At 45.1% G+C, this 208,528-nt stretch carries 180 protein-coding genes, 12 tRNA genes, 1 rRNA gene, 1 other RNA gene, 1 pseudogene and 1 riboswitch; of the genes and pseudogenes, 79 read left to right on the top strand and 116 right to left on the bottom strand.

Annotated elements, in window-relative coordinates; all coding sequences use genetic code 11:
• Positions 1 to 68 precede the first annotated feature (68 nt).
• The 11 genes from L1D60_RS18935 (at position 69) to L1D60_RS18885 (ending at position 2,752) form a co-directional block, all read left to right on the top strand.
• Positions 69 to 145: transfer RNA gene (locus L1D60_RS18935), tRNA-Met, on the top strand.
• A gap of 70 nt (positions 146 to 215) precedes the next feature.
• Positions 216 to 300, top strand: a tRNA-Leu gene (locus L1D60_RS18930).
• A 30-nt stretch (positions 301 to 330) separates the two neighbouring features.
• Positions 331 to 405, top strand: a tRNA-Gln gene (locus tag L1D60_RS18925).
• A gap of 56 nt (positions 406 to 461) precedes the next feature.
• Positions 462 to 546, top strand: a tRNA-Leu gene (locus L1D60_RS18920).
• 30 nt (positions 547 to 576) lie between these two features.
• Positions 577 to 651: transfer RNA gene (locus L1D60_RS18915), tRNA-Gln, on the top strand.
• Positions 652 to 790: 139 nt separating this feature from the next.
• Positions 791 to 867: transfer RNA gene (locus tag L1D60_RS18910), tRNA-Met, on the top strand.
• Between the two features lie 70 nt (positions 868 to 937).
• Positions 938 to 1,022, top strand: a tRNA-Leu gene (locus L1D60_RS18905).
• A gap of 120 nt (positions 1,023 to 1,142) precedes the next feature.
• Positions 1,143 to 1,227 (top strand) — tRNA-Leu (locus L1D60_RS18900).
• 30 nt (positions 1,228 to 1,257) lie between these two features.
• Positions 1,258 to 1,332, top strand: a tRNA-Gln gene (locus L1D60_RS18895).
• A gap of 134 nt (positions 1,333 to 1,466) precedes the next feature.
• Positions 1,467 to 1,551: transfer RNA gene (locus L1D60_RS18890), tRNA-Leu, on the top strand.
• A gap of 154 nt (positions 1,552 to 1,705) precedes the next feature.
• The gene (locus L1D60_RS18885; RefSeq protein WP_239842450.1) at positions 1,706 to 2,752 is read left to right on the top strand and encodes a lactonase family protein; all 1,047 of its coding nucleotides are present in this window, start codon (positions 1,706 to 1,708) and stop codon (positions 2,750 to 2,752) included.
• 67 nt (positions 2,753 to 2,819) lie between these two features.
• Here the strand turns inward: L1D60_RS18885 and L1D60_RS18880 are convergent, their stop codons facing one another.
• Positions 2,820 to 3,995, bottom strand: coding sequence for a 2-octaprenyl-3-methyl-6-methoxy-1,4-benzoquinol hydroxylase (locus L1D60_RS18880; protein WP_239842449.1), 1,176 nt, complete (start codon positions 3,993 to 3,995; stop codon positions 2,820 to 2,822).
• Positions 3,996 to 4,330: 335 nt separating this feature from the next.
• Here L1D60_RS18880 and miaB point away from each other — a divergent pair, with 335 nt between their 5' ends.
• The 5 genes from miaB (at position 4,331) to lnt (ending at position 10,061) form a co-directional block, all read left to right on the top strand.
• Positions 4,331 to 5,755 (top strand): tRNA (N6-isopentenyl adenosine(37)-C2)-methylthiotransferase MiaB, encoded by a 1,425-nt coding sequence (gene miaB / locus L1D60_RS18875; RefSeq protein ID WP_239842448.1) that lies wholly within the window; start codon positions 4,331 to 4,333, stop codon positions 5,753 to 5,755.
• Between the two features lie 164 nt (positions 5,756 to 5,919).
• Positions 5,920 to 7,041, top strand: a complete 1,122-nt coding sequence (locus tag L1D60_RS18870) for a PhoH family protein (RefSeq protein WP_239842447.1) — start codon at positions 5,920 to 5,922, stop codon at positions 7,039 to 7,041.
• A complete protein-coding gene (gene ybeY, locus L1D60_RS18865) occupies positions 7,042 to 7,503 on the top strand; it encodes an rRNA maturation RNase YbeY (RefSeq protein WP_032551451.1) in 462 nt (153 codons plus the stop codon).
• A gap of 120 nt (positions 7,504 to 7,623) precedes the next feature.
• Entirely contained in the window at positions 7,624 to 8,514 is an 891-nt protein-coding gene (gene corC, locus L1D60_RS18860) for a CNNM family magnesium/cobalt transport protein CorC (protein ID WP_032551450.1), read from the top strand.
• 32 nt (positions 8,515 to 8,546) lie between these two features.
• The gene (gene lnt, locus L1D60_RS18855; protein WP_239842446.1) at positions 8,547 to 10,061 is read left to right on the top strand and encodes an apolipoprotein N-acyltransferase; all 1,515 of its coding nucleotides are present in this window, start codon (positions 8,547 to 8,549) and stop codon (positions 10,059 to 10,061) included.
• A gap of 67 nt (positions 10,062 to 10,128) precedes the next feature.
• On the opposite strand, the gene L1D60_RS18850 is transcribed toward lnt, so the two are convergent.
• A complete protein-coding gene (locus L1D60_RS18850; protein ID WP_239842445.1) occupies positions 10,129 to 10,599 on the bottom strand; it encodes a zinc ribbon-containing protein in 471 nt (156 codons plus the stop codon).
• A 160-nt stretch (positions 10,600 to 10,759) separates the two neighbouring features.
• Here L1D60_RS18850 and leuS point away from each other — a divergent pair, with 160 nt between their 5' ends.
• The 12 genes from leuS to lipA all read left to right on the top strand — a co-directional run bounded on the left by leuS (position 10,760) and on the right by lipA (position 23,563).
• Positions 10,760 to 13,333 (top strand): leucine--tRNA ligase, encoded by a 2,574-nt coding sequence (gene leuS / locus L1D60_RS18845; RefSeq protein WP_239842444.1) that lies wholly within the window; start codon positions 10,760 to 10,762, stop codon positions 13,331 to 13,333.
• A gap of 211 nt (positions 13,334 to 13,544) precedes the next feature.
• A complete protein-coding gene (gene lptE, locus L1D60_RS18840; protein WP_239842443.1) occupies positions 13,545 to 14,165 on the top strand; it encodes an LPS assembly lipoprotein LptE in 621 nt (206 codons plus the stop codon).
• 9 nt (positions 14,166 to 14,174) lie between these two features.
• Positions 14,175 to 15,200, top strand: coding sequence for a DNA polymerase III subunit delta (gene holA, locus L1D60_RS18835; protein WP_239842442.1), 1,026 nt, complete (start codon positions 14,175 to 14,177; stop codon positions 15,198 to 15,200).
• 49 nt (positions 15,201 to 15,249) lie between these two features.
• Complete coding sequence (rsfS, locus tag L1D60_RS18830) at positions 15,250 to 15,567, top strand: ribosome silencing factor (protein WP_032551441.1); 318 nt, start codon at positions 15,250 to 15,252, stop codon at positions 15,565 to 15,567.
• A gap of 3 nt (positions 15,568 to 15,570) precedes the next feature.
• Positions 15,571 to 16,041 carry a 23S rRNA (pseudouridine(1915)-N(3))-methyltransferase RlmH gene (rlmH, locus tag L1D60_RS18825; RefSeq protein WP_032551440.1) on the top strand — a complete coding sequence of 157 codons (471 nt, stop codon included), beginning with the start codon at positions 15,571 to 15,573 and terminating at the stop codon, positions 16,039 to 16,041.
• Positions 16,042 to 16,047: 6 nt separating this feature from the next.
• Positions 16,048 to 17,940 carry a penicillin-binding protein 2 gene (gene mrdA, locus L1D60_RS18820; protein ID WP_239842441.1) on the top strand — a complete coding sequence of 631 codons (1,893 nt, stop codon included), beginning with the start codon at positions 16,048 to 16,050 and terminating at the stop codon, positions 17,938 to 17,940.
• Complete coding sequence (gene rodA / locus L1D60_RS18815; protein WP_239842440.1) at positions 17,940 to 19,061, top strand: rod shape-determining protein RodA; 1,122 nt, start codon at positions 17,940 to 17,942, stop codon at positions 19,059 to 19,061. The genes mrdA and rodA overlap by 1 nt, the downstream gene beginning before the upstream one ends.
• 135 nt (positions 19,062 to 19,196) lie before the next feature.
• Positions 19,197 to 19,952, top strand: a complete 756-nt coding sequence (locus L1D60_RS18810) for a septal ring lytic transglycosylase RlpA family protein (protein ID WP_239842456.1) — start codon at positions 19,197 to 19,199, stop codon at positions 19,950 to 19,952.
• 91 nt (positions 19,953 to 20,043) lie between these two features.
• Positions 20,044 to 21,225, top strand: a complete 1,182-nt coding sequence (locus L1D60_RS18805; protein ID WP_239842439.1) for a serine hydrolase — start codon at positions 20,044 to 20,046, stop codon at positions 21,223 to 21,225.
• Positions 21,226 to 21,459: 234 nt separating this feature from the next.
• Positions 21,460 to 21,738, top strand: coding sequence for a DUF493 family protein YbeD (gene ybeD, locus L1D60_RS18800; RefSeq protein ID WP_032551473.1), 279 nt, complete (start codon positions 21,460 to 21,462; stop codon positions 21,736 to 21,738).
• Positions 21,739 to 21,933: 195 nt separating this feature from the next.
• Positions 21,934 to 22,593: a lipoyl(octanoyl) transferase LipB gene (gene lipB, locus L1D60_RS18795; RefSeq protein ID WP_239842438.1), complete on the top strand. Its 660-nt coding sequence runs from the start codon at positions 21,934 to 21,936 to the stop codon at positions 22,591 to 22,593.
• Between the two features lie 4 nt (positions 22,594 to 22,597).
• Complete coding sequence (gene lipA / locus L1D60_RS18790) at positions 22,598 to 23,563, top strand: lipoyl synthase (protein ID WP_239842437.1); 966 nt, start codon at positions 22,598 to 22,600, stop codon at positions 23,561 to 23,563.
• A gap of 205 nt (positions 23,564 to 23,768) precedes the next feature.
• On the opposite strand, the gene L1D60_RS18785 is transcribed toward lipA, so the two are convergent.
• The 3 genes from L1D60_RS18785 to L1D60_RS18775 all read right to left on the bottom strand — a co-directional run bounded on the left by L1D60_RS18785 (position 23,769) and on the right by L1D60_RS18775 (position 26,691).
• A complete protein-coding gene (locus tag L1D60_RS18785) occupies positions 23,769 to 25,130 on the bottom strand; it encodes a sodium-dependent transporter (protein WP_239842436.1) in 1,362 nt (453 codons plus the stop codon).
• A gap of 258 nt (positions 25,131 to 25,388) precedes the next feature.
• Positions 25,389 to 26,144 (bottom strand): YggN family protein, encoded by a 756-nt coding sequence (locus tag L1D60_RS18780; protein WP_239842435.1) that lies wholly within the window; start codon positions 26,142 to 26,144, stop codon positions 25,389 to 25,391.
• Between the two features lie 73 nt (positions 26,145 to 26,217).
• Positions 26,218 to 26,691: a GreA/GreB family elongation factor gene (locus L1D60_RS18775; protein ID WP_239842434.1), complete on the bottom strand. Its 474-nt coding sequence runs from the start codon at positions 26,689 to 26,691 to the stop codon at positions 26,218 to 26,220.
• Positions 26,692 to 26,825: 134 nt separating this feature from the next.
• Here L1D60_RS18775 and L1D60_RS18770 point away from each other — a divergent pair, with 134 nt between their 5' ends.
• The gene (locus L1D60_RS18770; RefSeq protein WP_239842433.1) at positions 26,826 to 28,760 is read left to right on the top strand and encodes a RecQ family ATP-dependent DNA helicase; all 1,935 of its coding nucleotides are present in this window, start codon (positions 26,826 to 26,828) and stop codon (positions 28,758 to 28,760) included.
• Positions 28,761 to 28,790: 30 nt separating this feature from the next.
• On the opposite strand, the gene dinB is transcribed toward L1D60_RS18770, so the two are convergent.
• The gene (gene dinB, locus L1D60_RS18765) at positions 28,791 to 29,867 is read right to left on the bottom strand and encodes a DNA polymerase IV (RefSeq protein ID WP_239842432.1); all 1,077 of its coding nucleotides are present in this window, start codon (positions 29,865 to 29,867) and stop codon (positions 28,791 to 28,793) included.
• A gap of 158 nt (positions 29,868 to 30,025) precedes the next feature.
• Between dinB and L1D60_RS18760 the strand changes: the two genes are divergently transcribed.
• Complete coding sequence (locus tag L1D60_RS18760) at positions 30,026 to 31,267, top strand: diguanylate cyclase (protein WP_239842431.1); 1,242 nt, start codon at positions 30,026 to 30,028, stop codon at positions 31,265 to 31,267.
• Between the two features lie 108 nt (positions 31,268 to 31,375).
• Here the strand turns inward: L1D60_RS18760 and nqrM are convergent, their stop codons facing one another.
• The 9 genes from nqrM to bolA form a co-directional block, all read right to left on the bottom strand.
• On the bottom strand, positions 31,376 to 31,630 hold the full coding sequence (gene nqrM, locus L1D60_RS18755; protein WP_239842430.1) for a (Na+)-NQR maturation NqrM: 255 nt from the start codon (positions 31,628 to 31,630) through the stop codon (positions 31,376 to 31,378).
• 15 nt (positions 31,631 to 31,645) lie between these two features.
• Positions 31,646 to 32,650, bottom strand: a complete 1,005-nt coding sequence (locus L1D60_RS18750; protein WP_239842429.1) for an FAD:protein FMN transferase — start codon at positions 32,648 to 32,650, stop codon at positions 31,646 to 31,648.
• Between the two features lie 162 nt (positions 32,651 to 32,812).
• Positions 32,813 to 34,039 (bottom strand): NADH:ubiquinone reductase (Na(+)-transporting) subunit F, encoded by a 1,227-nt coding sequence (nqrF, locus tag L1D60_RS18745; protein WP_239842428.1) that lies wholly within the window; start codon positions 34,037 to 34,039, stop codon positions 32,813 to 32,815.
• 29 nt (positions 34,040 to 34,068) lie between these two features.
• Positions 34,069 to 34,665 (bottom strand): NADH:ubiquinone reductase (Na(+)-transporting) subunit E, encoded by a 597-nt coding sequence (gene nqrE / locus L1D60_RS18740; protein ID WP_032551424.1) that lies wholly within the window; start codon positions 34,663 to 34,665, stop codon positions 34,069 to 34,071.
• A gap of 7 nt (positions 34,666 to 34,672) precedes the next feature.
• On the bottom strand, positions 34,673 to 35,305 hold the full coding sequence (locus L1D60_RS18735; RefSeq protein ID WP_032551423.1) for an NADH:ubiquinone reductase (Na(+)-transporting) subunit D: 633 nt from the start codon (positions 35,303 to 35,305) through the stop codon (positions 34,673 to 34,675).
• A complete protein-coding gene (locus L1D60_RS18730) occupies positions 35,305 to 36,072 on the bottom strand; it encodes a Na(+)-translocating NADH-quinone reductase subunit C (RefSeq protein WP_032551422.1) in 768 nt (255 codons plus the stop codon). Before L1D60_RS18730 ends, L1D60_RS18735 begins: the two co-directional genes overlap by 1 nt.
• Positions 36,062 to 37,306, bottom strand: a complete 1,245-nt coding sequence (locus tag L1D60_RS18725; RefSeq protein WP_032551421.1) for an NADH:ubiquinone reductase (Na(+)-transporting) subunit B — start codon at positions 37,304 to 37,306, stop codon at positions 36,062 to 36,064. Before L1D60_RS18725 ends, L1D60_RS18730 begins: the two co-directional genes overlap by 11 nt.
• Before the next feature lie 5 nt (positions 37,307 to 37,311).
• Positions 37,312 to 38,652 carry a Na(+)-translocating NADH-quinone reductase subunit A gene (locus L1D60_RS18720; protein WP_239842427.1) on the bottom strand — a complete coding sequence of 447 codons (1,341 nt, stop codon included), beginning with the start codon at positions 38,650 to 38,652 and terminating at the stop codon, positions 37,312 to 37,314.
• Positions 38,653 to 39,172: 520 nt separating this feature from the next.
• Positions 39,173 to 39,484: a transcriptional regulator BolA gene (bolA, locus tag L1D60_RS18715; protein ID WP_239842426.1), complete on the bottom strand. Its 312-nt coding sequence runs from the start codon at positions 39,482 to 39,484 to the stop codon at positions 39,173 to 39,175.
• A gap of 174 nt (positions 39,485 to 39,658) precedes the next feature.
• Here bolA and L1D60_RS18710 point away from each other — a divergent pair, with 174 nt between their 5' ends.
• The 7 genes from L1D60_RS18710 (at position 39,659) to csdA (ending at position 46,959) form a co-directional block, all read left to right on the top strand.
• On the top strand, positions 39,659 to 40,810 hold the full coding sequence (locus L1D60_RS18710) for a methyltransferase (protein WP_239842425.1): 1,152 nt from the start codon (positions 39,659 to 39,661) through the stop codon (positions 40,808 to 40,810).
• A gap of 64 nt (positions 40,811 to 40,874) precedes the next feature.
• Entirely contained in the window at positions 40,875 to 41,444 is a 570-nt protein-coding gene (locus tag L1D60_RS18705) for a YajG family lipoprotein (protein ID WP_032551417.1), read from the top strand.
• Positions 41,444 to 41,992 (top strand): peptidylprolyl isomerase, encoded by a 549-nt coding sequence (locus L1D60_RS18700; protein WP_150871279.1) that lies wholly within the window; start codon positions 41,444 to 41,446, stop codon positions 41,990 to 41,992. The genes L1D60_RS18705 and L1D60_RS18700 overlap by 1 nt, the downstream gene beginning before the upstream one ends.
• Positions 41,993 to 42,046: 54 nt before the next feature.
• The gene (locus L1D60_RS18695) at positions 42,047 to 43,402 is read left to right on the top strand and encodes an MFS transporter (RefSeq protein WP_239842424.1); all 1,356 of its coding nucleotides are present in this window, start codon (positions 42,047 to 42,049) and stop codon (positions 43,400 to 43,402) included.
• A gap of 449 nt (positions 43,403 to 43,851) precedes the next feature.
• Positions 43,852 to 44,658, top strand: coding sequence for an outer membrane protein OmpK (locus L1D60_RS18690; RefSeq protein ID WP_239842423.1), 807 nt, complete (start codon positions 43,852 to 43,854; stop codon positions 44,656 to 44,658).
• Positions 44,659 to 44,768: 110 nt separating this feature from the next.
• Positions 44,769 to 45,656 carry a 2-dehydropantoate 2-reductase gene (gene panE, locus L1D60_RS18685; protein ID WP_239842422.1) on the top strand — a complete coding sequence of 296 codons (888 nt, stop codon included), beginning with the start codon at positions 44,769 to 44,771 and terminating at the stop codon, positions 45,654 to 45,656.
• Positions 45,657 to 45,759: 103 nt separating this feature from the next.
• Complete coding sequence (csdA, locus tag L1D60_RS18680; RefSeq protein WP_239842421.1) at positions 45,760 to 46,959, top strand: cysteine desulfurase CsdA; 1,200 nt, start codon at positions 45,760 to 45,762, stop codon at positions 46,957 to 46,959.
• A gap of 162 nt (positions 46,960 to 47,121) precedes the next feature.
• On the opposite strand, the gene csdE is transcribed toward csdA, so the two are convergent.
• From csdE to L1D60_RS18660, 4 genes are all read right to left on the bottom strand, one after another.
• Complete coding sequence (csdE, locus tag L1D60_RS18675) at positions 47,122 to 47,550, bottom strand: cysteine desulfurase sulfur acceptor subunit CsdE (protein WP_239842420.1); 429 nt, start codon at positions 47,548 to 47,550, stop codon at positions 47,122 to 47,124.
• 9 nt (positions 47,551 to 47,559) lie between these two features.
• Positions 47,560 to 48,369, bottom strand: coding sequence for a tRNA cyclic N6-threonylcarbamoyladenosine(37) synthase TcdA (gene tcdA, locus L1D60_RS18670; RefSeq protein ID WP_032551412.1), 810 nt, complete (start codon positions 48,367 to 48,369; stop codon positions 47,560 to 47,562).
• 103 nt (positions 48,370 to 48,472) lie between these two features.
• Positions 48,473 to 49,585 carry a murein transglycosylase A gene (mltA, locus tag L1D60_RS18665; RefSeq protein ID WP_239842419.1) on the bottom strand — a complete coding sequence of 371 codons (1,113 nt, stop codon included), beginning with the start codon at positions 49,583 to 49,585 and terminating at the stop codon, positions 48,473 to 48,475.
• A gap of 81 nt (positions 49,586 to 49,666) precedes the next feature.
• Positions 49,667 to 50,137 carry a DUF2850 domain-containing protein gene (locus L1D60_RS18660; RefSeq protein ID WP_239842418.1) on the bottom strand — a complete coding sequence of 157 codons (471 nt, stop codon included), beginning with the start codon at positions 50,135 to 50,137 and terminating at the stop codon, positions 49,667 to 49,669.
• A gap of 163 nt (positions 50,138 to 50,300) precedes the next feature.
• Between L1D60_RS18660 and argA the strand changes: the two genes are divergently transcribed.
• Complete coding sequence (gene argA / locus L1D60_RS18655) at positions 50,301 to 51,638, top strand: amino-acid N-acetyltransferase (RefSeq protein ID WP_239842417.1); 1,338 nt, start codon at positions 50,301 to 50,303, stop codon at positions 51,636 to 51,638.
• 297 nt (positions 51,639 to 51,935) lie between these two features.
• Positions 51,936 to 52,127, top strand: coding sequence for a hypothetical protein (locus L1D60_RS18650; RefSeq protein ID WP_239842416.1), 192 nt, complete (start codon positions 51,936 to 51,938; stop codon positions 52,125 to 52,127).
• 59 nt (positions 52,128 to 52,186) lie between these two features.
• Here L1D60_RS18650 and recD read toward each other — a convergent pair whose 3' ends face one another.
• The 4 genes from recD to L1D60_RS18630 all read right to left on the bottom strand — a co-directional run bounded on the left by recD (position 52,187) and on the right by L1D60_RS18630 (position 63,019).
• Positions 52,187 to 54,379 (bottom strand): exodeoxyribonuclease V subunit alpha, encoded by a 2,193-nt coding sequence (gene recD / locus L1D60_RS18645; protein WP_345772877.1) that lies wholly within the window; start codon positions 54,377 to 54,379, stop codon positions 52,187 to 52,189.
• Positions 54,379 to 58,053 (bottom strand): exodeoxyribonuclease V subunit beta, encoded by a 3,675-nt coding sequence (recB, locus tag L1D60_RS18640; protein WP_239842415.1) that lies wholly within the window; start codon positions 58,051 to 58,053, stop codon positions 54,379 to 54,381. Before recB ends, recD begins: the two co-directional genes overlap by 1 nt.
• Before the next feature lie 411 nt (positions 58,054 to 58,464).
• On the bottom strand, positions 58,465 to 61,941 hold the full coding sequence (gene recC, locus L1D60_RS18635; protein WP_239842414.1) for an exodeoxyribonuclease V subunit gamma: 3,477 nt from the start codon (positions 61,939 to 61,941) through the stop codon (positions 58,465 to 58,467).
• Between the two features lie 127 nt (positions 61,942 to 62,068).
• Positions 62,069 to 63,019: a TDT family transporter gene (locus L1D60_RS18630; RefSeq protein WP_239842455.1), complete on the bottom strand. Its 951-nt coding sequence runs from the start codon at positions 63,017 to 63,019 to the stop codon at positions 62,069 to 62,071.
• 202 nt (positions 63,020 to 63,221) lie between these two features.
• Between L1D60_RS18630 and L1D60_RS18625 the strand changes: the two genes are divergently transcribed.
• The 6 genes from L1D60_RS18625 (at position 63,222) to dapD (ending at position 68,686) form a co-directional block, all read left to right on the top strand.
• Complete coding sequence (locus tag L1D60_RS18625) at positions 63,222 to 64,118, top strand: LysR family transcriptional regulator (protein ID WP_239842413.1); 897 nt, start codon at positions 63,222 to 63,224, stop codon at positions 64,116 to 64,118.
• Positions 64,119 to 64,205: 87 nt separating this feature from the next.
• On the top strand, positions 64,206 to 64,499 hold the full coding sequence (locus tag L1D60_RS18620; RefSeq protein ID WP_239842412.1) for a YebG family protein: 294 nt from the start codon (positions 64,206 to 64,208) through the stop codon (positions 64,497 to 64,499).
• A 157-nt stretch (positions 64,500 to 64,656) separates the two neighbouring features.
• Positions 64,657 to 64,743: riboswitch (Fluoride riboswitch) on the top strand.
• A 177-nt stretch (positions 64,744 to 64,920) separates the two neighbouring features.
• Entirely contained in the window at positions 64,921 to 65,613 is a 693-nt protein-coding gene (locus tag L1D60_RS18615; RefSeq protein WP_239842411.1) for an iron-sulfur cluster assembly scaffold protein, read from the top strand.
• A gap of 21 nt (positions 65,614 to 65,634) precedes the next feature.
• A complete protein-coding gene (locus tag L1D60_RS18610) occupies positions 65,635 to 66,615 on the top strand; it encodes a GGGtGRT protein (protein ID WP_239842410.1) in 981 nt (326 codons plus the stop codon).
• 144 nt (positions 66,616 to 66,759) lie between these two features.
• Positions 66,760 to 67,401 carry a MarC family protein gene (locus L1D60_RS18605; RefSeq protein ID WP_239842409.1) on the top strand — a complete coding sequence of 214 codons (642 nt, stop codon included), beginning with the start codon at positions 66,760 to 66,762 and terminating at the stop codon, positions 67,399 to 67,401.
• Positions 67,402 to 67,654: 253 nt separating this feature from the next.
• Positions 67,655 to 68,686: a 2,3,4,5-tetrahydropyridine-2,6-dicarboxylate N-succinyltransferase gene (gene dapD, locus L1D60_RS18600; protein ID WP_032551396.1), complete on the top strand. Its 1,032-nt coding sequence runs from the start codon at positions 67,655 to 67,657 to the stop codon at positions 68,684 to 68,686.
• 90 nt (positions 68,687 to 68,776) lie between these two features.
• Here the strand turns inward: dapD and L1D60_RS18595 are convergent, their stop codons facing one another.
• Positions 68,777 to 69,313 carry a DUF3332 domain-containing protein gene (locus tag L1D60_RS18595; RefSeq protein WP_239842408.1) on the bottom strand — a complete coding sequence of 179 codons (537 nt, stop codon included), beginning with the start codon at positions 69,311 to 69,313 and terminating at the stop codon, positions 68,777 to 68,779.
• A gap of 308 nt (positions 69,314 to 69,621) precedes the next feature.
• Positions 69,622 to 73,518, bottom strand: coding sequence for a phosphoribosylformylglycinamidine synthase (gene purL / locus L1D60_RS18590; RefSeq protein WP_239842407.1), 3,897 nt, complete (start codon positions 73,516 to 73,518; stop codon positions 69,622 to 69,624).
• A 343-nt stretch (positions 73,519 to 73,861) separates the two neighbouring features.
• On the opposite strand from purL, the gene mltF reads away from it, so the two are divergent.
• Positions 73,862 to 75,460 (top strand): membrane-bound lytic murein transglycosylase MltF, encoded by a 1,599-nt coding sequence (gene mltF, locus L1D60_RS18585; RefSeq protein ID WP_239842406.1) that lies wholly within the window; start codon positions 73,862 to 73,864, stop codon positions 75,458 to 75,460.
• A 64-nt stretch (positions 75,461 to 75,524) separates the two neighbouring features.
• On the opposite strand, the gene L1D60_RS18580 is transcribed toward mltF, so the two are convergent.
• Positions 75,525 to 75,980 (bottom strand): MarR family transcriptional regulator, encoded by a 456-nt coding sequence (locus tag L1D60_RS18580; protein WP_239842405.1) that lies wholly within the window; start codon positions 75,978 to 75,980, stop codon positions 75,525 to 75,527.
• Positions 75,981 to 76,095: 115 nt separating this feature from the next.
• On the opposite strand from L1D60_RS18580, the gene L1D60_RS18575 reads away from it, so the two are divergent.
• The gene (locus tag L1D60_RS18575; RefSeq protein WP_239842404.1) at positions 76,096 to 76,518 is read left to right on the top strand and encodes an organic hydroperoxide resistance protein; all 423 of its coding nucleotides are present in this window, start codon (positions 76,096 to 76,098) and stop codon (positions 76,516 to 76,518) included.
• Between the two features lie 346 nt (positions 76,519 to 76,864).
• The gene (locus L1D60_RS23565) at positions 76,865 to 76,990 is read left to right on the top strand and encodes a hypothetical protein (RefSeq protein WP_261903694.1); all 126 of its coding nucleotides are present in this window, start codon (positions 76,865 to 76,867) and stop codon (positions 76,988 to 76,990) included.
• 128 nt (positions 76,991 to 77,118) lie between these two features.
• Here L1D60_RS23565 and tadA read toward each other — a convergent pair whose 3' ends face one another.
• The 8 genes from tadA to L1D60_RS18535 form a co-directional block, all read right to left on the bottom strand.
• Positions 77,119 to 77,691 carry a tRNA adenosine(34) deaminase TadA gene (gene tadA / locus L1D60_RS18570; protein WP_239842403.1) on the bottom strand — a complete coding sequence of 191 codons (573 nt, stop codon included), beginning with the start codon at positions 77,689 to 77,691 and terminating at the stop codon, positions 77,119 to 77,121.
• A 184-nt stretch (positions 77,692 to 77,875) separates the two neighbouring features.
• Entirely contained in the window at positions 77,876 to 78,724 is an 849-nt protein-coding gene (locus tag L1D60_RS18565; RefSeq protein WP_239842402.1) for a hypothetical protein, read from the bottom strand.
• A gap of 532 nt (positions 78,725 to 79,256) precedes the next feature.
• On the bottom strand, positions 79,257 to 80,537 hold the full coding sequence (locus L1D60_RS18560) for a hemolysin family protein (RefSeq protein ID WP_239842401.1): 1,281 nt from the start codon (positions 80,535 to 80,537) through the stop codon (positions 79,257 to 79,259).
• Positions 80,538 to 80,709: 172 nt separating this feature from the next.
• The gene (locus L1D60_RS18555; RefSeq protein ID WP_239842400.1) at positions 80,710 to 82,272 is read right to left on the bottom strand and encodes an AbgT family transporter; all 1,563 of its coding nucleotides are present in this window, start codon (positions 82,270 to 82,272) and stop codon (positions 80,710 to 80,712) included.
• Between the two features lie 297 nt (positions 82,273 to 82,569).
• Positions 82,570 to 83,019, bottom strand: a complete 450-nt coding sequence (locus L1D60_RS18550) for a prepilin-type N-terminal cleavage/methylation domain-containing protein (RefSeq protein WP_239842399.1) — start codon at positions 83,017 to 83,019, stop codon at positions 82,570 to 82,572.
• Entirely contained in the window at positions 83,009 to 84,319 is a 1,311-nt protein-coding gene (locus L1D60_RS18545; RefSeq protein ID WP_239842398.1) for a hypothetical protein, read from the bottom strand. The genes L1D60_RS18550 and L1D60_RS18545 overlap by 11 nt, the downstream gene beginning before the upstream one ends.
• Positions 84,316 to 84,951 carry a prepilin-type N-terminal cleavage/methylation domain-containing protein gene (locus L1D60_RS18540; RefSeq protein ID WP_239842397.1) on the bottom strand — a complete coding sequence of 212 codons (636 nt, stop codon included), beginning with the start codon at positions 84,949 to 84,951 and terminating at the stop codon, positions 84,316 to 84,318. Before L1D60_RS18540 ends, L1D60_RS18545 begins: the two co-directional genes overlap by 4 nt.
• Entirely contained in the window at positions 84,935 to 85,483 is a 549-nt protein-coding gene (locus L1D60_RS18535) for a GspH/FimT family pseudopilin (protein WP_239842396.1), read from the bottom strand. The genes L1D60_RS18540 and L1D60_RS18535 overlap by 17 nt, the downstream gene beginning before the upstream one ends.
• Before the next feature lie 102 nt (positions 85,484 to 85,585).
• Between L1D60_RS18535 and L1D60_RS18530 the strand changes: the two genes are divergently transcribed.
• A complete protein-coding gene (locus L1D60_RS18530) occupies positions 85,586 to 86,023 on the top strand; it encodes a type IV pilin protein (protein WP_275665748.1) in 438 nt (145 codons plus the stop codon).
• A gap of 151 nt (positions 86,024 to 86,174) precedes the next feature.
• Here L1D60_RS18530 and dnaJ read toward each other — a convergent pair whose 3' ends face one another.
• The 5 genes from dnaJ to grpE all read right to left on the bottom strand — a co-directional run bounded on the left by dnaJ (position 86,175) and on the right by grpE (position 93,341).
• The gene (dnaJ, locus tag L1D60_RS18525) at positions 86,175 to 87,320 is read right to left on the bottom strand and encodes a molecular chaperone DnaJ (protein ID WP_032551376.1); all 1,146 of its coding nucleotides are present in this window, start codon (positions 87,318 to 87,320) and stop codon (positions 86,175 to 86,177) included.
• A gap of 300 nt (positions 87,321 to 87,620) precedes the next feature.
• Entirely contained in the window at positions 87,621 to 89,534 is a 1,914-nt protein-coding gene (gene dnaK, locus L1D60_RS18520) for a molecular chaperone DnaK (RefSeq protein ID WP_239842395.1), read from the bottom strand.
• A 362-nt stretch (positions 89,535 to 89,896) separates the two neighbouring features.
• Positions 89,897 to 90,934, bottom strand: a complete 1,038-nt coding sequence (locus tag L1D60_RS18515; protein ID WP_239842394.1) for a polysaccharide lyase family 7 protein — start codon at positions 90,932 to 90,934, stop codon at positions 89,897 to 89,899.
• 227 nt (positions 90,935 to 91,161) lie between these two features.
• Positions 91,162 to 92,436, bottom strand: coding sequence for a dicarboxylate/amino acid:cation symporter (locus L1D60_RS18510; RefSeq protein WP_239842393.1), 1,275 nt, complete (start codon positions 92,434 to 92,436; stop codon positions 91,162 to 91,164).
• 323 nt (positions 92,437 to 92,759) lie between these two features.
• Positions 92,760 to 93,341: a nucleotide exchange factor GrpE gene (grpE, locus tag L1D60_RS18505; protein WP_032551370.1), complete on the bottom strand. Its 582-nt coding sequence runs from the start codon at positions 93,339 to 93,341 to the stop codon at positions 92,760 to 92,762.
• 143 nt (positions 93,342 to 93,484) lie between these two features.
• Between grpE and nadK the strand changes: the two genes are divergently transcribed.
• The 3 genes from nadK to bamE all read left to right on the top strand — a co-directional run bounded on the left by nadK (position 93,485) and on the right by bamE (position 96,849).
• Entirely contained in the window at positions 93,485 to 94,369 is an 885-nt protein-coding gene (nadK, locus tag L1D60_RS18500) for an NAD(+) kinase (protein WP_032551369.1), read from the top strand.
• 288 nt (positions 94,370 to 94,657) lie between these two features.
• The gene (recN, locus tag L1D60_RS18495) at positions 94,658 to 96,322 is read left to right on the top strand and encodes a DNA repair protein RecN (protein ID WP_239842392.1); all 1,665 of its coding nucleotides are present in this window, start codon (positions 94,658 to 94,660) and stop codon (positions 96,320 to 96,322) included.
• Between the two features lie 167 nt (positions 96,323 to 96,489).
• On the top strand, positions 96,490 to 96,849 hold the full coding sequence (gene bamE, locus L1D60_RS18490) for an outer membrane protein assembly factor BamE (RefSeq protein WP_239842391.1): 360 nt from the start codon (positions 96,490 to 96,492) through the stop codon (positions 96,847 to 96,849).
• Between the two features lie 79 nt (positions 96,850 to 96,928).
• On the opposite strand, the gene L1D60_RS18485 is transcribed toward bamE, so the two are convergent.
• Complete coding sequence (locus L1D60_RS18485; RefSeq protein ID WP_239842390.1) at positions 96,929 to 97,237, bottom strand: RnfH family protein; 309 nt, start codon at positions 97,235 to 97,237, stop codon at positions 96,929 to 96,931.
• A gap of 2 nt (positions 97,238 to 97,239) precedes the next feature.
• The gene (locus L1D60_RS18480; RefSeq protein WP_032551364.1) at positions 97,240 to 97,668 is read right to left on the bottom strand and encodes an SRPBCC family protein; all 429 of its coding nucleotides are present in this window, start codon (positions 97,666 to 97,668) and stop codon (positions 97,240 to 97,242) included.
• 118 nt (positions 97,669 to 97,786) lie between these two features.
• Between L1D60_RS18480 and smpB the strand changes: the two genes are divergently transcribed.
• From smpB to L1D60_RS18455, 5 genes are all read left to right on the top strand, one after another.
• Positions 97,787 to 98,272: an SsrA-binding protein SmpB gene (smpB, locus tag L1D60_RS18475; protein ID WP_032551363.1), complete on the top strand. Its 486-nt coding sequence runs from the start codon at positions 97,787 to 97,789 to the stop codon at positions 98,270 to 98,272.
• 67 nt (positions 98,273 to 98,339) lie between these two features.
• Positions 98,340 to 98,706: a transfer-messenger RNA gene (gene ssrA / locus L1D60_RS18470) on the top strand.
• Positions 98,707 to 98,891: 185 nt separating this feature from the next.
• Complete coding sequence (locus L1D60_RS18465) at positions 98,892 to 100,124, top strand: integrase domain-containing protein (protein ID WP_239842389.1); 1,233 nt, start codon at positions 98,892 to 98,894, stop codon at positions 100,122 to 100,124.
• A gap of 303 nt (positions 100,125 to 100,427) precedes the next feature.
• Positions 100,428 to 100,697 (top strand): AlpA family phage regulatory protein, encoded by a 270-nt coding sequence (locus L1D60_RS18460; protein ID WP_239842388.1) that lies wholly within the window; start codon positions 100,428 to 100,430, stop codon positions 100,695 to 100,697.
• 490 nt (positions 100,698 to 101,187) lie between these two features.
• On the top strand, positions 101,188 to 103,203 hold the full coding sequence (locus tag L1D60_RS18455; RefSeq protein ID WP_239842387.1) for a hypothetical protein: 2,016 nt from the start codon (positions 101,188 to 101,190) through the stop codon (positions 103,201 to 103,203).
• Positions 103,204 to 103,304: 101 nt separating this feature from the next.
• Here L1D60_RS18455 and L1D60_RS18450 read toward each other — a convergent pair whose 3' ends face one another.
• The 11 genes from L1D60_RS18450 to L1D60_RS18400 form a co-directional block, all read right to left on the bottom strand.
• A complete protein-coding gene (locus L1D60_RS18450; RefSeq protein WP_239842386.1) occupies positions 103,305 to 104,081 on the bottom strand; it encodes a SprT family zinc-dependent metalloprotease in 777 nt (258 codons plus the stop codon).
• The gene (locus tag L1D60_RS18445; protein WP_239842385.1) at positions 104,081 to 107,359 is read right to left on the bottom strand and encodes an HsdR family type I site-specific deoxyribonuclease; all 3,279 of its coding nucleotides are present in this window, start codon (positions 107,357 to 107,359) and stop codon (positions 104,081 to 104,083) included. The genes L1D60_RS18450 and L1D60_RS18445 overlap by 1 nt, the downstream gene beginning before the upstream one ends.
• 13 nt (positions 107,360 to 107,372) lie before the next feature.
• Positions 107,373 to 108,713, bottom strand: coding sequence for a P-loop NTPase fold protein (locus L1D60_RS18440; RefSeq protein WP_239842384.1), 1,341 nt, complete (start codon positions 108,711 to 108,713; stop codon positions 107,373 to 107,375).
• Positions 108,714 to 108,737: 24 nt separating this feature from the next.
• Positions 108,738 to 109,613, bottom strand: coding sequence for a GIY-YIG nuclease family protein (locus tag L1D60_RS18435; protein ID WP_239842383.1), 876 nt, complete (start codon positions 109,611 to 109,613; stop codon positions 108,738 to 108,740).
• Positions 109,613 to 110,881 (bottom strand): restriction endonuclease subunit S, encoded by a 1,269-nt coding sequence (locus tag L1D60_RS18430; protein WP_239842382.1) that lies wholly within the window; start codon positions 110,879 to 110,881, stop codon positions 109,613 to 109,615. Before L1D60_RS18430 ends, L1D60_RS18435 begins: the two co-directional genes overlap by 1 nt.
• Complete coding sequence (locus tag L1D60_RS18425; RefSeq protein ID WP_239842381.1) at positions 110,871 to 112,388, bottom strand: type I restriction-modification system subunit M; 1,518 nt, start codon at positions 112,386 to 112,388, stop codon at positions 110,871 to 110,873. Before L1D60_RS18425 ends, L1D60_RS18430 begins: the two co-directional genes overlap by 11 nt.
• Positions 112,388 to 113,026 carry a restriction endonuclease subunit S gene (locus L1D60_RS18420; protein ID WP_239842380.1) on the bottom strand — a complete coding sequence of 213 codons (639 nt, stop codon included), beginning with the start codon at positions 113,024 to 113,026 and terminating at the stop codon, positions 112,388 to 112,390. The genes L1D60_RS18425 and L1D60_RS18420 overlap by 1 nt, the downstream gene beginning before the upstream one ends.
• Complete coding sequence (locus L1D60_RS18415; protein WP_239842379.1) at positions 113,010 to 113,378, bottom strand: hypothetical protein; 369 nt, start codon at positions 113,376 to 113,378, stop codon at positions 113,010 to 113,012. Before L1D60_RS18415 ends, L1D60_RS18420 begins: the two co-directional genes overlap by 17 nt.
• Positions 113,379 to 113,628: 250 nt before the next feature.
• Positions 113,629 to 114,210, bottom strand: coding sequence for a recombinase family protein (locus L1D60_RS18410; RefSeq protein ID WP_239842378.1), 582 nt, complete (start codon positions 114,208 to 114,210; stop codon positions 113,629 to 113,631).
• A 417-nt stretch (positions 114,211 to 114,627) separates the two neighbouring features.
• Entirely contained in the window at positions 114,628 to 114,768 is a 141-nt protein-coding gene (locus L1D60_RS18405) for a hypothetical protein (protein WP_239842377.1), read from the bottom strand.
• A 1,366-nt stretch (positions 114,769 to 116,134) separates the two neighbouring features.
• Positions 116,135 to 116,386, bottom strand: coding sequence for a hypothetical protein (locus L1D60_RS18400; protein ID WP_239842376.1), 252 nt, complete (start codon positions 116,384 to 116,386; stop codon positions 116,135 to 116,137).
• A 246-nt stretch (positions 116,387 to 116,632) separates the two neighbouring features.
• Between L1D60_RS18400 and L1D60_RS18395 the strand changes: the two genes are divergently transcribed.
• Positions 116,633 to 117,958 (top strand): AAA family ATPase, encoded by a 1,326-nt coding sequence (locus tag L1D60_RS18395; protein ID WP_239842375.1) that lies wholly within the window; start codon positions 116,633 to 116,635, stop codon positions 117,956 to 117,958.
• A gap of 126 nt (positions 117,959 to 118,084) precedes the next feature.
• Here L1D60_RS18395 and L1D60_RS18390 read toward each other — a convergent pair whose 3' ends face one another.
• Positions 118,085 to 118,645 (bottom strand): hypothetical protein, encoded by a 561-nt coding sequence (locus tag L1D60_RS18390; protein ID WP_239842374.1) that lies wholly within the window; start codon positions 118,643 to 118,645, stop codon positions 118,085 to 118,087.
• Positions 118,646 to 118,668: 23 nt separating this feature from the next.
• Positions 118,669 to 120,024 (bottom strand): adenylate/guanylate cyclase domain-containing protein, encoded by a 1,356-nt coding sequence (locus L1D60_RS18385; protein ID WP_239842373.1) that lies wholly within the window; start codon positions 120,022 to 120,024, stop codon positions 118,669 to 118,671.
• A 614-nt stretch (positions 120,025 to 120,638) separates the two neighbouring features.
• Here L1D60_RS18385 and hipB point away from each other — a divergent pair.
• Positions 120,639 to 120,887: a type II toxin-antitoxin system antitoxin HipB gene (hipB, locus tag L1D60_RS18380; protein ID WP_239842372.1), complete on the top strand. Its 249-nt coding sequence runs from the start codon at positions 120,639 to 120,641 to the stop codon at positions 120,885 to 120,887.
• On the top strand, positions 120,887 to 122,188 hold the full coding sequence (locus L1D60_RS18375) for a type II toxin-antitoxin system HipA family toxin (RefSeq protein WP_239842371.1): 1,302 nt from the start codon (positions 120,887 to 120,889) through the stop codon (positions 122,186 to 122,188). Before hipB ends, L1D60_RS18375 begins: the two co-directional genes overlap by 1 nt.
• Positions 122,189 to 122,424: 236 nt before the next feature.
• Here the strand turns inward: L1D60_RS18375 and L1D60_RS18370 are convergent, their stop codons facing one another.
• Complete coding sequence (locus L1D60_RS18370; RefSeq protein WP_239842370.1) at positions 122,425 to 124,308, bottom strand: RimK/LysX family protein; 1,884 nt, start codon at positions 124,306 to 124,308, stop codon at positions 122,425 to 122,427.
• Between the two features lie 415 nt (positions 124,309 to 124,723).
• On the opposite strand from L1D60_RS18370, the gene L1D60_RS18365 reads away from it, so the two are divergent.
• Complete coding sequence (locus tag L1D60_RS18365) at positions 124,724 to 125,137, top strand: hypothetical protein (protein WP_239842369.1); 414 nt, start codon at positions 124,724 to 124,726, stop codon at positions 125,135 to 125,137.
• 158 nt (positions 125,138 to 125,295) lie between these two features.
• Positions 125,296 to 125,760: a copper chaperone PCu(A)C gene (locus L1D60_RS18360; RefSeq protein ID WP_239842368.1), complete on the top strand. Its 465-nt coding sequence runs from the start codon at positions 125,296 to 125,298 to the stop codon at positions 125,758 to 125,760.
• 68 nt (positions 125,761 to 125,828) lie between these two features.
• On the opposite strand, the gene L1D60_RS18355 is transcribed toward L1D60_RS18360, so the two are convergent.
• On the bottom strand, positions 125,829 to 126,530 hold the full coding sequence (locus L1D60_RS18355; RefSeq protein ID WP_239842367.1) for a DUF429 domain-containing protein: 702 nt from the start codon (positions 126,528 to 126,530) through the stop codon (positions 125,829 to 125,831).
• Between the two features lie 10 nt (positions 126,531 to 126,540).
• On the bottom strand, positions 126,541 to 128,253 hold the full coding sequence (locus tag L1D60_RS18350) for a class I SAM-dependent methyltransferase (RefSeq protein WP_239842366.1): 1,713 nt from the start codon (positions 128,251 to 128,253) through the stop codon (positions 126,541 to 126,543).
• 299 nt (positions 128,254 to 128,552) lie between these two features.
• Here L1D60_RS18350 and L1D60_RS18345 point away from each other — a divergent pair, with 299 nt between their 5' ends.
• Both L1D60_RS18345 and L1D60_RS18340 read left to right on the top strand, forming a co-directional pair.
• Positions 128,553 to 129,320, top strand: a complete 768-nt coding sequence (locus tag L1D60_RS18345; RefSeq protein WP_239842365.1) for a 1-acylglycerol-3-phosphate O-acyltransferase — start codon at positions 128,553 to 128,555, stop codon at positions 129,318 to 129,320.
• A 143-nt stretch (positions 129,321 to 129,463) separates the two neighbouring features.
• Entirely contained in the window at positions 129,464 to 130,813 is a 1,350-nt protein-coding gene (locus L1D60_RS18340) for an MBL fold metallo-hydrolase (RefSeq protein WP_239842364.1), read from the top strand.
• A 91-nt stretch (positions 130,814 to 130,904) separates the two neighbouring features.
• Here L1D60_RS18340 and L1D60_RS18335 read toward each other — a convergent pair whose 3' ends face one another.
• The 3 genes and pseudogenes from L1D60_RS18335 to mtlA form a co-directional block, all read right to left on the bottom strand.
• The gene (locus L1D60_RS18335) at positions 130,905 to 131,699 is read right to left on the bottom strand and encodes a hypothetical protein (protein ID WP_239842363.1); all 795 of its coding nucleotides are present in this window, start codon (positions 131,697 to 131,699) and stop codon (positions 130,905 to 130,907) included.
• Positions 131,700 to 131,882: 183 nt separating this feature from the next.
• Entirely contained in the window at positions 131,883 to 132,470 is a 588-nt protein-coding gene (locus L1D60_RS18330) for an MltR family transcriptional regulator (RefSeq protein WP_239842362.1), read from the bottom strand.
• Positions 132,471 to 132,600: 130 nt separating this feature from the next.
• A pseudogene (gene mtlA / locus L1D60_RS18325) lies at positions 132,601 to 133,623 on the bottom strand (mannitol-specific PTS transporter subunit IIC); the annotation flags it as partial.
• Between the two features lie 513 nt (positions 133,624 to 134,136).
• Here mtlA and L1D60_RS18320 point away from each other — a divergent pair.
• Positions 134,137 to 135,684, top strand: a complete 1,548-nt coding sequence (locus tag L1D60_RS18320; protein WP_239842361.1) for an alanine/glycine:cation symporter family protein — start codon at positions 134,137 to 134,139, stop codon at positions 135,682 to 135,684.
• A gap of 122 nt (positions 135,685 to 135,806) precedes the next feature.
• Here L1D60_RS18320 and L1D60_RS18315 read toward each other — a convergent pair whose 3' ends face one another.
• From L1D60_RS18315 to guaB, 4 genes are all read right to left on the bottom strand, one after another.
• Positions 135,807 to 136,400, bottom strand: coding sequence for an acetate uptake transporter (locus tag L1D60_RS18315; RefSeq protein ID WP_239842360.1), 594 nt, complete (start codon positions 136,398 to 136,400; stop codon positions 135,807 to 135,809).
• Positions 136,401 to 137,064: 664 nt separating this feature from the next.
• The gene (locus L1D60_RS18310) at positions 137,065 to 138,807 is read right to left on the bottom strand and encodes a chitinase (protein ID WP_239842359.1); all 1,743 of its coding nucleotides are present in this window, start codon (positions 138,805 to 138,807) and stop codon (positions 137,065 to 137,067) included.
• A gap of 235 nt (positions 138,808 to 139,042) precedes the next feature.
• Positions 139,043 to 140,596 (bottom strand): glutamine-hydrolyzing GMP synthase, encoded by a 1,554-nt coding sequence (guaA, locus tag L1D60_RS18305; protein WP_239842358.1) that lies wholly within the window; start codon positions 140,594 to 140,596, stop codon positions 139,043 to 139,045.
• 197 nt (positions 140,597 to 140,793) lie between these two features.
• On the bottom strand, positions 140,794 to 142,257 hold the full coding sequence (gene guaB, locus L1D60_RS18300) for an IMP dehydrogenase (RefSeq protein ID WP_239842357.1): 1,464 nt from the start codon (positions 142,255 to 142,257) through the stop codon (positions 140,794 to 140,796).
• A gap of 238 nt (positions 142,258 to 142,495) precedes the next feature.
• Here guaB and xseA point away from each other — a divergent pair, with 238 nt between their 5' ends.
• Positions 142,496 to 143,836 carry an exodeoxyribonuclease VII large subunit gene (gene xseA, locus L1D60_RS18295; protein WP_239842356.1) on the top strand — a complete coding sequence of 447 codons (1,341 nt, stop codon included), beginning with the start codon at positions 142,496 to 142,498 and terminating at the stop codon, positions 143,834 to 143,836.
• An 84-nt stretch (positions 143,837 to 143,920) separates the two neighbouring features.
• Here xseA and ureG read toward each other — a convergent pair whose 3' ends face one another.
• From ureG to trmJ, 34 genes are all read right to left on the bottom strand, one after another.
• Positions 143,921 to 144,559, bottom strand: a complete 639-nt coding sequence (gene ureG / locus L1D60_RS18290; RefSeq protein WP_008222792.1) for an urease accessory protein UreG — start codon at positions 144,557 to 144,559, stop codon at positions 143,921 to 143,923.
• Between the two features lie 38 nt (positions 144,560 to 144,597).
• The gene (locus tag L1D60_RS18285; protein WP_239842355.1) at positions 144,598 to 145,278 is read right to left on the bottom strand and encodes an urease accessory UreF family protein; all 681 of its coding nucleotides are present in this window, start codon (positions 145,276 to 145,278) and stop codon (positions 144,598 to 144,600) included.
• A 21-nt stretch (positions 145,279 to 145,299) separates the two neighbouring features.
• The gene (locus L1D60_RS18280; RefSeq protein ID WP_239842354.1) at positions 145,300 to 145,884 is read right to left on the bottom strand and encodes a HupE/UreJ family protein; all 585 of its coding nucleotides are present in this window, start codon (positions 145,882 to 145,884) and stop codon (positions 145,300 to 145,302) included.
• A 69-nt stretch (positions 145,885 to 145,953) separates the two neighbouring features.
• Complete coding sequence (ureE, locus tag L1D60_RS18275; protein ID WP_239842353.1) at positions 145,954 to 146,406, bottom strand: urease accessory protein UreE; 453 nt, start codon at positions 146,404 to 146,406, stop codon at positions 145,954 to 145,956.
• 89 nt (positions 146,407 to 146,495) lie between these two features.
• Entirely contained in the window at positions 146,496 to 148,199 is a 1,704-nt protein-coding gene (gene ureC, locus L1D60_RS18270) for an urease subunit alpha (protein ID WP_239842352.1), read from the bottom strand.
• A gap of 39 nt (positions 148,200 to 148,238) precedes the next feature.
• Positions 148,239 to 148,574 (bottom strand): urease subunit beta, encoded by a 336-nt coding sequence (locus L1D60_RS18265; RefSeq protein ID WP_239842351.1) that lies wholly within the window; start codon positions 148,572 to 148,574, stop codon positions 148,239 to 148,241.
• Between the two features lie 10 nt (positions 148,575 to 148,584).
• Entirely contained in the window at positions 148,585 to 148,887 is a 303-nt protein-coding gene (gene ureA / locus L1D60_RS18260; RefSeq protein ID WP_239842350.1) for an urease subunit gamma, read from the bottom strand.
• A 129-nt stretch (positions 148,888 to 149,016) separates the two neighbouring features.
• The gene (locus L1D60_RS18255) at positions 149,017 to 149,946 is read right to left on the bottom strand and encodes an urease accessory protein UreD (RefSeq protein ID WP_239842349.1); all 930 of its coding nucleotides are present in this window, start codon (positions 149,944 to 149,946) and stop codon (positions 149,017 to 149,019) included.
• Entirely contained in the window at positions 149,943 to 150,638 is a 696-nt protein-coding gene (gene urtE / locus L1D60_RS18250) for an urea ABC transporter ATP-binding subunit UrtE (RefSeq protein ID WP_239842348.1), read from the bottom strand. The genes L1D60_RS18255 and urtE overlap by 4 nt, the downstream gene beginning before the upstream one ends.
• Position 150,639: 1 nt before the next feature.
• Positions 150,640 to 151,482, bottom strand: coding sequence for an urea ABC transporter ATP-binding protein UrtD (urtD, locus tag L1D60_RS18245; protein ID WP_239842347.1), 843 nt, complete (start codon positions 151,480 to 151,482; stop codon positions 150,640 to 150,642).
• On the bottom strand, positions 151,479 to 152,687 hold the full coding sequence (gene urtC, locus L1D60_RS18240; protein WP_239842346.1) for an urea ABC transporter permease subunit UrtC: 1,209 nt from the start codon (positions 152,685 to 152,687) through the stop codon (positions 151,479 to 151,481). The genes urtD and urtC overlap by 4 nt, the downstream gene beginning before the upstream one ends.
• Before the next feature lie 10 nt (positions 152,688 to 152,697).
• Positions 152,698 to 154,326 (bottom strand): urea ABC transporter permease subunit UrtB, encoded by a 1,629-nt coding sequence (gene urtB, locus L1D60_RS18235; RefSeq protein ID WP_239842345.1) that lies wholly within the window; start codon positions 154,324 to 154,326, stop codon positions 152,698 to 152,700.
• Between the two features lie 193 nt (positions 154,327 to 154,519).
• The gene (gene urtA / locus L1D60_RS18230; protein ID WP_239842344.1) at positions 154,520 to 155,806 is read right to left on the bottom strand and encodes an urea ABC transporter substrate-binding protein; all 1,287 of its coding nucleotides are present in this window, start codon (positions 155,804 to 155,806) and stop codon (positions 154,520 to 154,522) included.
• Positions 155,807 to 156,116: 310 nt separating this feature from the next.
• The gene (locus L1D60_RS18225) at positions 156,117 to 156,344 is read right to left on the bottom strand and encodes a zinc ribbon domain-containing protein (RefSeq protein WP_239842343.1); all 228 of its coding nucleotides are present in this window, start codon (positions 156,342 to 156,344) and stop codon (positions 156,117 to 156,119) included.
• 39 nt (positions 156,345 to 156,383) lie between these two features.
• On the bottom strand, positions 156,384 to 157,382 hold the full coding sequence (locus L1D60_RS18220; protein WP_239842342.1) for a sensor domain-containing diguanylate cyclase: 999 nt from the start codon (positions 157,380 to 157,382) through the stop codon (positions 156,384 to 156,386).
• A 287-nt stretch (positions 157,383 to 157,669) separates the two neighbouring features.
• A complete protein-coding gene (locus L1D60_RS18215; protein ID WP_239842341.1) occupies positions 157,670 to 158,557 on the bottom strand; it encodes an alanyl-tRNA editing protein in 888 nt (295 codons plus the stop codon).
• 74 nt (positions 158,558 to 158,631) lie between these two features.
• On the bottom strand, positions 158,632 to 160,113 hold the full coding sequence (der, locus tag L1D60_RS18210; protein WP_239842340.1) for a ribosome biogenesis GTPase Der: 1,482 nt from the start codon (positions 160,111 to 160,113) through the stop codon (positions 158,632 to 158,634).
• Between the two features lie 159 nt (positions 160,114 to 160,272).
• A complete protein-coding gene (gene bamB / locus L1D60_RS18205; protein WP_239842339.1) occupies positions 160,273 to 161,433 on the bottom strand; it encodes an outer membrane protein assembly factor BamB in 1,161 nt (386 codons plus the stop codon).
• A gap of 10 nt (positions 161,434 to 161,443) precedes the next feature.
• The gene (locus tag L1D60_RS18200) at positions 161,444 to 162,058 is read right to left on the bottom strand and encodes a YfgM family protein (protein WP_239842338.1); all 615 of its coding nucleotides are present in this window, start codon (positions 162,056 to 162,058) and stop codon (positions 161,444 to 161,446) included.
• A gap of 86 nt (positions 162,059 to 162,144) precedes the next feature.
• Positions 162,145 to 163,413 (bottom strand): histidine--tRNA ligase, encoded by a 1,269-nt coding sequence (gene hisS / locus L1D60_RS18195; protein ID WP_239842337.1) that lies wholly within the window; start codon positions 163,411 to 163,413, stop codon positions 162,145 to 162,147.
• A 61-nt stretch (positions 163,414 to 163,474) separates the two neighbouring features.
• Entirely contained in the window at positions 163,475 to 164,596 is a 1,122-nt protein-coding gene (gene ispG / locus L1D60_RS18190) for a flavodoxin-dependent (E)-4-hydroxy-3-methylbut-2-enyl-diphosphate synthase (protein WP_239842336.1), read from the bottom strand.
• Positions 164,597 to 164,603: 7 nt separating this feature from the next.
• Positions 164,604 to 165,548 (bottom strand): cytoskeleton protein RodZ, encoded by a 945-nt coding sequence (gene rodZ, locus L1D60_RS18185; RefSeq protein WP_239842335.1) that lies wholly within the window; start codon positions 165,546 to 165,548, stop codon positions 164,604 to 164,606.
• A gap of 443 nt (positions 165,549 to 165,991) precedes the next feature.
• Positions 165,992 to 167,110, bottom strand: coding sequence for a bifunctional tRNA (adenosine(37)-C2)-methyltransferase TrmG/ribosomal RNA large subunit methyltransferase RlmN (locus L1D60_RS18180; RefSeq protein ID WP_032551314.1), 1,119 nt, complete (start codon positions 167,108 to 167,110; stop codon positions 165,992 to 165,994).
• Positions 167,111 to 167,398: 288 nt separating this feature from the next.
• Positions 167,399 to 167,833 (bottom strand): nucleoside-diphosphate kinase, encoded by a 435-nt coding sequence (ndk, locus tag L1D60_RS18175; RefSeq protein ID WP_032551313.1) that lies wholly within the window; start codon positions 167,831 to 167,833, stop codon positions 167,399 to 167,401.
• A 104-nt stretch (positions 167,834 to 167,937) separates the two neighbouring features.
• Complete coding sequence (gene pepB, locus L1D60_RS18170; RefSeq protein ID WP_239842334.1) at positions 167,938 to 169,233, bottom strand: aminopeptidase PepB; 1,296 nt, start codon at positions 169,231 to 169,233, stop codon at positions 167,938 to 167,940.
• 206 nt (positions 169,234 to 169,439) lie between these two features.
• Positions 169,440 to 169,640, bottom strand: coding sequence for a Fe-S cluster assembly protein IscX (gene iscX, locus L1D60_RS18165; protein WP_032551310.1), 201 nt, complete (start codon positions 169,638 to 169,640; stop codon positions 169,440 to 169,442).
• Between the two features lie 94 nt (positions 169,641 to 169,734).
• Entirely contained in the window at positions 169,735 to 170,073 is a 339-nt protein-coding gene (gene fdx / locus L1D60_RS18160) for an ISC system 2Fe-2S type ferredoxin (protein WP_032551309.1), read from the bottom strand.
• A gap of 20 nt (positions 170,074 to 170,093) precedes the next feature.
• Entirely contained in the window at positions 170,094 to 171,944 is a 1,851-nt protein-coding gene (gene hscA / locus L1D60_RS18155; protein ID WP_239842333.1) for a Fe-S protein assembly chaperone HscA, read from the bottom strand.
• Between the two features lie 22 nt (positions 171,945 to 171,966).
• A complete protein-coding gene (hscB, locus tag L1D60_RS18150; protein ID WP_239842332.1) occupies positions 171,967 to 172,482 on the bottom strand; it encodes a co-chaperone HscB in 516 nt (171 codons plus the stop codon).
• Between the two features lie 96 nt (positions 172,483 to 172,578).
• Positions 172,579 to 172,902: an iron-sulfur cluster assembly protein IscA gene (iscA, locus tag L1D60_RS18145; protein WP_032551305.1), complete on the bottom strand. Its 324-nt coding sequence runs from the start codon at positions 172,900 to 172,902 to the stop codon at positions 172,579 to 172,581.
• 98 nt (positions 172,903 to 173,000) lie between these two features.
• Positions 173,001 to 173,378: a Fe-S cluster assembly scaffold IscU gene (iscU, locus tag L1D60_RS18140; protein WP_032551304.1), complete on the bottom strand. Its 378-nt coding sequence runs from the start codon at positions 173,376 to 173,378 to the stop codon at positions 173,001 to 173,003.
• A gap of 33 nt (positions 173,379 to 173,411) precedes the next feature.
• Positions 173,412 to 174,626, bottom strand: a complete 1,215-nt coding sequence (locus L1D60_RS18135; RefSeq protein ID WP_239842331.1) for an IscS subfamily cysteine desulfurase — start codon at positions 174,624 to 174,626, stop codon at positions 173,412 to 173,414.
• 27 nt (positions 174,627 to 174,653) lie between these two features.
• On the bottom strand, positions 174,654 to 175,175 hold the full coding sequence (gene iscR, locus L1D60_RS18130) for a Fe-S cluster assembly transcriptional regulator IscR (protein WP_084181864.1): 522 nt from the start codon (positions 175,173 to 175,175) through the stop codon (positions 174,654 to 174,656).
• A 117-nt stretch (positions 175,176 to 175,292) separates the two neighbouring features.
• Positions 175,293 to 176,021, bottom strand: coding sequence for a tRNA (cytosine(32)/uridine(32)-2'-O)-methyltransferase TrmJ (gene trmJ, locus L1D60_RS18125; RefSeq protein WP_239842330.1), 729 nt, complete (start codon positions 176,019 to 176,021; stop codon positions 175,293 to 175,295).
• A gap of 181 nt (positions 176,022 to 176,202) precedes the next feature.
• Here trmJ and suhB point away from each other — a divergent pair, with 181 nt between their 5' ends.
• A complete protein-coding gene (suhB, locus tag L1D60_RS18120; protein ID WP_032551298.1) occupies positions 176,203 to 177,006 on the top strand; it encodes an inositol-1-monophosphatase in 804 nt (267 codons plus the stop codon).
• Between the two features lie 291 nt (positions 177,007 to 177,297).
• Here the strand turns inward: suhB and secF are convergent, their stop codons facing one another.
• The 5 genes from secF to queA form a co-directional block, all read right to left on the bottom strand.
• Positions 177,298 to 178,245, bottom strand: a complete 948-nt coding sequence (secF, locus tag L1D60_RS18115; protein WP_239842329.1) for a protein translocase subunit SecF — start codon at positions 178,243 to 178,245, stop codon at positions 177,298 to 177,300.
• A gap of 14 nt (positions 178,246 to 178,259) precedes the next feature.
• The gene (gene secD / locus L1D60_RS18110; protein ID WP_261903655.1) at positions 178,260 to 180,116 is read right to left on the bottom strand and encodes a protein translocase subunit SecD; all 1,857 of its coding nucleotides are present in this window, start codon (positions 180,114 to 180,116) and stop codon (positions 178,260 to 178,262) included.
• A gap of 20 nt (positions 180,117 to 180,136) precedes the next feature.
• A complete protein-coding gene (gene yajC / locus L1D60_RS18105) occupies positions 180,137 to 180,466 on the bottom strand; it encodes a preprotein translocase subunit YajC (RefSeq protein ID WP_032551291.1) in 330 nt (109 codons plus the stop codon).
• A gap of 108 nt (positions 180,467 to 180,574) precedes the next feature.
• Entirely contained in the window at positions 180,575 to 181,711 is a 1,137-nt protein-coding gene (gene tgt / locus L1D60_RS18100; protein WP_239842328.1) for a tRNA guanosine(34) transglycosylase Tgt, read from the bottom strand.
• Between the two features lie 179 nt (positions 181,712 to 181,890).
• Positions 181,891 to 182,943, bottom strand: a complete 1,053-nt coding sequence (gene queA / locus L1D60_RS18095) for a tRNA preQ1(34) S-adenosylmethionine ribosyltransferase-isomerase QueA (RefSeq protein ID WP_152468200.1) — start codon at positions 182,941 to 182,943, stop codon at positions 181,891 to 181,893.
• Between the two features lie 278 nt (positions 182,944 to 183,221).
• On the opposite strand from queA, the gene L1D60_RS18090 reads away from it, so the two are divergent.
• Complete coding sequence (locus L1D60_RS18090) at positions 183,222 to 183,665, top strand: CBS domain-containing protein (protein ID WP_239842327.1); 444 nt, start codon at positions 183,222 to 183,224, stop codon at positions 183,663 to 183,665.
• A 996-nt stretch (positions 183,666 to 184,661) separates the two neighbouring features.
• Here the strand turns inward: L1D60_RS18090 and L1D60_RS18085 are convergent.
• Positions 184,662 to 185,567, bottom strand: a complete 906-nt coding sequence (locus L1D60_RS18085) for a hydrogen peroxide-inducible genes activator (RefSeq protein WP_239842326.1) — start codon at positions 185,565 to 185,567, stop codon at positions 184,662 to 184,664.
• A gap of 221 nt (positions 185,568 to 185,788) precedes the next feature.
• On the opposite strand from L1D60_RS18085, the gene L1D60_RS18080 reads away from it, so the two are divergent.
• The 6 genes from L1D60_RS18080 (at position 185,789) to L1D60_RS18055 (ending at position 190,547) form a co-directional block, all read left to right on the top strand.
• Positions 185,789 to 186,397 (top strand): peroxiredoxin C, encoded by a 609-nt coding sequence (locus tag L1D60_RS18080; RefSeq protein ID WP_004740353.1) that lies wholly within the window; start codon positions 185,789 to 185,791, stop codon positions 186,395 to 186,397.
• Between the two features lie 305 nt (positions 186,398 to 186,702).
• Positions 186,703 to 187,452, top strand: a complete 750-nt coding sequence (locus L1D60_RS18075; protein ID WP_239842325.1) for a copper homeostasis protein CutC — start codon at positions 186,703 to 186,705, stop codon at positions 187,450 to 187,452.
• A 90-nt stretch (positions 187,453 to 187,542) separates the two neighbouring features.
• A complete protein-coding gene (locus L1D60_RS18070) occupies positions 187,543 to 188,472 on the top strand; it encodes a LysR family transcriptional regulator (RefSeq protein WP_239842324.1) in 930 nt (309 codons plus the stop codon).
• Positions 188,473 to 188,607: 135 nt separating this feature from the next.
• Positions 188,608 to 189,327 carry a YadA C-terminal domain-containing protein gene (locus L1D60_RS18065; RefSeq protein ID WP_239842323.1) on the top strand — a complete coding sequence of 240 codons (720 nt, stop codon included), beginning with the start codon at positions 188,608 to 188,610 and terminating at the stop codon, positions 189,325 to 189,327.
• A gap of 100 nt (positions 189,328 to 189,427) precedes the next feature.
• Positions 189,428 to 189,985: a porin family protein gene (locus L1D60_RS18060; protein ID WP_239842322.1), complete on the top strand. Its 558-nt coding sequence runs from the start codon at positions 189,428 to 189,430 to the stop codon at positions 189,983 to 189,985.
• A 67-nt stretch (positions 189,986 to 190,052) separates the two neighbouring features.
• Positions 190,053 to 190,547, top strand: coding sequence for a hypothetical protein (locus L1D60_RS18055; protein WP_239842321.1), 495 nt, complete (start codon positions 190,053 to 190,055; stop codon positions 190,545 to 190,547).
• Positions 190,548 to 190,610: 63 nt separating this feature from the next.
• Here the strand turns inward: L1D60_RS18055 and phoU are convergent, their stop codons facing one another.
• From phoU to L1D60_RS18035, 4 genes are read right to left on the bottom strand one after another with little or no spacing between them, the layout of a single operon-like run.
• Positions 190,611 to 191,309, bottom strand: a complete 699-nt coding sequence (gene phoU / locus L1D60_RS18050; RefSeq protein ID WP_032551280.1) for a phosphate signaling complex protein PhoU — start codon at positions 191,307 to 191,309, stop codon at positions 190,611 to 190,613.
• A gap of 40 nt (positions 191,310 to 191,349) precedes the next feature.
• Positions 191,350 to 192,168: a phosphate ABC transporter ATP-binding protein PstB gene (gene pstB, locus L1D60_RS18045; RefSeq protein WP_032551279.1), complete on the bottom strand. Its 819-nt coding sequence runs from the start codon at positions 192,166 to 192,168 to the stop codon at positions 191,350 to 191,352.
• Entirely contained in the window at positions 192,169 to 193,869 is a 1,701-nt protein-coding gene (gene pstA / locus L1D60_RS18040; protein WP_239842320.1) for a phosphate ABC transporter permease PstA, read from the bottom strand.
• 24 nt (positions 193,870 to 193,893) lie between these two features.
• Positions 193,894 to 196,110 carry an ABC transporter permease subunit gene (locus tag L1D60_RS18035; protein WP_239842319.1) on the bottom strand — a complete coding sequence of 739 codons (2,217 nt, stop codon included), beginning with the start codon at positions 196,108 to 196,110 and terminating at the stop codon, positions 193,894 to 193,896.
• 205 nt (positions 196,111 to 196,315) lie between these two features.
• Between L1D60_RS18035 and ppk1 the strand changes: the two genes are divergently transcribed.
• Positions 196,316 to 198,415 carry a polyphosphate kinase 1 gene (ppk1, locus tag L1D60_RS18030; protein ID WP_239842318.1) on the top strand — a complete coding sequence of 700 codons (2,100 nt, stop codon included), beginning with the start codon at positions 196,316 to 196,318 and terminating at the stop codon, positions 198,413 to 198,415.
• Positions 198,402 to 200,039, top strand: coding sequence for an exopolyphosphatase (gene ppx / locus L1D60_RS18025; protein WP_275665740.1), 1,638 nt, complete (start codon positions 198,402 to 198,404; stop codon positions 200,037 to 200,039). The genes ppk1 and ppx overlap by 14 nt, the downstream gene beginning before the upstream one ends.
• A gap of 10 nt (positions 200,040 to 200,049) precedes the next feature.
• On the opposite strand, the gene L1D60_RS18020 is transcribed toward ppx, so the two are convergent.
• From L1D60_RS18020 to phoB, 3 genes are read right to left on the bottom strand one after another with little or no spacing between them, the layout of a single operon-like run.
• A complete protein-coding gene (locus L1D60_RS18020) occupies positions 200,050 to 201,027 on the bottom strand; it encodes a phosphate ABC transporter substrate-binding protein PstS family protein (protein ID WP_275665739.1) in 978 nt (325 codons plus the stop codon).
• Positions 201,024 to 202,322, bottom strand: a complete 1,299-nt coding sequence (phoR, locus tag L1D60_RS18015) for a phosphate regulon sensor histidine kinase PhoR (protein WP_239842317.1) — start codon at positions 202,320 to 202,322, stop codon at positions 201,024 to 201,026. Before phoR ends, L1D60_RS18020 begins: the two co-directional genes overlap by 4 nt.
• 35 nt (positions 202,323 to 202,357) lie before the next feature.
• Positions 202,358 to 203,047 (bottom strand): phosphate regulon transcriptional regulator PhoB, encoded by a 690-nt coding sequence (gene phoB / locus L1D60_RS18010; RefSeq protein WP_032551271.1) that lies wholly within the window; start codon positions 203,045 to 203,047, stop codon positions 202,358 to 202,360.
• Positions 203,048 to 203,242: 195 nt separating this feature from the next.
• Between phoB and rdgC the strand changes: the two genes are divergently transcribed.
• The 3 genes from rdgC (at position 203,243) to L1D60_RS17995 (ending at position 206,003) form a co-directional block, all read left to right on the top strand.
• Positions 203,243 to 204,157, top strand: coding sequence for a recombination-associated protein RdgC (gene rdgC, locus L1D60_RS18005; RefSeq protein ID WP_152468190.1), 915 nt, complete (start codon positions 203,243 to 203,245; stop codon positions 204,155 to 204,157).
• Between the two features lie 175 nt (positions 204,158 to 204,332).
• On the top strand, positions 204,333 to 205,733 hold the full coding sequence (yegQ, locus tag L1D60_RS18000) for a tRNA 5-hydroxyuridine modification protein YegQ (protein WP_239842316.1): 1,401 nt from the start codon (positions 204,333 to 204,335) through the stop codon (positions 205,731 to 205,733).
• Between the two features lie 15 nt (positions 205,734 to 205,748).
• Entirely contained in the window at positions 205,749 to 206,003 is a 255-nt protein-coding gene (locus tag L1D60_RS17995) for a YfhL family 4Fe-4S dicluster ferredoxin (RefSeq protein ID WP_032551266.1), read from the top strand.
• 40 nt (positions 206,004 to 206,043) lie between these two features.
• Here the strand turns inward: L1D60_RS17995 and L1D60_RS17990 are convergent, their stop codons facing one another.
• The 5 genes from L1D60_RS17990 to rrf all read right to left on the bottom strand — a co-directional run bounded on the left by L1D60_RS17990 (position 206,044) and on the right by rrf (position 208,525).
• A complete protein-coding gene (locus L1D60_RS17990) occupies positions 206,044 to 206,352 on the bottom strand; it encodes a hypothetical protein (RefSeq protein WP_032551264.1) in 309 nt (102 codons plus the stop codon).
• Between the two features lie 260 nt (positions 206,353 to 206,612).
• On the bottom strand, positions 206,613 to 207,458 hold the full coding sequence (gene mepA, locus L1D60_RS17985; RefSeq protein ID WP_239842315.1) for a penicillin-insensitive murein endopeptidase: 846 nt from the start codon (positions 207,456 to 207,458) through the stop codon (positions 206,613 to 206,615).
• Positions 207,459 to 208,178: 720 nt separating this feature from the next.
• Positions 208,179 to 208,255, bottom strand: a tRNA-Trp gene (locus L1D60_RS17980).
• 36 nt (positions 208,256 to 208,291) lie between these two features.
• Positions 208,292 to 208,368, bottom strand: a tRNA-Asp gene (locus L1D60_RS17975).
• 41 nt (positions 208,369 to 208,409) lie between these two features.
• A 5S ribosomal RNA gene (gene rrf, locus L1D60_RS17970) occupies positions 208,410 to 208,525 on the bottom strand.
• Positions 208,526 to 208,528 lie beyond the last annotated feature (3 nt).

Raw genomic sequence — 208,528 nt, 5'->3', positions numbered from 1 at the left:
AGTTCAAGTCTCTCCTTCCGCACCATTATTCTTCTTTGGAAACAAAGAGATCTCGAAAGAGAAAGATTGGCTACTTAGCTCAGTTGGTTAGAGCACATCACTCATAATGATGGGGTCGCAGGTTCAAATCCCGCAGTAGCCACCATTCTTTCATTAGAATGAAAAGTACAACGTTATTGAGATTCACCAATCATCTCTCTAACCAAAGAATTGATGCGGAAGTGGCGGAATTGGTAGACGCACCAGATTTAGGTTCTGGCGCCGCAAGGTGTGAGAGTTCAAGTCTCTCCTTCCGCACCATTATTTAGATGTCTTAATTGATATCATTGTTGGGCTATCGCCAAGCGGTAAGGCACCGGCTTTTGATGCCGGCATTCCCTGGTTCGAATCCAGGTAGCCCAGCCACTATTTAAAACGTCTCATTGAATCACCAATATTCAGTTTGACTATAAAGATTTGCTGCGGTCGTGGCGGAATTGGTAGACGCACCAGATTTAGGTTCTGGCGCCGAGAGGTGTGAGAGTTCAAGTCTCTCCGACCGCACCATTATTTAGATGTCTTAATTGATATCGCAGTTGGGCTATCGCCAAGCGGTAAGGCACCGGCTTTTGATGCCGGCATTCCCTGGTTCGAATCCAGGTAGCCCAGCCACTAATACAACGTTATTGAGATTCACCAATCATCTCCTTAACTACATTATTTGCTAGAAAATAAACTAGCGAAGTTCAAGTCTCTCCTTCCGCACCATTATTCTTCTTTGGAAACAAAGAGATCTCGAAAGAGAAAGATTGGCTACTTAGCTCAGTTGGTTAGAGCACATCACTCATAATGATGGGGTCGCAGGTTCAAATCCCGCAGTAGCCACCATTCTCTCATTAGAATGAAAAATACAACGTTATTGAGATTCACCAATCATCTCTCTAACTAAAGAATTGATGCGGAAGTGGCGGAATTGGTAGACGCACCAGATTTAGGTTCTGGCGCCGCAAGGTGTGAGAGTTCAAGTCTCTCCTTCCGCACCATTATTCTTCTTCGGAAACGAAGAGCGTGTGATTGACACATAAAACGATCAAAGACAACGTTATTGAGATTCACCAATCATCTCCTTAACTACATTATTTGCTAGAGAATAAACTAGCGATGCGGAAGTGGCGGAATTGGTAGACGCACCAGATTTAGGTTCTGGCGCCGCAAGGTGTGAGAGTTCAAGTCTCTCCTTCCGCACCATTATTCAGATGTCTTAATTGATATCACAGTTGGGCTATCGCCAAGCGGTAAGGCACCGGCTTTTGATGCCGGCATTCCCTGGTTCGAATCCAGGTAGCCCAGCCACTAATACAACGTTATTGAGATTCACCAATCATCTCCTTAACTACATTATTTGCTAGAAAATAAACTAGCGNCGTTATTGAGATTCACCAATCATCTCCTTAACTACATTATTTGCTAGAAAATAAACTAGCGATGCGGAAGTGGCGGAATTGGTAGACGCACCAGATTTAGGTTCTGGCGCCGCAAGGTGTGAGAGTTCAAGTCTCTCCTTCCGCACCATCATTAGAGACCCAGCTTTTTAGCTGGGTTTTCTTTTATCTAAAATGTACAAATCTGCTAACCGCATCACCAAGTATTTACCCCAGATTCAGCACTTAGTCATCTTTTTATAAGACAATGTCAGCTCCACTTTTACATCGGATATGACAGTGCTATGAGAACTCTCCCTTTAACCATCGGTTGCTACACAGAAGATCCAAATGGAAGCCAAGGTGTTTATCAAACTCAGTTAGATCTGGAAACAGGCAAGCTGCACTCTCCACAGCTCATTGAAAAATGCACTAATCCCTCTTTTGTTGTCTCTACAAAGCTGGGCATCTATACCGCATCTGAAGTCGATCAACAGTCACAACCCCAGCTGTTTCACATCTCAGTGACAGGTTCAAACGTTCCATCTAATTCAACCTCAATCTCTGGCGATCACCCTTGTCACATTTCGATAGATCCTAGCCATAAGTTTGCCATCACCTCCCAGTACTCTTCAGGCACATTCGATATCTTCAGTTTGAACATCAATGGCAATATCGATAGAAAAGTCAAAACGCTCAAAATGTCAGGCTCAGGCCCTAATCAGGATAGACAAACTGGACCACACGCTCACCAGTGCCTATTTTTAACGCACTCACCACAATTTGTTACCGTTGATCTTGGCGCCGATCGCATTAACTTCTACTGCTTCGATGAAGAACAAGAAGACTTTCTAGAAGAACCAATGCAGTCTATTGAAGTTCCTGCGGGCAATGGACCTCGTCATATGGTTTTCAATAAGGCTGAAGACAAAGCCTATGTTGTCTGTGAGCTATCTGAAACGATTCTAATGCTAGAGAAGACAGTTGGACGTTGGCATATTGTTGAGGAGATCGATGCGCTTCCTAATGCAGAAAAAGGAGAAGCTGCAGCGGCGATCAAGCTATCGCCAGATGAGGAATATCTTTATGTCTCTTGCCGACATCAATCAAAGATCAGTCACTTCAAACTCGATCCTATAACTTACAAGCCAGCTTTTATTGATAGTTATGAGACACAAGGGAGTTTCCCTCGTGATTTTCATATCACCAATGATGGAGAGTGGCTAATCGCTGCAAACCAGCACTCCAATAATATCACCTCTTTTAAGCGCAACCCGCTAGATGGGTCTTTAACCTACAGTGGACACGCGTTAGAAGTAGGCTCGCCTGTTTGTATTACGGAGCAACTATAAAGTTACGTGCATAAAAAAGGAGAGCACTGTGGCTCTCCTCTACTTTTCAGCTCTACGAGACTTTAAACTACAGCCCCAAAGCATACTTCAATACTTGGTTTTTAATTGGTCCAGAGTTCTCTGCTAGCTTTAATGCTGCATTACGAACAAACTTAAGTGGGCCAAGGTCGTTGCTGAACGTTTTGTAGAAGAAGTCCATGCCGCTCTGCATGATGAGGTTATCCCCTCTTCTTTTTACTTCGTAGCTTCTTGCGACAGCATCCGTTAATTCACCCTGCTCTTTGGTCAGGTTGATTAGAGCGGACACGTCTTTAAAACCGAGGTTCACACCTTGCCCAGCCAGAGGGTTGATGGTGTGTGCTGAATCTCCGACCAAGATACAGTTATTTTGAGCGTAGCTTTGTGCATGTCGGCGAGTCAGTGGGAAAGAACCCGATTGAAGCACCTTAATATCCCCCAACTCCGCAGGAAAATGGCTTAACACTTCAGCACGCAGTTTCTCAGGACTCATAGCAGACAACTGCTTAATGCGTGATGGTTTGTCGTACCATACCAGAGAGCCTTGCCCCACTTCCTTGCCCTCTTCTGTAAGCGACGCTAGAGGTAAAAATGAACGAGGACCACTTGGTAGAAACTGTTGCCAAGTAATGTCTTGCTGAGGAAGTTCTGTCTCAACATTGATCAGCATGCAGTGCTGACGATAATCCCAAGCCGTGATACCTATTCCAGCTTGCTGGCGAACAGCCGAATTCGCACCGTCTGCACCAACCACCCATTTAGTTGATAAGCGCAAGCCAGACTGCAACACAACTGTGTTCGTTTCACCGAACTCAATGGTGTCTAGCTTCTCAGGGCAAAGCAATTCAAGATTGTCATAGCGTTCAAACTGTGCCCATAACCCAAGTTGGATAAGGCGGTTTTCTACGATATAGCCTAGTCGAGGTAATTCTAAAGATGCAGCATCAAATCGCGTGCGACACTCTGGGTGTTCCCAAGTTTCCAAGCGCTTGTACGTGCAAACTCGCATGTTCTCTATCGCATCCCACGCACCCAACGAATCCAACAGATCCACAGAGGCTTGAGAGATCGCAGAGACACGAATATCCATAGGCTGTGATTTTTCGAAAGCTTGCGGAGCAAACCCCTCGATCACTGCGACGCGCATGCCTTGCTGTGCAAATCCGATAGCGGTTGCTGCACCAACCATACCACCGCCGACTACCACAATATCGTAACTGTTCATATTTTGTACTTATCAGTTTGATTCAATGACTGTTTTTGATTGTACGTTTTCACAACTTAATTGTAACCAAAAACCTTAATCTCAAAATGGACAATCCCTTGCTGCGTATAGTGTTTCTAGAAATAACCAACAATCTTAACGAGAATAAAAACCACTACATAAGAGATTTTGCTAGACCACTAGTCAGTCGGTTTTGAAACCAGTACAATACGCCGCTTGCTGTTAGGGTAGCGCTATTTTAGCCATATTTGGAAGCTATAATAGAGACCGTAACCGCGGATTAACACTGGGCGATTTGCTCCCTTAAATTAAACTAACGATCGAGCGAACAAAACATGAGTAAGAAACTGCTAATTAAAACTTGGGGCTGCCAGATGAATGAATACGATTCATCAAAAATGGCTGACCTGCTAAATGCCGCAAATGGCTATGAGCTAACAGAAGTACCTGAGGAAGCAGATGTACTACTACTGAATACCTGTTCTATCCGCGAAAAAGCGCAAGAGAAAGTATTCCACCAGCTTGGTCGTTGGAAAACACTGAAAGACAAAAAAGACGGTGTTGTGATCGGTGTGGGTGGCTGTGTAGCGACTCAAGAAGGTGATCACATCCGTGAACGTGCACCATACGTAGATGTTATCTTTGGCCCACAAACACTGCACCGTCTACCAGAGATGATCAAACAATCTCTAAGCGATGAAGCACCAGTAATGGACATCTCTTTCCCTGAGATTGAGAAGTTTGACCGTCTACCTGAGCCTCGCGCTGAAGGTGCAACAGCATTCGTTTCTATCATGGAAGGCTGTTCTAAGTACTGTACTTACTGTGTTGTACCTTACACTCGTGGTGAAGAAGTAAGCCGTCCAATGGATGACGTCCTATTCGAAATCGCACAACTTGCAGAGCAAGGTGTCCGTGAAGTAAACCTACTAGGCCAAAACGTTAACGCTTACCGTGGTCCAACGCACGAAGGTGACATCTGTTCATTCGCTGAACTGCTTCGTCTTGTTGCATCAATCGATGGTATCGACCGTATTCGTTTCACAACAAGCCACCCACTTGAGTTTACTGACGACATCATCGCTGTATACGAAGATACACCAGAGCTTGTGAGCTTCCTGCATCTACCAGTACAAAGTGGTAGTGACCGCATCTTAACGATGATGAAGCGTCCTCACACAGCGATTGAATACAAGTCGATCATTCGTAAGCTACGTAAAGCACGTCCTGATATTCAAATCAGTTCTGACTTCATCGTTGGTTTCCCAGGTGAAACTGCAATGGATCATGAAGCGACAATGAAGCTAATTAAAGACGTTGATTTCGATATGAGCTTCAGCTTCATCTTCTCTCCTCGTCCTGGTACGCCAGCGGCCGATTACCCTTGTGATGTGCCAGAACAAGAGAAGAAAGAGCGTCTATACGAACTGCAACAAGTTGTGAATTCTCAAGCAATGCGTTACTCACGCCTAATGCTTGATACAGAGCAACGCGTTCTTGTTGAAGGTCCGTCTAAGAAGAACCTAATGGAGCTTCGTGCACGTACCGAGAACAACCGTGTTGTTAACTTCGAAGGCAGCGCAGACCTTATCGGTCAATTCGTTGATGTGAAGATCACAGACGTATTTGCTAACTCTCTACGTGGCGAACTGGTTCGTACAGAAAAAGACATGGACCTACGTACTATCATCTCTCCAACTCAGATGATGGCGAAAACAAAACACGAAGATGAGCTAGGTGTAGCAACATTTACGCCATAAGCGAAACATCTAAGTTCAGCACAAAGCTGAACAGCAAAGCTTGAAATTACCTAACTAAGTGACCATCTTAGAAATAGGGAAATCGCCATTAGAAGCCCGGTCTCAATCGGGCTTCTTGCTCTTTTTTTATTGAAAAGAGTGGTGGCACAAAATGAGAGGCTAATTTGAGCAATAAAATCGTTACCCTAGAGATCAATCTAGAACCTGCAGATAACCGTCGCCTTGCAAGCCTATGTGGCCCATTCGATGACAATATCAAACACCTTGAGCGCCGTTTAGGTGTCGAGATCAACTACCGCAGCAACTTTTTCACTATCGTCGGCAAGCCTCACACGGCTGCAGCAGCGCTTGAAATCGTTAAGCGCCTTTATGTAGAGTCTGCTCCGGTGAAAGGTAATATCCCAGACATCGAACCTGAGCAAATCCACTTAGCTATCAAAGAGTCTGGTGTTCTAGAACAAACGACTGAGTCAAGCATTGAGCACGGCAAAGAAGTGTTCATCAAGACTAAGAAAGGCGTAATAAAGCCGCGCACACCAAACCAAGCACAGTACCTAATGAACATGGTTACTCATGACATTAGCTTTGGTATTGGTCCTGCTGGTACTGGTAAAACTTACCTAGCAGTGGCAGCAGCAGTAGACGCACTGGAGCGTCAAGAAATTCGTCGTATTCTACTAACGCGTCCAGCGGTTGAAGCCGGTGAAAAGCTTGGTTTCCTTCCTGGTGATTTAAGTCAGAAAGTCGACCCTTACTTGCGCCCTCTTTATGATGCCCTGTTTGAGATGCTGGGCTTTGAGCGTGTTGAAAAGCTGATTGAACGCAACGTGATTGAAGTTGCACCGCTTGCGTACATGCGTGGCCGTACGCTAAACGATGCCTTCATCATTCTTGATGAGAGCCAGAACACCACTGTTGAACAGATGAAGATGTTCCTAACTCGTATTGGCTTCAACTCGCGCGCGGTCATCACCGGTGATATCACCCAAATCGATTTACCTCGCGGCGCGAAATCTGGCCTACGCCATGCAACAGAAGTACTAAGTGAAGTCGATGACATCAGCTTTAACTTCTTCATGTCTGAAGACGTGGTTCGTCACCCAGTTGTTGCTCGTATCGTTAATGCGTATGAGAAATGGGAAGCGAAAGACCAAAAAGAGCGCAAAGAATTTGAACGTCGTAAGCGTGAAGAGCGTGAGGCCAAACTACTCGAAGCTCAACAGCCAGCTGAGAAACAATTAGCAACACAAAATAGCTCTGTCGTTTCAGAACAAGGTGATAAATAGATGTCTATTGAACTAGACCTGCAATTAGCAGTCGAAGATGAACAAGGCTTACCGACTGAGCAAGATATTCAGCAGTGGTTGGACAAAACCATTCCTCAATTCCAAGAGAATGCGGAGCTGACTATTCGTATCGTTGATACGGAAGAGAGCCACCAACTGAATCATGAGTATCGCGGAAAAGACAAGCCAACTAATGTGTTGTCTTTCCCGTTCGAGGCGCCTCCGGGCATTGAGCTTGATCTTTTAGGTGATCTCATCATTTGCCGCCAAGTGGTAGAAAAAGAAGCAGAAGAGCAAAACAAGCCTCTGTTAGCACACTGGGCTCATATGGTTGTACATGGCAGTCTGCATCTGCTAGGTTATGATCATATCGAAGATGATGAAGCTGAAGAGATGGAGTCACTCGAGACAGAAATCATGCAAGCTATGGGTTACGAAGACCCTTACATCCTAGAAAAGTAAACCGCTTCTAGGAAAATAGGTTGCAGAGAAACAACAACTCCACGAACCTGGAAACACAATAGGTATCTGAGTTGTTATGTGTGCTATCACACTTCTGATAGCGTTATTTTTTGAGAAATCATGAACGAAGGTAACCCCCCCACTTCTGAGGGAAGTAAAAAATCTGAAGGTCCGAGTAGAAAGTCCTTCTTTGAACGCCTAGGCCAACTATTTCAAGGCGAGGTAAAAGACCGCCAAGAGCTCGTCGATGTGATTCGCGACTCTGAAATTAATGACCTAATTGACCACGACACTCGCGACATGCTTGAGGGTGTAATGGAAATCTCTGAGATGCGCGTGCGTGACATCATGCTACCGCGTTCTCAAATGGTCACAGTTGAACGCACCGATGACTTAGATACATTGATTGCGCTCATTACTGATGCTCAACACTCTCGCTACCCAGTGATCAGTGAAGATAAAGACCATGTAGAGGGCATTCTTTTAGCGAAGGACCTACTTAAGTATTTGGGCTCAGACAGCGCTCCATTCGACATTGAGCAAGTGATTCGTCCTGCGGTTGTTGTTCCTGAAAGTAAGCGCGTTGACCGCCTACTCAAGGAGTTCCGTGAAGAGCGTTACCACATGTCTATCGTTGTCGATGAGTTTGGCGGTGTATCTGGTCTTGTAACCATTGAAGATATCCTCGAAGAAATCGTTGGTGAAATTGAAGACGAGTTCGACGATGAAGAAGAGTTAGACATTCGTAAGCTGAGCAAGCATACCTTCTCAGTAAAAGCTTTAACCACTATTGAAGAGTTCAATGACACATTTGGAACCAGCTTTAGTGACGATGAAGTGGATACTGTTGGTGGTATGGTAATGACAGCCTTTGGGCATCTGCCGACCCGCGGCGAAATCGTAGAAATTGAAAACTACCATTTCAAAGTGACCTCTGCAGACAACCGCCGTGTGATTCAATTACAGGTGACTATCCCAGACGAGCAACCTCTTCCAACTATCGAAGAATAACAACTTCTCTCTAAAGAGATGACATAATTTAGATGACTAAACCATTTATTCATCGCCTACTACGGCCGCTTGCGGCCGTTTTTGTTGGCGCTATTACCACCCTTGCGTTCGCTCCCTACTCCTTCTGGCCTATCGCCATTCTCAGCCCAGCTATCTTGTTAATCCTATTGCACAAGCAAAGTAGCAAGAGTGCACTTTGGACAGGTTACGCATGGGGTTTTGGTCAATTTGCTACTGGCATCAGTTGGGTCTACGTCAGTATTGACGGCTTCGGCGGTATGCCACTCGCCGCAAACCTATTCCTAATGGGTCTGCTTATCGGTTACCTAGCCATTTATACCGGTCTATTCGGATGGGCACTCAACCGCTTCTTCCCTAACAATAACCTCACTCGTTTTTTCCTTGCTGCACCTGCCTTATGGTTAGTGACAGATTGGCTACGCGGCTGGGTTATGACTGGCTTCCCGTGGTTGTGGCTTGGCTACAGCCAAATAGAGTCTCCTCTTGGCTCATTTGCGCCGATTGGTGGTGTGGAACTGATTACTCTAGCGGTTATCGTTTCGGCAAGTGCATTGGCTTACACTGCGATTAATAGAGCCTGGAGTGTGGGGTTGATTCCTGTGGTTTTATTGAGTGCAGGTTTTGGTATTCGTAACATCGACTGGGTGACACCGAATCCCGACAAAACGACATCACTAGTACTTATTCAAGGCAATGTCGACCAAGACTTAAAATGGCTACCAAGTCAACGCTGGCCGACCATGATGAAGTACACCGATATGAGCCGCGATAACTGGGGTGCAGACATCATCATCTGGCCAGAAGCAGCAATTCCAGCTTTTGAAGTCGAGATCCCTTCATTTCTGCGCAACCTTGATAGCGCAGCGAAGATGAACAACAGCTCGATTATCACGGGTGTACTCAACCAGTCTGAAGACAAGAAGTACTACAACAGCATTCTCTCTCTTGGGGTAAACCCATATGGAGAGTACAGTTACAACCCAAGCGAGCGCTACCACAAACACCACCTATTGCCGTTTGGTGAGTTTGTGCCATTTGAAGACATCTTGCGCCCATTGGCTCCATTCTTCAATTTGCCAATGTCGTCATTCAGTCGCGGTGATTTTATTCAGCCAAACATTGTGGCTAATGGTCGTCACCTAGCACCTGCACTGTGTTATGAAATCATCTTCAATGATCAGGTTCGCCAGAATGTGACCGAAGATACTGACTTCATTCTAACGCTCTCTAATGATGCTTGGTTTGGTCGCTCTATTGGCCCATTGCAACACATGGAGATCGCACAAATGCGTGCTCTAGAGCTCGGTAAACCCGTGATTCGCTCTACCAATAATGGTGTGACAGCGGTAACTGACCACAAAGGTAACATCGTTGAGCAAGTACCACAGTTCGAGACCGCAGTACTAAAAGCTGAACTTATCTCTACTGATGGTCAAACACCTTATCGTGTTGTCGGAACATGGCCACTCTACATTTGGGTGCTTGTGAGCTTAATTGTCGGCTGGCGTTTGAGAGAGAAAAGCTAGATTCGAGATAAAACCTTAAAGGGTTGGCCTACTGGGTCAACCCTTTTTGTTTATGTCGGAGGGAGCACTATGGCTTGAGCGCTTTGCGGCTGAAACCTTTACCGCCGCATTTGATGCATGGAATGATGGTTGTTGGATGGTTGTACTCCGTTTGATGGCCACAATCGTCACAGATCAAACGCCCTAAACCGATCACTTCCCCGGCTTGATAGAGCCCTTGGTGTTCCAAATCTTGAAATAGCTCCACCCACTCCACCTTGGTACGGTCGGTGATTTCCAACAAGCCATGCCAGATAGAATCTGCAATCATCAAATAAAACGGGCCGCTTTTGCTCTCTTCATAGTTTTCAGAGAACTCTTTCAGATCCGATTTAACATAAGCCGAGATCAGCGATAGCTCGTCTTTCGTCATATCATTCGCGGCTTTTGCAAGCTTGCCTGACGTTTCAATCTTATTGTTGAGCTCTTCAGGGCTATGCTTGAGTGTTTCAATAACGTCTTCCACTAACTCTTCATAGAGTGCTTTTTTCTTTGGCATAAGTCCTCCTCAAGATTGCAGACCTAAATCAATACCCGAGATAATGAGAGTATGACAGGTATAGCTATTGTTGTAGTTCGTTCCTTTAGGTATTCTATGACGATCTATTGAAGTCTGATCAAACCAGACTCACAAATTCCAAGATAACCGGACATCATCGATGCAAGAACAATACAATCCGCAAGAAATTGAACAGAAAGTTCAACAGCACTGGGATAACAACAAGACCTTTGTTGTAAGTGAAGACCCAAACAAAGAAAAATTCTACTGTCTATCCATGTTCCCATACCCAAGTGGTCGACTGCACATGGGTCACGTGCGTAACTATACAATCGGTGATGTGGTATCTCGTTTCCAACGTCTGCAAGGCAAAAACGTAATGCAACCAATCGGTTGGGATGCATTCGGCCTACCTGCAGAAAACGCAGCGGTTAAGAACAACACAGCGCCTGCGCCATGGACATACGAAAACATCGAGTACATGAAGAACCAACTTAAGCTTCTTGGCTTTGGTTACGACTGGAACCGTGAGTTCGCAACGTGTACGCCAGAGTACTACCGCTGGGAACAAGAGTTCTTCACTAAGCTTTACGAAAAAGGTTTGGTTTACAAGAAGACTTCTTCAGTTAACTGGTGTCCAAACGACCAAACTGTACTTGCAAACGAGCAGGTTGAAGATGGTTGCTGCTGGCGTTGTGACACTCCAGTAGAACAAAAAGAGATTCCACAGTGGTTCATTAAGATCACTGAATACGCTCAAGAACTACTAGACGACCTAGATAACCTAGACGGTTGGCCTGAGATGGTTAAGACCATGCAGCGCAACTGGATCGGTCGCTCTGAAGGCGTTGAGCTGAAGTTTGAAGTGAAAGGTCAACAAGACCTAGAAGTTTACACAACACGTCCTGACACACTAATGGGTGTGACTTACGTAGGTATCGCAGCGGGTCACCCTCTTGCAGCGGTAGCGGCAGAGAACAACCCTGAGCTTGCGGCATTCATCGACGAGTGTAAGAACAACAAAGTAGCGGAAGCTGAGCTTGCGACAATGGAGAAGAAAGGTATGGCGACTGGCCTTACTGCTATTCACCCATTGAACGGTCGTGAAGTACCAGTTTACGTAGCTAACTTCGTACTGATGGACTACGGTACAGGCGCTGTAATGGCAGTACCTGCACACGACCAACGTGACTACGAGTTCGCAACTAAATATGGCCTAGACATTATTCCTGTGATTAAGCCTGCTGACGAGAGCGAATTAAACATCTCTGAAGAAGCGTACACAGAGAAAGGCGTTCTATTTGATTCAGGTGAGTTCGACGGTCTTGAATTCCAAGCGGCATTCGATGCAATTGCAGCGAAGCTAGAAGCTGAAGGCAAAGGTACTAAGACAGTAAACTTCCGTCTACGTGACTGGGGTGTATCTCGTCAGCGTTACTGGGGCGCACCAATCCCAATGGTAACGACTGAAGATGGTGAAGTTCACCCAGTACCTGCTGACCAACTACCAGTGATTCTTCCTGAAGACGTGGTAATGGACGGCGTAACAAGCCCAATCAAAGCAGACAAAGAGTGGGCGAAGACAACATTTAACGGCGAACCTGCTCTACGTGAGACAGATACGTTCGATACGTTCATGGAATCTTCTTGGTACTACGCACGTTACTGTTCACCACAAGCAGATGACATCCTAGATCCAGAAAAAGCAAACTACTGGCTACCAGTAGACCAGTACATCGGTGGTATCGAGCACGCTTGTATGCACCTATTGTACTCACGCTTCTTCCACAAACTGCTACGTGACGCAGGTTACGTAACGTCTGACGAACCGTTCAAGCAACTACTGTGTCAAGGCATGGTACTAGCGGATGCGTTCTACTTCGAGAACGACAAAGGCGGTAAAGAGTGGGTTGCACCAACTGACGTTGCTGTAGAGCGTGACGGCAAAGGTCGCATCACTTCTGCTAAAGATAACGAAGGCCGTGACGTAACACACTCAGGCATGATCAAAATGTCTAAGTCGAAGAACAACGGTATCGACCCACAAGAGATGGTAGACAAGTACGGTGCTGATACAGTACGTCTGTTCATGATGTTTGCATCACCTGCAGATATGACACTTGAGTGGCAAGAGTCTGGCGTAGAAGGAGCTAACCGCTTCCTGAAACGTGTTTGGAAGCTAGTAAACGAGCACGCATCGAAAGGCGCGGCAGAAGCAGTAGACACATCTGCACTTTCTGGTGACCAAAAAGCACTACGTCGTGATGTTCACAAGACTATCGCGAAAGTGACTGACGATATCGCTCGTCGTCAAACATTCAACACAGCAATCGCAGCAATCATGGAACTGATGAACAAGCTAGCGAAAGCACCTCAAGAATCTGCGCAAGATCGTGCAATCCTTGATGAAGCGCTAAAAGCTGTTGTTGCAATGCTTTACCCAATCACCCCACACATCTCTTACGAAATGTGGGCAGCTCTGGGTCAAGAAGACATCGACAATGCGACATGGCCAACTCACGATGAAAAAGCACTTGTAGAAGACGAGAAGCTAATCATCGTTCAAGTAAACGGCAAGCTACGTGCGAAACTGACTGTACCAGCGGATATCTCTAAAGAAGATATTGAAGCTCTAGGTCTAAACGATGAGAACGTTACTAAGTTCACAGACGGCAAAACGGTACGTAAAGTTATCTACGTTCCAGGTAAGCTACTGAACATCGTTGCTAACTAAGCGTTCGTCACATCGTGGCTGATTCGTTGAGTTAACACTCGCAATGCGATAGGAATTAAAGAACTTAATTACCAATTCGCAGTCAATAGACAGGGTGCACCCCACCCTGTCTACTTATTTAAGCGCTTTTGTATTAGTGATTCCAAATACAGTTACACCCTAAACATAAAGCCTTTAAATAAGTAATCCATTTTATGAGAGCCATCAAATAATGCGCCTGATTTCACTGTCTTCGTTAAAAGCTACGTTCGTTGTTCTATCTGTTAGCCTACTCTCAGCCTGTGGTTTTCACCTACGTGGTGATTATTCTGTACCAGAAGAACTCAACAAGATCTCTGTATCAAGTTACGATCAGTACAGCACGTTTACGCGCATGGTGAAAAGCCAATTGCGTATGAGCAACGTAGACATTGTCGCGCCAACTAGCAAAACGCCGAACCTGCACCTGCTGAGCGAAAGCGTTAATGAGCGTACGCTCTCGCTATACCAAAATACACGTGCTGCGGAGAAAGAGCTGACTTTTAACGCATCTTACCGCGTGACGATTCCGGAACTAGGCGACAAAACCTTTACCACCAGCGTTACCCGCAGCTACCTAGATAACCCTCTAACTGCACTGGCAAAATCTGTTGAAAGAGACATGATTGAAGATGAGATGCGCAAGCTAGCAGCAAGTCAAATCCTACGTCAAATGGCGCGTCTTAAAGCCAACATTGCAGCGAACAGCATGAACCTTGAAGACCTAGAAGAGGTTCAAGTGAAAGAGCTAGAGAAGCAGTACAACATCAAAAATGTTGAGGTAACCCCAGATTCAGCTGAGTCTGCTCAATAAGGTTAACTGATGCGTATTTTTGCAGACCGCTTGTCAGAGCAATTAAGTAAGCAGCTAAGTCGCGTTTATTTGATCTTTGGTAACGAACCGCTATTGCTTCAAGAAAGCCGCGAATCGATTCAGAAAGCCGCCAAAGAGCAAGGCTTCGAAGAACGTCACCGTTTTGCTATCGACAGCAGCCTAGATTGGAACGATGTTTACGACTGTACCCAAGCACTAAGCCTGTTTTCTAGCCGTCAACTCATCGAGCTGGAATTGCCTGAGTCTGGTGTCAACGCCGCTATCGCAAAAGAGCTATTAGCGCTTTCAGAGCAACTGCACGAAGATATCATGCTGGTATTAATCGGCACTAAGCTCACCAAAGCACAAGAAAATGCTAAATGGTTTAAGGCACTTTCGAGCCAAGGTCACTGGGTAAGTTGTCTTACGCCTGACGTTGGCCGTTTGCCTCAGTTTGTTCAAGCTCGTTGTCGCCAAATCGGTTTACAGCCCGACGCCGAGGCCACACAAATGCTGGCTCAATGGCACGAAGGCAACCTGTTTGCATTGACCCAAAGCCTAGAGAAACTGGCACTGCAATACCCTGATGGCAAGTTGACCTTAGTTCGACTTGAAGAGTCGTTAAGTCGTCACAATCACTTTACCCCTTTCCATTGGGTAGATGCCTTGCTAGCCGGCAAAGGTAATCGAGCACAACGCATTTTGCGCCAATTAGAGGCGGAAGGTGTGGAAGCGGTGATCCTTTTGCGCAGTATTCAGAGAGAACTAGCGCTGCTGCTTCAAATGCAACAACAAATGCAGCAGATGCCTATCGGGCAAGTGTTTGAGAAACACCGTATCTGGCAATCAAAGAAACCCCTTTATAACGCAGCGCTAACACGAGTTTCAGTGACTCAGTTACACTCTCTGTTTGCACTGCTTACTCAAGCTGAATTGCTCTCTAAAACCCAATATGAGCAATCACCTTGGCCACTCATTCACCAATTGAGTGTTGAGTTTTGTATCCCTTCGGCTTCAATCCCCTTTCCCGCATAAAAGCGTGATATGATTTTGAGTCGCAAAATTAAGATTTAAGGAACACCCTGTGTTACGTGAAGAACTAAGAGATTTTCTTGCAGATAAAGCCGACGACATGAAAGCAGAGTCGATCATCACAATCGACGTTGAAGGTAAATCCAGTGTGACAGACTACATGATCGTTTGTACTGGTACTTCAAAGCGCCACGTCGCTTCTATCGCAGAACATGTCGCGAGTGAAGTGAAAAAAGTCGGACTAGAGCCTCTAGGTATGGACGGGGAACAAGAAGGTGAATGGGTTGTCCTAGATATGGGCACCAGCATGCTTCACGTGATGCAAGCTGAGCAACGCGAGCTGTACCAACTAGAAAAGCTGTGGGGCTAATCTGTGAAGATCCAATTAATTGCCGTTGGCACCAAAATGCCAAAATGGGTTGAAGAAGGCTTTCAAGAGTATAAGCGTCGCTTCCCACACGATATGCCACTGGAATTGGTCGAGATCCCAGCGGGCAAGCGCGGCAAGAACGCTGACATCGCACGTATTCTGCAAAAAGAAGGCGAAGCCATGCTAGCAGCGGTGCCAAAAGGTAGCCGTATTGTGACGCTCGATATCCCAGGCAGAAAATGGGATACACCACAGCTTGCTGAACAGCTAGAGAGCTGGAAGCTGGATGGACGTGACGTTTCTATCCTAATTGGTGGCCCAGAAGGTCTAGCTCCAGCATGTAAAGCAGCCGCTGATCAAAGTTGGTCTCTGTCAGCTCTGACTCTACCGCACCCTCTTGTGCGCGTTATCATGGCAGAAAGCCTGTACCGAGCTTGGAGCATCACAGCTAATCACCCGTATCACCGAGAATAAGCGTTAATGTTACGTAAACGTAGCCAGATCCGTGATTACAAAGAAGAAGCACGACTATTTGCTAGTCGTGCTTTTATTGCGTTTATAGGCATTGTAATCATGATGGGCATTTTGGTTGCCAACCTGTACAACATTCAGGTCAACCAATACCAAGACTATAAAACTCGCTCGAACGACAACCGCATCAAGGTTGTCCCTATCGCACCGACTCGCGGTCTAATTTATGACCGAAACGGTGTATTACTGGCGGAAAACCGTCCAGTATTCAACCTCGAGATCACTCCTGAAAAAATAAAGAACATGGATGACACCATTGCGCGTCTCCAAGAACTTATAGAAATCAGCCCTGAACGAGTTGAAAGATTTAACCGCGAACGTCGCAATACGCGCCGTTTCAAATCTGTGCCGATTCTCAACCAACTGACCGAAGAACAAGTGGCTGTTTTTTCAGTAAACCAGCATAAGTTCCCAGGTGTCGAGGTAACAGGCACACTCAAACGCTTTTATCCATATGGTGATGTACTTACACACGTAATTGGCTATGTATCACGTATTAATGACCGCGATATGCGACGTCTAGTTCGTGAAGAAAAAGACGCTAACTACCAAGCGACACGTGACATCGGTAAGTTAGGTATTGAACGCTATTACGAAGATATACTGCACGGCACGGCTGGCTACCAAGAAGTGGAAGTAAACAGCCGTGGCCGAGTCATTCGTACATTGAAGTTTGTCCCTGCGATTCCGGGCAAAGATATTGTGCTGAACCTCGATATCGACCTGCAACTTTACGTCCACAAACTGCTCGACGGGCGTCGTGGTTCCGCCGTGGTGCTGGATCCGGAAGACAACGGTGTACTTGCTATGGTATCAAGCCCAAGCTATGACCCGAATGCGTTCGTGCACGGTATCTCCTCTAAGGGATACAATGCCCTTCTAAACGACAAAAACCGTCCACTGGTAAACCGTGCGACTCTGGGTATCTACCCACCAGCATCGACCATTAAACCATTTATTGCCGTGGCAGCACTGCAAGAAGGTGTCATCACGCCGAATACCACCCGTAATGACCCGGGGTACTGGAAGATCCCGAACTCAAAGACCAAGCCATTCCGCGACTGGTTACGCTGGGGACACGGCACCGTTGATATCGTTAAAGCGATTGAAGAGTCTGTGGATACCTTCTTCTACCAAATCGCCTTTGATATGGGCATTGATCGTCTATCAAGCTGGATGATGATGTTTGGTTTTGGTGACTATACGGGTATAGATATACACGAAGAGAGTAAAGCCAACATGCCTACACGTGATTGGAAAATGGCTCGTCACCGTGTGCCATGGTATCAAGGGGACACCATTCCAGTTGGTATTGGACAAGGCTACTGGACAGCAACACCAATGCAGATTGCTAAGGCAACATCGGTGTTGGTACATGAAGGTGAAGTCATCGCACCGCACCTGCTACGTGCAACGATTGAAAACGGTCAACCACTTGAGACGCAATCACTGTCTGACATCGAGACCTATCCACCAATTACAGGTGTGAAGCAACGATTCTGGGACATTGGTAAAGAAGGTATGAAGTTGGTAAACCACGGTCGTAAAGGTACCGCTCGCCGCTCTTTCCAAGGTATGTCTTATCTGACTGCGGGTAAATCTGGTACCGCGCAAGTGTTTGGTTTGAAAGAAGACGAAGAGTACAACGCAGATGAAATCGCAGAACACCTGCGTGACCACGCACTCTTTACCGGCTTTGCTCCGTTGGATGATCCAAAAGCGATCGTGACTATCGTACTCGAGAACGCCGGTGGTGGTTCATCGAATGGTGGTCCTGTTGTGAGACGTATCTTCGACCATATTGTTTTGGGCGATGAATATAAGAGTAAGGCGACACAATAATGAAACTCGATCTCTCTACTGGTCAAAATCGCGCCCTATTTGAGCGATTCCATATTGATTTGCCACTGCTACTGGGCATTTTGGTACTCATGGGGTTTGCGCTACTTATTATGTATAGCGCAAGTGGCCAAAGCTTGGCGATGATGGACCGCCAAGCGATGCGTATGGCATTGTCACTAGGTGTGATGATCTTCCTCGCGCAGATTTCGCCGCGAACCTATGAAACACTGGCTCCAGTACTGTTTGCTGGCGGTGTAATATTGCTACTCGGGGTACTGTTCTTTGGTGAGGCCTCTAAAGGTGCACAACGCTGGCTGAATTTCGGTTTTGTCCGTTTTCAACCGTCAGAACTACTCAAACTTGCAGTACCTCTGATGCTGGCGCGTTACATTGGTAAACGTTCACTACCACCCACATTTCAGACACTAGTGATCTCACTGGTGATGGTGTTTGTTCCAACCATTCTTATCGCTAAGCAGCCCGATTTAGGTACATCAATCTTGATTGCTGCATCCGGCATTTTTGTTATTTTCTTAGCAGGTATCAGTTGGAAGATCATTGCGAGCGCGGCTGTAGCCTTGGGCGCATTTATCCCAATTCTATGGTTCTTCTTAATGCGCGAATACCAAAAGGTTCGTGTTCGCACGCTGTTTGATCCGGAATCCGATCCATTAGGCGCGGGTTACCACATTATTCAAAGTAAGATTGCGATTGGTTCTGGTGGTATCTCAGGTAAAGGTTGGCTGCAAGGGACACAATCTCAACTGGAGTTTATCCCTGAGCGTCATACCGACTTCATTTTTGCGGTCATTGCCGAAGAATGGGGCATGATAGGTATCCTATTCCTGCTCGCTATCTACCTATTCATTATTGGCCGTGGGCTCATTCTCGCTAGCCAAGCGCAGACGGCGTTTGGTCGAATGATGGGCGGCAGTATTGTTTTAAGCTTCTTCGTTTATATTTTCGTAAACATCGGCATGGTAAGTGGCATTCTTCCGGTGGTAGGTGTACCTCTGCCACTCGTGAGTTATGGCGGTACTTCAATGGTTACATTGATGGCAGGTTTTGGTATTTTGATGTCTATCCACACTCACCGTAAAGCATTCTCAAAGGCGACTTAAGTGATATTTAGTGCAAAGCGCGATTTCGCAAAGAGCAAATACGCAAAGAGCAGTTACGCGATAAACAATAACGCGCAACACACCAAGTCATCAACGCTTAAGCAATTAGCACTTGTCGGTGGCTTAGTTGTGTTGATGAATGGCTGTTCGTCACAACCAGATTCCCAATCGGGTCGCTACGATATCAACGACGATATCGCCCCAGATGTACCAATCTCAGTTGAACATCTAGAAGACGCGCACCCAAAGTATGAGCCTTATAGCTTAGGCGGTAATAGCGATTACACCTTACGTGGTGAAGATTACAAAATCATTCGCGACAGCAAAGGCTTCACTGAAAAAGGTAAAGCATCTTGGTATGGCAAAAAGTTTCACGGTCACCTTACCTCAAATGGTGAGGTGTATGACATGTACTCAATGTCTGCCGCTCATAAGACGTTGCCAATTCCAAGCTATGTGAAAGTGACCAATACTGACAACAACGAGAGCACCATTGTTCGTGTGAATGACCGTGGTCCTTTTCATGAAGGTCGTATCATCGATTTAAGCTACGCAGCTGCGTACAAGCTTGATGTCATTCGTACGGGAACGGCCAACGTTGAGATTGAAGTGATCACCGTCGACATCCCAACCGATGAAAACAAGAAGGCAGCACTCCCTCAATACATAATTCAAGTTGCGACCTCTCAGCATCAAGATCGCAGTGAAAAACTTGCGAGTGAACTGAGTAAAGAACTGTCGGTCAAAACTTTTCTTCAGCCAGTAGATGACAAATACCGACTGATGCTTGGGCCATTTCATGACTATGCTCTGACTCAAGAGAAATTAGAACAGGTTAAGCTTATGGGTTACCCGTCAGCTTATATAAAGAAGCACACCTTAACTCGCTAGATTCTTACAGAAATTTCTGACAATCACTGCACTGGTTTGAAACAGTGATTCTGTTAAGATATGGATAGTTAACCAAATAATTGCATTCAAAATGAATAAATCTAATAAACTTATCAAATCGATTTTTGCTACTTCTGTTGCGCTTTCTGCAACGCTAGCTTCTTCGTCATTCGCCGCGCCTATCGTTGTTCCAGACGCTCCACAAATTGCTGCTAAAGGCTTCGTCCTAATGGATTACCATTCAGGCAAAGTATTGGCAGAAAAAGAGATGAACACTCAACTTTCTCCAGCAAGCTTGACCAAAATGATGACCAGCTATGTTATCGGTCAAGAGCTTGAGCGCGGCAACATTAACCTAAATGACGACGTTGTTATTAGTGAAAACGCTTGGGCGAAGAACTTCCCAGACTCTTCAAAGATGTTTATTGAAGTCGGTACAACGGTAAAAGTGGAAGAGCTTAACCGCGGTATCATCATCCAATCGGGTAACGATGCATGTGTGGCTATGGCAGAGCACATCGCTGGCTCTGAGGATGCATTCGTTGACCTAATGAACGCGTGGGCGAGCTCTATCGGCATGAAAGACACGCACTTTGCGAACGTGCACGGTCTAGATAACCCGAACCTGTACTCAACGCCTTACGATATGGCGCTACTAGGTCAAGCACTTATCCGCGACGTACCTGAAGAGTACCGCATCTACTCTGAGAAAAAATTCACTTACAACGGCATTACTCAGTACAACCGTAACGGCCTGTTGTGGGACAAGAGCATGAATGTGGACGGCATCAAAACTGGCCACACAAGCAATGCGGGTTACAGCCTAGTAAGCTCAGCAACTGAAGGCAAAATGCGCCTTGTTGCTGTTGTAATGGGCACCAAGAATGCTAACGCTCGTAAGACCGAAAGCAAAAAGCTACTGAGCTACGGTTTCCGTTTCTTTGAAACAGTTGCACCGCACACAGCTGGTGAAACGTTCGTTGAAGAGAAAATCTGGATGGGCAGCAAAGACACGGTTGCTCTAGGTGTGGATGAAGACACATTCGTAACACTGCCTCGTGGCCAAGCTAAGAATCTAAAGGCTAGCTTTGTTCTAGAGAAAGAACTTGAAGCACCTATTAGCAAGGGCGATGTCGTTGGTAAGCTGTTCTACCAAATCGATGGTCAAGACGTTGCTGAGTACCCACTGCTGGCACTCGAAGATGTTGAGCAAGGCAGCCTATTTAGCCGTCTATGGGATTACCTAGTTCTTCTGTTCAAAGGTTTATTCTAAGACCAGAGAGTAAGAGTCAATAACAGTAATCTCATGATCCTGTTAGCTATTTACTCATAACCCTTTTAGGGTTTGCCTAACAAGCCAACAAAGGCCGCACTGCGCGGCTTTTGTTGATCTTGAGTTCAGCGATATTTACCAGTAATATTCCGCTCTTATTAATCGAGTCAATTGACCGAATACGCTTTTCTCGGTATTTTGCCCAGCAGCGAAGTACCTACCATTTTGGAGCTAATCATGAACATCAATTCTGATGCAAAACTTAAAGACCTTTTAGAGTTCCCTTGTTCTTTTACTTACAAGGTTATGGGTTACGCGAAACCAGAACTGCCTGAACTTGTACTGGAAGTGATCCAGCGCCACGCTCCTGGTGACTACAGCCCAACAGTGAAACCAAGTGCAAAGGGTAACTACCACTCTGTTTCGATCAACATCACAGCAACGTCGATTGAGCAGGTAGAAACACTTTACAAAGAACTTGGCGAGATCGACATCGTACGTATGGTTCTGTAATCCTCGATTACACAGTGATCACAGCGGCTTAGAGCCGCTGTTTTCATTTTAGGCTCCCCATTTTTGCTTCTTTTATTCAACTTAATTTTCAAGAAATACAAAGAAAGTTGAAAAACCTTGCAGTCCGTCTGTAGTTAGAATCAAATTTCACGTTTATAATGCGTTCACTTTATTAATCCTTGAGGGAGTCCTGCTTTGCAAAATAAGCTAATCGTAAAAAAATTAGGCCGTCAGGATTATGAACCCGTATGGAAAGCCATGCATGAGTTCACCGATACGCGCACAGAAGAAGACGTAGACCAAATTTGGCTAGTCGAGCACAATCCGGTCTTCACTCAAGGACAAGCAGGTAAAGCTGAGCATGTACTCAATGCTGGCGATATCCCTGTTATTCAAAGCGATCGCGGCGGACAAGTTACCTATCACGGCCCAGGCCAGTTGGTTGCTTACTTCTTGATCAATATTCGTCGTAAGAAATTTGGAGTGCGAGATCTAGTTACTCATATAGAGAACCTCGTAATCAACACTCTGAAAGCATACAATATCGAATCAGCTGCTCGACCTGACGCTCCGGGTGTTTATGTCGATGGCAAAAAAATATGTTCTCTAGGCCTACGTATTCGACGTGGTTGTTCGTTCCACGGACTGGCACTTAATGTCGATATGGACCTGTCACCATTCCTGCGCATTAACCCTTGTGGCTACCAAGGAATGGAAATGGCGCAAGTCAGCCAACTGGGCGGCCCATCAGATCTAGAGACCGTTGAGCAACAGCTAATACAAGAGCTTGTCGAACTACTCGGCTATGACCAAGTAGACATTCAAGCCAACAGTAACACTACAGCAGAAGCATAAAATCATGAGCAAACCAATCCAAATGGAAAAAGGCGTTAAATACCGCGACGCCGATAAAATGGCATTGATTCCAGTAAAGAACATGCCTACCGAGCAGAAAGAGATCCTGCGCAAGCCGGACTGGATGAAGATCAAGTTGCCTGCTGATAGCCAGCGCATCCAAGACATCAAATCTGCAATGCGTAAGAACAACCTTCACTCGGTATGTGAAGAAGCGTCTTGCCCTAACCTGGCAGAGTGTTTCAACCACGGTACAGCGACCTTCATGATCCTAGGTGCTATCTGTACACGTCGTTGTCCTTTCTGTGACGTTGCCCATGGCCGTCCAGTTGCTCCTGAAGCGGAAGAGCCTCAAAAGCTAGCAAAAACAATCCAAGATATGAAACTGAAGTACGTTGTAATTACTTCTGTTGACCGTGATGATCTACGTGACGGTGGTGCAAAACACTTTGCTGACTGTAACCGCGAGATCCGCGCACTAAACCCAAATATTCGCATTGAAACTCTGGTTCCTGACTTCCGCGGTCGTATGGACGTGGCACTTGATCTAATGAAAGACAATCCGCCAGATGTATTCAACCACAACCTAGAGACTGCACCTCGCCTATACCGTAAGGCGCGTCCAGGTGCGAACTACAAATGGTCATTGAACCTACTGAAGAAGTTTAAAGAGCAACATCCAGACGTCCCAACAAAATCGGGCGTAATGATGGGCCTTGGTGAAACGAAAGAAGAGATCATTCAAGTACTGAAAGATCTGCGTGAGCATGGCGTAACAATGCTGACTCTAGGCCAATACTTAGCGCCTAGTCGTCACCACTTACCAGTTGAACGTTACGTGCCACCATCAGAGTTTGATGAACTAAAAGAGATCGCTCTAGAGCTTGGCTTTACACACGCTGCATGTGGCCCGTTTGTTCGCTCTTCTTACCACGCGGATCTACAAGCACAAGGTATGGAAATTAAGTAACTCGTAACTTAACGACTCTATTTTTGAAAGGCGCATACCCTAGGGTGATGCGCCTTTTTTATACCTGCAATTTAAAGCCGTAAGTTTCATCCAACAATCGACATAAGAGATACAGGCATGTCGATACTAAAAAGCCGCTCTCAACTGAGAGCGGCTCTGTGATATTTCAAGTACCGTTTTAGAAGTTCGTATTATCGCTTTAGCATCAACCGAAAGATGCCCAGATAACCGTTACCACCAGTACAGGGCATACAAACTTGACGTATGCCGGCCATACTTTACCAAACCAGCCTAGTTGGAAGTCAGGACAGCCCTGCTCTAGTTCTTTTACCTTCGAAGCTCGGCTCCATACCCAACCACCAAATAAGCAGAACATCAGTGCTGCGATAGGTTGCAAGTATTGAGTGGCAATCATGGCGACTAGGCCAAATAAAGCGCCAAAGTTGTAAACAATAACCACACTAAACAGCGCAATTAAACCACCAATAACCCAGCTTGTTGGTGTACGTGCAGTGTTAAAGCGCTCACTCACTAGGGAGACAGGGGCTTCTAGCATAGAGATAGAAGAAGTAAGCGCAGCAATCGTCAGGAGCAAGAAGAAGACTATGGCAAAGATCTGACCTAAGAAACCTAAGCTATCAAACATCAGTGGCAATACTGTAAACACCAGTGTGTCAGAGCTCAGTAGCGAACCATCTTCAGCGTAGATTTGTACGCCCTTTTGCATCGCAACAAACATTGCTGGCATCACAACAAGACCGGCAATAAAAGCAACGGCCGTATCCACTAGAGTTACATTCATCGCCATCTTCGGCAGATTCTCTTTCTTACTCAAGTAAGAGCCGTAGATCAGCATTGAGCATCCACCAATGGTCAAGGAAAAGAATCCTTGCCCCATCGCGGCCAAGATCAGCTTTCTGTCCCATACCTTCTCAAAATCAGGGACAAGGTAATGCTTAAGCCCTTCAACTGCGCCTTGTTGAGTCATGATGTAGACAAACAGCAATGCGAACAGTACAAACAGCGCAGGCATTAAGCGGGTCGACCACTTTTCAATACCTTGCTTGATGCCGCCTTGCACAATCAAAATTGTCAGCACGTAGAACAACATCGTACCCAAGACATTACGTTCTACACTGAAACCTTTAAACCATGCAGCAACCTCAACCAAGCCAAACAGCTCAGCAATAGCGCCAAACAAAAAGCAGATCAACCAGCCACCTACAATGCTGTAAAAGCCTAAAACCGCGCTTGGTACACTTAAACCAATCCAACCTGTCAGCGCACCGACTTTTTTCGCCATTAGATTCGGTGTAAGTGAACGCATACTATCTACTGGGTTAGCTTGACCATGACGACCAATCGCCATCTCAACCACCAGCATTGGGAATGCAACGACAAAGATCAGCACTAAATACACTAAAAGGAATGCGCCGCCACCATTACTCGCGACTTGTGTCGGGAAACCCCAAATGTTTCCAAGGCCAACTGCAGCGCCCGCTGCTGCCAAAATAAAACCTAAACGGGAGCTAAACAGCTCTCTTGATGAAGAAGATTGTTGGTTCATACTGCCTAAAAATACCAATGAACTAGTTTGCTAGTACAATAATCAAAACCTCTGATTCATGCAATCTATAAATGACTAAAATGCTTTTTTATAAGAAAAAGACAAACAGTCAAGCTGTAAATTTAAATATACATAGAATTACTCACCAAATAATATCAACAACACATTAACAATCTCTAAGTTACATTTCCGAATAGCAGGCATAAAAAAGGACACGCAAGGTGCCCAGTCAATCGTTCAATTTATTACCAACGCGTGTTAGATAGTAAACACTTGGTAGTCTTTCAAATTCGGGATCTTCTCATGCAAAGATTTCTCTTGTTCAGCCATCTCATCCAGTGAGTCGCAGAATGCTTCCGCTTCTTTCTCTACCTGTTGTGAGTGCTCTTTAAAACGCTCTTCGATTTTCAACTTCAGTTCAGACATGCTGTCTGCCATCTCAGTTAAATTCAGACCGCCCTCTTGCTTCATTTTTTCAGACATCGCATTGAAAGCGCTTGAGATAAACTCTTCATTAAAGATCTCCATCGCCTTGTCGAAATCTTCGCTCCAACCATTGGCCATCGATTCAAAGCTCTCTGCCGGAAGAACTAAATCGCCGTCTTTGTAGTAACGAGCTTCCATTTCAGCAAAGAAGTCTCTCATTGATTTCTTCACGTTATCAAACGCCTCTGGTGCGTCCAAACTTACCGCAATATCGTCGATAACATCGTTCGCCAGTGCCAATCCCTCTTTAGCCATTGCCTTGGCTTGAGGTAAGTATTCACTCATGCTTTCTCGGTAACGCTCGATCGCTGCTTGCTGATCCGTATCGAGTTCGACCTTTTCACCATGAATATAGAGGTCATTGCCGTCGAGCACTGCCGTGTCGCCATTGGTCTGGTGGATCTCAACCGTCTGCTGGTCAATTCTCAATTCATTTTTGAGGTCTACGCGGCACTGAGCCGCATACGCTGGAACACTCGCCGCAACTAACACCATAGATAGTGATGCAATTAATACGCTCTTTTTCATAACATCCTCACATACATTGCTGTACTAACTATACATTGAGTGATTCACTCAATGTCATGGAAAGGTTTAGAAGTTAACAAACCGACACAATTTCATAGATAAAATGGCTGTCTGAGACGCTGAACTCCACTTCATCACCGAGCTCCTTCCCCATCAAAGCGGCACCTAAGGGAGCGTTTGGTGTCAATATCGCGACATCTTTACCATCCCACTCCACCGACAAACCGCCGACCCTTGGCCCAATAAAGAAATACTTAACCTGATCTTGTTCATCAATAACAGAAAGAAAGCTGCTCATCGCGACGCGCTCACTCTCTCTCAAAACCAACTCACGGTAACATTGAATATCTTCTTCACACTCCTGAACCCTTACGGCTTGGCCATGTGCAAGATACGATGCCTCTAGAGCCAGAGTATCGTACTTATGTTCTGGTACGGTCTCTTCATCCGTTGCCGCATCAATCGCACGTTGCGTTGCTGACTGAGCAATCGCAAGTCGAGATTCAAGTTGTTGAAGGATTATTTGTCTAAGCTCGGATTTATTCATACTTTTGAAGTGCTTTTCTTTAGGAGCTACAGAATAGAATTAGGTACAATCTGGTGCAAGCGCTTTGAAACTGAAGTTTCTCTGCCCTTGAACAGGCTTAGCAGCACACCACACAGATTAAACTGGGCACATTTATGATAGAACAGAAGCTAAAACAGGTCTTTGGATTCGACTCACTGCGTCACGGACAGAAGCAAGTTATTGATAATGTTTTAGCAGGCCAATCAGCAGCGGCCATTTTTCCGACTGGGTCAGGAAAATCTCTCTGCTATCAGCTACCCGCTCTAGAGTTGCCTCACCTTACACTGGTGATCTCTCCGTTACTTGCGCTAATGAAAGACCAGTTAAGTTTTCTTCACAGTAAAGGGATTGCTGCTGCGGCCATCGAGTCGAGCCAAGACAGACAAACCACCCAACAAGTGATGCAGTCTGTTCGTAATGGTGAAACCAAGATTTTAATGATCTCGGTTGAACGCCTAAAGAACGAGCGTTTTAGACAGTTCATATCACAAGTACCTATCTCACTTTTGGTGGTTGATGAGGCGCACTGTATCTCAGAATGGGGTCACAACTTCAGACCGGACTACCTCAAGCTACCCCACTATCAAAAACAGCTTAATATCCCTCAAGTTCTATTACTGACCGCAACAGCAACGACGGGCGTCATTCAAGACATGCAGAGTAAATTCAATATTGCTCCGGAGAGCGTGGTTGTAACGGGCTTTTATCGTAAAAACTTGGACTTAGCGATACAGCCTTGTGAGCAAGAGACAAAGTTAGAAACGCTATGTAACGTGGTCAATCAAGCGCCGCAATCACCGACTATTGTCTATGTGACGCTTCAGCAAACGGCAGAAAATGTCGCTCAAGCTCTTAGAAATGTTGGCATTAACGCCGTTGCTTACCATGCGGGCCTCAAGCCGGAGAACCGTGATGCGATTCAGCAGCAGTTTATGAATGATGAAATCAACTGCATCGTCGCTACCATCGCCTTTGGTATGGGTGTCGATAAGTCGAATATCCGCCGAGTGATTCACTTTGATCTGCCTAAGTCGATAGAGAACTACTCCCAAGAGATTGGGCGTGCTGGTCGTGACGGTCAACATTCTGAGTGTATATTACTTGCCAATAAACACGGTCTTAGCACGCTAGAGAACTTTGTCTTTGGCGATACACCTGACAACATCGCGATTCAAACTGTGCTACAAGAGATATACGCCTGTCAGCCTTCTGGTAATACCTACGCCACTCAGTGGGAAATCATGCTCAATCAGCTCTCACGCGAATCCAATATTCGTCAGCTGCCATTGAAAACCTTGCTGGTATACCTAGAGATCGAGGGCATTATTGAGCCTAAATACAGCTTCTTTGCTGATTACAAATTCAAATTTGTACGACCAAAACCACAGATCATCGACCAATTTCAGGGTGAGCGCCGTGCGTTTGTTGAGTCGATTTTCCAATGCTCGCCGCAAGCTCGTGTTTGGTGCCAAGTGGACTTCGATGCACTGTGGACGCACTTTCAAGCCGACAGACAGCGCGTGGTTGCAGCGATCGACTACTTTTATGAGCAAGGTTGGATTGAACTGGAAAGCAAACAGATCACCGATGTATATGCAGTACACAACACCAGCGAAGATCCGAATCAAGTGGCTAAACGCCTATCGGCACTGTTTAAACAGAAAGAGGACAACGAAATTGGCCGCCTCAATTACATGCTGGAGTTCTTTGAATCAAGCAGCTGCCTGAGTTCCAAACTTGCAAACTACTTTGGTGACATGAATGCACCACAAGAGTGTGGCCATTGCTCTGCTTGTCGTGGAACCATTGCACAACTGCCTAATGTACCTTTGGAAGCCGTTGACGAGAGTGACCTTCAAGCTTGGATTAATGAATTCATCAGTAGCAGCCCACAATGGGTAACTGACGAGGCAATTACTCGCTTTCTATCTGGGATTGCAACGCCATTGTCAACCAAACTTAAAGCCAGCAAAATGATGGGGTATGGCAAGCTTGAGCAACACCCTTTCCGCGATACTCTTGCCCTAGTTCAACAGACGCCAAGATAACAACAATAGACGCAACTGGGCTTCTTCTGATTAGAAGAAGCTTAATTGGCGCATCTGATCTCTAGGTTGCAACATCACGCTCAACCCAAGCAAACGAATCTCACGCCCTTGCTGACGCTTTAAGATCTCACTCAACAGCTCTTTGAAGTGCTCTAAATCTAACGACGTATGAATGTGTTCAATGGTTGTCTGCTGGAAATCTGCAAACTTGAGTTTAATGCCTTGTTTGGTGATGGACTTCGTCGGGCTCGCTTTCTCAAGTCTTGCTTCCAATTCTGGGAATAAGCGCTCTTCAATCACCTTCCAGCACTCTTGGTAAGTCGAGATGTTTTCAGTGAAGGTACGCTCTACCCCGACGGACTTTCTCTCTCGCTCGACCACCACTTCACGCTCATCAATACCATGGCTTCTCTTCCAAAGGGATGCCCCTTGTCGGCCAAACTGAGTCAGCAATGCGCGGTAATCGGCTTCTTTAATATCCTTGCAGGTATAAAAACCCGCTTGATGTAGCTTCTCGATACTTACCTTACCAACGCCAGGAATCTTCTCCAGTGGCAACTCATCTATCACGCTTTGAACATCTTGAGGTGGGATCACAAACTGCCCATTAGGCTTATTCATATCCGATGCAACCTTGGCCAAGAACTTAATCGGAGCAACACCAGCGGATGCCGTTAGCTGTAGTTCATTCCAGATATCGCGGCGGATAGCCTCTGCAATAAGGGTGGCCGAGCCATAGCACTGCTCGGAATCAGTCACATCAAGAAAGGCTTCATCGAGAGACAATGGCTCAATCAAGGGTGTGTAGCGTAAAAAGATAGCTCGAATCTGTTTCGAGATATCTTTGTATACCTGCATTCGACCTGGCACCACGAGCAAGTTTGGACACAGTTGCAGCGCCTTAGCCGTTGGCATCGCCGAACGAATACCAAACTTACGCGCCTCATAATTACAAGTACTGAGCACACCGCGTTGCTTCTCGTGCCCTCCGACAGCCAAAGGACGATTTCGATAAGATGGGTTATCACGCATTTCGACAGCTGCGTAAAAACAGTCCATATCAACATGGATTATTTTCCGAACTCTCTCTTTATCAGAACCACACATGACCAAAACACTCGCCAAACACTGTATTAATAAACAGTATAATCATTTATTCTCTGAGAACAAAGCGATCATTGAATAAGTCATCTTTCGCTTAGTGACTTGTTAACACTTCTGGTAATATGGTTAAAAAGTATTTACTCGATAAGTAGGGAACGCTTTTGACTGAAAAAATACTAGTCGTTGAAGACAGTCGAGCCTTTAGAAACTACCTTCATCAACAACTCACTAATGCCGGTTATACAGTCACGCTGGCCGAGTCTGTGCAACAGGCCAAAGAGATACTCGAACAAGAAACGGACTTTCTGTGCGCGGTGTTAGACTACTGCCTGCCGGATGGACAGGACGGTGAAATTGTTGACTTGGTTCTTGGTTACCAACAAAAAATCATCGTACTGACGGCAATGTTCAGCGACGCTTTGCGTGAACAGGTGCTTGCTAAAGGTGTGATTGATTACATTCTGAAAGACAGTATGGCGTCAGTGACGTATTTGCTGCCTTTGATTCAACGTATTACCAACAACAAAAATCACAAAGCATTGGTTGTCGATGACTCTTCGGTCGTACGTCGTTACATTGTGCAACTCCTAGAGCATCAATACATTCAGACCGTTCAAGCTGTCGATGGTGAGCAAGGGCTAGCCCTGTTACACAACGATCCTGATATTACGTTTATCGTCACCGATCATGACATGCCAAACAAAGACGGCATCACTATGATTCGTGAGATTCGCCAGCATTATACACGCAACGATCTGGCTATCTTAGGGCTATCAGCCAGCGATGATCGCACGCTAACCGCTCAGTTCTTAAAAGCGGGCGCTAACGACTTCCTTTATAAGCCATTCAATCAAGAAGAGTTCTTCTGTCGTATTCACCAACTACTGGACATGAAAGAAGCGAACAATGAACTGTTCCGTCACGCTAATGAAGACGCACTTACTGGGTTATGGAACCGCCGATTCTTGTTTAATCAAGCATGTAAGGGTTGTGAAAAGCGAAACATAGCGATGATGGATATCGACTTCTTTAAAAAGGTCAATGATACCTACGGTCACGACGGCGGCGACGCGGTACTGATTGCTGTAGGACAGACCATCAAGTCGTTCTTCAAAGACGATGTCGCTGTACGATTTGGCGGGGAAGAGTTCTGCATTCAAGCTTGTGGCTCATATAGAGACTTCGTTGTACGCTTAGAAAAAATGAGAATTGCGATTGAACAGCAGACCATTACTCATGACGAGCAGCAAATTAACGTGACCATGAGTATTGGCGTTACCAATATTGAATCCGACCTGGATAGCCAGATTAAAGCGGCGGATGAACTGTTATACAGAGCAAAAGAGCAAGGTCGAAATCAACTTGTATTCGAAAGACACAACCAAGAACTCATTAATGCTTAGTGGCTCTTTCTATCGTGGCAATATATTAACCAAACAGTAGCAACAGCTACGCAAAAACAAAAAAGCTCAAGATTTCCCTTGAGCTTTTCTTTTATCAGAAGAATCTGATTAAGCGATACGGTCTTTTTCCCATGCCGCTAGTTTCTCATCACGTTCAGCTAACTTCTCGGCACGGTAAGCTTCACGAGCTTCACGCTTCTTACGTGCATCACAAGGTTCAGGACAGTTACATACCTTATCGATACCAACAGCACCAAGGCCGCCACAGCTACCTTTTACTACCTTCTTCTGGATGATGTAGCCAATCGACATTGCTGCGATAACGGCTAGAAAAACGCCAAATGTAATAATAAATGTATTCATATTGCTCTCGCTACCTTATTTCTTTAAGTATGGCTTGAACGCTTCAGAAGCGATCTCTTTAAAGCCATCGGCTGTTTTAACCACCATAAATGCTGGGATATTATGCTGATTCGCGATTTCCATACCTTTTACCTCACCTAAGACCATAAGGCCAGTAGATAAGCCATCTGCAGTCATTGAAGACGGGTCTAATACGGTCACTGACACCACTTTATGATGAATAGGTTTACCGGTTTCTGGGTTGATAATGTGCGAGTAACGAACACCATCACGCTCAAAATAGTTTCTGTAATCACCCGATGTGGCAATAGCCATATCACCCGGCTCAATGATCTCTTGAATGGTACGCTCTTCAACGCTTGGCTTTTCAATCGCGATGCGCCAGCCCACATTTTCACGGTTTAGGCCTTTAAGACGAATTTCACCACCTACTTCAACCATGTAGTTGTGAATACCAATAGAGTCTAGGTAATCAGCCAAAACATCCACGCCCCAGCCTTTAGCGATCGTTGATAGGTCAACGTATAGCTTAGGGAGATCTTTGGTTAGCTTATTACCCTCTACACTAAGGTGGTGGATACCAATTTTTTGTTTACGCGCTGCTAACTCTTCATCCGTTGGAACCACTTCTGGGCGGGCTTCAGGACCAAAACCCCAAAGGTTAACCAACGGCCCTACCGTTACATCCAATGCACCTTCAGTTAGACCGTTCAAACGAATCGCTTCTTTCACAACCAATGCGGTTTGTTCAGATACCTCAAACGCATCACCGCCTTCATACTGGTTGAAGCGGCTTAGTTCTGAATCTTTACGGTAAGTAGACATTTGATCGTTCACTTCTTCAAGTAGACGATCGATCTCTGCGTGTACCTTATCCGACGCTAGAAACTCATCACTATTGATGTACTTAATATTGTAGCTCGTGCCCATGGTTGGGCCGTTCAAATGTACCTGCTCTCGTGGCTTTTCGCAGCCCGCTAGAAACAGTAGAGAAGTTAATGCAACAAGCCAAATTCTCACTTGCTTACTCCCATAATTGTTAGTGATTTATATAAGAAAGAATAATATCCAGACATTTACTCGTTATGCTTTCTTATATAAGCCGTTGTATGGTGAACACCGCTCAGAAAAACAAATGGCTGACTCCTAAGAGCCAGCCATAATATCAGTCACTTAAGTGGATTAACCACCGAAGTCATCTAGAAGGATGTTCTCATCTTCTACACCAAGATCTTTCAGCATGCCGATAACAGCCGCGTTCATCATCGGTGGACCACACATGTAGTACTCACAATCTTCAGGAGCTTCATGATCCTTCAGGTAGTTTTCGTACAGTACGTTGTGGATGAAGCCTGTGTAACCATCCCAGTTATCTTCTGGCATTGGATCAGACAGAGCACAGTGCCAAACGAAGTTATCGTTTTCAGCTTGTAGGCCGTCGAAGTCTTCTACGTAGAACATCTCACGCTTAGAACGTGCACCGTACCAGAAAGACATCTTACGAGTTGAGTTAAGACGCTTAAGCTGATCGAAGATGTGTGAACGCATTGGTGCCATACCAGCACCACCACCAACGAATACCATTTCGTTGTCTGTGTCTTTCGCGAAGAACTCACCAAATGGACCAGAGATAGTACACTTGTCGCCTTCTTTAAGAGACCAGATGAACGATGACATTTGACCAGGTGCAACATCAGGATTATTAGGCGGCGGCGTAGCGATACGCACGTTCAGCATAATAATACCGTGTTCTTCTGGGTAGTTAGCCATTGAGTATGCACGGATGATATCTTCATCAACCTTAGACTCGTAACGGAACAGGTTAAACTTGTCCCAGTCTTCGCGGTACTCTTCTGGTACATCGAAATCAGAGTATTTGATGTGGTGAGCAGGTGCTTCAATCTGAATGTAACCACCAGCACGGAAAGGTACTGATTCGCCATCAGGGATTTGCAGCTTAAGCTCTTTGATGAAGGTTGCTTTGTTATCGTTAGAGATAACTTCACATTCCCACTTCTTCACACCGAAGATCTCTTCAGGAAGTTCGATATCCATGTCAGTTTTCATAGCAACTTGACATGCAAGACGTTCACCTTCGCGAGCTTCACCTTTAGTAATGTGGTCAAGCTCAGTTGGAAGGATGTCGCCACCGCCTGATTTAACTTTTACGCGACACTGACCACAAGAGCCACCGCCACCACAAGCAGAAGATACGAATACTCCAGCGCCAGCTAGAGCACCAAGCAGTTTACCGCCCGGTTGCGTCGTAATTGCTAGAGATGGGTCATCGTTTACAGCGATAGTGATGTCACCTGTAGGTACAAGCTTAGATTTAGCGAAAAGAATCACTAAAACCAGTGCAAGTACAATGATGGTAAACATCGCTACACCAAGAATAATGCTTTGCATTTGTTATTCCTTATTTCTGGGTGCTTACCCTACAGTTGAACACCAGAGAAAGACATAAAGCCTAACGCCATTAGACCAACACTGATGAACGTGATACCAAGACCACGAAGACCAGGAGGTACGTCAGAGTACTTCATCTTCTCACGGATACCCGCAAGTGCAACGATAGCTAACATCCAACCCACACCAGAACCGAAGCCGTATACAACAGATTCTGCGAAGTTGTAGTCACGCGTTACCATGAAAGATACACCACCAAAGATTGCACAGTTAACTGTGATCAGTGGTAGGAAGATACCTAGCGCGTTGTACAAAGGTGGGAAGAAACGGTCAAGAACCATCTCTAGGATTTGTACAAGTGCCGCGATAACACCGATGAATGCGATGAAGTTAAGGAAACTTAAATCGACACCTTCAACAAGCGCGTTCTCTTTTAGAATGTGCGTGTAAACAAGGTTGTTTACAGGTACAGCGATTGTAAGTACTACAACTACCGCAACACCAAGACCAAAAGAAGTTTTAACTTTCTTAGATACTGCTAGGAATGTACACATACCTAGGAAGAAAGAAAGCGCCATGTTTTCGATGAAAATCGATTTAACTAGCAGACTAATATAATGTTCCATGACTACCTTACCCCTTCGCTTCTACTTGCTCTGGCTTGAACGTACGAATCGCCCAAATCAAGAAGCCGATTAGGAAGAATGCAGAAGGTGCTAGAAGCATCAAGCCATTTGGCTGATACCAACCACCGTTGCTCACTAGAGGTAGTACTTCCATACCAAATAGTTTGCCTGAGCCAAGTAGCTCACGGAAGAAACCTACAGTGATAAGAACGAAACCGTAACCAAGACCGTTACCAAGACCATCGATTAGAGATGGGATTGGCTCAGACTTCATTGCGAATGCTTCAGCACGACCCATTACAATACAGTTAGTAATGATTAGGCCTACGAATACAGATAGCTGCTTAGAGATATCGTATAGGTATGCTTTAAGCACTTGGTCTACCACGATTACTAGTGATGCGATGATCGCCATCTGAACGATGATACGCACACTGTTAGGAATGTGGTTACGGATTAGAGATACAGAGAAGTTAGACAGAGCAGTAACAAACATTACCGCGATAGTCATAACAAATGCTGTTTCTAGTTTAGTGGTTACCGCAAGAGCAGAACACACACCAAGAACCTGTAGCGCGATTGGGTTGTTGTCCAATACTGGCGCTAAGATGCTCTTTTTAATATCTTTTGCACTAGACATTAGTTCAGACCTCCGTCACGAACTTTTGCTAGGAACGGACCAAAGCCCATTTCACCTAACCAGAAGTCAAATGTATGTTGAACACCAACGCTAGTTAGTGTTGCACCAGAAAGGCCATCAACACCGTGCTCAGAACCTTCAGGAGCGCCACCTTTTACAACTTGGATAGCTGGCTTGTGGTTTTCGTCGAATAGTTTCTTACCAACGAATTGAGCACGCCATGTTGGGTTCTCAACTTCACCACCAAGTCCTGGAGTTTCACCTTGCTCGTAGTACGTGATGCCAGAAACTGTGTTGCCATCAGTCTCTACCGCAACGAATGCGTACATCATTGACCATAGGCCGTTACCGTGAACAGGGATGATAACTTTAGTCGTTTCTTCACCAGATTTAACTAGGTAAACCGTACCAGTGTTAGCACGACGAAGGATCTTAGCTACGTCTTCTTCAGCTGAAAGCTTGATAGACTGAGCTGGATCTTTTGCCGCTTTACGTTGGTCGTATGCAGCTGCATCGCCGTCAACGAAATCACCAGTAGCGAAATCAACTAGACGAGGTTCGATGTTCTCTGCGTATAACGCAGGAATGTCGCCTGCTAGGTCGATGCCTGCAACTTCTAGGATCTTAGTTTGCTGATCAAGAACTGCGTTAGCTTGTTGCTTAGGTTTAAGAACAACTGCAGCTGTTGAAACGATGATTGAGCACACTAGGCTCAATGCGATAACAACAAACAGCGTCTTTTTAATGCTATCGTTATTACTTGCCATAGCGAGCTAGTCTCCGCTTAATGTTCTTCTCGATTACAACGTGGTCAAACAGAGGAGCAAATAGGTTTGCGAATAGGATCGCAAGCATCATGCCTTCTGGGTATGCCGGGTTAACAACACGGATCATTACACACATTGCGCCGATTAGGATGCCGTACCACCACTTACCTTTGTTTGTAAATGATGCTGATACTGGGTCTGTTGCCATGAAGAACATACCGAATGCGAAGCCACCTAGAACTAGGTGCCAGTGCCAAGGCATGCTGAACATTGCATTAGTGTCAGAACCGATCACGTTGAACAGCGTAGACACAGCGATCATACCGATCATTACACCAGCAATGATACGCCATGAAGCTATACGCATGTATACGATCATCGCAGCACCAATCATAAGTGCTAGAGTCGATACTTCACCGATAGAACCTGGGATGTTACCAATGAACGCATCCATCCAAGTGATTGCTTCACCAGATACAGTGTTCACTAGAGCGCTACCGCCGCCTTGAGCCCATTGGCTAAGCGCAGTTGCACCAGAGAAACCATCAGCTGCAGTCCATACCACGTCACCAGAAATCTGTGCAGGGTATGCAAAGAATAGGAACGCACGGCCAGCAAGTGCAGGGTTAAGGAAGTTACGACCCGTACCACCGAAGATCTCTTTAGCAACTACAACACCGAAGGTAATACCTAGTGCCGCTTGCCATAGAGGAAGTGTTGGCGGAACGATAAGTGCGAATAGGATAGAAGTTACAAAGAAGCCTTCGTTAACTTCGTGCTTACGCACCATACAGAATAGAACTTCCCAGAAACCACCAACGATAAATACCGTTGCGTAGATAGGTAGGAAGTAAGTCGCACCTAGCAGCATTTTACTGCCAACACCTGCATCGGCTCCCAAGGAAGCGCCCAGCATTTGAGTCAGCCAGTAGTGCCAGTTACCATCGATTACAGATGCTAGTTCAGCGCCTGCGTACATGTGGTTAAGTGCAGCGATAGCTTGGCCACCCGCGTTGTACATACCCCAGAACATAGCTGGGAATACCGCGAACCAAACCATAATCATGATACGTTTTAGGTCAACGCTATCACGAACATGCGAGCTCTTCTTTGTAATAAGACCTGGCGTGTAGAACACAGTTGCCGCTGCTTCGTAAAGCGCGAACCACTTCTCGTGTTTACCACCTGGCTCAAAATGATGCTCGATGTCTTCAAGAAACTTTTTAAGGCCCATGAAAATTACCCTTCCTTCTCAATCGTATCTAGGCATTCACGAAGTAGTTGACCGTACTCGTATTTGCCTGGACATACAAAGGTACACAATGCTACATCTTCTTCATCTAGCTCTAGCGCACCTAGTGCTTGAGCACTATCAACGTCGCCTGCACATAGATCACGAAGCAGCAGAGTAGGTTCCATATCTAGAGGCATTACGCGCTCGTAGTTACCGATTGGAACCATTGAGCGATCACTACCGTTCGTTGTCGTTGTCATGTTGAACAACTGACCTTTGAACAGGTGACCAAGGAATGAACGAGTAACAGAGAACTTGTTCTTACCAGGCATAGCCCAGCCAAACAGCTCTTTATCACGACCTTCACGTAGAACAGAAACTTGTTGATGGTAACGACCAAGGTAAGCGTGAGGACCTGTTGCTTGAGTACCAGTTAGTACTGAACCAGAGATCACACGAACTTCACCTGGCATCAACTCGCTGTCCGTAAGCTCATCAAGGCTAGCACCAAGTTGAGTACGAACTAGACGTGGGTTGTTTACTACTGGACCAGCCAGAGAAACAACGCGATCTGTGTAAATTTCACCAGTTAGGAAAAGCTTACCGAACGCGATAACGTCTTGATAGTTAATGCTCCACGCTACGTTTTGTGCATTTACCGGATATAGGTAATGCATATGCGTACCTGCAAGACCTGCAGGGTGTGGGCCATCGAAAACATGTTCTTCAACATTAGACTGAGACGAACGAGGTAGGCTAGTGCCTTTTTTACAAACGTAAACCTTGCCGCTCGTTAGAGTTGAAAGAATATCTAAACCAGCAACGAACGCTTCAGACTGCTCGTTAATGATCAATTCTGGCTCAGCAGCTAGAGGGTTCGTATCCATAGCAGTTACGAAAATAGCCTGAGTTTCAGAATCAACAGCTGGAACCTTGCTGAACGGACGAGTACGCAGAGCGGTCCATGCGCCAGACTCAACAAGCTGAGTCTTAACCGCATCACGGTCTAGACCTGCTAGTTGGTTAGCTTCATAGTTATTGAACGTGATTTGCTCATTGCCTGCTACTTCAATCACTACTGATTGAAGAACACGCTTAGCACCACGGTTCACTTCAATAACTTTACCGCTTGCTGGAGAAGTAAATACAACACCTGGGTTCTTTTTATCTGCAAAAAGAACTTGGCCTTTCTTCACTTCGTCACCAACGCGAGCATGCATCGTAGGACGCATACCAACGTACTCTTCGCCAAGCAAGGCGACTTTAGTGATGGACTTACCATCATTAATCACCTGGGATGGAGTTCCTGCAATAGGAAGATCCAAGCCCTTCTTTATTGTAATCATACGCACTTGCACTACTTTATCGGGAAAAAGATTCTTTTAATTGCGTAAATTCAGGACGGTTTTTATACGCCCTTAGACACGACATTAGAGTGTCCGGTTTTGGTAAAAATAAGGCACCAAAATCGCAACATTATCTTAATAAACTCATCACAAAAATGAGGTGAGATTTATCAGGTGCCGTATTCTAGCATTTTTTGACGTCTTGATGCCATGACCAATAACTTGAATAAGGGCTATATTTGGTGAGAATTGAAGCATATGGACTCTTAAATATGAATAATTTTGACGAGCCGCACAGATAAAAAGGCATTTCAATAGCGTTTTAAACAAGAGATTAACACTCTGTCACAAACTAATATTTTTCAGATTTTGTTGAAACACTGTTAATAAAAACATTACTAATTATGGGTATTTTGAATCGTTCAACGTGACATCAACTTGGTCAATATAACAACGAAAAACCGATAGATTTGGCGACAAAAAAGGCGGCTAATGCCATCCTTTTGTTTATCTGTCTATTTTATGACTTACTGCCACCCATGCACATTGGGCTATCTGGCACACTATCAAACTGCTTCTGCCATTCATCTTTTGTATAAGTATGAATAGAGAGCGCATGGATATGATTTGCTAACTCTTCAGCAAGCACTTGATTAACCGCTCGGTGACGTGCAATCAAACGCAAACCTTCAAATGCATCGCTCACAACAACCACTTTAAAATGGCTTTCAGAACCTGCTGGAACATTGTGCATGTAGCTTTCATTCACGACGTTGAGATGTGTTGGCTCAAACTCATTGTGCAGTTTCGTTTCAATGACTTCTTGGATCATCATGATTCCTTAATCGGACTCTTATTATTCACTATCAAAACAGTATAAACCCAAAGCGGGTGACTGTCTGACTCTTTAATACATGACACGCATAGGAATGTAGAGTTTTTTCTATCTTGTTTAGTCTGCTTTTGAGAGAATGTCGCGGTTATTTCTCACATAAGTATCTAAGTAATGAAAACCGAACTTACCCTACACGACAGAACCCTGATTCTACATCGTTTCCCTAAACGCTCTAGTGAAACCCTACAGGCGTGGGATGCTGGTGATGAATACCTTATTAATCACGTCGAAGAGATGAACCTTGAACCGGGAAAACACATCCTGATTCTTAACGATCATTTCGGCGCACTGTCTGCTTGGTTTTCACAAGATCACGACGTGACCATGATGAGTGACTCTTACATCTCTCATCGCGGCGCGCTAAAAAATCTACAACGTAACCAATGTAATCGCGTTCAATTTCTCAATACCATGGACGACATCCCGGTTGGCGTTGACCTGGTATTAATGCAGCTGCCAAAAACCAATCGTCATTTAGTGTGGCAGTTGAGTCAATTGCGTCAGGCTCTTCCTGAAGGATGCCAAGTGATTGGTGTCAATAAAGTCAAAGAGATTCATACCTCTACTCTCAATCTGTTCGAAAAATACCTTGGTGAAACCAAAACCTCATTAGCGAAGAAAAAACACCGCTTAGTCTTCTCATCACCAAACTGCCAGCCTGTTCATAAGGTTGAACCGTTCGTTGAGTGGGATGTAGACGGCGAAGATATCCGCCTGAAAAATTTACCGAATGTTTACTCAGGAGAAGCACTCGATCAGGGCGCTCGCTATATGCTTGAGCACATCCCGCAAGATCCAGAGCTTCGCCATATTATCGACCTAGGTTGTGGTAACGGCGTGCTAAGTGTTAAAGCGGCACAACTGAACCCACAGGCTCGTATTACCTGCGTTGATGAAAGCTTTATGGCCGTAGAATCCGCTAGACAGAACATCCAAGAAAACATCGGAGACGAAGGTAACTTCCAATTCATCGCCAATAACTGCTTAGATGGATTCAAGAAGAACAGCACCTACTTGGTTCTGTGTAATCCTCCCTTCCATCAACAGCAAGCGATCACCGACCATATCGCATGGCAGATGTTTTGTGATGCAAAGCATGTTCTTAGCAACGGGGGCAAATTAATTGTTATTGGCAACCGACACCTCGGATACGATGTAAAGTTAGCGAGATTATTTGGCAAGGCGAACGTCGAAACGCTTGAATTGAACCAAAAATTTGAGATATTACAAGCAACAAGAGAACCCGCTAACTTTAATAAGTAGCTGTGGTATTGCGCGTACGGGAAAAGTGCCGTGCGTCTCGTGTGGAATTAGAAAGGATATAGGAATGAAAAAACTGATTTTAGCAGCTTCTATTATGGCTTTGACGGCGTGTTCTGCGCCTCAACAAGAGCAGATCAACCTTGCTCCTGAAGCTTCTCTCAGTAATAGCAACCTAGTACAAGGCAAAACCTACACTCTGAGCAGTAAAGATGTACGCGCGGCACAGTATGTCGCCCTCGTGGATAGCGGCCGTTCCAACATTCAACCTATTCACGCTAAACAGAACATGCGTATTTCTTTAGAGAACGTATTAGCTCAACAACTAGAGTCACAGGGCTTCCGAGCAAGCGTAAATAGTGAAAACTCGGTTGTCCTTGAAATCCAAGAAGCCTTGGTTACTGTAAAGCACACCATCATGGAAAACCAAATGGATGGTAAAGTGACACTTGAGGTAACAGCTGAAACACCAGAAGGCAAGCTGGTTAAAACCTTTAATGGTACCGCAGTTCGCACTGGCGCATTGAGCGCTTCAAATGAAGATATTGCACTGGTTCTGAACGATGTTATCAATCTAGTTCTAACTGAAATCGCAAACGACCAAGAACTGCAAACTTACATGAAGGAGCGTTTCTAATGGGTCGTATTCTAACGTCTATTACCTTAGCGATGCTAAGTGCGAGCGTTTGGGCTGGCCCAAAAGTGGCAGTTGAAACTACACTCGGCAACTTCACCATCGAACTCAATGAAGAGCAAGCGCCAATCAGCTCGGAAAACTTCTTAAAATACGTTGAAGATGGTAGCTATGTTGGCAGTCAATTCCACCGAGTGATTCCGGGCTTCATGGCTCAAGGCGGTGGTTTTGATGAAGAGATGAATCGTCTACCGACTTATGCGCCAATCAAGAATGAAGGCAGCAATGGTCTGCAAAACAAAACAGCAACGATTGCGATGGCACGCACTAATGCACCACACTCGGCAACTCGTCAGTTCTTCATTAACTATTCTGACAACACTTTCCTAAACGCTGGCGCTGGTAACCCAGGCTACGCAGTATTCGGTGAAGTAACAGAAGGCTTCGATGTCGTTCAGAAAATGGCGACTATTCCAACTAAGCGAGTAGGCCGCATGTCTGATATCCCAGTTGACCCAATTGTGATTACAGCCGTCAAAGTCATCAAATAACCTCTTCTCACGCCCTTAGTTCATTAAGGGCGTTTTTCTATACAAGGACGCCCTATGTCATCAGGCTCTTCCTCTCTTTCATGGATGCAAACCTTCCGTAGCTATTTAGATAAGCGTCTACTTTGGGTGTTTATGTTGGGCTGTTCCAGTGGTTTTCCGTGGGTGTTGATAGGCTCAAACATGTCAGGCTGGCTCAAAGATGCCGGATTGACTCGTGCTGCGATTGGTTACTTCGGTAGTGTATTTGCTGTCTACGCGATCAATTTCTTGTGGGCACCATTAGTCGACCGCGTCAAATTGCCTGTTCTTCATGCAATACTAGGCCAACGCCGTAGCTGGATTTTCTTCTGTCAAACCATTGTATTGATCGGCACCTTATTCATCGCTGGTGTGAACCCCGCTGACAATTTGGCTTTTACCTCAATGTTAGCGCTGGCTATTGCGATTGCATCGGCAACTCAAGATATCGCCATCGATGCGTTTCGTATTGATACCTTCCCAAAATCCGAAGCATCGAAACTCCCACAAGCCTCTGCAATGGCCGTAGTCGGTTGGTGGACAGGGTATTCCTTACCAGGGTATCTCGCATTCATCAACGCTGACGCCATCGGTTGGAATGGTGTCTATTATGGTATGGCCGGTGTCGTCGTCGTCTTAATGCTATTCACTCTACTGGTCGGCGAACCGAAAACAGAACGAGAACGACTACAGCAACAAGCTCAACAGCGCCATACTAAAGTAGTCGACTCTAAACTCGTGGCGTGGTTTACCGTAACCGTGATTGAACCCTTTTATGATTTCTTCAAGCGCAATGGCGTACAAGTGGCCATCACTCTACTGTTATTTGTGTTCCTGTTTAAGATTGGTGAAGCCTTCTTGGGGCGTATGTCGATCACCTTCTATAAAGAGATTGGCTTTAGTAATGAACAGATCGGTCATTACTCTAAATTGATTGGTTGGGGCGCTACAATTTTCTTCACTTTGCTAGGCAGTATCTTCAATGTGAAGTTTGGCATTGTGCGAGGGCTAATGATCGGCGGTATTGCAATGGCGGGCAGTAACCTAATGTTCGCATGGATTGCTAAAACAGGGCCGAGCGAAACTCTATTCCTCGCAACGATTATTGTCGACAACTTCACAACGGCTTTCTCGACGGTTGCGTTTGTTTCGTTTTTAACCTTGCTAACTGGACAAGCCTTCTCGGCAACACAATACGCTCTTTTAGCATCACTCGGGAACTTCGGACGCACAACGTTAGCCTCCTTTAGTGGGGAGCTGGTCGATTACCTTAACGATTGGTCGCTGTTCTTTATTATCACCGCACTAATGGTGATACCAAGTTTATTGATGCTCTACTCTCTAAGACACTTCTTCGCTCGCTTACTTGAAGAAGCACGTCATCAAAAATAGTAGTAAGTAAAACTCACAATCATAAAAGAGAGTCAATTGGCTCTCTTTTTTTGTTTTCACTCAACCAATTTGTATTACTTATACCCATGTGTGAGCCGATTTACAATCAAATATCTAGTGTCAATTCATTTTATACCATTTATGTTGATAACAAGATTTAGATCACCCAAAACTGCAAAAACGTTTGCTTCGTACATCAATTATTCAATTCATCTATAAAATGTGCAGCAATCGCTAAATCAATAAAAACCAGACAGCATCGAGTTGCACTACACTCTTAAAGTTCCCTCATTTAGATCATTTGTGTGACCAAAGTCACCATTTTATTTCTAGTTTGCATCCATTCTCACTTTTAATTGAGAGCAAAATCGCTATCATGCTCGGCATTCGGACATCACTAACACGCATGGATTAGCGAGTTACTTATTTTTAACAGAGAGAGTTCCATTATGCGTAAATCACTTTTAACTCTTGGTCTTTTAGCAGCTACGGCAGCTCCAGCAATGGCAGCAGACTACTCAGACGGCGACATCCACAAAAACGACTACAAGTGGCTTCAGTTCAACCTGATGGGTGCGTTCAACGAGAAACCAGGAAACTCAAACCACGATTACCTTGAAATGGAATTCGGCGGCCGCTCTGGTATCTTCGATCTTTACGGCTACGTTGATGTATTCAACCTAACGTCTGATCCAGGTAGCGACAAAGCTGATGCTGAAGCTAAGATGTTCATGAAGTTTGCACCTCGTATGTCTATTGATGGCCTAACAGGTAAAGACCTATCTTTCGGTCCAGTTCAAGAGCTATACGTAGCTTCTGAAATTACTTGGGACGGTGTGAACACAACTGATACAACTTTTGGTGTAAACCAACAAAAAATTGGTCTAGGTTCTGACGTAATGGTTCCTTGGTTAGGTAAAATCGGTCTAAACCTTTACGGTAACTACGATTCAAACCAAAAAGACTGGAACGGCTTCCAAATCTCGACTAACTGGTTCAAACCTTTCTACTTCTTCGAGAACGGTTCATTCATCTCTTACCAAGGTTACATCGATTGGCAATTTGGTATGAAAGATGAATACAGCGCAGAAAGCAGCGGCGGTGCTATGTTCAACGGTATCTACTGGCACTCTGATCGTTACGCAGTTGGTTACGGCCTAAAAGCTTACGAAACTGTTTACGGTCTAGAAGATGGCGGTTTTGCTGGTCGCACTTCAGGTGTAGGTCACTACGTAGCTGTTACTTACAAGTTCTAATCAGAGCTGTAAGAAAACTTCCTAAATGGCACCCTCGGGTGCCATTTTTTATTGCTTTCATATTCTGCAGCGCTATCCTGAGCACCTATTTGATAAAGCTAGGTCGTATTGTGAATATTACTGTTGTCGGCCCTGGAGCCGTTGGATCGCTGTGGGCAATTAAACTTCATCAAGCCGGACATAATGTCTCGGTATGGAGCCGTTCCACTCAGGCCAACTATCCGATATCACTCGACGATCAAAGCGAAGTTCGATTTCACAACAACGATCAAACCAAGCTCGCAGCTAGCGACCTTATCTTAATTACAGTAAAAGCTTGGCAGGTGAAATCCGCGATACTGCCGATCATTTCTCATATACACAAAGACGCCATTCTTCTCTTCATGCATAACGGCATGGGTGCTGTAGACAATATCGCCTTTTCGATTGAACACTTTCCCGTTGTTATCGCGACTACGACTCAAGCTGCTTATAAAAGTGCACCAAATCAGGTTCATCACACTGGAAAAGGCAATACCCAGCTTGGTGGCTACAACAGTAAAGGTAATCAATGTGATTTCTTAACTGACGTGCTCAATCACGCCCTTCCCGATGTTGTTTGGAACAACAATATCAACCAAGCATTATGGAATAAGCTTGCGATAAATTGTGCGATAAACCCGTTAACGGGTCTTGAGCAGGTTAAAAATGGTCAACTTGCTGATGTAAAATATCAGTCTTTGGTTAGTGAAATCGTTGCTGAAGTGGTTGAAGTTATGACGGCAGAGAAACTACCAACGTCTACCGAATCACTGAATTTAGTCGTTCAACAAGTTATCCAGGCTACTGCGGCTAACAACTCGTCGATGAAGCAAGATATGTTTTATCAGCGCAAAACTGAAATCGACTTTATTACAGGTCACTTGCTCAACACCGCTCGCAAGCATGGTATCGCAGCACCGGCCAATCAATCGCTATTCGACCGAGTAAAACAACAAGAAGATGCGTGGAATAAATAGATAGCGATAATTTGTCCCCACGACCAAGCAACTCACGATACAATAAAATAAGGCGCTATTCTTAAAGCGCCCTATCCAAACTTCAACTCTTAGGTAATCTTAGATGCTAGACATCCAGCACATCCGCAATCAATTTCCTGCGCTCACCCAACAAGTCAATCAACAACCTCTGATTTACTTAGATAGCGCAGCGACCACACAGAAACCACAAACGGTTATCGATGCGATCAGTGACTATTACTCTAAGCAAAATGCGAATGTTCATCGTGGAAGTCACAGCCTTACAGCCAAAGCAACCAGCCAGTTTGAAAACGCGCGAGATAATGTTGCGAAATTCATTGGGGCTACCTCAAGCAAAGAGATCATCTGGACACGCGGCGCAACTGAAGCCCTAAACTTGATCGCCCAAACCTACGCTCGAAGCTCTTTAAGATCAGGTGATGAGATTCTAGTCAGCGAACTTGAGCACCACGCTAATATTGTTCCGTGGCAGATCGTCGCAGAGCAAACCGGAGCGAAAGTAGTCAAAGTGCCAATGACCAAAGATTGCCAATTTGATGTTGCTGCTTTTGACTCTCTGCTAAATGACAAAACAAAAATTGTCGCGTTAGCCCAAGTCACCAATGTCACCGGTACACGTCAGCCAATTGAGGATGTTATAGCAAAAGCTCACTCCGTTGGCGCAATCGTCGTTGTTGATGGTGCGCAAGGCATTGTTCATGAGCCCGTGAATGTTTCCGAACTCAATGCCGATTTCTACGTATTCTCTGGGCACAAGCTCTATGCTCCTGCGGGTATTGGTGTGCTGTATGGCAAACTGGAATTACTTGAATCGATGCCACCTTGGCATGGTGGCGGAAAGATGGTCGAGCGCGTTTCGTTTGAAGGCACGACCTACTCAGCACTACCAGGCAAGTTTGAAGCGGGGACGCCGAATGTTGCAGGGGCGATTGCCTTAGACACCGCAATTCAGTGGATTGGTCAGTTTGAGCAACAGCAAGTTGAAGCACACATTCATCAACTGGTCGATATGACCTATCAAGCTCTATCTCAATTGGATGACATTGAAGTGATTGGCTATCAGCCTAACTCCAGTGTGGTCACGTTTGTTATGGATGGCGTGCATCATCAAGACATCGCGACTCTACTCGATCAACAAGGCATTGCAGTTCGAGCTGGTCACCACTGTGCTCACCCATTAATGGATGCGTTAGGAATTAAAGGCACGGTGCGAATTTCGTTTGGAATTTATAACACTATCGAAGATGTTGAAAGGCTAGTCGCTGCGATAGTAAGCGAGTAAGCGAGTAAGCGAGTAAGCGAGTAAGCGAGTAAGCGAGTAAGCGAGTAAGCGAGTAAGCGAGTAAGCGAGTAAGCGAGTAAGCGAGTAAGCGAGTAAGCGAGTAAGCGAGTAAAATATAGAAAGGGTTGGCTTAGAAGGCCAACCCTTTTCGTTTCTATTCTACTAATTAGTCAGCTGCTTTATCTGTTCAACAATCGCTTTTAGACCATTGCCACGAGAAGGGCTAAGGTGGTCAACCAAACCGATTTTTGCGAAGTAATCATCAATATCGAAAGCTTGGATCTGCTGTGATGTTTTACCATCAAAGGCAGCCATCACAAGAGCAATCAACCCGCGAACAATTCGTGCATCAGAATCAGCGCAGAAATGCCAAACATCCCCGTCTTGCTGAGCAACCAACCACACTTGGCTTTCGCAACCCGCCACTGTCACTTGTTCACTTTTCAACTCTTCAGGCATCTGAGGAAGCTTTTTCCCCCATTGAATTACTTGGCGATAGCGATCTTCCCAGCCGCGAAACGTGGCCATTTTCTCGACAATATCATCACTGGTAATCGCAACACCAAAAGGAGAATCTGGAAATGAATGCATCAGTTGCTCCTACTTCTTGTACTTCTGAATCAGCTTTTCAACAATGCGCGATACCGCTACAAAACCAAAGGTCGCCGTAACCACTGTTGCGGCACCAAAGCCCGTTGCGCAGTCCATACGTTTAGGACCTTCCGCTGTTGCTTTTGCTGCACAAACACTGCCATCAGCTTGCGGGTACTTCAGTTGCTCCGTTGAGAATACACACTCAATACCAAACTTACGTGCAGGGTTCTTCGGGAAGTTATGGTGACGACGCAATGTGTCTTTCAATTTCTTAGCTAATGGATCTTGAATCGTCTTGGTTAAATCAGCAACTTGAATCTGGGTTGGGTCAACTTGGCCACCAGCCCCACCCGTTGTAATCACCTTGATTTTATTGCTTCGACAATACGCTAACAGAGACGCTTTTGCTTTCATGCTATCGATCGCATCCAGCACATAGTCGAATTCTTTAGTGATGTATTCTGCTTGATTGTCAGGGCCGATAAAGTCATCAATCAGATTCACTTTACACTCAGGGTTAATCAACTTAACGCGCTCAGCCATAACCTCAATTTTGCTTTGACCAACCGTACCTGTCATCGCATGGATCTGACGGTTAATGTTGGTCACGCACACATCATCCATATCGATCAGAGTCAACTCACCAACGCCAGTACGAGCTAATGCTTCAACAGCCCATGAACCCACACCACCAATACCAACCACACACACGTGTGCCGCTCTTAAGATTTCAACTTCGCTATTGCCATATAGGCGACGAGTTCCGCCAAATCGTTGGTCATAATTTTCAGAAGCTGGTGTGGTCAATTCACGCATTGTTGCCGCCAATTTATTACATTAGAAAAAGAAAGAGTGCGTTTTATACGCACTCTTGAATAAAAAGTCTAGGGGATTAGCCGCCGTAGTTCAACGAGCGCTATTACTCTGCCTTTTCAGGAGGCAATGCCCATGGTGCTTCAGTTGCACTGCCGTCTAAGCCAAGCTTCCAAACTCGACCAAAGTGCTTGTAGTGCCCAGCTTCTGTACCCGCTCTAGCGCCCATACCATGGTAAAGGTCAAGGTGGTTCTGCTTCACTGCACCACCAGTATCAAGTACCAGTAATAATCGTAATTGATGTGCCCCACTCCAGGTGCCATCTGCATTTAGAAGCGGAACTTCTGCCAAAATAGGTGTGCCCATCGGCAAGATCGAACGGTCACCAGCAACGGCTGCCATTGGTAACAATGGAATACCCGCACTCCCCATTACCGACAAGTCTTCATTCGCTTGAAAGAAAACAAAAGAAGGGTTCTGTTCTAGAAGCTCTTTCACCACTTCTGGATCATTTGCCAGCACCCACTCTTTAATGGCTTTAAGGGACATCTTTTCACGAGGTACCAGCCCACGCTCAATCAATACACGGCCAATGCTCACATACGCCTTGTTGTTTTTTCCAGCATAAGCAAAGTACTCGAGAGTGTCATCGTCGCCAAAATGCACAAAGCCACTGCCCTGAACTTCCATCATAAATGGATCGATACGATTCGCGGCATAGCCAAGTTCAAGCCCCAGTCCGTCTAATGCGCCATCGTATATTTCCGCACGAGTTGGACACTCTTGACCACAGTTAGGTAACGCATAAACAGGGTAACGGTACTCTTCGTTCGGCTCATGGCGCAGTTCCATGACAGGGGAGAAATAGCCAGTGAATAGAACATTACCTTGCTTGTCTCCACCACCTAGCTGTGCAGCTTGAACACCATAATTTGCGAGATCTTGTGGATTACCACTCTGTAACGCCCACTCATTCAATTGCTGGTACAAAGGTTGGTAGATTTTTGCCATAGAGGGAGACTTAGAAACCACCATCTCAGCTTGTTCAGAAAAAGCCGTGTAGTCTCTAGGCGTGTTGGTTTCAATTTGCTCAACCTTATTTAAGGTGCGAGGAAATTCCTCATCAAGATATTGTTGAGCGCGGTCTGTCGGTTGTGCACAGCCGAATAATACAGAGGCCGAAACCAGAGGGAGCCATTTTTTAATCACAAGAATCATCCTAAAATTTCTATGCAACGAGGATGACAAAAACAGCTGAATAACACAATCTAAGTTTGTAAGAGTTTACAGTAAGATAACCTAACGAACTGAATGGTCGTTATAGCCCTTTAAACGAAAGACGGGATTGTAATAGGCATCCGAGTCGAGTCTCATCTCGGTATTATCGGAATTAACCATCTTAAAACGATGAGTCTTCCCTGCAGAACGATATTCAAAGTAGTTACCATCAAAGGCAAAATCCGTCGCAATGATAGAGCCAGCAACAGAGACGCCTCGCTCATTCAATACGAACTCATCGGTTGCGTAATGCGCGACATTTTGTTCTACCCAAGTGCCGTAAATCATACTCTTAGGCGTTGATGCCGCCTGCATACGAGCGAAAACATCTTGATACAAGATCACTACAGCGATCGAGCCTACCAGTGCCAATAGCATTAAACTGCGCTCGACAAACTTTCGTTTGAAGTTGGCATTCTTTTGCTTATCCGCCTCGCTATACAAGCTCTTCGTGATGTCGTCGATTTTGTTCTTACTTACTGGGGCTTGCATAACTATTACTACTCAATTTGAAGCAACTGACATTTTACACCCAACAAGATTACGGAATAAAGTATTCTTTAAAATAGTTTGCTGTTTATTCCAAAAATACTCTTGTTTAAATTTGAATAAAAATGTTAGATTTAAGAATAAATAACCAGAACGGATTCTCTCTGTGAAATTAAGAAGTACCGCCTTAGTTAAAGGATTCAGACAATCGACCCCCTACGTTAATGCTCACCGTGGAAAAACCATGGTTATCATGCTGGGAGGCGAAGCAGTAGCCGATCGAAACTTCGGTAATATTATCAATGATATTGCCCTACTTCACAGCCTAGGTGTAAAGATCGTTCTGGTTCATGGTGCTCGTCCTCAAATTAACGAACTACTGTCAAAACAAGATTGCTACACTCCTTATCACAAGAATGTCCGCGTTACTGATGAGTATGCATTGGGCGTTGCCATGCAAGCTGCGGGACAATTGCAGCTTGCAATCACAGCTCGACTGTCAATGAGTTTAAACAACACCCCGATGGCCGGAACTCAACTGAATGTCATGAGTGGTAACTTCGTCACCGCGCAACCACTTGGGGTCGATGATGGCACCGATTATTGCCACAGCGGAAGAATCCGTCGTATTGATATTGAAGGAATCAACCGCACCCTCGACCAAGGCTCTATTGTTCTGCTCGGTCCGATTGCCAGCTCAGTAACGGGTGAAAGCTTCAACCTACTTTCCGAAGAGGTGGCAACTCAAGTCGCGATTCGCCTCAAAGCAGATAAGTTAATTGGGTTTTGCTCTGAGCAAGGGGTTATCGATAGCGATGGCAATGTACTCGCAGAACTTTTCCCAAAAGACGCTAAACAGATACTCGATCGCCTAATGGAGTCACAAGATCCTGCTCAAGACATGAGCAGCGGTACTCAACGATTTTTAAAGGGTGCCATTGCCGCTTGTCGTGCTGGTGTAGCACGTTGTCACTTAGTGAGTTACAAACTTGACGGTGCTCTTATCCAAGAACTCTTCTCGTTCGATGGTATCGGTACACAAGTCGTTATGGCGAGTGCTGAACAAGTCAGACAAGCACAAATCGATGATATCGGTGGTATCTTCGACCTCATTCGTCCTCTTGAAGAGCAAGGCATTTTGGTTCGTCGTTCTCGTGAGCAGCTCGAACAAGAGATTCACCGTTTCACCATCATCGAGAAAGATGGGTTGATCATCGGTTGTGCCGCACTTTACAGCTACCCAGAAGATCATATGGCCGAGATGGCGTGCGTTGCTATTCACCCAGACTACCGAGATGGCAACCGTGGGCAACTGCTGCTCAACTACATGAGACATCAATCTAAATCTCAGGATATTGATCAGATTTTTGTACTGACGACTCACAGTCTGCACTGGTTTAGAGAACAAGGTTTTTACGAGATTGGTGTCGATGAATTGCCAATGGAGAAACAGGGGCTCTACAACTACCAGCGCAAGTCAAAGATATTGGCGTTGAATGTCTAACATTAATGTTTTTGCTCAGACTTTAAGCACCAAAAATTTAAATTTTGTGCCGATTCTCACTTTAGGTAGAAATTGATTGCAAATGTAATCGATTACTATATGAGATTTATCAAGTATGCACTTTTATTCACAGTGATAATTGTATAGAATTTGGTCGATTTACATTCTCAGTAAACATTGATTGGAATCGTCTATGCCTTGGCATGGGGACTTGCACGGATTGCTATAACTTTAACATCGCAGGCTTACACTTTGGCTATGCCCGTTAATAACAAAAAGCAAAAAGAGCATATTGATATGAGAACCGTTATTTGTAATTCGCTACAAAGTTTTTGGGATATGGCTGACAACCAATTTCTTGAAGGGTTAGATGTCCACTGTGTTTTCCCAGTGACTGACAACTTGAAGGAGTTTATCTTGAACTGCCAAGCAAAATACAAGATAAACCATATCTCTTTTACAAGAGCCTTTCTGAGTAAAGACTGCTAGGTCTAGGCTCAAAGAAGCAACCACGGATGGCTGCTTCCCATCATAATTTTCCGACTCCTTTAGACATCACCACGCCCCAAACGTACCGCCAACCCACTCACTCGTTGAGTTTTCACCTTAATACTTCGCTTAAATACCGAACTATCGCTGAACATCATCAAGCGAGATTTAGCACGCGTAACTCCAGTATAGATAAGCTCACGTGTTAAGATTGGGCTGAACTCCGGTGGCAGTATCATCAAGGTTAAATCAAATTCACTACCTTGAGATTTATGGATCGTCATCGCATAGGCCGTCTCATGCTCAGGCACTCGGCTAGGCAGCACGGCTTTTACGCTTCCATCAGGCAACTCAAAGTAAACCTTAAGCCTTGGTGAAGCCCCCTCTTCAGAAACCGTAGAGTCCAGCATACACAAGCCAATATCACCATTATATAAACCAAGACCATGATCGTTTCGTGTCACCATTACAGGGCGGCCGTGATACCAAAGCTCTTCATTATGCGGCTGTATTAAACGTCTTGCAGCTAATGCTCGTTCAATGCGCTGATTTAACCCTGCGACACCAAAATCCCCATCACGCACAGCACAAAGCAGTCGACATTGGCTGAAGAGATCGAGAGCTTGTTTCGCGCGATCCTCTTGTTTCTCATCCTCAGTCAATGGTTGGTGGATACAGTTTAAATACGCACCATATTCATTCACTAGAGTGCGAACCATCAGGTTATAACTATCACTAGAGAGTGAGTGATGCTCAATATCGGCAAAGCCCTTATTTAATACCAGATCAACTTGAGAAGCCGAGCCGGCATTGATCGCCTTCGCTAGTTGTCCAATGCCAGAGCGAGCATCAAAACGGTAACTCTTTTGCAGCATACATAGACTATCAGCGACAGCTGGAGCCAAATTCATATGGTTTTGGCTTGCTCTGTTGCGAGACAAGGCTTCAAAACCAGTCAGTTCAGCAATCAAATTACCTTGAGGCGTACTGTAGCCGTAAGCATTAAAGGCGCAAATATCGCCCAACACGGCACCGGCTTCTACTGAGGCTAATTGATCTTTATCTCCGAGCAGAATCAATCGCGCATGTGGAGGTAATGCATCCACCAGCTTATACATCATCGAGAGGTCGACCATGGAGGCTTCATCGACTACTAGAATATCCAAATGCAGCGGGTTTCGACGGTGGTGCCTAAACTCAGCTCGGTTTGGAATGGCCCCAAGTAAGCGGTGCAAGGTACTCGATTCCGTTGGAATGTTCTCTTTGACGATGGGCTCAACTGGCAGTTGATCTATCGCCTTACCGATAGACTCGGTCAAACGCGCCGCCGCTTTACCTGTTGGAGCAACCAACTTAATGGTCGGGGTTTTACCCAAGTTCAATGACTGCTCTACCATTGCAGATAACAGCTTTGCGACGGTGGTGGTTTTTCCGGTACCAGGGCCACCAGAAATGACAGCAAATCGACGACTAAGCGCTACCGCCGCAGCGACTTTTTGCCAATTTAGGCATACGGACAAAGGTACCAGTTCATCGAGTACATTTAGGTCAGTGACCTGACGAGCAGTGGCTACAACTCTATCAATCTCACTCCAGTTCAACTCAGCTTCAAACACAACATCTAAATGATCACAAACCAGTTGTTGGCGCAGCACTTGTGAGCTTTGGCCATTCGATTCCACTTTAGCCAGTGCGTTAAAAAGAAAGTGATAACCGCGAGCAAATAACTGATTAAGCGTTTGTGTCAGTGCACGCTTCTGTTCGAGGTCAAATTCAACCGGATGACTCAAGCGATTGAGAGCCTCTGCCAGCACCACTTCATAGTTCCAATAACGCTGTAGATAAACACGTTGCCCGTCAAACATGAGTGGCTTAACACACGCCGCACTGGTGCCGACCAAGCTTGAGCTGTTCAAAATAGCGGGCCAATCCACCCTCAACAGGCGTTGATTGAGCTGTAGTGCCGCGTCTCCGTAAAGGCCAAGCAACTGCGCTAAGTCAGCGGGTGTACTTGACTGATAGTGATCACTTACTGTCAGCTGCATACAGATATGCCCTTTACCTAACTCATGACTAACCACGCCGGCGAGAAAGCCAAGCTGTTGAGCGATATCGGCCTCTTGTGAGTAACCACTAGCTTGCTGTGCAATAAAGCGAGCAAATTGATAATCAAGCTGGCGAATCGTGCCTTTCTCTGCCAATAACCTCAGCACATCCATCAATGGCGCTTGTTGTAAATCAATGGGTGTCATTATATAAGCTCCATTTGTCCAGCTTGGTCATCATTTGACTGTGTTGTTTGGCGATCGACAACTTTACCGTCAATCAATTGATCCATTTCGTTAAGCATGGCTTCACTTGGCTTAGCGGAAAATATTCCCTGCTGAGATTGTCCATCCATACCGCGCAAAAACAGATAATAAACACCGCCAAAATGCTCTTGGTAGCTGTAATTAGCGATGCGACTGCGTAAGAAGCGATGCAGAGCCAAGGCGTAAATTTGATACTGTAAATCGTATCGGTGATCAGCCATAGCACCTTTAAGAGCCTCGCCATGGTAAACCGCCACATCATCGCCTAAGTGGTTCGATTTCCAGTCGAGCACGTAATATTTGCCTTCGTGTTCAAACACCAAATCGATAAAGCCCTTCAGCATGCCTTGCACTGTGTGAAAGCCAAGGTCTCCAGCTTTCGCTGAAAGAGGGTCATGATACTGAATGACACGGTTAAGCTCGGAAGAGGCGAGAACCTCAATAGGCAATAAGAACTCCATCTCAACCAGTCGCTGAGACGCATTTTTCTCGCTTAGCTTAAGCTTTTTGCCATCTAAAGCGGTGTTGAGCACAGTATCAACCAATTGCTGTAGAACGGGTAACCATTCTAGTTCGTACTGCTCCAGTTCCAGTAAGTGAGTGATCACTTGTGTATTGTGCTCGCTGGTCGCGGGCTCGGTAAACTCGACCTCTTCAAATAGGGTGTGCAAAAACGTACCTGGCCTAGCACCACGAGGAAAGGTAAAAATAGAACGCTCTGGCTCAATCAACTCGCCTTCGTCCTGCTCATCAGCAGAATCGATATCAAAGCCCGATACCTCCATGGTTGCGTCATGACTTGCACCATGACTGCCTTGCTTCACTATTCCTGAATAACTGGTAATGCGCCACGCACGGTCAATCGACGCACTTAACTCTTGAGCTTGTAGATCAGGCTGAGGCTCTGATTTAGCAACAAAAGGCTGCTCATGTTGTGTCGGCGTCTCGCTCAACGTAATGCTGTCATTGCTACTTTCTAAGCCCGACAGAGCTTGCTGTAATTCTGCAATGCTGCACTCTTTTCCGTTTTGAACCAGATAGCCCATCGCACTTAAATGCACGCCAGTCGGTTCTTTGGTTGAACGTCCTTTACGCAGTGGTGCCATACCAATAAAGCAGCCGTAAACAGCACGAGTGAGCGCTACATAGATCAAACGCAAATCTTCGGCTAAACGTTCTTTATCGGCTTGCGCTAACGCCCCGTCACTAGCGGTGATATCAAGAACAGTGGTGTCTGTAGCGTGGTCGTAATATTTACCTTCACTCGCTTCTCGGTAGCTTGCTACAAACGGTAGGAACACCAAATCGTATTCCAAGCCTTTGGATTTATGAATAGTAACGATTTGAACTAAGTTTCTTTCTGACTCAAGACGCTGAATATCATCTTCATTGCCACCCAAACCGTTCTGCGCATCGATGATCGCCTCTGCGAGCCAACGCAGCAGTCCGTAGTCGCTGTCTAACTCTTGTCTTGCTTGCTGCAGTAGTTCACCAATGTGCATTAAATCGGTCAGTGCGCGCTCGCCGTTCTCTTCTTCTAGTAATCGCTCTGCTAAGTGGCGCTTACTCATCACCGCACGTAACATCGGCAGCACACCGCGTTGTAGCCACAATTTTCGGTACTCGCGGAACTCATTAACTGCATTTTCCCAAACAACTTCGTCATTGTTCAGTTGATCGAGTGACGCAGCATCAAGGGCAAACAATTCAGACGCTAGGCAAGCGCGGAGAGCTCGGTCATTTTCTGGCGTTAATACCGCTTGCAGTAAACGCTGAAGATCTTGGGCAACTAAACTGACGAACACGCTATCTCGGTTAGAGAGGTAAACACTGGCAATGCCTTGCTCTGCGAGAGCTGTCTTCACCAAACGCCCTTCACTACCTGTTCTCACCAATACTGCAATATCCCCCGCTTGAATCGACTTGTGACCTTTGCCGTTGTCAAAATGCGCTTGCTGCTCCTGCGAAGCCGTCAATATGGTTTGAATTTGGCTCGCGGTCGCCTCTGCCATGGCAGCGTGATACTCCCCTTTAGACAATGGCTTGTCTTCTGCCTCTTGCAACCAAAAGGTGACGGCCGGTTGAACCTTGTCACTAAGAGTCCATTGGCGCAAATCGGCATTTGGACTTGAAGCAACAGGTAAAAACGGAATGTCATCGTCATAAATAAATGGACTATCAGAATGACTAAACACCTGATTCACCGCACTCACCATATCTGCGCTTGAACGCCAGTTGGTGCCTAACGTGTAGTGAGCACTTACTTGGTTACGCGCTTTGATGTAGGTAAAAATATCTGCACCACGGAAGCCGTAAATCGCCTGTTTCGGGTCACCGATCATAAACAAGCCACATTGTGGGCTATCCAGATAAATACGGCTAAAGATGCTGTATTGCAGTGGATCGGTATCTTGGAATTCATCGATCATCGCGACCGGATAAAGTGTACGAATTCGTTCCACCAGCAGTGACTGTTCATCAACATCAATCGAAGCTGAGAGTTGAGTCAGCAGGTCATCGAATGAGAGCCACTGTTTCTGCTCTTTGGCTGCCGCGAGCATGTTTCGGCAATGAGTAATCGCATGCGCTAACAGCGGTGCTTTCATATCCGCAGGCTGCGCTAAAAACGTATCGATCGCCTCAAAAACGTCATGACAAGGTACTGTTCCTTTCGGCGTCTTTTCATTAAGCACCGATTGCGCGAACTTCTCCAGTTTATCTGGGTACTGATAATCGTGAGTCTCGCTTTGCGCCCATGTCGTTACCGCTTCCAACCAAGTAGGTAATGATTTTTTGGTATAGCTGCGTTTATTGACATCTGAACCTGAGATAATTGGCAGAAAATCCTCTTGAGATGCCAGCCATTGTGCTTTTAGCGCTTTAATTTTATCTAGGTTGCTGTTGTGTAGAGATTGCAGATCACCAGACATCGCCTCCACCGTTAGCTTTAACGGCGCACCTGTCAGGTAACGGTTCACATCTGCCAATAGCGCAGAAGGTGAACCCCAAATATTACGCACTTCGCCAGCCAGTTGCAGCGGTAGTGGATAGAACTGTTTACGCCAGTAATCCGCAACAACTTGCGCTTTAAGATGACTTTCATCGGTTACGAACTCATTGTCAAAGCGGCTGCCCGACTCAAATGCATTCTGAGTCAACATACGCTGACAGAAGCCGTGAATGGTATACACCGCCGCTTCGTCCATTTGCCTCTCAGCATTGAGAAGAATTTTTGCAGCCCCGGCATGATCATCAATTTCGTCAAGTAGAGGGGCAATCACTGGATCGCTACTTTGACCACGTGAGAAAGCAATACGCGCATCGTGGATACGTGCACGAATACGATCTCTAAGTTCTGCTGTTGCCGCTTCGGTAAAGGTCACCACCAAAATCTGATCGACCGTTAGCGGCTGCTGGTGCCTACTCGGCTCTTCGCCATTTACGCCGGACTCAGATGTACCGTGACCAAGCAAAAGTCGCAGGTACAAACCCGCTATCGTGAAGGTTTTACCCGTACCCGCAGAAGCTTCTATCAATCGCGCTCCATGCAGAGGAAACGTCATGGTATTAAGCGCTTGTGGCGTGATAGCGAGATCACGATTTGTGGTAGTCATACCGAGCTGCCTTCTTCTTAATTATTCTGTTACAAATGTGACCTAGTATCAAAAACGTCATTCAAATCTGGTCTGGTACCAATATCTTATTAGGGAGTGCGATCTCTCTCACGGATCAATTTGGTACGCATCGTTACTATGCGCCCACGAGTTCAGGCTAGCGATTGTTTTTTCGCCGCCGAAGAACCAAAAGAATAATGGTCCCTCTGACCTGTGGCCGTACAGCGAACGCCCTACACTAATAATGATTTACTGGCGGCCACTTTAATTCCTGTGCTTTCAACTCCCTGACTTCCCAGCACTTCTCTCATCTGTTCTATACTTTTCCTGAAACCACAATTGGTTTCCAGTACCCAATGGCGTGATCAGCCCTGTAGACGGAGTTGCGGCGATCTTAGCGATCGCCCACGGTTACTCTTGATCACTGGGATCAACCGCTGCTAAACGCGCTGCCTGCATGACCAGTGTTGAGTAGAGCCTTGCTTCTGCCGCCAATGTTTCATCCCACTTTGGCCAAATACGTGAGATGTAGCTATCGCGCCCTTCACCGGTAAAGGCATAACTGTCGTTGAATATATCAGCCATCTTCTTCAAAGACTTCTCTTCATCATCAACCCATTTTCCTCGGCTAAAGCCAGCTTCAACGCCCGCCAGTACCGTTTTAGGGAAATATGGTAGAGGTTGAGTCATGCCTTGATAGAACAGACGAACAAGTTCACCTAAAGTCTGTTTTGCTGCTTGAATATCGTTAAGAGGGCTAAGCGTGAGATGCACTACCCCCTCTTTTTTGTCATAGCCGATGATATGCGTTGTCTGAGGATTCCCCATCACACTACAACAGAGATGATCAATCCAAGCAGCAAGGTAATCTTGCGCGCGAATTTTACCACTGCGATAACGCACTAAGCCTGATTGATAGTGATGAGTAAGCCAACCAATCAGCTTGACCGGTTTTCCTTCGCCGAGGCTATCTATCGTGATATTCACCTCTAGATCTTCTTTCGGAGCACCGGTAACGAATTGAATCTCTTTGGCTAACTCTTCCGCCTGAACTCGGTTGGTCTCAAACTCAATGTCACCAAATGCCCCAACTGGCAAACGACCTTGCGCTTTCTGTGTAGCGACAAAGTGACGAATGGCTTCATCCGGTGATTGAGGATTATCAATCAATACTTGTAAGAGTGCGTCTTTAAGTTGATAGCTCTCTAAGCCATTCAACACGAATGGCTCATCGTCTTCCATTACAGGCAACGGTGGCTCAAATACCACCTTGAGGCGACGATTGAAGAAGTATTGAACAGGTAAACGCCAAAAACGCTGTAACTCAACTAGATCAAGCTCGAGAGGGTACGTTGCCCCTGCAAGATAATCTTCTAACGCACGATTGAATTCGCCACTACGCTCCCCCGCTCGATTAGCGGCAGGCAGCCACTCTTTAGCGTAACTGAGCTGGGTATTGTCTTGTGAGGGCATGAAAGCACTCGGACTAAATGGCGTCATGGTGTGCTCAAACATTTGCGCTTGGCTTAGTTTGCGCCCAGATTCATCGCTTCCCAGAGCTTCGTCGCCCTGTAGGCAGTAGTTCTGCTCACAATATTCGATAAGTTCAGACACCAAGACAGACGGAACTCGCTCAGTATTATCTTGTATAGAGCGACCAACATAACTGATGTATAGACTCTCTTGCGCTGATAGCATCGCCTCTAAGAACAGATAACGGTCATCATCACGGCGAGAACGATCCCCCGGACGAGTGCGACCGTTCATTAAATCAAAGCCTTCTGGTGGCATAGAGCGCGGATAAACACCATCGTTCATTCCTAGCAGACAGACTGTTTTAAATGGAATCGAACGCATTGGCATCAGAGTACAGAAGTTCACTTGCCCTGCTAAAAAGCGTTGGCTGATACGCGCCCCTGAGAGTTTGTTGTTCAAGTACTGATAAACAATGCTTGGTGATAGATCTTGCTCATACAAGGCGTCATCAAGCTGTTCGTTAAGTTGCCCGAGGGCATCACGAATCGACTTCAATACCACTTCACCTTCTAGCTCTACGCTGAAGAAGTCATCGATCAAATTCAATAGGGTCTCGCGCCAACGCTCGATCGATTGTGGCTGGTTTAGGCGCTGTCGATAGTGGGTAATACGATCAATAAAGTGCGCGAGCTTACCCGCAAGCTCTGCGCTCATGCCTTGAACTTCATCGTAGGCAGCAATCGACGAATCGGCGGCTTCAAACAATCCTGCTGATTCCGACATTGCGTAGCCAAGCAGCATACGCTGAACACCGAACAGCCAAGTATTTTGCTGTGTCTCGGGTAGGTCAAACTCTGTCGCGGTGCTGCCATCAACACCCCAGCGAATACCTGCCTCTTCAACCCACTGTTTGGCTTGTTCGAATTGATATTCATCGATATCAAAGCGCGCCATCATCGCGGGGATTTCAAGTAGCTCAAGTAATTCGGAAGCCAAACAACGACTCTTCGGCAGCGCCACCAACTGCATGAATGCAGTTAAGATTGGACTCTCTTGATCGGCCGTACGATCTGAAATTGAATAAGGGATGTAGCGCTCACCCGGCGCATTACCAAATACCGCTTGAATCGCTGGGCTGTAGGCGTTGATGTCGGCCACCATCACGATAATGTCGCGTGGCTTTAAGCTTGAATCGGCATCAAACATCGCTAATAACTGGTCGTGTAACACTTCCACTTCACGCATCGGGCTATGACAAGCGTGAACCGTTAACGACCGGTCACCAAGAGCAATACTTTGCTTATGTGTACTCGAATCGAGGATATGATCATCTTGATGTTCTTCCAGCTCTAAAATGTCGGCTTGAAGCTGATGCAATAGACTGTCGCGCTCAACATCAATGAAAAATTCATGCTCTTCACATTCAGACTGAGACAATAAAAACAGATTATCTCGACCTAGCTTGCCCATAGATGCCAGCAAGCTATTGCCCACTGCTTGGCTCGTATGCAGTTCATCTTCAACATTAGCCTCTAAGCCATCTTTTAATGGCGAGACTTCACCCTCTAATTGAGGCATCCCCTCGACCAAAGCAAACTGCTTACGACGCTGCGCTTCGACTCTTGCCAGGTACTTTCTGTCACGAATATCACCCCAGTAGTGCTGACATGGGTTCGTGAACATCAAGTGGACATCAATGTGTTCACCCATTGCCTTGAGCGCATCCATATAGCGCGGCGGTAGTGATGAAATACCAAATACAAACAATCGCTTTGGAAGATGGGAAAGCTGACCTTTCTGTTGTGCGAGCGCTTCAATAAAGTCATGGTACAAGTTGCCACGATGGTACTTTGACTGACCTTGAGACAGGGTTTGTTGGTACAAAGCTTGCCATAAAATTGGCTGCCAAGGATGCTCTTGATGACCTTCGGCATCTTGAAGTTCTGTTACTGGTTCACCAGCCTCCCAAGCTGCCATCCACTCTGGTCGATATACCAAATAACCATCAAAAATATCGGCAATTTTCTCAGCCAATTGATACAGCTTTGAGCTATCGGAGTCGTTTTCCAAATAGCGCTGTAGCGGCAAGAAATCAGGATGATCAAGCTTAGCGGGCAGAATACTCATCAGCTTCCAAGTCATCGCCTCTTTGTTGAAGGCACTGCGCTTGGGTACGTCAGGCAGGACTTGGGTAAACATCTCCCAGATAAAGGTAGCGGGAAGCGGGAAATCAATGTTTGCGGCAACACCAAACTCTTTAGCCAGCTCCATTTTCAGCCACTGAGACATACCTGGGCTTTGGACCAAGATTTGCTCTTTCTCAAATGGGTTAGCCAGAGGATCACTCTTAATCAAGTGAACGAGGAGAATTTTTAAAGTATCAACTTTATTGGAATGGTAAACAGTAAACAAAGTGCACTCACGCTAATCTTGCCACAATATACTGCCAGATTAGCATAAGTGCTGAGTTTGGATGAGCAATATAAGCTTATGAAATACCAAAAGCTTAAGGTCTGTTTATCTTTTGAACTGAGTCGCCTTACAATCGACCAGTTACGTTGACCATAACGCGATGTGGTTTGTAGTTCATGTAGTAACGTACCGCTACATAACCCACCACCAGCGTGGCAACAATAAGCTCTAAGTATGCGAGGCTAAATACTTGGTTAACATATTGCACATCGATATCCACATGTTGCATCCACGCAGCCAACTTAAACAACGCGGTCGCACCAATCACCATTGGAAAGGTAAACGCGGCGTAGCCCGGGCTAAATGGCAGGCGAAGCAGTTTAAAAAATGCCACATAGATAATGAATGTCATTAGAACCGCAATACCAAATAACAGACCAATAATAACTGGCGACGGCGTCTCAGTAACGGTCAAGTACCCAGCCAAAGAGAGACTCGCAGGAGCTGCCATAATCGCTATAGTAGGTTTAGCTGCATCTGGAATTTCATGGCGAAACATTAAGCGATAGATCATCATCGGCAACATCACAGCATAAAGCATCAAACCAAAAACGAGCGTTGCATGCGCCACTGGGGCAAGTGTTGGGTTTCCAGAAAAAGATACATCTGCGACCACAATACCGATAGGCGGAACAAACCAGCTTGGTACCATATGATGCACTTCAAACTCTTTAATTCGGTGATACAAAAAGCTCACCAAAAACACCACATGCAAACCAACTGAAAGTAGCCACACTAACTCTCTTAGGATCAGTGAAATAGGGTCAAGTGACGCCGATACGATCATACATCCCATAGCAAACGTCGGAACAACACTGCCCACCACTGGGTGCGCAAGATCTTCACGAAGCAAATGCCCGTGAACCAGAAATTTTACAGCTAAAATAGCCAACAAAACGCCTGCAATAGCGGCACTAGTCCACTGAACCAAACCCGGAGTTTGCAGTAGACCTTGAGATACTAACACCCCATCCCAACACCAACCTAAGCTGGCGATAGCAAGCGCTAAGCCTGCCATAGGTGTCGGCGCACCAGTTAATCTGTATTTTAGTCGTTGAATCATGTCAGCCTCTCTTTGGTCTTGTTCACTTATTTGCGAACTCATCAGCTTGTTGAGGCCATATTACGCTTGTGATTTGTTAAGTTATATCCAATTATATATAACAACTGTTCAATAGTTCTGAACATAATGTGCTCGTTCAAAGGTTGATAGAAAATCGATGGCTAATATTTCCATTAAACAACTCAAAGTTTTTGTCACCATCACCCAACACTCAACGATGACCGCTGCAGCTGAAGCGCTGTTTTTATCAAAGGCCGCGGTAAGCATGGCTCTTGGTGAGATGGAAAAACAACTTGGCCACTCACTGTTTGATCGTGTTAACAATCGGCTGGTCATCAACCAAGAGGGGCAAAAGCTGTTGCCACTGGCTGATGAAATTCTCCATCGAGCAGAAAGCATTGATGCCCTTTTTAATGATGATCAAGTCTTAAGCGGACTACTCAAAGTCGGTGCCAGTGACACAATTGGCAATCAAGTTGCGCCCTTTATTTTATCTGGTTTTCGCGAACAAACTCAGCATCAAGAACAAAGTTTGTTTATTTCCAACAGCGCTCTTATTTGCCAAAAGCTGGTCGATTATGAACTGGACATTGCGCTTATCGAAGGCAAGACCTTACATCCAGAGCTGATCTCAAGCCAATTTAGCAGCGATGAGATGTGTATTGTCGCCAGTGCTAATCACCCACTGGTTCAATTGGAATCAGTGCCATTAAGAGAGCTTGAGAGCAGTCACTGGATCCTCAGAGAATCCGGGTCAGGGACGCGTGAGTTTTTCCTTCGAACCGTCGCACCGCGTATCGAGCATTGGTATGAATCCTTTGAGCTCAACACGACTGAGGCGATCATCAACTCGGTCTCCGCTGGGTTAGGTCTAGCATGCTTGTCAAAACTGGCGGCAGAACCCGCCATCAAAGATGGTCGCGTCAAGGTCATTAATGTACCTCTTGATATGAAACGTCGCTTTTGGATGCTGGTTCATAAAGACAAATATCAGAGCCCACTTCTCAAATCCTTCATGAGTTATTGTGAAGAGTGGGCGACACATCAAGATTGATACTTCTATCAGGGCTGGTAACTGGACTTTTAGTCACTAAAACTGTATAAAAAGCCAGTAAAATTTATCAAACTTAGAGGATTAACCATGGCTGTTATCGTCAAGTACGTGGTGGAACGCAACGGAGAAGAGAAAATGACTTTTACCTCTAAAGCCGAAGCTGACGCATACGACAAAATGCTGGATATGGCTGATGAGCTTTTTGAACTGTTAGGCAAAAGCGAATTAGTAGAAGACGAAGGCAAGCAAGAAGAGCTTGCAATGTACCTTGCAAAGAACAAAGAAGAAGTTCTTTATGCACTAGGTGCTAAACGCAAACCAGCGCCTAAGAAAGCGAAAAAGCTTGAAGCTGTTGAAGACACGGAAGAAGACGCAGCATAACTCGCTGATACCTCTCTTAAAAAACGCCAATGACCACTCTAATTCGAGTATGTGATTGGCGTTTTTTTATATTTATCGAAATATAATGAAGCGAGTTTATAGTCAAAATCGCTCTAAACATTCCCTTGCACCAAAGTGTGATTGAGATCTAATCTATACACCATCAGGTGATGGGGTTCCACCTTGGCTTTCTAGCTTCAACCGCCCGTTCATATCGAACCGTGCTAATGACTCCTACAGAATCGAAAACAGGTATTCCTGTTGGTAGTATCGTTATACCCACCATTTTACGAGCTTAGCTTGCTCTTTTCCTTGGTGTCACGATACGCAAGATCTGTAGTGAAATTAGCCACACCTCTTCCAACATGTCCTGTTTTCTCAGCGTCCTAGGTCTTATTGACCCTACAAGTGAGAAAACACTATGCAATACTCATCTGAAATCCAAAACATGTGCCCGATTCAACGTGGCGATCTTCATGCTTCTGCACCCATTCCAGTTGAAGGTGCAATGGTCAGTCCAAAAGACGTAATTGCTATTTCCGGATTAAGCCACGGCGTTGGTGCCTGTGCCCCACAACAAGGTGCTGCGAAGCTCACGCTCAACGTCAAAAATGGCATAATTGAAGAAGCACTGATCGAAACCATCGGTTGTTCAGGCATGACTCAATCTGCAGCGATGGCCGCAGAGATCCTCTCTGGCAAAACCATTCTCGAAGCACTTAATACTGACCTTGTGTGCGATGCGATTAACGTCGCGATGCGCGAAATCTTTCTGCAATTTGTCTACGGCCGTACTCAATCTGCGTTCTCTGAGGGCGGCTTGGAGATTGGTGCTGCTCTTGAAGATTTAGGGCAAACGCAACGCAGCCAAGTCGGTACCAGCTACTCTACTTCAGCCAAAGGCGTGCGATACATGGAGCTTGCAGAAGGCTATGTCACTCAACTTGCGCTAGACGAATTCAGTGAAGTAATCGGTTATCAATATCTCAACCTTGGCAAAATGATGAAAGCTATGAACCAAGGTACGCCCGCTGCCGAGGCCGCTGAACTGGCCACGGGTACCTATGGCCGCTTCGATGAAGCCGTAAAAACCATCAACCCACGCCAACACTAATTGCCAAACAGGAATCAGACAATGAACACATTAAATACCCCATCTGTAACTCGCGTTTTGGCAGAAATGAACTTAGAGTCTCTCGACCAAGCTTACCAATACTGCCTAGAACATGATGTTGACCCGAAAGCTCTGGTGATGGACACCCAGCCTATCGCTTTCGATAGCGCAACCGAAGCTTATACTTTAGGCACAGCATTGGCGCTGCATCGTCGCGCTGAAACCGCAGAGCAAGCAGCCAATATTATCGGTGAAGCACTCCAAGCCTTTACCAAGGCCGGTAGTGTCGCAGAGCAGCGCCAAGTCGGTATTGGTCACGGAGCACTAGCCGCGCGTTTGCTTAATGAAGAGAGTGGTTGTTTCGCGTTTTTGGCTGGGCATGAGTCTTTTGCTGCCGCTGAAGGGGCGATCAAAATCGCACTGAACGTCAACAAATCTCGCACTAAGCCGCTCAAAGTAATTTTGAATGGCTTAGGCAAAGATGCGGCTTACCTTATCTCACGTATTAATGGCTTTACCTATGTTCGCACTCAGTATGATTACCAGACCGGTGAACTTATTGAAACCGAGCGCCGCCGATTCTCACAAGGCCCTCGCGGAGAAATTTTATGCTACGGTGCAGATGACGTCCGTGAAGGGGTGGCCATCATGCATCGTGAACAAGTGGATGTCAGCATTACCGGTAATTCAACCAACCCAACCCGCTTCCAACACCCAGTTGCCGGAATCTACAAAGCAGAACGTACTCGCCAAGGTTTAGCTTATTTCTCCGTGGCTTCAGGTGGTGGTACCGGACGCACTTTGCACCCAGACAATGTAGCAGCAGGTCCAGCATCATACGGCATGACTGATACCATGGGCAGAATGCACGCTGACGCTCAGTTTGCAGGCAGCTCTTCGGTTCCAGCTCACGTGGCAATGATGGGTTTCATCGGTATGGGTAACAACCCGATGGTGGGAGCAACTGTGGCATTAGCCGTAGCCGTGAGCCAAGCCGCTTAACCCCTGTACCGACACAAAAATACCAATAATAACGTGAAACAGATAGCCAGCGATTATGCTGGCTATTTTTTGCTCTCAACATGGTCTACTATCTATTCTCAGATGAGTGACACACGTTAACTCTATCTTTATTAAGGGAATAATATGAAAGAGCTGATCATCCACACCATTACGGTCTTCATGGGCTTCTTTGCCATCATGAACCCAATTGCCAATACACCAATATTCTTGGGGCTCACCGGCGACAATGATCGCGAGACCGTAAAATCCATTGCCTTTCGCTCCGTATTCATCGCTTTTATCATCGTCAGTACCTTTGCGATTTCCGGTAAACTGATCTTCGACCTATTTGGTATTACGCTCTATGCATTGAGAATTACAGGCGGGATATTGGTATTCTTGATCGGCTTTCACATGTTACAAGGCGACTCCACACACGGCAAAGCCAAAGAGAAAGTTCACTCTGATGCCCAACAGGATGCGGCACTGAGTATCGCAGTTTCCCCTCTAGCGATGCCGATTCTCGCAGGTCCTGGAACAATAGCGACCGCGATGAACTTCGCCAGCACCGAAGGGATTTATGAAACCGTCATTACCATCGTTGCCTTCGGTTTGCTGTGTACTCTCACTTATGTCCTGTTTGTATTCGGTGAACGATTTGTCAAAGCCGTTGGACCTAGTGCACTGAATGTTATCACCCGAATGATGGGTCTGATCCTAGCGGTTATCGGTATGCAAATGCTGATTGAAGGCATTGAACAAGCCTATAAAGCGCTGTTTGTTTAACGTGTATGACCGCCGAAGTCGGCACTTAGACTAAAAACGAGTGCAAAATTCACTTTATCTTGTTGCAGAAAAATATCTCTCAAAAGACAAGCAATATCATTTTACAGACTTTCTCCCCATGCGCCCTTTCATAACGAGGGCGCTCTCTTTATGATGAACCCAATTAAATTAACTTTTGCTACCCAAGCTGTTCACCACACGAGCAGCCAATCAAGAGATAGCAAAATCAAGACTCAACACATGGAGATTCAACATGGCTTACTTTTCACTAGCCTTTGGTACGGCGACCAAAAACCGCGACAATAAAATCATTGAAGCGTTCTTCCCTAACCCACTTCTAAACCCAAGCGATGCTCTTGTAGCCGCTGTGGCTGAAGTTGCAGGTTACACTGAAGGCAACCAAGCTATCGAAATCTCTGCTGCACAAAGCGCAGAACTGGCGAAAGCATTCGCAGCAAACGACGATGCAGCAAATGCGTCTTTCGCAGAAAAAGCAGCAGCGTCTGAGCAACCACTTGTTCTTGTTGTTCTTGCAACAGATGAGAAGCCAGCTTCAGTAGCGGAAGGCTTCCTTAAACTACAACTTATCTCTAACCGCCTAGTTCAACCACACGGTACTGTACTAGATGGTATCTTCGGTCTACTGCACAACATCGCATGGACAAACGAAGGTCCAATCGATCTTCCTGAGCTAGCAGATCGCCAAATCGAAGCTCGCCTAGCAGGTCGTGCTCTGTCTGTAGATTGCGTAGACAAATTCCCTAAAATGGTAGATTACGTAGTTCCAGCAGGCGTGCGTATCGCTGATACGTCTCGCGTCCGTCTGGGTGCTCACGTGGGCGAAGGCACAACGGTTATGCACGAAGGCTTCATCAACTTCAACGCAGGTACAACAGGCGTGAGCATGGTTGAAGGTCGTATCTCTGCAGGTGTTGTTGTTGGTAACGGTTCAGACATCGGCGGTGGCGCTTCTATCATGGGTACGCTTTCTGGCGGCGGTACGGTTGTTGTATCTATCGGTGAAAACTCACTGCTAGGCGCTAACGCGGGTCTTGGTTTCCCACTAGGTGACCGTTGTACTGTAGAGTCTGGTCTGTATGTAACTGCGGGCTCTAAAGTACGTATGCTTGACTCTTCTGGTCAAGAAGTTGAAGTGGTTAAGGCTCGCGATCTAGCAGGCGTTTCTGACCTACTATTCCGTCGCAACTCTGTGACTGGTCAGATCGAGTGTCTTGCTAACAAATCAGCTGTTGAACTAAACAGCGAGCTGCACAGCAACAACTAATCTTGTAGCTATTAGTATCTTGCTATAAATAACGAAGCCGCTGGAGTTGAATCCAGCGGCTTTTCTTTTGTCTTCATTAAATTGAAAGTATTACGCTTTCTCAGCGGCTAATTGCTCTAGAGCTTGAATTGAGGTTTCAGAGACCAATGCACCATCAAGGTAGTAGCTAACGTTGTCACCGTCACGTACGCCCATCAATATAGCCTTTTCACCATCGTTGTAAGTGATGTCCATACGAATGGTGTTCTCATCAATTTGCTGCATCTCACCGAACTGAATTTGACGTTGATAAGTGATAGGAGCAACAGGTGCTTCTTTGAGTGAATCATCCAGACTGTCGTTTACATCAATCATAGTATCAACTTTACTATCAAAGATATGTGGTGCGCCTGTCAGTGGGTTTTTGCCTGTCCAAAACTCTAATGAGTTAAACACGATGTAGTCCGCTGCGGTTGTTAACGCGTAAACCGGTGCCAATAAGAAGTTGACCCCAGCACGAGCATAACGGTTATCAACAACCTCCACGTTAAACTTCATTAATTTCCCAGTAACGGCGTTACTACCGACACACCCAGCCAAAGACATAACAACGGCGGCCACTGCAACTGCATTTGTGATTGTTTTCATAGTTCCCTCTTGTGCCATAGTGATTGGTTCAGACTCGTTATCTCTAGCGGCGAAAGACTGACACGCCTCAAGATGAGAAACAGGCCTAACAAATTGATTCCACAACTTTTAGCCTAGTGCAGTTTTTTAGAACAGCAAACTGCAAAGTATAAGTTTTTGTTCCACAAGGTGAGTTTTGATCAAAAAAAGCGCAGGTCTTTCGACCTGCGCTTTGAACTTTTCCCGATGAACTTGGCTAGCGTGCGATACTAACCAAGGTTCTTATTGCTCTGAGATAGATGACTCTAAGTCAGATTAACCTAATCAAATTAACCGATGTTCTTACGTGCGTTTTGGAACATACGCATCCAAGCACCGTTCTCACCCCAACCTTCTGGAGACCAAGAGTTCGCTACTGTGCGGAATACACGCTCAGGGTGCGGCATCATGATAGTTACGCGACCATCTTGAGTCGTTAGACCTGTGATTGCGTTTGGCGAACCGTTCGGGTTGTTCGGGTATTGTTGAGTCGCGTTGCCGTGGTTATCCACGTAACGAACGGCAACCGTACCTGATGCTTCAATCGCTGCTAGGTGGTCAGCATCACGCACTTCTACGCGACCTTCACCGTGAGACACTGCGATTGGCATACGAGAGCCAGCCATGCCATCGAAGAATACAGAGTCAGACTTCTGAACTTCTACTAGGCTAAAGCGAGCTTCAAAACGCTCAGATTCGTTACGAACAAAGCGCGGCCACAGGTCTGCACCTGGGATTAGCTCTTTCAGGTTCGATAGCATCTGACAACCGTTACACACACCTAGAGAGAAGGTATCTTCACGCAGGAAGAAGCCTTCAAACTGGTTACGAGCTTGCTCATTGAACAGGATAGACTTAGCCCAACCTTCACCAGCGCCTAGTACGTCACCGTAAGAGAAGCCCCCACAAGCCACTAGGCCATTGTACTCTTCTAGCACTGCTTGACCCGTTAGGATGTCGCTCATGTGAATATCAGTTGCTTCAAAGCCTGCACGGTCAAACGCTGCTGCCATCTCAACGTGAGAGTTAACACCCTGCTCACGCAGAATTGCCATCTTAGGCTTAGCACCAGTGTTGATGAACGGCGCTGCAATGTCTTCGTTTACATCGAAGCTTAGCTTAACGTTCAGACCTGGGTCAGAGTTGTCCTTCTTAGCTTCGTGTTCTTGGTCAGCACATGCTGGGTTATCACGTAGACCTTGCATCTTATGCGTTGTCTCAGCCCAGATAGTACGTAGTTCAGTACGGTTACGCTCAAGAACGACTGTCTCACCAGAAGTAATCACTAGCTCATCAGATGCCTCAACAGAGCCAATTACGTGTGAACATGCTTCAAGGCCGTTTGCCGCTAGCGTTGAAAGTACAGCGTCTAGATCATCGTTCTTAACCTGAAGTACTGCGCCTAGCTCTTCGTTAAATAGTGCTGCTAGTGCATCATCACCTAGGTCAGCTATGTCAGCTTTAACGCCACAGTGACCTGCGAATGCCATCTCAGCTAAAGTAACGAATAGACCGCCATCACCTTTATCGTGGTAAGCCACGACTTGATCGTTCGCAACTAGAGTTTGAACGCCTTCGTAGAAACCTTTTAGCTGTGCTGCATTATCTACGTCTGCTGGCTTATCACCAAGCTGCTTGTAAACCTGTGCTAGAGCCGTTGCACCTAGACGGTTTTGACCGTTACCTAGGTCGATAAGTACAAGGCTAGTATCGCCTTTGTCTGTGCGAAGCTGAGGAGTAATTGTCTTACGTACATCTTCAACACGTGCAAACGCAGTGATGATTAGAGATAGTGGCGAAGTGACTTCTTTCTGCTCGCCATTCTCTTCCCACTTGGTCTTCATCGACATTGAGTCTTTACCCACAGGGATAGTTAGACCAAGCGCTGGACATAGCTCTTCACCCACCGCTTTCACCGCTTCGTAAAGACCTGCATCTTCACCAGGATGACCTGCTGGAGACATCCAGTTTGCAGACAGTTTAATGTGTTTGATATCACCGATGTTAGTCGCTGCGATGTTAGTGATTGCTTCACCAACCGCTAGACGAGCTGAAGCTCCGAAGTCTAGTAGAGCAACTGGTGTACGCTCACCCATAGACATCGCTTCACCGTGGTAAGTGTCGTAGCTTGCTGCGGTTACCGCGCAGTTAGCTACTGGAACCTGCCAAGGGCCAACCATTTGGTCACGCGCTACAAGACCAGTCACCGTGCGGTCACCGATAGTGATAAGGAATGTTTTCTCTGCAACCGTTGGAAGACGAAGTACGCGTTCTGCCGCTTCGTTTAGCTCAATGCCGTCACGGTTAACCGCAGGGTTGTTCGCTTTTAGCGTTTTCGCATCACGGTGCATCTTAGGTGTTTTACCTAGAAGCACATCCATTGGCATGTCGATTGGCGTATTGTCGAAGTGTGAATCTTCAAGTTTCAGTTCACGCTCTTCTGTTGCCACACCTACTACTGCGTATGGTGCGCGCTCACGCTTACAGATTGCGTCGAATACTTCCATATTCTCTGGCGCAACAGCCATTACGTAACGCTCTTGAGATTCGTTACACCAGATCTCAAGTGGGCTCATGCCAGGCTCGTCGTTTGGCACGTCACGCAGTTGGAAAATACCACCACGCTCACCATCGTCTACAAGCTCAGGAAGTGCGTTAGAAATACCGCCCGCGCCCACATCGTGGATGAATGCAATTGGGTTCTCTTCACCAAGCTGCCAACAACGGTCGATAACTTCCTGACAGCGGCGTTCCATCTCTGGGTTTTCACGCTGTACAGATGCGAAATCTAGGTCTTCAGCTGATTGACCAGACGCCATCGAAGAAGCTGCACCACCACCAAGGCCGATGTTCATTGCAGGACCACCAAGTACGATTAGGCTTGCACCTACTGGGATCTCTTTCTTCTGAACATGCTCGTCACGGATGTTACCCATGCCACCAGCAATCATGATTGGCTTGTGGTAACCACGAACTTCTTCACCTGCGTGAGAGTTTACTTTTTCTTCGTAAGTACGGAAGTAACCCAGTAGGTTTGGACGACCAAACTCGTTGTTGAACGCCGCGCCACCAAGTGGACCTTCTAGCATGATGTCTAGTGCGTTAACGATGCGGCCTGGCTTACCGAAATCTGTTTCCCATGGCTGTTCAAAACCAGGAATACGTAGGTTCGATGTTGTGAAGCCAACAAGACCTGCTTTTGGCTTACCACCAATACCAGTTGCGCCTTCATCGCGGATTTCACCACCAGAACCTGTCGAAGCGCCCGGCCAAGGAGAGATAGCTGTTGGGTGGTTGTGCGTTTCCACCTTCATTAGGATGTGCGCTTTCTCTTGGTTGTAACCGTACTGGCGAGTTTCTGGGTTCGGGAAGAAACGACCTACATCTGATCCAACCATTACCGCTGCGTTATCTTTGTAGGCAGATAGAACATTTTCTGGCGTGGTTTCAAATGTGTTTTTGATCATCTTGAACAGAGACTTCTCTTGCTTCACGCCGTCGATAGTCCAATCTGCATTAAAGATCTTGTGACGACAGTGCTCTGAGTTCGCTTGTGCAAACATCATCAGCTCGATGTCGGTTGGGTTACGATCTAGCTTGTTTACGAACGCATCGTAAAGGTATTCGATTTCGTCATCGGCAAGCGCAAGACCTAGGGTAACGTTTGCGTTTTCAAGCGCAGCGCGACCGCCATTGAGTAGGTCAACGTCAGCCACTGGCGCTGGCTCTGCCACTTGGAAAAGTGCTGCTGCTGATTCGAAGTCAGTGAAGATCACTTCCATCATGCGATCGTGCAGAATCGCTTTTAGCTCAACCAGTTGAAGCTCAGAAAGCTCTGCCGATGATTCGATGTAATAAGCGGTACCGCGCTCAAGACGTGCAATCTTATCTAGACCACAGTTGTTTGCGATATCCGTTGATTTTGAAGACCAAGGCGAAATGGTGCCCGGACGAGGAGTTGCTAGTAGAAGAAGACCTTCTGGCGCGTGCTCTTCAATTGTTGGACCGTAAGTCAGAAGTTTTTCTAGTTTCTCAACTTCTTGATCATTTAGGTCGGCTGTTAGATCTGCAAAGTGCGCAAATTCAGCGTAGATGCCTGTAACAGGTAGGCCAAGTTCACGACAAAGCTCTAAAAGCTTGTTAACACGAAATTCAGATAGAGCTGGGGAGCCACGAAAAATTCTCATGTGCTTAGGTCTCTTATGCAATTGATTAAGGTGATATTGGAATAAATTCAGTGGGTTTTAGGAATAACCTAACTGTTTTTCTTCGAAGCTATTCCGGAAGTAAGCCCGAAGGTTTTGCCAAACCTATGCCGATTCCACCTCTCTGTTGCGGGCGCATTATATAGCAATTATTTTTGTGACGTAACCAAAAAAGCAACCGTTTGCGTCATTTTTTTCATGTTTCTTGGCAATTGTTACTTTTGCTGCATTTCTAGCCACTTTTACTTCCATTTACCCAAAGTCACTTTGCCGGGAGTAAACGGTTTGATATAAAGGGGAGTCACTTTTTTGAGATTTCATTTTGATGCATACACTTACGCGCATTTTTTCATCCAAACTTCTTCTCATCGCGATCGCCATTGCCGGTTTATCGGGCTGCCAAATTGAGTCGGAACCGAAAAGCGACTTGGAGCAGATCCGAGAGCGCGGCGTATTAAGAGTCGGAACACTCAATAACCAACTCTCTTACTATATCGGCCCAGATGGCCCCGCTGGCTTGGATTATGAATTAGCTCGAGAGTTTGCAGAGCAGCTCGGCGTGAAGCTAGAAATGAAACCTGCATATCGCTTGTCTGGTCTCTTTCCCGCTCTTCAAAAAGGTGAGATCGACCTGATTGCGACCGGGCTGACTCAAAACAATGAGCAAACACGCGGCTACCGTGCGGCTCCGGCGTACTACTACGTGAGCCAACAAGTGGTCTATAAAAAAGGCCAATGGCGCCCACGTAACCTAGAGCAACTGATTGACTTTGAGAATAAACGCCAAGCCGAGTTTATTGAGCAACAAAACAAAGAGCAGAATGACGAAAATAGTGAATTAGCCACTATCGATGACAGGCTAGCTCCTGCTCTCGTTGTGATTGAAGAGTCTCACTTTGAGCCGACTCTCAATCAACTGCAACAATCTAACCCTGACTTTGTTTACGAATCAGTAGGCAATGCCGACATTAACGATCTATTAAGACAGGTTTCTAAAGGCGAACTGCGCTTTACCGTTGCAGACTCGATCGAGCTGTCACTGGCGCAGCGACTTTACCCAGATCTTGCGCTTGCGTTCGAGTTAACAGAAGACCAGCCCATCTCTTGGTACTTGAAGAAATCAGAAGATGAAAGCCTATATGCCCTGCTGATTGAGTTCTTCGGTAACCTTAAACAGTCTGGTGAGCTTGCAACTCTGGAAGAGAAATACATCGGTCACATCGGAAGCTTCGATTACGTGGATACTCGCGCCTTTATTCGTGCACTGGATAGTAAGCTGCCGAAATGGTCACCTCTATTCCAAGAGTACTCTCAAGAGTTTGATTGGCGCTTAATTGCAGCTCTTGCCTACCAAGAGTCTCACTGGAACCCTGTTGCGAAATCTCCTACAGGTGTGCGTGGCATGATGATGTTGACACTACCGACGGCAAAGAGCGTTGGCGTGACGAATCGTTTGGATCCTAAACAATCCGTTCAAGGTGGTGTGGAATACTTGCGTAGTATCGTCAATCGTATCCCTGATTCAATCACTCAACATGAGAAGATCTGGTTCGCCCTTGCTTCGTATAATGTAGGCTACGGCCACATGATGGATGCTCGTCGACTGACTAAAGCACAAGGCGGCGATCCAAACTCGTGGAGTGACGTAAAAGACAGGCTGCCTCTACTAAGACAGAAGAAGTACTACAGCCAGACACGTTACGGCTATGCTCGTGGTGATGAAGCCAAGAACTATGTCGAGAACATTCGTCGCTATTACCAAAGCATTATCGGCCACGTGAACAAGCGGACTGAAGAAGAACAGGAAGCGAGTATGGAAGACTTAATCGTGATTCCGCCGCTTGCGATTTCAGGAGCAGATTCAACCATCAGCGGCGCAGTCTCAGCAGCCGAGGCCAGTGACTCAGAATCTAGCGAGAAATAAACGCGACGCTATCAAAAAAGCCACACCGATGTGTGGCTTTTTAGTATTTGCCTGAAAGAACAGGTTAACTCAGCTTATCCAATACCTTTTCGCACAAACTCTTCAGAGCCAGCAACTCATCCAGCTCCAAGGTTAATTTACATTTCATCGCTTCAGGGACTGATTTCGCCTTAATTTTAAGATCTACCCCACTCTCTGTCAGTTTGAGCACTCGCACGCGCTCATCTTGCTGACAACGGCCTCGTTCAACGAACCCTTTTCCTTCGAGTCGTTTTAGCAACGGCGTTAGAGTGCCCGAATCTAAATGCAGTCGTGAGCCTATGTCTTTGACGCTGGCACCATCTTGCTCCCAAAGCACCATCATTACCAAGTACTGAGAGTAAGTCAGCTCAAGCTCTTCCAGCAAGGGGCGGTATGCTCGAACCACCGCATTCGCAGCGCTATATAAAGGAAAGCACACCTGATTGTCTAACAACAACTGCTCATCACTACTCATACCGTTCTCATCTTCTGTTTGCATTGGTGAACGCACTAAAAATAAATTGCGCACAATATAGTTGCATTCACAGTTTATTTCGATATAAGATTGCAAGCAATTAAATTGCACACAACTCAAAAATAAAAAGGTAAACGATATGACAACACTCTACACAACTAAAGCAACCGCTCTTGCTGGCCGTAACGGACAAGTGAAAACAGACGATGGTTTACTAGCACTTGAACTGGCTTACCCAAAAGAGATGGGCGGCACCGGACTCGCAACTAACCCAGAGCAACTATTTGCTGCGGGTTATTCAGCGTGTTTCTCGAACGCTATCTTACACGTTGCACGTGAAGCGAAAGTTACGCTAGCCAAAGCGCCAGTGACTGCAGAAGTTGGTATCGGCCCAAATCAGACAGGTGGATTTGCGCTTACCGTAAGCCTTGCAGTCGAGCTAGACCTCCCACAAGAACAAGCACTGGAGCTAACTCGAGTTGCTCATCAGGTTTGTCCATACTCAAACGCTGTGCGTGGCAACATTGATGTTGCGGTGACTGTAAACGGCGAAGCAATCTAAGCTCTAACCCGAACTAAAAACACCGGCTCATTGGCCGGTGTTTCTGCATTCAAAGCGTACAATTATTATTTTATTTGGCGAAAGGCTAACCACTCTCTCAGTTCAATCTGCCAACGTAATCACTCATCCTAAATTTGCTACTTGAAAAGCACCTTTGATTGCCATACATATGAGAAATAACAAGCATCACTTGTCATTAATTTGCAACAAAATTGACCTATAAGGTGGGTGTCGTTGAAGTGACGCTGCAAACTCATATTCCCAGATAAGTTGTATCGGGTATATTCCATCTCAACTCTGGCTGCATAACACAGCTGATATTAATAGTGGGAGGCCGTTAAAAAAGATGAAACGTAAGTTACGCTCCAAACGCCTTTATAAAACCGTAGTGGCTAACCGTCGTAAGCGCATGCTGGCCAACAACAAAAAGAAAATCATCTGGCGAAACAGAGCTTTCGTACAGATGCTCTAAACCGAAAAGAACATCATCAGCAAGCATCTAATTTTATCTCGAAATGTCACTCTAATATTCGTCATAGAGAGCATTAGATGTTTGCTAGAGTAACTATCACTATTGCGAAGTATCGCCACCTGTCGCAACTACATTCCTTGTTGTTCTTCTTTAGCTTGCGCTAGCTTCTGTTGCTGTTTTTTCTCTTTGATCTCTTTACGGCGTCTTTTGAAAAACGCCTGTAATTGAGCTCGGCACTCATCTTCCAACAAGCCATTTTCCACATCTGCATAGTGGTAAGACGCTTGGCTATCGAACAGGTTTAATACCGTGCCCGCAGCACCCGCTTTCAAGTCTGGTGCCCCAAAGACAATGCGCTTCACTCGACTATGAAGAAGAGCCCCTGCACACATAGGGCATGGCTCTAATGTCACATAGAGCGTGGTATCGAGAAGACGGTAGTTCTCTAATGTTTGACCTGCCTTACGCAGGGTTTCAACTTCAGCATGCGCAGTCGCATCGTGGCTGCCAATCGAGCGGTTCCACCCTTCTGAGATGATTTCACCATCTTTTACCAATACCGCACCAACCGGAACCTCGCCTTCGAGCTCAGCTTGATGTGCTAACTCCATAGCTCGGCGCATAAAGGCTTCATCTTGCGATGTAAATTGATGGTCAGACAAAAGAAACTCCCAAAAACAAAAAAGGCATGCGCTGAGCATACCTAATCTTGAGGATCATGAACAATGTTATCAAACCAGTCGATACTTTCTTGTTCAACTAAGACACAAATAAAAAACCACTCATTCCTTGAGTGGTCGTGAAACAAAATGCCAATGACTGCTGACAACAAGCATCCGAGCTTAAAGGTAGGGATTTACATCCAAAGCGAACATGAATTGATTATTACAGTGCGATAACGACACCAGCAGTGAAGGTTGTATCTTCAATGTCAGAGTTGTCTGCTGCGACTTTCACGTAAGGCTGAACGTCACCAGAGTTAACGTAAGTCGCTTTCAAAGTAGATGTTGACCATTCGCTATCCACTTCTTCGCCATCCACGTAGATGCCTTCAGCAAGTTGAGAGTAAGCGTCTAGGTCGTAAGAAAGTACAACTGTTTTAGCGATGTTGTAATCAAGGCCTAGATTGACTTTCACGACCTGAGATTCGTTGTTGCCATCAGCCATACCTAAGTTTTGGATACCGATGTCGGGTAAAACATTCGGATCAATACCGTGATCTGGGAACTGCGGGGCAGGTAATGTCCCATCATGGTTCGCTGTTGCAGGCAAAACACCATCGTGAGGACCTGGAGCAGGAAGAACACCATCATGGCCATCAGGGTTCACACCTTGACCATCGCCTTTACCGCCAGATGTTGGATCCCAGAAATCAGCACCCACTTCATCCAAACCGTGGTGATATTCAACGCCACCAGAAAGTGTCAGTGAAGAACCTAACGTGTAAGCGGTTGAAGCTTTTACACGTACCTCGTCAGCACCACCGTAACCACCTTGTACATATGATGCACCTAGGTCAAAGTTTTCGTTAACGCTGTAGCCGTAACCTAGCTCCACAAAGCTATCGTTAGTAACTTCACCAGTCACATAGTGCTGGCCATCTTCACCGAAGTTGTAGTCACCATACATACCGATTACGTCATTTTCATCACCGTAAACTTCAATAGAAGTTGCGTTCGCTTGCAGTGAGATAGCTGATACTACAGCTGCTGCTACAAAACTGATTTTCTTCATTTTTTAAAACCTTTAATACGTGTGCAAAGCATTGATTAATTACTCTTCCCGGTTCGGAGCGACCAAAACAATACTGAGCGCAAAGGCGCGGAACAACGTAAAAGGCCTCATTGAAGATCTTGATTTTATAAACGAAACCCTCCCACCTAAATGATAAATAAATCAGTTAATATCCACTTTAAAATCAACAATTTAAGCATGAAACACTCTAGAGAGAATCAAATAAAACCGTTTTATAAAGGCCTGTATCAACTAACCTCCATCAGGCTAAAAACACAAAAAGACAGCAAACTCGGCAATACTTTTACATCAATAACATCAGCGAGAGATAAAGCTAAAACTAAATGAATGAACTCAATGAACATCGAAGAAATATACGGTTTAAATGCACATTCAATCACTCAATTAAGTCGCTGACATGCAAACCCTTACATTCAACCAACTAATAAAACATCCAAACCGTTTCAGCTAAAACAAAACAAGGCACGCATTACGCGTACCTTGTTTCTTTAAACACGAAAATGAAATTGCACTATTCGGTGGCTTCTTGCTCTAGTAGCGAGGCCTTCACTTTCATGATTCGGTTGTTCTCAACGGCGATGATTTCAAATGCCCATTGTTGACACTGTACGACCTCACCAACATCAGGTAAACGGCCGACTAGCCAAGTGATCATGCCGTTTAATGTTTGAAAGCCCTCTTCTTCCCCTTCAAGCTCAGAAAGCTCTAGGCGGTTTTTAAGCTCGCTGATAGGTATCAAACCATCCACCAGCATGCCCTGCTCTGTCAGTTCCGTCCAAAGATCGTTCGGATGATTTGAAAGCTCACCCGCAATCGCTTCGAGTACATCGTAGTGGGTCACTAGACCTTGTACATCGCCGTACTCATCGACAATAAACGCCATTTGCGTACCCGACTCTTTGAAATAGCTCAGCAAGCGCAGACCTTTCATAGACTCTGGAAGATAGATAGGCGATTTGGATAACCCCATGATGACCTGAAGACTCAGCTGATGGCTGTTATTCAAAAGTGCTTTTGCCGAAACAGTACCTAGAACCTTACTCATGCCTTCTTGGCACACTGGAAACACACTGTGTTTGGAGCCTTTGATCTTTTTCAGCAACACCTCAATTGGCTGTTCAATATCGAGAAAGTCGACGTCACGACGAGGCGTCATCAGCGAGCTCACCAATCTATCACCCAACTGCAGAATATTGCGGATCATCTCTTGTTCACCACGCTCAATCACGCCCGTATCTGAGCCCTCTTTGACCAAGGCATAGATATCATCTTCAGTCACGCTATCTTCACTACCATTTCGCCCCATAAGCCTCAGTATCCCCTCTGTAGAGGCAGACAACGCGAACACAAATGGCGTGGTCAGTTTAGAGAGCCAATGAATAGGTAGAGCGACTAATACAGCGATGTTTTCCGCTTGCGATTGCGCAAAGCGCTTTGGTACCAACTCACCAATGACGATCGCAAAGTAAGTAATGCCGACAACCACAACCGCAGTCGAGAGAATATTTGCTTGAGTTGCGTCCAGTCCCCATAGCTCTAATTGCACAGCGAGTGGAGCAGAGAGTGTGGCTTCACCGACGATGCCGCTGAGCAAGCCAATAACCGTAATACCAATTTGAATCGTAGAAAGGAACCGCGTTGGGTTTTCTTTTAAGTCTAGAGCGACTTGTGCAGAACGATGCTTTTCAGCTAAACGCTTTAAGCGACTATTTTTTGCTGCTACCAATGCAATTTCTGACATGGCAAACAGACCATTTAAAACAATTAACCCTACCAGAAGCAGAATTTTCATGATGAATGGGATTTCCTAATTTGTACCGGCCAACAATTAGCCGTAATCCGGAGTATAAGCTGAGTGCCTTTCTTTTGGATATAAAAAAGATTGAAAAATAGAGCGAAAAAAAGCCCGCACTTTTCGGTGCGGGCTTAGGAATAAATTAAGCTTAATTTCGCTTAGTTCAATCTTACATAGTGTAAGTGTATGGAGCTTGAATACCCAGCGGGATACCTAGCGCCCAGTAACCTAGTAGGAAGATAGACCAGCCAATTAGCATTGCGATAGAGAAAGGCATCATTAGAGAAGCCAGTGTACCGATACCTGTCGACTTAACGTAGCGTTGGCAGTAAACAACAACCAGTGGGAAGAACACCATTAGTGGAGAGATGATGTTAGATACAGAATCGCCCACACGGTAAGCAGCTTGAGATAGCTCTGGAGAGATACCCACCGCCATTAGCATTGGAACTAGGATTGGACCAATCAGAGCCCACTTAGCTGATGCAGAACCAACTAGAAGGTTAACTGCTGCTGTTAGAAGGATCATACCAACAACTGTCGCTTCACCCGGTAGGTCCATCGCTTTCAGGCCTTCAGCACCGTATAGCGCAAGCATAGTACCAATGTTTGATTGACCGAATGCAGACAGGAACTGTGCACAGAAGAACGACATTACAATGTATGCGCCCATCGTTGCCATTGTGTCAGACATTGCTTTGATAACATCGTTGCTATTCTTAAACGTACCAGCAACACGGCCGTAAACGATACCTGGGATGATAAACAGGATGAAGATCAGAGGAACGATAGATTTCATTACCGGCGCAGAGAACGCAGTTAGCTCACCTTCAGGAGAACGAAGTGCCGAGTTTTCTGGGATAAGAGCCGCAACCAATAGTGCGATACCAGCAACCATTGCCCAACCCGCGTAACGGAATGCTTTAGATTCAATCGCTGTGAACGTACCTAGGTCTGGTGCTTCTTCAGCATCTTCATCAACTGGTGTGTTTGCAAGACGAGGCTCGATGATCTTCTCAGTTACGTACCAACCGATAGCAACGATAATGATTGAAGATAGACCCGTAAAGAAGATGTTCGCTAGTGGGTTGATCACGTAATCTGGGTCAAGAACGTTTGCCGCAGTTTGAGTAAAGCCCGCTAGTAGAGGGTCGATACCTGAAGGGATAAAGTTTGCAGAGAAACCACCCGATACACCAGCAAACGCTGCCGCGATACCCGCTAGAGGGTGACGACCTGCTGCGTGGAAGATGATACCACCTAGTGGGATAACCAGTACGTAACCTGCGTCAGCTGCTGTGTGAGAAACGATAGCAACCAAGATTAGCATTGGTGTTAGAAGTTTAGCTGGAGTGAAGTTCAGCATCTTCTTTAGGCCTGTAGTGATGAAGCCTGAAGAGTCAGCAACGCCAACACCTAGCATCGCTACCAGTACGATACCCAGCGGTGCAAAACCTGTAAATGTCGTCACCATGTTCGCTAGGAAACTCGCCAGAGCCTCACCAGTAAGTAGGTTGTTGACTTCTAGAGCATCACCCGTACGAGGGTTGATTAGATCGAATGAAACATTCGACAAAAGAGCAGATGATACCCATACGATAACGAGTGCCCAAAAGAACAGGATCGCAGGATCTGGGATCTTGTTACCGGCACGTTCAATGAAGTTTAGAAAGCGATCCATACCACTGATTTTCTCAGAAGCAGGAGCTTTATTTACTGCTTGGTTACTCATGGTAACTCCATATGTGATGTTGTGTTATTTAGGCTCAATATAGTTGTTGACCAGAGCCTATTGGTACAGCACATATTCTATTAAAACCACCCAGAAAAAGCACAAGATTCCACCTAAAATTCCATAAATGGAGACATATTTTGCAAAAATACCATATAGCAGCAACAAGATAAAAACACAAAAAACACCATTCCATATACAGTTTTTTAACTAGCACGTAAACAATGTCCGAGGAGTGAAAATTATCAATATTGAGGTGATAGGGAAAGGAGTACGATTAAACGTTTGCGTGATGAATCAATCAAATTCACTGTATTTAGAAAGCATAGTATCAAGCGTTATGCTTTGTGTTTGACTCATCCGATCTTGCCATGCAACCGTGACAGTAATGTTGCGCAGAGCACTCGATAAGGCACCATCTGCATTTACAACCGAGCAACTGAGCGAGTATTCAGAACCCGATAAACCAGAGAGCGGGTTTGAGCTATCTGTGTTGAGACAGTGACCCGTATGATGAAGTTCCGAGAAGTTGATTACCCCAACCGCACCGCTGACATCATTTGCTCGAGTTCGGTAGTACTCTAACTGCCTCTCAGCAAAGTGAAGTGCTTCCACACTCTGAATCGCATAGTCCGCTTTCTGCTCGGTATAAGCCTGTAGCTTGACCATGCCTAACGCAGCCACGCCCACCAATAGAAAAGAGATGAGTACTTCGAGTAAGCTAAAACCGCTTTGGTTAGAAGTCATTCCAAGAACCCTTTTTCCATTGTATTTCGACAGGCTCATCATGTGGGTTGTATTCTCCCCGATAATCGAGATTCATCGAACCTTTGATCGTAGAGAGCCCGCCCAATGAATCCAAAAATATGCCTCCTTTGGGGAAGAAAGAAGCGTTAGCTATATAGACACTATTTTCTTTAACCAACAAAGAGTAATCCATTGTTGCTGGCAACTTGTCCCAACTATCGGCGAGCAAGTCTGTATTATTTTCTGCACCTAAAGAGTCCTCAAAGACACTCATGTCATTCAAGTGATAAAAAGCACCATCAAATACACTGGCGTTTCCATTTGCGAATATCCCATTTTCGACCACTAAAGATCGTGGCGTGATCGTTCCTGCGCTATCCACAATATTAATGGCTGGGTGCCAAACAACACAGTCACCAACCACCCATACTTTCGTTTTCCCTGATGCAAAGGCATCATTAATTCGAGTGCTACACTCCTTGCCCTGATATTTGTTGGTGTTCGAATCTAAATCGACATGCACGGTATTCCCCTGAGAATCTGTCTCCATTAGGTTTATTACCTCATATTCATTACTTTTAAGGGCATTGATATTGTCTACGGTTTTCTTCACACCAAAGTAATTTTCGAAACCATTTAAATGAGTGTCATGGACGTAATCACTCTTAAAAGCAGCGCTGGGATCACTCCCCGATGCAGTCACCGTTGCACTCTCATTTAAGTCAGTCACCGCCTCTTTACAACCACTAAAATCTGCAGGTGCACTATCAGGCCGAGAAGCTGTGGTTAAACTTCCCCCTGCACCTTTGACGTGTGTTACAGAGTCGAAAAACCTTACCGCCACACACTCATACACACCATTATTCCCGGTTTCACTTAGTTCAGGATCGATGTCCATGATGTTTTCAGAAATGATTTCAAGGGCAGATATTGTTTGAATGGCTCCTAAACCCGCATCATTGGAAAAACGGATTTCTTTATTGAGAGAGGTTCGATTGGCGGTTGAAACAAGAACATTAGGGTTGTCTAAAGATCTATCCAAATAAGAAAGTTCATTGCTGCAGGAGTCCAACAGGTCATTTGGGATGGAAGAGCTGCTGTTTTCAATGATCACGCTAATACCGCACTCTAACCCACCTTCGGCATTCCAATGGTCCTTGCGGGCTTGTACCTCATTTTGCGCGCGCTTAATTTGATAGTAAGTGGTTTTGAAGCTGCCAAGAGAAACAATCAGCACACCAATCAATAGAATGCTGACCAGCAGTAGTGTGACTGCTCCGTTTTGCTTCTTAAATGTCATTGCCAATTCCTTTGGACAACGGTAGTCATCACCTTTTGACTCACATCTGCATTCACTAAAGATGCCTCAAGCATCATATCGACCTTCTGTGAACTCGCCTGACTGTTCGACATCCCCTCCGTCGACACAGAGAAACTATCTACCTGAATTTGCCGCTCAAAGAACAAGCTTTGACAAGTCATGGTCACATCCCCGCTTGCATTGTTAAATGGCCTTTCATTAGTCGCTAAGAGTTGTGTTGATTCACCTTGGCAGTAATTGAGCTTGTTATCTTTAAATTGATAAACAATGCTTCGATAAGCGGACGACGCGCTGTTTTGCAGATACGCGAAGCCAAGGTAAACCTCATCTGCACTCACCTGTCGGACATAAATCGTATCTGATGCACCTGACAACTTTACTGATTGCCCTGAATTAGAGTTATAGCCAGCGCGCCAAATCTCTTCTTTCATCATTTGAGTCGTGGAAAATAAGTTTTGAGATAGGAGTAACTCTAAGCTTTTCTCTGAACTAAGGCGCTGATTAGTGATAAACACACTACCAATCGTCCCTATCACAATCACACCGATTGCAGAGGCCACCATCATCTCAACCAAGGTACTACCTTGAGCAGACTTAATTGCAGATCTCATAATCATAGTGGCCAATACTATTTCGCCCATCGCTGTTTGGATCGCTACTGCAAATCCGAATGCGCCCTGTTGTATTTGATGCTTTAACCGAGAGTTCTTCAGACGGCGCATTCACCGAAGCCATAGTGACGTTGCCGTTGACAAAACGCCCTCTCACTCCATCAATCGAGATTGAATTCTGATTCAAGAAATTAAACGAGACTTTGATGTCTCGATAAGCGGTGCCATCAAGGTGCATCAATACATTGTCGGGAACGTAAGAAGCTGTTGTGCTGAGAACCATATCCCACTCTCCTTCCGAGTTCTCGATCGCCCCCAAACCATTCGAAATAAGAAATAAAACGTGCAGTTCTTGATTACGAATAATTGCTTCAGAACGCGCCGTAACAAAGAAGCCATGAACCTCTGGGGCAAGCCTTTGAAGTTTTGAAGACGCTAATAGAGAGCTAAAACTCGGGGCAGCAGTGGCCAATAGTACTGAAAGTACCACGACAGTAATGAGCAGCTCTAAAAGCGTAAACCCGCGAGTCATTTCCCAAATCCCTATGTAACGTATTGCGTAATCATATTTAATCTTGCACCGATGCTATCACCAGAGAAAAATAGCCTGACTAGTGAAAAGGAAGTCCTCGTGATGATTCGAAAAAATATATGCAACAGCAACAACATACGTGTACAAGGAATGACATTGATCGAGTTATTGATTGTGGTTGCCATCATCGGAATCTTGGGCGCGATCGCCTACCCTAGTTACACCAATCATGTTTTAGCAGGTCACCGATCCAGTGCTCTCGCCGACATCGCCCGTATTCAGTTAGAACTAGAGGCGAGTTACGACAACGGCTATGACTGGAGTAATGTTATCTCAGGCAGTCACTGTTTAATCTGCGATACCGACAGTTCACGATTTTCATTCAGTGTTGCCAGTTCGGCTTCAGCAGCTTATACCATTACAGCAACCCCAGCGTCTGATGCAGAGCAAGACAAAGACGATTGTTTTGATGGAGAAGAACCCAAAGTACTCACCCTAAACAATGCCAATGTTGAGTACCCTGAAGCTTGTTGGATGTAACGAAGATATTGGATGAAAAATAACGAAGGTTTTCAGGGAAAGGTAAACGCGATAAACCAAATTTGAGAGACAAAAAAGCCTGCTACATGAGCAGGCTTTTGTAATTTTTTAAAACTTCAGGCATCAACAGCCAAAAGTATCAATAACCTAATTACTTAGTTAGGTCATCGAAGAAGTTTTTAACACCGCTGAAGAAACCTTCAGATTTTGGCTTATGCTTACTTGCCGCTTCGCCGCCACACGTCTCTTCAAACTCACGTAGAAGTTCTTTTTGACGAGAGCTTAACTTAACTGGCGTCTCAACCACTAGCTTAACGATTAGGTCACCCACACCGCCGCCACGAACGCCTTTCACGCCCTTGCCACGCATACGGAACATACGGCCCGTTTGTGTCTCTTCAGGCACCTTAAGGTTTACTCGGCCATCCAGTGTAGGAACTTCAACTTCACCGCCTAGAGCAGCCATAGAGAAGCTTACTGGCACTTCGCAGTAAAGGTTGTTGCCGTCACGTTCGAAGATGTTGTGCTCTTTTACGTGAACTTGTACGTACAAATCGCCAGCTGGAGCGCCTTGCTCTCCCGCTTCACCTTCGCCAGATAGACGAATACGATCGCCTGTATCAACACCTGCAGGGATCTTAACGTTAAGTGTTTTCGTCTTCTGCTTACGGCCTTGACCATGACAAGAGTTACATGGGTCTTTGATGATCTTGCCTTTACCGTTACAAGTAGGACAAGTTTGTTGAACCGCAAAGAAGCCTTGACGCATTTGAACTTGGCCATGGCCATGACAAGTGCCACAAGTTTGCGCAGAAGAACCTTTCTTCGCACCGCTGCCGTCACAAGTATCACACTCAACGAGAGTCGGTACTTCGATCTCTTTCGATACACCACGAACTGCTTCTTCTAGAGTCAGTTCCATGTTGTAACGTAGGTCTGAACCGCGTTGTGCACGTTGTTGACCGCCGCCACGACGACCACCACCGAAGATATCGCCAAACACATCACCAAAGATGTCACCGAAATCACCATGACCGCCGCCGAAGCCGCCGCCACCGCCCATACCGCCTTGTTCAAAGGCTGCGTGACCATATTGGTCGTAAGCGGCTTTCTTTTGAGAATCGGTAAGGATCTCATACGCTACTTTTACTTCTTTAAACTTTTCTGCTGCGCTTTCATCACCCTGGTTACGGTCAGGGTGGAACTTCATTGCTAAGCGTTTGTACGCCTTTTTAATATCGCGCTCTGATGCATCACGGCTAACGCCTAATACTTCGTAAAAATCACGTTTTGACATGTTCTAAGTCACCAAATTTATTGCCACTACCAAATTACTTCTTTCAGTAGCTTGTGTATCAATCTAGATAAAGGTTCGAGATTCGAGATTCGAGATTCGAGATTCGAGATTCGAGAGCCATTATCTAGATTGACAGCCTAAATACAAATTTACGGGCGTAAGAGTTACCTCTGACGCCCGTATTAATAAGTCTTCGAGACAAATTTCTAAGCAGATAGCTTGAGTTCTAGGAGGAAGCGCGCAGCCTACGCTAGTAGGTGAGCACTTCCGACAACGAAATCAGGCTACTCTGCGACGAAATTATTTCTTGTCGTCTTTAACTTCTTCGAATTCTGCGTCAACAACGTCGTCGTCTTGCTTAGGTTGCTCACCTGCTTCAGCGCCAGCTTGTTGAGCTTGAGCTTGCTGTTGAGCGATTTCCATTAGCTTCTGAGCTGCTTGCATAAGTTCTTGAACTTTAGCGTCGATAGCTTCTTTGTCGTTACCAGACTTAACTTCTTCTAGTGCCGCGATAGCTGCTTCGATCTTCTCTTTCTCGTCTGCAGGTAGAGCTTCACCAGCTTCTTCTACTTGCTTCTTAGTGCCGTGAATCATTTGGTCAGCTTGGTTACGTGCAGTTACTAGCTCTTCGAACTTCTTGTCCGCTTCTTTGTTAGCTTCTGCTTCTTGTACCATTGCTTCGATCTCTTCCTCAGACAGACCGCCCGAAGCTTGGATAGTGATCTTCTGCTCTTTACCAGTCGCTTTATCTTTCGCAGATACGTTTAGGATACCGTCAGCATCTAGGTCGAAAGTTACTTCGATTTGTGGCATGCCACGTGGTGCTGGTTGGATACCTTCTAGGTTGAACTGACCAAGAGACTTGTTGTAAGTCGCTTGCTTACGCTCACCTTGTAGTACGTGGATAGTTACCGCGCTTTGGTTGTCTTCAGCTGTAGAGAACACTTGATCCGCTTTTGTAGGGATAGTTGTGTTTTTCTCGATTAGCTTAGTCATTACGCCGCCCATCGTTTCGATACCGAAAGATAGAGGAGTAACGTCTAGAAGTAGTACGTCTTTAACGTCACCAGCTAGTACACCACCTTGAACTGCCGCACCCATTGCTACTGCTTCGTCAGGGTTTACGTCTTTACGAGCTTCTTTGCCGAAGAACTCAGCAACTTTAGCTTGAACCATAGGCATACGAGTTTGACCACCAACTAGGATAACGTCAGTGATTTCGCCTACAGATAGGTCAGCATCCGCTAGAGCAACTTTTAGAGGCTCAAGAGAACGTTGTACTAGGTCTTCAACTAGAGACTCAAGCTTCGCACGAGTCACTTTGATGTTCATGTGCTTAGGACCAGTCGCATCAGCAGTAACGTAAGGTAGGTTTACGTCAGTTTGAGTAGTAGAAGAAAGCTCGATTTTCGCTTTTTCTGCTGCTTCTTTAACACGCTGCATTGCTAGTGGATCAGTCTTAAGATCGATGCCTTGCTCTTTCTTAAACTCGTCTACTAGGTAGTTGATCATGCGGTTATCGAAGTCTTCACCACCTAGGTGAGTGTCACCGTTAGTAGAAAGAACTTCAAATGTCTTCTCGCCTTCAACTTCGTCGATCTCGATGATAGAGATATCGAAAGTACCACCACCAAGGTCGTATACAGCGATAGTGCGATCGCCACCTTGCTTGTCTAGACCGTAAGCTAGAGCAGCAGCAGTTGGTTCGTTGATGATACGCTTAACGTCTAGACCAGCGATACGGCCAGCATCTTTAGTTGCTTGACGTTGTGCATCGTTGAAGTAAGCAGGAACAGTTACAACAGCGCCAGTTACTTCTTCACCTAGGAAGTCTTCAGCTGTTTTCTTCATCTTCTTAAGTACTTCAGCAGATACTTGAGGAGCAGCCATTTTTTGGCCTTGCGCTTCTACCCATGCATCACCGTTGTCAGCCTTAACAATGTTGAAAGGCATGATTTCGATATCGCGTTGTACTTCTTCATCTTCAAAACGACGACCGATTAGACGCTTGATAGCGAATAGTGTGTTTTGAGGGTTAGTAACAGCTTGACGTTTTGCAGGTTGACCAACTAGCGTCTCGCCTTCTGTGTATGCGATTACTGACGCAGTTGTGCGTTCGCCTTCCGCATTCTCGATTACGCGTGGTTTGTCGCCGTCAAGAACAGCAACACAAGAGTTAGTAGTACCTAAATCAATACCAATGATTTTACCCATCAGGCTATCTCCGAAATATATTCTATTTAGTTTTTGCTATACCCACATATGTGGGGGTGGTAATCAGGGATTCAACCCCGATACACAAAATTAAAGTGCAAATGTTTTTTGCTTTCGTATGCCCAATAGATAAGGGCAGCAAAACACTTTTCAAGGGAAATAAAGAAAAAAAACTCATTTTTCCTTCTTTATTACTGAGGGAGGGTGGATATTGGCTACTTAATCAACGGTTAAGCACTGATTGAACAGAAGGTCTCATGGTGAATCATCGTCACTCACTCTTCAAAAATGCCGTTTTGCGATACTGTAAAAAGCAAAAGACCCTCATTTGAGGGCCTTACATAAAACACGGGATGTGAAGATTACTGGTTCAGAACCAACTGGTAGAAGCTGGTTTTGGTGTAGTCGCCTGCATCCATACCACGCCACTCACACGCCGAGCTCGATTTCTTCGTATTACACTGGTTATATGCACCCGCTTTGAAGTACATCCAATCTTGACCGTAACCTAAATCAACTTCATGACCTTGGTAGTTACCGGCTGCTAAATCCACTTCATAGGTTTTCACTATAGGTGAATCCGAGTTCGGGTTTTTAGTAAAGGTCAGGTGCATGATCGTATCTTTGATATCAACATCGTAAGAGAAAACTTCACCAAGCTTAATGCCATCAACCGGGTCCGCACTGCCCTTCTTCAGGTTATATTTACCAAACACATCATGACGGATATCTTTGCGTAGCTTCTTACCGTTATCATCCTTGGCATTTTGCAGCTCAGGCGTAGGGTTAAGTTCATAGTTCCACGTTAGAGAACCATGCTCATGCTCTGGTAATTTACGGTAAACAATCTTCAATGGTTCGTTATCTGAGCCATGAATCTGACCAATCACCACAGAAAACGCACCTGTCTTCTTGTAGTTACCACTTGTACTCACTTGATCGACCGACAGTGTTGCCGTCATCTGGCCACCAATCGAGCCATAATCTTTCGCATTGCTGTGGCTCGATACTACAAAGTTGTTGTCTGGCGCAGCGTAGTCATCGCCTAGCATCGCACGTAATTCACTTCGAGTGTTTTTACTATTTGGTGTGGTTGGTGCTGTATTTGGAGCAACAAACACCATCGCACCGGTTTCTTTGTCTGTGTAGAACCATTCAGGATGAACATAAGGCGTTTCTACATTAGCAAGCTCAGTTTTGGCGATCTCTAAGGTCTTACCTTTACGCGGTCCCTCAGTTGTCAGCTCAGGTAAATTGATCTTCCACTTAGATAGGTCAAAGTTTTGCGCAGGTGCTTTCGCCGGATCAAGGTTGAATTGGCTTGCCATATCATTATCGGCGGCAAGAGCAGGTGTCGCTAAAACAGCAGCGGTAATTAAGCTAAGGTAGGACAACTTCATTTTATTTTCCTTAATGTCGTCTGAATGTAGGTTGCCAAAGAATATAAAATACTATTGTATTATTATATGTGATCAATCTTAGATATTTGCAGAGACACTCTAGAATTTCATGTTGCCATTCACAAAACCGACTAACGCTTATCTAAACCTCACTGTTTTTCTCTAGTACAAACGAAAAAAGCGAGGCTCTAGGCCTCGCTTTTAAGATTCAGTTTTGAGTTTTCTGATTAAGCTTCTGCTTTATTCAGTTCAACTTCTTTATCTGCTTCTACACCGATTTCGTCTTCAGACTTAGCAACAATTGTGTTTACTGCTGTGTCACCAACTACGTTAGAAGAAGTACAGAACATGTCACAGATACGGTCAACAGCTGCAACGATTGCTAGACCTTCTGGTGGTAGACCTAGTTGGTGCAATAGAACACCTACCATTACTACACCGCCACCTGGAACACCACCAGCACCGATAGACAGTAGCAGGATAGTTAGACCAAGAGTAAAGATGTCTGCAGTGTTAATTGGCTGACCAAATGCGTTAGCTACGAACATAGTTGCTAGTGCGATGTAGATAGATACACCAGACATGTTCATTGTTGCACCTAGTGGTACACCAAAGCCTGCTACAGATTTAGAAACATTCAGCTTCTCTGTAAGAGTGCGCATTGTTACAGGGATTGTCGCATTCGAACTTGCAGTAGATAGTGAGAAAAGAATCTGCTCACGAGTTGCACGTAGGAATTGTTTTGGAGAAATACCTGTGAACGCACCAACCATTGCTGGGTAGAAGAAGAAGATCCAGAACACTAGCATTGCAACAACAAGTGCTACGTAACCTGCTACTGACATTAGCGTGTTTGCGTCAAGCGTTGCACCCAGTTGAATCATCAGTGCGAATACACCGTATGGCGCTAGGCTCATTACTAGACCGATAAGCTTCATCATGATTTCGTTAGCCATCTTGAACGTCTTGATAGCTGGGCCACCACGAGAATCAAGCGCTTGAATAGCAAGACCCGTTAGAATCGCCATGAAGATGATTTGAAGCATGTCGCCGCTTGCGAACGCTTGTACTGGGTTGCTAGGAACAATGTTCACAACCAGAGAGAAGATGTCTGGTGTTTCAGTTGTTGTTAGAGCAATCGTCTCAGAAACCGTACCCGCTAGGCTAGCACCCGCACCCGGTTGGAAGATCAAACCGATAGTTAGTGCAGCAGAAATCGCGATGATGGTGTTGATAATGTAAAGAGCAAAGGTTTTACCACCAAGACGACCAAATGAACGGATATCTTTCAGTTCAACGATACCGCAAACGATAGATACGTAAACAAGTGGAACAACAAGAAGTTTAATTAGTGAAACGAACATACCACCAGCGCCTTCCGCAGCACCAAGTAGGTAAGTATCAAAGATCGCAATACCGCTGAGTAGGTACTGAATTGCAGTACCGATAAGTAGGCCGGCAAACAAACCTACAAATATTTTACTTGAGAGCGATTTATCCATCGTTTATCTCCAGTCTGTTATGTTTGAAAAATGTACTTTTATAGTTATATATACGAGTGATATCTCGATATGGCCGGAGATTTTACATATCAAGATAACAATTGAAAGCATTATTTCACATATTAATTACAAATGTGACATCAGAGCAATTATTTAAAAACAACTAGTTTCATAAAATATTACACTAAACACCTGAAATCACTAAAATAAAAAGAACGACATACTTAAAGCACTTTTTTTGCTTATTTGTTGGCCTGCCGCTGTATTAAACACAAAAAAAGAGAGGCCGAAGCCTCTCTTAGTATTTCACATGGTTCAGTGATTTATTTTGAAACCATAACCATTGCTGGACGAATCACACGACCGTTAAGCTCGTAACCTTTCTGCATCACGAACATTACTGTGTTTGGCTCGTGATCTGGGCTTTCTTGAATCGACATTGCTTGGTGAAGCTCAGGGTTGAACGCTTCGCCTTCAGGGTTGATCTCTTTAAGACCAAACTTAGCTACCACGTCTACAAACGTTTTATGAGTCAGCTCAACACCTTCAAACAGAGGCTTAACTACTTCGTTGTCAGCGTCTGCTGCTTGCATTGCACGCTCTAGGTTATCGATAACTGGTAGCAGCTCTTCTGCAAACTTGTTTAGAGCAAATTTACGCGCTTTGTCGATCTCTTGCTCAGTACGGCGGCGCATGTTTTCTACTTCAGCTTTCGCACGTAGAACAGAATCTTGCTGCTCTTTTACTTTCGCTTCGCTCGACAACAAAGCTGCTTCTAGTTGAGCGATCTTTGCTTCTTGTTCGTCAGCGGCTTCTTCAGTTTGCGCTTCTGCTTCAACTTTCTCTGCCTCAGCAATGATCTGATCTAGCTCTTCTTCCGTTACTTTGTTTTCTTCGTTGCTCATGATATCTCCAGAATTCAGTTTTCTATGCCAGTGAGCGGCGTATTAGCGCCCAATTTGATATAAAACACTCGCATAGTCATTCAACTTGCCTTTATTATGGGGATGAAGAATTTTGATTCAAGCCTAATTCGTTTGGAAACCTTATGAAAAAGCCATTTGAAGTCATCGCCATCATTGGTAAACCTCGAGATCAACAAGCAATTCAGACTCATAGAGAGCTGTATCAGTGGTTAAGTGCTGAAGGCTATCAAGTGTTTGTTGATGACAGATTAGCCAGCATTTTAGACGACATCCCTAAAGAGCGATTCTCAAGCTTGGTCGAACTCGGTAAACGAGCGGATTTAGCCGTTGTTGTAGGTGGTGATGGCAACATGCTCGGCGCAGCGCGTATCTTGTCCCGATTCGATATCTCAGTGATCGGTGTAAACCGTGGTAACCTCGGCTTTTTGACCGATCTTAATCCTGAAAATTTCCAATCAGCGTTAACTGATGTGCTTAATGGTGAGTTCATGGAGGAAGAGCGCTTCCTACTTGAAACCGAGATCCATCGTCATGGTCAAATAAAAAGCCACAATGCAGCGCTTAACGAAGCGGTACTTCACCCAGGTCAAGTCGCTCACATGATCGAATTTGAAGTCTACATTGATGACAGCTTCGCCTTCTCGCAGCGTTCTGACGGTTTGATTGTCTCTACGCCGACTGGCTCTACCGCCTATTCACTCTCTGGTGGTGGCCCGATCTTGTCTTCTAGCCTAAATGCAATCTCACTCGTGCCGATGTTCCCGCACACATTATCGAGCCGACCTTTGGTGGTTGATGGTAAGCGCCACATCAAACTGATTGTCTCTCCAGATAATCGTGGCACTCAAGAAGTAAGCTGTGACGGCCAAATCTCACTCCCTGTTTCACCTGGTGACGAAATCCACATCTACCAAAGCCCAAACGTGCTCAAGCTGATCCACCCTAAGGATTACAGCTACTATCACGTCCTAAGAAACAAGCTTGGTTGGTCGAGTAAGTTGTTCTAAGTAAACAACGAATAAATTTTGAAAGGTTGGCAACATGCCAACCTTTTTTATTGCCTGAAACCCTAACGCTCCCTGCCCTTCAAACCTTATTTGTAGCGTCATTCCAGAACTGAGGGACGAAGTGTCTGGAATCTCTTTTCGCAAATAGACATCAATATCAGTTACCTACAAACGAAGTTTGATTTGATCGATCTCACAAAAAATATTCACCTGCTTACTTTACTGTATAAAGAAACAGTATATACTGATCTTATATACAGTGTTGTTCAGTTATACAGGTAAATAAAAATGCTGGCTCATCTAAGTGTTAATAATTTCGCTATTGTTAAGTCTTTACAGCTAGAACTTTCTAAAGGCATGACAACCATCACCGGTGAAACTGGTGCAGGTAAATCTATTGCTATTGACGCGTTAGGCTTATGCCTTGGTGGTCGAGCTGACGCAGGCATGGTGCGACAAGGTGAAGAGAAAACCGAAGTCAGCGCCGCATTTTTACTGGATAACAACTTACATGCGACTCGTTGGCTAGAAGATAACGAGCTACTGGATGGCAGCGAATGTATTCTTCGCCGTACCATCTCGAAAGAAGGCCGTTCACGTGCCTTTATTAATGGCAGCCCTGTTCCACTCTCACAACTAAAATCATTAGGCCAGCTGCTTATTAACATCCATGGTCAGCATGCACACCATCAGTTGATGAAAAGCGACTACCAAATGGCAATGCTTGACCAATATGCAGGCCACCTAAACCTGCTGAAGTCGACTCGCAACGCATACCAAACTTGGCGTCACGCAGACAACCACCTAAAAGAGTTGCGTGACAACAGCCAACAGAACCAAGCACAGAAACAGTTGCTTGAGTACCAAATCAAAGAGCTGAACGAGCTCTCACTTGGGGAGGAAGAATATGAAGAGCTTGAACAAGAGCACAAACGCCTATCCAACAGTGGTGAGCTTGCATCAACCTGTCAGCAGGCTATCGAGCTTATTTACGAAGGTGAAGAAATTAATGCGCTTGGTATTCTGCAATCGGCCAATCACTCCCTAATTCAGCTAGCTGAACTGGATGAAAGACTGGCTGAGTTACCAAACATGCTCTCTGAAGCCATCATCCAAATCGAAGAGACCAACAGCGAGCTGAGGACTTATCTGGATAGTATAGATGTCGACCCTGGTCGTATGGCATTTGTAGAAGAGCGATTCTCAAAAGTCATGTCGATGTCACGCAAGCATCATGTATTACCAGAAGAGCTTTACAAGCATCATCAAGATCTTCTTCAGCAGATTGAAGACCTAGACTGCTCTGATGAAAAGCTGGATGAGCTGGCTAACGAAGTTGAACAGCACTACCAAGGTTTTGTTGCGAAAGCCGAGAAACTGCATAAGTCTCGCGTTCGTTACGCTAAAGAGCTGAACAAACTGATCACGCAAAGCATGCATGAACTCAGTATGGAAAAAGCGCAGTTCGCAATTGAGGTAAACAACACCAATACACACCCATCACCACTGGGTATGGACAACGTGACCTTTATTGTTTCTACCAACCCGGGGCAACCAATGCAGCCAATTGCTAAAGTGGCCTCTGGTGGTGAGCTATCGCGTATCTCACTCGCGATTCAGGTAATCACCGCTCAGAAAGTCGATACCCCTAGCCTGATCTTCGATGAAGTGGATGTTGGTATCAGTGGTCCAACGGCTGCTGTCGTTGGAAAAATGCTGCGTACTCTGGGCGAATCGACACAAGTCATGTGTGTGACTCACTTGCCTCAAGTGGCAGGTTGTGGTCACCAACAACTGTTCGTTGCTAAAAGCACCAAAGCAGGCAAAACAGAGACGCAAATGCACACACTTGATGAGCAACAACGTATTTCTGAGCTTGCAAGATTGCTTGGTGGCAGCCAGATCACCGATTCAACGCTCGCCAACGCAAAAGAGCTGTTAATCGCCGCTTAGATTAAACTTTCGCCAAATACCTGATAGTTTTCTGAAAAAGATTGGCAATTTTGCAACTTATTTCAAAATTGCCAGTCATATTAAGTTCAAAGCGCAAGGAGCTTTTTACTTCTTGCTGGAGCTTGTTTATTATCAGGCAGTATTTTAGCGAAGAAAGATCTCAGACTATGCGAATTAAGAAGTGGTTAGTTGCAGTTCCACTTGCACTAACAATGTTGACCGGTTGTTCTCTATTAGAAAAGTTGGTTTATCGAATTGACATCAACCAGGGTAACTACGTTGAACAAGAAGCTGTCGACCAACTGAAATTTGGTATGACTAAGACACAAGTTCGTTACGTTATGGGCTCACCAATGCTGATCGAAAACGGCTACCCAGACACTTGGTACTACATTTACCATCACCAAAAAGGTCACGAAGACCCGATCCAGAAAAACCTCGTGGTTAACTTTGACGCGACAGGCACACTGGTAAGCATCAACGGTGACTTTGAAGCGAGTGATGAGTTTTTCGAAAGCCTTCGATAAAACCGCTAAATGCACAACCCGCCAGATACTAAAAAGCCTGCAACGATGCAGGCTTTTTGCTACTTGAACGTATAACGATTTACTTAGTCGCTGCCGCTTTTGCTTGCTCGGCACGCTTACGACGAATCTCTTTCGGATCAGCCAGCAGTGCGCGGTAAATTTCAATGCGGTCTTTGTCTCGAACTGTGGCATCCAGTTTCACGTTGCGGCTGTATACACCGACCTTATTCTTAGTTAGGTCGATTTCAGGATAAAGCTCAAGCACGCCAGACTGGCCGATGATCTCTTCTACCGTCGCGTTCTTGTTCACCACCAGTGTAAATACACGCTGCTCATGTGGCAGGGCGTAAACCACTTCAACGTGGATCATGTCTGATTCAATGCTCATGCTTAGTACACCTGCTTCGCACGCTGAGTAAACGCGTTCACCATATTGCTGGTGAGTTCATTGAAGATCTTGCCAAAAGCCATTTCAATCATGCGGCTAGAGAATTCAAACTCAAGCTTCAATTCTACTTTGCACGCTTGATCGTCTAAAGGCGTAAAGTACCAACCGCCCTGCAGCTTCTTAAATGGGCCGTCCACCAGCTCCATTAAAATCTCTGCACCTTCCGCGAGGCGATTCGACGTTGTAAATGTTTTGCTAATACCAGCTTTCGATACATCAACCGAAGCCACCATTGCTGAATCTGAAGATTCGATCACACGAGAACCAGAACAACCCGGCAAAAACTCAGGATAACGAGCAACATCATTGACCAAGTCAAACATCTGGTCAGCACTAAATGATACTAATGCTGAACGAGTAACCTTTGGCATATAGACTCCTGTTAAAGACAGCGTTACATTAAACAAACCACAATTTTAATGGTATTGAGCCAGAGCGCAAATAAAAAGGATTCCCCATCTTTCGCGCAATCCGTATAATGAGGCCATTATGGCAAAGAAAAAATCAAAATCAAAAGCGGGTAGTAATACCATTGCGCTAAATAAGAAAGCTCGCCACGAATATTTCATCGATGATGAGATTGAAGCGGGGCTTGAGCTACAAGGCTGGGAAGTAAAATCCCTACGTGAAGGCAAAACGAACATCGCAGAAAGCTACGTCTACATCCGAGACGGTGAAGCATTCATCAGTGGCATGACTATCACTCCACTAACACAAGCAAGTACGCACATTGTCGCGAACCCAACACGTGTCCGTAAACTCCTAATGTCGAGAAAAGAGCTCGACAACCTATTCGGTCGTATTAACCGTGAAGGCATGACGCTGGTTGCAACATCGCTATACTGGTCTCGCTCTTGGGCGAAAATCAAAATTGGCGTAGCAAAAGGTAAGAAGCTGCACGACAAACGTACTGATATGAAAGAAAAAGATTGGGCTCGCGATAAAGCACGAATTATGAAGAGTAATTTGCGTTAATCTTGAGCACTTGAACTGCACAGTGCTAGACAGGCATGGCTTTTCTGGTACTATGCAAGAACACTTTGGGGCTGATTTAGGATTCGACAGGAATTTTGCAGTCTGAGGTGCATGCCGTGGGGCGGTTGGCCACGTAAAAAGCCGCAAAAAAATAGTCGCAAACGACGAAAACTACGCACTAGCAGCTTAATAACCTGCTCAGAGCTCTCTCGCCCTAGCTTCCGCACGTAAGACGGGGAATAACGAGAGATCAAACCCAAACGCGCTAGCCCGGATTTTCCCACCTGAGAGATGAACGGCGAATTATAATTCAGGTTAGCCTTTAACTAGCGTGTCGGTTCGCAGGTTACTGGTGAATTTAAAGATCGACTAAGCATGTAGTACCAATGATGAATAGTTTTTGGACGCGGGTTCAACTCCCGCCAGCTCCACCAAACACGTGTATCGGGACGTCTCAGGACGTCCCGTTTTTGGTTTTAAACCCTTGAAAAGTCTAAATTGATCAGTATCAAGGCGTCTCACTGAATTTCATCTAATCTCTTCCATGAAGTAACATTCAATGTAACACGCTGATTAAAGCACCATACCTAGTGTTACATTAAGCAAGGAAGAGATAGAAATGGCCCGAATAATCAAACCGTTATCAGCCACCCAAGTAAGTAAAGCAAAGCCCAAGGACAAAGAGTATAGCCTTGGCGATGGTAATGGCTTACTTTTGCGTATCAAACCGAATGGCACAAAATCCTGGATATTTAACTACATACACCCTGTAACCAAGAAACGAAAGAATATCGGTCTTGGCATCTATCCCGATATCACTCTAGCGTCAGCACGAGAGAAAACAAGAGAGTTCCGCCAGCTCGTTGCTGAAAAAATCGACCCTCAGACTCATCGAAACAATCAAGCAGCAGCGGAACAATTAGCGGTCGAAACAACACTGCACCATGTCGCTAAAGAATGGTTTGACGTTAAAAGTCACTCCATTACGCCAGGCTACGCACAAGATATATGGCGCTCTCTAGAGCTACACATATTTCCGAATCTCGGTCAGTTGCCGATTCGTGATCTACTTGCTCCAACTGTCATCAAACAGCTACGACCTATAGAACAAAAAGGCTCTCTCGAAACGGTAAAGCGAGTCTGCCAACGTTTAAACGATGTTATGGCCTTCGCCGTCAATAGTGGCTTTATACATTCGAACCCAATACAAGGAATTAGAGAAGCGTTCAAGAAACCCAGCGTTGAACACATGAAAACGCTTACTCCCGACGAGCTACCTTTACTGATGAATGCAATGTCAAATGCAAACATCAAAATGGTAACCAGATGCGCCTTTGAATTTCAGCTCCATACATTGACTAGGCCATCAGAAAGTGCTCAAGCTCAGTGGCACGAAATTGACTTCGAAAGTAGGCTCTGGATCATCCCTGAGCAAAAAATGAAGAGCCGCAGGGTTCATAAGATTCCACTGTCTGACGCAAGCATACAGCTCCTTAAGTTCATGGAACCAATTACCAAAGGCAAACGATATATCTTTGCCAGTGACACAAGCAAAAGCGGACACATTAACACCCAAAGCGTTAATACAGCTTTAAAACGAGCTGGAATGACGGGAAAACTAGTCAGTCACGGTATGCGATCCATAGGCAGCACAGCCCTTAATGAGCAAGGGTTCAATCGTGATGCAATCGAACTATCTTTAGCACATGTTGATAAAAATACGATCCGAGATATCTACAACAACGCACAATACCTTGAAGAGAGGAGAAAGATCATGGAATGGTGGAGTAATTTCATCCATGATGCAGCCAAAAGTGCTAATACTATCGCAAAGCCTATATTGGGTAACTAAACACCACCACGTGACATAAGTCACAATAGCCATGTAATTTTCATGGCTTTTCTTTACAGACTTAAGATATTCGATCTAGTCTCTCTGCGTCGTTCAGAGACTCACTCTGTATCAACCGACTGACTTAAAAGGAGAAAGTGAAACTAAATTAAACCTGAAGTTTGCTACTTTATCGATAGCAACTTATTACATACTTTTTTCTCGCTCATTTAATAGCATTTCGCTGAGCACTAGTACTCATAGTTTTAAAAACCTAATTTTCAACAACCGCTTGATTAATAAGCATAAAAACACAGGTTTTCTATGAGCAATAACTTCAAGATCGAACGTAAGCATGACGTTCTAGCACGTATTCCATTCTCCAAAGCTACACTACACCGTAAAATTAATGACGGCTCATTTCCGCCATCGATTTCGCTCGGCGCAAATTCTGTCGGCTTCCTATCCCATGAAATTGATACTGTCATCGCAGCGATGGCATTAGGTAAAGATCTAAGATCTGTCGTCTCTGAACTAGTCGAAAGACGCCAGTCACTGTTTGAAGAAACCTATTATACAGCGCTAGCTGCATAACTCGCTTTCTTAGCATGCATCGCATGCTGTCAAAAAGTGGGATTTTTCTTCTGTATATATAAATAGCAAAAGATCCCACTTCTTTTATTCATCGATAGATATAAGAAGTTGAGACATGACAACTATCGCAACAGGCTTGGCATCTGAGCACCTACTCTTAAATGCTGCAAACACCAACAAGATTACGCTGCTATCAAACAAAGAGATTCAATTCTCATCGACTGACTCTAGGTTGATCGCTTTATCAAAACACAGTGAGCTAGACAAAGTCGTAAACTATTACCATGACTCCGTCGGTAGTGTTACTCGCGTAATCATTGACTCGCAAAGCCACTTGAACACAGCTATATGTGTTTTACAGAAGAATTTTTTCACTACTCGACTGCCCGTTTTCGACATCAAATCAAAAGTAACTTTATGCCCAAAACGCAGAAGCACTGAGTATTTATTGGTACTTTACAATTTGGCTCCGCGCCAAGAATACCTTCGAATGATAGCTAAAAACTTAAGCCATCAGTTTCCTCTAACTACAATGGAACCAAAAGAGATCGTAAGCAAGTACATCGCACGCGATCACCTTATTTTCGATGAACTACTCATTGCATTGAAAGAAGAAATCTCAAAGCGTAAAAGAGCTGTTGACGAGCATTCATCCATATCTGAATCATTCAGCAGCAAGCACTTCACAAAGCTAAGCTCAATTGACCTTGAGCAAGAGCTACAACAGTGCTCAACATTAGCAATCAAGGCAGCTACAGGTACAGGAAAGACAAAACGTTTGTTCGGCCCGCTTGCACTACATGCAAGCGAAAAAGAGCGAGTTGTGTACGTGTCTCACTTGATCGCTTTGGTTGAACAATTTTGCCATGACAACAAGGCTACTTCTTATTCTTCAAACAAGCTTAACGAAGTCGAAAACTGCGAAGCTTTCGGTGTTGTTATAAACAGCATCTATAAAGATATGTTTTTGGATAAACTAGCTAACTGCCACACGCTGATCATCGACGAATTTGAAAAAGTGTTCAAATCAGTTGTTTGCTCTGATGACAACCAGCAGATGCAGCGTAACAAGGTATTTGATTCCTTATGTTACGCAATAGAAAAAGCGCCCAATGTCATCGTCGGAGACGCCGACCTATCTGATATTAGTCTGGACTTTATTCAAGGGCTAAGAGGGAAGCTAAAAGTGCTACATTGCACCGAAAACCCTTACACGAACATTCATGCTATCGTGAAAGACAAAGCCACCTACCTGACGAGTGAGATAAGTCAAAGGCTTTGGTCAGATAAGGCTTTTCTGTTTGATTCAGTCAACACCCTCAAACGTACAGCAAAAGCGTTAGGTTTTGTAAATGACAAGAACCTATATTGTGAGGCGTCAGCTCTAAAGCAAGATGTCTTAATCCTTCACGGCGACAATAAGGGACTAGAGGAGCAGAAGGAGCTTCTTTCAAACCCAAACATTCATATTCATAAATACCGTGCTATTCTCGTCTCGCCCTGTTTAGCTTCTGGTTTTTCAATAACTTCTCACTTCACTAATAGAGTGACGGTCATAGCCGACAAAACACTATGTCCACGCGAACTGATCAACTTTGCTAGACGATTTCGTAGCGCTCGTGAGATCGTATTTGCAGTCAACAGCACTAAAGAAGTTGTAACGCAAGATACTCCTCTGGCGCTTAAAGGACACAAACAAGAATGGTTTAACTGGATGAGGAAATTTAAATCTCGTGTTGGGCAACTAAACTCAGCGCTGGATGCAAGCCTCTTCTTCACACTAGAGCATCTTGGATTCAAAACGACGATAGAAAGTCATAAAGCTTCAGATTTGCTTAGTGTCATGCGCCAGATCCGCCAGGATTCTCGTGCATATTTCAAAAGCTTAGTTAAAGCAATTCTTGAAGCAGAGGACATACAACTGAGTGCGCTCTCGACAGCTCTTAGAAGCAACGCCATCATTAGCGAACTCGAACCCGCTATCATTCGCTCGACCATAAGGCAATACTATCGTCTTGAAACATTGACTGAAGAAGATGTTCACTTTCACTTCCAGTTTGATAGAAGTATCTTCTCGCTACTACCTTTGGTACGAGATGATGAGGAACTCAAGCTAGATGATGAAATCAATCAATTAGATGTCGATGTTGCTCAGTTTCTTCATTCAGTTCTGCTTTTAGATAACCTGTTCGATGAAGCAAAATCTAAGGTATTTTTAAATCAGGATGATATGGTCTCAATTTCCGAGAAAGTACTATCAAAACGAGAGGCCTTAGCGCTTGTCTTTAACAACGATAAACTCAAAAGAAAAAAAGTTGACTCGCAGAAGAAAGCAACTCAGTTCATAAGAAAAATATTATGGTCATTAGGCTTCAAACTCGGCAATTTTAGTCCAACGACGAGGCGAGCCAGAGTGTCACTAGATCCGAGAGCGAACCAATATCGTACCTATATCCGTCAGAAGCTAGAACTCCCCCTACTCCTTAACAATTCTTCAGTCGAATAAGAATTACAAACTTATAGAGCAAAATTGTCTGAGGCTCCGTCGCCTTTGCCTCAGACAAAATACAGGCGAACCCCATAGCCTATGAAGACTCAACGCTCTATCTACTCATTTAAATAAAGCTCAGCCATCCCATCCAATCGGCTTTTCACTTCTTTCCAATGAGGCATCACGCTTGTTAGTAAGCGCCAAAACCGTTCACTGTGATTGTGTTCTGCAATATGACAAAGTTCATGCAATATCACGTAATCAATACACTCTTTAGGAGCTTTGATTAGGTGAGGGTTGAGCATCAGATTTCCTTTGGCAGAGCAGCTTCCCCATTGCTTCGCCATGGAAAGAACACGAAAGCTGGGTATTCCCTTTATCCATGCTGCTTGTGGTAATAGCTCGGATAGGCGCTCGTGAAAAATGCGCTCAGCACGTACCAGATACCAGTTCCGAACCAAAGCCTTTACCATAGCTTTTTTATCATCATTGAACCGTGTCAGGGTAACCAGGAGCTTACCTCGGCTCATTTTTACCGAAGGTAAAGCATCTCCATCTTCAACGACTTTAAGCACATAACGTCTACCAAGGTAAAACTGCATCTCTCCACTAACATAATGTTTCGGCTGCATATACTCCAAATGGCTGCGAAACTCTTTAAGTGCGTCGTAGATCCACTTGGCTCGTTTCATTACTGCTTCATGAATGTCACTACGCTGAACATCTTCTGGAGCCGTGATAATAACCTCGCAGTTTGGATGAACTTTGATAGTTATCTTGCGTTTCTTGCCTTCTGGGTGAGGCTTACGAACCACCTCGTAGGAAATAGCTTCATCACCGTAGATGAAGCTATATTCTTCTTTGTTATCTTCTTTTGAACTTACCGATGTCATTAATGGTGACCTGCAACACCAAGGCGAGTAATCTGGATAACGTCAGCGATGATAACCTTGGCTGTATCCATGCCGATAGCTTTAAACAAAACAGGTAACAGCTTACGGCGGATTTGGTTCTCGATTTCTTGTGGGTTAATGGAGAACTCAGCAACCGACGCAGTAACTACCTCATCAATTTGTATTGCATAGTTGAAACGCTCATCTTCACTAAGGACATTTATATCCCCAAGGTGTTTCAAGAACAGGCCAAAGTATGCCTGGACATGGCGCTTAATCTTTGGCTCTAGCTCTGCAAAACGATCAGTTGGCATGCCTTCAACATTGCGCTCTTTTACTTGCTCTTCAAAATCAGCGAATAGCAAGTATTGCTTAACAGGTGCATCGAACATCTCTTTGGCTTGTTGGATAGCCTGCTTAAGTAGTTTAGAAAAGTACTCTTGAGCGTATGGATCGTCCGCCAAGTCCTGCTCAATCATTTTGGTTACACGACCTGTAATCGCATCTTTCTTATTCCGAGCTTCATCGTCCGTTAAATCTTCAGGCTTAACGTCTTTACCCATATTACCAACAAGATAGGCTCCCTTAGGCTCTTGGATTTCCACGCCACCGATATGTTTATCAAGCATGGTTCGAATATTTTCGGCGTACTCGTCGTAATCAACAGTCTCTTCCGCATCTTCACGTACTTGTCTTCGTAGCTCAGACATTGACTTCAGCGTTTTTTTGTATAGTTCACGCTTATCATCAAAGCTCTTATCTTCGAAGTAGGTGGCTGATTGCAAAGCAACTTTCAAGCAGTTAGAAAATGCTGTAAGAGCCGTATAAAAATCTTCACGCTTCTTCTGGTTGGTATCGGTTAATTGTCCATCTATAGTGTCTATCTTAGGAGCTAGAACCTGACGCAGTGCTTGACCATCTTGCTTATTTTGTACGCTTTCGAAAATAGCCCATAGATCGCTATAGAGGCCAGGAAGCTTCTTATACTCGGTGTCCATGCGATGGTAGAGACCTTTTAGGTCATCGATGTTAAACCCGCCCTTAATACGCTCCTCAAGTTCTTGATAGCTGGCAATAGATGCGTCTAACTCTTTCAAGATACCTCGATAATCAATGAGGTAACCAAACTGCTTTTTCTGGTGCAGGCGGTTTACACGAGCTATCGCCTGTATCAGGTTGTGTTGTTTTAATGGCTTATCGATATAGAGCACAGTGTTTTTCGGCTCATCAAAGCCTGTAAGCAGCTTATCCACCACAATCATGATGTCAGGGCCATCTTCCTTGCTGAACTCATCGATAATATGCTGGGTGTAGGCTTTCTCATCCTGCCCAAAATCAGATTTTAGGACGTTTTCAGTCCACCAATTCTGTACAAGATCTTTGCTTTCACCGTCAACGGTATCATGCCCTTCACGCGTATCAGGTGCTGACATGGCAACGACTGATGTCACTTTACCAATAGAATCTAATAGCTTCTTATATTGGATAGCAGAGGCTTTAGAGTCACAGGCAAGTTGTCCCTTGAGACCTTGGTTCTTGAAGTTTTGGAAGTGATCAGAAATATCATGAGCGATAAGCTCTAAGCGACCTTCGGTTTGATAGATCTGGCCTTTTTGCGCAAACTTTCTCTTTAAGTCGGTGCGCTGCTTTTCTGAGAGAGAATCGGTAATGCGGTCGAACCAAGCATCAATGGCTTTGTCATTAGTGCTGAGATCTGGGATACGCTCTTCATACAATAGTGGAGTAACAGTTTTATCTTCTACCGCTTGCTGCATAGTGTAGGAGTGAATGATCTTACCAAACTTGTTTTCGGTCTTATCATCTTGTAGCAGTGGTGTACCCGTAAATCCGATGTAAGCTGCTTTCGGCAAAGCTTGCTGCATACGGATATTGTTCTCACCATTTTGGCTACGATGGCCTTCATCAACCAGCACGATAATGTCTGGGCTATCGTTATAGCACTCAGGCAACTCAATCGCAGTACCAAACTTATTAATGATGGAGAAGATAATACGTTCGTTCCCTTTGCCGATTTGCTCGGCTAAGCGGCGGCCTGTAGTTGCCATAGCCGACCTTTTATCTTTGTCAGATAGAGCACCGCCAGAGGCGAAAGTGCGGGCGAGTTGATCTTCTAGGTCGACACGGTCGGTTACCACTACCACGCGACATTTAGCTAGCTCTTTTAGCCAAATCAGTGCCTTGGACAGGAATACCATAGTGAAAGACTTGCCAGAACCCGTGGTGTGCCAGATCACGCCACCGTTACGTGCACCTTTTTCATCGAATGAGGTAACCCGCTCAACCAAGGCTTTAATGCCGAACACTTGTTGATAACGAGCAACGATTTTGCCCGCTTTCTTGTCGAACAAGGTGAAGAGTTGGGTCATTTCCAGTAGTCGGTCATGACGTAACAAAGATACCAACAATCGGTCTTGGTCGGTTACCACAAGGTCACCACCTGCAATAAGAGACAGGTACTCATCGCGAACTTTGGCAGGACGGTGGTTGAAGATAAGATCCAGTTTATCTTGAATCAGTGCTGTGTTTTTCAAACGTTCAAAGGTAGCTTCAGTGATTTCTTCTTCTTTCCACTTAGCCCAAAACTTTTCAGGTGTTCCGCAGGTAGCGTATAGCCCTTCATGACCATTCACAGAGAGCAGTAGTTGGCTGTAAGCAAACAGATGAGGGATCTCATCTACCTTCTGGTTGCGGATGTTTTGCGAGATGCCTTCGGCAACCGTTGGTTTTCCCTCGGAAGATGAATCAGGGCGTTTTGCTTCTATGATTACCCAAGGCAAGCCATTTACAAAGCAAACCACATCAGGGATACGTTTACCTGTTCCATGAGCGTTGTCGACTTCTAGCTCTTCAGTGAAGTGATATTTATTGCTGCTTGGTGTGCTCCAGTCGATGATGTCGATGGTCGGGTTGGCTTTTTTACCGTCGATAAACTCGGTGACACTGATGCCATAAGTGAGGGCGTTATACAACTTCTCATTTGCTGCTTTTAAGCCTTCATTCATGGCTGGGTTCGCCAGCTCATGAATAATCTTGTCGATGGCTGATTCTGATAGCTTGTTCTGCTTACCCATGAAGGTATATGTTTTGTGTTTAAGCACATCACGTAATACATCAGGCAAGATAACCATCGCTCGGTTTCCTCGTTTCACCAAGCATTCGCTTGGTGGGATAAACGTGTAACCTAGGTTACTCAACAGCGTCAATGCAGGAATTTTAGCACTCTGTTCTTCTCGGAAGTTAGGTACATTAGGTTTCATTTTTTGAGCGTCCTTAATGCAGAGACAAAACTGTTAATGCGTCTTTACAGATGGAGGCATACCCCTCATCAGGCCTAAAGAAGCTGCCTCTAAAGTAACCATCAGCGAAGCTATCCCATTTTTCTTTGTTTTCATTTCCTTCAGGAATGAAAGTTTCTGAGTTTTTACAGTTGCTAGAGCATATCAGATAGCAGAGCAATTCCATCTCGTCTGGACGAGACTGGCCAGTTAGTATCGTTAATCCAGTTTTGCCTAAAATACTACCAACATCTTTAGCATCAAATGATTGAGATAGAATGGCGTTGCCTAGTTTCGGTCTTATTGAATAGATAGCGATAGCCAGAACAGTGAGAGTTTTATAACCAAAAATTGTAATGTTGCTCAGGTGTCCTTGCTGAGACAGTGCAACATACACCTCTAAATGGCGTACTAGTGTTTCAACTTCTCTTAATGATAACTTGTTGATCTTTACGATTTGTTCTATAACCCGAATGGAACCGCACTCCTGTAGCTTTAGGGGTTCTAGCACATTACTGGTTCTAACTAAGTTTTTATAATGACTTAATGAAACGGATGTTTCTTGGTAGGTATTAAGTCCTTGTACTTGCGGTAGACTAAAGGAGTATTTGAGAAATTTATCTAAGTACCTTTGCGCGTCTACGGTCTCTCCATAGCAGTGGTTGATAGAAGATCTTAGTTGCTGGCTATTGGTGACTAAGACAAACTGCACACCTTCAACGTTAAATGTATGCTTAATGATCTCCAGCATGTTAACTGCAAAGTCAGGTCTACAACGGTCAAGTTCATCGACAAACAACACAATAGGCTTTTCCTGCGCTATCCCTTGAAGTGTTTCTTGAAGCGTTTTTAGGCTTTCTGATGCCTTGACGTGATCCTTCAGTACTGACTCTACCGATGCATCAATGGCTTTGTTGGCTGCTTGCTGAATTTCTTTATCAAAGTCATTAACTACGTCAGCAGCATCTTGGCGAAGCAAATGTGCTACCCCAGCTTTTGCTAAAGTCTTCAAACCGTATCTTGCCGCTGGTATAGCTTTCTTAATAAAACTCTCTTTATCTTCCTCTGACGGCAGGATATTAACAACTTCGGCTAATACCGTTAAGAGCGGCTCATCAGCATGATCAGCTTGGAAGGCATCCACATAGATAAGGTGATGTGTATCTTCTTCAGTCATAAGATTGATTAACTTATGGCAAAACTCTGTTTTCCCTGTCCCCCAACTTCCATCGATAACCATAGGAGAAATGTCTATATCTGCTCGTAATAGTTGGATTGCTTTTTCTGCGATCTGCTTACGCTGAAATTCATCTCGATCGTTAAACGTGATGCTCATAATACCTAGCCTTTGTTCTTAGTTTTAGTTAATGCTTTGTTCAGTAGCAGACTCTAGCGTTCTTCCTTGATGCTCATGCAAGGTGACACCTTTGTCTGTTTTCCAATCAAGCCAGCCATTAGAAGTGCCTAGCAAGAGACACATAGATGCACCACTAGGGGTTCTAAATAGGTAGTCGCGTTGAAAGACAAAGCGTTGACCATCAGTAGTAACTACGCCCTTGGCAATTAACGTGTCACGCTTATCATAAAAGCGTTGATCGGTTTTTCTTTTTGTCGTCATAGGTGCCGACGAACCTTTTAAGATAACCATCCCTTCACTGGTATAGATGCCTTTTGCATCAACACCAGCGCGATTACAGATAAAGGTCTGTTCCGCCTTTTCCGTTGTTGGCTCAGTAAGCGGTTCGAAAATCGGATAACCCAAGGTTGCTAGAAGGAGGCTGCCAATATCATGGATTTCGTCGCAATCGGCTTTGAGAGGGATAGGCGTGTGAGGCTTTTGCCCACCATTTCCATTGAGCAAATAGTAGCGTTGGCACGCTTTCGCTTTTTCAATTGAAAGCGACTCTAAATACAGCACATGGGTTTGGGTTAGATTATTGGTGAGAGATACTAAGACTAAGGCTCGCTCCCAGTCTTTAGCTTCGCTTTTATGGTGTTGCATCAACCGAGCCCCCACATCACCAGATTGGCCGATATAGCATTCCTCTTTGTTATCACCAGAGACAAGGAAGTACAGACCTACTTGCTTTGATTCTGACATATTAACAAACTCTGCCATTTCGCTACGCGGCACCTCAATCAAACGAATGATTGAAGTAGTTTGTTCGGCTATACGAATACCAGATGGATCTCCACTAGGTAAAAATATCTGGATGGTACGAGGTCTCTTATTCATTATGCGGCTTCCATTTCATCAACTTTTACACGGCGCTTACCCGTCAACAACTGCTGCATCAATGCCTTTTTCTCTTGTTTAAAGTGAGTAAGCTTGGCTTGAAGTGCCTCGATTTCTTTGTCGGCAGCGGTGAGTACTGAGGCGATTTTTTGTTGTTCATTAAGTTGTGGAGCTGTGATCGCCAACGCCATAAAGTCAGAAGGTTTTACATTTAGAAGGCCATGAGCACGCCCACCTTCTGCTGCAACTTTGGTTAATCCTCGATTGAGTAAACCAGACTCGAAGTACTGCTCCATAAAACAACTTGAAGCAAACTGCTCATTTTTAAGTTCAAAGCAGATATACAAGCTTGTTACTACGGCATCTTCATATCGATTAAGTCGTTTAATTGCTCCCATCGGATACCCATTAGAATAACTCTTGTTATATGCGAACTGACCTTTCCGTAAGATGAAGTAGTTGTCTAAAGTTTCAGATGCAACCGACTTCTTGAAGAACTCTTCTTGGCGAATCAATCCATGTTGGGCAGAAATGGTCACAACATTGGTGCTTTGCCCCTTATTCTTCTCAGTAACTCGGTCAAAGAAATGGCTTAATTCAATTTCTTCCCACTCACCATCAAATGCCTTACCCGTATCAGGGTTCACCAAACGTTTCTTACCCGTCAAAAGTTGCTGTATCAGGGATTTTTTCTGCTGCTTGCTGGCTTCAATCAGCTTTTCAGTGGTGGCAATCGCTTTGTCCCATGTTGAGAGGATTTTGGCGATTTTGCGTTGTTCAGCGTATGGAGGAAGGGCTATCTTTAGTTTCTTGAAGTAAGGCAAACCAATCGTTTTAATCGTAGAACCAACAGCTTGTCGTTCAAACTCATGCTTGTTAAGTTGCAACCAGTTATACAAAAACCAGTTATGGATTTTATTATTAATATCACACTTCCAAGCGATGAAATGCTGGCTGACCGCCATAGGTTCTGCCATCACCCCACTTTTACCAATTCCAGCGTCACGAGAAAGAACGACCGTTCCAGCAGGGTGTACTTGTGCAGAGGAGTTATCAGTACCTAGTTTGGATATTTCTTTATCTGTTTCTTCGACTAACCCTTTATCTAATCGGAAGCTATCAGCTAATGAAATCCACTTAATCCCTCCATCCCAGTATTCTGGAAATGATTTACTAGGTGTATGACCACTGCATCTTTCAGCGTAATTGTCTAGCAGTCCATAAGACCAACCATCTGGAATCTCAGATGAATTTAACTCACGCGCCATAACCCAATTCCTCTAGGTAACCTGCCATCTCGGCTTCTAGATCAGCTAGCTCATTTTGCAGAGCCAGACGTTCACTGCGTACCGCTACTAAGTCGATCTCTTCTTCTTCCTCAAAGGTATCCACATAACGAGGAATATTGAGGTTGTAGTCATTCTCGGCAATCTCTTCTAGCGAAGCTAGGTATGAGTATTTGTCTGTGGTTTCACGGGCTTTGTATGTATCAACAATCTTCTGAATGTTCTCAGGCGTAAGCTGGTTTTGGTTCTTACCAGATTTAAACTCACGAGATGCGTCAATAAACAGCACCTTGTTATCATCTTTCTGTTTTTTGAAAATAAGGATCGCGGCAGGGATACCAGTACCAAAGAAAAGTTTTTCGGGCAGACCAATTACTGTATCTAGCAGGTTTTCGTCAATCAATTGCTTGCGGATTTTCCCTTCACTAGATGCACGGAAAAGTACACCATGAGGCACAACCACACCCATTCGGCCAGTTTGTGGTTTAAGCGTTTCAATCATGTGTGAGATAAACGCATAATCACCTTTGGTCTTAGGTGGAATACCACGACGGAAGCGGCCAAAGTGGTCATTACTTGCATCTTCAAAACCCCATTTATCAAGGCTGAACGGCGGATTCGCCGTAAGTACGTCAAAGTGGAGCAGGCCGCCTTCTTTGTCTTGCAGTTTAGGGTTACGGATGGTGTCACCCCATTCGATGCGGTGGTTGTCTTCACCATGCAGGAACATGTTCATTTTCGCCAATGACCATGTTGAGCCAATCGCTTCTTGACCAAACAAGGCATACTGCTTAGAACCACCAAAGTTCTTTTGTACTTGTTTACCACACTTCATTAATAGCGAGCCTGAGCCAGCACATGGGTCACAGATGCTATCGCCAGGTTGTGGCTCTAGGATAATGGAAAGGAGATCAGATACTTCTGGGGGTGTATAGAACTCGCCAGCAGATTTACCGCTGCCAGCAGCGAAATGTTTGATGAGGTACTCGTAGGCGTTACCAATCACGTCTAGCGAACCCACTCGGCTTGGGCGTAGATCGAGCTTTTCTTTGCCAAAGTCTTCTAGTAGGTGACGTAGGATATCGTTCTTCTGCTTTTCATCGCCGAGTTTGTCAGTGTTAAAGCTGATGTCTTGGAATACGTTCTTTAGCTTAGTGCCGTTAGCTTCTTCGATGGCATGCAGTGCTTGGTCGATGCGAGAGCCATTGCCAGCTTCATGACGAGCATCGTAGAGATCCCAGAAAGTAGAACCTGTAGGGATTTGGAATGATTGGGTGCCCATCATTTCGGCGATTAGCTCTGGTTCATCACCGTATTCAGCTTTCAGCTCTTCGTACTTGTCTTTATGTACATCAGAGATGTACTTCAAAAACAGCATGGTCAGGATGAAGTCTTTGTAGATCGATGGATCTACTGTACCTCGGAACGTGTCACAAGCAGACCAGACTGCTTTATTGATTGCATCTTGGTTAATTTTATTATTCATCATTATTTATCCCCATTAAGTAATTGTTGAAACATGCCCTGAAGCATTGTTTTGCGATTCATTAGCAAAGCTTGGGTCAAGGTCTGCTCTTTTTCCCATAACTGGTTCAGGTGGAGTATTTTCTTCTGCGTCTCGATAGATGGGATATCAAGCTTTACCTCATTGCCTATTGATGTTTTAAGCATGACAGCCATTGATGACCCCTGACTACCAGCGCCTTCTGACAATAAAAATTGAGTGTGGGGCTGATTCAATGACCAACACAAGAATTCAGGTATAACCTCAGGTTTTGGAGTAAGCACTAAAAACTGACTGGTCACAACCAAAGGTGAAGAATCTTCTGAACCATTTATGACGCACGATGCTTGAAAATAGCCACCTCTCGATCCTCTGGAAGGCAGTATCACTGTCCCCGACGTTACAAGTGCCTTTTTCTTACCTTGCCAATCAATGGCTGGAAGCTTGCTAGGATCAAGGACGTATGAGTTTGTCGCTTCTGCTATTTCACGCACATCTTTAATCTGAGCAATATGAGCATTACCGTTTTCAGAACCAACTTCTTCAACTTTCTCGCGGAAAGTATAACCTGTTCTAATATCAGCAATTTCTTTCAATAAACGAAGATTAGTGTTTTGAGGCATAAATACTCTCCAGTTCAATTTGCTTCACTAGAAAGCAGGCTTTTTTAGTGGAGCCAGCACATTTGAAAAATTTTGCATCAGCCCATCCACACCTTTTTGCCTCACCTAAAAACCATTGCTCCATTTTTACTGTGAGTTTCTTTCGAGCGTCGTTGTTACATTTGTTATAAATCTTAATAACCCGCTGATATTCACAAATAATTGAATCATTTTCTTCTGAGGCCATAGGGAACTGATACTGAGAACGTTTTTGATCTTTGTTACTATTGATAACGTTCGTTTTATGGCTACTCTGAAAGAATGTGGTGGTAATTGCTTGCACTTGAGCGGTTATTTGGTAATCTTGATTCATAATTTATCTCCTACTATATGTCTAATCGTCGTATTGAGATTTAGGTGGGATACAGGTGGCCGCCTGTACTCTACCAATAAGTTTAAAAAATGCAGTAGCTCCTCTACTGTTCAAATTGTGTGATAACAATATTATGCACCTGGACTAATGTCAAGGTGCTTTTTACACTTTTTCTCTACTGTATTTTTATGAGTGAGCTTGCCCAGTACAAGTAAACGGTGCTTTCTAAACGGATAGATATGTATCTGGCTCAACTGTTCACGGTATTCCAGTGACGCTTAATAGTCGCTATTCCTAAGCTTAAATGAATAGCAGCTTTACTCTGCGACATTCCAGCTTCTTTACACTCTTGGACTCGTCTGGTTGTTTTAGTAGCCTTGGGTCTACCTAGTCTTTTTCCTTCAGCTTTAGCTCTGGCTAACCCTTCTTGTGTCCGCTCTGTTATACGGTTCCTTTCAAACTCTGCAAATGCTGAAAACATCTGAAGCATGAGCTTCCCTTCTGGTGAACTGAGGTCAGATACAGGCAGGTCTAAGCAAATGACACGAATTCCCTTTTGGATCAGTTTACCGATAGTCTGTTGTACATCGATGTTATCTCTACCAAGTCGATCAAGTTTTAGAACGACTAAGGTGTCACCTGCTTCTATTTTATGTTCGATTAAATTTGAAAATTGTTCTCTGTCTGTAGCCTTCGTACTGCCAGAGACAATTTCGCTAATTACACGATGGTCGATCACATTATAACCAGCGTTGCGAATAGCTAAGATTTGGTTTTCGGTTGTTTGTTCCGTCGTTGATACACGACAGTAAGCGAAGGTTCTTCCAGTCATTTGATTCTCGTATCATAAAGTCTAGTATCATTATATCATTGGTATCATGAATTAAATAGGTACATTTATGATACCACTTTAAGTACTCCTTTTCTGGTGTCGTATAACGGTTGATTTTTGATACCACTGAATATGATGAGATTGGGCTTATATTTTCTTTACTTGCAGATGTGTTGGTTGATATTTGCACACACTGAGTGCGGAGGCTAGATCACATGTATAGACGGCGCACAAAGAGAGTATGCTAGTTTGATATAGAATCTCTATCGTTAGTTAGGGCTGACAAATGTAAATTAAATGGTATATTAACCTGCCAATTGCAGCTTTTGCGGTACATTATATTTCCTTTGCGTTTATTTTTGATGAAAAATGTGTTATAACTATTATAACGTTTATAACAATTATAAATTTATATAACTAATGTAAGGAGTGAATGTTTTTCAGCACTCCCATGCAGAATAATCCCCAAGCGTCGTCTTTGAAAACACTGCCATTAATGGCACTTCTAATGCCACCAATGGCAATGTTACTGTCTTTAATGGCACTTTCATTGCCCATGCCCCGCACTCCTTGAGTGCGAAATTGCTATCGACTCACACTCGCCGAGTGCGAAGTTTACCTGCTCAAAGTAGTTTTGAACGGTCATGTTGTTCTTACATTTATATCTATTATTCGATTAGCTCGGACTTCACTTGTTATCGTCACCGTCTTACCGAGCACTTAAATGAATAACGAGTCGAATATCACGCTAGAGCTCTAGCGCGATACTTTGCGCCTCCCACGCGTGGGAGATACCACTGGTTATCACCATCGTCCTACCAAGCACTTGAATAAATAACGAGTTAAATGTCACGCTAGAGGTCTAGCACGATACTTTGCGTCTCCCACGCGTGGGAGATACCGCTGGTTATCACCATCGTCCTGCCGAGCACTTGAATAAATAATGAGTTAAATGTCACGCTAGACGTCTAGCGCGAGACTGGCCGTCTCCCACGCGTGGGAGATACCGCTGGTTATCACCACTGTCTTACCGAGCACTTGGATAAATAACGAATTAAATGTCACGCTAGACGTCTAGCGCGAGACTGGCCGTCTCCCACGTGTGGGAGATACCACTAGTTATCACCACCGTCCTGCCGAGCACTTGAATAAATAACGAGTTAAATGTCACGCTAGAGGTCTAGCGCGATACTTTACGTCTCCCACGCATGGGAGATACCACTGGTTATCACCATCGTCCTGCCGAGCACTTGAATAAATAACGAGTTAAATGTCACGCTAGAGGTCTAGCGCGAAGCTTTGCGTCTCCCACGTGTGGGAGATACCACTAGTTATCACCACCGTCCTGCCGAGCACTTGGATAAATAACGAGTTAAATGTCACGCTAGAGGTCTAGCGCGATACTTTACGTCTCCCACGCGTGGGAGATACAGCTGGTTATCACCACTGTCTTGCCAAGCACTTGGATAAATAACGAGTTAAATGTCACGCTAGAGATCTAGCGCGATACTTTGCGTCTCCCACGTGTGGGAGATACCACTGGTTATCACCACTGTCTTGCCTAGCACTTGAATAAATAACGAGTCAAATGTCACGCTAGAGATCTAGCGCGATACTTTGCGTCTCCCACGTGTGGGAGATACCACTGGTTATCACCACTGTCTTGCCGAGCACTTGAATAAATAACGAGTCAAATGTCACGCTAGAGGTCTAGCGCGAGACTTAGCGTCTCCCACGTGTGGGAGATACCACTGGTTATCACCATCGTCTTACCGAGCACTTGAATAAATAACGAGTCAAATGTCACGCTAGAGGTCTAGCGCGAGACTGGCCGTCTCCCACTCGTGGGAGATATCACTGACTATCGTCACTGTATTGTCGAACACTTGAATGAATGGCGAACCAAGCTTCACTAGACATGAAACTAAACGTCTACTTTTTCGATCAATAATGCCTGTTCACCTGCAAACTCGATTACTAGTTCTTCCGCTATATCAATGTAGTGCGGATAGCGACAACTAAACAGAATAAGCTTCCTCTTGTTATCAACTACAGCTCGAATATTATTCATCCCACTATCAATCAAAAATTGATTATTATTCCAATTGCATTGAACGGCGCGTTCAGCGTTAAATTTGGTTGTCGATAACTCATTTAGCACTTCTCCGATGTCCATTTTCGGAGTCACCACTAAAGCTATTTTGCAATATGACACTTCAACCGCCTTAACTAATTAATTATCAACATTTATCTTACCAAGCACTGGCTTGTATAGCGCTCCTTTTTACCTACTCCAAAATGAGCCAGTTGAACAGTAGCGCCACACCACACTTAAATGCGCTTAAAATAGTAAAACCTCACATTTTAATGCGCATAAAAGTGTAATAATAAGCATGAATAACGCTTTAAATCGGGTGCTTAAATGGATCGTACACTACTTAAAAACATAGTAGCCTGGAAAGAAAATAAAACCAGAAAGCCTCTCTTAATTGACGGAGCTAGACAAACAGGAAAGACCTTCCTACTAGAAGAGCTTCTAGGAAAGTCATTTGAAAATATTCTAAGAATCGATTTTCTAGAAAACCCTGAATTTATAAAGGCTTTCTCTGGTTCTCTCAACCCTAATGAAATCATTACTAATATTGAACTTTTAACTGATAAGGTCTTTGATTTATCGACAGATCTTCTCATCCTCGATGAAATTGGCGAGTGCCCGAGAGCTATGACAGCTCTAAAATATTTTGCAGAGAAGACCCCTAAAGCTTACGTCGCCGCATGTGGCTCCAATATCGATCGACTCACTTCATTTCCAGTGGGCAAAGTAGAGCAATACGAATTAAGGCCACTTACTTTTAAAGAGTTTTTATGGGCCTCTGAACAGAAAGCTCTTCAAAAAGCCTACGAGCAACAGTTGAATTCTGCCGCAGTCCATACCAAGTTACTTGAGCTACTTACTGATTATTACTTTGTTGGCGGTATGCCTGAAGCCGTAAACTCGTGGTTCGAAAACTCTGAGCTCAGTATTATTGAACGTCTTGAAACAGTATCGGAGATACATAGAAACTTAATCGAAGGTTACATGCGTGACTTCGGAAAATATTGTGGCAAGATTGATTCGCAGTTAATAGAATCTGTTTTTAAAAATGTTTCCGCTCAACTTTCCTCGGTGTATGACGACTCCGTCAAGCGTTTTAGGTTCAAGGGTGTCCATGAGCACAAATCACGGTATGCAGAATATGAAAGTGCTATTTCCTGGCTTCATAAGTGCAAACTCATTTTAAAGAACCACCAAATCGATGGACAACCAAGAGCTCCATTGTCAGCACATAAGAAAGAAAACATCATTAAGCTGTTCCTCTTCGATATTGGACTACTTAACCATATGCTTGGAACTAGCTACCGTGAAATGAAGCTACAACGCTATGATAACAAAGGCTATATCGCTGAGAATTATGTACAACAAGAGCTAGCTGCAATGGGATTTGAGCCCTGTTACTCTTGGAGAGATGCACGAGCAGAGATAGAGTTCATTATCGCGGACGAGCTAGATCGTATCATTCCTGTTGAAGTAAAAAGCGGAAAACGCACTCGGGCAAAATCACTGCAATCCTATATCGAGAAGTGCAGCCCTCACAAAACCATTAAGCTGACGGGAACTCAAGGATCTCCAGCATCAGAAACAGAACACATTGTTATGCCTTTGTACTACACGGAATACTTGCTTGAGCACCTAAGAAACATCGGCTAACTGGCAGACTATTGACTCTTCTTTGAGGGAAAGGTTGGCTTAGCCAAATTTCACCAAAAACTCACCTAATAACAATAATTCGTCAGCTGTTCTTGCTCTAGAGATAGCTAAACTGACGTAAGCTGGTCATGTAATTATATCTGCATAGAACGTAACGAAAGCCAGTCCCAATAAAGACACTGACAATGAGAGCAACAATGCCGATAGACTCTTTTTAAAAGCCCCCATTTTCTTAGAACATATTTCTGCACAAATCCAATGGTTTTCTAACAGGTCTCTCTCTAGATCTGTTAGCGTTGAAGACTGGCTCATACTATTAAGTGTTGAATAATAATGTATAAAATTGTCCAGAGAGTCGTGAGTCTCAACCATTGAAGCAAAAGACACTATTGATTTTCCTTTCGAAGGAGTGACTCTAGGTACGAACACATCCTTAAGCTTATTAAACCAATAAACCCAGCTAATAATAACAATCCCAACAACAGAGACGATCAATGTGGTTGGAACAACAACATCATCACCGCTTATCAGACCATAAAATATTGAAGTATAAATGCCTAAAAAGGTCACACCTGCCGCGAGGGTTATTGAGGCTTTCTGATCTGCTGCCACTATGTAGCTATCGGTTCTTCGTAGTGATTCGAATAAGATTGATGCTTTTTCGTTCACGGTTTTTCCTTCTTCCACTAAGCCGTTCTTAGTTAAGCTTATCACTTAATCATGACACCTATTACGTCCCTAAAGATTAAACTTTGATTGTTATCGAAGACCTCACATTTCATAGTGTGTAACCCCCTATAACTTGTACCTTCATTTAGCTCGGTAATGGAATACGGAGCGATCGATGAGTTGTAGGTACTGGTTTTCCTTGCTTGTAGATATCTAACTACACCATCTTGCTCGATATCCCTCTCATCTTCTGGAGTTTTAGGGCCATGATTTGTTTTCTTGAACACCACTTTTAATGGAAAAGCTAGTCGGCTCCGAGTAGTAGCTTTCACTTCAAATAAAAGATCGTGTCCTGGCTCTAAATAGCACGACGCTGAAATATATTCTTGTCTTTGATTCCCGCTAGTCACAAAGCATCTAAACTCAATACTTGGGTTGTGCTTAACAGTGCTCCCTGCAACTTTCTCTCGAAAAACCAACGGTAATGCACTGAAATCTATACACTTGTAGTAATCCAAAAGTCTCATATTGTAATTCAGTAGGTTACCGCCACTGTCGCTCATATTCGGAACTACTATAGGAAGAGACTCTTTTTCTTGTCCTCTTTTACGTTCTTTAATGTTTGAGTACTTTGCTGGCCAATAAACAAAATCAAGCAGGCCTTGTCCCAACATAGTCTGGTTTTTACCTGCCAAACTCTGTAACTTTGAAGCCATATCAACTGGTAACCCAGTAGCAGACACTTCACCTACACTTCGATATCCGAAACTTCCCCACAAAACCTCCTCGTCATTGCCAAAGTCACAACCAACTCGGAAACCGAAGTCTTTAGACTCCAAGCCTTGTTTTGTCATCCAAGGCTTTATACTTTCTTCCAAAATCGCCCTCAAAGTAATACTACAATTGATCGCATCGGCAATAGCATCTTCCTTACCCTTAGTGCTACCACCAAAAAAAGCCATCACGGCATCTCCCATAAGTCTATGAACATGCCCATCGAAAGATCTAACGACCTCTATACAAGTTTGAATAACAGCATTTTTGAAGATGAATACAGAATCCAAATCGTAAAGCAGCGACAAGCGTGTAGATCCCTTTATGTCCACAAACATTGTACACATATAGTGATGTTGAGTTTCAGATGTTCCTTCAAGAGCAACAAAGTCAGGGTGTGTGCCGATGGGAAAGTTATTAACCCCTTCCTTACCGAATAAAGGTCGTATTTGAGTTTGCAGTAAGTACTCTTCTTGGGGGCCGCTTGGGAGTGTTTGGAGAGATTCGTGAACCAGTGAAGAATCCGATGATTCGATTGAAATGGAATTTGCCTTGACAACATTTTGGCGACGATCCTTTACATTTTGATAGAAATCACCGAATACATTTTCTATGTCCACCATATCTCGTCCTTTCAGTAAATATTAAAGTAATTTCATAGAGACATTTAAGCACAATCACCTTTAGAAACATAGTGAATAGCGCCCCTCAGCATAATAACTCTAAGAATTGGGGATTCCATCTACGAAAGGCGTCGATGGAATAGGAAGCATATGGGCGTTTAAATTCGAGTATCGCTGACTATAAACCTCAACGTCACTCCAAACCTACTCATGCAAAACATGGAAATAGATTTCCCATCAACACAATGCCCCTTGGCTTGCGCCAAGAAATACATCGACTATACCTCCTGCCCAATGCCGAAAAAGATAGCAACATTTGAATGCATCATGTGTAAGTGTCAGTGGTAAGGCACATTTCCTGGGCAACCAATCTGCCCTAAATGCCATAGCCATTTGTATGCTAGTGAGATTAATTCTTTGTAAAGCTAGAACACCTTAACCCCACTAAGGGATAAATCACAAAATATCCCCCAGTGGGGATACGGAGCATTTTATCCTCTTGTAAGGATACGCCACAATTTATACCCACTAACGGATAGCTATACAATTATCCTTTAATGGGTATAATGAGATATCTTCGAAATGCATCCTTAACCTATTGAAGACAAGAACAAATGATATATAGTCCAAAACAATTAGCAGACATGATGCTACTGATACGCCAAAAGAATGGTTGGACACAATCAGAACTAGCAAAGAAAGTCGGCATAAAGCAAGCGACGATCTCGAATTTCGAGAACAACCCAAACAAAACAACGCTTTCTACCTTCTTTAAGCTTCTTCAGGCAATGGATCTAACATTGAGTATCCAAGAAAAAGCACAGGTAACTTCGTTAGATGAAAATGATGATGAGAGTTGGTAATGCAGAAGCTAATCGCATACATGAATGGTGAACTTGTTGGCACTTTAGAGAAGCATAAGAATGGTGCTCACACTTTCCAATACGATGAGAACTGGGTAACTAATACGGTGACCCGCCCACTATCGTTGTCTTTGAAACTTCAGTTACCAACTATCACTTCCGATGCCGTAATAAACTATTTTGACAATTTATTACCAGACAGCCCTCAAGTCAGAGATAGGATCGTTTCAAGATACAAAGCCTCATCCAAGCAACCATTTGATCTCTTAAAAGAAATAGGAAAGGACAGTGTTGGAGCGATTGCTTTACTTCCTCCAGAACTCCCTTATAAAAAAGAACCACTTAGCTACGAAGCCCTAGATGACAAAAAACTAGAAACTGTTCTTTCTGCATACAAGTCTGATATTCCGCTCGGGATGCTCGAAGAAGAAGAAGACTTTAGAATATCAGTAGCAGGTGCCCAAGAGAAAACGGCTCTCCTATTCGTTGATAGGCAATGGTGTATACCTAAAGGGAACACACCCACCACTCACATCATCAAACTGCCAATAGGCGAAATACAACAAGCTAACGCAACACTAGATCTCAAAGATAGCGTAGAAAACGAGTACTTTTGTATCGAGCTAGCTAGAGCTATGGGATTCGCAGTTCCCAATGTCAATATAATCAGAACAGACAACATTAAAGCTTTAGCTGTAGAACGCTTTGATAGACGCTGGACAAAAGACAGAGCAGGCTTGCTACGCTTACCTCAGGAAGATATCTGCCAAGTATTTGGTATGCCATCATCCATTAAATACGAATCTCAAGGTGGCCCTGGTATAGCTCAAATCATGGAGTTGTTAATGGGTTCAAGTAAGGCTCTAGAAGATCGATATAACTTCATGAGGTTCCAAGTATTTCAATGGCTCATTGGCGCTACAGATGGACATGCTAAAAACTTTTCTATCTATATTGATAAAGGAGGAAGCTACAGACTCACTCCATTCTACGATATTTTGTCAGCCTACCCATTACTGGGAGGAAAAGGGCTCAATATCAGAAAGCTAAAACTGGCGATGGGGTTGAAAGCAACAAAGGGCAAAAAGTATGAAATCAGTAAAATCCTGCCTCGTCACTTTTTGGATACTGCTAAAGCTGTAAACTTTAGTCAAGACACGATGCAAGAGATAATCGATGAAATGAAAGATGCCTTACCTAAGGCAATGTTACAAGTAAGTGAAACACTGCCTGAGGACTTTCCTAAGCATATCGCAGACTCTATTTTTGAGAATACTCAGAAAATAATTAAGAAGATTTAGCTATATGAAAACCAGGATCTTAACGGTTATTTATATAAGCGGACGGGGGTTCAGTTCCTTTTGAAGTAGGATTTTCATGTAACATTCAATGTAACACTAAATTCAAACATCCGTTTTAAATCATTGAATTTTATACAAATGAGACAATCATTCAACTCCCGCCAGCCCACCAAACGTTTGGAAAGGGCCAACTCGCAAGAGTTGGCCCTTTTTGTTTGTCTGGAGTTTAGTGTGGGTTACTTCTGCTTACCCAACACATAATCTTCATCGCTACTTACGAGCGCGCCGTATTTCAAGAAGTTCTTACCTAGGATCATGCTGTACTCAAAGCGAGAGCGGTCTTGTAGGTTAACCTTCACCTTCTTCTCTAAATCACCGAGTTTGACCTCCATTTCCACCACAGGGCGAATGTTTACCTCCTCACCCTTCTTGGCTTTAATGCGCATTACATCAATCACTGGCTTAACAAAGTCTTGTTTGTCACCCTGATTGTTTTGATAGGTGAAGCTCACCATATCTTGGCCATCTTTTTTGAAGCGTTTGATGTTCACTGCATTCATCGAGCTCACATCCGCGCCGGTGTCTAGCTTAGCTGGGAACGTCATGCCACTAACTTCAACAAGCTCAACATGACCGACTTTAAACAAAGGTTCCGCGTTCAATAGGTAGTCGGCGCGAGTGTTAATATACACGCCCTCTTTCGCCATCTTCTTGCCAAGAATGAAGTAAGGTGCCTTTTCATTCTTATCTAGCACATCAAGTGCAAACTCTCTTTGTTGTGCTTTGCCAGATACAACAAGATCGGCGCTGACTACTGGGCGCGTGTCTGATCCGACTTTCAGCTGCTTAATCACCTTTTTAGACACTTTCTTCGGCTCACCATCAGCGTCCATCAGGAAGAAATCTACTTTGGCATTACCCCCTGAGCCAGTAATTTCAAAGCTTTCCACCTTTAGAACTGGTGTACTTACCGTGAATGAAGCCACGGCTTTTAGTGGGAAGTTATCCAGCGTGATATCTTCTTCTGGCGAGATAATTAAAGGTTCACCCGACTTAGTCGCATCTTGAAAACTCTCTGCGCCGCCCGACAGTAAGTTCTCAGCATTACTGTTAATCATGAAGTGTTCGCTGGCTGCCATTGTGCCAATCCTTAGTTGGGACTCACTGCCAGAACGATCACGCAGATACACCAAAATATCTCGTGTCGTATCTTTGCTTAATTGGACAGGGACATACACCAAGGGCCTTTGCTTACCACCGACGTTAAGCATACGCACCAGTGGTAAGCTCATCTCTTGCTTTTGGCCATCGTTACTGACCATATCAAAAGTCACCTTGTTGCTTTTTTTGTCAACATCAATGTCTATGGCGTGCAGATTGCTGTAGCGATTGGAGAAAGAGAAGCTCGCATTCACAGACAAACCACCAATCGAGACCACCTCTTTTCTTCCTACGACGGTCGACTTTTCCTGCTCTTGTAGGTAGTCATAACCAGCAAACACCAATGCGTTCTCGGCCAGGAAGGTTTTACCAATCAAAATAGGGGCTGAAAAGTGGCTTCTATCGGTAAGGTTTACATCTGTTTCGAGCTCTTGGTCTGCGATTTTGAGCGACATTTTTATGGTTGGGCGCAGTATGGGTGTGCTGCTCGTTCGGCTACGGATCATGCTGACACGCTCTAAAGGGGCCTCAATCTGCTCCACCTTTCCAGTTCTAGGGTTTTGGATCTTGAACGATACTTGCGTATCAAAAGGCTCGAAAGTACTGCCATCCCAATCGCTATACGCTACGTCGCTGTTGTTTATCACCTCTTCAGTCAGGGCTAACATCAACTCTTGGTTTGTTAGATTTTTATAATCTGGGTGAGTACTGGTTACTTGAATATCTTCCGCGTGCATCGATGTGGTTTCAGCACCAGTATCAATTTTTCCTACAAAAGGAATATCGCTAAGCCCAGCGACTCCAGACAAATAAACATTTTCAGTGCGCCCTAGCACCGATTTGCCATCAAGCTGATAAGTGGGGTTTTGAGTTGTATGTGAAGTATCGGTTGTCGCCATGGAATAGTGTGAAAAAACAAGTGTACTTATTAAAGTTAAAGCCAAAGGTATCTTTTTCATTAGTTGTTCCGTTGTCATCAGTTCACTAATAATACTGACGTTTTTGCTCAAAGTTCCTGCGTCAGCAGTGGTTCTCACATAACGTTTACGTGGTGACTTTTTCAATGACAAATCGATGACTTAACAAAGGTTAGCCTCATCAATTATTGACTTTTGAGCAGTCAACTCTCCTGAAAGGCCCAATAAAAAGCGTTGTCAGCTCAATCGCTAAGATCATCAAAAATAAATCAGCCTCTTTAAACGAATCAACTAAAAGTATAGAAGCTAAATCATTATTTCTTTTAAGTATTTGTGTCACCATTTTATAAACTTAGCATTACAATCCCTTAATTTCTTTGCTAGTATCCGCGCCGAATAAAGTTAATTGAATGTTGTGATGCATATATCAAGAAATACGCAAATAAAACAAAAGGTAATGGCGATTTACGTCATTGCTGCTTTGCTGTTTCAGATATATTTATTAGCCACGATGGCACTCAACCCATCACAAGTTAATAACAAGAACTGGCTATCAGAAGCGCAGGGAGAGAAGATCTTGCTGTGTACCGCCGAGGGTTTTAAGTGGGTCGATATTAGCGAGCTCATCGAAGATAACGCGATGTCGCCTCTGCCTGTCGGTGAAATCCATGACCCGCTCAAGTTTCAATGTCCCCTGCTAGAGATGTGTCAGTTCTCCATCACCATGATCGCAATGGTGCTGGCTGCGTTGGCGGTTTGGTTATGCCGAATCGCGACTTCATTCACTTCCTATCACCATGTTCAAAGCTACCGTAAGATCTATCTTTCGTTAGCTCCTAAGCAGTCTCCGCCCTTCGGTTTTTCCGCCTAAGCAAGATGAGCTTTGTGCTTATCTTTGTTAACTAAAATTTGTTAACCCACATAAAAACTAACGCCTTAGATCATAAAAAGGCGAGGAACCACTTCACTGCGCTTTTAGCGTACTGGCCTATATAAGCTCTTGGCCAACGAAAACCGATAGAGACTATTATGAAAAAACAGCTCAACACTTTGATTCTATTTATCGCGACGCTTTTTAGTGTCAACGTCGCAGCCCATGAGTACACCGCTGACAGCATTCAAATCGACCACCCTTGGAGTCGAGAAGCGCCACCGAATGCCACTGTGATCGCGGGCTTTTTCCAGCTTAAGAACCTTGCAGAAAAAGATGACTTTTTGATTAGTGCATCGACCCCTATCGCGAGTCGGGTAGAGATTCATACTCATGAGATGTCGGACGGCATGATGAAGATGATGAAAATCGACAACGTGCGTGTTGGCAGCATGAAGACGGTAATGTTCAAGCCTGGCGGTTATCACCTAATGATCTTTAACCCGAACAAGTCGTACAAAAAAGGCGAACGCTTCCCGATGACGCTGCAATTTAAAAACGCAGGCACAGTAGAAGTGGAACTGGCGGTCGAAGAGAATGCGCATGTGCACCATCACCACTAATGACTGGTCACTAATCACCCGCTAAAAAACAGCCCCCTTGTGTTTCTCACAGCAAGGGGGCTTTTATATTACGGCTGCCAATAGACAATCTCGCGAGTTCGACCCTGTGGATCTTTGTCCACAGATTCAGGAAATGCGCTAAGTTGATCAGAATGCAAAGCACACAACATTAGGGCGAACGCATCAATGAGATCATCAGGGGCCACTTTTGATTTCTTTGTGATTGCGACTTGGTGTTTGAGTTTATCAATATGGTTCGGCAGATATTGCGCTAACAAATCGAGCCTTTGCTGCTGGCCTTCAAAGCTCTTCTTCGAATGCTCTAGAGGCGCGCCATTTAAAGTGGCAAACACCACCTCTGGGTGGGACTCTCGCAGATAGAGTTCAGAATGAAGATTAAGTAACGCATCAACCTCACGCACTTTTGGCAGAATATACCAAGCCTGTTTAGAGAGCTTACGCCCACATAAATCAAAGTTAATCTCACAAGCTTGAGGATAACTTTCGGCATAGGCCGCTTCACGGCAAGGCACTGGGAATACCGAAGCACCACGAGTTCGCGTTAAGTATTTTCGAGCTGCTTTGTCACACAACCTATCGGGCGTTTTGGAATCACTAAAGCCGATTGGGATATCAATCAGAGCATGCGCATCACGCAACTGCTCTGTTATCTCAGATAGCTCGGCCACCACTTCAAGCTGCACCTCATCGTGCTGCCAACTCCAAACAACCCAACCCGCTTTGCAGGCATCTATGCCGATATATTTCATGACTCGCTACTTAACTCCATTCATTGATAAGTAAGCGGCTTTTCACACCACGAACTTGTAGTCCCATCGCGTCAAATACTTCTTCAAAATCACGACACTGAGGCGGAATATTCGGCAAAGAGAGAGCGGCCTCAGAAAAGAATTGTTGCTTGGATAGTTCAGAGTGATCCCATGCTAATTGCCACCACTCCAAAATCCTCTGCTTTGATATATGCAACTTTTCTGCAGTGGGTACTTTGTCACTTTTTTTAAGGTTTTCTTTAGTTGTCGTTGGCAGCAAGTTCCATTTATCGTTATTTGGCCAGTAGGTAAATGGTAAGCAGTGATCGACATGATAATCTTGCTTAAGCACAGCCCCACTCCAAACACTCACAATTTCAGTATTTTCTTTACGAAGTTGCTCTACTCGCTTTCTGACATCTCGCGTATCGTGGTTGTGATCAATCCACACTAGGCAGTCATGATAGGTTTGCAGCGAAATGTTGCGTTCACGGTTTGTCTCAAAACGCTGCATTTCCATCACCCACTGATTAACAACCAATGGTTCAATCCAAGAGTGATAGATACGAAAACATTCCCACAAACTCTCATCCAAAGTGAAGTAGCCAAAACTGGCCAAGAACTCGCTATCAATAACCAGAGAGCTGAGTGACTTTCGACGCTGGGTTGGAGGCAAAATCTCGAACAGTCTATTGTCTTTAGTCCCTTGATAAATAAAAGTGACTGGTCCAGCTTTAATAGTGCTAATGGTATGTGAAAACAGCTTCTGTAGCGCTTTCGCTTCTTCTCCCAAAAACATCGCGCCAATCGCGAGATCGTCTGCACTCAAATGCTTGAGTTGATGCCATCCATCTTGTTTTACAAAACTAAGCCCCTTTGTTGTGTTGCTGTTCTGTTGAATACCAGAGCCTTCAATATCGATATCAATCAACCTTTTAAATTGTCTTACCCAATATAAAGCCACAAGCCCAACTGGAAGCAGTATTTTGCCATCATTTCTATCTATTACCGCACCTGAGTGAGCATCAGCAATGCGTAATAGCGTTCTCAATAATGCCAATTTGTAGGTTGCTGATTTGTTGTCGTTGACTATGATATGACGAACTTTGTTAAGGTCACCGGAACCATCATCGGGAAGCGTCATAACGACAGTCTGCCACCAAACCTCACTTCGATTCAGTTGATCTTTACTATCATCAATATGTCGAACTTGTAAGGCGCTATTTTTTGCCAGTTGTTCGAGCTCTTGAACGGAAACCGGATAGCCTTGGCGCTGGTCATCAAATTCCCCATGTCGAAGACTAATAATCAAGCGGCCATTTGGCGCAAGTAAATTTGAGAGTTTACGAAATGCTCGCTCGCGATAGCTGATTGGAAGATGCATCCAAACCGCACTCACTAAGATCAGATCAAAGCGCATTCCTAGGTTTTCTGTCCGACTCAGTGCGGGTAATGAATCATTAATCCAAGTGACCTCGACCCCAGTATGTTTTGCACCTAACTCACGTAGACCATCACTCGGCTCGATAGCTATCACCTCACAACCTTGTTGCTGCATCCAGTGAGCATCGCGGCCACTTCCCGCCCCAACATCAAGCACCTTGTCACCAGATAAAGGCCAGTAAGGCTGCCAACTGCTGTGCACAGACTCGAACGATACCGAGTTGTATTGGGTACTTAATGTGGTTGCATTGTGATGATAGAAATCGATAGTAGATGCCATACTCGATCAATAGTTATGAGTTCTAACTCAATGATAAGTCTTTGATTAATAAAATTCTATCAAGCCATCTAATTCATAGCATTTTTCCTAGTTTTATTCGTTTTCAAATTTATGATGTACGTCTAGCCAGTGAACACGTGTGTGCTGATACCGTGGATTCTGGGCTACGGTTTTATATACATATCTCACTCTTGATGTCTGCCTCTCTCAAAATGTTGCAACTTAGTTAAATAGAACTGAAGCTCTAATCTTCTTCAACGGTTTGAATACTGCCATTGTGCAGTGGAAAGGAGTCGGCTGTGCTTACTGTTCTTCGTCTTATTTTGGCTACGGTGTTTGTGGTTATAACAACACTGAGTGCGCTTGTTTTCTGTCTGTTTAGCCCTAAAAACCCCAAGCATGTGTACTTCTTTTGTCGCTGGTTTAATCAACTACAAAAGATCCTTGGCCTTACAATTATTCAACGCGGGCTAGAAAACGCACCAACTCCGCAAAACAGCGTGTACATTTCTAATCACCAGAGTGTGTTCGATTTTGTCACCGACCCGGGAATGTTAAGACCGCGCACAGTTTCGTTGGGTAAACGCGACCTCTTGTGGATTCCATTCTTCGGCGTTTTGTATTGGATCACAGGTAACATCTTGATCAATCGCGAAGACAAATCCAAAGCCAGAGACACGATTAAACAAGTGGCCGAAGCGATTCACCAAAGAGACCTATCGGTTTGGGTTTACCCAGAAGGCACTCGAAGCAAAGGTCGCGGACTCTTACCTTTTAAAACCGGAGCGTTCCGCATGGCAATTGAGGCTGGGGTGCCTATTACGCCAATGTGTACCAGTACCACGCACAACAAGATTGATTTGAATCGCGCCAACAACGGCATCGTGATCACTGAAATGCTAGAGCCTATCGATGTATCGGGTTACCCGCTGGGTGATGCCAGAGCCCTTGCCGATCATTGCCACGCTTTAATGGCAGAGAAGATTGCCGAGCTTGATGCAGAAGTAGCACGTTTGGAAGCGGAAGCTGCTCCAAAACTCGATACAAGAAAAAGCTCAACCCAATAAGCAGAGCCATCTCTCGCGAGTGCTCAGCTGAGTGGAAGCTCAATTACATTTTATCGCTCGTGGCCTCGCAACTCTTACTGCTAGTGTTTTCTTTAGCTGCTCTGATTAGCACAATCACGTACTGGCGTTAATCGGAGAGACGAATGCAGGTTATTCATCACGGTGGTAAAAAGACAGTTACGGGCTCTTGTCATGAACTTAGAGTAGATGGGCAATCGATACTAATTGACTGTGGGCTGTTTCAAGGAGAAGACGCACGCCCATTAGAGGTTGAGTTTGATACCCAGCAACTCAGTGCTTTATTGCTTACCCATAGTCATATTGATCATATTGGACGTATTCCATGGCTGTTGGCGACTGGGTTTAATCAGCCAATCATCTGTACTAAAGCGACGGCCGCCATTGCACCGCTGATGATTGAGGATGGTTTGAAACTGCAAGGGTTCAGCCACCAGCAGCGTAAACAGATCCTTAAGAGAATCCACTCTTTAATACAACCACAAGCCTATAACCAGTGGTTCCCTATTCCACCAACACCTCACGCCCAAAAGCAAAAAGATCATGGTAGGCCAAATACTCTTTATGCCCGTTTTCAGCCTGCGGGACACATACTTGGCTCGGCTTATATTAAGGTAAAATTACCTAATGAGGAGGTCGTGGTATTTTCTGGAGACCTCGGCCCGAGTAATACTCCTCTACTTCCAGATCCAGTGTCACCCGAACAAGCTGATTATCTGTTTATTGAATCAACCTACGGCGCAAGCAATCATTCTAATATTGCCGAGCGTGCAGACACGCTAAACCGCATTATCGATCATTCCCTTGAAGATGGTGGAGCAATCCTCGTTCCTGCCTTTAGCGTAGGAAGAACCCAAGAGCTGCTGTTTGATATCGAGAACTTAATTGCTGAGCGGCGACTCAGCAGTAAACTGCCCATTATTCTCGATTCACCAATGGCGCACAAAATCACACGTTCATACCGTCAGTTCAAAGAGTTGTGGGGAGAAGAAGCCAAACAAAGACTCGAAGCACACCGAAATCCGTTGGCATTTGAACAATGCATTACGGTTGATGACCATCGGGCGCATAAGAAGTTAGTGAATCGGCTAAAATCGACCGCAGAGCCTGCTATTGTGATCGCCGCATCCGGCATGTGTCAGGGAGGACGTATTATGAATTATTTATCAGCTTTGCTTCCCGACAAGCGAACCGATGTGATACTCGCTGGCTATCAAGCTCACGGTACGCTCGGTCGTGCACTACAACAGGGAGAGATGTCTGTTGAGATTGACCAAGCTCATGTATCTGTGAATGCACAAATCCATACCATGTCTGGCTATTCAGCCCATGCAGGGCAAAGTGATTTGATGCGTTTTATCGACGGAATAGCAACGCCACCAAAATCCATTCATTTAATTCATGGTGAGCCAAATACTCAAACCACCTTCGCCAAGCGCCTTAAAGAGTGTGGGTATATTGTTGCCGATGATTAGTTTGAAAAAGAAAATGAAGGGGAAGAAACGTTCTTCCCCGTAAACCAAGAAAGTAGACTGGTGAAAAACTCACAACCTCAATTCAAGTAGCTTAGAAAATGGTATACAGCTCCACACCGTAGCCCGTGGCAATACCTTTCATTTGGTAACCAGAGTCTTGAATATTAATATCATGGTGCTCACCTGTTACATCTAAACTGACGAAGCAGGTTTGATACGTCGCTCTTAATTGATCTTCAGTGAAGTTATTAAAAAGACTAAGAGGAACATAATAACTCCCGCCTGTTACAACGTTCTTAGAGAGGTCATCATTTTCCCAATGTGAGAAATGTTCGTTATTTCCAAAGCGGTCCACACAGGTTAGACCCGGGATAACAAAACGATAAGTTGTGTTTGCTTCTTCTACCCATGTGTATTGTACGCCACTGCCATCATAGTTGGTGGTCAGTGGGATTTGAGACGGTTCGCCATCAAAGCTGGTGGATGCAACCACATCGCCATCGCGTTTCCAACTCACCTCATAACTTGCAGCATGCGCCGGCATATCATATGAGTAGAGAAAACCGTACATATTAGTTAAAGCAACCGGTGCGCCATCGACTAATACTTCGATTTCATCGAGCGCGTCCACCGACATCAAACGCGTTGCATCTTTTTCATAGTGAAGAGCAAAAACAATACTTGAACCGGTGACCGTACTATTGGAAAAGTTGACTTGAGCGCGTAACTGTCGAGGGTCGTAGTTTGCGCTTGATACCCCTCCAGGGTCGGGAAGACCACTCAAATTGCCAGTGCCAGAACCTCCGCTACTACTGCTACCGCCACCTCCGCCGCCACAACCTACTAGTAATAGACTACCTAAAACAACGCCGCCTAGTGTTTTCATAAATCCTCCATAAACATATAAAAACGCTAGATATTTTTTATTTATGGCAGAGCTTACTCAATCAATTTGAAAACGAATTACGATTCACTTCACGAACATGATATGACTAATGTTTAGTAACAATATTTATTAATTTTGGTGGTCTATTCGCGTTATTCACAACCTGATAAATCACAGGAAGGTTTAAGAAGGCAGGAACGACGTATCGCTGTGACAGATCTGTCTGACAAGTTCGGCAATGGCTAACACGATACTCGACTGCACCTTTTGGTTATGACGTTCAATGAACATCGTAAGCATCTCTTGCGGTAAGCTGTTGGCGGCTTGTTGATCATAGTCGATAGGCATGACGCTTTGTACAACATGGACTCGCTGCAGCTCTTCAATCACGTCTGGATCGGTAAAGTAAATGCTGCTTTGTGGCGTATCTGCCCACTCTTTGAGTGTGACAAAACGTTCTATATCTTCATAGATTTCTCGGTTGATAACACCAAGACCGTAAAGGAGTTTACTTCGAATCATCACATCCCCTAGCGGGCCTTGATTCTTAAGTAGAGGATCAACCACGTACTTCACTGCGTAGTCATCTTTGTAGAAGATACTTTGCATGAGTACACCAATGGTATCGTCCAACGCATGATACGCCGCTAAGAACACGGCACTGGCATCCTCAGCAGTAGAAATCACTTCCAACAGCTCTGCTTCGTTGGGTAGGTCGACAGGCTCAATGGCCTTTGAAAGCATCACGCTTTCTGCACGAGTGTTTCTCATATTAACCTCAAAGCCCAAGGTGATCTTGGCCTGTCGTTATAAAAGTCTTGCTGAGTTACGATCATGAGTTTGATGTTCGATTCGAAAAACGAGGTCGGCCAGTCAGATAGCCTTCTTCTTGCTCCACTTCATCTTTTTGATCTGTTTTCAGAATGAATGAAGAGCATAAGAACGACACTACGGTCGAGATAAGGATCGACAGTGCTACCCCTAGCATTGAAGACTTAGGAGCCATCACTAAAATCGCAAAAATAGAGCCCGGCGAGGCTGCAGATACTAAGCCAGCATCAAACAACACCAGAGTGGAAACACCCGCCATACCTCCTGCGATCAACGCTAAGATCAGACGAGGCTTCATTAATACATACGGGAAGTAGATCTCTTGAATGCCGCCAAAGAAGTGAATGATAGATGCACCACCCGCGGTCTGCTTCGTGCCCCCTTTGCCAAACACCATATACGCCAGCAACACGCCTAAACCTGGGCCTGGGTTAGATTCAATAAGAAACACCAAAGATTGGCCAAACTGTTCAACTTGATGGATTCCAATTGGTGAGAACACACCATGATTTATCGCATTGTTGAGGAATAGGATTTTCGCCGGCTCCACTAAAATCGACACCAAAGCCAACGAGCCAGTATCCACCATCGCTTGTACACCAGCAGCCAACATCGTCGATACCACTTTGACCGCCGGTCCAACAATGAGGAAAGCGATGATGGCACACATCATCCCGATGATACCGGCAGAGAAGTTGTTCACTAACATCTCAAAACCACTGCGAACTTTTCCTTCCATGGCTTGGTCGAAACGGGCAATCACAGCACCACCAGCCGGGCCAATGATCATTGCACCCATTAGCATTGGCACATCTGTCCCCACAATCAAGCCCATGGTTGCGATAGCACCCACAATCGCGCCGCGCTCTCCCCCAGTCATCTTACCGCCCGTGTAACCAATCAATAGCGGAATTAAGAACATGATCATCGGGTTGACCATAGAAGCTAGCGCCTCATTCGGCCACCAACCGGTAGGAATAAACAGTGCTGAAATTAGCCCCCAAGCAATGAAGGCACCAATACTAGGCATAACCATATTCGCAAGAATACGACCGAAACTCTGAACTTTGATTTTTGAACTTGGGGAGAACATATAGAACCTGAAACACATCTGTAACAATCAATGACTCTGGTAAAATCTGCAAACTTAGGCAAAATATCCTGCAATTATCTGAGATTCATACCACACCCACCCATTGTGATTTTGATCACACCAAAACTCAAACACAGTAATCTAAATGTGATTTATAGATCACATTAATAGAATGACCACCGATAAGATTACGTATTAAAACTACAATACAACGCCAACTTGAAGCACATATCAGCAACCTGTCAGAAAGTTGAAATTTAATTCCAAACCTAATCACATCATCAAATTCTATTCCTCCGAGAGAGATCTAACTAGAAAAATGCATTAAATTGCATTTCTATGTCGAATGGCAAACGGAAAAATAGAACTTATCGTTAACAAAAGCTCTCCATAACATGCGATATATCACACTATTAAGCTTAGATAGATAAATAATTTAACAAGAGCATTACATGTGAAGTATTGTGTTGTACGAAAAACAATCATAAGTACAACTAACAGGGAAAAATACTCATGCAGTCATTCGTTGATTTTTTGAATGGAATAATCTGGAGTCCGGTACTGATTTATTTGTGTCTAGGCGCAGGTTTGTTCTACTCCATAATGACCCGATTTGTTCAAGTTCGTCACTTCTTTGAAATGTGGCGTTTGTTGTTATCTGGCAAAAGCTCAAGTAAAGGTATCTCATCTTTTCAAGCACTTGCCGTTTCGCTTTCTGGGCGCGTAGGTACAGGTAATATTGCTGGTGTTGCTGCCGCAATCGGTTTCGGTGGTCCTGGTGCTGTATTCTGGATGTGGGTTGTTGCCTTCTTTGGTGCAGCAACTGCGTTTGCAGAATCAACACTGGCTCAAATCTATAAAGAAGAAGATGAAGGTGAGTTCCGTGGTGGTCCAGCTTACTACATCGAAAAAGCGATGGGTCAGAAATGGTACGCGTGGATCTTCGCTATCGCGACAATCTTTGCTTGTGGTGTGCTACTTCCAGGCGTTCAGTCAAACAGCATTGGTAATGCAGTAGAAGCAGCGTTTGGCACAGGCGACATGATCGAAACAGCTATCGGTACATTCAGTTTTGCTAAAGTTTTCACTGGTACTGTTATTGCGATCATCTTAGCGTTCATCATCTTCGGTGGTGTTAAGCGTATTGCGAACTTCACGCAAATCGTGGTTCCTTTCATGGCGCTAGCTTACATTGTGATTGCTTTCGTTATCATTCTTCTAAACATCGGTGAAGTACCACGCATCTTCGGTATGATTGTTGGTGACGCATTTACTCCTATGGCGGGTGTTGGTGCTGCTATCGGCTGGGGTGTTAAACGTGGTGTTTACTCTAACGAAGCGGGTCAAGGTACTGGTCCTCACGCTGCAGCGGCTGCAAGCGTTGATCACCCAGCACAACAAGGTCTGGTTCAATCTTTCTCTATCTACATCGATACGCTACTAGTATGTTCAGCTACAGCATTCATGATTCTTATCACGGGTGCTTACAACGTACACGGTGGTGCTGAAGGCGCATTCCTAGTACAAAACCTAGCTGCAGACATCGGTGCGAACGGCCCTGTATTTACACAGCTTGCAATTGAAAGTGCTCTCCCAGGTGTTGGTAAGCCATTCATTGCATTCGCTCTGTTCTTCTTCGCATTCACAACCATTCTTGCTTACTACTACATTGCAGAAACGAACATCGCGTACCTACGTCGCACAGTTAAGATTCCAGGTATGATGTTTGCTCTAAAAGCGGTTCTTATCACTGCAGTATTCTACGGTACAGTGAAAACCGCCAACCTTGCATGGGCAATGGGTGATGTGGGCGTAGGTCTGATGGCTTGGCTAAACATCGTCGGCATTCTGATTATCTTCTTCATGTCTAAACCAGCTCTGAAAGCGCTGAAAGACTACGAAGAGCAACAGAAGAAAGGCGTAACTGAGTACACATTCAACCCAGTTAAGCTTGGCATTAAAGGTGCGGATTACTGGGAAGGTAAATACAAGCGTAAGACAGGCAAATCGCCTGAAGCTGAAACAACTGATAGCAAGCCAGTTGAGCAGCCATCTGCGTAAGTAACCTCCTAAACTGAATAGATCATATAAGGCCTATTCAGAGATAATAAAAAACGGGTTAGCCATTTCGGCTAACCCGTTTTATTTTCCTGTCTCTTAAGATCTGTTCCCAAAAACTGGTCTTAAGCTGCGATCTCTTGCGCTGCAACTTGCGGTGCTTTCTTCTCACCGATTGGCAGTACTGTGCGACCGTATTCGTTGTTGATCACTTGAGCCATTGCAAAGTAGATTGCAGAAGCGCCACAGAAGATACCTTCAAAACCAGCGATAGTACCGATTAGCTCGCTACCAGTGAAATCACGCGCTGCTAGCAGGAAGAATAGAATCGTTAGAGAGCCGAATACCACTTGCTTCGCTACTGGGTAGCATAGAGAACCGATGAACATGAAGCCTGTGAATACGCCCCATAGCAGTAGGTACCAACCCATAAAACTTGCTGGGCTTGCAGGTAGACCCATGTAAGGCATTACGATCAGACCAACCAGTGTTAGCCAGAATAGACCGTAAGAAGTAAACGCTGTTGTACCGAACGTGTCGCCACGCTTAAAGCACATTGTGCCGACAATCACTTGGCTCAAACCACCGTAGAAAATACCCATCGCTAGGATCATCGAATCAATCGGGAAGAAGCCTGCATTGTGGATATTAAGAAGAATTGTGGTCATACCGAAACCCATTAAGCCAAGTGGCGCTGGGTTAGCTAGTTTGGTCGACATTGCGAATTTACCTTTATCAAATAGGGGTTAAACAAAACCAATAAAAATTGTAAGAAAATTTTAATCTATAAACCGCATTTGAGGTAATCCAGTTATCGAAAACTAAGGTTGAGTAAATGATCTCATGGAATATTAGTTTCATATTCAGAACTTAGCATTCATGTTTTGTATGTGTTTTTTTGAAAAGCGAGTGAACGAGATTCGGGATACGAAGAGCGTGCTTAGATTCGAGTAAACGGGATTCGAGATGCGAAGAGCGTGTTTAGATTCGAGTAAACGGGATTTAAGATGCGAAGAGTAATAGAGAGTGTGCTTTTCGCATCTCGTTTACTCGTATCCCGTATCTGATCATTGATTCGAGTAACGAGATTCGAGATACGAAAAGCTCTTATACTCTTGAATACGCAGAGCTTGGGAGCAATCAACAACAAGCTCTTCGTCACTCGTTTACTCGCATCCCGCATCTGATCATTGATACGAGTAACGAGATTCGAGATACGAGATACGAAAAGGTCTTACAGCTCTGAGTACGCGGAGTTTGGGAGCAATCAAAAACAGGCTTTTCGCTACTCGTTTACTCGCATCCCGCATCTATTCCTAACCACTAAAAAGCCGAGCGTATGCCCGGCTTGTTGAAACGTAATTAGCTCAGCAAGTACTGAATTTACTGACAACTAATCTCATCCCAGAACCAATTTGATTGGACTGGGCTCTCCCATACACCTGGGCCGTTTTTCGCGACAAAGCACTTGCCTTGGTACGTCACCTTCTCACCGTTGCTCACTTGAGTTACCCCCGGCTCCCAAGTAGTAAATTCGCTTGGATTGACTACGGGTGGTTCAGTGACAGGTGGCTCGACTGGAGGATTCGTCACCGGAGGCTCAGTCACTGGCGGATCAACAGGTGTAGGATCTGGTTCAACGGGTGGTTTTGGCTCACCCGCGATTAGCTTCCAAGGACCACCAGCTGTTGGCTCATCGCCTTGTGTCCACCATTTCGCTTCATAGGTCGCGCCGTTAAAGGTCACCTGATCGCCTGTATTGTAAACTTTGTTAGCATCCCAACCGTTACCACCCGGGTTGGTACCAGGATCCACTGGGTCTAGCTTGTCTACCACGCGCACTTCTGGCCAGCTCGCATGAGAGCCGTAGAAGTTGGTCACACACTTCTCGTAATCACCCGGTACTAATGCAGAATAAGCAGTTTGGAAGCCAACTAACTCACACTCAAATGAAAAACCTTCTGGGCGATCGGCGTAGTATTTCCAGTTGCCATCCCAGTTGGTGTAAAGCACATCCGTCGCGCCGTTGAGATTCAAACTTCCGTATGGGGTTTGCTGCCAACACGTATTCTTCTCATCTGCTTCAATAGGGATTTGATAGTGTTCAGCTAAGCCTTCCCAATAACGAATACGGTTCACAGGTTGACCTTTGTTCTTATTCTGCTCACCACACTCAATGCCACCGTTGATGACATTGATAGTCGTACCAAAGCCATAACCGATTCCCGCATCTAACTCACGCTGAGATGGCGACCAAGTACGGTCAATTACATGCAGCATCGCTGGCTTAGGCGCTTGAGGCGTTAAGAAGAACCAGATCGCAGAAGCAAGGTTTAACCATGAATCTGCAACTAAACCAGGATTGTTTAAAAGAACCGTCGCATCACCATCGAACATCACTTCAGAGAAGGCACCATAGTTAAAATGGTAAGAAAGTTGTTTAGCACCTCGCCCAAAATAGCCCTGCCCTGCTGCACACGGCCAACGTGCATTCTGCCAATCGTTCTGTCCGCAGCCTGTGGTGTAGCCCTCTTGCCCTTCAGACCAACCCATTTCACGCACGTGTACTAAGGCTTGCTGCCACTCTTCTAGCGCCAATGGATTATCCGAGGTGTTGTCTATCGCAATATGTCCGCCCGTCTCCTGAGAGAAATGAGCAAAGGCGGTGATGATGGATTTCTTACAGATAGCATCTGAATCGCGACCATCGGTGTACTCTCCACAGAATGCAGGGAACTTACCAATAGCGCGCAGGAAACGGGTGTAAGTGTATTCTGGTGCTGCCATTTGCGTTAGGAAGTCCCACTCTGTTTGCGGGAACACACGCTCAACGCGTTTTACGTTATCAGGATTGGTAGACTGGTTCGGCTCAATCGCCTCTACAATCGTATTGGAACGAGTTTGCAGTGCTTGGGACCAAATCGCATACATAGGATCAGAAGCCTTGGATTGCTCAACAGCGGCAAGGTCGGTTCTCGACACAAGATAACCAGTAGGGTTCTGTGGATCGGGTTGGATGTTCATGGTTGGTTGGCTATTGGTCGCCGCATAGCTTCCGCCAGCAAAAATACTTCCGCCAACGAAAAGAGCACTCAAAACGAGCGCTATCGGTTTCACGTTTAACATAGTTTGTTCTCTTATAAGTAACGTCGATAAGAGAGTATGTGGCACGATGAAAAGGCTCTAGTGCCGAATGGTTAAATCGAAAAGAAGTGCGAGTCGCTTACTAGTAATTTATAAATCACCTCATTTTGTCTCAGTCATTGTGGCGATTGGCTCCAAAAAACAAAAAGCCCCGAACTGAGTTCGAGGCTTCTAGAATCTAAGACAAATTTGTCTCGATTACATCAATAGAGAGAGATTATTCCCACTCGATTGTTGCTGGTGGCTTACCAGAGATGTCGTAAACAACACGTGAAATGCCATCAACCTCGTTGATAATGCGGTTAGATACCTTACCTAGGAAGTCGTACGGTAGGTGTGCCCAGTGAGCAGTCATGAAGTCGATCGTTTCTACAGCACGTAGAGATACAACCCAATCATACTTACGGCCATCGCCCATTACACCAACAGAGCGTACTGGTAGGAATACCGTGAACGCTTGAGATACTTTGTGATAAAGGTCTGCAGCGTGAAGCTCTTCAATGAAGATAGCATCAGCGCGACGTAGTAAGTCACAGTACTCTTTCTTGATTTCGCCAAGAACACGAACACCTAGACCTGGACCTGGGAATGGGTGGCGGTAAAGCATGTTGTATGGAAGACCTAGCTCTAGACCGATCTTACGTACTTCATCTTTAAACAACTCACGTAGAGGCTCAACAAGGCCCATTTCCATATCGTCTGGAAGACCACCAACGTTGTGGTGAGACTTGATTACGTGCGCTTTACCCGTTTTAGATGCTGCAGACTCGATTACGTCTGGGTAGATAGTACCCTGAGCTAGCCACTTAGCATTCTTCAGTTTCTTAGACTCTTCGTCGAAGATATCTACGAATACGTGACCGATGATCTTACGCTTAGCTTCTGGATCATTCTCGCCTTTAAGTGCATCTAGGAAACGGTCTTCAGCGTTAACGTGGATGATGTTTAGACCAAATTTGTTGCCGAACATATCCATAACTTGTTCAGCTTCGTTCAGACGAAGTAGGCCGTTATCTACGAATACACACGTTAGTTTGTCGCCGATAGCGCGGTGCGCAAGCATCGCAACTACTGATGAATCAACACCACCAGATAGACCAAGGATAACTTCGTCGTCACCTACTTGTTCTTTAATGCGTGCAACTGCATCTTCAATGATTGAAGCAGAAGTCCAAAGGCCTTCACAACCACATACATTAAGAACGAAGTTTTCTAGCATTTTCATGCCATTCTTAGTGTGCGTTACTTCTGGGTGGAATTGAACGCCGTAGTATTTCTTCTCTTCGTTCGCCATTGCTGCGTAAGGACAAGTGTCTGTTTCACCTGTTTTAACGAAGTCCGCTGGGATTTCTACTACTTTGTCACCGTGGCTCATCCAAACATCTTGAGATGCTTCTAGATCAGCAAACAGTGCAGATTCACCTGTTACTTGTACTGCTGCGTAGCCGAACTCGCGCTCAGTAGACGTTGCTACCTTACCGCCAAGTTGCTCAGCCATAGTTTGCATGCCGTAGCAGATACCGAATACAGGAACACCTGAATCAAATACATATTGAGGTGCACGTGGAGAGTTCTCTTCCGTTACACTTTCAGGGCCACCAGAAAGGATGATGCCGTCTGGGTTGAATTCACGAATATCCGCTTCTTCTACGTCCCAGCTCCAAAGTTCACAGTAAACACCGATTTCACGAATACGACGCGCAACTAGCTGCGTGTATTGAGAGCCGAAATCTAGAATTAGAATACGTTGGTCATGAATATTTTTAGTCATTGTAAGCAGTCTTATTGGCTATGTGATGAAACGGAGGCGAGTTTACTCACCTCTCATTAACTCTTCAAGAAATAAAGCAAACGTTTTCGTCAATTTTCTCTTACTCAATGTTTGATCACTATATAGATAGAAAAAACAGAGCTAGATAAAACAGTGTGCCCTTAATGGACACACTATGAAAACGTTAAAGGAGGCGATTAACCTAGACGGTAGTTCGGCGCTTCTTTAGTAATTTGAACGTCGTGTACGTGAGACTCTTTCATGCCTGCACCAGAGATACGAACAAACTCTGCTTTAGTACGCATATCTTCTACTGTTGCTGAACCTGTTAGACCCATGCTTGAGCGAAGACCACCCATTTGTTGGTGAACGATCTCTTTTAGGCGACCTTTGTATGCGATACGACCTTCGATACCCTCTGGTACCAGCTTATCTGCAGCGTTGTCAGACTGGAAGTAACGGTCTGAAGAACCTTGAGACATTGCGCCAAGAGAACCCATACCACGGTAAGACTTGTAAGAACGACCGTTGTAAAGGATAACCTCACCCGGTGCTTCTTCTGTACCCGCAAACATTGAACCAACCATCACACAAGATGCGCCAGCTACGATTGCTTTACAGATGTCACCAGAGAAACGGATACCGCCATCAGCGATAACTGGAATGCCGTATTCGTTTGCAACTTCAGCTGCGTCTGCGATTGCAGTAACTTGAGGAACACCAACACCAGTAACGATACGAGTTGTACAGATAGAACCAGGGCCGATACCTACTTTAACTGCGCTAACACCCGCTTCGATAAGAGCACGAGCACCAGCACCCGTTGCTACGTTACCGCCAATGATATCTAGATCTGGGTAAGCAGCGCGAGTTTCGCGGATACGGTTTAGGACACCTTCAGAGTGACCGTGAGAAGAGTCGATTAATAGAACATCTACGCCAGCTTCAACAAGAGCAGCAACACGCTCTTCGTTACCAGCACCAGCGCCAACAGCGGCACCAACACGTAGACTGCCGCGCTCATCTTTACATGCGTTTGGCTTACGTTCTGCTTTGTGGAAATCTTTTGCTGTGATCATACCGGTTAGTTGGAACTCGTCGTTCACAACCAGTACTTTCTCAACGCGTGCTTCGTGCATTTTCTCTTGCACTTCTTCACGCGTTGCACCTTCTTTAACTGAAGCTAGACGCGACTTAGGCGTCATCACTACGTCTACTTTCTTAGACAAGTCTGTTACGAAGCGAACGTCACGACCAGTAATGATACCAACCAGTTCGTTTGTCTCTGTTACTACTGGGAAACCAGCAAAACCGTGCTTCTCAGTTAGAGCAACAACATCAGCGATTGTTGCATCAGGGCTTACTGTTACAGGCTTAGATACAACACCTGCTTCGTAAATTTTAACCTGACGAACCATCTCTGCTTGTTGTTCAATAGACATATTCTTGTGGATAAAGCCAATGCCACCTTCTTGCGCGAGTGCGATAGCCAGACGAGCTTCCGTCACGGTATCCATCGACGCAGAAATCATAGGGATGTTCAGTGAAATGTTTTTAGTCAACTGAGTGCGAAGATCAGCTGTGTTTGGGAGAACAGTGGAGTGTGCTGGCACAAGTAGTACGTCATCGAATGTCAGCGCTTCTTTGGCAATTCTTAGCATTTGCAATATCTCACAATTGAGGAGTAGAAAGAAAAATCCGACTTCATCGTTTCGCATAATGAAGTGCTTTGGATTAGATATTGCGGAGGGATTATACGCACGGGGAAATCGCTTGGCTACACATTTTTGTATTTTTAATTTGCATTTACCCCCTTGATATGTATTATATTGCCGCTATCTTCCATACTCACGCCCTGTGAGATTCGTCCGAAAGACCGTTCTTAAAGATAGCGCCTCTATGACCAATCCAAACATCTTTACTGTTTCTCGCCTCAATTCAGAGGTTCGTCTTTTACTAGAAAACGAAATGGGAATAGTCTGGCTCGTTGGCGAAATCTCAAACTTCTCTGCGCCTGTATCTGGCCATTGGTATCTCACGCTGAAAGATTCTCGTGCACAGGTGAAATGTGCCATGTTCCGCGGCAATAACCGCCGAGTCACTTTTAAGCCTCAGAACGGTAACCAAGTCTTAGTTAAGGCACGCCTATCTCTCTATGAGCCACGCGGTGACTATCAACTGATCATTGAGAGCATGCAACCTGAGGGCGATGGTCGACTTCAACAAGAGTTCGAAAAACTCAAGATGAATCTTGCTGCGGAAGGTCTGTTTGCTCAATCCAACAAACAACCTCTACCAGAACACCCGAAACGGGTTGGTGTTGTCACCTCCAAAACTGGCGCTGCACTCTACGATATCTTAGACGTACTTAAACGCCGTGACCCTTCCTTGCCGGTAGTGATTTACCCAACCATGGTTCAAGGTGAAGAGGCGGCGATTCAAATTGCTCAAGCGATTGGTCGAGCTAACGAACGTAATGAGTGTGATGTGCTGATTGTGGGACGTGGCGGCGGTTCACTGGAAGACTTATGGTGCTTCAACAATGAGATCGTTGCTCGCACTATTGCTGCAAGCCAGATTCCAATCATCAGCGCCGTCGGCCACGAAGTCGATGTGACTATTGCCGATTTCGTTGCCGATATGCGTGCCCCGACTCCATCAGCTGCAGCTGAGATTGTTAGTCGTGATAACAGTCATAAAGAGCAGGCTTTTGCTGCTAAGCGCGCACGATTAGTCAGCGCTATTCGTCATTTATTGATAAAACGAGCGCAGTCGACTCAAGCTCTCAACTACCGCTTAGAGAAGCAACACCCGAGCTACCAGCTGCAAAAACAGAGCCAGCAACTTGATGACCTAGACATGCGTCTGCGTCGCGGTATGGCGCAATATTTAAAGCAGCATCAGCAACGTGTCGAGAGAAAACACCACCAGCTTCAGCTCCACTCTCCAGTTAAACGCTTGGGTGAACAGAAGCTACATCTGCAACGCTCAGAGCAAAAGCTCTTGGATGCGATGGACAAAACCTTGCTGACGACTCGCCATCAATTAGCTATGGCTGCGGAAAAGTTAGAGACAGTGAGTCCACTAGCGACGCTAAAACGTGGCTACAGCATCACTCATTCAGCGTCTCATCAAACAGTGTCTTCGGTTGAAGATGTAAAAATCGGCGAAGTGATCAAAACCCAAGTTGAAGACGGCGTGATTGAATCGCAGGTGACTCAAAAAATAGCGAAAGCATAAACGACCAAACCGTATTAAATGAGAAAGCCCTATCAGATTTGATAGGGCTTTTACTTATGGGGGATTATCAAGAGCTGCGAATGACTAGCTTGTCTTCTCTGGCTCTTTGAGCGTAAGCATGCCTTCGGTCACAATAAAATCGATGATGGTGTCTAGCCCTTTGCTCTCTTTAAGATTGGTAAACACAAACGGCTTAGTAGGACGCATGCGCTGGGTATCTTGCTCCATCACTTCTAGCGACGCGCCAACATACGGTGCTAAGTCAATCTTGTTAATCACTAACAAATCCGAGCGCGTAATGCCCGGGCCACCTTTACGTGGGATCTTCTCTCCTTCCGCTACATCAATTACGTAGATAGTCAGGTCAGCAAGCTCAGGACTGAACGTCGCACTCAAGTTATCGCCGCCACTCTCAACGAATACTACATCTAGGTTTTTATGCAGCTTAGCCAGCTCTTCAACTGCCGCGAGGTTCATTGACGCATCTTCACGAATCGCTGTGTGCGGGCAACCGCCCGTTTCCACACCGATAATACGGTCAGGCTCTAAAGCTTCAGCTCGCGTGAGGATCTTTGCATCTTCTTGGGTGTAAATGTCATTGGTCACGACCGCGATATTGAGCTTGTCGCGAATCGCCTTACACAGCACCTCAAGCAGTGCGGTTTTACCAGAGCCTACAGGCCCGCCAATACCAATTCGAAGCGGTTGCTTATAACTTTCCATAGTCTTATTCCTTATATTCTTCCCACTACATCGCTGTGCTATGAACGAAATAGTCTTGTGTATTGTGTTTCATGCAGTGAGCTGGCAATCGAGAGCGATGGAGTGAAACTGCCAATCATCCACTCTTCAATTTTTCGCGCCTGATTGATCACAGCTGAAAATCGCTCGGTGACATTAAGTAGTGCAAGCTGACCATCAGTTTGTCCAAGTGGTACCAGCTTTACGCCAGCGGTGACTAGGTTCTCTAACCAGCTCCACAGGTAGCCTTGCTTTAAATCCTCTAAACTGATTTTCCAATGCCTCGCCGCTATACAGAACCCTAGCAATTGATTCGGGTGCGATTGGATTGAGTCCACTACAGAAACATCAATCTCCAACCGCTTAAGCAGAGTAAACAGAGCCAAACCACGCTGTTTCTCCTCCGCGCGCAGTTCGCTGGTTTCACGGCTTGCGTACAAGAAATCACACCAGTACTCGATCTGATCGAGCTCGCCTTGTTCTAGTGCCAAATAGAGTCGATCAATAATTGGCAGCTCTAGGGTGGCGACACTTGAGTTCGCCATGTAATTCAGCCACTGCTCCATCGTATCGCGGTTGGTCACCCACCCCGCTTCCACGGCATATTCGAGCCCTTGTGAGTAGGTAAAACCACCGATTGGCAATGAAGGGCTAATCAATTGAAATAGGCGATAGCTCGCGACATTCGCTGTTGCTTGCATGCTTATCTCCCTAGAGGCAATTTAAGCCGCCATTAAAAACAGCGCGCTTAGCGAAGCCACACCCAGTGATACCCACTTTGAATACAATGCCTTACCAGCTACGTAGCCAATGCCCATCAACCCTAAAGCACTTACCCCCATGCCTGCTGCAAACTGAGCAAGACCAGACGCAGCCTCAACTCCGTGGGCGTAACCATGGAAGAATAGGAAACCGATTGAAACCGCCAGTATGCTATTGACCTTGGTTGTTGAAGGTGAAAACACGTGCCATAGACATAGGCTGACAACGAACAGAGAAGCGATGATTGCAGGCTCAACCACGACCGAGAAACCCATTGCTTGGCCGACTAATAGACCAGCCATAAGAGAGACAAGACCTCCACCTAACAAAGCCGATTTAATCTTGTTTGAATAAGAAAGCACGCCAATCAACATACCAAATGCCACCAGCATAATAAGGTGATCGACACCTGTAACGGGATGCGTTAAACCAGAGATGAGTGAATGAGAGCCATGATCATGCCCTGGGTGAGCGAAAGCCAGCGTCGGTGTTGTTAGCGAAGCGATTGTTAATGTCGTTAAGCCTGTAGCGTATTTAAAGTTCATCGCGAAGTCCTTGCGTTATTATTAATATCGTTTTTGTATCTATAAATGGATGAGTCACAAATAACTCAATTAATGATGATGGTGATGACCGCCAGAGCGACCACCATAAGCCCCACCTTCAGGTTCAAAAGGTTGTTTTTCTGTCGTCACCGTAGCACCTAACCCTTCAACCATTTCATCTAAAACATGGTCGTGTTGATAACGCACCCAACCCGCTTCTACCTGCAACGGAACATGTCGGTTACCTAGGTGATACGCTACGCGCGTCAGCAGGTGCGCATCGTCGCAATAGACTGTAGAGACGGTTTCAGGTGCCGCTTTCACTTCAACGGTTAAACCGCACTCACTGGTAAGTTGTTCTCCACCACGCAAAATATGACCGCGTGGTAAAAACAACCCTGCATCTCGACCGTCATCCAATGTCACTTTAAGACGGCTTTTGATGCGGCTATCGATCGGTAGGCTTAAAAAGCCATCTGGGTCCGTATTCAACTCGGCTTGAATTTGAGTAAGTTCAATCATGCTATTACCTCAATCTCCTTGTGAGATTTATAACGTTCAAAATAAGAGCCCTCAGCCAAAGACTTAAAATAAGAGCCTTCAGCTCGCAGCTAAAACAAAAAGTATCGCTGAGCCATTGGCAGTTCTTTGGCGGGTTCACACTCAAGCAATTCACCATCAGCACGTACCTGATAGGTTTGAGAATCGACTTCGATCTTTGGCATCCAATCGTTGAGCTTCATGTCAGCCTTGCTGATATTTCGACAGTTGCTCACTACGCCAATCAAACTCTTTAATCCCAACTGCTTACCGATGTTTTGAGCCTTGGCTTCCTTAGAAACAAACAGCATCGATGTGTTCTGACTTGCCTTGCCATAGCTACCAAACATAGAGCGGTAGTGCACAGGCTGTGGTGTTGGGATAGAAGCATTCGGGTCACCCATCGGTGCCATCGCTATCATGCCGCCTTTCAAAATCACACTAGGCTTCACACCGAAGAAGGCTGGTTTCCAAAGCACTAAATCTGCTAACTTGCCTTCTTCAATTGAGCCGATCTCATGAGCCATGCCGTGCGTGATCGCAGGGTTAATGGTGTACTTGGCGACATAACGTCTTAAACGGAAGTTATCGCTGTAGTCGGAATCTTCTTTTAGGCTGCCACGCTGCACTTTCATCTTGTGCGCGGTTTGCCATGTTCGAGTGACAACTTCACCTACTCGCCCCATGGCTTGCGAATCCGAAGCGATCATCGAAAAGGCACCTAAGTCATGCAGAATGTCTTCTGCGGCAATGGTTTCTCGGCGGATACGCGACTCTGCGAACGCGACATCTTCAGCAATTGACGGTGACAAATGGTGACAAACCATCAACATATCCAAGTGCTCATCCACCGTATTTACAGTGTAAGGTCGTGTCGGGTTGGTTGAAGAAGGCAGCACGTTCGGCTCACCAGCAGCTCGGATAATATCGGGGGCATGACCGCCGCCCGCTCCCTCGGTGTGGTAGGTATGGATCACGCGATCCCCGATAGCGCCGAGTGTCGATTCAACAAAGCCTGACTCATTCAATGTGTCGGTGTGAATCGCAACTTGTACGTCCATCTCATCGGCGACACTCAAGCAGGTATCGATTGAAGCAGGTGTTGTTCCCCAATCCTCATGCAACTTCAAGCCAACAGCACCGGCTGCTACTTGCTCACGCAATGCTTCAGGTTGACTCGCATTACCCTTGCCGAGCAAACCAAAGTTCATTGGAAATTGGTCAAGTGATTCCAGCATACGGTGCATGTTCCATGGACCCGGTGTACATGTCGTCGCGTTGGTGCCCGTATTTGGTCCAGTACCACCGCCAATCATGGTTGTCACACCTGACGCCAGCGCCTCTTCAATCTGTTGAGGGCAGATGAAGTGAATGTGTGAGTCGATACCACCAGCAGTAAGAATCGAACCTTCACCGGCTAAGATTTCAGTACCCGGACCAATCACAATATCAACGCCCGGCTGCACGTCTGGGTTGCCCGCTTTACCTAGCGCCTGCACTCGACCATCTTTGATTGCGACGTCAGCTTTTACGATGCCCCAATAATCCAACACAATCGCGTTGGTAATCACCAAGTCAGGTGTTTCGGCACTTGGGCGTTGGCTTTGCCCCTGTCCATCACGGATCACTTTACCGCCGCCGAACTTTACTTCGTCACCATATACGGTGTAATCCTTCTCTACTTCTAGCCACAAATCAGTGTCCGCAAGACGCACTCGGTCACCGACTGTTGGGCCAAACATTTCGGCGTATGCCTGTTTGGATATCGTCGCCATCATCAATCCTTTGTTATTTTGTCGCTTTGACCAATGGGGTTAGAGCTTACCCATTACTTTTCCTTGGAATCCGTATACTTCCCTTGCTCCTGCGTAACTCACCAACTCAACAGTGCGAGACTGGCCAGGTTCAAAACGGGTTGCGGTACCTGCTGGGATATTGAGTCGAAAGCCTTTCGTCGCTTCTCGATCAAAGATCAACGAAGGGTTTGCTTCATAGAAGTGGTAATGAGATCCAATTTGAACCGGACGGTCACCGATGTTATTGACCTTAACTGAGACGGTATCTCGTCCTTCATTCAAGGTTATGGTGCCGGGTGCTGTCTCTATTTCTCCGGGAACAAATCCGTTGTAGTTGGAATTGGAACTGGCCATTAAACTCTCCTTACACAATCGGTTCGTGAACAGTCACCAACTTGGTGCCATCAGGAAAGGTAGCTTCGACCTGCACGTCAGGGATCATAGATGGGATACCATCCATCACATCATCGACGGTTAGAAGTGTGCGTCCAAAATCCATGAGCTCGGAGACGGTTTTTCCTTCTCTCGCACCTTCTAGAATGGCACTGCTGATCAATGCAATAGATTCTGGGTAATTCAGTTTTAAGCCTTTGTCTTTTCTCTGCTGTGCGAGCATTCCTGCACAGAAGATAAGGAGCTTATCTTTTTCTCTTGGTGTTAATTCCATTTATTTGCCCACTGTTCGTCTAGATACTTAGCTCAATTTTCCTGATGAACTAAGCCAATGTTCCATACAGCAAGCGAAAAAAGTACCGAGGGCTGGAAGTCTACCCTCGGTACAAAAATGGGCAGGTCGCTACGTCGCCCAAATCCTTGGTAAATCAGGAGTAGAGCCACCGAGATGTGAACGCGTTGCTTGCCATATCTGTCCAAAGGCTTGGAGTATGTCTTCACTCCAATGACCTAAAGCTCGGATCACAATCAACCCTTCAATTTGCGTCGCACCCATAATTAATGAGCTTTTACTCGATGAATCAAACTGAACAGGTTGCAGTGAAGCTTGCTGTGTAATAGATAAGAGCAAGCTCTGTACCAACTCTAAATCTTGTGGTTCATCCGCGGCAATATAGAAGGTTCCCATCATGGGATAGTTTAATAATCCCATATTTATCATTAACTTATCACCACCATGAAAGTTAAACCCTTCGGTAAGCAATTTCTTGTTATCTAAATAGATTTCAGTTTTTCCAACGAGGTGCCCTTGCTCAAATCCCTCATTTTGTGCAGGCCGACCAAAACAGTGCATCTCCCAACCCCAAAACTGTGCACCTTTTTCAAGGTAGATTTCGGTGTCCAAACGAACGTGCGCATCTGGAAAAAAGATATTCTCTTGTGGCATCCACTCTAGGCGTGCATCTTTAGCGACGTGCAACATCTGTTTCTGTTTCGCATACTTGGCATTAGAGCGATAGAACTTGGTGGCGCCCGGTGTGGTGATCAGGGTATGTGCGCCACTTTCTACCGAGATATCAATATCTAAAGTATCACCTCCTACAACACCACCTGGCGGGTGTAGCAGGTAGCTATGACATGTTTTACCATCGGGATACAAAGGCCTTTGCACCGCAAGCGGTCCCAATTGATATCGGTGCTTGAGTACAGTTTTGTCTCCACGGTTTGCAAAAGTAAGATTCAGCTTGGCTTGCCAACCATCTCTGACATCCTCTTCTATCGCCATCCCGAGTGGCTGCGCGTCTTCCAAGATTGCATTCAGTACATCGCTCATACCGTGAGATACTCCTTTATCAACTTTTCATCGAGCGCTTCCATTTCGCCTTCAGCTACATGACGGCCGCGGTCGAGAATACAAAAACGATCGCCTACCTTACGAGCAAATGGCAACTTCTGCTCAACCAACAATACCGTTAACCCCATCTGCTCATTGAGCATGCGAATAATGTCGCCAATCTCCTGCACGATATTGGGCTGGATCCCCTCTGTTGGCTCATCTAGAATCAGCAATTTAGGATTAACCACCAATGCTCTACCAATGGCGAGCTGTTGTTGTTGTCCTCCAGACAAATCTCCGCCGCGGCGATGAAGCATCTCTTTCAATACCGGAAACAATTCGAAGATAAACTCTGGGATGGTGCGATCGCCCTTTTCGCGAATGGGTAATCCAACCTCTAGATTTTCTTGGACAGTCAGCATGGGAAAGATTTGACGTCCTTGCGGTACATAGCCGATACCTTGCCTTGGTCGCTCTTCCGCATCGGACTTCAACAGAGATTGTCCAGAGAGCGAGATGTCGCCACTTTCAACTTTGACTAACCCCATAATGCACTGCAATAAAGTGGTTTTGCCGACGCCGTTTCGTCCCATGAGCACAGTACATTTTCCTTCTGGAATATGCATATCAAGATCCCACAAGGTGTGGCTTTCACCGTAATACTGGTTGACTGATTTCACTTGTAACATCTTATTCTCCCAGATAAACCTGTTTGACTTGTGGATGTGCTTGCACCTGATCCATGGTTCCTTCGGCAAGCACGTGACCTTGATGTAGCACGGTGACATGGCTCGCGATAGAGCGAACAAAATCCATATCGTGCTCAACTACCACTACTGAATGCTTGCCCGCGAGAGAATTAAGTAGCTCTGAGGTTCTGTCCATCTCTTGGTGAGTCATACCTGCGACGGGTTCATCCACCAGCAGCAGTTTCGGGTTTTGCATCAACAGCATGCCGATTTCCAACCACTGCTTCTGACCATGAGATAAATTACCTGCTAGGTTTGACGCTTCTTCATGTAGGTGGATCAGCTCAAGCACAGAGAGCAGCTTGTCTTTTTGCTCACCATTCATTACTGCAGTAAAAGTTCCCCACACTGAGCGCACACCTGACATCGCCAACTCTAAGTTCTGCCATACGGTGAGACATTCAATCACCGTTGGCTTTTGGAACTTGCGCCCAATCCCCGCGTTGGCAATCTCGGCTTCAGTCATCTTCAAAAGATTGATGTTAGAGCCAAGCCACACCTCGCCAGTATCGGGTTTGGTTTTACCGGTGATGATGTCCATCATGGTGGTTTTGCCTGCTCCGTTGGGGCCAATGATGCAGCGCAGCTCGCCTTCTTTGATATACAGGTTCAAATCGTTGATCGCTTTAAAACCATCGAAGCTCTTATTCACACCTTCTACGTACAGCAAAATATTATGGCGAGTATCAATCGCAGGGTGCACATCCGGCTTGAGGTAATCAAATACCTGATCGCGGCGTGTCAGTGCACTCACCGAATCTTTTAGAGAGTTCAATGTACTCATGCTGTCACCTCCTGTGGCTTAATTGATGCTTCATCCGTACTAGTGGAACGAGGATTTGAAGGGGTATTGTTCGATGAGTCAGACTTTGACGAGCTGGATCTCTTACGCAATTGTTGCCACTTCTCACTCACGAAGCCGATCACGCCTTGCGGTAAAGACATGGTCGATAACACAAATAGACCACCTAAAGCGAATAGCCACACTTCTGGAAATTCGACCGTAAACCAGCTCTTGGCATAGTTGATAATGAGCGCACCGACAATCGCACCAAACAGAGTGGCACGGCCACCTAAAGCAACCCACACCACCACTTCAATCGAGTTAAGTGGCGCAAATTCGCCTGGGTTAATGATTCCTACTTGTGGTACATACAAAGCGCCTGCGATACCCGCTATCACTGCCGATAGAACAAACACCCACAACTTAATGCCATCAACGTCATACCCCATAAAACGAGTACGCGACTCAGTATCTCGAATCGCCAATGCCACACGACCTAAACGACTGGTGACCACCATGCGACACACCACATAACTGACGATTAACGCCAAACCAGTACAAACAAACAGGCCGATTTTGGTCGCATCACTTTGTAAGCTATAACCGATAATGTCTTTGAAGTCCGTGAGACCATTGTTACCGCCAAAGCCCATCTCATTACGGAAAAATGCCAGCATCAACGCATAGGTCAGCGCTTGTGTCATGATCGAGAGATAAACCCCAGACACTCGCGAGCGAAATGCTAGGTAGCCAAACAGGTAGGCCAACGCGCCCGGTACCAACACAACCATCAGGCATGCAAACCAGAACTGATCAAAGCCATTCCAAAACCAAGGCAGTGCCGACCAATCAAGAAACACCATAAAGTCTGGAAGAATTGGATCACCATAGACTCCTCGGTCGCCAATTTGGCGCATCAGATACATCCCCATCGCATAGCCACCCAACGCAAAAAATGCACCATGTCCGAGGCTGAGGATACCCAAATAGCCCCAGACCAGATCCAGTGCCAAAGCTAACATTGCATAGCTAAGGTACTTACCCATCAAAGAGATAGTAAAGGTCTCGACATGGAGTGGGTGTCCACTTGGCAGCAGCGTATTGGCCATCGGCACCAATACCACCGCAGCAAGAAGAACGAGTATGGTCAACTGACCGCCCTTATCACCTCTCAAGGCTGAGAGAACAAAAGATTTCGACTGCATAACGCTCTCCTTAACCTTCAGCCGCACGCCCACGCTGAGGGAATAGCCCGCGAGGTCGTTTTTGAATGAATAGAATGATGAAAACCAGAACGAGAATTTTCGCTAGCACTGCGCCTGCCCAAGGTTCGAGTACCTTGTTAAACAGACCCAAACTTAAACCAGCCACCAAAGTGCCCCATAGGTTACCGACGCCACCAAACACCACCACCATGAATGAGTCAATGATGTACGCTTGCCCCATGTTCGGGCCGACATTGGTCAACTGAGAGAGAGCAACTCCCGCAACGCCCGCAACACCTGAACCTAAGCCGAAGGTCATGGCGTCTACACGCTCAGAACGAATCCCCATGGCACGAGCCATTGCACGGTTTTGAGAGACGGCGCGAACTTGTAACCCCAGTGGCGTTTTCTTGAGAACCATAAGCAGTCCCATAAACACCAATGCGCAGAACAAAATGATGTAAAGTCGGTTATAGGTCAGTGACAACATAGGATTGAGCTCAAGCGCACCAGCCATCCATTCAGGAGTGCTTACTGAACGGTTAAGCGGAGAGAAAATACTGCGAACCGCTTGTTGCAAAATCAAGCTGATACCAAAAGTCGCGAGTAGCGTTTCGAGTGGACGACCATAAAGGTGACGAATGACAGAACGCTCGATAAGAATGCCTACTAGCCCAGAAACGATGAAGGCAACGGGAATCGATAATAACAACGCTGTGCCGATATGGTTTGGCATCATAAGTTGCAGTACATAGGTAGTATAAGCGCCTATCATGATAAGCTCGCCGTGAGCCATATTAATCACGCCCATTACGCCAAACGTAATCGCAAGGCCTATGCCCGCCAGTACCAAGACTGAGCCTAAGCTCAAGCCAAAGAACACCGTCTCAACACCCGAGTAGAAGGCTTGGCTCTGCTGATATTGGTCTAGGGAACGATTGGCCGCTTCGATAATGGCAGGATCGTTTTCTTTAGAAAGAAGAGAGTTGAGAGTTTTGAGCACTGCGGATTGTTTGAAATCACCGAGCACTTCAATTGCTTCAAGACGAGATGCTACGCTACCTTGAGTATCTAAAGATGTATGAACTGCCAACAGCAATGCCATCAAATCCGCGACATCACTATCCGGTTCATTCGGCAACATTTGCTCAATGCGCTCGATAGTCGCTATGTCTTTGCTACCAAGCAGGTTATTGACCGATTGATAGCGAACCTTTGCATCGTCACTGTTCAGCCCCATTGACGCAATTTCAACCCGTAAGATTCCACGCAGTTTGTTGTTTACACGTACTTTCTTGAATTGCTTGCTCGACTCAATCGCCAGAGTTTCGTAATTCCAAGCCGACTGAGCCTGTGTTGCCGTTTTGATACCTTGAATCACATACAGCTGTTGATAGTGCTCGCTCTTTCTATCACTCACATAATAGAGCGTGCCGTTAAGCCAACTGGTCAAGAGCGGTTTTGCCACGCCTTCCGGTTGCGAAGCAATGAGCCAGTCGATAGCTGACTCTTTCTCTGACGTTTTTTTACCAACTAGCGCCTTGGTAAAGCTTGCGTTGTCGGACACATCAGCCCACGCAAACTGAGCACTGACGACTATAAGCAGCAGTGCCTTAAACACGTTTAATACGTTTTTCATTTATTATTCCTTAATCCGCCAAGCTCTTTTTTTGCCTCGCTCTTTTATTTGTATCAAGAGATCATCAAGCGGCCTGTTATTGTTTTGGCTTGGGCAGCCATGTGGTTTATACGCACCGAAAAAGCGCTCTTGGCGTTGTTGACTGAAAGTACTAAGTGACTGAGAGTGCCAAGAGCGCATGGTTTAGGTTTAATTAATTGCTACCTGAACACTTCTTCGTTTCTACGTTGAATGCACCACATGAGAATGGTTTCGACCAACTAGAGTAAAGCTTGGCTGATTCCGGTAAATAGCTTGACCACGCATCACCCGCCACAAGGCCTGTGGTTTCCCACACCACCTCGAATTGGCCATCATCTTGGATCTCGCCAATCAATACAGGTTTAGTAATATGGTGGTTAGGCAGCATGGTTGAGTAACCGCCCGAAAGGTTAGGTACAGAAACACCAATCAGTGCATCTTGCACGGCTTCTGCATCCGTGGTGCCCGCGTTCGTTACCGCTTGAGCCCACATATTGAAGCCAACGTAGTGCGCTTCCATTGGATCATTCGTCACGCGCTTTTCGTTCTTGATGAAGTTTTGCCATGTCTCAACAAACTCTTCATTCGCTTCAGTATCAACGCTCATGAAGTAGTTCCAAGCCGCAAGGTGACCAACCAATGGCTCAGTATCCATACCCGATAGCTCTTCTTCACCGACAGAGAAGGCAATCACAGGAATGTCTTCAGATGAAATGCCTTGTGCACCCAGTTCTTTATAAAACGGAACGTTGGCATCGCCGTTAACTGTTGAGACTACTGCTGTCTTTTTGCCTACATCGCCAAACTTCTTAATGTCGGAAACAATAGATTGCCAATCAGAGTGACCAAATGGCGTGTAGTTGATCATGATGTCTTCTTGCGCGACACCTTTCTCTTTTAGGTAGGCTTCAAGGATCTTGTTGGTTGTGCGCGGATAAACGTAATCTGTACCAGCAAGAACCCAACGCTCAACTTCGAGTTCTTCCATCAAGTAATCCACTGCAGGAATCGCCTGTTGGTTTGGCGCAGCGCCGGTATAGAAAACGTTTTTCGATGACTCTTCACCTTCGTATTGAACTGGGTAGAAGAGAATACTGTTGAGCTCTTCAAAAACAGGCAACATGGATTTACGGGAAACCGATGTCCAACCACCGAACACCACATCAACCTGCTCTTTTTCGATCAGCTCACGGGCTTTTTCAGCAAACAGTGGCCAGTTTGATGCGGGGTCAACGACGACAGGTTCAAGCTTTTTACCCAGTAGACCACCCTTTTTGTTCTGCTCTTCTATTAGCATCAGAACCGTGTCTTTGAGCGTGGTTTCACTAATTGCCATCGTGCCCGACAACGAATGTAAGACACCAACCTTAATGGTATCTTCTGCAGCAAGAACGCTCGCAGAAGAGAAAGAGAGGGATGTACATAGTGCAGCTAACGATAATTTGAACACCTTGTTCATAGTTGTTACTCCATAATTGTTTTTTATTATCCAATTACAGAATTACAAGAAGAGTGCCAAGCTGCTGACAAAATCAAAATTACCTTAAGTTATTGATTTTATGTTATTTAATTTCATTAAAAACAAATATGGTGCAACATGCACGATAGGAACTGATTCATGATGGTGCAGCTGTCTTAGGAATGAACCAATATGAAACATGAGGAAAATAAAAAGCCCAGCTGATTCAGAACTGGGCTTAAATTTTGAAGGTATTCTAAAGCGAGGCAAAGAGCAGTCAGCTTATATCGCGGTTAAGTACTTATCGCGGTTAAGCACTGGGCTTAAACTCAAACGTCACTCTCGACTTAGACTTGAGTTCATTGCACTTATCGTTACAGAAGTAACTGGCTGCACCACACGCCTGAAGCTTCTCGAGCTGTCTTTGACAATCTGGGCAGTAACCAACTTTAGTGAAATGCATAGCACAAGTTTCGCAGTGGTATTGCCCATCCCAACCTAATTCAGACTGACACTGAGGGCAGATATTTTCGCTCATATCGGATTCCTAAATCATCAACTAGGGCTAACTCTACGCTTAGTGTACTTTTGATTGCTTGATTTGGTACATGTTCTTGTCTGCTTCCGCAATCAATCCACCTAAGCCATTGGGATTTTTTTCAAACGCCATCCCAACACTGACAGAAAACTGAGTTCCATCAATATACAACGCATCTTGCAGTGTTCTATTGAGCACTCGATATGTGCTAGAGAAGGTCTCTTCAGAGTTAAAGCAGGAGAACACCACAAACTCATCTCCACCATAACGCCCTACTTTGGCGCAGGCTGTCGTCGCATCGTCGAGAACCTTGGCGACTCTCTGGAGGATTTCATCACCAAAGCGATGCCCGTAGGTGTCATTGATCGATTTAAACTTATCGACATCGACAAACATACACCCCATGATCTTTTCACCAAAACAGCGCTTTTTCAGAACCTTCTTAGCTTCACAAAGCAGTGCTCGACGATTCAGACAACGCGTTAAGGAATCACGAGTCGCGTAATATTGAAGTTGATCCTCTAGCTCATATTTCTCGAGGGCAACTGAATAGAGGGATGCCAACAGCTCCAGTATTTCAACTTCAAACTCATGAGGCTCTGAAGGAAATTGGCTGTAAATAGCAAAAGTACCAAGGACATGATCATTGGATGAGAGAATAGGAACCGACCAACAAGCATGAAGATTGGCTTGTTGCGTCAACGGTAAGAAAGCAGCCCAATTAGGGTGCTGGTTGATATCCGAAACAATAACGGCTTGTTTGAGGGCCGCTGACTCCCCACACGAACCAATACCCTCACCGATCTCGACTCCTTCAATTTTCTCATTGTAAAACTGAGGAAGGTTGGGCGCGTATTCTAAGTGTAAGGTCTGTTTCTCAGTGTTCAGTAGTAATATCGACGCCATGCGCTCGCCGAAAAGATGCTCAGTGAGCTGAACGATCTTCTCATTCAACTCTTTACGCTCCATTCCGAGTGCAAGCTTACGTAGTAAGCTATTTACTGAGCGGTGAGCTTCCAATAAAAATTCTTTTTCCATTCACAACAACTTTATCAAGTGTATTGATAGCAACCCGTTCTTATGCAAGTTTACTTTTTACTCAATAATAACACACTAAATAACCATGACACATAACTGAAGATCATAGGTTGATCTTTCGCTTTATCTATTTTGATCAGCGATCTACCCCAAAAAGAATATTTATATCACCACACACCGAAAGCATAAGTTACATGTGCTGCATTTGGATTTTAAAGAGAATATAAATCTAAAAGTGACATTAAAAACCCACACCATCAGAATATCACAATTCGATCTGTGACCAATTATCGTCGATTTACATGCGTCTGCATTTCAATATGCTGGTCATCAAGTTTAGTTAAACTCACCGTCAGACGACCGAGCTCAGAAGTGTTATTGATATGAGTACCACCACAAGGGATTGAAATTAAAGTGTTTTCATTTTTCTGCCATTGCCAGTAACGAGAATCTGTCAAACACTGACCATCCAGTTTCATTGCAACTGCACTTTTATGCTCTAACCAAACAGCGATCGTTTGATTGACCAAATCTTCAATCTCAGAAAGATTTTCCAGCATATTCGCAACATTGAGACCGCGTTTTTTAAGCGTTTTTCCTAAACGGTACTTATCGGTGCATAAATCTGGAGTGACAAAGCTCGTTACTTGCGCGTAGCTATTGAAATCATAATGGCCTAATGGATCTTTTCTGTCTGCGTCTTTACGCCAGTATTGCTCTGCAAGTACCTGATTTAAAGCAAGATATGCGACGTGTCCTGCACTGTGCCCACGACTAAGGCTATCTTGATAGTCTTGATCGACATGAAGTTCAACTAGCTGACCAAGCTCAACAGCTTCTGCAGAAGCTGATAGTTGATGAACCACGACAAACACCCAGCCCTCCGTATCACGCTTAACAGGAATATCTTCTGCCACGTAGAGTTTTCCAGTCGATTGTTCTATCGCGCCAACAAGACAATCTTCTACCTCTATCTGCTGTTGGCCTACCGCAATGTAACCTCGGTCTGCAGGGTGATCAGGCCAAATATGACTAACTGGATGAAATGGGGTTTTATCTACAATCACGTACGTTTTATCTGCTTGCTGCTCTATATGCTGCGCGGTGGCGGTTAAGCTCCAGATTTGGTGACAAAACTGAGTGATGGTTGGAGTAATTTGAATCGATGTGGTCATGGTTTTTGAGTTCTAATAAATTTTGCTTAAAAAAATACCCGAGCTCGGCTCGGGTATCAAATCTGGTGTAAAGGTTACTTACGGCCTTTCATCATGCTCATCATGCGCTTACGTTTACGCTCTTGAGAGATAGTTAGCTTGTTTGTCTTACCTTCAAATGGGTTCTCACTGTTTTGGAACTGAATACGAATCGGTGTACCCATGATCTCTAGAGAACGACGGTAGTAGTTCATCAAGTAACGCTTGTACGAATCTGGCAGTTCACGAACTTGGTTACCGTGAATAACTACGATTGGTGGGTTGTAACCACCTGCGTGCGCGTACTTCAGTTTCACACGGCGACCACGAACCATTGGCGGTTGGTGATCATCCGTTGCCATCTTCATGATACGCGTCAGTACTGAAGTACCTACACGTGTCGTCGCTGACTTGTAAGCTTCTTGAACAGATTCAAACAAGTGACCAACACCTGTGCCGTGTAGTGCAGAAATGAAGTGGATACGTGCAAAGTCTACGAAACCAAGACGACGGTCCAGTTCTTTCTTAACGCGCTCTTTTACGTCGTTATCTAGGCCATCCCACTTGTTTACGGCGATTACAATTGAACGACCTGCGTTCAAAGCAAAACCTAGTAAGCTCAAGTCTTGATCAGAAATGTTTTCACGAGCGTCGATTACCAGCAATACAACGTTTGCATCTTCTACCGCTTTCAGTGTTTTAACTACTGAGAACTTCTCAACGGTTTCATTGATGTTTTTACGACGGCGTACACCCGCAGTATCGATTAGAACGTATTCACGCTCATCACGGCTCATTGGAATGTAAATAGAGTCACGCGTTGTGCCCGGCATATCGTATACAACCACACGCTCTTCACCTAGGATACGGTTAGTTAGCGTTGATTTACCTACGTTTGGACGACCAATGATCGCGAGCTTGATTGGTTGATCTTGAAGACGTTGGAATTCTGCTTCCGCTTCTTCTTCTGTGAAATCAACTTGCTCAGCTTCTTCATCTTCAAACTCAGTCAGATCGCTCACTTCACCCGCTTCCGCTTTTAGTGCTTCTGCGAATGGGTTTAGCGCTAGATCGATAAGAGCCGTTACACCACGACCGTGAGCTGCAGCAATTTGGTACATGTCTTCAACACCTAGCTGCCAAAAATCCGCACTTGCTGCATCAGGGTCGATACCATCAACCTTGTTTACAACCAGCATAGAAGGCTTTTCTAGCTGACGAAGGTGCTTCGCGATAGCAATATCAGATGGCGTTAGACCCGCACGGCCGTCTACCATGAACAGTACAACATCAGCTTCATCAATCGCCGCTAATGACTGCTCCGCCATTTTTGTTTCAACACCTTCCTCAGTACCGTCGATACCGCCGGTGTCGATAACAATAAATTCGTGTTCACCAAGCTGAGCTTGGCCATATTTACGGTCACGCGTTAAGCCAGGAAAATCCGCAACCAATGCATCGCGAGTTCGAGTCAATCGGTTAAATAACGTAGACTTACCTACGTTCGGACGCCCTACTAGAGCAACAACAGGTACCATAACAACCTCTACAATTTCTTTTCTTAATGTAGTTATAGGTAAACACTTGTTCGCAAGTTTAAACTCTTACCTATAACCACACGCTTTATTAATTTTACAACAACAAAACGGCCCCTGGCTGTTACCAACCAGGAGCCGACTGTGAATTATATCACGCTTTTATTGGCTAATCGTCAGTTTCTTTACATCGCCGTTGCGAGTCACGACGAGGTAACCGCCAGCTAGCTCAATCGGTGCCACTGCAAAGCCACTGTCATCCACCAACTGCTGCGCCACAAAGTCACCTGTCGCACGGTCTAGCCAGTGTAAGTAACCTTCTGTGTCACCCACAACCACATATCCGTTAATGATAGCAGGTGCCGTTAGTAAACGGTTTTCAAGCAGCGATGTACTCCAAATCTCGGTACCACTGCGCGCATCAACCGCGGCTAGGTGATCGTTATCTGTCACAACGAATAAGCGGCTACCATCACTCGCTAGGTCAATCGCAGAAGAGTAGTTACGCTTCCACACTGGTTTACCCGAGCGTAGGTCAATCGCAATCAATTGGCCATTAATACCAACCGTGTAAAGAGTGCCACCCAAAACAACTGGTGAAGAGTCAACATCCACAAGACGGTCGATCTCGGTCGCACCTTTTGGTGTGCCTACTGGCTGTTGCCAAATAAGCTGACCACGTTCAACGATAGCAGCAGCCAATCGACCATTTGCTGTTCCCCAGAAAACACCGCCAGATACAGTTACAGGTGCACTATCACCACGCAGAGTTAAGCTAGGTACTTCGGTACTGATGGTCCACTTCTCTTCACCAGTTTCTTGGTCAAGCGCGACCATCATGCCACGGCTAGTATGAACCAGAACCATGTTGTTTTCTGTTGCAGGTGCAGCGAGTACTTCACCGTTCACAGACACACGCCATAGTTCTTCACCGGTTTCTTCATCAACAGCGATCATCTCGCCATTTTCAGAGCCAAGGAAAACCTTACCGTAACCCGCAGTCAAACCACCAGAGATACGTGCAATCACGTCTTTCTCTAGATCGTTTTTCCAGATCTCTTTACCCGTTTCAGGGTCAAGTGCTTTGATCATACCATCACGACTAGCAATAAATACCTTGTCATATGCGTATTCAGGTGTGAGCTTTGAGAAGTAATGACCAACGCCATCACCCACTGAGGCAGACCACTCTTGAGACGGTGTAAATTCACTCGTTACGGTTGGCACTGGCGCCATGATAACCGTGTCTTCTTCACCCGCACAGCCAGCAAGCAGCCCAAGAGCTATTGCACACAGTGTCGCTTTGGGAAACATCTTCTTCATTCAAAGCGCCTTATTTAGCTAAGTCGTCAAGTTTGATTTGAAGCGTTTGGCTAGCATCAACAGCTTGTTGTGCTTCAGTGTAAGCCGTATATGCAGCATCGCTGTCGCCTTTACGAAGTGAGATATCACCACGCAGTTCTGCAACACGACCTTTCCACGATTCATCAGTGATTGCCGCTAGTTCGCTAAGTGCTGCGTCAAACTCACCCTGCTCTGCTTTTACGCGAGCAATACGGTAGCCTAGTAAAGGAGCCAATGCCGCGTCTTTTGTCGCCGATTGTGCCCACTCTAGCTGCTCAAGTGCTGCAGCGAGATCACCCGCTTCTACTTGTGCTTTAGCCAATTGCATCGCTGCAAGTACAGAGTACTCAGCATCTTTGTTGCTATCGATGAAAGCTTGAATATCTGCTTGTGCATCTAGACCTTTTGCATCCAGTGCAGAAATAGCAGTAGTGTAGCTTTCAGACGCTGCTTCACGAGCTTGGATAACTGAGTCTTGGTAATAGCGCCAGCCAAACAGACCACCCAAACCAATCACAGCACCAAAGATCACAGCTTTGCCATTCTCTTTCCACCAGTCTTTAATGGCTTCAACTTGTTGCTCTTCGCTATCGTAAAGTTCCACTTCCTGTCCTCTTTGATTCTTTTAAACGCCAGCAAACAGCTGGCGTTGAATATTCATATTGAGCGTTTAGTTGCTCAGCGGGCGACTTAGATTAATGCCGCGACTTTTGCCGCAACGTCTGCTTGGGCAACAACTTCTTGTTCACCACCAACCAGATCTTTCAATACCACTGTGTTGTCTGCTACTTCGTTTTCACCCAGTACCAATGCAACGACAGCGCCCACTTTATCAGCACGCTTAAATTGTTTCTTGAAGCTACCACCACCAAAGTGATTCATTACACGAACGCCTTCAATGTTGTCGCGCAGTTCATTCGCCAATTGCATGCCTGCAATCATGGTGCCTTCACCCGCTGCTACCATGTAGACGTCAACACTACGACGTACTTCTGTTAGCTCTAGAGTCTCCATCATTAGAACAAGGCGCTCTAGACCCATTGCAAAACCAACTGCGTTAGTTGCTTTACCGCCTAGTTGCTCAACTAGGCCGTCGTAACGACCACCACCACATACAGTGCCTTGTGCACCTAGGCTGTCAGTAATCCACTCAAATACAGTGCGGTTGTAGTAGTCAAGACCACGTACTAGACGCTCATTAACTTGGTATTCGATACCAACAGCATCAAGAAGTTCACACAAACCTGCAAAATGTTGCTGTGACTCTTCACCTAAATATTCAGAAAGGCGAGGTGCATCACCAAGAATTGCTTGTACGTCTGGGTTCTTAGTATCTAGAACACGCAGTGGGTTTGTGTGCATACGACGTTTGCAATCTTCATCCAGCACGTCGATGTGTTGCTCTAGGAAAGCCACAAGTGCTGTACGGTAGTTTGCACGGTCTTCAGTAGAACCGATTGAGTTCAACTCTAGACGTACGTGCTTGTCGATGCCTAGCTCACGCCATAGACGTGCAGTCATCATGATAAGTTCTGCATCAACGTCTGGGCCATCTAGACCAAACACTTCTACACCACATTGGTGGAATTGACGGTAACGGCCTTTTTGAGGACGCTCGTGACGGAACATTGGGCCCATGTACCATAGACGCTGTTCATCACGGTTAATAAGGCTGTTTTGGATGCATGAACGAACACAACCTGCTGTGCCTTCTGGACGTAGAGTTAGGCTGTCACCGTTGCGATCTTCAAAGGTGTACATCTCTTTTGAAACTACGTCAGTCTCTTCACCAACAGCACGGCTAAATAGGTTTGTCTCTTCAACGATCGGCATGCGTACTTCGTTGTAGCCGTACGCGCTTACTACGCTTTTTACAGCGCTTTCTACTTTCTGCCAAAGTGGTGATTGAGTTGGAAGGCAGTCGTTCATGCCTCGGATTGCTTGGATATTTTTAGCCACAATTTTTTCCGTCATTTTTCACGACAAGGTACATCTAAACGTTTCACCTCATCGCGTTGTATTAATCTTCTAGGTTCTTTAGGTCAATGCGATTGGTTTTATCCATCACTGACGCTTTTGCTCTGATCTTCGCTTCTAGCTGATCGACAAGGTCATTATTGTCGAAACGCTCTTTCTGACGCTTACCGTCTTCGTAGAACGCACTCTTACGTGCACTACCCGCAAGGCCTAAATGCGATACTTCTGCTTCACCAGGGCCGTTTACCACACAACCGATGATAGACACATCCATTGGGGTAATCACGTCTTCTAAGCGCTCTTCTAATGCATTAACCGTATTAATAACATCAAATTCTTGGCGAGAGCAGCTTGGGCAAGCGATGAAGTTGATACCACGCGAGCGAATACGCAAAGACTTAAGAATATCAAAGCCAACTTTGATCTCTTCAACAGGGTCTGCAGCTAGCGAGATACGCAGCGTATCACCGATACCTTCTGATAGAAGCATACCTAAGCCAACAGATGACTTAACAGCACCCGCACGAGCACCACCCGCTTCAGTGATACCTAAGTGTAGAGGTTGATCGATCTTCTGCGCCAATAGGCGGTATGAACCTACAGCTAAGAATACGTCTGATGCTTTTACACTGACCTTAAACTGATCAAAGTTAAGACGATCAAGAATGTCCACATGGCGCATTGCAGATTCGACTAACGCTTCTGCTGTTGGCTCTGTGTACTTCTCTTGAATGTCTTTCTCTAGAGAACCACCGTTAACACCAATACGAATCGGAATATTCTTGTCGCGAGCGCAATCAACAACTGAGCGAATACGGCTCTCATTACCGATATTGCCTGGGTTGATTCGTAGACAGTCAACGCCATACTCCGCCACTTTAAGGGCGATACGGTAGTCGAAATGAATGTCTGCAACCAAAGGTACCGACACTTGCTGTTTGATCTGCTTGAACGCTTCTGCTGCATCCATGGTTGGAACAGAGACACGTACAATGTCAGCACCGACATTTTCTAGCGATTTAATTTGAGCAACAGTCGCCGCAACGTCTGTTGTTCGAGTATTAGTCATGGATTGCACGGCAATTGGTGCACCATCACCGATCGGCACGTCGCCCACATAAATACGGGTCGACTTGCGACGAATAATAGGAGATTCGTGTTGCATATTAACTCTAAGGTAAGGTTATTCTAGCTACTTTGCCTGAAGTATACCCAGAAAGGTCGACAGGTTCACTCGCAAATGTCATTGAGACGGCTTCTGGTGCACCAATAACCACTTTATACGGGGTTTCACCTGATAAATTCAGTGATTGACCTGCTTTTTTAATGCCCGTTGACAGCGTTCTGCCCGTTGCGTCTTTAACTTGAATCCAGCAATCAGAGCTAAATTGCATGATCAACTCATTAGCTAATGGCTCAGGCGTTACAATTTCTGGCTCAGCAACTTCAGTCTCAACAGCAGCAACTACTGGCTCCACAGGTGTTTCTACTTCAGGAGCAACGTCAGCATCAGCAATCTCTGTCACGGCACTCGTTTCAGCCACTACTTCACTGTCTACAACTTGCGGCGCTTCAACTGCTGGTGTTTCAGCTTCAATTAGATCAAGAGATGTGGTGAGTTGGTCATCACCAAGCTCATCGACAACCACCTCTTCTGCTGTTTCTTCTGCAACTAGAGATTGAGAAAGCGTGTCTTGTTGTTGATTCTGCCACCACCAAAGCGACGAGATACCCGCAATAACCGCAAAGATGCTCCAAGTTAACAGCATAATGCGGCTATTGTGCTTCTCAGTTTTGGTTTTACGAGAGAAGCTCATCATCTCTTGTTCTTGATGCTGAACATCACCAGAGTGTTCTAAGGCTTCTAGAACCACTTTCTCATCTAAATTAACGTATTTGGCATATGAACGAACATAACCACGCATGAAGGTGGCGACTTGGTCTGAATCAAATTGGTTGTCTTCAATCTGCTGAATCAAGCTAACGCGTAGCTTTAAGCGAGAAGAGACTTGTTGTTGGGTTAAACCTAACGACTCACGTCGATTTTTAAGGATCGTACCAGCTTCCAATACAGGAGCTGCAGCTTGTGGAGTTTGTGTATCTTGTTCTGTGTTCATAAAGTTGAACTTCTAAATATTATCGTCGGTTGTCGAGAGCCATTTTTTATTATCGTTTACGCTCAATCTTACAACCCACTCTTTGTGGAATTTGTCCTGCGACTCGCACCAAAAACCTTTTGAAATCGAAAACCGCACACTGCTATGCAAAAGGGTTTTCTCAGGTAGCTATCTGTTCAATGCCAACCTAGTAAATAGACATATTGATGGTTCGAGTAGCAAGTAAGCACTTAAACTGAGTTTAAGCTAATTTAATCATAAGCCAATGCCATGACAAGGCAAAAACACTTTCGACAAAATTTACCGTTAGCTCATGGTTTTGTACAAAATTTAACGAAAAATGTAAAAAAGCGTGGCGCAATGAACAGACAAACGGTGATAAACGGCCAAAAACAAACAAGCCAGAAGTAAACTTCTGGCTTGTTGTTAAAACTGAGAGCGGCTTAAAGCGCTTTTACTGGAATAGTTTCCGCAGCAGCTTTTTGCTTCGTACGTTTGGTACGGTCGATAACATCACCCACCAGCTGACCACATGCAGCGTCTATATCGTCACCACGAGTCTTACGCACTGTTACTGTGTAGTCGTATTCCATTAGCGTTTTTTGGAAACGGTCGATACGAGAGTTACTTGGTTTCTTGTAAGGAGAACCTGGGTACGGGTTAAATGGAATCAGGTTAATCTTACATGGCGTGTCTTTCATTAGCTCAGCAAGTTCACGAGCGTGGTCCATATCGTCATTCACATGATCAAGTAGCACGTACTCTACAGTAACTTTACCGCGGTTAGCGTTTGAAGACGCAATGTAACGACGTACCGATGCTAGGAAGTCTTCGATATCCCAACGGTCGTTGATAGGCATGATTTCGCTACGCAGCTTATCGTTTGGCGCGTGCAGTGAGATTGCTAGTGCAACGTCAATGTTACCCGTCATTTGATCAAGACCTGATACTACACCAGAAGTCGATACTGTTACGCGGCGCTTAGATAGAGCAAAACCAAGATCGTCCAACATGATCTCTAATGATGGCATTAGGTTTTTCATGTTAAGCAGAGGCTCGCCCATACCCATCATTACTACGTTTGTAATTGGGCGGCGACCTGTTTCTTTCTCAAGACCGATCTCACGAGATGCACGCCAGATTTGGCCAACAATCTCAGAGACTTTTAGGTTACGGTTGAAGCCTTGTTGCGCTGTAGAGCAGAACTTACACTCAAGTGCGCAGCCTACTTGTGACGATACACACAGCGTCGCACGGTCACCGTCTGGGATGTATACCGTTTCAACGTCTTGGTCGCCAACACGCATTGCCCATTTGATTGTACCGTCTGAAGAGTGTTGAGCTTCAGAAACAACAGGAGCAACGATTTCACAGCGACGTTGAAGTTTCTCACGCAGCTTTTTGTTGATGTTATTCATGTTTTCGAAGTCATCGACACCGAAGTGGTACATCCACTTCATTACTTGATCTGCTCGAAAAGCTTTCTCATTCAATTCTTCTGTGAAAAATTTACGAAGACCTTTACGATCAAAATCGAGTAGATTGACTTTAGCTGTGGTCATGGTGCCTCTCAATGACGGAACAATAATTAAGGGCGCGAATTGTACAGCCTTTACGCATCTTCAACAAGAGCTGTAAAACCCTGTGTTTACTAAGACATTCAAAGTTAAGTGATTAAAATTCACACAACCCTCATTCACTACTTACAATTATAGAAATAAGAGCAAGATTCCCGACTACGTCCTTCGTCGCGATCGGGAATGACGACTAGGTAAACTATCTCAAACGTAAAACCCAGATACAAAAAAGGCCTCACCGTAGTGAAGCCTTGAGAGTCGTTAACCCGTTGCTTATTCAGCAGGACGTGGGCAAATTTCAGATTCTGGGAAGAAGAACTCAATCTCGCGCGCTGCCGACTCTGGGCTGTCGCTGCCGTGTACTGAGTTGTAACGCATGCTGATTGCGTAGTCTGCACGGATAGTACCGCACGCCGCTTCTTCAGGGTTTGTTTTACCCATTAGTTCGCGGTAACGACAAATTGCATCTTCGCCTTCTAGCACCTGAACCATGATAGGGCCAGACGTCATAAACTCTTTAAGAGCTGGGAAGAACTCTTTGCCTTCGTGTTCTGCGTAAAAACCGCTCGCTTGCTCTTCAGTTAAGTGCACCATTTTAGCTGCAACAATTTGTAGGCCCGCTTTTTCAATGCGGTGGTAGATTTCGCCGATCAGGTTACGTTTAACAGCATCTGGCTTAACAATTGAGAACGTTCTTTCTAGAGCCATAGGGGTTCCTTCACTTCATTTTTGTTGTTATTTAAAATGACACCTGTCCTCATTAAGTGAGTTCAGGTAACAATCAGGCAGCCGATAGCTGCCTGATTTTATAATTATTTTGCTTGCTCGATAAGCAGACGAGCCAGAGTGCGAACACCCATACCTGTCGCGCCTGCTGCCCATTTATCGCTTGGTGATTTGCGGTATGTGCCCGCACAATCCATGTGTAACCAGCCTTTCTTGTAGTCATCAACAAAGTAAGACAAGAATGCCGCTGCCGTGCTTGCACCCGGAGTGTAATCGCCCGTGCTGATGTTAGATAGATCAGCAAAGTTTGATGGCAGCATACCACGGTGGAAGTCAGCCAATGGAAGTGGCCATAGACCTTCTTTCTCTTGGTTTGCTGCTGTTAGCGCTTGATGAGAAAGCTCATCATCGAAGCTCATTAGTGCGTGGTAGTCGTTACCCAGAGCATTCTTCGCAGCACCTGTTAGCGTTGCACAATCGATGATAAGTTCTGGATTCTGTTCGCTTGCGTACATCAGACCATCAGCTAGAACCAAACGACCTTCTGCGTCAGTATTCATGATTTCTACTGTGGTGCCGTTTTTGTAGGTGATGATGTCACCAAGCTTCAGTGCGCGACCCGAGATCATGTTTTCTGCACAGCAAAGAATAAGCTTAATACGCTTGTTCAAACCACGCTCAATCGCCAGACCTAGACCACCGGTAATCGTTGCTGCACCACCCATGTCTGCTTTCATCGCAGTCATGAATTGGCCTGGTTTGATGCTGTAACCACCTGAATCGAAGGTGATACCTTTACCGACTAGACATGCAAATACTGGTGCGTTTTCATCACCCGTAGGGTTGAAGTCAAGCTGTAGCATGGCAGAAGTACGCTCAGAGCCACGGCCGACAGCGTAGATACCTTCCCAACCTTCAGTGAGCAGGTCTTTGTCTTTAACGATCTTCGCCTTTACCGTGCCTTCTGGCGCGACAGATTTGATGTATTCAGCAGCCATAGTTGCCAGTTGACGTGGTGCAACCTCTTCCGCTGTTTTATTGATGATGTCACGAGTCCAATCTGTTGCGCGAATACGAGCTTCTAGCTCAGCTTGATCCGCTTCTGATAGCTCGCCCCACTCTAGCGTGGTTTGCTTTTTAGGACCGCGATACCCTTGGTGGAATGCCCAAACGCTCTCTAGATCCCAACCTTCACCTTGCAGTGAAATGGATGAAATACCTTGTCCGTCAAGTTTACGACCTGCGCGTTGAACTGCGCCTAGATCATGGCCTCCTGCTAGGTGAACTGTTGCACCTGCTTCTGAAAACGAAAGGATAGCCTTATCTCCCCACTGAGGCTGGGCAGGCTCTTGACTTAAAAATACTGACATCTGTGTAGACATGATTTCTCCTTGTCTTTGAACCACATTACCTTTGTGATTCAGATTATTTTTTATTAGCGAACTGATGTTAGCATTATGTAGGAGTAAAATGTCATTTTGATAAAAAAACGGACCATAAGGTCCGCTTTTTTTAGTAAGAATTGTTAACTTGGCTGTGTTTTCAGAGAGCTTATCTCTGCCGCCGAGTTAAAAATGAGCATGAGAGCTTAGTCCATCTCATCCATCCAGCATAGAATGATGGCTTCAAGGATCTTCTCGTTCGAGTGATTTGGTTCATCGTCGAAGTCTTCAAGATCTAATATCCATTGGTGCAGATCAGTAAAACGTACCGTTTTTGGATCCGTATCCGGGTATAAGTCACATAGTTCAATCGCGATATCTCGCGAGTCAATCCACTTTAAGCTCATATCATTTCCTTATCAGTTAAAGGCACTCATGCGCCTCTAATACACTATTATTCTAAGCCAGTTTTACTAAAACCCTCGCCATTTAGCGTGAGTTTTAGTGATCTTCAGAAGCTAGGTTTAGCGTGTATTTTGGAATCTCAACAACAAGATCTTCGTCCGCAACTTTTGCCTGACAACCTAGGCGAGATTCCATCTCTAGACCCCATGCTTTATCTAGCATGTCATCTTCAAGATCGTCGCTCTCTTCTAGTGAATCGAAACCTTCACGAATCACAACGTGACAAGTTGTACATGCGCACGACTTTTCACACGCGTGTTCAATACCAATGCCTGCCTTTAGTGCAACATCAAGTACTGTCTCGCCCGTTTCTGCTTCTAGCACTGCGCCTTCTGGACATAGATCTTCGTGAGGTAAAACAATAATCTTTGGCATGTTTATCTATTCTCTAACTATTAAATATTATCGACTGACTGACCTGACAGTGCAGCACGAATTGATTTATCCATACGACGAGAAGCAAAGTCTTGGCTCGCTTTGTCTGTATTCTTAATTTCTAGCTCAATCGCATCAACGTCATCACCGTTGCGCTTCTCGATCAGAGACTCAATCGCTTGAAGTAGCTGTTGTTTCTCTTGCTCGTTCAGTAGCTCGTCACCATCGGCTTGCATTGCTGCGATCAGACCTTCAATCACACGGTCCGCTTCTACACGCTGCTCAGCTAGAGCGCGAGCTTGCATGTCTTCTTTCGCGTATGTCATTGAGTCTTTCAGCATGTTAGCCACTTCATCGTCACTTAGACCGTATGATGGCTTAACTTGAATTTCCGCTTGAACTCCCGTGCTCTTTTCCATTGCCGTTACAGACAGTAGACCATCTGCATCAACTTGATAGGTAACACGGATATGTGCTGCACCCGCAGCCATAGGCGGAATGCCTTTAAGAGCAAAACGTGCCAGTGAACGACAGTCATCAACCATCTCACGCTCACCTTGAACGGTATGAACCGTCATTGCCGTTTGGCCATCTTTAAAGGTAGTAAACTCTTGCGCACGAGCAACAGGGATTGTGGTGTTACGAGGGATGATCTTCTCAACCAAGCCGCCCATAGTTTCAATACCCAAAGAAAGTGGGATTACGTCCAATAGCAGCATTTCAGCATCTGGCTTGTTACCCGCTAGGATATCCGCTTGGATTGAAGCACCAATCGCAACTACCTCATCAGGGTTAATGCTCGTCAGTGGTGTGCGACCAAAGAAGTCACCGACCATTTCACGAACAAACAACGTACGAGTTGAACCACCAACCATGACCACTTCAAGCACTTCATCAGCGTCTACGTCAGCGTCTTTCAATGCACGGCGACAAGACATCAGTGTTTTCTTAACCAGTGGCTTGATGATGTCATTGAACTCATCACGAGTCAGTGTGCCTTTCCAACCAAGCGCTTCGACATCAACTTGCTCTTCAGCAGACAGGCGAATTTTAGCGTCTGTGGCTGCGTCTAGCAGAATACGGCTTTGTTCAGCAGTTAGCTCTGTCAAACCGGCTTGCTGTTGGAAGTGATCGGCTACTAGATGGTCAAAGTCATCACCACCTAATGCTGAATCGCCACCCGTTGCTAATACTTCGAATACACCTTTTGATAGACGTAAGATAGAGATATCAAACGTACCACCGCCCAAGTCGTAAACCGCAATCACACCTTCTTGGCCAGAATCTAAACCATAAGCAATTGCAGCAGCGGTTGGCTCATTCAAAAGGCGAAGAACATGAAGACCAGCCAGTTGCGCCGCATCTTTTGTACCCGCGCGTTGAGCGTCATCGAAATACGCAGGAACCGTAATGACAGCACCTGCAAGCTCACCGCCTAGGGTAGACTCCGCACGTTGACCTAGAGTTCTCAAGATATCAGCAGATACTTGAATAGGGTTCTTAGTGCCTTGCTCCGTGCGAATCACAGGTAAGCCATTATCGCTCTCTTCAAATTGATAAGGCAGTGATGGGTAACGCTGCTTGATATCAGCCAGTGAACGGCCAATCAGTCGTTTCACTGAAATAATGGTGTTCTGTGGATCAGTCTGCGCACAATCACGAGCCTCTTGGCCTGTGGTATGCGAATCAGCTTGATAGTGAACAACAGAAGGCAAAATTGAGCGGCCTTGAGCGTCCGCTAAGGTCGTCGCTTCACCACTGCGAACCGAGGCAACAAGAGAGTTGGTAGTACCTAAATCGATACCCACAGCCAGCTTATGCTCGTGCGGTGCTGAGCTTTGTCCTGGTTCTGCAATTTGAAGTAATGCCATGAGGATTCCTTTTATCTAGTCGCTAGTCGAGCAGGTGATCTTCGACTTGTTCTATTTCTTTCTTGAGTTTTGCGATGAATTTCAGTTTACGAACGCTGTCAGCGGCTTCTTCCCATACCGCTTGATCCAACTGTTGTTCGATCTGCGCTAGGTGCTGCTTATACATTTTGCTGACTTTAGTATCGAAGTCGAACAGCTCGTCAGCACCATCAGGGCTTGCTGCGATGTGCTCTAACTCTTCACGCAGTTCCATCTGCTCCATTAGGAACATTGGATCTTGCATGGTTTGCTGTTCACCACGAATATCAACGCCATTTTGCACTAATAGGTGCTCTGCGCGACTGATTGGGTTCTTAAGTACCTGATAAGCGTCATTGATTTGAGAAGCTTTTTGTACCGCTAGCAAGCGATCACGCTCGGAGGCAGTAGCAAAGTTGTCTGGGTGAAATTGACGCTGCAGGTCTCTAAACTGAGAAGCAAGAAGGCTACCATCCAGTTGAAACTGAAGTGGTAGCCCAAATAATTCGAAATGATTCATGTAAAGGTGGTCCTAATTTTAGGCCCTGATGCAGAGCCTAATTGTACGTTGCTTACAATCGATGCGCTTACAATAGATGCTTAGCCATTCAAGCACTTATACATTAAAGCTCTCACCACAACCACACTCGCCTTTCGCATTTGGGTTGTTGAATTCAAAACCTTCGTTTAGGCCTTCTTTTACATAATCAAGCTCAGTGCCATCTAGGTAAACCAAACTCTTAGGATCAATGATGACCTTAACACCTGAGTGCTCAAACACTTGGTCTTCTTCGTTGAGTTCATCAACGAACTCAAGTACATATGCCATACCTGAACAGCCAGTGGTTTTCACGCCCAAACGTAACCCGATACCTTTACCTCGGTTATCTAGGAAAGCTTGAACTCGGCTTGCCGCCGTCTCTGTCATGGTGATGGCCATACTACAACCTTGTTTTAATAATTTGAGAACTCAGTGGGAGCACAAAATGCACTCCCTAATATTACTATTTTTTTGCAACGAACCGCTATGAGGTGCGATTAACGTTTCTTTTTGTAATCCGCAACAGCTGCTTTAATTGCATCTTCAGCAAGAATTGAACAGTGAACTTTCACTGGTGGAAGCTCTAGCTCTTCTGCAATTTCAGAGTTTTTGATTGCCGCTGCTTCATCGATGCTCTTACCTTTAACCCACTCAGTAACTAGTGAGCTAGACGCGATTGCACTGCCACAACCGTATGTCTTAAATTTCGCATCTTCGATAATACCTTCTGGTGTTACCTTGATTTGCAGTTTCATTACGTCACCACATGCTGGAGCGCCAACCATGCCGCTACCTACATTTGGATCTTCTTTATCAAACGAACCTACGTTACGTGGGTTTTCGTAGTGATCAATTACTTTTTCGCTATATGCCATGATAGTTACCTCGAATCCTCTATATCCGTGAGATTAGTGATGTGCCCACTCAACAGTGTCCAAATCAATCCCTTCTTTATACATATCCCATAGAGGAGACATGTCGCGTAATTTGTTTACTGCTACACGAATCTGTGCGATTGCGTAGTCAACTTCTTCTTCCGTTGTAAAACGGCCGAATGAGAAACGTACTGAGCTGTGTGCCAGTTCATCGTTTAGACCAAGAGCACGTAGAACGTAAGATGGCTCAAGGCTTGCTGATGTACATGCAGAACCCGATGATACTGCTAGGTCTTTTAGAGACATAAGCAAAGACTCACCTTCAACGAAAGCAAAGCTCACGTTTAGGTTGTGCGGAACACGCTGGTCTAGGTCACCGTTTACCGTTACTGCTTCAAGGTCTTGAACACCTTTCAGTAGACGCTCACGTAGCGCTAGTGCGTGGTCGTAATCTTTTTGCATGTCTTGTTTAGCGATAGCAAATGCTTCACCCATACCAACGATTTGGTGTGTTGCTAGCGTGCCTGAACGGAAACCACGTTCGTGACCACCACCGTGCATTTGAGCTTCAAGACGAATACGAGGCTTACGACGAACGTAAAGTGCACCGATGCCTTTAGGGCCGTAAACTTTGTGAGCAGAAAGAGAGATTAGATCTACTTTCATCTCTTGAACGTCTAGTGGGATTTTACCCGCAGACTGAGCCGCATCAACGTGGAAGATGATCTTGCGTGAACGACATAGTTCGCCGATTGCGTTGATATCTTGGATAACGCCGATTTCGTTGTTTACGTGCATGATAGAAACAAGCACTGTATCTTCACGCATTGCAGCTTGTAGCTTGTCTAGATCGATGATGCCGTTTGCTTCTGGCTCTAGGTAAGTTACCTCGAAGCCTTCACGCTCAAGTTGACGACATGGATCAAGAACTGCTTTGTGTTCTGTTTTGCACGTGATTACGTGCTTACCTTTCTTCTCGTAAAAGTGCGCTGCACCTTTGATAGCAAGGTTGTCAGATTCTGTTGCACCAGACGTGAATACGATTTCACGTGGGTCTGCATTCAGGAGATCGGCAATTTGCTCACGAGCATTATCTACTGACTCTTCTGCTTGCCAGCCGTAACGGTGTGAACGAGATGCAGGGTTACCGAAGTTACCGTCCATCGTCATACACTGAACCATTTTTTCAGCAACACGAGGATCAACTGGGCAAGTAGCTGAATAGTCAAAGTAAATAGGCAGTTTCATTTTCTACTCCAATGTAAAAACTGACCGCTAAGAGCGGGCATTAACACCGTGAGGTGCTGCACTAATCGTTGTAGTGCTCGTATTTTTATGTGCAAAACCATTATTAACCGCAAGATCGATATCTTGACGATCAGAAATTTCTAAAACTTCGTTGTCTTTCATTAGCTCACCGAGCGTAATGTCGTTTAAGAAGCTGCTGATGCGGGAGCTTAGATCACGCCACAGTGTGTGCGTAAGGCAACGTGTGCCACCTTGGCAATCACCACGACCGTGACACTTAGTAGCGTCAACCGATTCATCAACGGCAGCAATCACTGTTCCGACAGCAATGTCACCGGCTTCTGCGCCCAAGCGGTAACCACCACCAGGACCACGCACACTCGCCACAAGGCCAGCTTTGCGTAACTTAGAAAATAGTTGTTCTAAGTAAGATAACGAAATACCTTGACGTTCAGAGATGTCAGCCAAAGGTACAGGGCTTTTTTGCGAATGCAGTGCTACATCTAGCATAGCTGTGACCGCATATCTTCCTTTAGATGTAAGTTTCATATCACACCGTATCCACATTGTTTATGTGGTTGGAATTTTTCCATACCTGACTAAAATGGTCAAGTATTTAATTGACTATTTTAGTCAGGTATTCACCCTTACGGAATTTGTGGTTACTTATTCGCCCTTCTGAGACTTCTCAACTGAGGTCAAAATACCACGCAGCGTATTAATTTCTTGGATTTCAGGGCGTGCACGGCTAAACAGACGACGAAGCTTATTCATCACCTGACCTGGTTTGTCCTTAGAGATAAATTGGGTATCCGTAATCACTTTTTCAAGGTGCTCATAAAACATTTCGAGCTCTTCGTGACGTGGGTACTCATCTTCTGCTTGTGGAGGGTACTGACTCGCCTCTTGATTTAGGTGAGCAACGCGAACTTCATAGCTCAATGTTTGAACCGCCATCGCTAGATTCAACGAGCTGTATTCTGGGTTTGCTGGAATGCAAACATGGTAGTGACACTTTTGTAGCTCTTCATTCGTTAAACCAGTGCGTTCACGACCAAAGACAAGTGCCACTGGGTGCTTTTGCCCCTCGATAGCAAATTTCTCGCCACACTCACGAGGCTCTAGCATTGGCCACTCCAATGTACGAGAGCGTGCACTTGAGCCAACAACAAGACCACAGTCTTTTACTGCTTCTTCTAATGTTGAAACAATTTTCGCGTTTTCTGCGATATCACCAGCACCCGCTGCCAAAGCCATTGTTTGCTCATCCACTTCACACTGAGGATCCACCAACACTAATTGGCTTAAACCCATAACTTTCATCGCACGAGCGGCAGAGCCAATATTGCCCGAGTGAGAAGTACCAACGAGAACGACTTTTACATTGTCTAACATGCTATATGACACCACTTTAAAAATAATCGCGAGATATTAACACATCACAAAGTAAAATGGTCAGACCCTTCACGGAATGTGATTTCAAGAGTTCAAAAAATAACCACTTCCCTTTTGCAAAAACTTTGGTATACTCGCCGCCGCTTTAAATCGTTCTTTAACATCTTGTGGGAATCTCCATATGCATCCAATGCTAAACATTGCTATTCGCGCTGCGCGTAAAGCAGGCAATCACATTGCTAAATCTCTAGAAACAACAGATAAGATCGAAACATCTTTGAAAGGCAACAACGACTACGTTGTAAATATTGCTAAAGAAGCTGAATACATGATTATTGAAACAATCAAAGCTTCTTACCCAGAGCACAGCATTGTTTCTGAAGAGAACGGTCTTACTGAAGGTAAAGACTCTGATGTTCAATGGATCGTTGACCCACTAGATGGCACGAACAACTTCGTTAAAGGCTTCCCACACTTCGCAGTATCTATTGCAGTTCGCATGAACGGCCGTACTGAAGTAGCGTGTGTTTACGACCCAATGCTAAACGAGCTATTCACAGCTCAACGTGGCGCTGGTGCTCAACTAAACAACGCTCGTATGCGTGTAACTCAGCTGAAAGACCTACAAGGTTCAATCCTAGCTGCAGGTTTCCCATTCAAAGCTAAACAGCACTCAGAATCTTTCATGAAGATCATCTCTGGTCTATTCGTTGATTGTTCTGATTTCCGTCGTACTGGTTCTCCAGCCCTAGACCTATGTTACCTAGCGGCTGGCCGTGTTGACGGTTACCTAGAGCTAGACCTAAAACCATGGGACATGGCAGCAGGCGACCTAATCGCTCGTGAAGCTGGCGCAATTCTAACTGACTTTGCTGGCGGTACTGACTACATGAAGTCTGGTAACGTTGTTGCTTCAAGTGCACGTGGTGTTAAAGCTATTCTTAAGCACGTTCGTGAGAACGCAAACGAAGGTATGCTGAAGTAATTCAGACCTTACGTTGATGCTCTCCTAAATGAGAGCCGAAAGATTCGAAGCCTCGCATTAGCGGGGCTTTTTTGTATCTGCGATTCCGAGAGGTTCGAGATTCGAGATTCGAGATTCGAGATTCGAGATTCGAGATTCGAGATTCGAGATTCGAGCAGGGTGGCGGTTAGTGACATTAAGTACAGCTCACTTCGACCGCTATTCTTATTAAACTTCCTACAACATACAGACGTAAAAAAACCGCTAGTTGCCTAGCGGTTTTCTGGTTTATCGAAAGTTATAAGCCAAGGCTTATGGCATTTCGTCAAACTCTTCGCCTTCTTTTTCCACTTGTGGTGGCATTAGGTGCTCACGCGTAATACCCAACTTCATAGCTAGTGCAGATGCAACGTAGATAGAAGAGTAAGTACCAACGGTAATACCTAGTAGAAGTGCTGTCGCGAAACCATGAATCATAGCGCCGCCCTGAACGAACAGTGCGATAACTACGAATAAGGTTGTACCAGAAGTGATCAATGTACGGCTCAATGTTTGTGTGATTGAGCTGTTTAGAACTTCAGGTGCTTCGCCTTTACGCATCTTACGGAAGTTCTCACGGATACGGTCAAATACAACGATGGTATCGTTGAGCGAGTAACCGACAACCGTTAGCAATGCCGCGACGATGGTCAGGTCTACCTCGATTTGCATCAGAGAGAAAACACCCAGTGTAATGATAACGTCGTGCGCCAATGCAAGTACGGCACCTGCAGCCAAACGCCATTCAAATCGTACCGACACGTAGATCAAGATACAGATAAGAGAAACAAGAATAGCAAGGCCACCCGCTTCTGTTAGCTCATCACCTACGTTTGGACCAACGAATTCGATACGGCGCATTTCAACTTGCTCACCCGTACCCTGTTCGATAGCTGATAAGATCTGGTTACCTAGTGTTTCGCCTGCAACGCCTTCACGTGGGCGTAGACGAACCATAACATCACGTGCAGAACCAAAGTTCTGTACCGTTGCGTCACCAAAGCCTTTTGCCTCTAGTGCAGAACGGATATTTTCAAGGTTAGCTGGATGCTCAAAACCCACTTCAATCAGGGTACCGCCAGTAAAGTCTAGACCCCAGTTCAACGACTTGGTTGATAGAGTAAAGATGGCTGTACCAATCATTAAGATAGAAAGAACAAAAGCTACCTTTGACCAACGCATAAAGTCGATCAATTTGTCTGCTTTTAGAATCTGAAACATATTAATTCCTAGCCTTAGATCGACAGTTTATCTACGCGTTTACCGCCATACATTAGGTTCACGATACAACGTGTACCTACAATAGCTGTAAACATAGAAGTCAGAATACCGATAGACAGCGTTACCGCGAAGCCTTTAATCGCACCCGTACCAACAGCAAATAGAATGATAGCTGTTAGAAGCGTGGTGATGTTAGCATCGGCAATCGTACTGAATGCGTTCGCGTAACCTTGGTGAATCGCTTGTTGTGGGCTACGACCTTCACGTAACTCTTCTCGAATACGTTCGAAAATAAGCACGTTCGCATCGACCGCCATACCCACCGTCAGTACGATACCTGCGATACCCGGTAGCGTCATGGTTGCACCTGGGATCATCGACATTACACCGATAATCAGCACCAAGTTCGCCATTAGCGCTACGTTAGCAATCAGGCCAAAACGACGGTAGTAAATAAGCGTAAATAGCATTACTGCAGCCATACCCCAGATCATCGCCATGATACCCATGTCAATGTTCTGCTGACCCATAGATGGACCAATGGTACGTTCTTCAACAATCGAGATAGGTGCAATCAGAGCACCAGCACGTAGAAGAAGTGCAAGGTTGTGTGCTTCAGCAGCAGAATCGATACCAGTAATACGGAAGTTACGGCCTAGCGCAGATTGAATCGTTGCTTGGTTAATCACTTCTTCATGCTTGGTCAGAATCACTTTGCCTTCAGGTGTCTTACGACCGCTGTCTTTGTACTCTGCAAATACGGTAGCCATTAGCTTACCGATGTTTTGGCGAGAGAACGCAGACATCTTGCTACCACCTTCGCTGTCTAGCGAGATGTTAACTTGAGGGCGACCATATTCATCAACACTTGAGCTTGCATCCGTAATGCTTGAACCGCCTAGAATCACGCGCTTCTTAAGCACTACAGGGCGACCATCACGGTCTTGCTTGATTTCGCTACCTGCTGGTGCACGACCTGCCGCAGCGGCTGCAAGATCCGCAGAGCTATCCACTTCACGGAACTCAAGCGTTGCTGTCGCACCAAGAATTTCTTTAGCGCGAGCTGTGTCTTGAACACCTGGAAGCTCAACTACAATGCGACTAGCACCTTGACGTTGAACCAATGGCTCAGCAACACCCAATTCATTAACACGGTTACGAAGGATTGTGATGTTTTGCTCTACTGCGTAGTTACGAATCTCTTGAAGACGCGTTTCAGTAAAGTTAGCAATCAGAGAAAAGCGACCGTTTGACTCAGAATCAACGAAAGTCATGTCTGGGTGTAGAGATTCCAACAACGACTTAGCCGCTGCTAGTTGCTCTTCATTACGCAGCAATACTTCAACCGCATCTTTACCAGATGGGCGAATTGCACGATAACGAATTTTCTCTTCACGAAGCTCGCTACGGAACGCTTCTTCTTGTTGGCCCACCAGCTTTTCCATCGCAGCGTCCATATCCACTTCCATCAAGAAGTGAACACCACCACGTAGGTCAAGGCCAAGCTTCATTGGTGCCGCACCAATTGATTCAAGCCAGTCTGGAGTAGAAGCCGCTAAGTTTAAGGCAACGATAACATCTTCATTCAAAGCTTCAGTGATCACATCACGCGCACTGATTTGAGTATCGGTATCGTTAAAGCGTACAAGAATAGAACCGTTTTCTAGAGCAACGGATTTAGTAGAAAGGCTCTCAGCTTCAAGAGCTTTGGTGACAGTATCCAGCGTAGACATATCTACAGAGGCGCCACGCGCCCCTGTAACTTGAACTGCCGGATCTTCACCGTATAGATTTGGAAGTGCGTACAACGCAGCGATAGCAATGGTAAACATCACCATCAGGTACTTCCATAACGGATAACGGTTTAGCACAGCGAGGATCCTCTAGCTGTTTATAGAGATTTCAGAGTACCTTTTGGTAGCACTGCTGTAACGAAGTCTTTCTTGATCACTACTTCGTTGTTTGGGTTCAGCTCGATTGCAACGTAGTCGTTGTCTTCAGCGATTTTAGTAATCTTACCGATTAGACCACCGCTTGTTAAAACTTCGTCGCCTTTACCCATAGAAGCCATTAGGTTTTTGTGCTCTTTAACACGCTTAGCTTGTGGACGGTAGATCATGAAGTAGAAGATCACCGCGAACATACCTAGCATGATTAGCATTTCAAAACCGCCGCCAGCTGGTGCACCTTCTGCTGCTGCATGTGCTTGAGAAATAAACATTAAAACATCCTCTATTTATATTTTCGTAATTGTTTGTCTTATTGGGTTGCATCCCTTTATTTTCAAGCCCCATCCCTATGAATAGAGACGGGGCTCGCAAAAGAAATACTAAGATTCTTTACCCAGTGGTGGAACTTCACGTCCCATTCTTGCGTAGAACTCTTCCACAAACTCTTCAAAACGGTCTTCATCAATCGCTCTACGGATATCAGACATAACACGTTGGTAGAAGCGCAGGTTGTGAATCGTGTTCAGACGCGCACCTAGGATTTCGTTACAACGGTCTAGATGATGTAGGTAAGACTTGCTGTAGTTCTTACAAGTGTAACAGTCACACTCTGAATCTAGTGGCGTTGTATCCGTTTTATGCTTCGCATTACGGATCTTGATCACACCTTCAGTCACAAATAGGTGACCGTTACGTGCGTTTCGCGTCGGCATTACACAGTCAAACATGTCGATACCACGACGAACACCTTCAACTAGGTCTTCAGGTTTACCAACGCCCATTAGGTAGCGAGGCTTATCTTCAGGCAGTTGAGGACATGTGTGCTCAAGAATGCGGTGCATATCTTCTTTTGGTTCGCCTACTGCTAGACCACCAACCGCATAACCGTCGAAGCCAATCTCAGTTAGGCCTTTAACAGATACATCACGTAGGTCTTCGTATACACCACCTTGAACGATACCGAATAGTGAGTTCGGGTTTTCAAGTTTGTCGAAGTGGTTGCGTGAACGCTCTGCCCAACGTAGAGACATCTCCATAGAGTCTTTCGCTTCTTTGTGTGTCGCTGGGTAAGGCGTACACTCATCGAAGATCATCACGATGTCTGAACCTAGGTCTTTTTGGATTTCCATAGACTTTTCAGCGTCCATGAAGATCTTGTCACCGTTTACTGGGTTACGGAAATGTACACCCTCTTCAGTGATTTTACGCATCGCACCTAAGCTGAATACTTGGAAGCCGCCTGAATCGGTAAGGATAGGACCTTGCCAGTTCATAAAATCGTGCAAGTCACCGTGCATTTTCATGATCTCTTGACCAGGACGTAACCATAAGTGGAACGTGTTACCCAGTAAGATCTCTGCACCTGTGTCTTTTACTTCTTCAGGTGTCATGCCTTTTACTGTACCGTACGTGCCCACAGGCATGAATGCCGGAGTTTCCACCGTACCACGTTCAAACTGAAGCTGACCACGGCGTGCACCAGCGTTTGTTTTCTTAAGTTCGTATTTTAATTTCACGAAGCCTCCAATATGCCAGAGAAACAATCTGACTGTTAATTCAGAGCTTAAGTTCGTCTTAAGACTCTATGAGGAGCGGTCGCGGATTCCTTGCGAGAAAGAGGCTGATACTCAACCTCTCTCCTAGCCTACTGCTAGCACCCGTAAATTCTATTTATATCGCTTATTACTGGCTAAAATTAGCTTGTTTTCTTGTTGATGAACATCGCGTCACCATAGCTGAAGAAGCGGTATTCACTCTTCACTGCATGATCGTAAGCACCCATCACGTTGTCGTAACCAGCAAAGGCACTCACCAGCATAATCAAAGTCGATTCAGGCAGGTGGAAGTTAGTGATTAGGCAATCCACCAGCTGGTATTCATAACCAGGGAAGATAAAGATCTCAGTGTCACCAAAGAACGGAACTAACTCAGTACCTTTCTTCAGAGCATCTTGTGCCGCACTTTCAAGTGAACGGACTGATGTGGTGCCTACAGCGATGATACGTCCACCGCGAGCCTTGGTTGCCGCGATTGCGTCCACAACCTCTTGCGGTACTTCTACGTACTCAGCATGCATGTGGTGATCATTGATGTTGTCTACTTTAACCGGCTGGAATGTACCTGCACCAACGTGAAGTGTTACATAAGCGAATTCCACACCTTTGGCTTTCATATCCGCCATCAGCTTGTCATCAAAGTGGAGACCTGCCGTTGGTGCAGCAACTGCACCAGGCTTTTCGTTGTAAACCGTTTGGTAACGTTCTTTATCTGCGTCTTCATCAGGACGATCGATATAAGGTGGTAGCGGCATATGACCAACGCTGTTCAAGATATCTAGTACGCTCTCCTCAGAAGTAAAGCGAATCTCAAACAGTGCATCATGACGCGCGACCATCTCTGCTTCATACTCATCGTTCTCACCCAAGAACAACTGTGTGCCTGGTTTTGGTGATTTTGAACAACGAACGTGTGCAAGAATACTTTTCTCATCCAACATGCGCTCAACCAGCACTTCTAACTTACCGCCAGATGCTTTACGACCGAACACTCGAGCTGGGATAACGCGAGTGTTGTTGAAAACCACTAAATCACCGGGTTCAACCAAGTCTAGAACGTCTTTAAACGAACCATCATTTAAGTTACCCGTGTTGCCATCCAGTTTTAATAGGCGGCTTGCTGTGCGCTCCTCTTGTGGATAGCGAGCAATAAGTTCATCGGGTAGGTCAAAGTGAAAATCTGAAACTTGCATTCTTCTAGTCTTGTTTAGTTGGATGAGGTCAATTCAGTAGACGACACGAAGCCGCGACTAAATTTTTCGCAGTGGGCTAGTATAGGCGCACGTGACGCAATAGCAAGGTTTTGAGTGCCTGATTATTGTAAATAGGCGTAAAAAATCGACTCGAAATCGTACATGACTTTAACGACATTTGTTGCATAAAAGTCACCCAATAATGAGTTAGCTCTCAGATATTTTGAGGAGATAAATCTATAGTAGAAGCAGTAAAATAGAATAATAAGGAGGTCCGTATGATCAAGGTTGAAGACATGATGACTCGCAACCCTCATACCCTATTGCGCTCACACTCACTCGCCGATGCAAAACACACTATGGAAGCCTTGGATATTCGGCACATTCCAGTCGTGGATGCAGACAGAAAACTGCTTGGTGTCGTTACTCAACGCGATGTCCTTGCCGCTCAAGAATCTAGCCTACAAAATATCCCTCAAGCTCAATCTTATACTCTCGCCACACCACTTAATGACATCATGCACAAAAACGTCATGTCGGTTGAACCAAGAGCAGGGCTAAAAGAGTCGGCTATTTACATGCAGAAACATAAGGTTGGTTGTCTACCAGTCGTAGAACACGGTGAATTGGTTGGTATCATCACAGACAGTGACTTCGTAACGATTGCAATCAATCTTTTAGAGTTGCAAGAAGAGAGTGAACCGGAAGAGATTGAAGTTTAAAAAACACTCTTTAAAGCGGGCTTATTGTCTCAATAGAATTCAACAAGCTTGATTCCGTTCATCTCGCTCAATGAATTTTATAGACGACAGACAAAAAAATGAGCGGCTGGATTGGGCCGCTCGAAGGTCAGGGTTTCATGCGTTCCTGTAAACAGTAAGGAATCTTGTTATTGCTCGATCTGGTTTTCATTCTTATATAGGTAGGCGGCCTTCCTACTTATTGCTTCGCTTGTCACTGCACTCCTTGATTTCACATCCTGCACGCTTGCACAGATAAAAAGGTTTGGGCTTCATTTCGGGAAAATAACTTAAGGGCTAGGTGAAAGGGTACCTAATCCCTCAAGCTTGCCTGTTCGACACTATCACTATAAATCTAAAAATATTTGTAACTCAAAAACTACATCTTACAGCCGCAAGCTAATTATATTGTATGGGTTGCTTGCTCTATCTTTGGCTGCTTCGAGTTGCCTTCGCCTATTACCATCTCCAAATTTGAAATCGATTACAAGCAAGAGCCACCTAGACATAAGTCTTAATCTTCATGCAGTTAAGTTACCTCAAACAAACATAGAGCAAAAGGTCTAAAGTTAATAAAAAGTTAAATTCAAAGCTTTATATCGTTGTGATCTCAGCCACTATTTGATCGCCAACCCTTCGATAATTTACGTAATTTTATTACGTCGAAAAATTGAGCACCTAATAGTTTAAAACAGTTGTTTGATTCCAAGAAAACAGAAAGAAGTCGTTAAGTGTCAATGGCTGAAATACATATGCATCAGGGAAGTTAAACAAGAGCCCAAAAGAGGTGTGTAAAATTAAGCGTGTAAAATTTCACAAATGAATGAAAGCTACTTAACAGAACCTCGATCATTTGTAGTCAAATAAATGCTTATCCGCAGCATAAAATACTAAAAAGCACACCTAATACAGTGTGCTTTTTATGTGAGTTTCAACTATTCAACTTAATACTTATTGCTATCGTGAATACAAAAAAGATCAAAGTAACTCAGAAACAACCTCTGCCAACTGATTGAATGTGCTTACTCGTGAAGAGCTAGGACGCCAAACTAAGCCAATATGACGGTGGGCTTGCTGCCCCGGAGCATCAACTACTACTAAGTTCTGGTTCTCAATCAAGCCATGATCAATCGCCATTTGCGGAATGAATGTTGTGCCTAAACCATTGGCGACCATTTGCACTAGCGTATGAAGACTGGTTGCTGAGAATGGATTGATCTTCTCTTTATCGGTTAGCTGGCAAGCCGACACTGCATGTTCTGTTAAACAGTGCTCTTTTTCTAAAAGAAACACCGACTCATCCGGAAGGTCTGCATATTTGATTGGCGTGCGAATCGCATCCGCCTGATTGCGACTGATGATCATACGGAATGGATCACTACCAACAATCTGGCTCTCCATTCCGTCAATATCGACAGGAAGTGCCAAAATCAACACATCCAGTTCACCTTGGCGTAAAGCTGCCAGCAGATTGGTCGTGGTGTCTTCACGTAGCAACATATTCAATTCAGGGAAGCGAACATTAACCTCTTGAACTAAGTTACACAGAAGAAAAGGAGCTATCGTCGGAATACAGCCCACTTTAAGTTGCCCCTGCATATCGCCGCCTTGGCACAATCTCCCTAATTCAACTAAGTCTTGTCCTTTGGCTAGCAACTCTCTGCCATGCTCCACTACTTGTTCACCTGCATGAGTAAACACCAATGGGCTCTTCTTGTCTTTCTTTTCGTATAGAGGACACCCAATCAACTCTTCGAGGTTTTGTATTCCTTTACTCAGGGTTGATTGACTAACAAAACAACGCTCGGCCGCATCCCCGAAGTGGCGTGTTTCATGTAGTGTCACTAGATAGTGAAGTTGCTTAAGACTTGGCCATTTATTCATGAAATTACTTTGTAATATGAGTAAGATAAGTTGGAGTCTACCCACCTGGAATGGTCAATAGACTTGGAAAGGACAAAGAATGGGTTTATCGCTTTTTTCGATGAACTCAATCTATTTAATTCGCTTTTTTCTATAGTACCGATTGTACTATAGTTTGTCGCGTAGAAACGGAGCCCAATCAAAGAAGTATTGGGCCAACTAATTTTTTAGGAGATTCCAAAATGGTACTAGTAGGTCGTCAAGCCCCTGACTTTACTGCAGCAGCTGTTCTAGGTAACGGCGAAATCGTTGACAACTTCAACTTCGCAGAATTCACAAAAGGTAAGAAAGCGGTTGTTTTCTTCTACCCACTAGACTTCACTTTCGTTTGTCCTTCTGAGCTTATCGCTTTCGACAACCGTCTTGAAGATTTCCAAGCTAAAGGCGTTGAAGTAATCGGTGTTTCTATCGATTCTCAATTCTCTCACAACGCATGGCGTAACACTGCTATCGCTGATGGCGGTATCGGTCAAGTTAAGTACCCACTAGTTGCTGACGTTAAGCACGAAATCTGTAAAGCATACGACGTTGAGCACCCAGAAGCTGGTGTTGCTTTCCGTGGTTCTTTCCTAATCGACGCAGACGGTCTTGTACGTCACCAAGTTGTTAACGACCTACCACTAGGCCGTAACATCGACGAAATGCTACGCATGGTTGACGCACTAAACTTCCACGAGAAGAACGGTGAAGTTTGTCCAGCACAATGGGAAGAAGGTAAATCAGGTATGGACGCATCTCCAAAAGGTGTTGCAGCATTCCTATCTGAGCACGCAGACGACCTAAGCAAGTAATTACATTCTTAAGCCCGCGCTCAACTCGGGTGAATGGTTGGAAGCTCTCTTAGTAGCCAAAGGCACAAGAAGCGTAAAGCAATAGCACAAAGTGCAACGCCAATCAGTTAAGAAGTAAAGTCTTATTAAAAGCCCGAAGTTCACGCTTCGGGCTTTTCTTATATTGATCAGAACCTTCTTACCCATTTCTCTCAATTGAGGCAGCGATTACCGAAAAGATTTACCCCTATTTCGTTCCCTTTCCCTCTACCCTTTCATTACTCGCTATTGCTATCATCCAGTTATCCCCTCTTCGGAACGACAAAATGAAACCTGAATTAGAAGTATGTATCGATAATCTCGAATCCCTTCACCTTGCAATAGATGGGGGAGCAGATCGCATAGAGCTCTGCTCATCTCTCTCTCTAGGTGGGCTAACGCCAAGTTTTGGTTTTATGAAGAAAGCGGCTGAGCACTCTTCCGTTCCAGTTTATGCCATGATCAGGCCAAGACAGGGAGACTTTATCTTTAGCTCAGAAGATATCGAGTGCATGCTTGAAGATATTGAGGCAGCTTCTATTGCAGGGCTTTCAGGGGTCGTATTAGGCGTAACCAACTCGGATGGCAGTCTGGACATAAGCGCATTAGAGCAACTCACTAACAAGGCAAAGAGCCTCAACTTGGGTATGACTCTCCATCGAGCGATTGATGTTTGCGCAGATTATGAACGTGCATTAGAACAAGCTATCGAATTGGGCTTTGAAAGAATTCTCACTTCCGGACTTGCTCTAACTGCTGAGCTTGGAATTGATATCTTAACGGAAATGGTAAAACAGGCGAGCGGACGCATTGATATCATGGCGGGAGCTGGTGTAAACGCCGCAAATGCGTCGATTCTGTTAGATTCATCTAATGTTGATGCACTGCATTTATCCGGAAAAACTACCCGTACTAGCAGCATGAAGGCAACATCATCTACAAAAATGGGAAACCACGATGTTGATGATTACCTTATTCCTATTACTAGCTCAGAAAAAATAAGAGCCGTAAAAACCGTAATCCTCAATCACATTTAATTGTTTAACAAAGCGTTACCGAGTAATACTGGTTTATCGATTAGAGTCGCGTATATTGTTTAAACCAGTTAACGACATTAACGGATAGATATGGCAAAGGATTTATTTGGCACACTCGACCTTAACTTGCTACGAACCTTTTTGATTGTTCATCAGGAAAAAAATACTCGTAAGGCCGCTGAGCGTCTTTTCGTTACACAACCCGCAGTGAGCCAAGCATTGCAAAAACTCAGACACCATTTTGGTGATGACCTATTTGTTAAGGTGCATGGCGGATTACAACCTACTCATTTTAGCGAGCAATTGGCCAATGAACTTGCACCGCATATAGATGGGATTAAAAGTGCCGTGAACTCTTCCTATGGTTTTGACCCTAAAGAGATCGATTACCCAATAAAAATTGCCCTATCACCCGTAGTACTCGCTTGCTTGTCCGGCTCACTCTACAAAACCATCACACAGCAAGCCCCAAACTGTAAATTGGAACTGGCAAGTTGGACTACAGCTTCTGCCGAGGATATTCGAAAGGGTGATGTTTTGATGGGAATTGCGTACCAACTCCCTTATGTATCTAAAGAAATTTACGCTCAAAAGCTTGTTGATATTGAGGGCAGACTCTTTGTACGAAAAGACCATCCAATTAAACAGTCCACCGTCAAACCGCAAGATCTTGCAGGCTACGAAATCGCATCTCTAATATCACCAGGGTGGAACGACAATTTCAGCCAAGCTTCTAAAGTGCTTGACGCGTATTCGATTCCCCATCGCGTCGGCTTCCGATCCGAGATGGTATTAGCCATCATCGATGTATTGCTCAATTCCGATATGCATATGCCACATTCAAACCTCTTTCCTATCCAAAATTACCCTAACCTACGAGTTATTGATGTGGATCTCGAAGAGGAGGAAAAAACGATCTCCGTATACAACCACATTCACATCAAAAACCGCAATAACCCTTTACACAACTGGCTCGATAGCGTGGTCAAGAAGGCACTCAAAGAACAACTTAATAAGTAATACTTATCAACCTTATATGAAACTCTACTTAGCCTAAAAATAATACACTGTTTAATATTCACTCCATCGACACGGAGTCAACCAATTAAGCCATAGTAGGGATGCTCAATATTCAAATTATTGAGAGTGTATTCAATGAAAAAATCAATTATTGCGGTATCTCTAGCTAGCGCATTTTCTTTCAATGCTTTTGCAGAAGCAGAAGTTCAAAACCCAATTTGGAATCAACCAACAAATCCAATCGAAGCAGTACCGGAGCAACCTGTGCTTCCAGGTATCGACAATAGTGTTCCTGGTGTACCAGACCGTCCACAACCACCTGTACATGTTCAGCCACCAATTGAAGCAGCGCCAGAACAACCTGTTCTTCCTGAAGTTGACAATGGCGTACCTGGTATCCCGGATCGTCCGCAGCCACAACGCCCTACAAACCCAATTCAAGGTACACCAAGTAATCCTGTTGAAATTCAGCCAGAGCATCCAATCCAAGATGGTGACTACGCTCCTGACATTTCAGGCCCAACCGAATCAGAGCGAACTTCTGCTCTAGAACTTGGCTTCCAAGCAATGGCTGAAGAGTACAACCAAAAGTTCAATGAGCATCAAGAGCAGATGGATGGTATCCGTGCGAGCTTACACGCGGTAACGAACGCACGCCCATTCGTGACTAACGGTGAATTTGCTGTCGGTGCAGGTGTTGGTTTTGCTGGCTCTAAAGAAGCGATTGCTCTAGGTGGCGCTTACGGTATCAGTGAACAACTGAGCGTATCAGGCACATTCAACTACGAGACCTCAGGCAAGTACTCATCATCAGATGTCTCTGGTGGCGTGGGTGTCCAGTTTAACTTCAAGTAACACTCTCTCCCCTACTAAGGATGGTGGGGGACCTTTTTCTTCAGGGAGCTTATTCACCTAAGTGCTGGATGCGCTTACTTTAATTATTAATGAGAGTGTTATGAAAATTGTACAAACAATCGCTTTAACTACCGCCCTTTTATCAACGGCTAGCTTTGCTGCACAAGATGCCTTTTCGGGTCATCGAGTAGGTGCTGGCTTCTCTACTGCTGAAATAGACTATGTGTATTCCGGATATCCAAATGCCGATTTAGGTAGCGGACTCAAGCTGGAATATGGTTACGATTTAAACCGTATTTTTGGCTTTAACGCATCGATGGATTACATCACCGACGATTACAGCTTCAGCAGTATTAAGTACGAGTCGAAAGTCACAACCATTAAGTTAGACTCAGACATTGGTTATACATTTGATTTAGATGGGTTCAATCTTAAACCTTATGGCGCAATTGGTTTAGCCCGCATCATTGATAAACAAACAATTAGCGATGTACAAGATAGCTACACCATCTCAAGAAACGATACCTCTATTCTGATGGGTGCAGGTGTACGCGCACACTTTGACTTTGGCTTATACAGTGATCTTCGCTTCAACTTTATGATGCTTGATGACTACGACATCGATCAGCTATCCATTACTTTCGGATACAAGTTTTAGCCCAACACTTTAAACCATCGCATCAAGGAGTATTTCGCCAAGGTGGGCACTGATTAGTAGGTCATCTATGAAACTCAAACATATTGCTCTAGCTCTCTCTTTTTTAAGCGCGCCATTTGTTCATGCAAACGGTCTTCACCTTTCCCCTGAACTCAAAATTGGTGCTTACCATGGATTTGGTATGCAGGCAGGAGTGACTGAAGTCGCCAATTTTGATGCGGTTTACCTTAGCTACTCTCACCTTTGGTATGAAAGTGACAGATATGACGAGTCTGTTGACTCATATCGACTGGGTATCCAAAAAAGTTTTGGCGCGCAAGGTACGCACGGATTTCAAGCTGAAATTGGTTTTGCTACCTACGATGGCGACAAAACACGTTCGGAGGTTACGGAAAGCAAATCTGCTACAGGATTGAGCATTGGAGGAGCTTACGTTTACCAAGCAACATCTGTGCTCGCGCTAAGAGCTGGGGCTGATATGAACATCTTCGACCATAACAAAACTTATATCCCTTATGACACCACGATTAACCTCAATCTTGGTGCCATCATCAGTTTTTAGTACTAATAGCGAATTTCAAAAAATAGCGGCTCAGCTTCGAAGATTATTATTCAAGCCGTCAGACTATTTCAAAGCGTCATCTAGGCTTTGGTTTCCTAGATGGCGTACATCTTTCCCTTTCACGAAATAGATGATGTACTCACAAATGTTTTGGCATCGATCTCCCACACGTTCTATGGCACGAGCCGACCACATCACTTGTAGAATATTGGGGATGTTTTTGGGGTCTTCCATCATATACGTCATCAACTGGCGAATTACCGCCTCATATTCAGCATCGAGCTTATCATCAAGTTTATGCACTTCCGCTGCAGCATCGACATCCATGCGTGCAAAAGCATCAAGAACCTGATGCAGCATCGCAATAGCATGGCGACAGAGTGGTTCTAATGAAACATGGAATTTCTGGTTCTTAGTAGAAGGGATATCAATCGCACCTTGAGCAATCTTAGATGCGACATCACCAATACGTTCAAGATCAGTAATGGTCTTAATGATCGCCATAATTAAACGCAGATCTTTCGCTGTGGGTTGTCGCTTGGCAATGATTCGAGTACAAGCCTCATCAATCGACACTTCCATTGCATTGACCTTATGATCATCTCGAATCACTTTCTTAGCCAATTCAATATCATCTTTATGCAGTGCCTGCATTGCAAAAGAGAGCTGCTGCTCCACGAGGCCGCCCATAGTCAAAACATGAGTACGTATTGACTCAAGCTCCACGTTAAATTGTCCAGATATATGACGACCGAAATGCATGTTCGCTCCTAAATGATGGCTTACTATGACGATAGTAAACTTAACCGTATCTTCCTGTAATGTAGTCTTCTGTTTGATTTTTCAATGGTGATGTAAAGATTGAATCTGTATCTGAGTACTCGATCAACTTACCCATATGAATAAAGGCGGTGTGATCACTCACTCGCGCTGCTTGTTGCATGTTATGAGTCACAATCACTACCGTGTATTGCGTTTTAAGATCGTTAATCAGTTCTTCAATCGTCAGTGTTGAGATAGGGTCGAGTGCCGAGGTTGGCTCATCCAATAACAAGACTTCAGGTTCAATTGCCACCGCACGCGCAATCACCAAACGCTGTTGCTGACCACCGGACAAACCAAACGCGTTTTCATGCAGTCGATCCTTTACTTCATCCCATAACGCTGCTGCACGCAAAGAGCGCTCGACCGCATCATCAAGATCACGACTGTTACTCATACCTTGAAGGCGCAGACCGTAAACCACATTTTCATAAATCGACTTAGGGAAAGGGTTTGGTCTCTGAAAAACCATACCCACGCGTCGGCGCAAGGTAGCAACATCTACTTGAGGATCATAAACATTGTGACCATAAAGTTTCACTTTGCCAGAGACTCGACACCCTTCCACTAAATCATTCATTCGATTGATGCAGCGCAACAAGGTCGATTTTCCACACCCCGAAGGCCCGATAAATGCAGTTACCTGTCCTTTAGGGATCTTCATTGAGATGTCATCCAGTGCTTGGCTCTCTTTGTAATGAAGATTTAGCCCCTCAATCGAGATAGCGGTTTGCTCATCCGTTAGATTGTGTACATCAAGTGGGGCGTAATAACCCAAGGTTTCATTAATTGAAAACATCTAATCTTGTCCTAAGGTTCGGTACTTCTCACGCAAATTATTGCGGATATTAATCGCGGTTAGGTTCAACCCAACAATCACAGTAACCAAAAGAAACGATGTGGCGTACACCAATGGTCTTGCCGCTTCGATGTTTGACGTCTGAAAGCCAACATCATAAATATGGAAGCCTAAATGCATGAACTTTCGATCTAGATGCACATAAGGGAACTGACCGTCGACCGGTAAACTAGATGCCAGCTTAACGACACCCACCAGCATCAATGGCGCTACCTCGCCTGCTGCACGCGCAATCGCGAGAATCAAACCCGTAATGATCGCTGGGCTTGCCATCGGTAACACAATGCGCCATAGCGTTTCAAACTGTGTTGCCCCTAAAGCTAATGAACCGTGACGAACGGCACTAGGGATTCGCGTTAAACCTTCTTCTGTCGTGACAATAACCACGGGAAGAGTTAACACAGCCAAAGTCAGTGAAGACCATAACAGTCCAGGAGTACCAAAGGTTGGAGCTGGTAAACGCTCAGCATAAAACAGCGTATCAATCGAGCCACCGATCGTATAAACAAAGAAACCTAAGCCAAATACCCCATACACAATCGACGGAACACCGGCTAAATTAATCACCGCAATACGAATTAGACGCGTGAGAGCATTAGTCTTCGCATATTCATGAAGATAGATAGCAGCAATGACACCAAGAGGCATCACCACAATCGACATTAATATCACTAGCAACACAGTACCAAATATTGCTGGGAAAACGCCACCTTCTGAATTTGACTCCCTCGGGTTTTCCGACAAAAACTTCCAGATCTGTTTAAACCAATGCGTCACTTTCTCAGCATAGTTCATCTGGTTTGGATACCAGTAATCTAGAATATGGCTCAAAGGAATCTCAACGTGCTGCCCGGTCATGTCTTCAACAATTAAGCTTTCGATGTTGAGCTGAGTTCTTAGTTGCTCCAAACGCAATTCGGCATCATCAAGCTGCTCATTGAGTGTACGTCGGGTGTCTTCATAACTTTTTAAGTAGCTATCGCTAACCGTTGAGTTTAGCTCTAGCTTTCGCTTTTCAAGTCTTAACTTCTCTAATTGCCAACTGATCCCACGGATCTCTTGATTCACGATCCGAGAGGTTTCTTCACGAAGCACATCTGCAAACGCAAGACCATCTTCCAAAGACTGATCTATATCGGTCACACTTGAGCCAGCAGCGCTTTCAAAACCAATCGGCTTACCAAAGAAGTATCCACCTCGACTGCGCTCTATCACTGCCCACTCTTGCGGCTCGGTTGGCTGCTGCAAATTGATATCTAAAATAGAGACGAAATCGGCTGGGTATAGCTCTCGGTTGGCTACTTTAATGCTTAAGCGCTTCACCAAACCCGTCGCGAGTTGTTGCTCAGATAAATACTCTTGAGATTGCGGGATCTGTGAGATAGGAATGTACTTATTCTCATACAGCTGCCCGATAAGGCGATCAGGTGAACCATTTAGCTCAACCTGTGAAAGGGTCGACTCATCAAGTTGCCACTGGTACAGAGGAGCGGGCCAAAAGTACGTTAGTCCCTTCCAACCGATTAAGAGCATCAATCCAAGCACGGAAAGCATACTGATACTCACCGCACCACCGGTCAGCCAAATCCAAGGGGAGCCAGACTGTACCCAGTTAAGTAGAGATTTAAATTTATTGGCCATGAATACTATGCTGCCCCTTCAAAACTATAACGCACGATACTTGTCGCGCAGTCGTTGTCTTACCCACTCCGCTAAGAAGTTTACAGCGAAAGTAAAGACAAACAGCAGCAACGCCGCTAAGAATAATAAGCGGAAGTGGGAGCCACCAACTTCGGATTCAGGTAGCTCAACTGCGATGGTCGCAGATAGCGTTCTCATCCCCTCTAAGATGTTCCAATCTAAAATCGGGGTATTACCTGTCGCCATAAGTACAATCATGGTTTCACCCACAGCGCGCCCTAACCCCATCATGATTGCAGAGAAAATACCCGGGCTTGCAGTCAGTAATACCACATAAATCAGTGTTTGCCATGCCGTAGCACCTAAGGCTAGCGACCCGTCAGAGAGATGCTTGGGTACAGAGAAGATCGCATCTTCTGCGATGGTAAAGATGGTAGGAATCACAGCAAAGCCCATAGCAAAACCAACCACCAGAGCGTTTCTTTGGTCAAAGCCAATGCCGTATCCAGCAAGAAAAGTGCGAATATCCCCACCAAACAACAGAGCTTCAATCTGATTCCCTAACAAGAACACACAGATAATGGTAATAACTAACACCGGTATCAGTATCAATGCATGCCAGCCATTAGAGAATCGGCGAGTAAAGCCTTTAGGAATTACATACCAAACCAACCCGGTCAGCAATGCACTTAATGGAAGGGCAATCATCAAAGAGAAAACCGCCGTAAGATGGGTTTCGACAATAGGCGCAAACCATAAACCAGCCAAGAAGCCGATGATAACAGTAGGCAAAGCCTCCATAAGTTCAATCGACGGCTTCACAACTCGGCGCATTCTTGGCGACATGAAATAGGCCGTGTAAATGGCACCTAACACAGCAATCGGCGTTGCAAAAAGCATCGCAAACAACGCAGCTTTAATCGTTCCGAAAGTGATCGGTATTAAGCTGAACTTCTCTTCAAAGTCGTCATTGGCTGATGTCGATTGCCATACGTAAGCAGGTTCTGGATAGCTTTCATACCATACCTTCTGCCACAAGGAGGACAGTGAGATCTGAGGATATTCATTATCAACCGCGGCTACGCGAATTTCATCGTCTATCAATGCCACGAGATGTAATTCATTAGCGGACATCGCGGCCAACTGTGGCGATTTTTCAAAGGCACGCTCAAACAAAGACAGTTTTTCACTGGTGGTGTAATGGCTTTGCAAAGTGCCATTTTTATAGAAGCTGTAAAAGCCCTTTCGATAGGTGTCGGGCAGAATGAACTGTACTTCTTCTGCGAGTTGAAAGTCTCGAATGTGGGTTAGGCTGCGCTGTTTATCCTTGAGCACATCAAACCATTGTGAAACCTGCCCATCGTTATGGGTAACGAGCAGAGAATAAGCGCCAGACAGCAGATCAATCGTCTTCACGGCGTGTTTTTCATCACTCAGACTCAAGTCCACCAGCTCTCTAACCGAAAACTGGGATTGGCTGAGTGTTAGTACCGCCAGCTCAGATCCTGCTCTCAAGTAAAGCGTATTGCCATCAGGTGTCATCAAGATCTGATCTTGTTGACTAAACTTAGTTGAGAGCCATTGACTTGCCTGCTGATGGTAATTGCCTTGTAGATCGGCTTGATACCATTTTACAAGTAAACGCTGATCGGTGAGCTGAGCAGTGATGGTCAACTGTGAGCCATGACGTGAGAAAGCAAAGTGCTCTATCTCAGCTCCATTACTTTCCGTCACCAATAAGAAACGTTCAATGGTATTTAATCGTTGTACCTTAGGTTCAGCAATACTGTTCGGTTTGTATAACGGCGCGCTAAATTCAGGAGAGAAGAAGGTGATGTCGCCACTGTTCATCGCAAATGCAAACCAATTTTCCGCTGGAGTATTACGAGCGAAAGCAACCGGTGCTGCGATAATCTGCTCAGAAAAATAAGAGTCTGAGTTTTGTGTATCTAAGTCCCAAAACTGTACTTTACCTGAGTTTTCAATAGTAAAGGCATGCTTACCATACTCATCGACGGACAGCGCTACAGCATTGTTTACATTAAGAGACTTTCGATTATCACTGACCTGGATATCAGCATCAGAGAATACCGGCAGGATGACCATAGCGAGATAAATGAAGATCAGTACTAAAGCTGCCAGAACACTTACCCCGCCGCACGTCACAGAAAAGCGGACAAGACGGTCTTTCAACCATCGCTTCTTGTCTTTTTCTTTCAGTGAAAATTGGCTTGGGGTCATCTTTCTATCTACCTTTTTTGAGCTAATATCATAATATTTCGATTAGATGACAATTATATTACAGGTCACATTAAATAACTGAAACTAGTAGCAACTTTTGCATAAACTTTCAATTGCAATAATACCGTAACAAAATGAGCATACGCTGCTTATTTTTTATAATTTAAGCCCCAAAAAATGCGTCAGTCAATCAAGGAGAGTCTTAATGAATGCGGAAAAACTCTACATAGAAAAAGAACTTAGCTGGCTCTCTTTTAATGAGAGAGTATTGCAAGAGTCCGCAGACAAACATGTTCCTTTGATAGAACGTGTCCGCTTTTTGGGTATTTTCTCCAACAACTTGGACGAGTTTTACAAAGTTCGCTTTGCTGATGTCAAACGCCGAATCTTAATTAACCAAGAGCGCGGCATTAATGATAATTCAAAGCATCTCTTGGCTAAAATGCAAACCAAAGCACTAAAACTCAATCAAAGGTTTGATGAACTCTACAATGAATTGATTCTAGAGATGGCAAGACGGCGCATCTTTCTGGTCAATGAAACACAATTAAATGAGTCGCAGATAAAGTGGATCCGAAAGTATTTTCGTAAAGAAATACTGCCTCACATCACCCCGCTACTGATGACCGATGAGATCGACGTATTACAATTTCTAAAAGATGAGTATGCGTATCTCACCGTCGAGCTAGAAAAAGATCAACAGTCCAGTTATGCCCTGATCGAAATACCGACCGATCACCTCCCTCGCTTCGTTAAAGTGCCAGAACCGAAAGGCAAGCGTCGCAAGACCATCATTCTGCTCGACAACATCATTCGCTACTGTATTGACGATCTATTCAAAGGGTTCTTTGAGTACGATAGCCTCAATTGCTACGCCATGAAGATGACCCGAGATGCCGAGTATGATCTCAGTTATGAAGTCGAGCATAGTCTGCTAGAGCAGATGTCGGAAGGGGTCGCACAAAGATTGAGTGCCATGCCTGTGCGCTTTGTGTATGAGCATACCATGCCTGAAAAGATGCTCCATTTCTTATGTAACAAACTTGGGATGTCTAACTATGACAGCTTAATCCCAGGTGGCCGATATCATAATTTCAAAGACTTTATCGCCTTCCCAAACATGGGTCGTGAGTACCTGGAAAATAAACCTCTCCCCCCGATGAAGTGCGCCGACTTCGACGGCTTCCACAACACATTTGATGCGATCAAAGAGAAAGATATTCTACTCTATTATCCTTATCACACCTTTGACCATATCACAGAGTTGGTTCGCCAAGCCTCGTTCGATCCTAAAGTGATCAGCATTAAGATAAACATCTATCGAGTGGCGAAAAATTCCAAGCTGATGAACTCGATCATTGATGCTGTACACAATGGAAAAAGCGTCACAGTGGTGGTTGAGTTGCAAGCTCGCTTCGATGAAGAGGCCAACATTGAGTGGGCGAAAGTGCTTACCGAAGCCGGCGTACACGTTATCTTTGGTGCACCCGGCTTGAAGATCCACTCAAAGCTGCTCTTGATTAGCCGTCGCGAAGGGGAAGAGATTACCCGCTATGCTCATATCGGTACTGGCAACTTCCATGAAAAAAATGCTCGCATCTATACGGACTTCTCTCTCCTGACTGCCGACCAAGATTTGGCAAATGAGGTACGTAACGTTTTTGAGTACATTGAAAACCCATACCGCCCTGTACACTTCGATCACTTAATTGTTTCACCGCGCAATTCTCGTAAAAAACTATACCGCCTGATCGATGGTGAGATCTCAAATGCCAACGCCGGCAAGAAAGCGCAGCTAACGCTAAAAGTGAACAACCTTGTAGACAAAGGGTTGATTAATAAACTCTATGGTGCAAGCAGTGCAGGTGTGAAAATTCGCATGATCATTCGAGGTATGTGCTCTTTAGTTCCAGGCGTGGAAGGTATCAGTGAAAACATTGAAATTATTAGCATTATTGACCGTTTTCTTGAGCACCCTCGCGTCATTATCACGCATAATGATGGAGATCCACAGGTCTACATCTCGTCTGCAGATTGGATGACTCGAAACATTGACCACCGCATTGAAGTTGCGGCACCAATCCGTGATGAACGTTTGAAACAACGTATCATTGATATTGTAAATCTCCATTTTACCGATACAGTTAAAGCTAGATGGATTGATAAAGAGATGAGCAATAATTACGTTCCACGTGGTAACCGTAAAAAAGTTCGCTCACAAGTCGCCATCTATGATTACCTCAAGCAGGTCGAAAAGCACACCAGAAAAGCCAGGGAACCAAAGCCAGACGATGAGCAAAACTAACGATGCTTCCTCTAAAGAAAAAAATACTTCCCTAGATACCGCCTTGCTTGAGGCGGCATCTACGCCAATCCGAAATGTCGCGGCCATTGACTTAGGCTCCAACAGCTTCCACATGGTCGTCGCGAAGGTCATTGGCCAAGAGCTACAACTTGTCAGCCGCCACAAACAGCGCGTGCGTTTAGGTTCTGGCCTAGACAGCCAGTCTAACCTCAGCAACAGTGCCATGGAGCGAGGCCTTGAGTGTTTAGCTATGTTTGCAGAGCGCATACAAGGTTTTGAGTTAGACAACGTTCGTATCGCGGCAACTCATACCCTTCGACAAGCAAACAATGCTCATATTTTTATCCAGAGAGCAAAAGAGGTACTCCCTTTCCCAATTGAAGTGATCCCTGGCCAAGAGGAAGCTCGTCTCATCTATCTTGGCGTTGCGCACACCCAACCCGAATCCGACTCTAAACTGGTGGTTGATATTGGCGGGGGCAGTACCGAACTGATCATTGGTGAAGGCTTTGAAGCCAAGCTGGTCAATAGTAAACAAATGGGCTGTGTAAGTTTTACTCATCGCTATTTCGCCAATAATAAACTCTCATCAAAGAACTTTGCTAAAGCGATAATCGCTGCCCAACAGCGCCTCGAGCCACTGACTGCACAATATAAAAAGAGAGGCTGGGAGGCCGCTCTAGGCTCTTCAGGTACGATTAAAGCCATCAAAGAAGTCCTAATTGGCTTAGGTTATGAAGACTCAATCATCACAGAGAAAAGATTAGAACACCTTATCGATACCTTATGCGAGCACAAAACCATTGACGATATAGACATTAAGGGATTAACCGTTGAGCGTCAGCCGGTATTTGCGGCGGGTGTTGCTATTCTTACGGGTATTTTCAAAGCGTTATCGATCAAGGAGATGCACTTTTCAGATGGTGCACTTCGAGAGGGTCTGTTGTATGAAATGGAAGAGCGCTTTCAACGCTCCGATATTCGAATGCGAACCACGGAAAACTTAGCACTCAAACATCAGGTCGACTTAGAACATGCGGCACGGGTTAAAGGCCAAGCCTTAGAGTTTATCCATCAACTGCAAGACTCACTTGGCATCAAGAAAAAAAGTCAGCTATTTGACCTCTTAAGTTGGAGTGCCCTACTCCATGAAGTCGGTCTTAGTATTAGCTTTCAAGGATTTCATCGTCACTCTGCCTACATCTTAAAGCACACCAATATGCCGGGCTTCAACAGTGAGCAGCAGTCGGTGATGGCGACTTTGGCACGCTTCCAACGTAAGTCTTTAAAGCTTCAAGAGATACCCGATTTCAGCCTGTTCAAGAAAAAGCAGATAATCGGTTTAGTGAAAATTCTTCGTTTAGCTATTTTATTGAATGGACAGCGTAATGATGCGCCACTGTTAGATATTAAAATAGAGCCCGTAAATAAAGATCATTGGAAGCTGAGCTGTAATAACCCAGAGTGGCTGACTGAAAACAAGCTGCTCGCTGCAGATTTAACACAAGAGCAAGAACTCTGGGAGCAAGTCGATTGGCAGCTTAGCTTCGATAACCATCATTTCAATAACAATGACTTAGAAGACAATAGTTTCGATGATAATACCGAAGCCAAGCCTTCATAAAGTAGCGCGATTACAGTCCAACTTTAGCTAGCTCTTGTTGGGCAAACTCTCTTGGAATCGCTACGTAGCCATCCTTTTCAACCAACTCTTGCCCCTGCTTTGAGAACACAAAAGTTAGGAACTCCTGCTCTACTGGTGAAAGCGGTCTCTCTGGATGCTTATTCACATAAACGTAGAGGAATCGAGATAATGGGTAATCACCATCAATGATGTTTTCTCGCGTAGCATCAACGTAATCATCACCTTGAATTGCTACCGGAATCAATTTAACGCCAGCCACTCGATAGCCTATACCTGAGTAACCAATACCACTAATCGACGATGAAACAGACTGAACTACTGAGGCAGAGCCCGGTTGCTCATTGACACGGTTTTTAAAATCACCGCCACATAGCGCATTCATTTTGAAGTAACCATATGTCCCTGAAACCGAGTTTCGTCCGAACAACTGAAACGGGTGCTTAGCCCAACTTTGGGTGATACCCAGGTCTTGCCAAGTCTCATAGGATTGATTGGCACCACAGCGTAGAGTTTGAGAAAAGATCCCATCAATTTGGCGAAAGTTCAGCCCTTGAATGGGATTATCTCGATGAACAAAGATACCAATAGCATCGATAGCAACTTTAAGTGCGGTCGGCTTATATCCATGTTCACGCTCAAAGGCTTCAATCTCACGAAGGCGCATTGGTCGGCTCATTGGCCCTAAGTGTGCTGTGCCCTCGGTCAATGCAGGAGGAGCGGTCGACGAACCTGAAGCCTGTACCTGCGCATTCACATTTGGGTAGTAAGTCTTAAACTCTTCCATCCACAGTGTTGTCATACCAGCCAAGGTATCTGATCCAACCGATAAGAGACTTCCCGAAATACCATGGACTTTTTTGTAGTCTGGCAGAGATTCCGTAGTTTGCTCAGAACGAACGATGCCACTCATGGTTAGAGTGGCAATCAAAAGGCTAGAGACGGACAATTTTCTCATCAATTGACTCATTGAACTGTTAGACGGCTTGGTAGCGTAAAGGAGAAACGACTCCCAACGCCAACTTTACTCTGTATTTCGAGATGTGAGTCGTGATGGCTGAGTGCATGCTTCACAATCGCGAGCCCTAAGCCACTCCCTCCGGTATCTCGAGATCGCGCCTTATCTACACGATAGAAACGCTCAGTTAATCTGTGCAGGTGTTGAGGCTCAATACCATCACCGGTATCGGAGACATCTAGACAGGCACCTTGACTGGTTTGATACCAACGCACCTTCACCGTAGCGCCTGCAGGTGTGTATTTCACGGCGTTGTACACCAGATTGGAGATAGCGCTGCGCAGCTGATCTTCATCGGCGAGAACACGTAAGCTCTTATCGATATCAAATTCAAGCTTATGCTCTTTATCACCACTCAAACTTGTCGCTTCTTTCTCGAGTACCTCGAGCATCGCAGGAACATTAACCACTTCATCCAGGTCATGCATTGGAGCCGCTTCAATCTTGGATAACGTCAACAATTGATTGACTAGACTATTCATGCGATTCAACTGCTCTGTCATCACCCCATGCGCTTTACTCCACATCGGGCCGACAACCATATCTGGGTCTTCAGTCATCTCAAGGTATCCTTGAAGCACAGTCATTGGTGTACGCAGTTCATGAGAAACGTTAGCAAAGAAATTACGACGCATGCCCTCAAGCTGCTTAAGCTGAGTAACATCACGCACCACCATAAGGTGCTCGCCCTCAGTGTAGGGCACGATACGTAATTCCAGCATACGCTCGACATTCAGGGGAGAAGGCATCTCTAATGGCTCAGAGAAGTCCTGTTTATTGAGGTACTTTATGAAATCTGGAGTGCGAATCAGATTGGAGATCGGCTGACCAGAATCATCCGGCCAACGAAAGCCGAGTAAGTATTGAGCGAGTTTGTTACACCAAACAATATTGCCTTCACTACGAAATACCACAACGGCATCAGGCAGCGATTCCGCACCATTACGGAAACGACGAATCAGATTGGTTAACTCTTTACGCTTACGACGCTGTCTCTGTTGCATGCGATAGATGCCGTTAAACAGAGATTCCCAATTTCCAGAACCTGAAGGTGGTGTTAATCGCTTTTCATCCCACAACCACGCCGATAGACGCATTTGATTGTGAAGATGCCATGCCAACTGCAATACCGTAGCAGCCAACAATAACCAAGGCAGATAGCCAAATATCCAGCCAACTATAAACCAAGGTGCGTAAAAAAAAGCCAGCTCCCAAGCCAGCTTCTTCCAGGTTAACTTTTCAACCATTCAGGACTCCGTAAATCGGGCATCGAAGCCATATATTAAGCTTTTGTAGAGAAGCGATAGCCAGCACCGCGAACTGTTTGAATCAGTTTATCGTGACCTGCCGCTTCAAGAGCTTTGCGAAGGCGACGAATATGTACATCCACAGTACGGTCTTCTACGTAAACGTTGGTTCCCCAAACATTATTCAGTAGCTGCTCGCGGCTATATACACGCTCTTGATGCGTCATAAAGAAATGCAACATTTTGAATTCTGTCGGTCCCATATCAACAGGGCCGTCACTCGCGGTAACACGGTGAGAAACAGGGTCAAGCTTGAGGCCTTGCACGTCGATCACATCTTCGAGAGCCGTTGGTGTCACACGACGAATGACCGCTTTCAGACGAGCAACCAGTTCTTTTGGTGAGAATGGCTTAGTGATGTAGTCATCTGCGCCCACTTCTAAACCACGAACCTTGTCTTCCTCTTCACCACGCGCTGTCAGCATTACCACTGGGATGTTACGAGTGAGTTCTTCGCGCTTCATATGCTTGATGAAATTAATACCGCTACCACCCGGTAGCATCCAATCTAGTAATACTAGATCTGGGAAAGGTTCACATAGCTTGTTAACCGCTGTATCGTAATCTTCAGCTTCTACTGCTTGGTAGCCTTTTTGTTCAAGTACAAAACACAGCATCTCACGAATAGGTGCTTCATCCTCAACGACCAGAATCCTTCTCGACATAATTGAATAGCCTTTGTATTTAATCAACGCATTGCATTATCAGAGTTAATTATGACACTTTTGTGACCTTTGAAAACAAATTTTAATATAACTGTCTCAATCGTTTCACTTTAGAAGTTTTGATAGCGAATTAACGACAAATTCGATCAAATCCCCTATGATGGAGCACTTCTAAAAAGGTATGAGAAAAAGTATATGTGGTTTAAAAATTGCCTAGTGTATCGCTTCAATCGTGATATTGAGTTCAATGCAGACAAGCTAGAGAAGCAGCTAGAAGAATTTCGCTTCACACCTTGCGGCAGCCAAGACAAACAGAAGTTTGGTTGGGTTCACGCTATGGGTAAGCACGGTGACATGATGACGCATGTTTCTGAAAACCGCATTCTGATTTGTGCAAAGAAAGAAGAGAAGATGCTACCCGCTTCAGTGATCAAAGAAACATTGAATGCAAAAGTAGAAGCGCTTGAGGTTGAATCAGGCCAACCTGTGAAGAAAAAAGAGAAAGACAGCATCAAAGAAGACATCATCATCGATCTTCTTCCGCGCGCGTTCAGTCGCAGCAACTTCACATACGCTTTGATCATGCCAAAAGAAGGCTTCATTGTTGTTGATGCGAGCAGCTACAAAAAGGCCGAAGACGTATTGGCATTGCTACGTAAAACAATGGGTAGCCTACCTGTGGTACCTGCAATTCCAGAGCGTGCAATCGATGAAACCCTAACGGAGTGGGTGAAAACGGGCGACACTCCGCAAGGCATTAACATGCTGGACGAAGCAGAGCTTAAATCTATCCAAGAGGATGGCGGTATCGTTCGCGTTAAGAAGCAAGAGCTAGAAGCTGACGAGATCAAGAACCACATCGAAGCAAACAAAGTCGTCACTAAGCTTGCTGTTAACTGGCAAGATCGTATTGAGTTCATTCTTGGTGAAGATGGCAGCATTAAGCGCCTGAAATTCAGCGATGACCTTAAAGACGAAAACGACGACATTCCACGTGAAGATCAAGCAGCTCGATTTGATGCCGACTTCTCTCTACTGTGTGGTGAGTTCAGCGCTTTCCTACCAAATCTATTTGATTCTTTAGGTGGTCTACCTCACCCTGAAGCATAATCAAGTCAGGCTCTCAAGGTCTATTCTCTTGAGAGCCCGCTAATACCCCTGCTTTTATTATTGGCTTCTACCCTAAATAACTAGTGTTGGATCTCATTTTAGCGTAAAATTTGCGCCCCTTTGATATCACTTGGTGATGTCAACCTGACTTGAGATCAGATTAGAGAAAGAAGCAATGACGACACAAAAACCATTTGTACCAGAACTATTATCACCAGCTGGTAGCCTTAAAAACATGCGTTATGCATTTGCCTACGGTGCAGATGCGGTATATGCAGGCCAACCTCGTTACAGCCTTCGCGTTCGTAACAACGAGTTTAACCACGAAAACCTACAAATTGGTATCAACGAAGCTCACGCCCAAGGCAAGAAGCTGTACGTTGTGTGTAACATTCAGCCGCACAACTCTAAACTGAAAACATTCATCCGCGACCTAAAACCGGTTGTGGAAATGGGCCCTGACGCTCTTATCATGTCAGATCCAGGTCTTATCATGATGGTTCGTGAAGCATTCCCAGAAATGCCAATCCACCTATCTGTACAAGCAAACGCGGTTAACTGGGCTACAGTAAAGTTCTGGGCAGCTAATGGTGTTGAGCGCGTAATCGTTTCTCGTGAACTATCACTTGAAGAGATCGAAGAGATCCGCGAACACTGTCCTGAAACTGAGCTAGAAGTATTCGTTCACGGTGCTCTATGCATGGCGTACTCTGGTCGTTGTCTGCTTTCTGGTTACATCAACAAACGTGACCCTAACCAAGGTACGTGCACTAACGCTTGTCGTTGGGAATACAAAGTAGAAGAAGGCAAAGAGAACGAGACTGGCGACATCGTTGAGAAGTTCGATCCAGCTGAAGCACAAGCTGTTGAGGTTCAAGACGAGCGCCCTGAAACGACTATTGGTCGTGGTAAGCCAACAGATGAAGTGGTTCTACTTTCTGAAGCACACCGCCCTGAAGAGAAAATGGCTGCGTTTGAAGACGAGCACGGCACATACATTATGAACTCGAAAGACCTACGCGCGATCCAGCACGTTGAGCGTCTAACGAAGATGGGTGTTCACTCTCTGAAAATCGAAGGTCGTACTAAGTCTTTCTACTACTGTGCTCGTACCGCTCAGGTTTACCGTAAAGCAATCGATGATGCCGTGGCAGGCAAACCATTCGATGAGAGCCTAATGGGTACTCTAGAGAGCTTAGCTCACCGTGGTTACACCGAAGGCTTCCTACGTCGTCACACTCACGACACGTATCAGAACTACGACTACGGTTACTCTGTATCCGATGCACAACAATTCGTTGGTGAATTCACAGGTAAACGCCGTGGTGACCTAGCTGAAGTAGAAGTGAAGAACAAATTCATTATTGGTGACAGCCTTGAGCTAATGACGCCAAAAGGCAACGTTGTTTTCACTCTAGAAGCGATGGAAAACCGCAAGTCACAACAAATTGAGGACGCAAAAGGAAACGGCCACTTCGTATTCATTCCTGTACCTGCAGATATGGATCTAGAATACGGCCTATTAATGCGTAACCTAAACTCTGGTCAGGATACTCGTAACCCAACAGGTAAGTAACCTTAAGGCTGAAAGATGGCTCTGCTAATAACTGACAAGTGCATTAACTGTGATATGTGCGACCCTGAATGCCCAAATGGTGCAATCACTATGGGTGACACGATCTTCGAGATCGACCCAGATCTCTGTACTGAGTGTAAAGGTCACTACGAAAAGCCGACGTGTCAGTCTGTATGCCCGATAACAAAATGTATCATTACAGACCCAAATCACATCGAAACTGATGATCAACTCTTAGAGAAGTTCGTCATCATTCAAGGCCTCACCTAAAATTAAAAGGTTCAACTTAGCGTTAAGTTGAACCTTTTTTTTATCCTGACTTCTCTATCGGGTAAATATTACAGAACAAGTCTTTCTCGAATTGATACTCTAGCCTCTCTCTCCAATTGGATGCTTGAGAGACATGTACAAGGTAAAAGTTTTCTCGACTTGTGTCGGTTACGAAGGCCATCCCATACTGCATCAACTCATAATGCACATCATTGATAAAACCAGGGTCTACGCGCTGTCGCCCTGTTAAGCTATTTAAATCTTCTCGTGTTAAAGAAACACCTGAAACCTCACTGCTAAATCTATGCCTTAACCACTCAGAAAACTCCTTCGCACAAATCATTGTCATGGTTTTGTCCTCGAATTACTTATCGACGGGTATCTAGACTCTAATTCTTATATACGGCGTGTAAGTCCTATTTGTCACCCCAAAAACATTCTTGTTATGACCCAACTATGCCACTTCGACTCTGTTTTTGTTTTTGTCGGATTGTGAAAGATGAAATATCAAACGATATTCTTATTTACTCTTTACTCACTCTAGACAAAAGTGTGACATTTCTCCAGTTTCTGAAGCGATTCAAAAACCGGTAATTTTGCTTCGAACGATCAGTTAGCGATGACAGATGAACAATATTCTGGCATCACCTTTTTTTTCTTTGGTTTTGATTTGGCGACTTTAGTCGGTGGAGGAACTGGTATCTGTTTAGGCGTCCAACTTGCAAGTTCATAACCACAACCATCCCCTTTTGGTGGTGCTTTCTGCTCAACACAACTCGCTGCATCTTTAGGACAGTGGAGACGAACATGAAAATGCGAATGATGCCCCCACCAAGGTCTTATCTTTCCCAGCCACTTGCGTTCATCACCCTGTGTTGTCTCAGAATCACACAGTGTTTGTTTAATTACTGGGTGGACGAATATACGCGCGACATTCGGATCTTTTGCCGCATATCGAAGTACTTCAAAGTGGTTGTCTTGCCAATTTTCTTTACGCAACTTGTAATTAGTTAGGTCAACGACACTTATCGGTGTAGGCACGGCTAGTTGATTCAGAGAAAGGTTCTTATCATTCAGTCTAAGCCATATATCAATGTCTAATCCGGTTTGGTGACTAGAGTGACCAGAGGAGAAGCGGCCGCCACGAGGAAGTGAAATATCACCGATCATAAGCACTTGATTCAGATTGTCATTAACACTTTTACCAAGCTCTTCTACAAACCTAATCGCATCTGTATGGCCATAATATCGCTTTCTCTGAGGACGTATAACCTGATAACCCAAACCTTGTAGCGGAAGTGCCTGCGCACCATCTAAACAGCCGTTGGCATAAGAGCCTATTGAACTAGTTTGATTACGTGTCGGGCTATCTACACCTTCCCATTGCGTAGGAACCGCGTGCACTGACAAAGAGACCAAGAACAATAATAACCCGTTCCCCCATTTCTTTAGCATTCCTTATCCCTCTCATCATTTTACTGCACTGTCAGCCCTTGATTATGAGCATAGCTGAATATTGTAAAAACTAAATCTAACAACGAACTTATACGAGCAAAGTCTTGCTCTGAGATCTTTATTGGTTGATAAGAAGTTAATATAGGTGAGGGGTTCAGCTCGTAATGATAAGAGCCTATCTAAATCTATAGAGGGAGGGAGAGGTTCAATTGGAGCAAAAGGATTACTGCTATCACCTAGAAGTAACGACATACCTTTGTTACAGAAAGTAAAAAGGCTCTAGTCTTTCGATTAGAGCCTTAAATATGGCAGGGGTGGAGAGATTCGAACTCCCAACACGCGCTGTTTTTGGTAAGTCGGGGAATCCGCTGCTCTGCCAATTGATTACTTCAATATCAAAAAGCAAAAAGGCTCTAGTCTTTCGACTAGAGCCTTAAATATGGCAGGGGTGGAGAGATTCGAAAGCTTCGCCTCAACGCGCGCTGTTTTTGGTAAATCGGGGAATCCGCTGCTCTGCCAATTGATTACTTCAATATCAAATAGCAAAAAGGCTCCAGTCTTTCGACTAGAGCCTCAAATATGACAGGGGTGGAGAGATTCAAAAGCTTCGCCTCAACACGCGCTGTTTTTGGTAAATCGGGGAATCCGCTGCTCTGCCAATTGATTACTTCAATATCAAAAAGCAAAAAGGCTCCAGTCTTTCGACTAGAGCCTTAAATATGGCAGGGGTGGAGAGATTCGAACTCCCAACACGCGGATTTGGAATCCGCTGCTCTGCCAATTGGAGCTACACCCCTGTAGTTGTTTTAAAGACTTAACTTTGTCTGAATAAGTGGCGGAGTGGACGGGACTCGAACCCGCGACCCCCGGCGTGACAGGCCGGTATTCTAACCAACTGAACTACCACTCCGCAGTGGTAAACACGTCTTTAGACGTGGTTCCAAAATTAAAGCCTGGCGATGTCCTACTCTCACATGGGGAAGCCCCACACTACCATCGGCGCTATTGCGTTTCACTTCTGAGTTCGGCATGGAATCAGGTGGGTCCACAACGCTATGGTCGCCAAGCAA

It is taken from the genome of Vibrio sp. Isolate30 (assembly GCF_022397975.1).
Taxonomy (GTDB): domain Bacteria; phylum Pseudomonadota; class Gammaproteobacteria; order Enterobacterales; family Vibrionaceae; genus Vibrio; species Vibrio fortis.
This window is presented reverse-complemented; position numbering and strand designations above follow the sequence as displayed.

Bases quoted from the DNA above. Each gene is read 5' to 3' on its own strand.
- L1D60_RS18885 (WP_239842450.1), top strand. From the start codon at position 1,706: ATGAGAACTCTCCCTTTAACCATCGGTTGCTACACAGAAGATCCAAAT.
- L1D60_RS18880 (WP_239842449.1), bottom strand. From the start codon at position 3,995: ATGAACAGTTACGATATTGTGGTAGTCGGCGGTGGTATGGTTGGTGCA.
- miaB (WP_239842448.1), top strand. From the start codon at position 4,331: ATGAGTAAGAAACTGCTAATTAAAACTTGGGGCTGCCAGATGAATGAA.
- ybeY (WP_032551451.1), top strand. From the start codon at position 7,042: ATGTCTATTGAACTAGACCTGCAATTAGCAGTCGAAGATGAACAAGGC.
- corC (WP_032551450.1), top strand. From the start codon at position 7,624: ATGAACGAAGGTAACCCCCCCACTTCTGAGGGAAGTAAAAAATCTGAA.
- lnt (WP_239842446.1), top strand. From the start codon at position 8,547: ATGACTAAACCATTTATTCATCGCCTACTACGGCCGCTTGCGGCCGTT.
- L1D60_RS18850 (WP_239842445.1), bottom strand. From the start codon at position 10,599: ATGCCAAAGAAAAAAGCACTCTATGAAGAGTTAGTGGAAGACGTTATT.
- leuS (WP_239842444.1), top strand. From the start codon at position 10,760: ATGCAAGAACAATACAATCCGCAAGAAATTGAACAGAAAGTTCAACAG.
- lptE (WP_239842443.1), top strand. From the start codon at position 13,545: ATGCGCCTGATTTCACTGTCTTCGTTAAAAGCTACGTTCGTTGTTCTA.
- holA (WP_239842442.1), top strand. From the start codon at position 14,175: ATGCGTATTTTTGCAGACCGCTTGTCAGAGCAATTAAGTAAGCAGCTA.
- mrdA (WP_239842441.1), top strand. From the start codon at position 16,048: ATGTTACGTAAACGTAGCCAGATCCGTGATTACAAAGAAGAAGCACGA.
- rodA (WP_239842440.1), top strand. From the start codon at position 17,940: ATGAAACTCGATCTCTCTACTGGTCAAAATCGCGCCCTATTTGAGCGA.
- L1D60_RS18810 (WP_239842456.1), top strand. From the start codon at position 19,197: ATGAATGGCTGTTCGTCACAACCAGATTCCCAATCGGGTCGCTACGAT.
- L1D60_RS18805 (WP_239842439.1), top strand. From the start codon at position 20,044: ATGAATAAATCTAATAAACTTATCAAATCGATTTTTGCTACTTCTGTT.
- lipA (WP_239842437.1), top strand. From the start codon at position 22,598: ATGAGCAAACCAATCCAAATGGAAAAAGGCGTTAAATACCGCGACGCC.
- L1D60_RS18785 (WP_239842436.1), bottom strand. From the start codon at position 25,130: ATGAACCAACAATCTTCTTCATCAAGAGAGCTGTTTAGCTCCCGTTTA.
- L1D60_RS18780 (WP_239842435.1), bottom strand. From the start codon at position 26,144: ATGAAAAAGAGCGTATTAATTGCATCACTATCTATGGTGTTAGTTGCG.
- L1D60_RS18775 (WP_239842434.1), bottom strand. From the start codon at position 26,691: ATGAATAAATCCGAGCTTAGACAAATAATCCTTCAACAACTTGAATCT.
- L1D60_RS18770 (WP_239842433.1), top strand. From the start codon at position 26,826: ATGATAGAACAGAAGCTAAAACAGGTCTTTGGATTCGACTCACTGCGT.
- dinB (WP_239842432.1), bottom strand. From the start codon at position 29,867: ATGTGTGGTTCTGATAAAGAGAGAGTTCGGAAAATAATCCATGTTGAT.
- nqrM (WP_239842430.1), bottom strand. From the start codon at position 31,630: ATGAATACATTTATTATTACATTTGGCGTTTTTCTAGCCGTTATCGCA.
- nqrF (WP_239842428.1), bottom strand. From the start codon at position 34,039: ATGCAAAGCATTATTCTTGGTGTAGCGATGTTTACCATCATTGTACTT.
- nqrE (WP_032551424.1), bottom strand. From the start codon at position 34,665: ATGGAACATTATATTAGTCTGCTAGTTAAATCGATTTTCATCGAAAAC.
- L1D60_RS18735 (WP_032551423.1), bottom strand. From the start codon at position 35,305: ATGTCTAGTGCAAAAGATATTAAAAAGAGCATCTTAGCGCCAGTATTG.
- L1D60_RS18730 (WP_032551422.1), bottom strand. From the start codon at position 36,072: ATGGCAAGTAATAACGATAGCATTAAAAAGACGCTGTTTGTTGTTATC.
- L1D60_RS18725 (WP_032551421.1), bottom strand. From the start codon at position 37,306: ATGGGCCTTAAAAAGTTTCTTGAAGACATCGAGCATCATTTTGAGCCA.
- L1D60_RS18720 (WP_239842427.1), bottom strand. From the start codon at position 38,652: ATGATTACAATAAAGAAGGGCTTGGATCTTCCTATTGCAGGAACTCCA.
- bolA (WP_239842426.1), bottom strand. From the start codon at position 39,484: ATGATCCAAGAAGTCATTGAAACGAAACTGCACAATGAGTTTGAGCCA.
- L1D60_RS18710 (WP_239842425.1), top strand. From the start codon at position 39,659: ATGAAAACCGAACTTACCCTACACGACAGAACCCTGATTCTACATCGT.
- L1D60_RS18705 (WP_032551417.1), top strand. From the start codon at position 40,875: ATGAAAAAACTGATTTTAGCAGCTTCTATTATGGCTTTGACGGCGTGT.
- L1D60_RS18700 (WP_150871279.1), top strand. From the start codon at position 41,444: ATGGGTCGTATTCTAACGTCTATTACCTTAGCGATGCTAAGTGCGAGC.
- L1D60_RS18695 (WP_239842424.1), top strand. From the start codon at position 42,047: ATGTCATCAGGCTCTTCCTCTCTTTCATGGATGCAAACCTTCCGTAGC.
- L1D60_RS18690 (WP_239842423.1), top strand. From the start codon at position 43,852: ATGCGTAAATCACTTTTAACTCTTGGTCTTTTAGCAGCTACGGCAGCT.
- csdA (WP_239842421.1), top strand. From the start codon at position 45,760: ATGCTAGACATCCAGCACATCCGCAATCAATTTCCTGCGCTCACCCAA.
- csdE (WP_239842420.1), bottom strand. From the start codon at position 47,550: ATGCATTCATTTCCAGATTCTCCTTTTGGTGTTGCGATTACCAGTGAT.
- tcdA (WP_032551412.1), bottom strand. From the start codon at position 48,369: ATGCGTGAATTGACCACACCAGCTTCTGAAAATTATGACCAACGATTT.
- mltA (WP_239842419.1), bottom strand. From the start codon at position 49,585: ATGATTCTTGTGATTAAAAAATGGCTCCCTCTGGTTTCGGCCTCTGTA.
- L1D60_RS18660 (WP_239842418.1), bottom strand. From the start codon at position 50,137: ATGCAAGCCCCAGTAAGTAAGAACAAAATCGACGACATCACGAAGAGC.
- L1D60_RS18650 (WP_239842416.1), top strand. From the start codon at position 51,936: ATGAGAACCGTTATTTGTAATTCGCTACAAAGTTTTTGGGATATGGCT.
- recD (WP_345772877.1), bottom strand. From the start codon at position 54,379: ATGACACCCATTGATTTACAACAAGCGCCATTGATGGATGTGCTGAGG.
- recB (WP_239842415.1), bottom strand. From the start codon at position 58,053: ATGACTACCACAAATCGTGATCTCGCTATCACGCCACAAGCGCTTAAT.
- L1D60_RS18630 (WP_239842455.1), bottom strand. From the start codon at position 63,019: ATGGCAGGCTTAGCGCTTGCTATCGCCAGCTTAGGTTGGTGTTGGGAT.
- L1D60_RS18625 (WP_239842413.1), top strand. From the start codon at position 63,222: ATGGCTAATATTTCCATTAAACAACTCAAAGTTTTTGTCACCATCACC.
- L1D60_RS18620 (WP_239842412.1), top strand. From the start codon at position 64,206: ATGGCTGTTATCGTCAAGTACGTGGTGGAACGCAACGGAGAAGAGAAA.
- L1D60_RS18615 (WP_239842411.1), top strand. From the start codon at position 64,921: ATGCAATACTCATCTGAAATCCAAAACATGTGCCCGATTCAACGTGGC.
- L1D60_RS18610 (WP_239842410.1), top strand. From the start codon at position 65,635: ATGAACACATTAAATACCCCATCTGTAACTCGCGTTTTGGCAGAAATG.
- L1D60_RS18605 (WP_239842409.1), top strand. From the start codon at position 66,760: ATGAAAGAGCTGATCATCCACACCATTACGGTCTTCATGGGCTTCTTT.
- dapD (WP_032551396.1), top strand. From the start codon at position 67,655: ATGGCTTACTTTTCACTAGCCTTTGGTACGGCGACCAAAAACCGCGAC.
- L1D60_RS18595 (WP_239842408.1), bottom strand. From the start codon at position 69,313: ATGAAAACAATCACAAATGCAGTTGCAGTGGCCGCCGTTGTTATGTCT.
- purL (WP_239842407.1), bottom strand. From the start codon at position 73,518: ATGAGAATTTTTCGTGGCTCCCCAGCTCTATCTGAATTTCGTGTTAAC.
- mltF (WP_239842406.1), top strand. From the start codon at position 73,862: ATGCATACACTTACGCGCATTTTTTCATCCAAACTTCTTCTCATCGCG.
- L1D60_RS18580 (WP_239842405.1), bottom strand. From the start codon at position 75,980: ATGCAAACAGAAGATGAGAACGGTATGAGTAGTGATGAGCAGTTGTTG.
- L1D60_RS18575 (WP_239842404.1), top strand. From the start codon at position 76,096: ATGACAACACTCTACACAACTAAAGCAACCGCTCTTGCTGGCCGTAAC.
- L1D60_RS23565 (WP_261903694.1), top strand. From the start codon at position 76,865: ATGAAACGTAAGTTACGCTCCAAACGCCTTTATAAAACCGTAGTGGCT.
- tadA (WP_239842403.1), bottom strand. From the start codon at position 77,691: ATGCTCAGCGCATGCCTTTTTTGTTTTTGGGAGTTTCTTTTGTCTGAC.
- L1D60_RS18565 (WP_239842402.1), bottom strand. From the start codon at position 78,724: ATGAAGAAAATCAGTTTTGTAGCAGCAGCTGTAGTATCAGCTATCTCA.
- L1D60_RS18560 (WP_239842401.1), bottom strand. From the start codon at position 80,537: ATGAAAATTCTGCTTCTGGTAGGGTTAATTGTTTTAAATGGTCTGTTT.
- L1D60_RS18555 (WP_239842400.1), bottom strand. From the start codon at position 82,272: ATGAGTAACCAAGCAGTAAATAAAGCTCCTGCTTCTGAGAAAATCAGT.
- L1D60_RS18550 (WP_239842399.1), bottom strand. From the start codon at position 83,019: ATGACTTCTAACCAAAGCGGTTTTAGCTTACTCGAAGTACTCATCTCT.
- L1D60_RS18545 (WP_239842398.1), bottom strand. From the start codon at position 84,319: ATGACATTTAAGAAGCAAAACGGAGCAGTCACACTACTGCTGGTCAGC.
- L1D60_RS18540 (WP_239842397.1), bottom strand. From the start codon at position 84,951: ATGAGATCTGCAATTAAGTCTGCTCAAGGTAGTACCTTGGTTGAGATG.
- L1D60_RS18535 (WP_239842396.1), bottom strand. From the start codon at position 85,483: ATGACTCGCGGGTTTACGCTTTTAGAGCTGCTCATTACTGTCGTGGTA.
- L1D60_RS18530 (WP_275665748.1), top strand. From the start codon at position 85,586: ATGATTCGAAAAAATATATGCAACAGCAACAACATACGTGTACAAGGA.
- dnaJ (WP_032551376.1), bottom strand. From the start codon at position 87,320: ATGTCAAAACGTGATTTTTACGAAGTATTAGGCGTTAGCCGTGATGCA.
- dnaK (WP_239842395.1), bottom strand. From the start codon at position 89,534: ATGGGTAAAATCATTGGTATTGATTTAGGTACTACTAACTCTTGTGTT.
- L1D60_RS18515 (WP_239842394.1), bottom strand. From the start codon at position 90,934: ATGAAGTTGTCCTACCTTAGCTTAATTACCGCTGCTGTTTTAGCGACA.
- L1D60_RS18510 (WP_239842393.1), bottom strand. From the start codon at position 92,436: ATGGATAAATCGCTCTCAAGTAAAATATTTGTAGGTTTGTTTGCCGGC.
- grpE (WP_032551370.1), bottom strand. From the start codon at position 93,341: ATGAGCAACGAAGAAAACAAAGTAACGGAAGAAGAGCTAGATCAGATC.
- nadK (WP_032551369.1), top strand. From the start codon at position 93,485: ATGAAAAAGCCATTTGAAGTCATCGCCATCATTGGTAAACCTCGAGAT.
- recN (WP_239842392.1), top strand. From the start codon at position 94,658: ATGCTGGCTCATCTAAGTGTTAATAATTTCGCTATTGTTAAGTCTTTA.
- bamE (WP_239842391.1), top strand. From the start codon at position 96,490: ATGCGAATTAAGAAGTGGTTAGTTGCAGTTCCACTTGCACTAACAATG.
- L1D60_RS18485 (WP_239842390.1), bottom strand. From the start codon at position 97,237: ATGAGCATTGAATCAGACATGATCCACGTTGAAGTGGTTTACGCCCTG.
- L1D60_RS18480 (WP_032551364.1), bottom strand. From the start codon at position 97,668: ATGCCAAAGGTTACTCGTTCAGCATTAGTATCATTTAGTGCTGACCAG.
- smpB (WP_032551363.1), top strand. From the start codon at position 97,787: ATGGCAAAGAAAAAATCAAAATCAAAAGCGGGTAGTAATACCATTGCG.
- L1D60_RS18465 (WP_239842389.1), top strand. From the start codon at position 98,892: ATGGCCCGAATAATCAAACCGTTATCAGCCACCCAAGTAAGTAAAGCA.
- L1D60_RS18460 (WP_239842388.1), top strand. From the start codon at position 100,428: ATGAGCAATAACTTCAAGATCGAACGTAAGCATGACGTTCTAGCACGT.
- L1D60_RS18455 (WP_239842387.1), top strand. From the start codon at position 101,188: ATGATAGCTAAAAACTTAAGCCATCAGTTTCCTCTAACTACAATGGAA.
- L1D60_RS18450 (WP_239842386.1), bottom strand. From the start codon at position 104,081: ATGACATCGGTAAGTTCAAAAGAAGATAACAAAGAAGAATATAGCTTC.
- L1D60_RS18445 (WP_239842385.1), bottom strand. From the start codon at position 107,359: ATGAAACCTAATGTACCTAACTTCCGAGAAGAACAGAGTGCTAAAATT.
- L1D60_RS18440 (WP_239842384.1), bottom strand. From the start codon at position 108,713: ATGAGCATCACGTTTAACGATCGAGATGAATTTCAGCGTAAGCAGATC.
- L1D60_RS18435 (WP_239842383.1), bottom strand. From the start codon at position 109,613: ATGAATAAGAGACCTCGTACCATCCAGATATTTTTACCTAGTGGAGAT.
- L1D60_RS18430 (WP_239842382.1), bottom strand. From the start codon at position 110,881: ATGGCGCGTGAGTTAAATTCATCTGAGATTCCAGATGGTTGGTCTTAT.
- L1D60_RS18425 (WP_239842381.1), bottom strand. From the start codon at position 112,388: ATGATGAATAATAAAATTAACCAAGATGCAATCAATAAAGCAGTCTGG.
- L1D60_RS18420 (WP_239842380.1), bottom strand. From the start codon at position 113,026: ATGCCTCAAAACACTAATCTTCGTTTATTGAAAGAAATTGCTGATATT.
- L1D60_RS18415 (WP_239842379.1), bottom strand. From the start codon at position 113,378: ATGAATCAAGATTACCAAATAACCGCTCAAGTGCAAGCAATTACCACC.
- L1D60_RS18410 (WP_239842378.1), bottom strand. From the start codon at position 114,210: ATGACTGGAAGAACCTTCGCTTACTGTCGTGTATCAACGACGGAACAA.
- L1D60_RS18405 (WP_239842377.1), bottom strand. From the start codon at position 114,768: ATGGGCAATGAAAGTGCCATTAAAGACAGTAACATTGCCATTGGTGGC.
- L1D60_RS18400 (WP_239842376.1), bottom strand. From the start codon at position 116,386: ATGGACATCGGAGAAGTGCTAAATGAGTTATCGACAACCAAATTTAAC.
- L1D60_RS18395 (WP_239842375.1), top strand. From the start codon at position 116,633: ATGGATCGTACACTACTTAAAAACATAGTAGCCTGGAAAGAAAATAAA.
- L1D60_RS18385 (WP_239842373.1), bottom strand. From the start codon at position 120,024: ATGGTGGACATAGAAAATGTATTCGGTGATTTCTATCAAAATGTAAAG.
- hipB (WP_239842372.1), top strand. From the start codon at position 120,639: ATGATATATAGTCCAAAACAATTAGCAGACATGATGCTACTGATACGC.
- L1D60_RS18375 (WP_239842371.1), top strand. From the start codon at position 120,887: ATGCAGAAGCTAATCGCATACATGAATGGTGAACTTGTTGGCACTTTA.
- L1D60_RS18370 (WP_239842370.1), bottom strand. From the start codon at position 124,308: ATGAAAAAGATACCTTTGGCTTTAACTTTAATAAGTACACTTGTTTTT.
- L1D60_RS18365 (WP_239842369.1), top strand. From the start codon at position 124,724: ATGGCGATTTACGTCATTGCTGCTTTGCTGTTTCAGATATATTTATTA.
- L1D60_RS18360 (WP_239842368.1), top strand. From the start codon at position 125,296: ATGAAAAAACAGCTCAACACTTTGATTCTATTTATCGCGACGCTTTTT.
- L1D60_RS18355 (WP_239842367.1), bottom strand. From the start codon at position 126,530: ATGAAATATATCGGCATAGATGCCTGCAAAGCGGGTTGGGTTGTTTGG.
- L1D60_RS18350 (WP_239842366.1), bottom strand. From the start codon at position 128,253: ATGGCATCTACTATCGATTTCTATCATCACAATGCAACCACATTAAGT.
- L1D60_RS18340 (WP_239842364.1), top strand. From the start codon at position 129,464: ATGCAGGTTATTCATCACGGTGGTAAAAAGACAGTTACGGGCTCTTGT.
- L1D60_RS18335 (WP_239842363.1), bottom strand. From the start codon at position 131,699: ATGAAAACACTAGGCGGCGTTGTTTTAGGTAGTCTATTACTAGTAGGT.
- L1D60_RS18330 (WP_239842362.1), bottom strand. From the start codon at position 132,470: ATGAGAAACACTCGTGCAGAAAGCGTGATGCTTTCAAAGGCCATTGAG.
- L1D60_RS18320 (WP_239842361.1), top strand. From the start codon at position 134,137: ATGCAGTCATTCGTTGATTTTTTGAATGGAATAATCTGGAGTCCGGTA.
- L1D60_RS18315 (WP_239842360.1), bottom strand. From the start codon at position 136,400: ATGTCGACCAAACTAGCTAACCCAGCGCCACTTGGCTTAATGGGTTTC.
- L1D60_RS18310 (WP_239842359.1), bottom strand. From the start codon at position 138,807: ATGTTAAACGTGAAACCGATAGCGCTCGTTTTGAGTGCTCTTTTCGTT.
- guaA (WP_239842358.1), bottom strand. From the start codon at position 140,596: ATGACTAAAAATATTCATGACCAACGTATTCTAATTCTAGATTTCGGC.
- guaB (WP_239842357.1), bottom strand. From the start codon at position 142,257: ATGCTAAGAATTGCCAAAGAAGCGCTGACATTCGATGACGTACTACTT.
- xseA (WP_239842356.1), top strand. From the start codon at position 142,496: ATGACCAATCCAAACATCTTTACTGTTTCTCGCCTCAATTCAGAGGTT.
- ureG (WP_008222792.1), bottom strand. From the start codon at position 144,559: ATGGAAAGTTATAAGCAACCGCTTCGAATTGGTATTGGCGGGCCTGTA.
- L1D60_RS18285 (WP_239842355.1), bottom strand. From the start codon at position 145,278: ATGCAAGCAACAGCGAATGTCGCGAGCTATCGCCTATTTCAATTGATT.
- L1D60_RS18280 (WP_239842354.1), bottom strand. From the start codon at position 145,884: ATGAACTTTAAATACGCTACAGGCTTAACGACATTAACAATCGCTTCG.
- ureE (WP_239842353.1), bottom strand. From the start codon at position 146,406: ATGATTGAACTTACTCAAATTCAAGCCGAGTTGAATACGGACCCAGAT.
- ureC (WP_239842352.1), bottom strand. From the start codon at position 148,199: ATGGCGACGATATCCAAACAGGCATACGCCGAAATGTTTGGCCCAACA.
- L1D60_RS18265 (WP_239842351.1), bottom strand. From the start codon at position 148,574: ATGGCCAGTTCCAATTCCAACTACAACGGATTTGTTCCCGGAGAAATA.
- ureA (WP_239842350.1), bottom strand. From the start codon at position 148,887: ATGGAATTAACACCAAGAGAAAAAGATAAGCTCCTTATCTTCTGTGCA.
- L1D60_RS18255 (WP_239842349.1), bottom strand. From the start codon at position 149,946: ATGAGCGATGTACTGAATGCAATCTTGGAAGACGCGCAGCCACTCGGG.
- urtE (WP_239842348.1), bottom strand. From the start codon at position 150,638: ATGTTACAAGTGAAATCAGTCAACCAGTATTACGGTGAAAGCCACACC.
- urtD (WP_239842347.1), bottom strand. From the start codon at position 151,482: ATGAGTACATTGAACTCTCTAAAAGATTCGGTGAGTGCACTGACACGC.
- urtC (WP_239842346.1), bottom strand. From the start codon at position 152,687: ATGCAGTCGAAATCTTTTGTTCTCTCAGCCTTGAGAGGTGATAAGGGC.
- urtB (WP_239842345.1), bottom strand. From the start codon at position 154,326: ATGAAAAACGTATTAAACGTGTTTAAGGCACTGCTGCTTATAGTCGTC.
- urtA (WP_239842344.1), bottom strand. From the start codon at position 155,806: ATGAACAAGGTGTTCAAATTATCGTTAGCTGCACTATGTACATCCCTC.
- L1D60_RS18225 (WP_239842343.1), bottom strand. From the start codon at position 156,344: ATGAGCGAAAATATCTGCCCTCAGTGTCAGTCTGAATTAGGTTGGGAT.
- L1D60_RS18220 (WP_239842342.1), bottom strand. From the start codon at position 157,382: ATGGAAAAAGAATTTTTATTGGAAGCTCACCGCTCAGTAAATAGCTTA.
- L1D60_RS18215 (WP_239842341.1), bottom strand. From the start codon at position 158,557: ATGACCACATCGATTCAAATTACTCCAACCATCACTCAGTTTTGTCAC.
- der (WP_239842340.1), bottom strand. From the start codon at position 160,113: ATGGTACCTGTTGTTGCTCTAGTAGGGCGTCCGAACGTAGGTAAGTCT.
- bamB (WP_239842339.1), bottom strand. From the start codon at position 161,433: ATGAAGAAGATGTTTCCCAAAGCGACACTGTGTGCAATAGCTCTTGGG.
- ispG (WP_239842336.1), bottom strand. From the start codon at position 164,596: ATGCAACACGAATCTCCTATTATTCGTCGCAAGTCGACCCGTATTTAT.
- rodZ (WP_239842335.1), bottom strand. From the start codon at position 165,548: ATGAACACAGAACAAGATACACAAACTCCACAAGCTGCAGCTCCTGTA.
- L1D60_RS18180 (WP_032551314.1), bottom strand. From the start codon at position 167,110: ATGACCACAGCTAAAGTCAATCTACTCGATTTTGATCGTAAAGGTCTT.
- ndk (WP_032551313.1), bottom strand. From the start codon at position 167,833: ATGGCTCTAGAAAGAACGTTCTCAATTGTTAAGCCAGATGCTGTTAAA.
- pepB (WP_239842334.1), bottom strand. From the start codon at position 169,233: ATGTCTACACAGATGTCAGTATTTTTAAGTCAAGAGCCTGCCCAGCCT.
- iscX (WP_032551310.1), bottom strand. From the start codon at position 169,640: ATGAGCTTAAAGTGGATTGACTCGCGAGATATCGCGATTGAACTATGT.
- fdx (WP_032551309.1), bottom strand. From the start codon at position 170,073: ATGCCAAAGATTATTGTTTTACCTCACGAAGATCTATGTCCAGAAGGC.
- hscA (WP_239842333.1), bottom strand. From the start codon at position 171,944: ATGGCATTACTTCAAATTGCAGAACCAGGACAAAGCTCAGCACCGCAC.
- hscB (WP_239842332.1), bottom strand. From the start codon at position 172,482: ATGAATCATTTCGAATTATTTGGGCTACCACTTCAGTTTCAACTGGAT.
- iscA (WP_032551305.1), bottom strand. From the start codon at position 172,902: ATGGCCATCACCATGACAGAGACGGCGGCAAGCCGAGTTCAAGCTTTC.
- iscU (WP_032551304.1), bottom strand. From the start codon at position 173,378: ATGGCATATAGCGAAAAAGTAATTGATCACTACGAAAACCCACGTAAC.
- L1D60_RS18135 (WP_239842331.1), bottom strand. From the start codon at position 174,626: ATGAAACTGCCTATTTACTTTGACTATTCAGCTACTTGCCCAGTTGAT.
- iscR (WP_084181864.1), bottom strand. From the start codon at position 175,175: ATGAAACTTACATCTAAAGGAAGATATGCGGTCACAGCTATGCTAGAT.
- trmJ (WP_239842330.1), bottom strand. From the start codon at position 176,021: ATGTTAGACAATGTAAAAGTCGTTCTCGTTGGTACTTCTCACTCGGGC.
- suhB (WP_032551298.1), top strand. From the start codon at position 176,203: ATGCATCCAATGCTAAACATTGCTATTCGCGCTGCGCGTAAAGCAGGC.
- secF (WP_239842329.1), bottom strand. From the start codon at position 178,245: ATGTTTCAGATTCTAAAAGCAGACAAATTGATCGACTTTATGCGTTGG.
- yajC (WP_032551291.1), bottom strand. From the start codon at position 180,466: ATGTTTATTTCTCAAGCACATGCAGCAGCAGAAGGTGCACCAGCTGGC.
- queA (WP_152468200.1), bottom strand. From the start codon at position 182,943: ATGCAAGTTTCAGATTTTCACTTTGACCTACCCGATGAACTTATTGCT.
- L1D60_RS18090 (WP_239842327.1), top strand. From the start codon at position 183,222: ATGATCAAGGTTGAAGACATGATGACTCGCAACCCTCATACCCTATTG.
- L1D60_RS18085 (WP_239842326.1), bottom strand. From the start codon at position 185,567: ATGAATAAATGGCCAAGTCTTAAGCAACTTCACTATCTAGTGACACTA.
- L1D60_RS18080 (WP_004740353.1), top strand. From the start codon at position 185,789: ATGGTACTAGTAGGTCGTCAAGCCCCTGACTTTACTGCAGCAGCTGTT.
- L1D60_RS18075 (WP_239842325.1), top strand. From the start codon at position 186,703: ATGAAACCTGAATTAGAAGTATGTATCGATAATCTCGAATCCCTTCAC.
- L1D60_RS18070 (WP_239842324.1), top strand. From the start codon at position 187,543: ATGGCAAAGGATTTATTTGGCACACTCGACCTTAACTTGCTACGAACC.
- L1D60_RS18065 (WP_239842323.1), top strand. From the start codon at position 188,608: ATGAAAAAATCAATTATTGCGGTATCTCTAGCTAGCGCATTTTCTTTC.
- L1D60_RS18060 (WP_239842322.1), top strand. From the start codon at position 189,428: ATGAAAATTGTACAAACAATCGCTTTAACTACCGCCCTTTTATCAACG.
- L1D60_RS18055 (WP_239842321.1), top strand. From the start codon at position 190,053: ATGAAACTCAAACATATTGCTCTAGCTCTCTCTTTTTTAAGCGCGCCA.
- phoU (WP_032551280.1), bottom strand. From the start codon at position 191,309: ATGCATTTCGGTCGTCATATATCTGGACAATTTAACGTGGAGCTTGAG.
- pstB (WP_032551279.1), bottom strand. From the start codon at position 192,168: ATGTTTTCAATTAATGAAACCTTGGGTTATTACGCCCCACTTGATGTA.
- pstA (WP_239842320.1), bottom strand. From the start codon at position 193,869: ATGGCCAATAAATTTAAATCTCTACTTAACTGGGTACAGTCTGGCTCC.
- L1D60_RS18035 (WP_239842319.1), bottom strand. From the start codon at position 196,110: ATGACCCCAAGCCAATTTTCACTGAAAGAAAAAGACAAGAAGCGATGG.
- ppk1 (WP_239842318.1), top strand. From the start codon at position 196,316: ATGAATGCGGAAAAACTCTACATAGAAAAAGAACTTAGCTGGCTCTCT.
- ppx (WP_275665740.1), top strand. From the start codon at position 198,402: ATGAGCAAAACTAACGATGCTTCCTCTAAAGAAAAAAATACTTCCCTA.
- L1D60_RS18020 (WP_275665739.1), bottom strand. From the start codon at position 201,027: ATGAGTCAATTGATGAGAAAATTGTCCGTCTCTAGCCTTTTGATTGCC.
- phoR (WP_239842317.1), bottom strand. From the start codon at position 202,322: ATGGTTGAAAAGTTAACCTGGAAGAAGCTGGCTTGGGAGCTGGCTTTT.
- phoB (WP_032551271.1), bottom strand. From the start codon at position 203,047: ATGTCGAGAAGGATTCTGGTCGTTGAGGATGAAGCACCTATTCGTGAG.
- rdgC (WP_152468190.1), top strand. From the start codon at position 203,243: ATGTGGTTTAAAAATTGCCTAGTGTATCGCTTCAATCGTGATATTGAG.
- yegQ (WP_239842316.1), top strand. From the start codon at position 204,333: ATGACGACACAAAAACCATTTGTACCAGAACTATTATCACCAGCTGGT.
- L1D60_RS17995 (WP_032551266.1), top strand. From the start codon at position 205,749: ATGGCTCTGCTAATAACTGACAAGTGCATTAACTGTGATATGTGCGAC.
- L1D60_RS17990 (WP_032551264.1), bottom strand. From the start codon at position 206,352: ATGACAATGATTTGTGCGAAGGAGTTTTCTGAGTGGTTAAGGCATAGA.
- mepA (WP_239842315.1), bottom strand. From the start codon at position 207,458: ATGCTAAAGAAATGGGGGAACGGGTTATTATTGTTCTTGGTCTCTTTG.